At 38.9% G+C, this 230,686-nt stretch carries 224 protein-coding genes, 1 tRNA gene, 1 other RNA gene, 15 pseudogenes and 5 riboswitches (2 of these 246 running past the window's edge); of the genes and pseudogenes, 63 read left to right on the forward strand and 178 right to left on the reverse strand.

Annotated elements, in window-relative coordinates:
• Window positions 1–411 carry the final stretch of an alpha/beta fold hydrolase gene (locus RCG17_RS07760; protein ID WP_308174622.1) on the forward strand. 432 nt of this gene lie to the left of the window's left edge, so the window shows 411 of its 843 coding nt (coding positions 433–843); its start codon lies off the left edge, out of view; it ends in the stop codon at window positions 409–411.
• Between the two features lie 58 nt (window positions 412–469).
• Here RCG17_RS07760 and RCG17_RS07765 read toward each other — a convergent pair whose 3' ends face one another.
• The 6 genes and pseudogenes from RCG17_RS07765 to RCG17_RS07790 form a co-directional block, all read right to left on the reverse strand.
• Entirely contained in the window at window positions 470–1,489 is a 1,020-nt protein-coding gene (locus RCG17_RS07765; RefSeq protein WP_308174623.1) for an ABC transporter substrate-binding protein, read from the reverse strand.
• Window positions 1,490–1,511: 22 nt separating this feature from the next.
• A pseudogene (locus tag RCG17_RS07770) lies at window positions 1,512–2,278 on the reverse strand (ABC transporter permease).
• A complete protein-coding gene (locus RCG17_RS07775; protein WP_308174624.1) occupies window positions 2,268–3,020 on the reverse strand; it encodes an ABC transporter ATP-binding protein in 753 nt (250 codons plus the stop codon). The pseudogene RCG17_RS07770 and the gene RCG17_RS07775 overlap by 11 nt, the downstream one beginning before the upstream one ends.
• Before the next feature lie 7 nt (window positions 3,021–3,027).
• Entirely contained in the window at window positions 3,028–3,699 is a 672-nt protein-coding gene (tenA, locus tag RCG17_RS07780; protein ID WP_308174625.1) for a thiaminase II, read from the reverse strand.
• Window positions 3,696–4,993 (reverse strand): annotated as a pseudogene (locus RCG17_RS07785) (acetylornithine deacetylase). The gene tenA and the pseudogene RCG17_RS07785 overlap by 4 nt, the downstream one beginning before the upstream one ends.
• Window positions 4,994–5,116: 123 nt before the next feature.
• A riboswitch (TPP riboswitch) is annotated at window positions 5,117–5,218 on the reverse strand.
• Window positions 5,219–5,329: 111 nt separating this feature from the next.
• Window positions 5,330–5,878 (reverse strand): shikimate kinase, encoded by a 549-nt coding sequence (locus RCG17_RS07790; protein ID WP_308174626.1) that lies wholly within the window; start codon window positions 5,876–5,878, stop codon window positions 5,330–5,332.
• Window positions 5,879–6,249: 371 nt separating this feature from the next.
• Here RCG17_RS07790 and RCG17_RS07795 point away from each other — a divergent pair, with 371 nt between their 5' ends.
• Both RCG17_RS07795 and RCG17_RS07800 read left to right on the forward strand, forming a co-directional pair.
• A complete protein-coding gene (locus RCG17_RS07795; protein ID WP_374120904.1) occupies window positions 6,250–6,435 on the forward strand; it encodes a DUF3896 family protein in 186 nt (61 codons plus the stop codon).
• A 110-nt stretch (window positions 6,436–6,545) separates the two neighbouring features.
• Window positions 6,546–7,130 (forward strand): RBBP9/YdeN family alpha/beta hydrolase, encoded by a 585-nt coding sequence (locus RCG17_RS07800; RefSeq protein WP_308174627.1) that lies wholly within the window; start codon window positions 6,546–6,548, stop codon window positions 7,128–7,130.
• A 64-nt stretch (window positions 7,131–7,194) separates the two neighbouring features.
• Here the strand turns inward: RCG17_RS07800 and RCG17_RS07805 are convergent, their stop codons facing one another.
• From RCG17_RS07805 to RCG17_RS07815, 3 genes are read right to left on the reverse strand one after another with little or no spacing between them, the layout of a single operon-like run.
• On the reverse strand, window positions 7,195–8,271 hold the full coding sequence (locus tag RCG17_RS07805; protein ID WP_308174628.1) for an ABC transporter substrate-binding protein: 1,077 nt from the start codon (window positions 8,269–8,271) through the stop codon (window positions 7,195–7,197).
• A 24-nt stretch (window positions 8,272–8,295) separates the two neighbouring features.
• Window positions 8,296–9,153: an ABC transporter permease gene (locus RCG17_RS07810; RefSeq protein WP_308174629.1), complete on the reverse strand. Its 858-nt coding sequence runs from the start codon at window positions 9,151–9,153 to the stop codon at window positions 8,296–8,298.
• Window positions 9,125–9,967 (reverse strand): ABC transporter ATP-binding protein, encoded by an 843-nt coding sequence (locus RCG17_RS07815; protein ID WP_308174630.1) that lies wholly within the window; start codon window positions 9,965–9,967, stop codon window positions 9,125–9,127. The genes RCG17_RS07810 and RCG17_RS07815 overlap by 29 nt, the downstream gene beginning before the upstream one ends.
• A 241-nt stretch (window positions 9,968–10,208) precedes the next feature.
• On the opposite strand from RCG17_RS07815, the gene RCG17_RS07820 reads away from it, so the two are divergent.
• From RCG17_RS07820 to RCG17_RS07830, 3 genes are read left to right on the forward strand one after another with little or no spacing between them, the layout of a single operon-like run.
• Complete coding sequence (locus RCG17_RS07820; RefSeq protein ID WP_308174631.1) at window positions 10,209–10,523, forward strand: hypothetical protein; 315 nt, start codon at window positions 10,209–10,211, stop codon at window positions 10,521–10,523.
• Window positions 10,453–11,802, forward strand: a complete 1,350-nt coding sequence (locus RCG17_RS07825) for an ATP-binding protein (RefSeq protein WP_374120948.1) — start codon at window positions 10,453–10,455, stop codon at window positions 11,800–11,802. Before RCG17_RS07820 ends, RCG17_RS07825 begins: the two co-directional genes overlap by 71 nt.
• Before the next feature lies 1 nt (window position 11,803).
• A complete protein-coding gene (locus tag RCG17_RS07830) occupies window positions 11,804–12,490 on the forward strand; it encodes a response regulator (protein WP_308174633.1) in 687 nt (228 codons plus the stop codon).
• 40 nt (window positions 12,491–12,530) lie between these two features.
• On the opposite strand, the gene RCG17_RS07835 is transcribed toward RCG17_RS07830, so the two are convergent.
• The 3 genes from RCG17_RS07835 to RCG17_RS07845 are packed head-to-tail and all read right to left on the reverse strand — an operon-like array spanning window position 12,531 to window position 14,264.
• On the reverse strand, window positions 12,531–13,667 hold the full coding sequence (locus RCG17_RS07835) for a zinc-dependent alcohol dehydrogenase (RefSeq protein ID WP_308174634.1): 1,137 nt from the start codon (window positions 13,665–13,667) through the stop codon (window positions 12,531–12,533).
• Between the two features lie 17 nt (window positions 13,668–13,684).
• A complete protein-coding gene (locus RCG17_RS07840) occupies window positions 13,685–14,044 on the reverse strand; it encodes a spore coat protein (protein WP_308174635.1) in 360 nt (119 codons plus the stop codon).
• Window positions 14,045–14,054: 10 nt separating this feature from the next.
• On the reverse strand, window positions 14,055–14,264 hold the full coding sequence (locus RCG17_RS07845; RefSeq protein ID WP_308174636.1) for a spore coat protein: 210 nt from the start codon (window positions 14,262–14,264) through the stop codon (window positions 14,055–14,057).
• 125 nt (window positions 14,265–14,389) lie between these two features.
• On the opposite strand from RCG17_RS07845, the gene RCG17_RS07850 reads away from it, so the two are divergent.
• The 4 genes from RCG17_RS07850 (at window position 14,390) to RCG17_RS07865 (ending at window position 16,858) form a co-directional block, all read left to right on the forward strand.
• A complete protein-coding gene (locus tag RCG17_RS07850) occupies window positions 14,390–14,593 on the forward strand; it encodes a hypothetical protein (RefSeq protein WP_308174637.1) in 204 nt (67 codons plus the stop codon).
• Complete coding sequence (locus RCG17_RS07855; RefSeq protein WP_308174638.1) at window positions 14,593–14,892, forward strand: spore coat protein; 300 nt, start codon at window positions 14,593–14,595, stop codon at window positions 14,890–14,892. Before RCG17_RS07850 ends, RCG17_RS07855 begins: the two co-directional genes overlap by 1 nt.
• 146 nt (window positions 14,893–15,038) lie before the next feature.
• A riboswitch (glycine riboswitch) is annotated at window positions 15,039–15,116 on the forward strand.
• An 87-nt stretch (window positions 15,117–15,203) separates the two neighbouring features.
• Window positions 15,204–15,479: an ACT domain-containing protein gene (locus tag RCG17_RS07860; RefSeq protein ID WP_308174639.1), complete on the forward strand. Its 276-nt coding sequence runs from the start codon at window positions 15,204–15,206 to the stop codon at window positions 15,477–15,479.
• Between the two features lie 17 nt (window positions 15,480–15,496).
• Window positions 15,497–16,858 (forward strand): PFL family protein, encoded by a 1,362-nt coding sequence (locus tag RCG17_RS07865; protein ID WP_308174640.1) that lies wholly within the window; start codon window positions 15,497–15,499, stop codon window positions 16,856–16,858.
• A 311-nt stretch (window positions 16,859–17,169) separates the two neighbouring features.
• Here RCG17_RS07865 and RCG17_RS07870 read toward each other — a convergent pair whose 3' ends face one another.
• From RCG17_RS07870 to RCG17_RS07955, 18 genes and pseudogenes are all read right to left on the reverse strand, one after another.
• Window positions 17,170–17,610 carry an SRPBCC family protein gene (locus RCG17_RS07870; protein WP_308174641.1) on the reverse strand — a complete coding sequence of 147 codons (441 nt, stop codon included), beginning with the start codon at window positions 17,608–17,610 and terminating at the stop codon, window positions 17,170–17,172.
• A 94-nt stretch (window positions 17,611–17,704) separates the two neighbouring features.
• The gene (locus RCG17_RS07875; RefSeq protein WP_308174642.1) at window positions 17,705–18,877 is read right to left on the reverse strand and encodes an aminotransferase class I/II-fold pyridoxal phosphate-dependent enzyme; all 1,173 of its coding nucleotides are present in this window, start codon (window positions 18,875–18,877) and stop codon (window positions 17,705–17,707) included.
• 134 nt (window positions 18,878–19,011) lie between these two features.
• Window positions 19,012–20,178 carry an aminotransferase gene (locus tag RCG17_RS07880; RefSeq protein ID WP_308174643.1) on the reverse strand — a complete coding sequence of 389 codons (1,167 nt, stop codon included), beginning with the start codon at window positions 20,176–20,178 and terminating at the stop codon, window positions 19,012–19,014.
• Window positions 20,175–20,675, reverse strand: coding sequence for an Lrp/AsnC family transcriptional regulator (locus tag RCG17_RS07885; RefSeq protein ID WP_308174644.1), 501 nt, complete (start codon window positions 20,673–20,675; stop codon window positions 20,175–20,177). The genes RCG17_RS07880 and RCG17_RS07885 overlap by 4 nt, the downstream gene beginning before the upstream one ends.
• Window positions 20,676–20,960: 285 nt before the next feature.
• A complete protein-coding gene (gene fabG, locus RCG17_RS07890) occupies window positions 20,961–21,701 on the reverse strand; it encodes a 3-oxoacyl-ACP reductase FabG (RefSeq protein ID WP_308174645.1) in 741 nt (246 codons plus the stop codon).
• Between the two features lie 153 nt (window positions 21,702–21,854).
• Window positions 21,855–22,034 carry a hypothetical protein gene (locus RCG17_RS07895; protein ID WP_308174646.1) on the reverse strand — a complete coding sequence of 60 codons (180 nt, stop codon included), beginning with the start codon at window positions 22,032–22,034 and terminating at the stop codon, window positions 21,855–21,857.
• Window positions 22,035–22,047: 13 nt separating this feature from the next.
• On the reverse strand, window positions 22,048–23,043 hold the full coding sequence (locus tag RCG17_RS07900) for a branched-chain amino acid ABC transporter permease (RefSeq protein WP_308174647.1): 996 nt from the start codon (window positions 23,041–23,043) through the stop codon (window positions 22,048–22,050).
• 7 nt (window positions 23,044–23,050) lie between these two features.
• Window positions 23,051–23,911 (reverse strand): branched-chain amino acid ABC transporter permease, encoded by an 861-nt coding sequence (locus RCG17_RS07905; RefSeq protein WP_308174648.1) that lies wholly within the window; start codon window positions 23,909–23,911, stop codon window positions 23,051–23,053.
• 15 nt (window positions 23,912–23,926) lie between these two features.
• Window positions 23,927–24,634 (reverse strand): ABC transporter ATP-binding protein, encoded by a 708-nt coding sequence (locus tag RCG17_RS07910; protein WP_308174649.1) that lies wholly within the window; start codon window positions 24,632–24,634, stop codon window positions 23,927–23,929.
• A pseudogene (locus RCG17_RS07915) lies at window positions 24,627–25,384 on the reverse strand (ABC transporter ATP-binding protein). The gene RCG17_RS07910 and the pseudogene RCG17_RS07915 overlap by 8 nt, the downstream one beginning before the upstream one ends.
• A 177-nt stretch (window positions 25,385–25,561) precedes the next feature.
• Entirely contained in the window at window positions 25,562–26,773 is a 1,212-nt protein-coding gene (locus tag RCG17_RS07920) for a substrate-binding domain-containing protein (protein ID WP_308175787.1), read from the reverse strand.
• A 315-nt stretch (window positions 26,774–27,088) separates the two neighbouring features.
• Window positions 27,089–28,297, reverse strand: a complete 1,209-nt coding sequence (locus RCG17_RS07925) for an acyl-CoA dehydrogenase family protein (RefSeq protein WP_308175788.1) — start codon at window positions 28,295–28,297, stop codon at window positions 27,089–27,091.
• 15 nt (window positions 28,298–28,312) lie between these two features.
• The gene (locus RCG17_RS07930) at window positions 28,313–29,500 is read right to left on the reverse strand and encodes a CaiB/BaiF CoA transferase family protein (RefSeq protein WP_308174650.1); all 1,188 of its coding nucleotides are present in this window, start codon (window positions 29,498–29,500) and stop codon (window positions 28,313–28,315) included.
• A gap of 321 nt (window positions 29,501–29,821) precedes the next feature.
• A complete protein-coding gene (locus RCG17_RS07935) occupies window positions 29,822–31,237 on the reverse strand; it encodes an NAD-dependent succinate-semialdehyde dehydrogenase (protein ID WP_308175789.1) in 1,416 nt (471 codons plus the stop codon).
• A gap of 49 nt (window positions 31,238–31,286) precedes the next feature.
• A complete protein-coding gene (gene gabT, locus RCG17_RS07940) occupies window positions 31,287–32,645 on the reverse strand; it encodes a 4-aminobutyrate--2-oxoglutarate transaminase (RefSeq protein WP_308174651.1) in 1,359 nt (452 codons plus the stop codon).
• A 135-nt stretch (window positions 32,646–32,780) separates the two neighbouring features.
• Complete coding sequence (locus RCG17_RS07945) at window positions 32,781–33,071, reverse strand: SAV0927 family protein (protein ID WP_308174652.1); 291 nt, start codon at window positions 33,069–33,071, stop codon at window positions 32,781–32,783.
• Window positions 33,072–33,176: 105 nt separating this feature from the next.
• Window positions 33,177–34,448 (reverse strand): Glu/Leu/Phe/Val family dehydrogenase, encoded by a 1,272-nt coding sequence (locus RCG17_RS07950; RefSeq protein WP_308175790.1) that lies wholly within the window; start codon window positions 34,446–34,448, stop codon window positions 33,177–33,179.
• A 149-nt stretch (window positions 34,449–34,597) separates the two neighbouring features.
• Complete coding sequence (locus RCG17_RS07955) at window positions 34,598–36,004, reverse strand: amino acid permease (protein ID WP_308174653.1); 1,407 nt, start codon at window positions 36,002–36,004, stop codon at window positions 34,598–34,600.
• A gap of 534 nt (window positions 36,005–36,538) precedes the next feature.
• Between RCG17_RS07955 and RCG17_RS07960 the strand changes: the two genes are divergently transcribed.
• A complete protein-coding gene (locus RCG17_RS07960) occupies window positions 36,539–37,927 on the forward strand; it encodes a sigma-54 interaction domain-containing protein (protein WP_308174654.1) in 1,389 nt (462 codons plus the stop codon).
• Between the two features lie 128 nt (window positions 37,928–38,055).
• On the opposite strand, the gene glaH is transcribed toward RCG17_RS07960, so the two are convergent.
• From glaH to RCG17_RS07995, 7 genes are all read right to left on the reverse strand, one after another.
• Window positions 38,056–38,994, reverse strand: a complete 939-nt coding sequence (gene glaH / locus RCG17_RS07965) for a glutarate dioxygenase GlaH (protein WP_308174655.1) — start codon at window positions 38,992–38,994, stop codon at window positions 38,056–38,058.
• 359 nt (window positions 38,995–39,353) lie between these two features.
• Entirely contained in the window at window positions 39,354–39,677 is a 324-nt protein-coding gene (locus RCG17_RS07970) for a DUF3870 domain-containing protein (protein ID WP_308174656.1), read from the reverse strand.
• A 29-nt stretch (window positions 39,678–39,706) separates the two neighbouring features.
• The gene (lhgO, locus tag RCG17_RS07975) at window positions 39,707–40,924 is read right to left on the reverse strand and encodes an L-2-hydroxyglutarate oxidase (RefSeq protein ID WP_308174657.1); all 1,218 of its coding nucleotides are present in this window, start codon (window positions 40,922–40,924) and stop codon (window positions 39,707–39,709) included.
• A gap of 14 nt (window positions 40,925–40,938) precedes the next feature.
• Entirely contained in the window at window positions 40,939–41,610 is a 672-nt protein-coding gene (locus RCG17_RS07980; protein ID WP_308174658.1) for a GntR family transcriptional regulator, read from the reverse strand.
• 142 nt (window positions 41,611–41,752) lie between these two features.
• Window positions 41,753–44,998, reverse strand: coding sequence for a winged helix-turn-helix domain-containing protein (locus tag RCG17_RS07985; protein WP_308174659.1), 3,246 nt, complete (start codon window positions 44,996–44,998; stop codon window positions 41,753–41,755).
• 176 nt (window positions 44,999–45,174) lie between these two features.
• Window positions 45,175–46,089, reverse strand: coding sequence for a homoserine kinase (gene thrB / locus RCG17_RS07990; RefSeq protein ID WP_308174660.1), 915 nt, complete (start codon window positions 46,087–46,089; stop codon window positions 45,175–45,177).
• A gap of 43 nt (window positions 46,090–46,132) precedes the next feature.
• On the reverse strand, window positions 46,133–47,431 hold the full coding sequence (locus tag RCG17_RS07995) for a homoserine dehydrogenase (protein ID WP_308174661.1): 1,299 nt from the start codon (window positions 47,429–47,431) through the stop codon (window positions 46,133–46,135).
• Between the two features lie 492 nt (window positions 47,432–47,923).
• Here RCG17_RS07995 and serA point away from each other — a divergent pair.
• From serA to RCG17_RS08025, 6 genes and pseudogenes are all read left to right on the forward strand, one after another.
• Window positions 47,924–49,536: pseudogene (gene serA, locus RCG17_RS08000) on the forward strand (phosphoglycerate dehydrogenase).
• Window positions 49,537–49,741: 205 nt separating this feature from the next.
• Window positions 49,742–51,337, forward strand: coding sequence for a spore germination protein (locus RCG17_RS08005; protein ID WP_308174662.1), 1,596 nt, complete (start codon window positions 49,742–49,744; stop codon window positions 51,335–51,337).
• A 23-nt stretch (window positions 51,338–51,360) separates the two neighbouring features.
• The gene (locus RCG17_RS08010) at window positions 51,361–52,554 is read left to right on the forward strand and encodes a Ger(x)C family spore germination protein (RefSeq protein ID WP_308174663.1); all 1,194 of its coding nucleotides are present in this window, start codon (window positions 51,361–51,363) and stop codon (window positions 52,552–52,554) included.
• Between the two features lie 5 nt (window positions 52,555–52,559).
• The gene (locus RCG17_RS08015) at window positions 52,560–52,793 is read left to right on the forward strand and encodes a hypothetical protein (RefSeq protein WP_308174664.1); all 234 of its coding nucleotides are present in this window, start codon (window positions 52,560–52,562) and stop codon (window positions 52,791–52,793) included.
• A gap of 14 nt (window positions 52,794–52,807) precedes the next feature.
• Window positions 52,808–53,929, forward strand: a complete 1,122-nt coding sequence (locus RCG17_RS08020) for a GerAB/ArcD/ProY family transporter (protein WP_308174665.1) — start codon at window positions 52,808–52,810, stop codon at window positions 53,927–53,929.
• A 7-nt stretch (window positions 53,930–53,936) separates the two neighbouring features.
• Window positions 53,937–55,070 carry a GerAB/ArcD/ProY family transporter gene (locus RCG17_RS08025; protein ID WP_308174666.1) on the forward strand — a complete coding sequence of 378 codons (1,134 nt, stop codon included), beginning with the start codon at window positions 53,937–53,939 and terminating at the stop codon, window positions 55,068–55,070.
• A gap of 74 nt (window positions 55,071–55,144) precedes the next feature.
• Here the strand turns inward: RCG17_RS08025 and RCG17_RS08030 are convergent, their stop codons facing one another.
• A complete protein-coding gene (locus tag RCG17_RS08030; protein ID WP_308174667.1) occupies window positions 55,145–56,281 on the reverse strand; it encodes an HAD family hydrolase in 1,137 nt (378 codons plus the stop codon).
• A gap of 148 nt (window positions 56,282–56,429) precedes the next feature.
• Window positions 56,430–57,032: a cell wall hydrolase gene (locus RCG17_RS08035; protein WP_308174668.1), complete on the reverse strand. Its 603-nt coding sequence runs from the start codon at window positions 57,030–57,032 to the stop codon at window positions 56,430–56,432.
• 315 nt (window positions 57,033–57,347) lie between these two features.
• Here RCG17_RS08035 and RCG17_RS08040 point away from each other — a divergent pair, with 315 nt between their 5' ends.
• A complete protein-coding gene (locus tag RCG17_RS08040; RefSeq protein ID WP_308174669.1) occupies window positions 57,348–58,379 on the forward strand; it encodes a HoxN/HupN/NixA family nickel/cobalt transporter in 1,032 nt (343 codons plus the stop codon).
• Between the two features lie 43 nt (window positions 58,380–58,422).
• On the opposite strand, the gene RCG17_RS08045 is transcribed toward RCG17_RS08040, so the two are convergent.
• From RCG17_RS08045 to RCG17_RS08065, 5 genes are all read right to left on the reverse strand, one after another.
• Complete coding sequence (locus RCG17_RS08045; protein ID WP_308174670.1) at window positions 58,423–59,049, reverse strand: YcnI family copper-binding membrane protein; 627 nt, start codon at window positions 59,047–59,049, stop codon at window positions 58,423–58,425.
• 25 nt (window positions 59,050–59,074) lie between these two features.
• Entirely contained in the window at window positions 59,075–60,715 is a 1,641-nt protein-coding gene (locus RCG17_RS08050) for a copper resistance CopC/CopD family protein (RefSeq protein ID WP_308174671.1), read from the reverse strand.
• Window positions 60,716–60,943: 228 nt separating this feature from the next.
• Complete coding sequence (locus RCG17_RS08055; RefSeq protein ID WP_308174672.1) at window positions 60,944–61,360, reverse strand: disulfide oxidoreductase; 417 nt, start codon at window positions 61,358–61,360, stop codon at window positions 60,944–60,946.
• Window position 61,361: 1 nt separating this feature from the next.
• Window positions 61,362–62,057 carry a DsbA family protein gene (locus RCG17_RS08060; protein WP_308174673.1) on the reverse strand — a complete coding sequence of 232 codons (696 nt, stop codon included), beginning with the start codon at window positions 62,055–62,057 and terminating at the stop codon, window positions 61,362–61,364.
• A gap of 30 nt (window positions 62,058–62,087) precedes the next feature.
• Window positions 62,088–62,972: a cation diffusion facilitator family transporter gene (locus tag RCG17_RS08065; protein WP_308174674.1), complete on the reverse strand. Its 885-nt coding sequence runs from the start codon at window positions 62,970–62,972 to the stop codon at window positions 62,088–62,090.
• A gap of 308 nt (window positions 62,973–63,280) precedes the next feature.
• Between RCG17_RS08065 and RCG17_RS08070 the strand changes: the two genes are divergently transcribed.
• On the forward strand, window positions 63,281–64,261 hold the full coding sequence (locus tag RCG17_RS08070) for an MBL fold metallo-hydrolase (protein ID WP_308174675.1): 981 nt from the start codon (window positions 63,281–63,283) through the stop codon (window positions 64,259–64,261).
• Between the two features lie 300 nt (window positions 64,262–64,561).
• Here the strand turns inward: RCG17_RS08070 and RCG17_RS08075 are convergent.
• From RCG17_RS08075 to RCG17_RS08145, 15 genes and pseudogenes are all read right to left on the reverse strand, one after another.
• A pseudogene (locus RCG17_RS08075) lies at window positions 64,562–64,693 on the reverse strand (transposase); the annotation flags it as partial.
• 446 nt (window positions 64,694–65,139) lie between these two features.
• Window positions 65,140–66,108, reverse strand: coding sequence for an NAD(P)H-dependent flavin oxidoreductase (locus RCG17_RS08080; RefSeq protein WP_308174676.1), 969 nt, complete (start codon window positions 66,106–66,108; stop codon window positions 65,140–65,142).
• An 89-nt stretch (window positions 66,109–66,197) separates the two neighbouring features.
• A complete protein-coding gene (gene paaX / locus RCG17_RS08085; RefSeq protein ID WP_308174677.1) occupies window positions 66,198–67,079 on the reverse strand; it encodes a phenylacetic acid degradation operon negative regulatory protein PaaX in 882 nt (293 codons plus the stop codon).
• A 79-nt stretch (window positions 67,080–67,158) separates the two neighbouring features.
• On the reverse strand, window positions 67,159–67,935 hold the full coding sequence (locus RCG17_RS08090; protein WP_308174678.1) for an enoyl-CoA hydratase-related protein: 777 nt from the start codon (window positions 67,933–67,935) through the stop codon (window positions 67,159–67,161).
• Window positions 67,936–67,993: 58 nt separating this feature from the next.
• Window positions 67,994–69,198, reverse strand: a pseudogene (locus RCG17_RS08095) (acetyl-CoA C-acyltransferase).
• Window positions 69,195–70,064: a 3-hydroxyacyl-CoA dehydrogenase gene (locus RCG17_RS08100; RefSeq protein ID WP_308174679.1), complete on the reverse strand. Its 870-nt coding sequence runs from the start codon at window positions 70,062–70,064 to the stop codon at window positions 69,195–69,197. The pseudogene RCG17_RS08095 and the gene RCG17_RS08100 overlap by 4 nt, the downstream one beginning before the upstream one ends.
• Window positions 70,065–70,182: 118 nt before the next feature.
• Window positions 70,183–71,694 carry an aldehyde dehydrogenase family protein gene (locus RCG17_RS08105; RefSeq protein ID WP_308174680.1) on the reverse strand — a complete coding sequence of 504 codons (1,512 nt, stop codon included), beginning with the start codon at window positions 71,692–71,694 and terminating at the stop codon, window positions 70,183–70,185.
• A gap of 14 nt (window positions 71,695–71,708) precedes the next feature.
• A complete protein-coding gene (locus RCG17_RS08110) occupies window positions 71,709–72,482 on the reverse strand; it encodes an enoyl-CoA hydratase-related protein (protein ID WP_308174681.1) in 774 nt (257 codons plus the stop codon).
• Between the two features lie 5 nt (window positions 72,483–72,487).
• Window positions 72,488–73,264: an enoyl-CoA hydratase-related protein gene (locus tag RCG17_RS08115; RefSeq protein ID WP_308174682.1), complete on the reverse strand. Its 777-nt coding sequence runs from the start codon at window positions 73,262–73,264 to the stop codon at window positions 72,488–72,490.
• Window positions 73,265–73,567 (reverse strand): EthD family reductase, encoded by a 303-nt coding sequence (locus RCG17_RS08120; protein WP_308174683.1) that lies wholly within the window; start codon window positions 73,565–73,567, stop codon window positions 73,265–73,267. It lies immediately after the preceding gene.
• Between the two features lie 17 nt (window positions 73,568–73,584).
• Window positions 73,585–74,085 (reverse strand): 1,2-phenylacetyl-CoA epoxidase subunit PaaD, encoded by a 501-nt coding sequence (gene paaD, locus RCG17_RS08125; protein ID WP_308174684.1) that lies wholly within the window; start codon window positions 74,083–74,085, stop codon window positions 73,585–73,587.
• A 25-nt stretch (window positions 74,086–74,110) separates the two neighbouring features.
• The gene (paaC, locus tag RCG17_RS08130; protein ID WP_308174685.1) at window positions 74,111–74,959 is read right to left on the reverse strand and encodes a 1,2-phenylacetyl-CoA epoxidase subunit PaaC; all 849 of its coding nucleotides are present in this window, start codon (window positions 74,957–74,959) and stop codon (window positions 74,111–74,113) included.
• Window positions 74,956–75,306: a 1,2-phenylacetyl-CoA epoxidase subunit PaaB gene (gene paaB / locus RCG17_RS08135; protein WP_308174686.1), complete on the reverse strand. Its 351-nt coding sequence runs from the start codon at window positions 75,304–75,306 to the stop codon at window positions 74,956–74,958. Before paaB ends, paaC begins: the two co-directional genes overlap by 4 nt.
• A gap of 16 nt (window positions 75,307–75,322) precedes the next feature.
• Window positions 75,323–76,279, reverse strand: coding sequence for a 1,2-phenylacetyl-CoA epoxidase subunit PaaA (gene paaA / locus RCG17_RS08140; RefSeq protein ID WP_308174687.1), 957 nt, complete (start codon window positions 76,277–76,279; stop codon window positions 75,323–75,325).
• Between the two features lie 212 nt (window positions 76,280–76,491).
• Window positions 76,492–77,820: a phenylacetate--CoA ligase family protein gene (locus RCG17_RS08145; protein WP_308174688.1), complete on the reverse strand. Its 1,329-nt coding sequence runs from the start codon at window positions 77,818–77,820 to the stop codon at window positions 76,492–76,494.
• A 348-nt stretch (window positions 77,821–78,168) separates the two neighbouring features.
• On the opposite strand from RCG17_RS08145, the gene RCG17_RS08150 reads away from it, so the two are divergent.
• Window positions 78,169–78,621 (forward strand): PaaI family thioesterase, encoded by a 453-nt coding sequence (locus RCG17_RS08150; protein WP_308174689.1) that lies wholly within the window; start codon window positions 78,169–78,171, stop codon window positions 78,619–78,621.
• Window positions 78,622–78,697: 76 nt separating this feature from the next.
• Here RCG17_RS08150 and RCG17_RS08155 read toward each other — a convergent pair whose 3' ends face one another.
• Window positions 78,698–80,470 carry an adenine deaminase C-terminal domain-containing protein gene (locus tag RCG17_RS08155; protein ID WP_308174690.1) on the reverse strand — a complete coding sequence of 591 codons (1,773 nt, stop codon included), beginning with the start codon at window positions 80,468–80,470 and terminating at the stop codon, window positions 78,698–78,700.
• A 167-nt stretch (window positions 80,471–80,637) separates the two neighbouring features.
• Here RCG17_RS08155 and RCG17_RS08160 point away from each other — a divergent pair, with 167 nt between their 5' ends.
• Window positions 80,638–81,693, forward strand: coding sequence for a lactonase family protein (locus RCG17_RS08160; RefSeq protein WP_308174691.1), 1,056 nt, complete (start codon window positions 80,638–80,640; stop codon window positions 81,691–81,693).
• A gap of 52 nt (window positions 81,694–81,745) precedes the next feature.
• Here RCG17_RS08160 and RCG17_RS08165 read toward each other — a convergent pair whose 3' ends face one another.
• Together RCG17_RS08165 and RCG17_RS08170 are read right to left on the reverse strand one after the other, a co-directional pair.
• Window positions 81,746–82,729: an aldo/keto reductase gene (locus RCG17_RS08165; RefSeq protein ID WP_308174692.1), complete on the reverse strand. Its 984-nt coding sequence runs from the start codon at window positions 82,727–82,729 to the stop codon at window positions 81,746–81,748.
• A gap of 211 nt (window positions 82,730–82,940) precedes the next feature.
• Window positions 82,941–83,840, reverse strand: coding sequence for a chemotaxis protein (locus RCG17_RS08170; RefSeq protein ID WP_308174693.1), 900 nt, complete (start codon window positions 83,838–83,840; stop codon window positions 82,941–82,943).
• Window positions 83,841–84,051: 211 nt separating this feature from the next.
• Window positions 84,052–84,166: riboswitch (SAM riboswitch) on the forward strand.
• 109 nt (window positions 84,167–84,275) lie between these two features.
• On the opposite strand from RCG17_RS08170, the gene RCG17_RS08175 reads away from it, so the two are divergent.
• The 8 genes and pseudogenes from RCG17_RS08175 to RCG17_RS08210 all read left to right on the forward strand — a co-directional run bounded on the left by RCG17_RS08175 (window position 84,276) and on the right by RCG17_RS08210 (window position 94,904).
• Entirely contained in the window at window positions 84,276–85,388 is a 1,113-nt protein-coding gene (locus tag RCG17_RS08175; RefSeq protein WP_308174694.1) for a methionine biosynthesis PLP-dependent protein, read from the forward strand.
• Window positions 85,388–86,559 (forward strand): annotated as a pseudogene (gene metC, locus RCG17_RS08180) (cystathionine beta-lyase). The gene RCG17_RS08175 and the pseudogene metC overlap by 1 nt, the downstream one beginning before the upstream one ends.
• Before the next feature lie 10 nt (window positions 86,560–86,569).
• Window positions 86,570–88,435 carry a bifunctional homocysteine S-methyltransferase/methylenetetrahydrofolate reductase gene (locus RCG17_RS08185; protein WP_308174695.1) on the forward strand — a complete coding sequence of 622 codons (1,866 nt, stop codon included), beginning with the start codon at window positions 86,570–86,572 and terminating at the stop codon, window positions 88,433–88,435.
• A pseudogene (metH, locus tag RCG17_RS08190) lies at window positions 88,413–91,860 on the forward strand (methionine synthase). Before RCG17_RS08185 ends, metH begins: the two are co-directional and overlap by 23 nt.
• Window positions 91,861–91,983: 123 nt before the next feature.
• The gene (locus RCG17_RS08195) at window positions 91,984–92,400 is read left to right on the forward strand and encodes a MarR family winged helix-turn-helix transcriptional regulator (protein ID WP_308174696.1); all 417 of its coding nucleotides are present in this window, start codon (window positions 91,984–91,986) and stop codon (window positions 92,398–92,400) included.
• Window positions 92,401–92,413: 13 nt separating this feature from the next.
• Entirely contained in the window at window positions 92,414–93,631 is a 1,218-nt protein-coding gene (locus RCG17_RS08200) for an MFS transporter (RefSeq protein ID WP_308174697.1), read from the forward strand.
• Window positions 93,632–93,770: 139 nt separating this feature from the next.
• A complete protein-coding gene (locus RCG17_RS08205) occupies window positions 93,771–94,334 on the forward strand; it encodes an FAD-dependent oxidoreductase (protein ID WP_308174698.1) in 564 nt (187 codons plus the stop codon).
• Between the two features lie 258 nt (window positions 94,335–94,592).
• Window positions 94,593–94,904, forward strand: a complete 312-nt coding sequence (locus RCG17_RS08210) for a hypothetical protein (RefSeq protein ID WP_308174699.1) — start codon at window positions 94,593–94,595, stop codon at window positions 94,902–94,904.
• Between the two features lie 56 nt (window positions 94,905–94,960).
• On the opposite strand, the gene RCG17_RS08215 is transcribed toward RCG17_RS08210, so the two are convergent.
• Window positions 94,961–95,092 carry a DUF4023 domain-containing protein gene (locus RCG17_RS08215; protein WP_308174700.1) on the reverse strand — a complete coding sequence of 44 codons (132 nt, stop codon included), beginning with the start codon at window positions 95,090–95,092 and terminating at the stop codon, window positions 94,961–94,963.
• A gap of 243 nt (window positions 95,093–95,335) precedes the next feature.
• Here RCG17_RS08215 and RCG17_RS08220 point away from each other — a divergent pair, with 243 nt between their 5' ends.
• Entirely contained in the window at window positions 95,336–96,853 is a 1,518-nt protein-coding gene (locus tag RCG17_RS08220; protein WP_308174701.1) for an MDR family MFS transporter, read from the forward strand.
• 88 nt (window positions 96,854–96,941) lie between these two features.
• On the opposite strand, the gene RCG17_RS08225 is transcribed toward RCG17_RS08220, so the two are convergent.
• The 7 genes from RCG17_RS08225 to RCG17_RS08255 all read right to left on the reverse strand — a co-directional run bounded on the left by RCG17_RS08225 (window position 96,942) and on the right by RCG17_RS08255 (window position 101,572).
• On the reverse strand, window positions 96,942–97,340 hold the full coding sequence (locus tag RCG17_RS08225) for a GGDEF domain-containing protein (protein ID WP_308174702.1): 399 nt from the start codon (window positions 97,338–97,340) through the stop codon (window positions 96,942–96,944).
• The gene (locus RCG17_RS08230; RefSeq protein WP_308174703.1) at window positions 97,324–98,133 is read right to left on the reverse strand and encodes a hypothetical protein; all 810 of its coding nucleotides are present in this window, start codon (window positions 98,131–98,133) and stop codon (window positions 97,324–97,326) included. Before RCG17_RS08230 ends, RCG17_RS08225 begins: the two co-directional genes overlap by 17 nt.
• A 218-nt stretch (window positions 98,134–98,351) precedes the next feature.
• The gene (locus RCG17_RS08235) at window positions 98,352–98,753 is read right to left on the reverse strand and encodes a cytosolic protein (RefSeq protein ID WP_308174704.1); all 402 of its coding nucleotides are present in this window, start codon (window positions 98,751–98,753) and stop codon (window positions 98,352–98,354) included.
• 94 nt (window positions 98,754–98,847) lie between these two features.
• Entirely contained in the window at window positions 98,848–99,033 is a 186-nt protein-coding gene (locus RCG17_RS08240; protein ID WP_308174705.1) for a hypothetical protein, read from the reverse strand.
• A gap of 187 nt (window positions 99,034–99,220) precedes the next feature.
• Entirely contained in the window at window positions 99,221–100,159 is a 939-nt protein-coding gene (locus RCG17_RS08245; protein ID WP_308174706.1) for a magnesium transporter CorA family protein, read from the reverse strand.
• 258 nt (window positions 100,160–100,417) lie between these two features.
• Window positions 100,418–101,311: a cation diffusion facilitator family transporter gene (locus RCG17_RS08250; RefSeq protein WP_308174707.1), complete on the reverse strand. Its 894-nt coding sequence runs from the start codon at window positions 101,309–101,311 to the stop codon at window positions 100,418–100,420.
• 117 nt (window positions 101,312–101,428) lie between these two features.
• Window positions 101,429–101,572, reverse strand: a complete 144-nt coding sequence (locus RCG17_RS08255) for a hypothetical protein (protein ID WP_308174708.1) — start codon at window positions 101,570–101,572, stop codon at window positions 101,429–101,431.
• A 103-nt stretch (window positions 101,573–101,675) separates the two neighbouring features.
• Here RCG17_RS08255 and RCG17_RS08260 point away from each other — a divergent pair, with 103 nt between their 5' ends.
• On the forward strand, window positions 101,676–101,849 hold the full coding sequence (locus RCG17_RS08260) for a YozQ family protein (RefSeq protein ID WP_308174709.1): 174 nt from the start codon (window positions 101,676–101,678) through the stop codon (window positions 101,847–101,849).
• Between the two features lie 78 nt (window positions 101,850–101,927).
• On the opposite strand, the gene RCG17_RS08265 is transcribed toward RCG17_RS08260, so the two are convergent.
• Window positions 101,928–102,680 (reverse strand): TraR/DksA C4-type zinc finger protein, encoded by a 753-nt coding sequence (locus RCG17_RS08265; protein WP_308174710.1) that lies wholly within the window; start codon window positions 102,678–102,680, stop codon window positions 101,928–101,930.
• Between the two features lie 411 nt (window positions 102,681–103,091).
• Between RCG17_RS08265 and RCG17_RS08270 the strand changes: the two genes are divergently transcribed.
• Complete coding sequence (locus RCG17_RS08270) at window positions 103,092–103,262, forward strand: hypothetical protein (RefSeq protein ID WP_308174711.1); 171 nt, start codon at window positions 103,092–103,094, stop codon at window positions 103,260–103,262.
• A gap of 23 nt (window positions 103,263–103,285) precedes the next feature.
• Here RCG17_RS08270 and RCG17_RS08275 read toward each other — a convergent pair whose 3' ends face one another.
• The 4 genes from RCG17_RS08275 to RCG17_RS08290 form a co-directional block, all read right to left on the reverse strand.
• Complete coding sequence (locus RCG17_RS08275; protein WP_308174712.1) at window positions 103,286–103,912, reverse strand: LysE family transporter; 627 nt, start codon at window positions 103,910–103,912, stop codon at window positions 103,286–103,288.
• A gap of 118 nt (window positions 103,913–104,030) precedes the next feature.
• Window positions 104,031–105,071, reverse strand: coding sequence for a glycosyltransferase family 2 protein (locus RCG17_RS08280; RefSeq protein WP_308174713.1), 1,041 nt, complete (start codon window positions 105,069–105,071; stop codon window positions 104,031–104,033).
• An 18-nt stretch (window positions 105,072–105,089) separates the two neighbouring features.
• On the reverse strand, window positions 105,090–106,763 hold the full coding sequence (locus tag RCG17_RS08285) for a DUF6044 family protein (RefSeq protein WP_308174714.1): 1,674 nt from the start codon (window positions 106,761–106,763) through the stop codon (window positions 105,090–105,092).
• A gap of 143 nt (window positions 106,764–106,906) precedes the next feature.
• Entirely contained in the window at window positions 106,907–107,056 is a 150-nt protein-coding gene (locus RCG17_RS08290; RefSeq protein WP_308174715.1) for an aspartyl-phosphate phosphatase Spo0E family protein, read from the reverse strand.
• 208 nt (window positions 107,057–107,264) lie between these two features.
• Here RCG17_RS08290 and RCG17_RS08295 point away from each other — a divergent pair, with 208 nt between their 5' ends.
• Window positions 107,265–108,257, forward strand: a complete 993-nt coding sequence (locus tag RCG17_RS08295; RefSeq protein WP_308175791.1) for an ion channel — start codon at window positions 107,265–107,267, stop codon at window positions 108,255–108,257.
• 1 nt (window position 108,258) lies between these two features.
• Here RCG17_RS08295 and RCG17_RS08300 read toward each other — a convergent pair whose 3' ends face one another.
• The 3 genes from RCG17_RS08300 to RCG17_RS08310 form a co-directional block, all read right to left on the reverse strand.
• The gene (locus tag RCG17_RS08300) at window positions 108,259–108,669 is read right to left on the reverse strand and encodes a YugN-like family protein (RefSeq protein ID WP_308174716.1); all 411 of its coding nucleotides are present in this window, start codon (window positions 108,667–108,669) and stop codon (window positions 108,259–108,261) included.
• Between the two features lie 388 nt (window positions 108,670–109,057).
• Window positions 109,058–110,407: a glucose-6-phosphate isomerase gene (locus RCG17_RS08305; RefSeq protein WP_308174717.1), complete on the reverse strand. Its 1,350-nt coding sequence runs from the start codon at window positions 110,405–110,407 to the stop codon at window positions 109,058–109,060.
• Window positions 110,408–110,555: 148 nt separating this feature from the next.
• Entirely contained in the window at window positions 110,556–111,719 is a 1,164-nt protein-coding gene (locus RCG17_RS08310; protein ID WP_308174718.1) for an iron-containing alcohol dehydrogenase, read from the reverse strand.
• A 170-nt stretch (window positions 111,720–111,889) separates the two neighbouring features.
• Here RCG17_RS08310 and RCG17_RS08315 point away from each other — a divergent pair, with 170 nt between their 5' ends.
• Complete coding sequence (locus tag RCG17_RS08315) at window positions 111,890–112,123, forward strand: DUF378 domain-containing protein (RefSeq protein WP_308174719.1); 234 nt, start codon at window positions 111,890–111,892, stop codon at window positions 112,121–112,123.
• A gap of 102 nt (window positions 112,124–112,225) precedes the next feature.
• Here RCG17_RS08315 and yugI read toward each other — a convergent pair whose 3' ends face one another.
• Window positions 112,226–112,627, reverse strand: coding sequence for a S1 domain-containing post-transcriptional regulator GSP13 (yugI, locus tag RCG17_RS08320; RefSeq protein WP_308174720.1), 402 nt, complete (start codon window positions 112,625–112,627; stop codon window positions 112,226–112,228).
• Window positions 112,628–112,847: 220 nt separating this feature from the next.
• Between yugI and RCG17_RS08325 the strand changes: the two genes are divergently transcribed.
• On the forward strand, window positions 112,848–113,051 hold the full coding sequence (locus RCG17_RS08325; RefSeq protein ID WP_308174721.1) for a helix-turn-helix domain-containing protein: 204 nt from the start codon (window positions 112,848–112,850) through the stop codon (window positions 113,049–113,051).
• Between the two features lie 180 nt (window positions 113,052–113,231).
• Here RCG17_RS08325 and gndA read toward each other — a convergent pair whose 3' ends face one another.
• The 6 genes from gndA to RCG17_RS08355 form a co-directional block, all read right to left on the reverse strand.
• Window positions 113,232–114,644 carry an NADP-dependent phosphogluconate dehydrogenase gene (gene gndA, locus RCG17_RS08330; RefSeq protein ID WP_308174722.1) on the reverse strand — a complete coding sequence of 471 codons (1,413 nt, stop codon included), beginning with the start codon at window positions 114,642–114,644 and terminating at the stop codon, window positions 113,232–113,234.
• 158 nt (window positions 114,645–114,802) lie between these two features.
• Window positions 114,803–115,996: an alanyl-tRNA editing protein gene (locus RCG17_RS08335; protein ID WP_308175792.1), complete on the reverse strand. Its 1,194-nt coding sequence runs from the start codon at window positions 115,994–115,996 to the stop codon at window positions 114,803–114,805.
• Window positions 115,997–116,116: 120 nt separating this feature from the next.
• Window positions 116,117–116,530 (reverse strand): hypothetical protein, encoded by a 414-nt coding sequence (locus tag RCG17_RS08340; protein WP_308174723.1) that lies wholly within the window; start codon window positions 116,528–116,530, stop codon window positions 116,117–116,119.
• A gap of 89 nt (window positions 116,531–116,619) precedes the next feature.
• Window positions 116,620–117,171: a superoxide dismutase family protein gene (locus RCG17_RS08345; protein WP_308174724.1), complete on the reverse strand. Its 552-nt coding sequence runs from the start codon at window positions 117,169–117,171 to the stop codon at window positions 116,620–116,622.
• Between the two features lie 81 nt (window positions 117,172–117,252).
• A complete protein-coding gene (locus RCG17_RS08350) occupies window positions 117,253–117,459 on the reverse strand; it encodes a hypothetical protein (protein ID WP_308174725.1) in 207 nt (68 codons plus the stop codon).
• 89 nt (window positions 117,460–117,548) lie between these two features.
• A complete protein-coding gene (locus RCG17_RS08355) occupies window positions 117,549–118,295 on the reverse strand; it encodes a peptidylprolyl isomerase (protein ID WP_308174726.1) in 747 nt (248 codons plus the stop codon).
• A gap of 121 nt (window positions 118,296–118,416) precedes the next feature.
• Here RCG17_RS08355 and RCG17_RS08360 point away from each other — a divergent pair, with 121 nt between their 5' ends.
• The gene (locus RCG17_RS08360) at window positions 118,417–118,797 is read left to right on the forward strand and encodes a kinase-associated lipoprotein KapB (RefSeq protein WP_308175793.1); all 381 of its coding nucleotides are present in this window, start codon (window positions 118,417–118,419) and stop codon (window positions 118,795–118,797) included.
• A gap of 43 nt (window positions 118,798–118,840) precedes the next feature.
• Here RCG17_RS08360 and kapD read toward each other — a convergent pair whose 3' ends face one another.
• Complete coding sequence (kapD, locus tag RCG17_RS08365) at window positions 118,841–119,461, reverse strand: 3'-5' exonuclease KapD (RefSeq protein ID WP_308175794.1); 621 nt, start codon at window positions 119,459–119,461, stop codon at window positions 118,841–118,843.
• Window positions 119,462–119,612: 151 nt separating this feature from the next.
• Window positions 119,613–120,002 (reverse strand): hotdog fold thioesterase, encoded by a 390-nt coding sequence (locus RCG17_RS08370; RefSeq protein WP_308174727.1) that lies wholly within the window; start codon window positions 120,000–120,002, stop codon window positions 119,613–119,615.
• Between the two features lie 107 nt (window positions 120,003–120,109).
• Here RCG17_RS08370 and RCG17_RS08375 point away from each other — a divergent pair, with 107 nt between their 5' ends.
• Window positions 120,110–120,289, forward strand: a complete 180-nt coding sequence (locus tag RCG17_RS08375; RefSeq protein ID WP_308174728.1) for an asparagine synthase — start codon at window positions 120,110–120,112, stop codon at window positions 120,287–120,289.
• A gap of 85 nt (window positions 120,290–120,374) precedes the next feature.
• Here the strand turns inward: RCG17_RS08375 and RCG17_RS08380 are convergent, their stop codons facing one another.
• From RCG17_RS08380 to RCG17_RS08405, 6 genes are all read right to left on the reverse strand, one after another.
• Window positions 120,375–120,635: a hypothetical protein gene (locus RCG17_RS08380; protein ID WP_308174729.1), complete on the reverse strand. Its 261-nt coding sequence runs from the start codon at window positions 120,633–120,635 to the stop codon at window positions 120,375–120,377.
• Window positions 120,636–120,735: 100 nt separating this feature from the next.
• Window positions 120,736–122,244 (reverse strand): leucyl aminopeptidase, encoded by a 1,509-nt coding sequence (locus RCG17_RS08385; protein ID WP_308174730.1) that lies wholly within the window; start codon window positions 122,242–122,244, stop codon window positions 120,736–120,738.
• 33 nt (window positions 122,245–122,277) lie between these two features.
• Window positions 122,278–122,667, reverse strand: a complete 390-nt coding sequence (locus tag RCG17_RS08390; protein ID WP_308174731.1) for a DUF309 domain-containing protein — start codon at window positions 122,665–122,667, stop codon at window positions 122,278–122,280.
• A gap of 96 nt (window positions 122,668–122,763) precedes the next feature.
• The gene (locus RCG17_RS08395; RefSeq protein ID WP_308174732.1) at window positions 122,764–123,453 is read right to left on the reverse strand and encodes a 3D domain-containing protein; all 690 of its coding nucleotides are present in this window, start codon (window positions 123,451–123,453) and stop codon (window positions 122,764–122,766) included.
• Between the two features lie 123 nt (window positions 123,454–123,576).
• Window positions 123,577–123,900: a YuiB family protein gene (locus RCG17_RS08400; RefSeq protein ID WP_308174733.1), complete on the reverse strand. Its 324-nt coding sequence runs from the start codon at window positions 123,898–123,900 to the stop codon at window positions 123,577–123,579.
• A gap of 159 nt (window positions 123,901–124,059) precedes the next feature.
• Complete coding sequence (locus RCG17_RS08405; RefSeq protein WP_308174734.1) at window positions 124,060–125,277, reverse strand: NAD(P)/FAD-dependent oxidoreductase; 1,218 nt, start codon at window positions 125,275–125,277, stop codon at window positions 124,060–124,062.
• A 381-nt stretch (window positions 125,278–125,658) separates the two neighbouring features.
• On the opposite strand from RCG17_RS08405, the gene RCG17_RS08410 reads away from it, so the two are divergent.
• A complete protein-coding gene (locus RCG17_RS08410; RefSeq protein ID WP_308174735.1) occupies window positions 125,659–126,657 on the forward strand; it encodes an NAD(P)/FAD-dependent oxidoreductase in 999 nt (332 codons plus the stop codon).
• 36 nt (window positions 126,658–126,693) lie between these two features.
• Here the strand turns inward: RCG17_RS08410 and RCG17_RS08415 are convergent, their stop codons facing one another.
• Window positions 126,694–127,059: a HesB/IscA family protein gene (locus tag RCG17_RS08415; protein WP_308174736.1), complete on the reverse strand. Its 366-nt coding sequence runs from the start codon at window positions 127,057–127,059 to the stop codon at window positions 126,694–126,696.
• A 159-nt stretch (window positions 127,060–127,218) separates the two neighbouring features.
• Here RCG17_RS08415 and RCG17_RS08420 point away from each other — a divergent pair, with 159 nt between their 5' ends.
• Window positions 127,219–127,899 (forward strand): DUF2225 domain-containing protein, encoded by a 681-nt coding sequence (locus RCG17_RS08420; RefSeq protein WP_308174737.1) that lies wholly within the window; start codon window positions 127,219–127,221, stop codon window positions 127,897–127,899.
• An 80-nt stretch (window positions 127,900–127,979) separates the two neighbouring features.
• Here RCG17_RS08420 and RCG17_RS08425 read toward each other — a convergent pair whose 3' ends face one another.
• Together RCG17_RS08425 and RCG17_RS08430 are read right to left on the reverse strand one after the other, a co-directional pair.
• Window positions 127,980–128,219, reverse strand: coding sequence for a YuzB family protein (locus tag RCG17_RS08425; RefSeq protein ID WP_308174738.1), 240 nt, complete (start codon window positions 128,217–128,219; stop codon window positions 127,980–127,982).
• A 97-nt stretch (window positions 128,220–128,316) separates the two neighbouring features.
• Window positions 128,317–128,640, reverse strand: a complete 324-nt coding sequence (locus RCG17_RS08430; RefSeq protein WP_308174739.1) for a DUF1462 family protein — start codon at window positions 128,638–128,640, stop codon at window positions 128,317–128,319.
• A 171-nt stretch (window positions 128,641–128,811) separates the two neighbouring features.
• Between RCG17_RS08430 and RCG17_RS08435 the strand changes: the two genes are divergently transcribed.
• Complete coding sequence (locus RCG17_RS08435; RefSeq protein ID WP_308175795.1) at window positions 128,812–129,033, forward strand: NifU family protein; 222 nt, start codon at window positions 128,812–128,814, stop codon at window positions 129,031–129,033.
• Between the two features lie 58 nt (window positions 129,034–129,091).
• On the opposite strand, the pseudogene RCG17_RS08440 reads toward RCG17_RS08435, so the two are convergent.
• Window positions 129,092–130,083: pseudogene (locus RCG17_RS08440) on the reverse strand (2-hydroxyacid dehydrogenase).
• Window positions 130,084–130,169: 86 nt separating this feature from the next.
• Window positions 130,170–131,180: a spore coat putative kinase YutH gene (gene yutH / locus RCG17_RS08445; RefSeq protein WP_308174740.1), complete on the reverse strand. Its 1,011-nt coding sequence runs from the start codon at window positions 131,178–131,180 to the stop codon at window positions 130,170–130,172.
• A 188-nt stretch (window positions 131,181–131,368) separates the two neighbouring features.
• Here yutH and RCG17_RS08450 point away from each other — a divergent pair, with 188 nt between their 5' ends.
• On the forward strand, window positions 131,369–131,872 hold the full coding sequence (locus tag RCG17_RS08450) for a phosphatidylglycerophosphatase A family protein (RefSeq protein ID WP_308174741.1): 504 nt from the start codon (window positions 131,369–131,371) through the stop codon (window positions 131,870–131,872).
• Window positions 131,873–131,963: 91 nt separating this feature from the next.
• Here RCG17_RS08450 and RCG17_RS08455 read toward each other — a convergent pair whose 3' ends face one another.
• The 5 genes and pseudogenes from RCG17_RS08455 to RCG17_RS08475 all read right to left on the reverse strand — a co-directional run bounded on the left by RCG17_RS08455 (window position 131,964) and on the right by RCG17_RS08475 (window position 135,777).
• The gene (locus RCG17_RS08455; protein WP_308174742.1) at window positions 131,964–132,629 is read right to left on the reverse strand and encodes a PspA/IM30 family protein; all 666 of its coding nucleotides are present in this window, start codon (window positions 132,627–132,629) and stop codon (window positions 131,964–131,966) included.
• Between the two features lie 21 nt (window positions 132,630–132,650).
• The gene (locus RCG17_RS08460; RefSeq protein ID WP_308174743.1) at window positions 132,651–132,998 is read right to left on the reverse strand and encodes a lmo0954 family membrane protein; all 348 of its coding nucleotides are present in this window, start codon (window positions 132,996–132,998) and stop codon (window positions 132,651–132,653) included.
• A gap of 179 nt (window positions 132,999–133,177) precedes the next feature.
• On the reverse strand, window positions 133,178–133,942 hold the full coding sequence (locus RCG17_RS08465; RefSeq protein WP_308174744.1) for a TIGR01457 family HAD-type hydrolase: 765 nt from the start codon (window positions 133,940–133,942) through the stop codon (window positions 133,178–133,180).
• A 64-nt stretch (window positions 133,943–134,006) separates the two neighbouring features.
• Window positions 134,007–134,444 (reverse strand): DUF86 domain-containing protein, encoded by a 438-nt coding sequence (locus RCG17_RS08470; RefSeq protein WP_308174745.1) that lies wholly within the window; start codon window positions 134,442–134,444, stop codon window positions 134,007–134,009.
• A gap of 23 nt (window positions 134,445–134,467) precedes the next feature.
• Window positions 134,468–135,777 (reverse strand): annotated as a pseudogene (locus tag RCG17_RS08475) (EAL domain-containing protein).
• A 159-nt stretch (window positions 135,778–135,936) separates the two neighbouring features.
• Here RCG17_RS08475 and RCG17_RS08480 point away from each other — a divergent pair.
• Both RCG17_RS08480 and RCG17_RS08485 read left to right on the forward strand, forming a co-directional pair.
• Window positions 135,937–136,203: a DUF3055 domain-containing protein gene (locus RCG17_RS08480; RefSeq protein ID WP_308174746.1), complete on the forward strand. Its 267-nt coding sequence runs from the start codon at window positions 135,937–135,939 to the stop codon at window positions 136,201–136,203.
• 59 nt (window positions 136,204–136,262) lie between these two features.
• Window positions 136,263–136,538, forward strand: coding sequence for a cytosolic protein (locus RCG17_RS08485; protein WP_308174747.1), 276 nt, complete (start codon window positions 136,263–136,265; stop codon window positions 136,536–136,538).
• Window positions 136,539–136,573: 35 nt separating this feature from the next.
• On the opposite strand, the gene RCG17_RS08490 is transcribed toward RCG17_RS08485, so the two are convergent.
• The 6 genes from RCG17_RS08490 to RCG17_RS08515 form a co-directional block, all read right to left on the reverse strand.
• Window positions 136,574–137,014 carry a GlcG/HbpS family heme-binding protein gene (locus tag RCG17_RS08490; protein ID WP_308174748.1) on the reverse strand — a complete coding sequence of 147 codons (441 nt, stop codon included), beginning with the start codon at window positions 137,012–137,014 and terminating at the stop codon, window positions 136,574–136,576.
• A 117-nt stretch (window positions 137,015–137,131) separates the two neighbouring features.
• The gene (locus RCG17_RS08495) at window positions 137,132–137,416 is read right to left on the reverse strand and encodes a 2Fe-2S iron-sulfur cluster-binding protein (protein ID WP_308174749.1); all 285 of its coding nucleotides are present in this window, start codon (window positions 137,414–137,416) and stop codon (window positions 137,132–137,134) included.
• A gap of 51 nt (window positions 137,417–137,467) precedes the next feature.
• Window positions 137,468–138,493 carry an NADH:ubiquinone reductase (Na(+)-transporting) subunit F gene (locus RCG17_RS08500; protein ID WP_308174750.1) on the reverse strand — a complete coding sequence of 342 codons (1,026 nt, stop codon included), beginning with the start codon at window positions 138,491–138,493 and terminating at the stop codon, window positions 137,468–137,470.
• A gap of 84 nt (window positions 138,494–138,577) precedes the next feature.
• Window positions 138,578–138,877 (reverse strand): MmoB/DmpM family protein, encoded by a 300-nt coding sequence (locus RCG17_RS08505; RefSeq protein ID WP_308174751.1) that lies wholly within the window; start codon window positions 138,875–138,877, stop codon window positions 138,578–138,580.
• 54 nt (window positions 138,878–138,931) lie between these two features.
• Complete coding sequence (locus RCG17_RS08510) at window positions 138,932–139,846, reverse strand: catechol 2,3-dioxygenase (RefSeq protein WP_308174752.1); 915 nt, start codon at window positions 139,844–139,846, stop codon at window positions 138,932–138,934.
• A 240-nt stretch (window positions 139,847–140,086) separates the two neighbouring features.
• Window positions 140,087–140,362: a YutD family protein gene (locus RCG17_RS08515; protein ID WP_308174753.1), complete on the reverse strand. Its 276-nt coding sequence runs from the start codon at window positions 140,360–140,362 to the stop codon at window positions 140,087–140,089.
• Window positions 140,363–140,476: 114 nt separating this feature from the next.
• Here RCG17_RS08515 and RCG17_RS08520 point away from each other — a divergent pair, with 114 nt between their 5' ends.
• On the forward strand, window positions 140,477–141,115 hold the full coding sequence (locus RCG17_RS08520; RefSeq protein ID WP_308174754.1) for a YhcN/YlaJ family sporulation lipoprotein: 639 nt from the start codon (window positions 140,477–140,479) through the stop codon (window positions 141,113–141,115).
• 41 nt (window positions 141,116–141,156) lie between these two features.
• Here the strand turns inward: RCG17_RS08520 and lipA are convergent, their stop codons facing one another.
• The gene (gene lipA / locus RCG17_RS08525) at window positions 141,157–142,110 is read right to left on the reverse strand and encodes a lipoyl synthase (protein ID WP_374120905.1); all 954 of its coding nucleotides are present in this window, start codon (window positions 142,108–142,110) and stop codon (window positions 141,157–141,159) included.
• Window positions 142,111–142,276: 166 nt separating this feature from the next.
• On the opposite strand from lipA, the gene RCG17_RS08530 reads away from it, so the two are divergent.
• Window positions 142,277–143,251, forward strand: coding sequence for a M23 family metallopeptidase (locus RCG17_RS08530; protein ID WP_308175796.1), 975 nt, complete (start codon window positions 142,277–142,279; stop codon window positions 143,249–143,251).
• Window positions 143,252–143,272: 21 nt separating this feature from the next.
• On the opposite strand, the gene yunB is transcribed toward RCG17_RS08530, so the two are convergent.
• The 18 genes and pseudogenes from yunB to RCG17_RS08620 form a co-directional block, all read right to left on the reverse strand.
• A complete protein-coding gene (gene yunB / locus RCG17_RS08535; RefSeq protein ID WP_308174756.1) occupies window positions 143,273–144,028 on the reverse strand; it encodes a sporulation protein YunB in 756 nt (251 codons plus the stop codon).
• A 61-nt stretch (window positions 144,029–144,089) separates the two neighbouring features.
• Window positions 144,090–145,184 (reverse strand): HD-GYP domain-containing protein, encoded by a 1,095-nt coding sequence (locus RCG17_RS08540; RefSeq protein WP_308174757.1) that lies wholly within the window; start codon window positions 145,182–145,184, stop codon window positions 144,090–144,092.
• A 303-nt stretch (window positions 145,185–145,487) separates the two neighbouring features.
• On the reverse strand, window positions 145,488–145,790 hold the full coding sequence (locus RCG17_RS08545; RefSeq protein WP_308174758.1) for a YunC family protein: 303 nt from the start codon (window positions 145,788–145,790) through the stop codon (window positions 145,488–145,490).
• Between the two features lie 159 nt (window positions 145,791–145,949).
• Window positions 145,950–147,347: a Fe-S cluster assembly protein SufB gene (sufB, locus tag RCG17_RS08550; RefSeq protein ID WP_308174759.1), complete on the reverse strand. Its 1,398-nt coding sequence runs from the start codon at window positions 147,345–147,347 to the stop codon at window positions 145,950–145,952.
• A gap of 52 nt (window positions 147,348–147,399) precedes the next feature.
• Window positions 147,400–147,831, reverse strand: a complete 432-nt coding sequence (gene sufU, locus RCG17_RS08555) for a Fe-S cluster assembly sulfur transfer protein SufU (RefSeq protein ID WP_308174760.1) — start codon at window positions 147,829–147,831, stop codon at window positions 147,400–147,402.
• Window positions 147,821–149,050: a cysteine desulfurase gene (locus tag RCG17_RS08560; RefSeq protein WP_308174761.1), complete on the reverse strand. Its 1,230-nt coding sequence runs from the start codon at window positions 149,048–149,050 to the stop codon at window positions 147,821–147,823. The genes sufU and RCG17_RS08560 overlap by 11 nt, the downstream gene beginning before the upstream one ends.
• On the reverse strand, window positions 149,050–150,357 hold the full coding sequence (sufD, locus tag RCG17_RS08565; RefSeq protein WP_308174762.1) for a Fe-S cluster assembly protein SufD: 1,308 nt from the start codon (window positions 150,355–150,357) through the stop codon (window positions 149,050–149,052). The genes RCG17_RS08560 and sufD overlap by 1 nt, the downstream gene beginning before the upstream one ends.
• Before the next feature lie 17 nt (window positions 150,358–150,374).
• A complete protein-coding gene (sufC, locus tag RCG17_RS08570) occupies window positions 150,375–151,160 on the reverse strand; it encodes a Fe-S cluster assembly ATPase SufC (RefSeq protein WP_308174763.1) in 786 nt (261 codons plus the stop codon).
• A gap of 380 nt (window positions 151,161–151,540) precedes the next feature.
• Window positions 151,541–151,906 (reverse strand): carboxymuconolactone decarboxylase family protein, encoded by a 366-nt coding sequence (locus RCG17_RS08575; protein WP_308174764.1) that lies wholly within the window; start codon window positions 151,904–151,906, stop codon window positions 151,541–151,543.
• A 115-nt stretch (window positions 151,907–152,021) separates the two neighbouring features.
• On the reverse strand, window positions 152,022–152,930 hold the full coding sequence (locus RCG17_RS08580; RefSeq protein WP_308174765.1) for a MetQ/NlpA family ABC transporter substrate-binding protein: 909 nt from the start codon (window positions 152,928–152,930) through the stop codon (window positions 152,022–152,024).
• 88 nt (window positions 152,931–153,018) lie between these two features.
• Complete coding sequence (locus tag RCG17_RS08585; protein ID WP_308174766.1) at window positions 153,019–153,690, reverse strand: methionine ABC transporter permease; 672 nt, start codon at window positions 153,688–153,690, stop codon at window positions 153,019–153,021.
• Window positions 153,683–154,709, reverse strand: a pseudogene (locus RCG17_RS08590) (methionine ABC transporter ATP-binding protein). Before RCG17_RS08590 ends, RCG17_RS08585 begins: the two are co-directional and overlap by 8 nt.
• Before the next feature lie 134 nt (window positions 154,710–154,843).
• Window positions 154,844–154,948: riboswitch (SAM riboswitch) on the reverse strand.
• Between the two features lie 130 nt (window positions 154,949–155,078).
• Entirely contained in the window at window positions 155,079–156,389 is a 1,311-nt protein-coding gene (locus RCG17_RS08595; protein WP_308175797.1) for an O-acetylhomoserine aminocarboxypropyltransferase/cysteine synthase family protein, read from the reverse strand.
• Between the two features lie 66 nt (window positions 156,390–156,455).
• Window positions 156,456–156,557: riboswitch (SAM riboswitch) on the reverse strand.
• Between the two features lie 80 nt (window positions 156,558–156,637).
• Window positions 156,638–156,991 (reverse strand): hypothetical protein, encoded by a 354-nt coding sequence (locus tag RCG17_RS08600; RefSeq protein ID WP_308174767.1) that lies wholly within the window; start codon window positions 156,989–156,991, stop codon window positions 156,638–156,640.
• A gap of 88 nt (window positions 156,992–157,079) precedes the next feature.
• Window positions 157,080–157,415 carry a thioredoxin family protein gene (locus RCG17_RS08605; protein WP_308174768.1) on the reverse strand — a complete coding sequence of 112 codons (336 nt, stop codon included), beginning with the start codon at window positions 157,413–157,415 and terminating at the stop codon, window positions 157,080–157,082.
• A 5-nt stretch (window positions 157,416–157,420) separates the two neighbouring features.
• Complete coding sequence (locus tag RCG17_RS08610) at window positions 157,421–157,777, reverse strand: toprim domain-containing protein (RefSeq protein ID WP_308174769.1); 357 nt, start codon at window positions 157,775–157,777, stop codon at window positions 157,421–157,423.
• 143 nt (window positions 157,778–157,920) lie between these two features.
• Window positions 157,921–158,160: a YusG family protein gene (locus tag RCG17_RS08615; RefSeq protein ID WP_308174770.1), complete on the reverse strand. Its 240-nt coding sequence runs from the start codon at window positions 158,158–158,160 to the stop codon at window positions 157,921–157,923.
• Between the two features lie 93 nt (window positions 158,161–158,253).
• Complete coding sequence (locus RCG17_RS08620; protein ID WP_308174771.1) at window positions 158,254–158,736, reverse strand: DUF2231 domain-containing protein; 483 nt, start codon at window positions 158,734–158,736, stop codon at window positions 158,254–158,256.
• Window positions 158,737–159,000: 264 nt separating this feature from the next.
• Here RCG17_RS08620 and RCG17_RS08625 point away from each other — a divergent pair, with 264 nt between their 5' ends.
• On the forward strand, window positions 159,001–159,408 hold the full coding sequence (locus RCG17_RS08625; protein ID WP_308174772.1) for a hypothetical protein: 408 nt from the start codon (window positions 159,001–159,003) through the stop codon (window positions 159,406–159,408).
• A gap of 37 nt (window positions 159,409–159,445) precedes the next feature.
• On the opposite strand, the gene gcvH is transcribed toward RCG17_RS08625, so the two are convergent.
• The 5 genes and pseudogenes from gcvH to RCG17_RS08650 all read right to left on the reverse strand — a co-directional run bounded on the left by gcvH (window position 159,446) and on the right by RCG17_RS08650 (window position 166,800).
• Window positions 159,446–159,829: a glycine cleavage system protein GcvH gene (gcvH, locus tag RCG17_RS08630; RefSeq protein WP_308174773.1), complete on the reverse strand. Its 384-nt coding sequence runs from the start codon at window positions 159,827–159,829 to the stop codon at window positions 159,446–159,448.
• Window positions 159,830–159,991: 162 nt separating this feature from the next.
• Window positions 159,992–160,348, reverse strand: a complete 357-nt coding sequence (locus RCG17_RS08635) for an arsenate reductase family protein (RefSeq protein ID WP_308175798.1) — start codon at window positions 160,346–160,348, stop codon at window positions 159,992–159,994.
• 221 nt (window positions 160,349–160,569) lie between these two features.
• Entirely contained in the window at window positions 160,570–162,348 is a 1,779-nt protein-coding gene (locus tag RCG17_RS08640; RefSeq protein ID WP_308174774.1) for an acyl-CoA dehydrogenase FadE, read from the reverse strand.
• 26 nt (window positions 162,349–162,374) lie between these two features.
• The gene (locus tag RCG17_RS08645) at window positions 162,375–163,550 is read right to left on the reverse strand and encodes an acetyl-CoA C-acetyltransferase (RefSeq protein ID WP_308174775.1); all 1,176 of its coding nucleotides are present in this window, start codon (window positions 163,548–163,550) and stop codon (window positions 162,375–162,377) included.
• Window positions 163,551–164,431: 881 nt separating this feature from the next.
• Window positions 164,432–166,800, reverse strand: a pseudogene (locus RCG17_RS08650) (3-hydroxyacyl-CoA dehydrogenase NAD-binding domain-containing protein).
• 178 nt (window positions 166,801–166,978) lie between these two features.
• Here RCG17_RS08650 and RCG17_RS08655 point away from each other — a divergent pair.
• Entirely contained in the window at window positions 166,979–167,113 is a 135-nt protein-coding gene (locus RCG17_RS08655) for a YuzL family protein (RefSeq protein WP_308174776.1), read from the forward strand.
• 170 nt (window positions 167,114–167,283) lie between these two features.
• Here RCG17_RS08655 and RCG17_RS08660 read toward each other — a convergent pair whose 3' ends face one another.
• The 4 genes from RCG17_RS08660 to RCG17_RS08675 form a co-directional block, all read right to left on the reverse strand.
• Window positions 167,284–168,201, reverse strand: coding sequence for a proline dehydrogenase family protein (locus RCG17_RS08660; RefSeq protein WP_308174777.1), 918 nt, complete (start codon window positions 168,199–168,201; stop codon window positions 167,284–167,286).
• Window positions 168,202–168,630: 429 nt separating this feature from the next.
• Complete coding sequence (locus tag RCG17_RS08665; protein ID WP_308174778.1) at window positions 168,631–168,882, reverse strand: DUF2573 family protein; 252 nt, start codon at window positions 168,880–168,882, stop codon at window positions 168,631–168,633.
• A 41-nt stretch (window positions 168,883–168,923) separates the two neighbouring features.
• Window positions 168,924–170,096: a rod shape-determining protein RodA gene (gene rodA, locus RCG17_RS08670; protein ID WP_308174779.1), complete on the reverse strand. Its 1,173-nt coding sequence runs from the start codon at window positions 170,094–170,096 to the stop codon at window positions 168,924–168,926.
• 277 nt (window positions 170,097–170,373) lie between these two features.
• Entirely contained in the window at window positions 170,374–171,162 is a 789-nt protein-coding gene (locus RCG17_RS08675; protein ID WP_308174780.1) for a DUF4931 domain-containing protein, read from the reverse strand.
• Window positions 171,163–171,414: 252 nt separating this feature from the next.
• Here RCG17_RS08675 and RCG17_RS08680 point away from each other — a divergent pair, with 252 nt between their 5' ends.
• Window positions 171,415–172,197 carry an undecaprenyl-diphosphate phosphatase gene (locus RCG17_RS08680; protein ID WP_308174781.1) on the forward strand — a complete coding sequence of 261 codons (783 nt, stop codon included), beginning with the start codon at window positions 171,415–171,417 and terminating at the stop codon, window positions 172,195–172,197.
• A 45-nt stretch (window positions 172,198–172,242) separates the two neighbouring features.
• Here RCG17_RS08680 and RCG17_RS08685 read toward each other — a convergent pair whose 3' ends face one another.
• Window positions 172,243–173,478, reverse strand: a complete 1,236-nt coding sequence (locus RCG17_RS08685) for an MFS transporter (protein ID WP_308174782.1) — start codon at window positions 173,476–173,478, stop codon at window positions 172,243–172,245.
• 204 nt (window positions 173,479–173,682) lie between these two features.
• Between RCG17_RS08685 and RCG17_RS08690 the strand changes: the two genes are divergently transcribed.
• The 5 genes from RCG17_RS08690 to RCG17_RS08710 all read left to right on the forward strand — a co-directional run bounded on the left by RCG17_RS08690 (window position 173,683) and on the right by RCG17_RS08710 (window position 178,158).
• Window positions 173,683–174,561 (forward strand): LysR family transcriptional regulator, encoded by an 879-nt coding sequence (locus RCG17_RS08690; RefSeq protein WP_308174783.1) that lies wholly within the window; start codon window positions 173,683–173,685, stop codon window positions 174,559–174,561.
• A gap of 228 nt (window positions 174,562–174,789) precedes the next feature.
• The gene (locus RCG17_RS08695; protein WP_308174784.1) at window positions 174,790–175,737 is read left to right on the forward strand and encodes a helix-turn-helix transcriptional regulator; all 948 of its coding nucleotides are present in this window, start codon (window positions 174,790–174,792) and stop codon (window positions 175,735–175,737) included.
• The gene (locus tag RCG17_RS08700; RefSeq protein WP_308174785.1) at window positions 175,734–176,600 is read left to right on the forward strand and encodes an ABC transporter substrate-binding protein; all 867 of its coding nucleotides are present in this window, start codon (window positions 175,734–175,736) and stop codon (window positions 176,598–176,600) included. The genes RCG17_RS08695 and RCG17_RS08700 overlap by 4 nt, the downstream gene beginning before the upstream one ends.
• A gap of 104 nt (window positions 176,601–176,704) precedes the next feature.
• Window positions 176,705–177,403: an ABC transporter permease gene (locus RCG17_RS08705; protein ID WP_308174786.1), complete on the forward strand. Its 699-nt coding sequence runs from the start codon at window positions 176,705–176,707 to the stop codon at window positions 177,401–177,403.
• A complete protein-coding gene (locus tag RCG17_RS08710) occupies window positions 177,400–178,158 on the forward strand; it encodes an ABC transporter ATP-binding protein (protein WP_308174787.1) in 759 nt (252 codons plus the stop codon). Before RCG17_RS08705 ends, RCG17_RS08710 begins: the two co-directional genes overlap by 4 nt.
• Window positions 178,159–178,205: 47 nt before the next feature.
• Here RCG17_RS08710 and RCG17_RS08715 read toward each other — a convergent pair whose 3' ends face one another.
• On the reverse strand, window positions 178,206–179,582 hold the full coding sequence (locus RCG17_RS08715) for a HAMP domain-containing sensor histidine kinase (protein WP_308174788.1): 1,377 nt from the start codon (window positions 179,580–179,582) through the stop codon (window positions 178,206–178,208).
• The gene (locus tag RCG17_RS08720; RefSeq protein ID WP_308174789.1) at window positions 179,560–180,273 is read right to left on the reverse strand and encodes a response regulator transcription factor; all 714 of its coding nucleotides are present in this window, start codon (window positions 180,271–180,273) and stop codon (window positions 179,560–179,562) included. Before RCG17_RS08720 ends, RCG17_RS08715 begins: the two co-directional genes overlap by 23 nt.
• 320 nt (window positions 180,274–180,593) lie before the next feature.
• On the opposite strand from RCG17_RS08720, the gene RCG17_RS08725 reads away from it, so the two are divergent.
• Complete coding sequence (locus RCG17_RS08725) at window positions 180,594–181,958, forward strand: sensor histidine kinase (RefSeq protein ID WP_308174790.1); 1,365 nt, start codon at window positions 180,594–180,596, stop codon at window positions 181,956–181,958.
• 78 nt (window positions 181,959–182,036) lie between these two features.
• Here the strand turns inward: RCG17_RS08725 and RCG17_RS08730 are convergent, their stop codons facing one another.
• On the reverse strand, window positions 182,037–183,272 hold the full coding sequence (locus RCG17_RS08730; protein ID WP_308174791.1) for a membrane-associated sensor domain-containing protein: 1,236 nt from the start codon (window positions 183,270–183,272) through the stop codon (window positions 182,037–182,039).
• Window positions 183,273–183,454: 182 nt separating this feature from the next.
• A complete protein-coding gene (nadE, locus tag RCG17_RS08735; RefSeq protein WP_308174792.1) occupies window positions 183,455–184,276 on the reverse strand; it encodes an NAD(+) synthase in 822 nt (273 codons plus the stop codon).
• 175 nt (window positions 184,277–184,451) lie between these two features.
• Here nadE and RCG17_RS28285 point away from each other — a divergent pair, with 175 nt between their 5' ends.
• Together RCG17_RS28285 and RCG17_RS08740 are read left to right on the forward strand one after the other, a co-directional pair.
• Window positions 184,452–184,688: a spore germination protein gene (locus RCG17_RS28285; protein WP_374120907.1), complete on the forward strand. Its 237-nt coding sequence runs from the start codon at window positions 184,452–184,454 to the stop codon at window positions 184,686–184,688.
• A 68-nt stretch (window positions 184,689–184,756) separates the two neighbouring features.
• On the forward strand, window positions 184,757–185,284 hold the full coding sequence (locus RCG17_RS08740; protein ID WP_308174793.1) for an acyl-CoA thioesterase: 528 nt from the start codon (window positions 184,757–184,759) through the stop codon (window positions 185,282–185,284).
• Here the strand turns inward: RCG17_RS08740 and RCG17_RS08745 are convergent.
• From RCG17_RS08745 to yyaC, 5 genes are all read right to left on the reverse strand, one after another.
• Window positions 185,254–186,390, reverse strand: coding sequence for a serine hydrolase domain-containing protein (locus RCG17_RS08745; protein ID WP_308174794.1), 1,137 nt, complete (start codon window positions 186,388–186,390; stop codon window positions 185,254–185,256). The two genes, RCG17_RS08740 and RCG17_RS08745, sit on opposite strands and share 31 nt — an antisense overlap.
• 168 nt (window positions 186,391–186,558) lie before the next feature.
• Window positions 186,559–186,792: a hypothetical protein gene (locus tag RCG17_RS08750; protein ID WP_308174795.1), complete on the reverse strand. Its 234-nt coding sequence runs from the start codon at window positions 186,790–186,792 to the stop codon at window positions 186,559–186,561.
• A gap of 23 nt (window positions 186,793–186,815) precedes the next feature.
• On the reverse strand, window positions 186,816–187,814 hold the full coding sequence (locus tag RCG17_RS08755; protein WP_308174797.1) for an AI-2E family transporter: 999 nt from the start codon (window positions 187,812–187,814) through the stop codon (window positions 186,816–186,818).
• 100 nt (window positions 187,815–187,914) lie between these two features.
• Complete coding sequence (locus tag RCG17_RS08760) at window positions 187,915–189,396, reverse strand: ATP-binding protein (protein WP_308174798.1); 1,482 nt, start codon at window positions 189,394–189,396, stop codon at window positions 187,915–187,917.
• 255 nt (window positions 189,397–189,651) lie between these two features.
• Window positions 189,652–190,158, reverse strand: a complete 507-nt coding sequence (yyaC, locus tag RCG17_RS08765; RefSeq protein ID WP_308174799.1) for a spore protease YyaC — start codon at window positions 190,156–190,158, stop codon at window positions 189,652–189,654.
• A gap of 897 nt (window positions 190,159–191,055) precedes the next feature.
• Between yyaC and RCG17_RS08770 the strand changes: the two genes are divergently transcribed.
• Window positions 191,056–192,588 carry a methyl-accepting chemotaxis protein gene (locus RCG17_RS08770; RefSeq protein WP_308174800.1) on the forward strand — a complete coding sequence of 511 codons (1,533 nt, stop codon included), beginning with the start codon at window positions 191,056–191,058 and terminating at the stop codon, window positions 192,586–192,588.
• Window positions 192,589–192,613: 25 nt separating this feature from the next.
• On the opposite strand, the pseudogene RCG17_RS08780 reads toward RCG17_RS08770, so the two are convergent.
• From RCG17_RS08780 to smpB, 7 genes and pseudogenes are all read right to left on the reverse strand, one after another.
• Window positions 192,614–193,986: pseudogene (locus tag RCG17_RS08780) on the reverse strand (putative bifunctional diguanylate cyclase/phosphodiesterase).
• Between the two features lie 89 nt (window positions 193,987–194,075).
• Window positions 194,076–195,077 (reverse strand): PAS domain-containing protein, encoded by a 1,002-nt coding sequence (locus RCG17_RS08785; protein ID WP_308174802.1) that lies wholly within the window; start codon window positions 195,075–195,077, stop codon window positions 194,076–194,078.
• A 70-nt stretch (window positions 195,078–195,147) separates the two neighbouring features.
• Complete coding sequence (locus RCG17_RS08790; protein WP_308174803.1) at window positions 195,148–195,438, reverse strand: HesB/YadR/YfhF family protein; 291 nt, start codon at window positions 195,436–195,438, stop codon at window positions 195,148–195,150.
• 245 nt (window positions 195,439–195,683) lie between these two features.
• On the reverse strand, window positions 195,684–196,847 hold the full coding sequence (locus RCG17_RS08795; RefSeq protein ID WP_308174804.1) for a sulfite reductase subunit alpha: 1,164 nt from the start codon (window positions 196,845–196,847) through the stop codon (window positions 195,684–195,686).
• 186 nt (window positions 196,848–197,033) lie between these two features.
• Window positions 197,034–198,026, reverse strand: a complete 993-nt coding sequence (locus tag RCG17_RS08800; RefSeq protein ID WP_308174805.1) for a zinc-dependent alcohol dehydrogenase family protein — start codon at window positions 198,024–198,026, stop codon at window positions 197,034–197,036.
• Window positions 198,027–198,416: 390 nt separating this feature from the next.
• Window positions 198,417–198,753, reverse strand: a transfer-messenger RNA (tmRNA) gene (gene ssrA / locus RCG17_RS08805).
• A gap of 164 nt (window positions 198,754–198,917) precedes the next feature.
• Window positions 198,918–199,385, reverse strand: coding sequence for an SsrA-binding protein SmpB (gene smpB, locus RCG17_RS08810; protein ID WP_308174806.1), 468 nt, complete (start codon window positions 199,383–199,385; stop codon window positions 198,918–198,920).
• Window positions 199,386–199,576: 191 nt separating this feature from the next.
• Here smpB and RCG17_RS08815 point away from each other — a divergent pair, with 191 nt between their 5' ends.
• Window positions 199,577–200,200 carry a LysE/ArgO family amino acid transporter gene (locus RCG17_RS08815; protein ID WP_308174807.1) on the forward strand — a complete coding sequence of 208 codons (624 nt, stop codon included), beginning with the start codon at window positions 199,577–199,579 and terminating at the stop codon, window positions 200,198–200,200.
• A gap of 210 nt (window positions 200,201–200,410) precedes the next feature.
• Entirely contained in the window at window positions 200,411–200,923 is a 513-nt protein-coding gene (locus tag RCG17_RS08820; RefSeq protein WP_308174808.1) for a DUF3231 family protein, read from the forward strand.
• A 188-nt stretch (window positions 200,924–201,111) separates the two neighbouring features.
• Here RCG17_RS08820 and rnr read toward each other — a convergent pair whose 3' ends face one another.
• Entirely contained in the window at window positions 201,112–203,454 is a 2,343-nt protein-coding gene (gene rnr / locus RCG17_RS08825) for a ribonuclease R (RefSeq protein ID WP_308174809.1), read from the reverse strand.
• A 12-nt stretch (window positions 203,455–203,466) separates the two neighbouring features.
• Window positions 203,467–204,218: pseudogene (locus tag RCG17_RS08830) on the reverse strand (alpha/beta hydrolase).
• Between the two features lie 132 nt (window positions 204,219–204,350).
• On the opposite strand from RCG17_RS08830, the gene RCG17_RS08835 reads away from it, so the two are divergent.
• Window positions 204,351–205,265: a nuclease-related domain-containing protein gene (locus RCG17_RS08835; protein WP_308174810.1), complete on the forward strand. Its 915-nt coding sequence runs from the start codon at window positions 204,351–204,353 to the stop codon at window positions 205,263–205,265.
• Between the two features lie 302 nt (window positions 205,266–205,567).
• On the opposite strand, the gene secG is transcribed toward RCG17_RS08835, so the two are convergent.
• The 9 genes from secG to rpoN form a co-directional block, all read right to left on the reverse strand.
• Window positions 205,568–205,801, reverse strand: coding sequence for a preprotein translocase subunit SecG (gene secG, locus RCG17_RS08840; RefSeq protein ID WP_308174811.1), 234 nt, complete (start codon window positions 205,799–205,801; stop codon window positions 205,568–205,570).
• A 139-nt stretch (window positions 205,802–205,940) separates the two neighbouring features.
• Window positions 205,941–207,239: a phosphopyruvate hydratase gene (gene eno, locus RCG17_RS08845; RefSeq protein ID WP_308174812.1), complete on the reverse strand. Its 1,299-nt coding sequence runs from the start codon at window positions 207,237–207,239 to the stop codon at window positions 205,941–205,943.
• A 27-nt stretch (window positions 207,240–207,266) separates the two neighbouring features.
• Window positions 207,267–208,799 (reverse strand): 2,3-bisphosphoglycerate-independent phosphoglycerate mutase, encoded by a 1,533-nt coding sequence (gene gpmI, locus RCG17_RS08850; RefSeq protein ID WP_308174813.1) that lies wholly within the window; start codon window positions 208,797–208,799, stop codon window positions 207,267–207,269.
• Window positions 208,792–209,553: a triose-phosphate isomerase gene (gene tpiA / locus RCG17_RS08855; protein ID WP_308174814.1), complete on the reverse strand. Its 762-nt coding sequence runs from the start codon at window positions 209,551–209,553 to the stop codon at window positions 208,792–208,794. The genes gpmI and tpiA overlap by 8 nt, the downstream gene beginning before the upstream one ends.
• Before the next feature lie 75 nt (window positions 209,554–209,628).
• Window positions 209,629–210,813 carry a phosphoglycerate kinase gene (gene pgk, locus RCG17_RS08860; RefSeq protein WP_308174815.1) on the reverse strand — a complete coding sequence of 395 codons (1,185 nt, stop codon included), beginning with the start codon at window positions 210,811–210,813 and terminating at the stop codon, window positions 209,629–209,631.
• Between the two features lie 152 nt (window positions 210,814–210,965).
• Window positions 210,966–211,973: a type I glyceraldehyde-3-phosphate dehydrogenase gene (gap, locus tag RCG17_RS08865; RefSeq protein ID WP_308174816.1), complete on the reverse strand. Its 1,008-nt coding sequence runs from the start codon at window positions 211,971–211,973 to the stop codon at window positions 210,966–210,968.
• 53 nt (window positions 211,974–212,026) lie between these two features.
• A complete protein-coding gene (locus tag RCG17_RS08870; protein ID WP_308174817.1) occupies window positions 212,027–213,049 on the reverse strand; it encodes a sugar-binding transcriptional regulator in 1,023 nt (340 codons plus the stop codon).
• Window positions 213,050–213,182: 133 nt separating this feature from the next.
• A complete protein-coding gene (locus RCG17_RS08875; RefSeq protein ID WP_308174818.1) occupies window positions 213,183–213,431 on the reverse strand; it encodes a glutaredoxin family protein in 249 nt (82 codons plus the stop codon).
• 21 nt (window positions 213,432–213,452) lie between these two features.
• On the reverse strand, window positions 213,453–214,757 hold the full coding sequence (gene rpoN / locus RCG17_RS08880) for an RNA polymerase factor sigma-54 (RefSeq protein ID WP_308174819.1): 1,305 nt from the start codon (window positions 214,755–214,757) through the stop codon (window positions 213,453–213,455).
• Window positions 214,758–215,121: 364 nt separating this feature from the next.
• Here rpoN and RCG17_RS08885 point away from each other — a divergent pair, with 364 nt between their 5' ends.
• A complete protein-coding gene (locus RCG17_RS08885; RefSeq protein WP_308174820.1) occupies window positions 215,122–216,531 on the forward strand; it encodes an LCP family glycopolymer transferase in 1,410 nt (469 codons plus the stop codon).
• A 154-nt stretch (window positions 216,532–216,685) separates the two neighbouring features.
• Entirely contained in the window at window positions 216,686–217,831 is a 1,146-nt protein-coding gene (locus RCG17_RS08890; protein WP_308174821.1) for an N-acetylmuramoyl-L-alanine amidase family protein, read from the forward strand.
• 114 nt (window positions 217,832–217,945) lie between these two features.
• On the opposite strand, the gene RCG17_RS08895 is transcribed toward RCG17_RS08890, so the two are convergent.
• The 3 genes from RCG17_RS08895 to RCG17_RS08905 all read right to left on the reverse strand — a co-directional run bounded on the left by RCG17_RS08895 (window position 217,946) and on the right by RCG17_RS08905 (window position 221,171).
• Window positions 217,946–219,358, reverse strand: a complete 1,413-nt coding sequence (locus RCG17_RS08895) for a glycoside hydrolase family 18 protein (protein WP_308174822.1) — start codon at window positions 219,356–219,358, stop codon at window positions 217,946–217,948.
• 106 nt (window positions 219,359–219,464) lie between these two features.
• A complete protein-coding gene (locus tag RCG17_RS08900) occupies window positions 219,465–220,817 on the reverse strand; it encodes a DNA cytosine methyltransferase (RefSeq protein ID WP_308174823.1) in 1,353 nt (450 codons plus the stop codon).
• Window positions 220,818–221,099: 282 nt separating this feature from the next.
• Window positions 221,100–221,171, reverse strand: a tRNA-Arg gene (locus tag RCG17_RS08905).
• Window positions 221,172–221,391: 220 nt separating this feature from the next.
• Here RCG17_RS08905 and clpP point away from each other — a divergent pair.
• A complete protein-coding gene (gene clpP / locus RCG17_RS08910; protein WP_308174824.1) occupies window positions 221,392–221,991 on the forward strand; it encodes an ATP-dependent Clp endopeptidase proteolytic subunit ClpP in 600 nt (199 codons plus the stop codon).
• 111 nt (window positions 221,992–222,102) lie between these two features.
• Here clpP and RCG17_RS08915 read toward each other — a convergent pair whose 3' ends face one another.
• From RCG17_RS08915 to hisA, 10 genes and pseudogenes are all read right to left on the reverse strand, one after another.
• A complete protein-coding gene (locus RCG17_RS08915) occupies window positions 222,103–222,360 on the reverse strand; it encodes an HPr family phosphocarrier protein (protein ID WP_308174825.1) in 258 nt (85 codons plus the stop codon).
• 27 nt (window positions 222,361–222,387) lie between these two features.
• Window positions 222,388–223,338, reverse strand: a complete 951-nt coding sequence (gene whiA, locus RCG17_RS08920) for a DNA-binding protein WhiA (RefSeq protein ID WP_308174826.1) — start codon at window positions 223,336–223,338, stop codon at window positions 222,388–222,390.
• A gap of 52 nt (window positions 223,339–223,390) precedes the next feature.
• Window positions 223,391–224,374: a gluconeogenesis factor YvcK family protein gene (locus tag RCG17_RS08925; RefSeq protein ID WP_308174827.1), complete on the reverse strand. Its 984-nt coding sequence runs from the start codon at window positions 224,372–224,374 to the stop codon at window positions 223,391–223,393.
• Window positions 224,371–225,264: an RNase adapter RapZ gene (gene rapZ / locus RCG17_RS08930; RefSeq protein WP_308174828.1), complete on the reverse strand. Its 894-nt coding sequence runs from the start codon at window positions 225,262–225,264 to the stop codon at window positions 224,371–224,373. Before rapZ ends, RCG17_RS08925 begins: the two co-directional genes overlap by 4 nt.
• A gap of 21 nt (window positions 225,265–225,285) precedes the next feature.
• The gene (locus RCG17_RS08935) at window positions 225,286–225,744 is read right to left on the reverse strand and encodes an NUDIX hydrolase (protein WP_308175800.1); all 459 of its coding nucleotides are present in this window, start codon (window positions 225,742–225,744) and stop codon (window positions 225,286–225,288) included.
• Between the two features lie 335 nt (window positions 225,745–226,079).
• The gene (gene trxB, locus RCG17_RS08940) at window positions 226,080–227,069 is read right to left on the reverse strand and encodes a thioredoxin-disulfide reductase (protein WP_308175801.1); all 990 of its coding nucleotides are present in this window, start codon (window positions 227,067–227,069) and stop codon (window positions 226,080–226,082) included.
• A 72-nt stretch (window positions 227,070–227,141) separates the two neighbouring features.
• Window positions 227,142–228,626 (reverse strand): tetratricopeptide repeat protein, encoded by a 1,485-nt coding sequence (locus tag RCG17_RS08945; RefSeq protein ID WP_308174829.1) that lies wholly within the window; start codon window positions 228,624–228,626, stop codon window positions 227,142–227,144.
• A 198-nt stretch (window positions 228,627–228,824) separates the two neighbouring features.
• Window positions 228,825–229,443: pseudogene (gene hisIE / locus RCG17_RS08950) on the reverse strand (bifunctional phosphoribosyl-AMP cyclohydrolase/phosphoribosyl-ATP diphosphatase HisIE).
• A complete protein-coding gene (hisF, locus tag RCG17_RS08955; protein ID WP_308174830.1) occupies window positions 229,440–230,198 on the reverse strand; it encodes an imidazole glycerol phosphate synthase subunit HisF in 759 nt (252 codons plus the stop codon). Before hisF ends, hisIE begins: the two are co-directional and overlap by 4 nt.
• A 2-nt stretch (window positions 230,199–230,200) precedes the next feature.
• Window positions 230,201–230,686, reverse strand: the 3' portion of a protein-coding gene (gene hisA / locus RCG17_RS08960; protein ID WP_308174831.1) for a 1-(5-phosphoribosyl)-5-[(5-phosphoribosylamino)methylideneamino]imidazole-4-carboxamide isomerase. The gene runs 234 nt beyond the window's last position; only the last 486 of its 720 coding nucleotides appear in the window; the start codon falls outside the window, past its right edge; the stop codon is at window positions 230,201–230,203.

Raw genomic sequence — 230,686 nt, forward strand, 5'->3', positions numbered from 1 at the left:
TTTTTTTATTTATTTGTTAAATATTGGTTAGCACGGACAGGTGTGAAAAAGAACCTCGAGATTACCCTTCATAATCATGATTTAATCAATGATGAAATGATAAACGGTTATGAAGAACCATTTTTAAAAAATGACATTTTTGCCGCCCTTTGCAGAATGATCCGTCATCGTGAAGGTGATCTTCCTGCCGAATCCCTAAATGGCATTCAAACGCCATGTCTTCTGATATGGGGAGAGCAAGACAAAGCTGTTCCACTTCATATTGGAGAACGGCTGAATAATGACCTTGTAAATTCTCAATTAGTCATCTTAACTGAAACAGGCCATGCAATCCCGGATGAGCGACCTCGGGAACTTTATCAACATATCAAGAATTTTTTAACAGGTGGTATGGCTTTAGAAAACTTGTAATACACGCAAAAAGACAGCCCTCCAACAGTTTACTGTTCCGTGGAAGGCTGTCCTTTTTTTATTTCAAATTTTCAAAAGCATCTGCAGCTTTTACATTTGTTTTAATGACTTTACTATCAAATAACCATTTTGAAATGTTTTGCCATGTTGTTGGATCCTGATAACCGAATGGTTTATCCTTTGCATCCATCATTGGAAGCAGGATTTGTAAACTTTTTGTTTCTACTTGTTTATCTAATGGAGATGATTTGTCTTCATGCTTAAGCAAAATATCCAAGCCTTCTTCTGGATGGGTTTGAACATATTGCTGTCCTTTGGAAGCCGCAGTCATAAACTTTTTAAATACATCTGGATTTTGTTTTAATGCTTTCTCGCCTGCTACCGCTACTAGCTCATAATAATCAGGAACACCATATTTTTCCGGACTGAACGCCGTCATTGGGTGGCCCTCTTTATCAAGTAATAATTCTTCATGGTTTAGGTATCCGCCGATTAGTCCATCGGTTTTCTTCGTAGCCATCGCAGGAATTAGGTCCCAGCCTACGTCTACCATTTTTACTTTTGAGGGATCCCCGCCATCAGTCTTCACCATTGTTTGAACAATCGCCTCATCCAAAGGAACGGATGGATAGCCAACGGTTTTTCCAGATGCTAAATCCTTCGGTGATTTTAATGGACCATCCTGAGACACCATTAAGACATTTAAAGGGTGACGAACAATAGCTGCAAATGACTTTACAGGAATATTTTCATCACGGGCAATCACAATTTCCGGCTCATAACTAAGAGCAATATCAATTTTATTTGCTGCCACTAGCTTTAATGGATCATTTGTATCCGCCGGCATTTCAATATTTACATCCAAACCTTGCTCTTTAAAATAGCCTTTTTCTTGGGCAACATATAAGAAGGAATGGACAGCATTTGGATACCAATCCAACATTAATGTTACCTTTTGCAACCCTTTATTTTTCCCATCATTTTTATTTGTCGCAGTTTGGTTGCTTTGGTTACCATTGCTGCAAGCACTTAATAACACTAACAATAACCCTATCATAAGAATAAATGTCTTTTTCATTAAAAATACTTCCTTTCAGACTTTATCTAACCCTATTTTTTAATAATTGCTTCTCTAATAAACTAATCAATAAAAATAAAACGATTCCCATTAAAGACAAGAGGAATACAGCTGCAAATACGGCATCAGCCTGCAAATTACCTGACATTCTCCTGCTAAAAAAGCCAAGTCCCTCACTTGCACCAAGCCATTCGCCAACAGTGGCACCCACAACACAATAAACAACGGACATTTTCAATCCTGATAAAAAAATCGGCAAGGCCAGCGGTACTTGAATTTTCTTAAATAACTCCCAGCGGTTTGCCCCCATGGTCAAGAGCAGTTCGCGGTATTCATCCCCCCTGACTTCAGTCCATCATATGTACTTACAACTATTGGAAAGAATGCCGTTAAAATTGTAACAGCAATTTTGCTCCAAATTGAATAGCCAAACCACATAATAAAGATGGGCGATATTGCGATTAGTGGTATCGTTTGTGAAATGACCAAAAATGGATAAAGTATTTTTTCAAGCGGGCGGGAGAAATGCATTCCAACACCAAGGATCACTCCGCCGATAACAGAAAGAGCAAATCCAACTATTACCTCCTCAAGGGTAATTGGCAGGTGGACACCAAACAAAAGCTGACTATTATTTAATAATGATTCCCAGATGGCCGATGGAGATGGCAAAATAAATGAGGGAATCCACCCTTCACGAACTACCCATTCCCAAATACTTAACAGGAGGACAACAACCAAAATAAACAAGCCATAATCTTCAGTCCATTTTTTCCAGTTAGTTTTCATAACGGATCAGCCTTTCCAGTTCTTTTCTCATCTCAATAAATTCTGATTGGTAGATGAGTTCTGGTTTTCTTGGCCGTGGTAAGTTTACTTTTACTTCTTGAACCTTTTGGCCGCTTACACCTGGCAGCAGATAAATTCTGTCACTTAACAAAATGGCTTCCTCTAAATCATGGGTAATGAATAAAACCGTCTTTTGCAGCTCTCCCCATAAACCCAATAACCAGCTGTGCATATTTCTTTTTGTCAACGCATCAAGAGCACCGAAGGGCTCATCTAAAAGTAAGAGATACTTGCCAGTCATGATTGTGCGTAAAAATGCAACCCTCTGCTTCATTCCACCTGAAAGTTCATGTGGAAATGCTTTTTCAAAACCAGCTAAACCAAACCGGGATAACCATTCTGTAACTTCTGCCATCTTTGCTGATTTATTTTCCTTAGCAAGCTCGAGTGGGAGTAGGACATTATCGGTCACTGTTCTCCATGGCAAGAGCAAATCTTTTTGCGGCATATAGCCCACTTTCCCCAGTCGATTAGGGGCAAGGTTCCCTCCAATCCTTATTTCCCCTTGATCTGGTTCAAGTAATCCGGTTATGAGCCTAAACAGTGTGCTTTTTCCAGAACCGCTTGCACCTATAAGAGAAACAAACTCTCCCTTTTGTACTTGTAACGATAAATGTTCAAAAATAGGATTGCTGCCTTCCGCAACGGAAAAACGATACGATAGGTCTTTTACGGATAACATTGCTTGCTCAGACAGGCCAATCGCCCCCCTGAAAAACCATATCCCAAAACATATATTCATATCGGGATGTTGTAAGGAAGTGCTCTTCTATCATGTCCAACTCACGCTTAGGCTTGCCTTCGACAAGTTGATTCAACTTGTCAATTAACCAAGTAGCCAACTCTCCAAACTCATTTGAGGAATACATTTTAACCCATTCACCATATAATGGATGCTCTATCGATCCAGGGTAATTTTCTGCTACCATTTTTCCAATTTCCCAGTAACTCCACATACATGGCAGCAAAGTAGAAATGAGCTCTTCTAATGAACCATTTTGGGCGACATTTAACATATATCGGGTATAAGCCAGATTGATTGGCGTTGGTCTTGTTTCTTCAAGCTGCTGATTGGTAATCCCAAATCTTTTAGCATATTGGCGATGTAAATCCATTTCTCCATGTAATGTTTCATCAAGAAGCTTAGCAAAGTAACCCATTGTTTCAATATCCCTTGCCTTTACCGAGCCAAAAGCAAATAGCTTTGCAAAATCAATTAGAAATACATAATCCTGCTTCATATAGCGGATAAATGCTTCAGGAGGTAACTCACCTGTGCCTAATCCAACGACAAAAGGATGCTGGTGGGTTTTCTCCCAAATCCCACTCACCTTCTCAAAAAGTATTTCCGAGAATTTCATCCTTCCTCCCCCTTCCTGGTATTACACCACTGGGCAATAAAGAGGGCCATCACTTTTGTGAAGTCCAACAATTGTTGTATTTCAACCTTTTCATTTACGGCATGGGCATCTTCTAATTTTCCTGGTCCAAAAATGACGGTTGGTATATCGGCACGTCCCAGCCAGCCTGCGTCCGTTACAGTTGATGACATTCCGATATTAGGTTTTTCAGCTAATGTGTTTTCAAAGGTTTTGGCCAGAAAGCTTGTACCAGGATGATTCGGATCAATCTCTAAAGAAGGAAAAATTTCACCGCGGTCCTCAATCATTGACTTTCCCCCCCAAACAAATTCGGCGGGTTTTCACGCAGCCAAGGATCAGCACTGGCGACTGCCTGGATATGTGCTTCGATTTCTTTCGTAACCTCTTCGTAGTCTTCGTTCGGATAAAAATGAACAGTAACCCACAATGCACAGCGATCAGCGATAAAAGCAGCATGTCTGCCTCCCTCAATTACGGCAGGATTGATCGTGTTTACCCCTGGTGCAAATCCTTCATAGCTTTTCGTCACAGCCCAATGCCGTTCGAGCTCCTGAAGACCGGCGATAACCTTCATCATTTTTTCAATCGCACTAGCTCCCTTAACACCGCCACCAGCGTGAATCATTTTGGAACGTATCCCATCGTGAAAGGTTTCCTTGCTTTGAATAATAATCCAGCCGGTTATTACACCGCCTTGACCTTGAATATGTAAATTACTTGTATCGACAACAACAGCATAATCTGCAGTGTAGCCTTTTTCCGTGCAATCCAATGTCCCAGCCTCACCAACTTCTTCGCCGATCACCGACTGAAATTGCAGGTCCCCATTTAATTCAATTCCAAGTTCTTTTAGAATTTTGATTGCTATTAATGATGCCGCAATCCCACCTTTCATGTCGGCAACACCACGCCCATACACATTTGCGTCTTTGATCCATGTCTTAAATGGAGAGGAACCCCATTCTTTATCATCCCCAACTTCTGCCACATCAACATGTCCATTTACAATTAGACTGTTGTAAAGTTCTGAAGATTTTCCAGGTAATATGCCAACAACATTTGAATCACCAGGGTAAACCTCCCACATATCCGTGTTAAAGCCAAGTTGGGTTAAATAGCTGCTAATATAATCCTGAACATGATTGGTATTACGTGCAGGGGGACTAACCGTTGGAAATGCGACAAGATCTGCTAATAATTCTAACAGTTCATTTTTCCTCACTTCCACTTCATGCGAGATTTCTTTGATTAAGTCATCAGATGCTGGTAACATTTGCTCACCCCTAAAGAAGTTATGATTTTTCAATTAGGATACTCTAAAAACGAAAAAACCCGCTTCATTTCCGAAAAAATGAGCGGGTTAAAAGTAATGTTATATAAACATTTAAAAGACAAAAATATTATTTTTTCATCTTCCCTCCGCTGGCACCATCCAGATCAGGTTCAAAGGGTTTAGAACAAAGTTCCATCTCAGCCTATGGCTCCCCTAGTGAAAAGAGTATTCAATTCAATTACCTTCTAAAGTTTAGCATATCTAGTAAATATGTAAAGCAATATATTTTATCGGAAAAATTTCATATTAACCCTATTCACAGTCTAACCAGCATTCCTAATCATATAGTTCCCATGCTAGTTTTAAGGAATCGACAATATAGTCAGCAATTTCTTCAATGTCATGGTTATCCGTAAGGACTTTAGAATGATGTGTTTCATATATCCCTTGTCTGCTTTTAAAAAGTTCCTCAATCTCTTCGAGCGTTTTCCCTTGGAGTACTGGACGGCTATCAATAATTAAGCTAATCCGATCCTTCCATGAATCCCAGGATAGGTCTAAGAAAAACACAATACAAGAATTTAAGCATTCTTTTTTAATTTCTTCCTGTAAAAATGCTCCGCCGCCAACGGAAACAACGTGAAGCCGCTGCTTGGCAAACTTAATCGTCAGGTCCTTTTCCTTTTCTCTAAAGGTTTTTTCACCATATTCCTTAAAAACCTGTGGTATTGGCATATTAAACTCTTTTTCAAGTTCAACATCGATATCAATAAAGTCACGATATAATTTTTTTGCTACACTCCTGCCAATTGTTGTTTTTCCTACGCCCATGAACCCAATAAAAACAATACTTCTCTCCTTTAAAGGAAGTTCACCATTTCGCAACGTTATTCCCCCTCGACAAAAACAAACTAACGAAATTCATTTTCATCATATATGGTCGATTTTTGTCATGATAAGATAATCTAAATGTATCATACCATATGTATGAATCGTTATTAACAAATACAGTAAAAACACTTTTTGTAAAAAATAATATTTTCCATAAACACCTTATTCAACTTTTAAAATTTTGTAACTAAGCTTTCACATTTCTGCAACAGGTTACACATTCATCTAGCAAATTATTGAGTAAAATATAGATATAGAGAGAAAACGTTTTCTCGCTCCATCTGTTACAGGAATCTTTAACAAGATTTAGTTCATAGGAAAATCGTGCATGCTTCTAAATCTACAGCGAAAGGAATGTTATCATTATGATGAAATATTTAGAGGTAAAAGAAAAGTTAGAGGCTTCCAAGCTTGAATTATTAAAAAAATTAAAGACTCCAAACCTTACAAAAGAAGAATATGAAACCATTAAAAAGTCGATTGATAATTACGATTATATTATTGAATTAACAGATATGAATCATTTTGAACGAGGAGCAATTGTTCATTAAAAAGAGCGAATCCGCTCTTTTTTTTATTGTTATTTTTCTTTAAAGAAGGTATAATTCATTCAAATACCCATTTAACTTATCGGAATTGTTATATTTAAGAGGAGGCCCTTATGACTGAATATAGTTTCGTTATTATTCACGGACTTGGCGGAAGCGGATTGGACCATTGGCAAACTTGGTTAGCAAATACCTTAAAACAACGGAATTTTAATGTTTTTTATCCTACCTTTTCAAAATTTAATCGTCCTAATTTGGATATTTGGCTTAAAGAATTAAAATCCACTTTAGAATCAGTTCCAAAGCACCACAAATTAATCATCGTTACACATAGTCTTGGCGGGTTACTTTGGCAGCATTATGCTGCTTCGGTAGATAACAGAATAGCTGATCAGGTTATCCTTGTAGCCCCACCTTCTCCTTCAGTCGTCATACCTGCTGCAAAGTCGTTTTTTCCTGTTCCATTAAGTGGCACAAACCTCAGAAGGGTTTCTGAAAAAACATTATTTATTAACTCCACCAACGATCCATATTGCAGCATTGAAGATGCCATCCAATATGTAAGACTTGGTTTGCCGGTCATTTCACTTCCAAATATGGGGCATATCAATGTAGAATCCGGACACGGCAGCTGGCCATGGATATTGGATTTATGTGAAAGGTTTGTTAATGACTCCAAGTCCGTATGTTCACTTTAAAGAAAATCCCTCATAAAAAAACCTTCCATTAAATAGGTAAATTAGATGGAAGGTTTTTAGCTTTTTAGTTTGCTTTATTCACGAATTCATTTGTATATGTTTTCTTTACATCTATATTTTTAACACCCGGTTTGAAAGAAGCAAGGATTTTTTGAACGTTTTCAGGAACACCTGTAGGCATTTTACCATCAGTAGTGAACATTGGCAGTTGTCCTTTTAATGCTTGGATGTATAAGTCTTTATCTCCTGCATAATAGTCAGTTGGCATTTTAGCAGCAATTTCTTCAGGGGTATGCGTGCTCATCCATTTCAATGTTTTAACATATGCATTAACAAGCTTCTGAACCGCATCCTTGTGTGAATTTACATAAGAAGATTGCATATAAAGGCTTGTAGAGGCATAACCTCCGCCTAACGCTTTATTCGATGCATCTTTATGGTTCATATCAACCAATGGAAAGGCTAAATTCTTATTTTCTAACATCGTTGCCGTAGGTTCACTCGTAACGGCCGCATCAATTTTGTCATTTTGCATGGCAGCAATTAACGTGGCACCTGCACCAACAGGAAGTGGTGTATAATCACTTTCTTTACCTCCGCCTTTCACCACGTTGTACGTTGCTAACATGTTCGTCGAAGAACCAAGACCCGTTACCCCGATTTTCAATCCTTTTAAGTCAGAAACGGATTTTACTTTATCCTTCAATTTATTGGATACGAGTAAAGTTTCTCCTGGTACATCCGCCATGGTAATTACGGCTTCAACACTTTTCCCTTTTGATGCAAGGTCAAGGGTATGGTCATAGAATCCGCCGGCACCATCAACCTGACCCGCTAAAAGAGCCACCTCTGCATCTTGTCCAGCACTTTCTTCTATAAGACTGACGTTTACCCCTGCTTCTTTGTAATAACCAAGCTCTTGCGCCAGCATGAATGGCATATAAATAATTTTTTCTAACCCGCCAACCATGATATTCACCCTTGGCGCACTTGATGATTGATTTGAGCTTGTCTTTGCCGTTGACGACTTAGAATTAGTAGATGAAGAACTAGTTGCCGATGAGCAACCTGCAAGAAGCATCGTAGAAACAACAACACCTGACACACCAGCGGATATTTTTTTCATCGTACTTTTTTTCATGTAATCTCCCCCTAATTTTTAAAATTATTTTCGAACGTAACGCCAAGCGATAAAACGTTTTTCAAGCTTTGAAACGCCCCAGTCAGCAATTAGTGCTGTAACGGATAGGATTAACATTCCTGCAAATACCCCTGTTGTATCAAATGCTCCTTGTGATTGAGCAATTAAATACCCTAATCCTTGTGTTGCACCTACAAACTCTCCAACAACCGCCCCGATTAAAGCAAAGCCAAAACTTGAATGAAGGCTGGAGAGGATCCATGTGAGTGCAGATGGGATGATTACATGCCGAGCCAGCTGGCCCTTGCTTGCTCCGAGCAGGAGAGCATTATTGACTAAATTTCTATCAACTTCCCGAACACCCTGAAACGCATTGAAAAATACGATAAAGAAAGTTAAAACAAGACCAGAAGCAACTTTTGACGGCATTCCCAATCCAAACCATAGAATGAAAATAGGAACTAATACAACACGTGGAATGGCGTTGATCATTTTAATATACGGTCCTAATACCACGGATAGCAATTCATTGACACCCAGTGCATATCCAAAGATAATTCCAAAAATCCCACCAAGGATAAAGGAGAGCACCGTTTCTTCGAAGGTCACCCAAAATTGAAGCCATAGAGGACCCGCTGTTGTTCCGTCTACAGCCCATGTCCAAATATGTTTCACGATATCTTTAGGACTAGAGAAAAAAAACGGATCAATGATTTTTTGACTTGATAAATATTGCCATGAGCCCATCAAAACGACAAATACTAACAATTGCAGACTCAAATTTCGAGCTCGAAGTCTAAATGCAGCTTTCTTTAACTCAGCCTTTCGTGAAACCACTTCTACACTAACAGGATTAGCTAGTGAGTTTGCTTGAGTTTTCATAGCTGATCATCACCTCGTCCTTCAGATCTTCCCAAATTTGTTGATGAATTCTCATAAAAGCAGGATCAAAGCTTATTTCTGCTACATTACGTGGTCTTGGCAAGTCAATTTTGTAATCACCTTTGATGGTTGCCGCCGGCCCTGCTGTAAGAACGATTACCCGATCACTAAGTGCAATCGCTTCTTCTAAATCATGGGTGATAAAAAAGACAGACGCAGAAGTCTCTTCCCAGATTCTTAATAATTCATCCTCCATTAAATGTCTTGTGTGCACATCGAGCGCTGAAAAAGACTCATCCATAAGAAGAATTTCCGGCTGAACGATTAGGCATTGGGCCAATGCTACCCGTTTTCTCATACCACCCGAAAGCTGGGAAGGATAAAATCCCTCAAACCCTTTAAGACCAACTCGGGTAATCCATTTTCTCGCTTCATTATAGGCCTCTGACTTACTTACTCCTCGTAACCTCAAGCCAAGAGAAACATTATCGATAACCGTTTTCCATGGAAAAGCATTTTCAGTTTGAAAAACACATGCTGCTCGTTGGTTTGTCCCATCTAACTTTTGCCCAGAAATATAAACCTCACCCTCCGAAGGCGGCTCAAAACCAGCAATCAAACTAAGTGTTGTTGATTTCCCGCAGCCTGTCGGTCCAACAATCGATACAAATTCCCCCTTTGGAATGTTCAAATTAATATCCCTTAAAACGGTATGGACCTCGCCTGAAGGCTTGATAAATTCCTTCGTTACTCCTTTTAGTTCGATCATGTTTGGTGCCGTTTGTGTTACAGCTTCGTATACCCTCTTCTCCATATCACTCACCATCCTCCCCCATCCCTTTAAATGATAGCGTTTACATTTTTGATTATAGAATTAACAGAATATTAAATAAATATTTCTGCAATATGTTTGATAAAAGCAATAAACACAATTAAAACGATAAACACAACGGGAAAAATCACCTATTTTTGTAGACTCATCAGCAATTTATATTTTAAAATAAACATGTTCAGTATTTTCTGAAAAAAACAAAAGGAAAAGAATGTGATTAGACATGAAACATAAAAAAAACCAAGTAAAACTGCGCACTAAAATTAATCTTCTAATCTTACTCAATCTCCTTTTTGTCCTTTTACTTTTCATTGTTTCTCTTTCCTTCATCATGGTGCATCGCGAATATGATGAAACAGGCCAAACTGCTTTAGCAGTTGCAAAAACAGTAGCAGAATTGCCCGGAAATTGTTCAGGCCTTCCAAAAACAAGATCCTTCTTTACAAATTCAACCTATTGCAGAAGATATTCGAAAAAAAGTGGGAGCCCAGTTCATTGTCATTTCCAATACGAATTTAATTCGTTACAGCCATCCTGACCCTAAAATGATAGGAAAACATATGGTGGGCAATGATGATAAACTTGTTTTACACGGGCAAGGGAGCATTACCCAAGCTACCGGGACTCTAGGCCTTTCCATTCGTGGAAAATACCCGATCTATAATTTACAGCACCAGCAAATTGGTGTCGTATCTGTTGGTTTTCTACTTCAGGATATTTGGAAAAAGATAACTTCCTTAATTCTCGAAATAATCGGCATTGGGATTATAGCCCTAATCGTCGGGCTAATTGGTGCTTTTATTCTCTCCGGTCATATTAAAAAACAAATTTTTAATTTAGAGCCATATGAAATCGCCTTCCTAACAAAACAGCAGGCGGCCATTCTTGAATCGATTCGGGAAGGAATAGTAGCCATTGATACAGATGGAAATATTACAACATTAAACCAAGAAGCAAAAAATATGTTGGATTACGGATCAGACGGTTTAAATGGGACAGCCATTACATCAATATTGCCGAACTCACGACTTACCGAAGTTATAAATGATGGTATTCCGCATTATGATCAACAAATGATCGTAGGTAATAATTTGGTTGTCGTAAATAGGGTACCTGTAAAACTCAACGGCGAGGTGATTGGGGCAGTAGGCAGTTTCCGAGATAAGCTTCATCTGGACCATTTAGAAAATCGGCTTGCTGATATCGGGAATTATGTTGATACATTACGCAGCCAACGCCATGAATTCATGAATAAGCTTCACCTTATTTCCGGTTTAATCCAAATGCAAGAATATGAACTTGTAAAAGAGCTGATTGATAAAGTGCATACTGAACAACAAAATGTTCTTAACTTCTTTTTAGCTCATATTCGTGATCCAGCTATTGTCGGTGTCCTTATGGGGAAAATGCACCGAGCAAAAGAGCTTGGTATCCATCTAGCTGTTTCAGAAAACTCTGATGTAAAAGAGCGTTGCCCGCACAGAGAGATCATTCTTACGATTCTAGGAAATGCCATTGAAAATGCAATGGAGGCCATACAAGCCTTTGATTCGAAAAAAGAAGCATCTAAAATCAATGTTTATATGAAGGAGGAAATCGATCATCTATACGTGGAGATAAGTGATAATGGCCCTGGTATTGATCCTAAGCTTGGGAATAAAATTTTTGAAGATGGTGGAACAACCAAAGGAGAAAATAGAGGGTTAGGGTTGGCATTACTAACCCGCTTAGTAGCAAGGCAAAATGGCAGTATTAAGATGATTTCTTCCTTAGAAGGGGCAACATTACAAGTAAGTTTACCAAAAATGGAGGTTTAGGATGGATAATCGTTCATTGCGTGTGCTGGTCGTAGATGATGATTTTATGATTGCAAAACTGCACGGGAAATTTATTGATTCTCAAATAGGATATAAATTGGTCGGCACAGCCCATAGCTACGAAGAGGCATTATCATGTATGGACAAACATGAGCCTGATCTTTTGCTTTTAGATATTTATCTTCCCGATCGGTCCGGGTTAGAATTGCTACATACAATCCGCTTACAAAATAGACGTTGTGATGTGCTGTTAATTACAGCGGCAAAAGAACTTGAAACAGTCGAGATGGGCTTCCGTTTTGGTGTCATTGATTATCTTATTAAGCCTTTTAATTTTTCTCAATTGCAAGCTGCACTGATAAAATATTCAAAATTTAAATCCCGACTTTCTGCTTATTCTGAAGTAGACCAAGGGACCTTAGATGATTTAAAAAAGCTGCGGATTTCAGAATCATCCCTGCCAATCAACCCAAAAGGGATTGATATACGTACGTTAGAAAAAATCAAAATTTGTATCCTTGATTCGGCAAATCCATTAAGTGCGGATCAAATTGCCAAATTAGCAGGAGTAAGCCTTTCAACAACACGAACTTATCTTACCCACTTAGTAGACGAACAAATATTAATAGAAGAACAAAAATACGGAACAGTTGGACGCCCGCTCCGTTTATACCGGATTGCTAATTGAGAAGCGAAAACCTGGCTCCTCTTTGGAACCAGGTTTATTTTTAGGGTTTCAATACAACTTTAATACAATCTTCCATTTTTGTATCAAATACTTCATATCCATGCTTTGCCTGGTCAAGCGGCAGGACATGAGTGATGATATCACTTGGATCCACTTTTCCCTCGGCAAACAGATTATAAAGAAACGGCATGTATGGGATCACTGGTGCTTGTCCCATTTTCAGGTCAATATTTCGTTGAAATAAATCCCCAAGCGGGAAAGCATTATACCGACCGCCATATACACCTGTTACTTGGATGGTTCCACCTTTTCGAACAGCTTGACTTGCAATGACGAGAGCACTCATCGTTCCGCCATGAAGCTTTAAACCTGTTGCCAAAAATTCCAGCGGGGTCATTTTCCCGTCCATTCCCACAGCATCAATCACGACGTCTGCTCCGCCCTGAGTAATCTCCCGCAAATATTCACCTGTGTTATCATGCTGTTCAAAATTGACGGTCTCTACTTTATTGGTTTTCTTTGCATGCTCCAAACGATAGTCAATATAATCCACTGCAATAACCCGTTTAGCCCCTTTATACCAGGAAAATTTTTGAGCAAGCAATCCAACTGGTCCGCAGCCTAAAACGACAACGGTATCGCCATCCTTCACCCCTGCATGATCGACACTCCAATAGGCCGTACCTGCGGCATCTGCCAATAAAACTAACTTTTCATCTTCAACTTCACAATTCTCAGGAATTTTGAATGGAGTAAAGTCGCCAAATGGGACACGCATATATTCAGCTTGCCCGCCGGCGTAGCCGCCTGTTGTTTCCGTATACCCAAAAAAGCCGCCCATTTCACCATGAGGATTCGAATTATCACATTGGCTTGTCAGATCGTGTGTACAATACCAGCAGTGGCCGCAGCTAACATTAAAAGGAATAATGACCCTGTCACCTTTTTTTAGTTTGGTCACTTCTGGGCCAACTTCTTCCACAACCCCCATTGGCTCATGACCGATCACGTAGTCCGTTGGGGTGTTTGGAATCATAGCGTGGATTAAATGCAAATCAGAACCACAAATAGCCGAGGTAGTAATTTTTACAATAATATCATCTGCGTTTTTGATTGAGGGGTCTTTTACTTCTTTCACTTCGACATTTTTAATTCCTTGGTATGTAACTGCCTTCATTCTGAACAACCTCCCTCCTATTTATTAGGTGTCGCAAACATTCCTCTTCGGTCCGTATCATTCGGATAGATATTTAATAAGGCAATTTGAACAGCCGTCTCAGCTGCTTTTATATCAATTGGAAATTGTTCGTTCACATCGTATGGATGAAGCCAGCCTTTTTTCATCATCAATTCCGATAATTCACTATGCAGATCAATAGCTGCTTCCAATTGTCTGCGTAATGCCATCCTTAACTCCGGGTTAGCAGTTTCGGTAATAGCAAAACCATAATTTCGGATCCCGCTCTTCACCATCAATAAAAAATCCATGGCAAAAGCTGAATCAGCTAAGTCTGGCATCCCTTCAGCATTTCTTGGGTCTAAATAGTCTTCCATTTCCTCACCTCTACTGGATTTCAGGTATTTGTTTATAAAATCCCAACAGTTCATTTACATCTTTAATGGACTGCTGAACATCTTTTTCCATCAATGCCTTCAAATCATTATCAAAACATAGGCCTTGCATTAATTTTGAGCGTAATAAACATACTGTCTTAAAATTAAGAATTTCATGGGTTTCCATAGTTTCATGCAATGCTAAAGATTCAAGTTCCATAAAATCACCTCTGATTTATATTCCCCGTTTGTTAAATACTTTTATGCAAATGTTCAGTTTGAATAAGAATGGCACTTCTTAGAAATCATAAAAAACAAATCTTTATCATGCAGGGAGTGGAAAAATTGACTAAATACCTGGCACTTCATGAAACACTGGATCTACATGAACTTTTAACATTTAAAAATCTTTGTTTAACCAAGGCAACAACCATGAGTGCTCTCGCCCAGGATGAGGAATTAAAAAATCTGCTTGCCAATGATGCCGCATCCGGAACAAGACATATAGAACAACTGCAAATCTTTCTAACAAATCGGAGGGAACATTGATGAATCAATTTATTCAAAATATGGTGGGAATGGGAGGAATAACAGATCAAATTATTGCAACAGATTTGTTAATTTCGGCAAAGGCTGGTGTTCATAACTATGCAGTAGCCATCACGGAGGCTGCGACCCCAGAACTAAGGGCAACTTTAAAGGAACAATTATTTGCTGCTATTGATACACATGAAGCTGTCAGTAATTATATGGTGGCTAAAGGATTCTACCATCCTCATAATTTAGGTGAACAGTTGAATGTTGATTTAACTGCCACTGACACGGCTTTAAATCTTGCTGAAAAGTAAAACACATGAAATTCTATTTTGGTCGTCAATCAAGGTAATTGACGGCCATTTCCAGTGACAATTATTATTGACATGAATGGAATGTATTGTTAAGATTTTTTCATTGAATATAGCAAGCAATGAAAGTTATGGGTAAAACTATAACTGGAGCAGCTTCTGGAGAGACCGATTTTTTGCGGCGCCGAAGGATTCACAATCTCAGGCAAAAGGACAGAAGAAGATTTTGTGCAATCCTGCACACTCTTCTATACCTTTACCCAAGATTGGTCATGATCCAATCTTTTTTTATTTCTCAAAATGAGGTGGAAAATATGGAAAGAAGAAGAGCAGTAGTTAGTGTTATTGGAAAGGACCAAGTCGGCATTATTTCAAGAGTTACCACCATACTAGCTAATAATAATATGAACATTCTTGACATTAGTCAAACCATTTTACAAGACTTTTTTACCATGATGATGCTGATTGATGTCTCAACAGTTGAAAATTTAAACAAGCTTCGGGAAGAACTAGATATAGCCGCCGAAGATATGGGCTTAAAAATCAATATTCAACTAGAAGAAATCTTTCAGGCCATGCACCGAATTTAATTGAGGGAGAGATACATATGCCAATTGCAATGGATGAGATACTCCAAACCATACGAATGGTGCAAATGGAGAACTTAGATATCCGCACTGTTACGATGGGAATCAGTCTCCGCGACTGTGCAGATTCGAATTTCGAAAAAATGAAAGAAAACGTTTATTCAAAAATCACAAAGTATGCCAAAAATTTAAAAACGGTAGCCGAAGAAACGGCACAGGAATATGGGGTCCCGATTATCAACAAACGGATTTCCATCACCCCGATCGCAGAAATTCTCGGGAATGCAACTGTAGAGCAAACTATTGAGCTTGCGAAAACCCTTGATAAAGCTGCTAAAAAACTTGGTGTTGATTTTATCGGAGGCTTTTCTGCACTTATTCATAAAGGTTTATCAAAAGGCGATGAAACCCTCCTGCAGGCCCTTCCAGCAGCACTAAGTGTGACGGAGCGGGTTTGTTCATCGATTTCAGTGGGAACAACAAAGACTGGAATTAACATGGATGCCGTGCGTAAATTGGGCTTTCTCATCAAAGATGCCGCTGAATTAACAAGAGATCAAAATGGAATCGCCTGTGCAAAACTGGTTGTATTCTGTAATCCAGTTGAAGACAATCCTTTTATGGCAGGGGCCTTTCATGGGGCAGGTGAAGGCGAAGTCGTCTTGAATGTTGGCGTAAGCGGACCGGGTGTAGTATTAAATGCCTTAAAGCGCCATCCAAATGTGGACCTTGGTCAGGTAGCGGATATTATCAAAAAGACCGCTTTCAAAATTACTCGTGCTGGTGAACTGATTGGCCGCGTTGTCGCTGAGCGGCTTGGCATTCCATTTGGAATTATGGACCTTTCACTCGCACCCACAAATGCGGTAAATGATAGCGTTGCCGATATCCTTGAGGAAATTGGACTTGAGCGCGTCGGAACGCACGGAACCATAGCGGCACTTGCCCTAATGAATGATGCGGTGAAAAAAGGCGGTGCGATGGCTAGCTCTTATGTTGGGGGCTTAAGCGGTGCGTTTATTCCGGTTAGTGAAGATAACGGTATGATCCGCGGTGTTGTCGACGGTGCACTTAGCTTGTCCAAGCTCGAAGCGATGACATGTGTATGTTCCGTTGGCCTTGATATGATTGCTTTAACAGGTGACGTTTCACCTGCCACCCTTTCTGCGATTATTGCAGATGAAGCAGCTATCGGAATGATTAATAAAAAAACAACCGCCGTACGGGTTATCCCTATCCCAGGTAAAAAAGAAGGCGAAATGGTCGAGTTTGGAGGACTTCTTGGCAGAGCACCAGTAATGGGCGTAAATCCATACAGTTCCGAAAAAATGATTAATCGCGCTGGAAGAATCCCAGCACCATTGCAGGCTTTGATTAATTAATAAAGACAAAGAGAAACCTCTGATGGACTGATATCAGGGGTTTCTCTTACTTTAAGTAAGATCAGGTAATCAGGTAACCTTGTCTTTTTTGTTACCTTCAATCCCAGTTTGGACCACTCATGGTCACGAGATTCCCTTTTTCGTTACCTTCAATCCCAGTTCGGACCATTCATGGTCACGAAATTCCCTTTTTCGTTACCTTCAATCCCAGTTCGGACAGCTCATGGCCACGAGATTCCCGTTTTCGTTACCTTCAATCCCAGTTCGGACAGCTCATGGTAACAAGATCCTCATTCTCGTTCGCTGTGGTTCTATTTGAATTTATCAGCAATAGCCGCCGTAATCTCCTGTGCTGTTTTTGGGATCGACGTTTTTAAGACTTTGTTCACGACCTTTCCCATTGCTCCTTGAGCGTTAATCTCCAGATACCCTATTACTTTTGTTTGGTCTTTTCCAAGCGCTTCGGCCTGAAAATACCCATTGCCTAAGAACTTCTCATTCAATCCCTTTAAATCAAATGTTACCTTAGTAGGCGGAATCCACTCTCTTATCGTTACCATTAAACTGATTTTCTTTTTTAGAATTCCAATGTCTTGATAAAACTCCCAAGTCGATAGACGCTCATTAAATTTTTTATGTGTTATATAACCTGGGATAAGCGGGGCCCAGTTATCCATATCTTTCACAAAGCTCCACACTTTTTCAATTGGCAGGTTAATGATTTCTTCGTGTATTCCACTTGGCATTTCCATTTCCCTCTTTCCCCATTATAAAAGACCTCCCAATGAAGAAGGTCTTCCTTACTTGTTATATGATTGAAAAAGGTTGTCTTAGAAGAAAAACAAACTATTTTGTTTGATAAAGGAATTGCTGAATCCGCTTTGCTGCCTCTGAAAGCCGCTCAGCAGGCTGAACCAAGGCGATTCTTACATAACCTTCACCCTTTTGACCGAATGCATCCCCAGGAACTACGGCAACACCAGCTTGCTCTATTAATTCAAATGTAAATTCCCGCGACTTCCATCCAGATGGTATTTTAGCCCAAACAAACATGGTTGCCGGTGACTTAGCCACCTTCCAGCCGCTCTGTTCCAGACCGCCTAATAAAGCATCACGACGGCGCTCATACTCATTTACCTGATCCTGAAGGGCTGAGTAATCAGACAAAAGTGCTGCTTCTCCAGCTTTTTGAATCGGATAGAAAATTCCATAATCAACAAGACCTTTTAAGGAATTTAAAATCGTTAGTGCTGTCGGATTTCCCACTGCGTAACCAATCCTGCACCCCGCCATATTAAATGTTTTGGAAAGTGAATTAAATTCGATGCCAACCTCTTTTGCACCCGAAATGGACATAAAGCTGATCTGCGGATTTCCATCAAAAATTAATTCGGAATAAGCAAAATCATGGATAACTAAGATATTATGTTCCTTGGCAAATTGGACAACTTTTTCAAAGAAACTTTTATCTGCCAGAGCGGTTACTGGATTCCCTGGGTAACTGATAATCATCATTTTGGTTTTTTTCAAGATTTCTAAGGGAATTTCGTCCAATTGCGGCAAGAATTGATTTTCTTCCAATAATGGCATGGGGTAAATGATTCCCCCCGCTAACACAACATTATCCTGATAGATTGGATAACCAGGATCAGGGACAAGTACATAATCACCAGGATTGATAAAAGCTGTAGCCAAATGGGCCAGTCCATCTTGTGAACCCATTAGTTGAAGTACTTCCGAAGCCACGTCAAGTTCAACTGAATAGCGGTTTTTATAAAAAGAACAAACAGCACGATTAAAATCAGGTATACCCGTTAATGTATATCCGTACTTTGTCGGGTCTGCAGCGTATTTTACCAAGGTACTAACCGCAGAAGAAGATGGCGGAAGGTCGGGACTTCCGACACTTAAATCAATAACATCTATGCCTCTTTTAATCGCTTCATGCTTCCTGTTTGCAACTTCTGTAAAAATACTTTCTGTCATCGATTGAAGTTTTTTTGATGCAACAATATTCACAAGATTCCCCTCCAATAATTCTATTTTAATCATACCGTTTTTAACTAAATAAAGATATATTAAAATAGAAAATTCGGACTTTTGACTTTATAAAAAAAGGCCGATTATTTTTAAATCGGCCTCACATTTATTTACTATTGATATTTCTTCACAAACCGCTCCATCCTCGTGATTGCTTCTTTAAGCTGATCCATTGAGGAGGCGTATGAGCAGCGGATATGTCCTTCTCCACTCTCTCCAAAAACATCACCAGGTACTACGGCAACTTTTTCTTCTAGAAGAAGTTTTTCAGCAAAATCCTGCGATGTTAGGCCAGTGCTCTTAATTGAAGGAAACGCATAGAAAGCACCACCAGGATTATGGCAAGACAAGCCAATTTCATTAAAGGAATTGACAATAAAATTTCTTCTGCTGCGATAGCTTTGTCTCATTTCTTCGACTTCCGGCATGCCATTCTTTAACGCTTCAATGCCGGCATGCTGAGACATCGTTGAAGCGCACATCATCCCATATTGATGGATTTTATAGATGGCCTCAGAAATTTCCTTAGGAGCACAAACGAAACCTAAGCGCCATCCTGTCATGGCAAAAGCTTTCGAAAATCCATTGATAAGGATAGTTCGTTCGATTAGCCCTTCGATCGCTGCAAACGAAGTAAATTCCTCATCGTAAGAAAGCTCCGCATAAATTTCATCGGCAATCACAAGCAAATCATGCTTTTTAACGATATCAGCGATTTTCTCAAGATCCGCTTTTCCGAGCTGTGTTCCTGTTGGATTGTTTGGAGAACAAATAAGCAACGCCTTTGTTTTTGGTGTGATTGCCGCCTCCAACTGTTCAGGCTTCAATTTAAAATCATTTTCCGCAAGTGCTTGAACGGTAACAGGATTTCCTCCTGCCATCGTTACTAATGGCGCATATGCAACAAAGCATGGCTCAACGACAATTACCTCTTCGCCAGGGTTTAAGATCGCTCTTAATGCAAGGTCTAACGCCTGACTGGCGCCAACCGTTACGATAATTTGATTCGCAGGATCATATGCTACGTTAAAGCGCTTATCCATGTAACGGGAGATTTCCTTTCTTAATTCAATCATGCCCGCATTTGCTGTGTATGTTGTATAGCCTTCTTCCAATGAATGGATGGCAGCTTCCCTAATTGTCCATGAAGTGACAAAGTCCGGCTCACCTACACCAAGGGAAATAACTCCCTCCATGTTGGCAGCCAGATCAAAAAAGCGCCGAATTCCAGAAGGCTTTAGTTCCTGAACCTTGTTTGATACAAAAGAAGTTTTAATCATGGTGATACCACTATCCTCTTATCTTGATCTGTATCTTCAAAGATCGTGCCATCATGCTTATATTTTTTCAAGATGAAATGTGTTGCTGTTGATACAACTGAATCTAGCGCAGAAAGCCTTTCGTAGACGAATTTAGCAATTTCATTCATCGAGCCTGCTTCTACATATACGGCTAAATCATAAGCTCCAGACATTAAGTACACAGATTCCACTTCTTTAAAGCGATAAATCCTTTTCGCTACTTCTTCAAAGCCTACATCTCTTTTTGGGGTAACCTTTACTTCAATCATCGCTGTTACCCCTGTATGTTCATCTACTTTCGCCCAGTTAATGATCGTTGAATAGCGGACAATTACTCGCATATCTTCTAATTTTTTTAGGGTAATGCCAATCTCCTCTTCGGATAAACTTGTCATTTTTGCTAGGTCTTGTAGTTCAGTTCGGCTGTTTTTTTCAATAATGCTCAGCACTTCTAATTCCTTTTCATTTAAGTGCATTGGAATAAATCCTCCTTGTGCCAATAAAAAAGTTAATGTGAATCTGGCAGAATGTCCAAAATTTGTTCTTGAATCGTATTATACATATCCCGAAACAAGATTGACAATATAAAGACCTTCCCCTTTTTCCAAATAAACATATATCATTATATCAAATATGGACTTAAACTGTTATAATTTATTTTTAATTTTTTGAATAAATGAATCAATCTGTTCTGTAACAGATTGAAAAAACCCTAGATAAAAAATAAAGCGGCCTTAAAATCGGCCGCTTTTCGTATTATTCTACATCATAATCCCGCCATCAACATGGAGCACCGTTCCGTTCACGTAATTTGATTCCTCAGAGGCTAAGAATAAATAGGCATTCGCAATGTCCTCTGGTTTCCCAAGTCTTCCGAGCGGGATCGTTTTCCTTATCCCATCCAGGATATTCTCCGGAACCTTCTCCACCATTGCTGTTTCAATAAATCCAGGTGCGACAGCATTGACATTGATTCCTTTTCTTCCAAGTTCCTTAGCCCATGTTTTTGTCATACCCACAACCGCCGCTTTTGCAGCAGCATAATTGGTTTGACCGACATTCCCATAAACACCTGATACAGAAGAAGTACTAATAATTCTTCCCCAGCCCTTTTCAAGCATATATGGCAGAGCGGCTTGTGTACAATGGAAAACGCCTGTAAGGTTTACGTCCAATACTCTTTGAAAGTCTTCAACTGATAGCTTCTTCAACATGGCATCCCTGGTAATCCCAGCGTTATTCACAAGAATATCGACACCACCATAGATCTTGGCAACATCTTCAACCAATTTGTCAACGCTTGCACGATCTGCTACATTAACTTGAAAAAAAGTGACTTCATACCCTTCATCCCGTAGCTCATTCGCCCGGTGCCTTCCCTGTTCCACATTAAAATCTGTAAGGGCTACCTTAGCCCCTTCCCTTGCAAAAGTACGTGCTGCCGCTAGACCTAAACCATTTGCTGCCCCCGTAATAATCGCCACTTTATCTTTTAATCTCAATTTCTCCACCTCTTCAGATAAAAATTCCGACATAGCGGTTAATAAGTAGTTTAAACTGGTGTGATCTTAAGGTCGTATCAGCTATCGTTTCTTTTAAGATTGTACTCTGTGTTCTTCGTGATTATGACTTGTTTTGCCATAAAATGGATAAGTTCACGAGTTTTCAGCTTTAACCTTCATATAGGCCATTGCTGCTTCAATTGACTCAAATAATTGCTCCTGATCCTTCTGGACGTGAGTTACTTTTATTCGCCATTGTTTCTTCTCTTTTTCACACTGATCCCCCGCAAGTTGAAACCGAACTACGAAGGAGGCGATCTGTTTTGATTCCACTCAAGAATTCCTCCTATCCCTCCAGGTTTTCCTTTTTCTTGAGGACTTTTTGCTTCTTCCGTTTCCATTTAACCGTTTTGAGTGTACCGACAATTCCCTTTGGGAAAAAGATGACGGTCAAAATATAGACAATTCCAAAGAAGATTATCCAGCGTTCAAATATCCAATATTGCTTGGCTAATTCTGATAACCAATTATGAGCAAATTCAATTAATCCGGAGCCAATGATCGCTCCAACCAGTGTACCTACTCCCCCAATAATGGTCATTAATAAAGCATCTAAGGTGATGTCCATCGAAAAAACACTTGTATTGACAAATCTTAATGAAATCGCATAAAGAATTCCGGCAAAGCCCGCAAGAATTCCTGCTGCAATACTTGCAGCAACCTTATAGTGAAGTACCTGGTATCCCAATGACTCTACACGTTGTTCATTTTCCCTGATGGCTTGAAGAACTTTTCCAAGCGGAGAATTGGTAAATAGTTTTAAAAAGATAAACACTGCCACCATCACAATAAGACAAAGAAGATAATAATTGGTGCGGTCAATAAATTGTTCTGGAATCATGAAAGTAAATCCATCATTACCAAATGTTAATGACCGCCATTTTTCAGCAGCAACCGCCATTAACCCCGCTAAAGACAAAGTCAGCATGGCATAAAAATGACTTTTTAAACGGAGCGTAAGCAAGCCGACGATAAAACTGACAATGCTTGTCAGCACAATGGTTGCCAGCACTGCAAAAGCAAATGATAACAAAGTTGGCTCCATTCTTTTCATAAAAATCCCTATTGAATAGGCGCCGATTCCAAAAAACATCGCATGCCCAAATGAGACGATTCCGGTAAATCCCAATAAAAGATCGTAGCTCATGGCAAAAATGGAGAAGATAAAGATTTGTGTCAACAAAATAAATAGGTTTCTAGATTCATAAACGAATGGCAGCAGAAACAGAAAAACAGCAATGATGATGTAAATGGCTTTTGCTCGATGCTTTATGATCCCCATGACGTTCTCACCCCTTCACCCCAAATAATCCCTGCGGCCTTACAATCAGAACAATTGCCATTAAGAGCATGTTTACGGCAAGCGATAAATCCGGAAGGTAATAGGCCATAAACGAACTGGACAAGCCTACGAGGATGGCTGCCAAAACAGAACCAGTGAAGTTCCCCATCCCGCCAATCACCACAACAATAAAAGCGAGGATAGCAAAATCCATTCCCATACCCGCATGGATCACTCCGGAGTAGGGACCAAAGAGGACACCGCCAAGTGCCGCCATTCCCGACCCGACCATAAACACATACATAAATACCTTTTTAATATTGATTCCGAGAGCTTGGACCATATCCTTATTCATAACCCCCGCTCTAACAACTAAGCCAATTTTCGTACGTTTAAGAGAATATTGAACAAGTCCAAAGACGATCAATCCCACGAAAATAATAAAAGCCCGATACTTGATAATGATGACGCCGCCCAATTCCCAACTCCCTTTTAAGTAATCAGGAGGGGCTGCCGTGATTTGGTTTGGTCCCCAAACAACTTTAAGCAGTTCTGATAAAATAAGCATAAAGCCCAGTGTAATTAAGATTTGTTGGACGTGATTGCCATAAACAGGCTTGATAATCCATTTTTCGGTTAAAATCCCGACTAAAAAACCAACGATTATCGCTCCTAAAATACCAATTAAGAAACTGCCAGTCTTCGAAAAAATCCAGATGCCGCTATAAGCTCCCCAGGCAAAAAGTCCGCCATGAGCAAAATTAAGAACGTCCATCAAACCAAAAATAAGCGTTAACCCAGCTGCTAATAAGAAAATCAACATTCCTGTCGCTAAACCATTGATAGTTAAGTTCATAAAGAGGTCCAACCGTTTTCCTCCTTTCTAGGCAATTCCGAGATATTTCCGTTTCATCTCGTCATCCTCTTTTAATTCCTTCATTCTGCCCTGCATAACCGTCCGTCCATCATCAACAATATAAAAACAATCCCCGATTGTACTTGCCATCATAAAATTTTGTTCCACTAATACAACTGTCGTTTTCTCTTTTATTTGCATGATCGATTCCATTACTTTTTCAACAACAATGGGTGCTAAGCCCTTACTGGGTTCATCAATTAATAACAGTTCATTATCATTCACATAGGCCCTTGCGATGGCAAGCATTTGCTTTTGACCTCCGCTTAAGTAGCCTCCTTGCTTGTTCCAAAATTTCTTTAAGTCAGGAAAAAGATTTAAAATCCAGTTCATTCGGCTCATGGTTGCTTCATCTTCTTTTTGGATGGCTACCTTCATATTTTCTTCAACCGTAAGTCCAGCAAATATCCCTTGATCCTCAGGAACATAGCCGATTCCTTTTTGGGCGACCTTAAAGGTTTGCAGGTGCTGGATAATCTCTTCTTTATAGAGAATGGTCCCTTTTGCCGACGGCGTCAGTCCCATAATCGTTTTTAATGTCGTCGTTTTCCCGGCTCCATTTCTTCCGAGCAAAACCGTCACTTCCCCTTTTTTAACCTTCAAGCTGACACCTTGTAAAATATGATATTGTCCAATATAGGTTTCTATCTCTTGAAGTTCCAGCAAGCTACTCATTGTACAGACCTCCCAAATAGGCAGACTGAACAGTTTCATTTTTCATAATTTCCCCGGAGTCCCGTCAGCAAGTAACTTTCCATTAAAAAGAACCATAATCGAATCAGACAAATCCAGGATCATATCCATTTTGTGTTCGATTAAAATAATTGTCCGATTCCCCTGCTCTTTTATTTTGCGGATTACCTCTAAAATGGCGGGAACTTCTTCTAATGACATGCCTGCAGTAGGCTCGTCTAGCAGCAAGACTTCTGTTTCCAGGGCTAAAAGCATTGCCATTTCCAGCTTTCTTTTTTCGCCATGTGCAAGACTCCTGGCAGTAAAGTCCTTTTTATCCTCTAACAACACCAGTCTTAGCCATTCAATCGCTTTTTCCCCAAACCGTGGATAACGTTTATATGGAATTAGCATTTGATAGCGGATTCCGGCTTGTGATTGAACAGCTAAACGGACATTCTCCAGTACCGTTAAATTAGGGAAAACGTTTGTAATTTGAAACGAACGGCCAATTCCGGCTCTTGTTCTTTTTGTTGCCGAAAATTTCGTGATATCTTTTCCCCGTAAATAAATTTTTCCTCTTGATGGTGTTAATTGGCCGCTTAGTAAATTAAAAAAAGTGGTCTTACCGGCGCCATTTGGTCCAATAATCGATTTAAAATGTCTTTCAGGAACAGAAAAATGAACCGAATCTACGGCAGTATGGCCGCCAAAGTTAATCGTTAAATCATTTGTTTCTATGAGGGCTGTCAAACATTGGTCACCGCCTTGGTTTTGAGAGATAAGGAAGAGGGTGACCTTTAGAAGTCGACCCCTCTTTTTTTGATTTCGCCAAAATGAATATTAATTTCGCCAAACTAGAAATTATTTCGCCAGAACTGACGTTAATTTCGCCGATCTGGACATTTATTTCGCTAAACCACTTTTTACCTACTTTTTATTGCGAATCGGCGGTGCTGTTTCTTCTGGAGTTAATACCCTTTCAAGGACTGGAACTGGATAAGAGACCCCCGCCTTATTCTCCAATTTAATCGCATACAAGGATTGCAGTGCCTGATGATCTTCCTTGCGGTAGGTCATTTTACCTTTTGGTGTATCAAAGCTCATACCTTCCATCGTTTTGATCAACTTATCAGCATTTGTATCACCATTTGTTTTCTTAAGCGCTTCCACAATCGAGATCGCAGCACTCATGCCGCCAGGTGTAAATAGATCTGGAACATCGCCATTAAATCTCTTCTTGTGTTCACTAACGAGCCAGTCATTGATTTTATTTTTTGGAAGATCGTAATAATAAACAGTAAAGCCTTCCATTCCCACAAGCGGCGCCATTGTTGACAACGCAGCAATATCTGGTGCACCAGTTGAGATTTTAATTCCTTTTTCTTGAACCTTCATGTCAGCAATTTGCTTCCATGGTGTGTTTGCCCCTGCCCAAGTAACAAATAAGTAGTCTGGCTTGGCATCGATGATTTTTTGAATATTAGAAGTGAAGTCAGTTGCAGTAGGCGGCGCATATTCTTCCGCTACAATCTTTGCACCAAGCTTTTGGGCAGCTTCTTTGAAGGCTGCTACTCCATCACGGCCAAAGGAGTAATCTGGTGCAAGGGTTGCAATCTTAACTCCCTTTTTAGCAATCGCTGCTGCTCCGGCAACTGCGTCCTGTGAAGAATTGCGTGCCGAGTGGAAAATATATTTATTAAAGTCAGCACCAGTGATACTGTCTGCTGCAGCTGGCTCAACTACCATTATCTTTTTATATTCCTGGGCAAGAGGCATTACTGCCAATGTATCAGCTGAACTGGACGAACCCACAAGGAAATCAACCTTATCCTCCTCCAACAGCTTTGTTGCTTTTTGAACGGCTACATCTGGTTTTGTTTCTGTATCCTCAACAATAAATTGAATTTTTCTGCCATCAACATTCATGGTGTTATTAGTGGCATAATCAAGTCCAAGTTCAAAGCCGCGTAAAGTTTGTTTACCATAGGTTTCTAGTGCACCCGTCTTTGAAGCCAGCACCCCTATTTTGATCGGCTGGTTGTTTTCTGTATTTTTACTTCCCCCAGCATTCTGATTTGATGTTGTTTTGTTCGTTCCGCAGGCACTAGCTAAAACGATTGTCAAAATAAGCAAAAACATTAAAGCTGCTTTTCGTGAAAGAACCTTCACTCTTTTTCCCCCTTAAAATGTTTGTAATAAAAACTGGCAAAGCTTTAACTGTATCTTAAGAGGGGCAAGTTACAAATAAGTTACAAAATTGTAACGCTGTAATGGATTAAAATAAAAAATGAGCCACTTAATTTCCAATTCTATTAACCTCTCAAATGATAGGAAGCGACTAAACTTACTTCATTTGAGAGGGCGAACAGGATAATCGAAATGGCTCAATTTCATGATATAAAATTTTTAAAAGAGGTTAAAGGTTTATCGCATAAGAGGCGAGACCCTGAATATTTACTTAGTGACAGAAGCTGGTTCAAACGGCCATGCAGGCAACTGCTTACGAAGTGGCTTGTCTTCCCTATATCCCAAAGCATACTCTCCCTGCATAATTGTATGAATTTCTCTGGTACCTTCGTAGATAACCGGAGCTTTTGAATTCCTTAAATAGCGCTCAACAGGATATTCATCGGAGTAGCCGTATGCACCGTGGATTTGAACCGCATCATTTGCAGCTTCAAAGGCAGCATTGCATGAAATCCACTTTGCAAGAGATGTTTCTTTTGTATTTCGTTTACCCTGATTCTTTAACCATCCTGCTTTAAAAACGAGCAATCTGGAAATCTCAAGGTTTGCACTCATTTTCGCAATCATTTGCTGCACAAGCTGATGCTTTCCGATTTCGTTTCCAAATGTTTTTCTTTCATGGCAATACTTAAGACTGGCTTCAAGACTGGCTTCGAGCAATCCAACTGCCCCTGCTGCTACAGTAAATCTGCCATTATCTAGCGCAGTCATGGCAATCTTGAAACCTTCCCCTTCTTCACCCAATCTATTTTCAACAGGAACTTTTACATCGGTGAAAAATAGTTCCCCTGTATTTCCAGCACGAATACCTAATTTCCCCTTTATCGCTTTTGAATCAAATCCTTCAAAACTGCGTTCAACAATAAATGCTGTAATCCCTTTATGCCCCAAATCGTGATCTGTTTTGGCAAAAACCAAGAAATAATCTGCAACATCACAAAGGGAAATCCATGTTTTAGAGCCATTTAGAATATAATATTCTCCATTAAGCACAGCAGTTGTTTTCATTGCAGCAACGTCTGATCCTGCATTTGGCTCCGTCAATCCGAACGCACCAATTTTAGTACCTTGTGCCTGCGGAACTAAATACTTTTGCTTTTGTTCCTCGGTTCCCCACTGCAATAAAGTCATGCAGTTTAACCCGGTGTGGACAGAAACAGCTGTCCGATAGGCGGTATCTCCACGCTCTAATTCCTCACATACAATCGCCAGTGTATTATAATCCATGCCGACGCCGCCATACTCTTCAGGTATGCAGACACCCATTAATTGCAAATCCGCTAATTTTTTTAAGATTGCTGGTTCAAAATGTCCTTTACGATCCCATTCTTGAATATTTGGAATGATTTCTTTATCTACAAATTTCCTGATCATTTTCTTTACACTTTGCTGTTCTTCCGTTAACTCAAAATTCATCATCATAATTTCCTCCTAAATAATTTTATTTTGTTTAAAATTCTTTATTTCTTCAGCGTTATATCCTAAACATTCCATCAAATACTCTGTGTGTTCACCGTGTAATGGAGGGTGATGTCTCATGGTTACTGGTGTTTTCGATAATTTTAATGGTGAACCTGTTAATTGGAGATCATCAATGATTGGATGGTCGATCTTCACTACCATTTCTCTCTCCCTTATCTGCGGGTCTTCAAACATTTCTGCAACAGTGTTTATCGGCCCATTAGGAATCCCTGCAGCATCCAGACGTTCCTTCCACTCTATTTTAGTCCTTTTCATTAAGTGTTCTTCACAAATGGCAATCAGTTTGTCTCGATTTTTTATGCGGTTTTCATTTCGAACAAATTCTTCCATCTCTGCTAATTCCGGTCTGCCCAAAACAGCTGCAAATCTTTTAAACTGCTCATCATTTCCTACAGCAATGACCAAATCCCCGTCTTCAGCTTTAAACACCTGATAAGGAGAAATATTTGGATGCTGATTGCCCATTCGCTTAGGAATAATGCCGCTGCAAAGGTAATTAGAGGCTACATTAATTAATGAAGAAACCTGACAATCCATCAAGGAAATATCAATTTCCTGCCCTTCTCCGGTTTTGTTTCGATGTTGTAAGGCTGATAGAATCCCAATGCATGTGTATAACCCTGTAAGAACATCTGCAATGGCCACCCCAACTTTTACCGGCTCCCCATCCGCTTCACCAGTAATGCTCATTAACCCGCTCATTGCTTGGATAATATAATCATAGCCGGATAAATCTTTATATGGGCCTGTTTTTCCAAAACCCGTTATTTGAGCCATAATTAGCCCGGGATTGATTTGTTTTAACTGTTCGTAACCATGCCCCATCTTTTCAAGCGTTCCAGTTTTAAAGTTTTGGACAACAACATCGGCAGAGCCCACTAATTTATGCAATATTTCTTGTCCTTTTTCAGACTTTAAATTAAGGGTTATACTTTTTTTATTTCGATTTGCACATAGATAATAGGCGCTCTCCCCGCTAAGGAATGGCGGTCCCCATTCCCTTGTCTCATCTCCTTTTTCAACATGTTCAATTTTGATAACTTCAGCACCAAGATCCCCAAGGATCATTGTGCAAAAAGGACCAGCTAATACTCGAGATAAATCAATGATTGTAATGTTTTCTAATGCCATTGCCATCCTTTTATCACCCCTTTTTAAAGGCATTTTTATAACCAGTCCCTTTTAAAACAGTTAACCTCTCCTTTTGGTAAATAGTTTTTTTACATCAAAAAGAGTCAGTAAAACAAACAACGTTTTTCAACATTGAAAGTTTCACTGACTCTTATTCATGGCTCGTCTTTTGGTTCATAAAAGATCAAGTGAATAAAGCCAATTAGATATTTCTTTCTTCATAAATAAGTAAGATCGTCCATGCAGCACGGCAAGAGCTGTCATCGATCTTTATATGATCATCATATAATATAATTCAGAATATTTCAACTATTTTATTTTGATATTTTAAAAAGCAATTGATACATATTTCACTTCAAGATATTCATCAATTCCGTAATGACCGCCTTCTCTCCCAAGGCCGCTTTCCTTAAATCCGCCAAATGGTGCTTGGGCAACGGTAGGAAGTGCATCATTAAGCCCTACTATTCCATATTCAAGTTTTTCGCTGATTCGAATAGCCCTGCTTAGGCTTTCAGTAAAGACGTAGGCAGCTAATCCATACGGTGTATTATTCGCACGATCAAGAACTTCTTCTTCTGTCTTAAACGTTGCAACTGGTGCGAGTGGCCCAAACGTTTCCTCCTTCATACAAAGCATTTCATCAGTAGCATTTGCTATAATCGTTGGTTCAAAATAGTAACCGTCGGCAATATTTGGTCTGTTACCCCCTTGAAGGATTTTTCCACCCTTGAGGATCGCATCATCAATTTGCTCTCTTACCTTATCAATGGCATTTAAGTCAATCATTGGCCCTACGTCTATTCCTTGATCCAATCCATTTCCAACCGTTAACTTTTTGACAGCCTGGCTGAATTTTTCATTAAATTCCTCCTCAATAGACTCGTGAACATAGATACGATTCGTACAAATGCATGTTTGGCCGGCATTCCTAAACTTTGAGCCAATAACATCTGCAACTGCCTTATCTATATTAGCATCATCCATAACAATAAACGGAGCGTGACCGCCTAATTCTAGTGAAATCTTCTTTACGGTGTCTGCAGCCCCCTTCATTAGCATCTTACCGACCTCAGTTGACCCAGTAAAGGTAAGTTTACGAACACGTTCATCTTGCAGCCATGCATCACCAATCGCTCTGGAATCTCCTGTTACTACATTTAACACGCCTTTTGGGATCCCTGCTTCATGGGCTAGCTCAACAAGCTTTATGGCAGTTAAAGGAGTTTGCGTTGCCGGTTTAATAACAGCAGTGCAGCCAGCGGCAAGTGCTGGAGCTACCTTCCGAGTAATCATTGAGGCAGGAAAATTCCATGGTGTAATCGCTGCAACTACACCTACCGGTTGTTTTTGAATAAGAATTCGTTTATTTGGATGGGAGGAAGGAATGGTTTCACCATAAATCCGTTTTCCTTCTTCCGCATACCAGGAAATATAGCTGTTCGCATTGTCTATTTCACCTATTGCTTCTTTCAATGGCTTTCCTTGTTCTAAGGTCATAATCCTTGCGATTTCTTCCTTATTTTGCTCAACTAATTGGAACCATTTCATTAATAACTGACCACGTTCCCCGGCAGTTTTATTAGACCAATCCTTAAAAGCGGTATAAGCCGCATCTGCTGCTTTTTTTGCTTCTGCTTTTCCCCCCTTGGGAACAACCGCTATTACCTGATCTGTTGCAGGGTTTATTACTTCAATTAATTCATTATTTTCACTTTCGACACTTTCACCGTTAATCAACATTAAATGTGTGCTCATTTTCTCTTCCCCATTCTATAAAAAATTTGTGCATTTATACATGAGTGATATTATTTAACGCAACTTCTGCAGCTTCAATTGAATTTTCCAGAATGTTCAGACCCTCTTCCAATTGCTCATCCGTAATAACCAGCGGCATAAGAAGTCGAATGACATTGCTGTAAATACCAGCACTAAAGATTAATAAACCTCTTTTATTTGCTTCTTTAATGATTTGATTTGTCAATTCTTTTGCCGGTTCTTTCGTTTCTTGGTCCTTTACAATTTCAATCGCGCACATTGCTCCAAGCCCTCTAATATCTCCTATGCATTTGAATTTGTCGTAAAACTTTTGGAATCGCTCCATGACCTTCTTTCCAATTTCTTCTCCACGCTGATTCAGCCCTTCTTCTTCAATAATCTCCAAAACAGCAAGGGCTGCTTTACAACCCAATGGGCTTCCGCTGTAGGTTCCGCCAAGTTCCCCAGGATCTGCAGCATCCATGATTTCTTTGCGTCCAATTACCGCACTAATTGGCACTCCCGCTCCCATTGATTTTGAAACTGTAATAATATCTGGAACAACCTCGAAATGCTCAATCGCAAAGTAACGGCAGGTGCGGGCAAACCCAGTTTGGATTTCATCAGCGATAAATAGAATTCCATGTTCTTTACAAAATTTTGAGACTTCTTGTACAAAGCGTTTTCCAGGAACAATAAATCCTCCTTCGCCTTGAACAGGTTCCATCACAACTGCAGCGATCGTTTCCGGAGCAACATCCGTTACAAAGAGGTTTTTAAATTCGGTAATTACGTAATCTTCATACTGTTCTTCTGTTAATCCATTAGGGCGTCTGTACACATATGGATACGGTGCTCTGTACACTTCAGGGGCAAACGGACCGAATTCAAATTTATATGGCTTCACTTTGCTTGTCATGGTCATTGTCATTAATGTCCTGCCATGATAACCTCTGGAAAAGGAAATAATACCTTGTCTTTTGGTATACTTACGCGCAATTTTCACAGCATTTTCTACTGCTTCTGCACCGCTGTTTTGCATTAGCACTTTCTTCTCGTGATTTCCTGGAGCCAGACTGGCCAGCTTTTCTGCAAGCTCAATATAGGATTCAAACATCATGACATTAAAGCCAGTATGGATAAACTTGTCAACCTGTTCATGCAATGCCTGGGTAACTTTCGGATGGCAGTGCCCAACGTTCAGTACTCCGATTGCTCCGACAAAATCGATAAATGTATTGCCATCGACATCTTGAATAAGTGCCCCATTGGCTGATTCAGCAAAAGCCGGAACACCATAGCTTACTCCTTTTGGTACTATATTTTCACGTCTCTCTACTAAACTTTTTGATTTTTCTCCAGGTAAATTCGTTTGGATTTTTGCATAACCCATTTATGATCTTCCTCTCGTATTGGTTTGTCTTCCCTTTTTATAAATGAAATTTCTATGCCATGGTAAAAAGGGGGGATTGGGATTTCTGAAGTCCTGCGTCTTCCTCCCTTTTTACTGACTTTTAAAGACAACTTATTAAAACTGTTCCGCTAATTGAACTTTGTCCAAAACCATATAAAGGAAGTTACTAAATTCATTTATGTCTTCCCTCTTAATATCCAATTTTCCTGACCAATAATGCTCATCGGGAATATCATTATGACTTAGCAATACCATTCGTCCATTTTGGATTGAAACAACCATTACCTTTCCAAAAAGCATTTCCGAATGGATGATAACAATATCGTATCTATGCCCCTCAGAAACCATGCAGTAATATCGGACCAATTGGTTTTCTGCTTCCTCCAGTAAATGATTTAATACCATGCTTCCTCATCTCCCTGTATTCAAAATTGAAAAACTCCTAACAGTGATTTCAGAACCATGCAGGTTTAAAAGACAAAGATTCACTGTGGATTTTTTTCAGTTATTTTAGTTCTTAATCCAACCCCTATAATTTGAAGCTTCAACCAGCCTTCGAATTCCTTCCATGTAAGCTGCTACTTTCATATCAACGCCATAAGTTTTTGAAGTTTGGAGGATTGTAGAAAAACTTGTTGTCATTTTCTCTTTTAATCTTTCATCTACCAGTTCTTCTGTCCAATAGTAACCTTGATTGTTTTGACACCATTCAAAATATGAAACAATAACTCCCCCTGAATTGGCCAATATGTCAGGAACGACCATGATATCTCTTTCTTTCAGGAGTTTGGCAGCATCCCTTGTTGTCGGTCCATTAGCGGCTTCTACCACAATTTTGCACTTAAGCCGATCGGCGTTTCGAGTTGTAATCTGACCGCCAATGGCAGCAGGAACAAGCACATCACATTCTTTTTCAATTAATTCCTGATTGGATATGGAGCTGTCGAATAAATTCGATACAACTCCAAACGAATCCCGACGATCCAGAAGGTAAGGAATGTCCAAACCATTCTCATCATAAATTCCACCCAGAACATCAGAAATTCCAACAACCTTAGCTCCAATGTCATATAAATACTTTGCTAAGTAACTTCCTACATTTCCAAACCCTTGAATGATTACTCTCATATCCTTGATTGGAATATCTTTTAATTCGCTTATTAGCTGAAGCGTGTAGAACACCCCTTTTGAAGTAGCTGTTTCACGCCCATATGACCCGCCCAGCGTCAGCGGTTTTCCTGTAATGAAGTTTGGCGAATCAAATTCTCGGATATGATCATACTCATCAAGCATCCAAGCCATTATTTGTGAGTTAGTATAAACATCTGGTGCCGGAATATCTTTTGTTGGTCCGACAATTTGACTTATTGCCCTAACGTATCCTCTACTTAGCAGTTCTAATTCTCTTAAACTCATTTTACGTGGGTCGCAAACAATTCCTCCTTTTGCACCACCATAAGGAAGGCTGTTTATGCCACATTTTAAGCTCATCCAGCCTGATAATGCCTTTACTTCATCAGGTGTGACATCCGGATGGAACCGGATACCTCCCTTCGTTGGACCAGTCGCATCATTGTGCTGAGCTCGATATCCGGTGAAGATTTCCGTTTTTCCATTATCCATCAGCACCGGGATTTTCACCGTTAAAAACCGAATTGGCTCTTTTAACAGTTCATACGCTTCAACAGAATAGTTTAGAATATCCATTGCTTCTTTTAATACAGATTGAAATTCAATTAATGGATTTTCAGAAAAAGAAGATACTAAAGTCTTTTTCTTCATCTGAATTGTTCGGTCAGCCACACTAACACCTCGTCTATTTTTTCATTAAAAAACTAATTGGATACAAGTCTATCAACCATTAAAAACAATGATAAAAAGCCAGAAAATCCTTTACCTTGAGGAATACTCACAAGACAAATTGTTACTTATTATTCAGGATTAATTTCCGTTAGTTTTACCTCTGCAAGATTCACAGATACTCTTTCTTTTCTACGATAGAACACAAAATATGCGCCGATTATCGCAGCTGTCAGGATCGAAGTCATATAGAATTGTGACTGCATGTCACTTATAAATGCCTGAGCAGCATAGATTATCGTAACTGCGAGGATCGTTGCATAAGTTAAGTAAGGAAATAACCACATTTTCACCTTCAAAGTCCCCAGATTTTCCTTTTCCGTCTTTCTTCGTAGTTTTATATGGGAGATCGCAATAAAGACATACATAATAATCGTAACCCCCCCTGAACTATTTGCTAAAAATAAAAACAATGTATTAGGGGATATAAATTTAAATAACGTGAACACATAAGTGAAAATTACACCTGCTACTAAAGCCCAAACAGGTATCCCTCTTTTCGTAACTTTCGACAGGATCTTTGGAGCATCTCCTTTAGTGGCAAGAGAGTACAGCATACGAGAGCTTGTATATAGCCCGAAATTCAATACAGAAAGCAAAGAGATAAAGATGATGATATTCATAACTTGACCCGCTGCCGGAAGACCCGCCAAATCAAATACACTAGCAAAAGGAGTTTCAAGTAATTTTTTTGCTCCCTGTGGAATAACCATTACTAACACAGTTACAGATCCAACAAAGAAAAGCATAAGCCGCCAAACTACTGAGTTTATCGCTCTAATGATATTTTTTCCAGGATCAGTAGATTCACCAGCAGCAATGGCTGCTACTTCACTCCCTGACAGTGAAAATGTAATAAAGATTACCCCAAGTAATACTGGGGTAAATCCATGCGGAAAGAAGTTAGCGCCTGCCATTAGCTCAGACAAACCTTGTGCTTTAACCCCAGGAACGATCCCCATCATAATCGCTGCACCTAAGCCAAGGAAAATAATGATAGCTGCTACTTTAATAAATGCTAACCAGTATTCAAATTCTCCATATGCTTTAACTGAGAAACTATTGGTAAATGTCATAATAATAGGGAATACTACACTGCCCACCCATACAGGTATAGAAGGTACCCAGTTATGGAGCATCTGTCCTAATAAGGTTGTTTCAAAGGTAATGATAATTACCCAATTGAACCAATATAGCCAACCAATCGTAAATCCTGCCCATGGGCCGATTGCTTGATGTGCATAGGTTGAAAAAGAGCCACTATCGGGATTTACGGCAGCCATTTCTCCCAACATCCGCATAATTAACACAATCAATAATCCCGCAATAATATAAGAGATCAATGCACCTGGTCCTGATGAAACAATCATTGATCCGCTACCCACAAATAGACCGGCCCCGATCACACCTCCAATTGAAATCATTGTTACATGCCTTGTCTGAAGACTATGTTTCAGCTCACTATTTTGATACCCCATTTTACATCTCCTTTGAAAGTTCGAATTTTATACTAGATTGCACTCTTTTATAAAACCTCGTATTCTTCATTAACTGTTGCATTAACTGCCTTTCACCATGATGTAAAGGATTCGTTTCAAACAAATTGCAAGCTATGTTTTTGGTATTTTATACCGAATATTATAAATTTTCAGTCTTTTATCGACACACTTTTACACAAATAGACAGCCGGAATATAAATTCACATCATTTCCATCACCTCATTTTTTCCTTAAACACGGTTTAAACAACAGACGCTTCTATTTACTTTTCGAAAGTGCTTTCAAATCACCAGAAAGAACTTTCTAATAATAATACATGCAAGAACTATGCCAAATATCAATGTTGGTGATTTCTATGTATTTTGAGCCTTATCTATTAAATAAACGATTCATTTTTAAATCAAAAGTAAATATTTTTGATTTATTTATTGATTATTAATACAATTCTGAATTATATTATAATTATAGCAAACAAAATGTATTTTGTAAAAATATGTTATTAAGGAGAAATCAATGCCTATCGAACATGCTATTTTAGAGAAAATTATCGAAACTTCCAATAACAATATTACCATCACCGACGGAAAGGGGATTATTCTATATACCAATATCAATCACTGGACTGTTTATGAAGAAGAACCCAAGCCATTTATAGGAAAGTCCATCTATGAACTTCAGGAACAAGGAATTCTTTCCCCATCCATTTCTGCCATCGTACTTAGGGAAAAAAAACCTACACAAATTATGCAAAATACGAAGACAGGAAAAATAATCATGTCAACCGCCTATCCTATTTTCGATGATCAAGGAGAAATTACCCGAGTCATCAGTTATGCCATCGATCAGACAGAAATTAAAATCCTTCAAGAGCAATATGAACAATTAGAGGGAAAATTGAAAGGTTACCAAACAGAGGTGGAGGATCTAAGAGAAAAAGAAGGGGCACTCTATCGAAGTAAGGAAATGCAACAAATCGCCAAAACGATACAACGGGTGGCCAACACAGATGCCACTGTATTGATGCTGGGAGAGTCAGGTGTCGGAAAAAGTATGTTTGCAAGAAAGCTTCATGCTCAAAGCCACCGCCATAAAGAACCGTTTATTGAAGTAAATTGCAGCACAATTCCTTCAAGTTTATTTGAATCAGAAATGTTCGGTTATGAATCAGGATCCTTTACAGGGGCACAAAAGAAAGGGAAACAGGGATTAATCGAACAAGCACATAATGGAACGTTGTTTTTGGATGAAATTGGAGAACTACCTTTATCCATGCAGGCAAAATTATTAAAGGTATTACAAGAAAAAAGGTTTATGAGAATCGGTGGAAATAAAGAGCAGCATGCTGATTTTAGGCTGGTGACTGCAACTAATAAAGACTTGGAGGGAATGGTTCAAAAAGGTGAATTTCGTTTGGACCTATATTACAGATTAAATGTAATTCCACTATATATTCCCCCTTTACGAGTTCGTAAGGAAGATATTTCATTTTTGATCAATCATTTTATTGATTTAATTAATAAGAAATATAAAACTACAAAAAAATTACACCCTTCAACATATGAAATACTGCTGGTATATAAATGGCCTGGTAATGTCCGTGAGTTAGAGAATTTAGTCGAAAGGCTCATTTTAACCACTGAAGATCCCATTATCCAGCCAAATTCCCTGCCTTCATACATTATCGGCCAGGCAACAACCAACAAAGAGGATATTTCCCTGATTGAACAATTTTTTATCGAAGAAGACCAAAATCTTAAAACCATAATGGAACGCGTGGAAAAATGGATGATTTTAAAAGCCTATGAAAAATGTAAATCCACCTATGAAATGGCAAAACATCTTGGTATCAGTCAGCCTTCTGTCATTCGTAAACTAAAAAAATATAAAGAAACCGTCAATTGATGAGTCATTCGGGTGAAAAGATGGATGAAAAAGAGAGGGTCTGCCCCTTTTTACCCAATATACAGCAAAAGACTTTTTGCAATATATTAAGTAAAAAAGCGATGGGCAGACCCAAAAATGTATTAATTTTACTGCACAAATCGTCCGCGTTGACGCAGCAATTCACGGTTTAAGTTAGGATCCTTTTCAAACGCAGCACGACCGTGCACCCAGAAAATATTATTAATGACAACAAGATCCCCGACAGGAAGCTTTAATTCGATTACACTTTTATCATTTTCCAAAGAATTAGACAGGGAGTGTAAATACTTTGCCTCGTTAATTGTTTCTGGATATACGAACTGATCGATGAAACAAATACCTGGCTTGTTATTATAATTAAAGAAAGTCACCCGTTCAATCTCTTGGCTTACTTGTTTACTGTTTGGGGCCTTATAGGTGAATTTATGACTTGCTAATGGATGACTTGTATAAACATCAAGTTCTTTCCAATCATCAAGGTGCAACAGTCTAGATTCGCCGCCACAAGCATTTTGTTCTACCATTTTCATCATTAACAGCCAATCGGTTGGCTCATCTACAAACGTGCCATCCGTATGGAATGTAAACAAACGGTAAGCCTGGCGTAAATAGGAATCGCTGTTGTCGGTATCTTTTACACTGAATCGTGCGTAGTATTTTCCGGTCATTGCATCAAAATTTGGTGTACCAATCAAATGTGAAATTGCTGTGGAAAAAATGACAAATTCATCAGTATTCTCAGTAACTCCCTGCAAGCCTAATGTAAAACCTCCTGAATCTCGATCATGAATAATGCTCCTGAGCAGTTCCCCAAACTCTTCTCCTACTTGATCCAGTAAATATGAGGCTACTAAATGGCGTGCATACGGAGTGTATTCTAAATGTTGAACAGAACAACTCTCCTTCTTCACTGTGGCAAGAAAGTTGGCAATACTTTGTTCGGATAATTCGATGTGGTACAAGCGGTTTGTTTGCGGATGCACCTTTACTTCATAGTTTTCTTTTACCATTTCAAACTTTGCGTTCGTTTTTTCCATCATTCTCATGTTTCTTCCTCCCGTTTTAAATAAAATAGATAATATTTTTAACAGGAAATATAAAAAGCCAGTTGTAAAAGAATCCCTAACAAATTAGGAACTTTCTTTACACAACTGGCTTTTATTCACTTCACCGCTCTACGGAAGTAGAGTCACAGTGAATATACAGTCTTCTGTTATTTATTTTCCCATTTTCCAATATTTACAACTGTTCACGTTTTTGAAAAGGCAATTTTCTAAAGGTAACATGTTATAAATAATAATATAAACAGTGTAACAAGTTTGTTTTGTGTTGTCAAATTGTTTTAAATTTTACAAATATTTTCTTTAAAAATTAACCTCTATCAATTGCCTATCAAACAATTTCTCTACTTTTCCAATCTGATTTGCTGATAATGGAGTTCGAGATCTTTTAGTGCGGCTATAAGCGCATTGGCACCCTTGCCGCGATAATACGTTTGGATGGCTGCAATTGCTTCATCTGCACCATCTTTTAAGCAGAAACCCTTTAGTAGATTTCCTATGAATTGCCGTCCATGTTCAGTAGCTAAGGTACAGGAGGCATCAAGGATCACCCCATATTTTTTATCAACTTCCACTGTGAGCGTTAATGTTTCAAATACATTCTTTGCTGCCATTCCTTGAGGTAAACGGGCGTGTCCGGCAATAAAAAGAGTTTTGCCATTGATCATATGAATCTACCTCTTTCATTAAAAGTAATTTAAACAATTTGTGCCTTTTCTATCAATCTTGTTTGTGCAGGAATACGTCTTACTATTTCTTTACCAATTTCAATAGAAGCAGTTGCAGCAGGCGATGGCGCATTACACACATGTATGGAGCGTTTCCCCATTACAATATGGAAATCGTCTACCATATTCCCATCATATTTCAATGCCTGGGCACGAACACCAGCAGGTGCAGGGATCAGATCATCTTCGCAAATTTCCGGAATTAATTCCTGGAGACTTTTCGTAAACGCACTTTTGCTAAAGGAGCGGACATATTCCTCCATTCCCTCTCTCATAAATTTTCCTGCAAGTTTCCAAAAACCTCCATAGCTTAAAACTTCGGCGAGATCTTTTGCATTAAAATCTGTTTTTTTGTATCCTTCTCGCTTAAAGCTTAATACTGCGTTTGGACCGGCATCCACCTCACCACTGATCATCCGGGTAAAGTGAACTCCCAAGAAAGGAAATTTAGGATTTGGTACCGGGTAGATAAGGTTCCTTACCAAATACCGTTTTTCCGGTTTTAACTTGTAATATTCTCCACGAAACGGAACAATCTTCATATCAGTTTTGTACCCGGCCGCAGCTGCCACTCGGTCACTATGTAATCCCGCACAGTTAATGACCATGTTTGCTTTTATTGTACCACGTGAGGTTTCAATAGTAACCTGATCTTGCTCCTCTTGTATCTTTTCTGCTTTTGTATTCAACAGAATTTCGCCGCCATGTAATCTAATAATATCAGCAAACTTTTCACTAACCTGGCGATAATTTACAATGCCTGCCATCGGGACACGTATTGCACCAAGGCCGTTGACATGCGGCTCAATTTCCGCTAAATGGTCTGGATCTATTCGAGATATATTTAGACCATTTTCCAATCCTCGATTAAATAAATGATCAAGCAACGGAATTTCTTCCTGCTTCGTTGCAACAATTACTTTTCCGCAAATATCATGTTCAATCCCATGCAACTGGCAGAATTCTCTCATCGATTGGCTGCCTTGTTTAGCAAAGCGTGCTTTAAAACTGCCAGGTTTATAATAAATTCCGGAATGAATAACTCCGCTATTATGACCTGTTTGGTGATTAGCAACAGCAGACTCCTTTTCTAAAACTATTACTTTTGCGTTTGGAAAACGCTGATATATTGCCATTCCTGTTGATAGACCTACAATTCCTCCCCCAATGATAGCAAAATCAAACATTTACTATTCCTCCTTTATTCTCCCACATCTTTGATTTTGATTTCTTCCATATACTGAATCAGGTTATTCTTAGTACGCAAAATATGGTATTCCACTGCAGCCCGTAATTCAGCGGGATCTCCCCTTAATGCCGCTTCATATATCATCCTGTGCTCCCGCTGTGTTTCCGGGTAATAATTAACGAGCAGATTCGGTGCAATGGGTGAAATACCGAGCGTTTCCACTATTTTTTCCACCCTCGTCCATGGACAGCCTACCCTCAATGTTTCATGAAAAGCGGAATTAAGCTGGATGTATTGGTCATTTGTTGCATCGGTTATTTTCATCCCTTCCATTCTATCGAGAATATCCTTTAGTTGTTTTTTATCCTTTTCTGTTAAAAAGGGAAGAGATTTTTCAACAGCCAACCCCTCTAATAAAGCACGAGTATGGTAGATTTCTTCTATATTATCCTTGGTAATTGGGGTAACAATTGCACCTTTATGAGGTACCAGCTCAACTAAGCCTTCCATCTGAAGCTGTGTTAAGGCCTCTCGTATCGGCATACGACTCACTTTCAGTCTATCCGCCCATTCTTCTTGGATAAGACGATCCCCTTTTTTCAATTTCCCGCTCATAATGGCTTTTCTTAGATTTTTGGTTACATAACTTACTACTGTTGACTTATCCTCGCTAATATTGCTCATCTGTTATCCACCCTTTTTAATATTGGATACAATTTAAATAAATTATATAAGAATATTTCGAATTTTTCAATAGATATTGTAAAATTGTATCCAATTTAATTAAAAAAATAATCCGCTTTACAAATAAACAGCCCCATTCGATTTAGGGCTGCTCAACTTGGTCCATATATTCTGCTTCATCCATGATCATTTTGTACATATGCCTGGTAGGGTCAAGAGGAGGCACACCGAGCTCCTCCTCCAACACTTGGATACATTTTTTATACCATTTTATAGCGTATGGCCGATTATTCTTTCGATAGTAGCAATACATTAACAATCGATACGCTTCCTCCCATGTCCGGTTGCGCTCGATTATATTTTCACACCAATATATCGCTTGCTCATAATCCTCATTCCGAACACTTAATTGAGCCAGCTTTTCTGCTCCCCGTAAAAAATAAACCAGCATACTCTCACGCTTGCTAATACACCAATCGTCATAGCGTCTCTCCGGTAAATATTCCCCGTGATAGAGAGCGAGACCTTTTTCCAAGAATTCGCTGGCAGTTTCCTGCTTCGGCTCATTGAGACCAGTTTGAATGTACTCTTGAAAATGTAGAGTATCCAATTCGATCACAGCAAGAGGATTTAGTCCATAGAACATCCCCTCACGAATCACAAAGAAAGGTGCGGCCCTCGCTTTTCTCATCGGTTCCAAAACGTGCTGCAGAGCATTTAAGGCAACCTTAAAGTCGCGGTCAGCACTTTGCCGCTCTTGCTCTGGCCATAGTATTTGCGTGATTTCATCTTTAGGAATAAACGTTTTCTTCGTAATCAATAATTGAAATAATTCCTTTGCTTTTTCCCTTTGCCACGCTTTTTCACCAACTTCCTTTTCTCCCAGCCAAATTTTGAATTCACCTAAAGTTTGTACCCTAATTGAATAACCAGGGTGGGTATCGAAGGTAGTGATTCCCATATTGAATAGAATCTTCGTCGCATAGTTTTTTTGAATATCCGCCTTTGTACACTCAATCAATAACGGCACAAAAACTTGAAGGTCCCTTGGTCCAAACAATGATCGTTTCGTGAAGAAAAATTCATACTCATCGACCTGTACTAATTTTAAAAAGGAACTCGCTGCATCAAGAAACAATTCTGGTTCTTTTTCCAAATAATATAGATAGGCAAGCCAAAATTTACATAGCATTTGACCGTAGCGATCTTCACAATGCGCAAACAATGACTCTGTTTTTTCTAAAAGGGCTAATGCTTTAGCAAATTGGTCATGATAGATCGATGTAATGCCCATTGAAAGGGTAATCAGCCCAGATAGCCAGAGGTCACAAACCTTTTCGGTCTCCTGCAATGCTTTATTTCCTGCTTCCATCGATCGTTCATAATCACCTCTTATTCCATACAGAATTGAAAGACCCATCAACGGTTCTGCTTTTCCCCTGTTAATATTCAATTGTTCCATAATTTCCAATGCGGTTTCATAACATTTTTTCGCTAAATCCAGCTCATATTGGTTTAAAAGTTGTACAGAATGCCCCATTCGGATCCAACCGCAGGCCTCTACCATCGGAGCCTTTAAACGAATCCCCTGCTGAATCCCTGCCTGTGCCAGCACTTTGGCATTTTCTCCTTCACCTGAAAATGCTTCAATTAAAGATAATAATAGATTTGTCTCTCGGTGGGATTGGGGTAATGATGCTAGATTGCAAGCCCCCAATTCCCTTTTTTTATCTAACAGGATTTTCTTTGCCTCCGCAAACCTTCCTGTTCGTAAATATAATCTTGCCTCTAAATTCCCATCCACACTGTGATAATTTAAAAGTTTGGCTTTTTGCAGCCACTTTTCTGCTTTTGCTGATTTCCCCAAGTTTAATAGATTCTCGGCTAATAGCTGATATAATCTTCCCATTTCTTCCTCAGAGCTTTCCAATCCCTTTTCCCTGTAGGTGATCGCTTCATACAATAGTCTTTCCGCCTGATAAGGTTGGATGGTGTCCAAAAAGATCTTCGCTTTTCCTTCAAGCGCTTTACTCATCCCCATATAAGATTGTCTACTTTTAGCGCCCATAAATGCTTTTTGATAGTACTCCTCAGCCACTTGATAATTGGAACGATAACGGTAAACTTCCGCCATTAAATACAATAGATGATCATCTTTTTCCATTTCCACTAAAGGAATAAACTTTAAATACTCAAAAATGCTTTCCAACTTTCCGCTTTCGATCAATCGGTTCCCATTATTGATGAGAATAGTACCAACCCTTCTAAACTTTCTGATTTTTTTATAATGATATAGCGCTGCCTCCCACATTCCTTTTTTTTCAAACATTTGTGCGCATTTTTCATGAAGGTCAATAAACTGGGCTGGATGGTTATTCTGGAATTGACTTTCCAAAAAATCTTTAAATAAGGCATGGTATCGATATTGCTGGGTTCCAACCTTTTGGAGAAAAAGGTTTCGCTCCTTAAGCTGTTCCAGCATACTGGCAAAACCATTCATTCCGATGACGCTGCTGCACACTTCTTCATCAATTTCTTCAAAAATGGAGGTTTGCTCTAAAAATTGTTGGATCTTAGGAGGTTGGTTTAAAAATACTTCCATGACTAAGTACTGGAATAGATCTTGGAGTGAATGGGAGGAGTATTCTGGAAGACTTTCCATATCATTTGGAATTTGTTGTGCGATCATACATAGAGCAATGACCCACCCTTCGGTCATTTGATAAATCATTTGTAATTGAGCAGGATTGACCGTTACCCCAAACAGATCGGACAAGAGTAAGTCCATTTCCTCGAGCGTTAAGACGAGATCTTCTCGGACGATTTCTAGTAACTGCCCGCAGACCTTCATTTTCGAAAGAACCTTCCAATTTGGCCTGCTTCTGCTTGAGATCACTAGATGTAAATTTGAAGGTATATGATCAATGAGTTTCTCCATCCAACTATTAACCGTGTAGGAATGTTCTATTTGGTGAAAGTCATCCACAATTAAGATAATTGGAGTCTGAACGGCTAAAAGCTCATTTATAAATAGGGAGCACAGCAGGTTGATTTCCTCATCACGAATATACTTGTCCATTGTCTCGATATAGGTTAAAAGCTCATTTCCAAAATGAGGGACCATTTTTTGAATCGCTTGAATTAAATAGCCTAAAAAAGGCAGAATGTCATCATCCATGCTGGAGACAGAATACCAGCATCCCGCTATTTTTTCATCCCTCATAAATAATGCCAGAGCGGTACTTTTTCCATATCCCGCCCCAGAATGAACAATGGTCAATGGGTATTCAGGTATTTTCCTTAACTTTTTCGTCAACATTAAGCGCCTAATATACTCGTCTTTGACAACCGGAATTTGCAGCTTTGACTGGATAATCGGCAGCATCATGGAAAATTCCTCTCCTAATTATTCCTAATTTTTTGATTATTTTACCATATGTTGGGTTAAAAAGTAATCTTATTAATATTGTTATGATGTTTTCTTGAAAATAAATACAGAATCTATTATTTATTTAATAGGTTCTAGGGCAAAAAAAGATACTCCGCTAAGAGTATCCTTTTCATCTATAGAACCTTTTCCATTTTACAAACACGGCTGCCGCTATTTTCGATGTTCAAGACTTTGGCTGCCATTTGTTTAAATTCTTTTTGTAATTCTGCTGCTAAAGCTGTTCCTGACCCTTTTTCTACAAAGCATAAAACAGTTGGACCTGCACCACTAAGGGCAACACCAAAGGCACCATGTTCTTGCGCCGCATCCTCAATTTCTTGATAAAAAGGAATTAACGACCTGCGGTATGGCTGGTGGAATAGATCCAGCTTCATCATTTTTCCCGCAAGAGCCCAATTCTCATTAAGAAGTGCAGCAATTAACAAGTTGCTGGTGGCCGAAGCTTGTACTGCTTCTTTATAGTTAAAGCTACTTGGCAAGACCTCACGGGAAACCTTTGTTAACAATGTCTCCTCAGGAATCATGGCCACCATTTCAAAGGAAAGGTCTGAAAATGGGATGAGATCCACTTCATTATTCTGATAACAGCCAACCACAAGACCGCCATAAAGGGAAGCCCCTACATTATCAGGATGTCCTTCCATTTCAGTTGAAATTTCCAGCTTTTCCTCTCGGGATAATCCAAGTTCCCCTGCTAAATCCGCTAATTCAATTTCGGCAATGATGGCTGCAGCACTCGAGCCAAGCCCTCTTGCCAAAGGTATTTCACTCGTCATCAACACCTTGCAAGCCGGTAATGTTTTCTGATATTTTTCTGCTGTCTTGATCGCGACTTGGCAAATAAAATGTCGCTCGTCTGTTGGAAATTGGTTTAATTCCTCATCTGCAGAGCGGATTTCCCACCTATCGTTCAACTCTACTTCCAAGGTTAAGAACAGATCGACTGCAATTCCAACTGAGTCAAACCCTGGTCCAAGGTTGGCGCTGCTGGCAGGTACTTTAATTAAAAATCGTTCATTCGGAGTCATGGTCTGACACTCCCTTTATTAAATCTGCAACTGCTCAAGCATCTCATAGTTTTATTCCCCGCTCAACCCGATAAGAACTTTTGATTTGCTTGACAGCACTCATATCTTTTAATTCCTGCAAAATCTTTTCGTAATTTGTATAGGAAGAATGATGAGTCACTAAAACAATTTCAGCTACTTCATTTTTCTTAACCGGAAGCTGCAAGATTTTTTCAAAGCTTACCCCATATTTAGCAAAAACGGTTGTAATATCTGCAAATACCCCTACTTCGTCTTGAACATGAAGGCGGATAAAGTATTTAGCGTATTTTTCCGAATCGTCCTTTAATTGCCTTGGATATTGCGGTGTTACGGCACTGCGGCCATTTACTCCCAAACGCAGATTTTTCATTACGGCAACAAGGTCGGAAACAATAGATGTTGCTGTTGGAAGACTGCCGGCTCCTGGACCGTAAAACATCGTTTCCCCCACTGCTTCTCCATATACATATATTGCGTTATACTCATTTTGAACGGATGCCAACGGATGGTCATCTGCTAAAAAGGTTGGCTGAACACTTACTTCTACTTTTTCCCCTTCACGGTGAGCATATCCGATTAGTTTCATCGTATAACCTAACTGCTTTCCATAGCGAATATCCTCTTCGGTAACCTGTGAAATCCCCTTGACACGAACATCAGCTAAATCAATGTGCATCGAAAAACCTAAAGTAGCCAGAATGGTCATTTTCCGTGCAGCATCCAATCCTTCCACATCAGAAGTAGGATCGACTTCCGCAAATCCTAATTCTTGTGCTTCCCTTAGGACCTCTTCATAGGCACGGCCTTCTTTGCTCATCTTCGTTAAGATATAATTTGTTGTTCCATTCACAATCCCCATCATTTTCGTAACCCTGTCAGAAGCCAGGCCATCGACGAGACTTCTAAGGATTGGAATTCCGCCGGCAACACTTGCTTCATAGAAAAGATCACAGCCATTTTCCGAAGCAACCCTTAAAAGCTCCGAGCCATGTAATGCCATTAAATCCTTATTGGCTGTTACAACATGCTTCCCGCTCATTAATGCTCTTAGTAAATAATCTTTTGTAATCCCTGTTCCACCCATCACTTCAATGACAACATCGATCTCTGGGTTATCCAATATATCCTCAGCAACAGTAGTCAATTTACTTGTATCCAAATCAATGCCTCTTGATTTATTCAAGTTTTTAACAAGAATTTTTTTTATCACAACAGGACATCCCACCTGATGCATTAATTTATCTTGATGGTCGTTAATAATTTTCACAACCCCTGTGCCTACAGTGCCTAATCCAAGTAATCCAATAGATATAGCCTTCACAAAATCTCCTCCAAACTTTGTCTATCCCGAGCGAACAATTGTGTATATATAGTAGACATTATATGACTCTCTTCCTTTTTTTTCAATAGGTAATTTCATTAAAAGAGTCTATATTATATTGAAATAAAAAAATTTTCCTATGTTACCTACTTTTTGATCGTTTAATATTCCCTGAATCTATTTACAATACTTATTTATCGGTTGTAGATTATTTTTCAAAATATCAAATTTATTATAATAAATTTAGAAAAATTCCACAAATTAAAAAAGATACCCGTCAAGGTCTGAATGGCTTTATACTATATTTGTAGTTTTAAAATGTTCGACAGCAAAGATGCCTAACACACAGATAGTTCCAAGTCCCGCCTTAACAAGGTACTTTATCTGTTAAGAGGGGCGTTTTTTTTAAAATCTTGTATGGGTTTGGGGATTCGATAATAGAATTTACATGTATATAAAAATGGGGAAAGATTAGGGGAGGAAAGTTTCTGCATGTATAAAGTATTAGTAACAGACGGAATCAGTGATTCTGGCTTAAAAAGTCTTTATAATCATCCAAATTTTGTTGTTGAACGTCAGCCAACATTACCGATTGAAAAACTGGCAAAGATTATCGGTGAGTATGATGCCCTCATTGTCCGCAGTCAAACAAAGGTGACTAGCGAGCTTCTGGAAAATGCGGATCGACTTCATGTTATTGCCAGGGCTGGAGTTGGTGTTGATAATATTGACGTGAATGCTGCAACCAAAAAAGGAATTATCGTGATTAACGCGCGGGGGCCAATACGATTGCCGCCACCGAGCACACATTGGCCATGATGCTTGCCCTTGCTCGAAAAATCCCACAGGCATACAAAGTGACGGTTGGCGGGGTATGGGACCGTAACTCCTTTAAGGGCGTTGAATTGTACAAAAAGAACCTTGGTATTATCGGAATGGGGAAAATCGGAACAGAAGTGGCGAAACGGGCGAAAAGCTTCGGAATGAATATTTTAGGATATGACCCCTATCTTTCTTCAGAACGAGCCAAAAAATTGGGGATCACCAAAGCAAACTTAGATACGATTGCACGTGAGTCTGATTTTATAACGATTCATACACCATTAACTAATGAAACAAGAAATTTAATAAATGAGGATTATTTGAAAAAAACAAAAAAAGGTGTACGCTTCGTTAACTGTGCTCGCGGCGGAATTATTGATGAGAAAGCATTGGTCAAAGCCATCGAGTCCGGCGATGTAGCTGGTGCAGCACTTGATGTTTTCTCAAAGGAACCTGTGGCAGACCCGGAAATACTTGAAAATCCAAATATTATCGTGACACCGCACCTTGGGGCTTCAACCGTGGAAGCCCAGGAAAAAGTGGCACAAGAAGTAAGTGCTGAAATCATCGATATTTTTGAAACACAATCAGTCACAAATGCTGTCAATATGCCGCAAATGTCCGGTGAGACGCAGCAAAAAATGAAACCATATCTACTGCTTGGTGAACAGATTGGGCACCTCGTCGTTCCTTTATTGAAGAAAGCACCGAAGAAAATTGAAATCAATTATTTCGGTGAACTGATTGAGGAAGATACCGATTTATTAACCCGAACGATGGTGAAAGGAGTCTTATCCCACCATTTAAGTGACTCTGTCAATCTTATTAATGCGTTTCATCTTTTGAAAGAGCAAGGGGTATCCTACAATGTCCAAAAGAATGCCTCAAACATTGGGTTTGCCAATTATATGGAATTAACGGTTGCTAATGGAGATGGTACCGCAAGCATTGGCGCCACAGTCCTAAATGGCTATGGAGCAAGAATCGTCAAAATTAATAACTATCGGATCGATGTAAGACCTGAAAAATTCATGTTGTATATTAGGCATCAAGATATTCCAGGGATGATTGGCAAAGTGGGGTCCTTGCTAGGAGATTATCAAATTAACATTGGTACGATGCAAGTAGGAAGAACCATTGTTGGCGGTGAAGCATTGATGGTGTTAACCCTTGATAAAACGTTAGATGCCGAAGTTATTAATGCACTATCGAAGATCAAGGGGCTAGAGGAAGCTCAAATTCTCGAACTAGAAAATGCTGATTCAGAATTTCCAAATAAATAAGTTGTAGAAAATTCCTTGGTCCAAATACCATTCAGGCAAAAAACCTTCCAATCCAATTTGGAAGGTTTTTTGCCTTTCTTATTTGAATTACTTTTGAAATGTGTCATAAAATTTGCAGTTATGGAAGATATTAAAAATTAGGAGGTTTATCCACCTTTTATGTAATAATATTCCACCACCCATTTTCGAGAGGAAATCCAGAAATATGAATTTGTTTCGCACCTCTAAAAAGAGCATGAGAGAAAAGATAAAAAAAAGTTTCGAAAAAGAAGAACCTTCATCTCCTGAATTCATTACAGGTATATTTTCTCAGGACCTGCAAAGGATTAACCAGACATTTGAAAAGAGCTCAGACGTTGTCGTTAGGACTTTTACGATCGGCCTTGATGCATCTATTCATGCTGCAATCATTTACACAGACGGTTTGGCTGATTCAACGGTCATCCAAAACTTTATTCTTGAATCTCTTATGATAGATATCAATCAAAAAGGCTCCGAAACGGTGTATCATCCTCGGAATAAAATCATTCAACGGGTAAAAGATAGTATTTTGACCGTTGGGAAAATTACTGATATTAAAGATTTTGAAACATTATTCACTGATGTTTTATCTGGAAATACTGTCATTTTAATAGAAGGATTTTGCGAAGCGATTTCGGCTTCAACAGCCGGCTGGGAAGATCGGGGAGTCTCAGAGCCTACTTCACAGACAGTTGTCCGAGGACCTCGTGAAGGCTTTTCGGAAAATCTCCGTACAAATACTGCTTTAGTACGAAGAAAAATTAAAGACTCAAATCTTTATTGCGAACAAAAACAGATAGGCAAAGTAACAAAAACAAGTATTGCCATTATGTATATAAATGGAATTGTGAATGACAAGGTAGTTAAAGAGGTACATCATCGTTTAGACAAAATTGATATTGGCGGGGTCTTGGAAAGTGGATATATTGAGGAATTGATACAGGATGATACCTTTACTCCTTTTCCAACCATATTTAACTCTGAACGTCCTGATGTTGTTGCAGCTTGTCTTCTTGAAGGCAGGGTCGCTATTCTTGTGGACGGAACACCCTTTGTTCTAGTTGTTCCCTCATTATTTATCCAAAACTTTCAGGTTCCTGAAGATTATTATCAGCGTGCCGATATTTCGAGCCTTTTGAGATTATTGCGAGTGATTTGTTTTTTAATCGCTTTGCTAGGGCCGTCTTTTTATATCGCTGTGACTACCTACCATCAGGAGATGCTGCCAACACCGCTCCTCATAAGCTTAGCTGCACAGCGTGAAGGAGTTCCATTTCCAGCATTTGTCGAAGCAGTTATAATGGAGGTTGCTTTTGAAATCCTCCGTGAAGCAGGAATACGCATGCCAAGGGCTGTTGGTCAAGCCGTTTCCATTGTTGGAGCATTAGTTCTCGGCCAAGCAGCCGTTGAAGCTGGGATTGTCTCGGCCTCCATGGTCATTGTTGTCTCACTGACCGCAATTGCTAATTTTGTTTTTCCAGCCTATAATATGGCCATTTCAATAAGAATGCTCCGTTTTGGAATGATGTTGCTATCTGCTTCGTTTGGACTTTATGGAATTACCGTAGGAATTTTGGCTCTTTTATTGCATTTAAACTCTTTACGCTCATTTGGCATTCCCTACATGGCTCCAATAAGTCCTCTAATACCAGATGACCTAAAAGATACAGTAATCCGTTTTCCACAATGGGCCTTATTTAGTCGTCCACGATTAATTAGCCAAAAAAATATAAAGCGTGAAGCACCCCCAGCTGCTTCTAGACCAGAACCCGGAAAGTAGTCTAATTGAAAAGGTGAAATAGGATGAAAACCTTACCTTTAGTCCTAATAACTCTTATTCTCATCCCAATTCTTACTGGATGTTGGAACAGAAGAGAACTGAATGAACTTGCCTTAGTTGTAGCCATGTCAATAGATAAATCCGGAAATCAATATTCAATCTCTACACAAGTGGTTGACCCGGGCGAAGTTTCCGTTAGCGCGAGAGGCGGCGGCAGAGCACCCGTAACAACTTATGATGAAAAGGGAAAGCATCTTTTTGAAGCTGTCCGCAGGATGACAACCGTTTCGCCAAGAAAACTTTATTGGTCACATCTGCAAATGCTTGTCATTAGTGAGGAAGTAGCCAAAGATGGTCTAAATAACATATTGGACTTTTTTACAAGAGACAACGAGTTTCGCAAGGATTTTTACATCGTAGTCTCTAAAAACATCCAAGCCAAAGAAATTCTTAGAAATTTGACATCTATTGAAAAAATACCCGCCCATAAAATGCGCTCCTCCCTCGAGACATCTGAGAGAGCATGGGCACCAACAGTTGCCATCCAATTGGATGAACTTATTGCAGCTTTAACAAGCGATGGGATTAACCCTGTTCTTACAGGGATAACCATTCATGGCAATGGTCCAAAAGGAGAGTCCGTCGAAAATGTCCAGAGAATTCAACCATTTGCCCGTCTTAAATATAAAAACATTGCGGTATTTAAGAAAGATAATTTAATTGGCTGGTTAAATGAAAATGAGAGTAAAGGTTACAACTATATCATGAATAATGTCCGCAGCACCGTTGGTCATATACCTTGTGAAAAAAAGGGAGAATTGGTCGTAGAAATTATTCGTTCCAAAACAAAGATTAAAGGTAAGGTTGTAAATGGAAAGCCCAAAATAGATATTTCTCTTTCATCAGAAGCAAATATTGGCGAGGTTTCTTGTCACGTTGATTTGACAAAGCCGGATGCCATCACCCAATTGGAAAAAAACACTGATAAAGTGAATGTTGATACTGTCAAAAACTCTATTAACAAAGCAAAAGAACTGGGTGTCGACGTATTTGGATTTGGTGAAGTAATCCATCGTGCAGATCCTAAAGCATGGAAAAGCCTAAAAAACAATTGGGACAAAGAATTTGTTAAAGTCCCTGTTACCATACACTCAGAATTTAAAATCAGACGAACAGGTGCAGTAAATCAATCATTTTTACAACAGGAAAAGGAGTAAACGATTTGTTATCCTCTCTTGCCATTATTTCTATTGCTGTATTAATAACTCTTTATGAATTGCCCAAAATGATAAAGAAAAAATTAAAAAAAGAAAGTGTCACTTTTTGTATTCTCCTAGCAATCGGAACTTGTTTTCCTGTTCTTATGTCGTTTGGAGTCCAGATACCGAATCCGCTTAATTGGATTATTCTTTTTATTAAACCTCTAACCAATATGTTTGGTGAACTTTTAAAATAAGTGGAGGTAACAAAATGTTAGAAAAAGGCAAAATATCTCATACGCAGTTATTTATTTTAGTCATGACGTTTGAAATTGGAACCTCCCTCTTATTGGCTCCCTTTTTAATGGTAGCAGTAGCTAAGCAAGATGCTTGGATCAGTATGCTAATTGGACTCTCCAGTGGTTTACTCTTGGTATTTTTCTATGCAACACTAGTAAAACGTTATTCACAATTAACATTAGTTGAAATGAGTGAACAGGTTCTCGGAAAATGGGCAGGCAAAGGTGTGTCATTACTGTTTTTTTTCTATTTTTTAGTTCTAACTGCTGGGTTGCTGCGTATCATCGGGGACTTCATTACTACACATATTATGCCAGAAACACCAATTACCGCGATTGAAATTACATTTATGTTAATTGTTGTATACGGAACCCGCCTTGGGCTTGAAGTATTTTCCCGAACTTCTGAAGTTGTTCTTCCGTGGATTATGATGTTTTTTTTCCTATTAGTTTTCATGCTACTCCCTGAAATCCATCTTAAAAATTTATTTCCGCTAGTAGAAGACGGAATAAAGCCGGTTATTAAAGCAGCTTTTTTATCACTTGGAGTTCCTTTTGCAGATATCATTGTATTCTTAATGATTACACCAGCTGTATCTCCATCCAGGAAATTAGGTAAAGTATTATTTTTCAGTACTTTAACAGGAGGTATGATCATTTTTGTTATTGTCCTAATGGCGATTCTCGTGCTTGGCCCTAATCAAACCACACAATTAAACTACCCGATTTACGTATTAGCGCAAAGAGTCAATATCGGCAATTTCATTCAAAGAATTGAAGTTCTAGCTGGTGGGATGGTATTTATAGCCATATTCATCAAAACAACCATATCTTTTTATTCATTGTCCTTAAGCTTTGCCCAGATCTTCAATTTAAAGGAATATAAAATGCTGTCATTTCCGTTTGGAATGATTGTGATCTTTTTTGCGAACATCATGTCACCAAATATTATCTTTTTCCAAACTTTTCTTTTCAAGTCATGGACACCTATTGTGTTGCTTTTTGGAATACTATTTCCACTTCTATTACTAGGAATTGATACAATCAAAATTGGGTTTAACAAGCGAAGAAATAATATATTGGGAAGCAGGTAACGTTTACATGGAGACAGCCAAGATTAGCCCTTTTCAATTATTTTGTCTTATGTTTTTGTTTGAACTTGGAAGCTCGATTGTTGTTGGAGTGGGATTGCAAGCGAAACAAGATGCCTGGCTAGCAATCTTGTTGGGAATGGTGAGCAGTCTGCCTTTATATTTGATTTATAGTTTTCTGTTTTATCAATATCCTGGTCACTCTCTGACTGGTTATATAAAACAAATTGTCGGGAATTATATTGGCGTTCCTTTATTACTTATTTATATCGGTTATTTCTTGTATATTGCCGCAAGGGTATTGCGTGATTTTGGAGCCCTCTTGATAACTACCACTTTATCGGAGACCCCTTTAATCGTCATAAATGGGTTAATGATCTTATTAATTACCTATGGAATTTATTTAGGTATCGAAGTAATTGGGAGAACGGCCGAAGCCATATTTTTTATTATGATTTTTTTAGGTTTTCTGGGTTTTTTGTCGACAGTTTCATCTGGAATTATCAAGTCGGAAAACTTGACTCCCTTTTTGGATAATGGATGGAATCTAATTATTACTACTGTTTACACACAGACCTATACTTTTCCCTTCGGCGAAATGATTGCCTTTACGATGATTCTCCCCCTATTAAATACGCCTAAATTAGGAAAAAGCATTGGGCTTTATGCGATACTGGCAAGCGGATTCATCTTAAGCCTAACGATTGCACTTGAAGTTTCGGTCATTGGTACAAATGGTGCGACTGTTTCTCAATTTCCATTACTTCAAACCATAGGAAAGGTAAATATCGCAAATTTCATTCAGAGGTTGGATATTATTGTTGTCGGGACTTTAATCTTGGGGGTTTTTGTAAAAATTACCGTCTTTTTTTACGCAGGATATTTAGGTATTCAGGATTTAATTCATCTTAAAAAGAAAAGACATCATAATTATTGCCTCCTGCTTTTTTGCAGTTTGATCCTGATCGCATCTATAAGAATGTCGAGTAACTTTACAGAACATATTGAGGTAGGCTTAAAGTGGGTTCCGATCTATCTTCACTGGCCATTGCAAACTGGAATCCCTCTCATATTATTCCTTATTACACTTCTTAAAAAGGTATTCAGTAAAAATAAAACGGGGGCTACCCACATGCACTCTTAGCACAATGTTGAACCATAATTAGTTAAGGAAAGACCAAATCCATAAGATTTGGTCCACTAGTTAGAATGAGAAGATTATATCCTCTCAATTAAATCCTTTACATCTAATACATGTTCAAGGATATATTCAGCATCGTGTTCCTCAAAGTCGCTTCTTGCCTCTTGACCTGATAAACCGGTTAAAACAGCAGCAAAGTGGCAGCCCATTTCTTTAGCGGCCAATAAGTCTGCTAATGAATCACCGACAATTAAAACATCATTTCCATTTTCAATCGGTAATTTTTCATTTATACATACTAGCGCAGAATGTTCTTTGCCCCTTAATGCCCTGACATAGGTAAACGGATTTGGTTTGGAGAGAGAAACTCCCTTTGGAACTTCCAACTCTGCACTCGCAACTTCATCTGCCGTGATGATATGATTATCCTGGAAATATTTTAACCAATCTAGATGCTTAAATGGCTGGATCGTTTCAAGCGCTGGGCGGCCTGTTCCAATCCCAATGAAAATCCCTTTGTCGATCAAATATTGAAAAAGCTTGCTCATTTCCTGTGCCGGACCTGTCGTTGTTTCATTGGCTAAAAATCCTTTTTTTCCAAGCTGAACGGAAGGTTTTCCTGTTGATGCCATAATATGTTCGTCCCCTACATACCATTCCTGTGAAGCATGTTCACAAACAGACCATAGCGCACCTTTACCTGAAAAAATCGTTGTTTCTACCCCTAACTTTTCAAAAGCAAGAATATTAAGATAATCCATTAAACCCTGCTTTGTTTCCGATGACTTCTCAAAATCCTCATTGAATTTACCAAAATCAAACGCTACTTTATATTGGGATAGCACGGGTGCTATTTCCAATATAATGTCTCGATCAATCTCCTTACTTAACCAGCGCTTAATTTTTTCGGATTCCCTTTCTTTGATTTGTGACAAAAGATGCAGCAACTGGTAACTGAATGTCAAGTAAATCATATCCCAATTGGCATTAAGACCACGTGACTTTTGCAGCTCTAAAACAGTATCTTTTTTAAATACGGTCTCTCGTATAGCTGCTATTTCTGCTTCCGTGTAATCAGTTTTAAATTTTGCCGGCATAAGTCCTAAGTAATTTTCGCTAATCAGCATTTCCCAAACCGTAAGTGCTGACGCATCGAAGTAATGCTCCTCACTAAGAAGAACCCCATCCACATCAAATAAAATCGTCTTTATCATCGTTTTCCTCATTTCTTCAATTGCTTTCACACTTATTCACTATAGAAAATCTGTATATATATTCATAACTATAAATGAAATTATAATAGATGAGAAGTAAAAAAGCATAGCAAAAGAGCCAGTTCATTTTTGAACCAGCTCAGTTTCATTATTTAGCAAATACGTGATGTCCAATTTGTACAGTCACTTGACGTGAAGCAACATAAGAACTTGTTGATGTTTTAGGGTTGTAGAAAAATAACGATCCATTTCCTCTTCCGCTATAAGCGATCGCTTCATTTACAGCCTTTTTAGATGCATAATCGGCAGGCTGATTGATTTGACCATTTTCTACAGGTGTAAAGGCATAATGACCATTGGCAATTTGATAAATAACACTGCGAATCGAGTTAGGAAAATCCGGGCTTTTTACTCGATTTAGAATGACTGTTGCTACTGCCACTTTACCTGCATATGGTTCTCCGACAGCTTCAGCATGTACAAGACGTGCCATTAGTTCCTTATCTGCTGCTGAGATTGTACCATATGGCAATACGATATTTTCACCTGCATATAGTTTTTCATTATGATTGGCAGCCATTAAGCTATTTAACGGAACACCAAACTCTTTTGCTATTTTCCAGTAAGTTTCGCCAGCATGTACTTTATGAATCGTACCTGTTGTAGCTGCTTCTGATTTCGAATTTAAGGTAAATGCCGACATTGATAAGATCAATCCAGCAGCAATTACTAGTTTTTTAAATTTCTTCATGTGTTACCTCCTAGTAGTTGTGTTGTTGTCTCTACTACAAGGCTATCAGCTGTAACATAAGGTTTCATTCACCAAAAAATGGAAAACGAGAAAAGAGAGGCTTTCTATATTGCTATCAAGCTATCAATTTCTAAAAAGGAAATTTGATCCAAGTAAAGGAATTCTCCTAAAAACTAGAGGTTATTCCAAGGTATTACTGTTTTTTTACACCATATTTCTAGAACATTACGTGGCATTTTTCTATTTATATTGATTAGAGTACGGAACAAACATTATCATAAAAATAAAGTTAGTCTTTAGTCGGGGGATGATGGCTTGCAGAAATTCAGAAGAGTATTAAAGAAAAGCTGGGTTCTCTATAGTTTAAGCGTACTTACTTTACATATAGTCGGACTTTCCTGCTTGCTTAATGGCGCAAGACAACATCCTTTATTAATTGGAATGGCTTTTCTTTCTTATACCTTTGGTTTGAGACATGCATTTGATGCAGATCATATTGCGGCCATTGATAATACGGTTCGAAAATTAATTCAACAAAAGAAAAATCCTATCGGGGTAGGCTTCTTCTTCTCATTGGGACATTCTAGTGTTGTATTTTTAATGGCCACTTTATTAACGATTTCAGTCCAATGGGCCCAAAGAGAGCTCCAGCATTGGCAAGAACTTGGCAGTATCATTGGAACAATGGTATCAGGATCTTTTTTATTATTTATTGGTGCCCTAAATGCATTCATCCTAGCTGATTTGCAAAAAGTTTTTTTTAAAATGCGCAAAGGAAGATATAACGAAAAAGAAGTGGAGGATCTCTTATTAAATCGAGGTTTCTTAGTTCGTTTTGCCGGCCCGCTTTTTAGATTGATCAATAAAAGCTGGCATGCCTATCCGTTGGGCTTTCTTTTTGGCTTAGGATTTGATACAGCAAGTGAAATTGCCTTATTGGCCATTTCCGCAGGTGCGGCAAAAGAAGCATTGCCTATCTCCGGAATATTATCACTTCCCATTCTATTTGCAGCGGGTATGAGTTTAATGGATACAGCTGATGGGATCTTTATGACAAACGCCTATCAATGGGCTTTTTCCACGCCACTGCGTAAGGTTTATTATAATTTGACCGTTACAACGTTATCCGTAACCGCTGCCCTCCTGATTGGGATTATTGAGTTAGCACAGGTCTTTTCAGAAAAATTACGGCTCACGAGCGGCGTCTGGGGATGGATTCAAAGTCTAAATATTAGTTCAATAGGCTATCTACTAGTGATTCTGTTTATCTTTTCCTGGGGAATTTCCTTTATCATCTGGAAGGTATTTAAAATTGAAGAAAAATGGAGCCCTCCAGTGAAGATGTAGTAAAAGGGACATAGCTGTTTGCTATGTCCCTTTTTAATCTGATTTATCTTTTACGAAAAGCAAGACCTATCGCTACTAACGATAATAAAACCGCAACAATTGATAAGATAAAAGGAACCGAATTGTTGGTGGTTGTTGCCGCTGCTTTCGTTTCCTTTGGCTGCTTTATTGTCATGCCTGGCATTTGTCCGCTTGATTCTTTCAAAATATCCGTAATCGAATGTGGTGATTTTGAACCTTCATCACCTGTCCACTCAACAATACTTCCATCCTTATAGTATTGGTATACATCCCATGCCACTTGACTTGCTTGATCAGGATTTTTTGCTGCAAAGATAAATTGCTGAAATTGCTCAGGTAAAATCCCTTCACCGGTTGTTTCAAAGGAAATACTTGTTACTTCCCCCTTTGCGTTCTTCTGAGTTGTAAAATTCCAACCTGGTACAGGTTGATATGAATCGAATTCAACACCTTTGGGCATTTTTAGGGTAATTTTTGTTGTCGGAATATCTTTTTCACTTGGAACCTTCATTGTATAGGTTTCCTCTTCACCTGTTGGTGATGTTTTTGGAGTAACTTCTACATGTGCACTGGCAATGCTGCTGAAAAGACTGAGAATCAAGATTGTTGCTAATGAAATTTTGGAGAGGTTTTTCGCTATTTTCTTCATTGTAAAGCCCCTTTGTCTATTATTTTTACTGACTACCCACTAAAACAGAAAAATCGGCATCTAAATCCTCTAATGATTTGGTCAGTACGTGGACATGCACATTCCAACGCCCAGCCATATTGAAATACATTCCTTGTGCTTGATATCGGCCAGTTTCCTTTTTTTGAGCATTTATTGTATTATCACCCATTGCCATTTCTTTTGAAGTAAACGTTAGGCTCACTTGTTCTATCTTCGTAATCGGTTTACCTCTCTGGTCTTTTATGACAACATTGAATGTATTTTGTCCGCTTATATTTGGGCCAATTTTTAATGAAATAGTGTTTTTGGACAAAGCTTTCGTTTCATTAAATGGACCAGGTGCTGACATCGCTGTAGGCAAATTGGTTAAAATAACTGCCATCACCAGGACAGCAAGTCCCGTTATGGCTTCACCCCATAAAGTAAAGCGCCATCCATTAGGTTTAAGTTTCCTTGCCTTCATCGAATTCACGAATGCAAATAAAAGCATGATGAAAAATAGAACTATTTTTCCTAACAAAACCTTTCCATAATTCGTATGGAAGATTGAACTTATGGTAGGAATATAAAGAAAACTGCTATATACACCACTAGCCGCTAATATGAAAACCAAAAATACTCCCCATGGAAAAAATAAGTGGACGATGCCCCTAAAGAATATTCTCCCTTCTTCCTTTTTCCTTAAAGGAAGGAAAGTGAGCATGGCAATAAGACTTCCAATCCAAATAGAAGCACTTACCAAATGAAGGCTGTCCATTGTAATGGTAAGAATCTTGTTTTCAGCTGATGATGCATGACTTGTCATAGCCTTTAAGACGATTACAGTGATCCCAATAATGAAGGCAATCCATAAAGAACCGTTATTTTTTTTAGCGAACATACGAAACGAGAAAATACCCAAAAGAAGAGTCAAAATAAATTGATATAACCATACTTGGCCAAATGTAGAGTTCGAAATCATTTCTTTTAAGATGGATAGGTCCCATACATCTAACCAGCTGCGATTTGTCTGAACTACGGCTTCTAATGGTAAACTAATGAAAATGCTTAAAAATAACAAAACATAGGCAACGTTAAAGACCCATCGATATTGCTTCTCCATCGATGCACTTTGTAAGCTCCCTTTTGGCAGGATGCAAAGATAAAAAAAGAGCATCCCGATATAAATGGCTCCGCTAATATATTGGACCCAACGAATGATAATGAGATCCAGATGTGGAACATAGCCCAAAGTTTTTCCTTTAAGAAGAGAAATTTGACTACCGGCTTTACCAATTTGGAACGGAATAACACCATCAACGGGGTGTCCATCAGCAGAAACAATCTTCCACTTTATGGTATAAATACCGACTGGAAGATTGGGCTTTACATTTGTCTTCAAAATTTTAGGATTATTACTTTCAATATGTTCATTGCCTTGGTCAACACGTTTCCCGTTCTGGTCAATGACTTGCATAAAATGAAAGGATGGCTGGATTTCTTCACTAAACTCAATACTTACATTCTGTGGAGGCTGGTGGAGATTCTGGTTGTCCACAGGGAAAGATTTTATAATATAAGCATGAGCGGAAGAAAGAGTCGGGAAGGAAAAGAAAATAATTGAAATTGTTATGATATAGATGAAAATTCTCTTATTAAATATCATCTGTCACCCTTCTCTTTATGGCAGTTACACCCTTGGCTAAAGACCTAAAATACCTAGGAATATTTTTCTATTAATTTTTATCATATAAGAAATAATTTTTATAAACAACATATTTTTGTTACAAATGTTTTATTTCTTGTTTGCTTTTAACATCGCTTCGCAATTATGTTTTTACAACAATTTTCTTGTTAAAAAACACCCAAATAATATAGCAAAAAACACCATCCACTAATTGGAATGGTGCTTTTCACTCCTTACAAGGATTGCAAGTGAGATAGTTATGATTGTAAATGCTGTAAATGCCATCATTGGAATAGTAATGAATCCAAGCAAATTCAGGTAATCCTTCGAACAGGGCACCCCAGTTTTACACATTTCAAACTGTTGAAGATATGGGACCTTTTGCAATAGAATGTGATACCCTGAAATCATCATCCCGATAATCGATAGCGGGAGCGTATAACGATAGATGTCTTTGTCATTTCGATAAAAAGCAATCCCCAAAATAATGGCAAGTGGGTACATAAAAATCCTCTGATACCAGCAAAGTGTACAAGGAATAAAATGAAGGACCTCACTTAAATATAAACTGCCCAATGTAGCAATGACGGCCGCAAGCCAAGAAAGTAATAAAGATTTATTCATCCTATTTCTCCTTTGCCGCCTGATCAACCATCTTCTTTAGGTCATCAAAGGTTGTTCCATCAAACAATTTACCATTAACAAAAATCGTAGGCGTACCAGTTACATTGAGCTTTTCAACTAGACTCATATCCTTCTGCCAGGCCGCATCCGATTTTTTGGCATCGAAATATTGCACAACCTTATTTACATCTTCATCACTGGCAACCTCTTTTAGAGTGTCAGTGAGAAATTTTTCATCATATACATCCATTTTTTCATATTTGCTGTCTTCAGGTTGTTTTTGATATAGAGAATCGTGGAATTTCCAAAATGTTTGATTCCCAAGAACCGCATAGACCGCTTCAGCAAACTTTGCAGAACGTGTTGAATCTGTATAAATGAAGGAATCATTCATAAAATACAATTTCGCTTCTCCTGTATCAACGAGCTCTTGTTTAATGATTGGAATAACCTTTGCATTAAAATTTTTGCAGTTTGGACATTTGTAATCTCCAAACTCGATAATGGAAACAGGTGCCGTACTTTTACCAATGTAAGGCTGTTTCGTGTAATCAATTTTTTCCTTCTGAGTTGTCGTGTTTTGGCTTTTATGCGGGGCTAGAAAGATAAAGCCAATAATAAAAACAGCAACTAAACCGACGATCCAAAATACGAATTTTGCGGAAGAATTTTTAGAACCTTTTTTTGAATTAGCCATATACTCGAACACCTCAAAATAGTTCAATGATTAATAATACGGATTTAAATGAATAAGTACTTCTTCAATATTAGTATACTTTTTCATGAGTGTAAATTTTATTTGCTTGGCTAGGTCGTGCCCTTCTTCAATTGTTTTGTCATGATCGACTGATATTCTCACATCAACCATTATGTAGTGTCCATGTTCCCTAGCCCTCACGCGGTCAATCCTCTTTACATCATTGAACTGAGAGATGATTTGATTCAGGTCTGCAAGAACATCCCCCTTTATATTCCGTTCAAGCAGAATGTTAAAGGAATCCACTAAGATCTCAATGGCAATTTTTAAAATTAACAAGGCAACAATCATACTGGCAATTTTATCGCTATAAAGAAGCCAGCCTATATGAATAGTTACCCCAATATGGACTAAAACAACCCCAATCGCTGCCGTAAATGATGCAGCAATATCTGCCTTATGATCTAGAGCAATAGCTTCAATGGCTTTACTCTTAAATTGTTTTGCTTTTTGTACTGAGTAATGATAAAGGTATTGCTTGATACCAAAGGATAAAACGGCCACATAAAGTGTCAGAATACTAGGGATCTGGAAGGGTTCAATAAGTCCGATTAAGCCCTGGTATCCTAAATAAAAGGATACAAGGATTAATAATATGCCAACGATGCTCGATGACATTACCTCAGCCTTCCCATGGCCATACGGATGGTCTTCATCTGCTGGTTTATTGGATATTTTAATAATAAATAAGGCAATAATCGAGGTTAGTACATCTGTCCCCGAATGGATTCCATCTGCAAAGACAGCATTACTGTTACCTAACCAACCAATTAAAATTTTACCGATTGCCAATATGGCATTACTCCAGGCACTAATTAATAACACCTTTTTTGATATTGATTCCCGCATCTCCATGTCAACTCACCCCAAAAAACTTCAAACGAAAAACGGTTACCTTTCAACTATACTTAAAAATCTTAACAAATAAAAGTTGGGTGGGTCTAGAGCAAAAGATTTTCCCCTATAAAGGATTCTAGTTAATTTGAAAAATTTTTATATTAGACCAAAAAAGTTGGTTGAAGTAAAAAGGCTCATATAATTTCTGCAACAGTATGCAAACTGTTTGCTCTAAAGATGGTGTATTGGTATAATATAATTTATTCTGAATTTTTATAATTTTTAATTTAATGGATTTAAAATTTTTTTGAAAGTTACAATGTGAGGTGCCTTTGTTGATTGAAGTTGATAAGAAGTGCTGTGAGGTTTTTCCGATTATCGTGCCTGACAGTTTATTAAAAACGGTAAATTTCTTTTTATTTAAACGGGAGAATTCCCTCTCTCTCATAGATGCTGGTTGGAATAACGAAGACTGCTGGAAAGCTTTAAATCTTGCCTTAAGGAATAATGGTTTTTCCTTAACGGATTTAACGGAAATTATTTTGACCCATCACCATATTGACCATATTGGACTGGTGAACCGAATCGTTTCGCAGCATCCGATCCCTGTCTACACGAGTCCCCTTTCGATTCCCCGCTTAAAAAGGGATAAAGACTTTCTTGAAATGAGGATAGAGTTTTATCAAAAGCTTTATCAAGAAATGGGCTGTGGGGAAACCGCCAAAGAAAGGATTGCCTATTTAAAAAAAGCTGCTTTTGATAATAAAGGTAATACTCTTCAAGCTGATATTAGGAGCATTACCTCTAAATCCTTATTTAATCTGGATATTGTAGAGATTGCTGGGCACGCTCCCGATCAACTTGCCTTTTGGAATCAAAGGGAAAGCTGGTTATTTGCAGGTGACCTGTTACTTGAACATATCTCTAGTAACGCTCTAGTTGAACCTGACGAATTCGGAAAGAGGCTGCCTACCTTGTCACAACACATAAAATCTTTGCAGAAATGCATGGAGCTAGATGTAAGTTTGGTATATCCAGGTCACGGAAACCTGATTAAAAATCCAAATGATTTAATTAAGAAAAGATTAGAGCGTACAGAAGCAAAATGCCAGCGGTTAATCAAGCTGATCAAGTCGGGGATTACAACAGCCAGTGACATCGCCGTCACATGGTACAAAAATATTTATTATGAGCAATTTGGCCTGGTTATGTCGGAAATTATCGGTCATCTCGATTACTTGGAAATGCAAGGGAAAATAGAAAAACAACTTATCAATGGAGTTTGGCAATTTAAAGTTGTATCTTAATAGAAAAAAGTGGATCAATTTAGATCCACTCAGATTGTCGAGAAAGGGGTATTTTCTCGGCATTTTTTTATTTTACCAGAATTTAAATACTAAATTTTTTTGATGGTTCCTGCATATGGGCCTGTTGATTTCCGCTACGGGCACTCGCTTTCCGCGGGGAGGTCCTGGAGCCTCCTCGGCGCTTGCGCCTGTGGGGTCTCCAGTGACCTCTGATCCCGCAGGAGTCGAGTGCCCTCCGCTCCAATCAACAGCGAGGCAAAATAACCAAACAATTGTATTCCAACACACTTTTTTATTTAATTTTGCTAAGTGTGTTGCAATCTTTTTTATGTTTTGGCAGGCTGCAGTAAGAAGAGCCTGTTCACTTGCATTTTTCAATCCCCGTAACCGACAGTAGCGAAGCCCGTGCAGCTCTTTTGAGTCTGCGATGTTTCACCTGATGTCTTCCTCTCAAAATTTATCAATCTTACGAAGAAGATGATCATCAGGTACCAATTCATCAATAGATACAAATTCATATTCATTTTGGCTATAATCTTTTGACTTAAACATTGGTTTCACCACTTTTTTGATTTATTAGTTGAGCTGAAGGACTCTATTAAAACACTCGTTGATTGGCGCGGAAGGCACGAAGACTCCTGCAGGAGTACGGGGCTGGGGAGACCCCACAGGCGCTTTTCGCGCTGAGGAGGCTCCCCTGGCACGCCTGCGGAAAGCGAAGTGCCTGGAGCGCCAATCAACAGACCTGTTTAACAACCTATACGCAATACTATTATTCTATATTAACGCGGTATATCAATAAAGTTATAAAAAAAAATATGAAAGGCCGCCGAGTTTTGTCGACAGCCTGAGTGGATCAATTATGATCCACTTTTTTGTTATTTGTATGATAATTGTGATTGTAGCACGTTTAAACGCTCTTCCATGACTGAACGTGCTTCTTCCATCATCCCGTCGAGTAATTCCTTTACAGATGGGATATCTTCGATAAGCCCCGCAATTTGGCCGCTGTTCATAAAGCCATTTTCCTGATTGCCTTCAATTGCACCCTTAATATGATAGGTCTCTGATGTCATTTCACTGTAGTTCTCAAAAGATAGGCCATGCAGTTCCTTTTGGATGATATCCGCTGCATAAGGAGATTTTAATACTCTTCGTACGAGACCATGTGACCGTCCTAAAATGACTGTTTCATTATCTTCAGCTTTGACCAATCTTTGTTTGTAATTGGCGTGGAACGGTGCTTCCTTTGTTGCAATAAAACGGGTCCCCAGCTGTACCCCTGCTGCCCCCAGCATCAAAGCAGCCGCCAAACCTCTTCCGTCAGCAATTCCTCCTGCAGCGAGTACTGGAATCGATACATGCTTACTAATTTGCGGAATAAGAGTAAATGTCGTTAATTCTAAACTAGAATTGATTCCTGCTGCCTCAAAACCTTCAGCAGCCAATAGATCTGCACCGGCTGCTTCTGCTTTTTTGGCATGTTTTACTGAGGCCACAATTGCCAACACCTTGATATGATTAGCATGAAATTGAGGAATGTATGGAGCAGGATTACCTGCAGATAAAGATACAACTGGTACCTTGTGTTCTATGACAAGGTCAACTAATTCTTTTGTATAAGGAGTTACCGTAATCGGAATGTTAACTGCAAAAGGTTTCCTAGTTTTTACCTTGGTTTCAAGGATGATTTTTTCCACTTCAGCGGGCTTCATCGTTCCGGCACCAATGGTTCCTAGTCCGCCTGCCTCAGAAACGGCTGCGGTTAGCTTTGCATTGCTTATATTCCCCATTCCTCCTTGTATAATCGGATATTTAATGGAAAGGAGTTTACAAATATTGTTCATTTCATTCACCTCTTTTAATAATTATATTATTCTGATATTTCACTTAAAAAAACAGCCAACGCCCTCAGATTCGACGAAAGCTGCTTTGATTATTGGGTAATATATGGATGCTGTTTGGCATCATACGACTCGTCTTTTTTCCATAAATCATTATTCTCTTTAAAAATACTTTCAAAGAAACGGCTTGCTGGCTCCGCAAGGATTTGATAATACTGATTAAATAAAGTAGCAGCAATCGTGCCATTCCACTTTGCTGGTAAAAGCTCTTTTGGAAGACCGGGATTAATAAATAAGAATTTCCGATATTCATGCACAAGCTTTGTCCGCTCCACAAAGCATTCTGCGTCGGACATTTCACCTTGATTAATGATGCTTTGATGGGCAATGTATTGTTTGCTGTACATTTCAATAAATTCTTCATACCTTTCGACAACTTGATCTAAATGCCAGCTTTTTTCAACAAGTGCATGATGGTCTTTCGGGCCAATGTAATCTGATACAAAAAAATCGACATAATCACGGATATCATATTTTTCAATCAGGAGTTTTACCTCTTTTTCCAAATTATTGGGGGATATCCAGCAGCCATTAGAAAAACTGCCAAAACCGCTCCACAATAATTCTTGGCGGAGATCATCGCGAATCTGTCGTTTTTCTTCTGGAATGGTATACATCAATATCCGCCATTTCCCATCCCATTCATTTGGCTTAAGTTTGAAGATCCGATTAGCCGCTTCTTCAATTCGGTTTATACCCTGGTCTGTAAGAAAATAATAGCTTTTATTTCCTTGCTTTTCCGATTGAATCCAGCCTTGCTTGAGCATACGTGAGACTGCCACCCTGACTGCTTGCTCATTATGGCCAAACTCTTTTAATAAACGGATCAGACTGCCAATCCAAATTTTATTTCCATAGTGATGTATATGATCACCGTAAATTGTAAAAATCATCGAACGTGTATTTTCCCCCATCAATCCACCACCTGTATAACAATATTTAAACGTTGTTTATTATTACTATTATTAACTATTTCATTTCCAAAGTCCAAAACTATTTGCCTAAAAAATTAGGTTTTCTTCGTTCACTAAATGCCTGTAAAGCTTCGATTCTATCCTCGGTAGGAATGGTAATCTCATAGGCTTTTGCTTCTATTTCGAGCCCTGTTTGCAAATCAGTATTGATTCCTCTCGTGATTGCGTATTTTGCTTGTTTAATGGCAATCGGGCCATTTTTCATCATTTCAGCCGCAAATTGTTGGCAGGCAGCTATTAACTCGCCACTCGGAACCACCTTAAGGACAATCCCTAAATCAAGTGCTTCCTCTGCTGCTATCTTTTTAGCCGTAAAAATCAACTCTTTTGCTTTTGTTTCACCAATTAATCTCGGCAGTCTTTGTGTTCCGCCTGCTCCAGGAATGATTGCCCAGCTTGTTTCTGTTAATCCCATTGTGACTCCTTGGGCAGCAATCGCAAAATCACAAGATAGTAGCCACTCAAAGCCGCCGCCAAGCGCATAGCCATTTACGGCAGCAATTGTAGGCTGTGGAAGCATTGCAATACTATTAAAGACATCACGAATCGCTTTTACATTCCTTCTTACTTCTGTTACTGATAATGTTTTTCTTTCCTTTAAGTCGGCACCGGCACTAAACGCCTTCTCACCTGCACCTGTAAAAATCACGACATGCACATCCTGGTTATAGGATATAGTATTCACGATTTCTTGCAGCTCAGATAAGGTTTCATAATTAAAACAGTTTAATTTTTCAGGACGATTCACGGTTACATACCCAATATGATTTTCGACGTTAAAGATTACGTTTGACATATATATATCACCTTCCATTTTGAAAGAATAGCCCTTATATAGAATAAGGGCTTACAAGTTAATCCTCAATATTTTCAATGATGGCGGCAATCCCTTGACCGACACCTATACACATTGTTGCAAGACCATATTGTACATTTCTTTTTTCATTTCATGGACAAGCGTTGTTAAAATCCTTGCTCCGCTAGCACCCAGTGGGTGTCCGAATGCGATCGCTCCACCATTTACGTTAACCTTTTCCGAGTCAAGCTTTAATTGGCGCATACATTCTATGGACTGAGAAGCAAAGGCTTCGTTCAGTTCTACGAGTCCAAGATCTTCAACTGTTAAATTTGCTCTTTTTAATGCTTTTTGGCTTGCATAGATTGGACCAAGCCCCATGACTGTCGGTTCCAACCCGGCAACGGCTCCAACAACATATTTAGCTAATGGCTTTAACCCTAGTTCCTTTGCTTTTTGGGAACTCATTAATAGAACGGCAGAGGCTCCATCATTTACACCTGATGCATTTCCGGCAGTAACGGTACCGCCTGCAAAAATTGGTCTTAATTTTGCCAATGTTTCTAATGTTGTTTCCGGACGTGGATGCTCATCCTGGTTAACAACAATTTCATTTCCTTTACGATCTTTATAGATAACGGGCACAATTTCATTGGCAAAACGTTCATTTTCGATTGCCTTTTTTGCTTTTTGCTGACTTTGGAGCGCAAATTGATCTTGTTCTTCACGAGAAACCGAACAACGCTGCGCAACATTTTCAGCTGTTTTCGGCATTGTTTCAGCGCCGTACATTTCTTCTAGTACTTTGTTCGTAAAGCGCCAGCCAATGGTTGTATCCTGAAGTTCCATTGATCCTCTTGGAAAATCAGTTTCCGGCTTGGCCATAACAAATGGAGCTCTAGTCATGCTCTCTGTTCCGCCTGCGATATAAATATCCCCTTCGCCAACCGCAATCGATCTTGCAGCCATAATTATCGCATCAAGACCTGACCCGCATAGACGGTTAATCGTTGTGCCGCCGACAGTGATTGGCAGTCCGGCAAGAAGACCAGACATTCTGGCCACGTTTCGATTGTCTTCACCAGCCTGGTTTGCGTTACCAAAGATAACATCTTCAATTTGATCAGGCGGCAGCTTTGGGTTCCTTTCTATTAGTGCTTTAATAACGACCGCACCGAGGTCATCCGGACGAACACTTTTTAACGCACCTTTATACCTTCCAATCGGTGTTCTGACGGCATCTACGATTACTACTTCATTCATTTTTTCACCAACTCTTCTTTCTTTGTATAGTCATAAACACCTTTACCTGTTTTACGTCCTAATCTTCCTGCAGCAACGTACTTTTCAAGCAATGGAGCTGGGCGGTATTTTTCACCTAATTTTTCATGTAAATATCTTGTATTATTTAAACGGGCATCCAAGCCGACAAGGTCTGCAAGCTCAAGCGGCCCCATTGGATAATTTAAGCCTAGTTTGATTGCTTTATCGATTTCCTCTGGTGTTCCAAGTCCTTCTTGGAGCATGTAAAAAGCTTCATTTCCAACCAAAACGCTAATTCTGCTGGTTACAAATCCAGGGAACTCATTGATCACCACAGTTTCTTTGCCCATTTGCTCCGCTGCTTTTCTAACCGCAGCAGCTGTTTCATCGCTTGTTTCAAGTCCACGCACAATTTCAACCAGCGGCATTTTATGTACCGGATTAAAGAAGTGCATCGCAATTGTTTTTTCAGGACGCTTTCCATAGGAAGCAATTTCTGTCGGACTCATCGTGGATGTGTTTGTTGCAAATAGGCAGTCTGCAGGGGCAAACTCTTCAATTGTTTCAAATACTTGTTTCTTAATTTCAGCCTTTTCAGGAACGGCTTCGATAATTAGGTCTGCGGTAGAAGCAGCCTGAGGTAGATTACTTGAATAGTTTAGATTTGCTTTAGCCTGTTGTTCTTGCTGGACGGTGATTTTTCCCCGTTCAAGTCCTTTTGTAAAAATAGCATTTAATTCTGCTTCAGCACTTTTTAGTGCGGTTTCATTTACATCAACCAATGTAACGGAAAATCCGCCAAATGCCCCTACATAGGCAATCCCGCGTCCCATTACACCGGAACCAACTACAACGATATTTTTCATTTACGATCTCTCCTTTAAAAAGTAGGCTGTGTTAAATTTGGCTGTTGATTTCCCTTAACACAGCCAAAAGTAAAAAGAGTACGAATGAGATTTGATTCTCATTCGTACAAGTCGATGATTAAAGCCCCATCGGGTTTAATGGACGGCTGCCGTAGTAGGAAACAATACTTTTTGTTTCTGTATATAAATCTAGTGTTTCAATACATAATTCACGGCCAAAACCTGACTGTTTATAACCACCAAATGGTGTTCCAGGCATAGCAGAGAATGGACAGTTTACCATCACAATTCCTGCTTGAATTTCATTGGCTACACGAGTGGCACGCGCACCGTCTTTTGTCCAGATCGCTGAACCAAGACCAAACTCTGTATCATTTGCCAGTTTAATCGCTTCTTTTTCATCTTTAAATTTCATTACAACCACAACTGGACCAAAAATTTCTTCTTGTACTACTTTCATTTCATGGTTAACGTTTGCAATGACAGTTGGCTCGTACCAGTAACCGCCTTCAAAGCCTTTAACCGCTGCCGGCTTTCCGCCTGCTAAAATCTCAGCTCCATCAGCAATTGCTGATTTCACATAGCCATCAATCACATCTACTTGGCCTTGGTCGATAATTGCGCCAACATGTGTACCTTTATCAAATGGATTACCAAGGACTAGCTTCTTCGTTTTTTCAACAAATTTTTGGATGAACTCATCATAAATATCTTCATGAACATATAAGCGAGAACGTGCTTCACAAGATTGACCAGAGTTGTAGAAAATGCCATAAAGGGAACCATCAACAGAAGCATCAAGATCGGCATCTTCAAATACAAGGTTTGGTGACTTGCCGCCAAGCTCAAGCGTAACACGCTTCAATGTTTCAGATGCTTTGCCCATGATATCTTTTCCGATTGGCGTAGAACCTGTGAAAGCTACTTTATTTACTTTAGGATGTTGAACAAGATAGTCGCCTACTTCGGCGCCAGATCCTGGAACAATGTTTACTACACCAGCTGGAACCCCAGCTTCTAAACAAATTTCGCCAAGAATAATAGCTGTAAGCGGAGTAAGGCTTGCCGGTTTCACTATTACAGAACAGCCAACGGCAATAGCCGGAGCAATCTTCCAGGCTGCCATCATAATTGGATAGTTCCAAGGAATGATTTGAGCACAAACGCCCACTGGTTCCTTTTCTGTGTAGTTGTGGAACTGGCCTGGCATGTTGTTCACTGTACCGCGGTGTCCAACAATGGCACCTGCATAAAATTCAAAGTCCTCAATTGCTTGGGAAACTTGTCCTTTAGCCGTATCCAAAGATTTACCTGTATCTAAAATTTCCAACTCAACTAGTTCCTTAAAGCGGGAACGCATGATGGAAGCAATATTATTCAATACTTGGGAACGGCGGTTAATTGGGTATTTACGCCATTTACCATGATCAAATGCCTCACGGGCAGCCAAAACGGCTCTTTCGGCATCTTCTTTTGTCGCTTTCGCTACTTCTGCTACTAATTCGCCAGTGGCAGGATTATATGTTTTAATGGTTGCACCATTTGAGCTCTCTACTTTTTCACCATTGATGATTAAATGATAATAATCTCTTTTAAGGCTTGTTGATTCTACGATTTGTTGTGTTGACATCTTTTTTCCTCCTATTATTTTCCGATATATATTGGTTTCCTTTTTTCTATAAATGCCTGGACACCTTCTCTGGCATCCTTTGTTAAACCAGCAATTCGCTGGCCCTGTGCTTCTTGCTCTAAGTAATCTGACAGAGATAATTCTCCGGCAGCACGAATGGTGCGCTTTATTAACCCAATTGCTTTTGTCGGCATGAGGGCAATCCGTTCGGCAAATTGCTTCACTTCTGCTTCAAAGTTGTCAGCTGAAAAAACCCTTGTAGCTAATCCAAGCGAAAGTGCTTGGTCAGCTGGTATTTTTTCACCTAATATAGAAATTTCTAATGCTTTTGCTTCCCCTACTAATCTAGTAAGATAATAACTATTTCCTGAATCAGGAATTAAACCTATATTAATAAAAGCATTTAAAAAGCTAGCACGGTCTGCCAAGAGGCGGAAATCACAAGCGAGTGCGAGACTGAAACCAGCCCCTGCTGCGATTCCATTTACAGCAGCAATAATTGGTTTTTCACAAAGATGCATTTGCCTAATCATTGGAGCATAATTGTCTCGTATGACTTGTCCATGATCCATGTTTTCATCCACTTCGGATAGGTCCTGTCCGGAGCAAAAACCGCGGCCGGCACCGGTAATTACGATGCAGCGGACCTCCTCTTTAGAAGATGCAGCTTTTAGTGCTTGAATAATTTCTCTATTCATTTGTGCCACGAAGGCATTCAAAGTATTAGGGCGATTTAACGTGATCAAAGCCACGCCGTTTTCGGTTGAATATTGAATTGTTTCGTACATACCTTTTATCTCCCTTTAAATTTCGGCTTCCGTTTTTCGATAAATGCGTTCATTCCTTCTTTTTGATCCTCGGAACTAAACAACAAATAGAAATTTTTTCGTTCGAATTGCATTCCTTCATATAATGAGTAATCTACTGCTTTATTAACTGAATCTTTTATTAATCGAATCGAAAGTGGTGCCTGCTGAGTAATTATTCTTGCTGTTTTCAATGTTTCTTCCATTAATAGCTCCGGCATGACCACTCTGTTTATGAGTCCATGCTGGAGTGCATCGGCGGTTGTAATTCTGCCGCCGGTCCATAGCCATTCAAGGGCTTTTGTTCTGCCAACAATTTTTGTTAAACGCTGAGTACCGCCAGCTCCTGGCATGACACCCAGGTTTACCTCCGGAAACGAAAATTCCGTACCTTCCGCAGCAATTAGCAAATCACAGCATAAGGCTAGTTCAAAACCGCCGCCGAAAACAAAACCTTTAACAGCCCCAATTAGCGGTTTTTTGATAAGGGCTAATTGATCCCAATCAGCGAATTGATTCAAAAGTTCTAATCGAATAGAGTTGTCTTCAGCCATTTCATCAATGTCTGCACCAGCAGAGAATGCTCGGCCTTTACCTGTTATGACAATAGCAAGTACTTCTACGTTTTGATCGAAGTCTTGGGCTGCATGAAGAATTTCTCTAACCATTTTTCGATTTAGTGCATTATATTGGGATGGTCTGTTTAATTCAATCAGACCAATCCCGTTTTGATTTGAAGCTTCAATATATTCATACGTTTTCATTTAATCATCTTCTCCGATGACCAAGGTGACTAATTTCCCGGCAAATTTCATTAAGTCTTTCCCGGAAGCTTTTCCTTCTTCGGAACGTAGTCCATTTTGCAAATCCTCATAACTGTCATAACGCATTTCACACATTAAATAATATGGAGGTTCTCCACCCATTGGTGAACCAGTGAATTTTGTTACTTTCATCTCACGCAACCCTGGGATTTTCTCGGTAATCGGCACATGAACATTGTAATAATGCTCATCAAATGCTGTTTTATCTTCAGGTTGTTTATATAGAGCTACTAATTTTGCCATGTTCAAAACTCCTTTATCTACATTAATGTTGAAATTGGTTTCATTGCTTCAAATGGATTTTTACAAGTTTTGCAGTATAGGATACTTCTGCAGGCAGTAGGTCCAAAAATGTTTTCCAGCGTTACATAGGTTGAGCTGCAATATGGGCAATCAACATGCCAGGAGCCGTCACTTTCCAGAAAACGGGGCGGAGGGGCAATACCAAATGCCCGTAATCCCTCTCTGCCTTCTTCTGAGACACGATCTGATGTCCATGGAGGCGTGTAGATAAATTCAACATTTACCTTTTCTACTCCATCGATTGTCAGCACTGCTTTTTCAATATTGTTTTTTATAATGTTAAGTGCCGGACATCCAATAAAAGTTGGTAATATTTTGATATCAACAACTGCATCTTGTGAAGTGACTTTCTCTACCATACCGAGGTCAATAATACTCACTGTATCGATTTCTGGATCTTTCACATTTTTCAAAATGTCCAATACTTGGGTTTCCAACGATTTTACAGTTGTATTCATATTCATACCTCTTTTCCTTCTGGCTTTACCATGCAACTGCTGTATCTAAGCGAAGTACTTCAGATAAGATATCGATCGCAGTTTGCAAATCTTCTGTATGTTCACCATTACGGCCATTTAATGGCTGTGAGCTTGGAACTTCAGGTGCGGCCAATTGAAGGGATTGGAATACCGATTCTAATTGTTCCTTCCAACGGCCGATAAGAACGCTTTCACTTTCAATCAAGCCTAGCTCTGTTATTTTGTCAGCTTCTTTACCTAGTGAAAAAACATCAGCAAAGTCATTTGTAACTTTTTCAATAGCTGCTTGCATTCTTTGTTTGGCTTCATCCGTAGAGTTTAATAGCTGAACAAACCATGTTTTCCAGTGTAATAAATGATAGTATAGTTCGGTGTTCACTTTGACTACCGCTTCTGCTAATGGCTGATAGGAACTATTTTTTAAAGAATCGATCTTTACTTTCTTTGCTGATGTATAGAAGTAGTTACGAACTACTGTGAAGGCCCAGTCATAATGTGGAACTTCCATATGAGTACCATCGTTATTTTGTTTCACTACATCCATGTAGTAGCCTTCCCCATTTGGTCTCTCAACTAAAATACTATTCTTTCTTTCTACTGCTGGACGTAAATGAGCTAAATGGTCGGCATTTCCTAATCCAAGTTTTTCTAAAAGCTGATAATACATGGTTGCATGCCCCATGCTATCCTGTGTGATGGAAGAATACGCGATATCTTCTTCAATATGTGGTGCAAGTCCTAACCATTCAGATCCCCTGTATGAGAAAAGAAAGTCATCGTCTGCTAATTGAAATAATAGATTGATTGCTGCTTCTTTAAATTCCTTCGTTAATGCGATGTTTGTTTCACTCATTTCTTAACGCCTCCCGCCCATGATAGGATTTCTTTTTCGTCAAACATGATTTGCTCATAATGACGCCATTTTTTCTTAAGGTAACCATATCCTTTAGTCGTGCGGTAATCCTTATTATCTAACCGTTTCAAAATGGCTTTTTCTTCTGTACTTAATCCTCTAATATGTTCACGATTTACAATCCATATATCTGCAACTGGTTCACGGCGCATAAAGTTCTCTTGTGCCATGATCAGTGCCATGTCAGCATTCGGCGCTAACAAACTAAATTGATGTTGGAATGGTGAGCTTGGTGTACGTCTGCTGAATACTTCAAATTCCTGATAAAAAGTTTTCTCTTGACTCATTTTTCTTCCCCCTTCATTAACCCTTGACTGCGCTTAATGCATTGCGCACCCATGCATTATAGTCGTACGATGTTTTCCGTAAATTCAATCTTGCTTGAGAACGAGGTCCTTGGTTCTTCATAATCAGTTTCAATTTACTCCAATCAGGTTCCTGATAAACCCAAAGCTGCTGCTCCTCGTCAAAATGAAGGGTTGGGTCAGGAATTGTTAAGCCTAGGGAAAGTATGCGTGGAATATATTTTGTGAGGTAGGCTTGTCTAAGTTCTTCATTTGAACTGGAACGAATTTTATATTTGATGGTTACATCTTGTTTACTTGTACCAGTGGTAGAGCTCTTGGCAGGGCCAAAGAATGTAAGAAGTGATTCCCACCATCTGTTTAATGCATCCTGAACCATTGCTTTTTGTTCTGCTGTACCTTCAGCAAGCGCCATGATGATCGCTTCACCATGTTGAGCATGGAAAACTTCTTCTGCACAAATTCTTTGTAATGCTCGGCTGTATGGACCATATGAAGCGCTTAGCATATTTGTTTGGGTAATGATGGCTGCTCCATCAACGAGCCAGCCAATAATTCCTGCATCTGCCCATGATCTTGTTTCCATATGGAATACATTATGAAACTTTAAATCTCCATTAAATAAATCAATCATTAGGTCGCCGCGATTTTTTCCATATGGTTTCAATAAATCTTCTGCAACCCTTAGAAGTAATTGTCCATGGCCCATTTCATCCTGTACTTTAGCCATAATGCCTAATTTACGATAAAGGGATGGAGCTTTAGGAACCCATTCTTTTTCTGGCAGTGCACCCATGATCTCACTGATTCCATGCATGGAAATTAATTTGATAAGGGTCAAGCGATATTCTTCCGGCATCCAGTCATCGGGTTCAATTTTATCTCCCGCTTCAATCTTTGCAATAAATTCTTCTAAATGTTGTTGCTCGGTTAACTCTCTTTCAAGAATGCTCATTAATTTACCACCTCTCCAATTTATATAACGTGTTTATAACGTTATTATATTTTATTGTTATATTTAATGCAACAATTTTCTGTAAATTTTTAATTTTAAAATTTCATCTTATGTAATACACTACGCTCACCTAACTTTAAATATACATTAGGCAAGCGTAGTAACAGCATTTAATAACCATTATCTGTTATAAAGGTGATTTTACGTTATACTTAAACAGTAGCTGCTTCGTTCTTCCTTTTATCTACGATCCGAATCGCTTTTCCTTCGGAACGTGGCAAACTCTTTGGTTTATTAAAGATAACATCCATCGTTACTAAGCAAGCTGATTTCATTTGGTGCTGGATATTTCTCTTTAGCTTTGCAACCTTTTCGTGTTTTAAGTCCTCACCAATTTCTTGATATAAGCTATTTTCAACTTCAACGTGTAATTCAACACTGTCAAGACTTCCATGCTTAACCAAATGAATTTGATAATTAGGAATAAGTCCTTCAATTTGCAATAGTACACGTTCAATTTCAGAAGGGAACACATTTACACCGCGGACAATAATCATATCGTCTGTTCGGCCAAGTAATCGGGACATGCGTGTCGTTGTTCTGCCGCAAGTACATTTATCTTTTGTAATCGAAGCAATATCTCCTGTACGATAGCGAATGACTGGAAACGCTTCCTTTGTTAAGCTTGTGAAAACAAGCTCACCAACTTGTCCATCTTCAACAGGTTCTAATGTTTTCGGATCAAGAACTTCCACAAAGAAATGATCGTCTGCGATGTGCAGACCATCTTGTGCTTCGTGACATTCAATCGCAACCCCTGGTCCCATTACTTCACTTAAGCCGTAAATATCGACCGCTTTAATATTAAGCTTCTTCTCAAGTGTTGCCCTCATTTCTTCTGACCATGGTTCTGCACCAAAAATTCCGTATTCAACGCTTGTTTCTCTCGGGTCCAATCCGAGTTCTTCCATTTTCTCAACGATATTTAGAATATAAGAAGGCGTTCCGCAAATTCCTCTTGGTTTAAAGTCTTCAATTACTGTTATTTGTCTCTCAGTATTACCACCTGAGATTGGCACACATGCAGCACCAAGTTCTTCAGCACCATGGTGGAGACCTAATCCACCAGTAAATAATCCATAACCATACGCATTATGAAAAACATCAGACTTCCTACCACCCGCTGTTACAATTGCCCTTGCAACAATTGATGCCCAATTTTTTAAATCATTTTTGGTATAACCAACAACAGTAGGTTTACCGCTGGTTCCAGATGAACCGTGAATTCGATTGACTTCCTCCAAAGGCACAGCAAATAAACCATATGGATATTGATCCCGTAAATCTTTCTTCTTTGTAAAAGGAAGCTTTGTAATATCCTCTAACGACTTAATATCCTCTGGTGTAATGCCTAGTTCATCAAACTTATCCTTATAAAATGGGACATTTTCATACACTCGTTTAACAGTCTGTTGCAGGCGATTTAATTGCAGCGCTTCCATTTCACTTCGACTTGCAGTTTCAATTTCCGGATTGTACATCAATAAGATCCTCCTCAATAATTTTTAATCTCTTACATAACACCTGTTTTGCATAACGTTTATATCACGACTTATTCATTGCTGTAATATGAATTAGAATAATATCATATTTGCACTGTGTCAATAGTTTTGTCAGAAAATTTTAACAATAACATGATTATATTAGCTGAAAACACTGCTAATTTCAACGATAAACAATTCTAAATAAAATAAATTTTCTAAATTTTTATTTACACCAATTTCAAGATGTGATAATTTTTTAATCATGAAATATATCAAAAAAATTATTCAGCGTTTTTCTAACGTACTATAAAAAATATTGATGATAATCAAATTTAGGAGGATCTTATGTCAGTAAAGGTAAGTGACCAAACTACACATGAAATGTATTATGATAAAATTTTTCAAACGATGGAAAATGAACCCTATGCCCGTATGCTGGGGATCAAATTAATCGAACTTGGTCCTGGGAGTGCCATTGCAGAAATGGTTCCAAATGAAAATATGGTTAACGCCCATGGAACTGTTCATGGAGGAATTATTTTTTCATTAGCTGACTATGTTTTTGCTGCTGCCAGCAACTCTTACGGCAGAACTGCAGTTGGTGTCAATAATAATGTAAATTTTATGTCGGCCGGAAAAGTTGGTCAAACCCTGACAGCAACGGCTAAAGAAATAAAGAAGACCAATCGCCTCGCATGGTTTAGCATCCACGTATATAGCTCTGAGGAATTAATCGCAACAATGGAAGCAATGGTGTATCGTATGAATCAGCATTTTGTGGGATCAGAGGAAAGTTAAGAAAAGGATTGGAGAACACAGCCCACATGTTTTAAAGACAAGTGGGCCGTTTTTGGAAAATTGTTTTTAAAAAGCACTATTTTACAGAGTTTAGGGTTAGCGATTCATTTCGATACAGAATTTCATTCTGCTTTACATCATATAAACCCTTGGGAACTAAGCGAAGCCCTGGCAGAAAGTCGCAGGTTAAGAACAATAATGTATATAGAATATCATGGAATGGAAAACCTCGCTCTTGTACGATAGACAACAACTGATCATAATACATCACTGCTGTTGAAAACGAAGGGTCTGTTGTCATCATACCAGCTAACTGTAAAGGAATTTCGAGGATAATTTCGCTGCCATCTACGATGACAATCCCTCCGCCTAAGTCATGAACCCTCGCTGCCGCTTTGGCCATTGCTTCAGGATTTTTACCAATAACAAGTAATTCAGATGTTGTGTTGTATGTAGAAGCCATTCCATCAAGATTAACCGCAAATCGCTCTAAGATCCCTCTTGTTATCCATTTACCATTTCGGTCAAACAACGCTGCTTGCAAAAGACCGTTATCTCCGCTAAGATCTGCGTAACCATTGACTGAAGTTAAAAATATATCTTTCCTCTCTGTAATGACATTGCTTTTAAAATAAATAGCAGGAACATTTCCACCCTGATGAGGATAGCGATATAAATCTGCATTTTCCAAAACGGATTTGGAAAACCCAAAGGGTTCACGGTTAACATATTGATTCCAATCAATTTCAGGCATATTAATCGTTAATTTTCCATCTTCTGCTATTATTTCTCCATTGGCAATCACCATCTCCGGCCGAAAAGAAACAAGGTCAGGCAGCAAAAGAATATCTGCCTTTCTGCCCGGAGCAAGACCGCCAATATAATCATCCTGCTTTAAGTAGGTAGCTGCATTAATCGTTACCATCTGGATGGCATTCATCACGGGTACTCCAAGCTCAACTGCTTGTCTAACCAAGCCATCAACAAAACCTTCTTTTTCGATAAAAGCTGGATTAGGACCATCCGTTGTCATAATGATTCTGCTAGTGCTTACATTACCTTCCGTGATTAATGGAATAAGCTCCTGCAAATCTGGTCTTAGTGAGCTATTGCGAAGGGTTGTCCACATTCCTAATCTTAGCCGGTCAAAAGCTTCTTTAAGAGTAATCGCTTCATGGCAGGCACTGACGCCCGAGGCAACAACAGCATTTAACTTATCATAGGAACAGCCGGCTGTATGACCATCTACAACCTTACCCAATTTCTTGATATAATCGATTATTTCAAGTAAATATGGGTCCCCATTGTATAATAATGGCCAACGAGTTATTTCCGCTGAGCCTAAAACAGCATCAAGAGCAAGCAGTTCCTTTACCTCGTTGTCATTAAATAATTCATTTTCCCCCTGATACTCTGCTTGAGAAACTAGGCGGGCCAGCCAAAAAAAGTTGCCTGGCAACTGTTCTAAGTCCTTAACCAGCCTTTTAAAGCCGTTTGCTCCCATATGAAGATGAAAAAATAAATTATCATTCACTGTTGTAGTAGTACCAAGGGGTAATATCTTGGAGGTCATACTTACAGGATTGTAGACAATCCAGGGATGTGAATGGGCTTCAATAAACCCGGGGGATAGATACTTTCCTGTTGCATCAATGACGGTTGTATGTTCACCAATCGCTCGGTCACTCCCACCCACATAGGCAATACAGTCTTTATAGACCGCAACATTCTGCTTTAAAAATTCTCCGGAATAAACATTTATTACGGTACCATTCTTTATAAATAAATCTGCAGGCCGATTTCCTTTGGCAACTTCGATTAGGTCGCTTCTTTTTGCTTTCAATTTCAATCCAATTCCTCCCATCATTAATTCTATTACAAGCTTATATGGGTTTTCTTTTACGAGTCAATTAATTTTTTGAATATTTCGCATTATAACTTACTACCGAATTAATAGTAAAAAAACTAAATTATGATAAACTAAACTGAACAAATTTTTCCCAAGGAGCATAGATCATGACAACAAATACTAGATTCATCGGGTTTGTGGGAACATACACTAAAGGGGAAAGTAAAGGAATTTACGCTTTTACATTAGACACACAAGAAAAGCAAATAACCTCGATTAGGTCAGCAGCAGAATTAGACAATCCTACATATCTTAATATCAGCAATGATAGCCGTTTCCTTTTTTCAGTTGTAAAGGAAGGAGCTTCAGGTGGTATTGCAACATTTGCTGTTAATAGCCAGACAGGGGAACTTACACCGCTCAACACACAATTATTAGAGGGTTCCTCTCCTTGCCATGTAAGTGTGGACAATCAAACAAAGATTGCTTTTAGTGCCAATTACCATAAAGGGGAAGTGGTATCCTATCTTGTAAACAACGGAACATTGACTAAACCCATATCTATTATTAAGCATGAAGGTTCAGGACCTGATCCCCGACAAGAAAAAGCACATACCCATTTTGCCGAATTGACACCGGACGAAAAGTATCTTGCGGTTTGCGAATTAGGATCAGACCTGCTTATTACCTATCAAGTAGATGAAAGTGGAAAATTGAAAGAAGTAACATGTTTAACAGTAAAGCCTGGTAGTGGTCCAAGACATCTTACCTTCCATCCAAACGAGCGATTCGCCTATATTATGACCGAGTTTAGTTCCGAGGTTATTGCTTTGAGGTATCATGCAGAAAGTGGCAGTTTTGAGGAAATCCAAACCATTTCAACAATACCTGAGAATTTTAAAGAAAATAATCAAGGCAGTGCGATTCATATTTCTTCTGACGGCCGTTTTGTTTATGCAGCCAACCGAGGTCATAATAGTATTGCAATATTTGGGGTTGATAATGATACTGGAAAGCTGGAATTAATCGAGCGTGTTTCAACAGAAGGAGATTGGCCGAGGGATTTCAGTTTAGATCCAAGCGAAAAATTCCTGGTAGCTTCTAATCAAAACTCCAGTAATCTTGTGTTATATTCACGAAATACCGAAACAGGAAAACTTACCCTCCTGCAGTCTGATGTAAAAGTTCCAGACCCTGTTTGTGTTAAATTCCTGCAAGTATAAAAGGGGACGTGCACTTTAACTGCACGCCCCTTTTTTGTTTGAAACCCTTTTATTAATAAGCTCCACGAATATTAGCATGAACTTCGTTTACATAAAATTCTTGAAGTCTTGTTAACTCTTCAGCGATAAATCCAGGTACATCTAGGGCACCGAGATTATCCTCTACTTGTTTTACATTTTTAAATCCTGGAATCACACATGAAATGGCTTCATGCTCAAGAATCCATTTTAAGGCCGCTCGCGTCATGCTTTCTCTGCCATCCGCAATCCAGCTTAATTTCCCACTCAACTCGACCCCTTTAGCAAACTCTAGACCGGCAAACGTTTCACCAACATTAAACTCCTGACCATCTCGATTAAAATTTCGGTGGTCACTTTTTTCAAACTTTGTGTCTGAAGTAAACTTACCTGTTAACAAGCCGCTCGCCAAAGGCACACGCGCTAAGATCCCAACTCCTTTTTCTTTTGCAACAGGAAATAGTTCTTTTATCGGTTTTTGGCGGAAAATATTAAAAATAACTTGAAGCGCTCTTACATTTGGATTTTGCATCGCAATTAATCCTTCTTCAACTGTTTCAACACTTACACCGTAGTAGCGGATCTTCCCTTCCTGTTGAAGCTTATCCAGTACCTCAAAGACGCTGCCATCCTTAATAATTTCAAGGGGAGGACAGTGAATTTGATAAAGATCGATTCTTTCCCTTTCCAGTCTCTTTAAGCTGTTTTCACAAAAAGCTCTTACCGTTTTTTCAGAATAGGTCTCTGGATCAAAAATATCAGCGGCACGACAGAATTTTGTTGCAATATGGATTTGATCTTCTTTTCCTTTTGTCACTTTTGCTAACAGCTGCTCGCTGTGACCATCACCATACACATCTGCGGTATCAAAAAAATTCACGCCAGCCTCCATTGCTCGTTCCAATGCACGCAGTGATTCCTTATCATCAGTTTTTCCCCAGCTGCCGCCAATCCCCCACGTGCCAAAACTAACTTCACTAATCTTTAAATCGGTGTTTCCAAGATTGCGATAATTCATTCCAAAGATCCTCCTCTAGACACGGTTAATTGATCATTCGTTGCCTTTGTTGTTTGTAAAAACCTGCTGTAACATAGCCGATTTTCCATTAAAATCATTATAAAATGGGGAAGAAACTAAGTAAACATACACCTTTCACTTAAAAACGGGATATTTTATTCGACAAAGCCCAATCCGCATTGAAGGGATTGGGCTTGTATTGATAATAAAATCACAAAAACTTATCAATCATAGTAATTAATTCACCAATTTCCGGCTTGCTGACTTGGGCATCTGCACCTACTGTTTCGCCCTTATGGCGGAGGTCGTCTGTAATCAGTGATGAAAAAATAATGACTGGTAGCTGTGAGAGAACAGGATGCTGTTTGATTTGTTTGGTTAAATGCAGCCCGTCCATTACCGGCATTTCAATATCTGTAATAACAAGATGTACAACCTCACTAATGACTTTGTTTTCACTGACCGCATGCTGTAAGTAATCCAAAGCATCCTTGCCGTTTTCAAAGAAATCAATGAACTGAAAGTCGGCTTCCATTAATGTATCGGATAACAGTTTCCGTAACATAGCTGAATCCTCAGCAACAACAATCCGATATTTTGAGCGGTCTTTTCTTTGCACATGTTTTAAGCGATCATTGTTAATTCCTGTTGCTGGATTGATATCTACTAAAATCTTTTCAAAATCTAGAAGGAGTGTCATCCCCTCCTGTTTCCGGACTACACCGATGATTTGATTCTCAGTGTTTTGATATAAATTTGTCGGCTTCTCGATTTGCTCCCAAGAAATACGATTAATTTTATCAACACCATGGACATGAAAAACGACCTTTTGTTTATTAAATTCAGTAACAATGAATTTATCCTGTGAAGGTTGATTGGAATCGGGAAACCCTAACACTTTTGCCATATTAATGACAGGAAGGATTTCACCCCTGATCTCCATAATCCCTTCGATATTTGGATGGGTATGTGGAATAAATACAACCAGCACTGGATTGATAATTTCCCTTACTTTAATTACATTGATTCCAAATCTGTTATTAGCAACATTAAATTCAACAATTTCAAGCTCATTTGTACCGCTTTCAAGCAAAACCCCTTTTTCGGCCATCGTGGCGACCCCCTGCACTTTTTAATAAACAAAAAAGTTTAATATTTGTATCCATCAATCTTTATTTCGGTTATTTTTCTATCTTTTTTAATATTCAATGCAAATTCCTTAAATTTCAAGAAAACCCACTTAAATGATTGGATTAATATTCGAAAAATATTTGACATAATTATATCATTGTAGTAATTTTAAAGAAAAGTTAAATAATACTTTCTTATCAAGAGAGGTTGAGGGAACGGCCCGATGACACCTCAGCAACCTTCAATGGATTTTTCATTGAAAAGGTGCTAATTCCTGCAAGTTTTTTAAAACTTGGGAGATAAGAAGAATGACTATGTGATCGATGCAAACAAAAGTCTTCTTCTTAGCGGGAAGACTTTTTTTAATACCATAATACTGTATAACGTTACTACACCACATTAAGGAGATGTCATCATGGTTAAAATTGACACAAAATTGGCTCAAATCGGAAATCGAAGTGAAACAGCAACAGGAACTGTAAATCCACCTGTTTATTTTTCAACTGCCTATCGTCATGCTGGAATTGGCCAATCAACCGGCTTTGATTATGTTCGTACTGGAAATCCCACTCGTCAAATCCTAGAACAGGCTATCGCAGATTTAGAGGGCGGCGATCGAGGATTTGCCTGCAGCTCAGGAATGGCTGCTATTTTTACCGTTCTTTCATTATTCCAATCTGGCGATGAATTAATCGTATGTGAAGATCTATACGGCGGTACATACCGATTATTAGAACAAGGCTACAAGAAATGGGGATTAAACGCCAAGTATGTAAATACATGTAATGTGGAAGAAATCGAAAAACACATTACTCAAAACACCAAGGCTATCTTTCTTGAAACACCAACTAACCCGTTAATGCAGGAAACAGATATTGCTGCAGTTTCTGAAATCGCAAAAAAACATAACATTCTCTTGATCGTAGATAACACGTTCTACACTCCTCTCTTACAGCAGCCGATTCAAGAAGGAGCAGATATTGTGATCCATAGTGCAACAAAATACCTTGGAGGCCATAATGATGTTCTTGCAGGACTGATCGTTGCAAAAGGAAAAGAACTATGTGATGCCTTGTTCCTTTACCATAATGGCGCCGGCGGGGTTCTTAGTCCATTTGACTCATGGCTCGTCATACGCGGAATGAAGACATTATCGCTAAGAATGCAACAACATGAAAGAAATGCGAAAGTAATCGTCGAGTATCTATCCAAACATGAAGATGTAACAGATGTTCTTTACCCTGGGAGAGGCGGGATGATTTCATTCCGTGTCAAAGACGAAACATGGATTAATCCATTTTTACAAGGGCTGTCACTTATCTCTTTTGCTGAAAGCCTTGGCGGTGTTGAGAGCTTAATTACTTATCCAGCTACACAAACACATGCCGATATTCCCGAGGAAATCAGAACTGCTGCTGGTGTAGATAATCGATTGTTACGTTTTTCAGTCGGTATCGAAGATGCAGAAGACCTAATTGCTGATCTGGAGAAAGCTTTTATCAATATTAAAGAAAGGGTGAATGCGTAATGAGTCACGAAGAATATAGTTTTGAAACGAAATTACTGCACAATCGTCATAAATTTGATAAAGCTACTGGAGCAGTAAGTGTACCTATTCAACATGCATCAACTTTTCACCAATCTGATATCGATCAGTTTGGGAAATTTGATTACAGCCGCAGTTTAAATCCAACAAGGGAAGCCCTTGAAGAAATCATTGCCGAACTAGAAGGAGGCACAAGAGGTTTTGCCTTTGCATCAGGAATGGCTGCCATTTCAACAGCATTTCTGCTGCTTTCAGCTGGAGAACATGTGGTAATTACTGAAGATGTTTATGGCGGAACATTCCGCCTGGTTACCCAAGTGCTTACCCGCCTTGGGATTGAACATACTTTTGTCGATATGACTAATTTGGATGAAGTAAAAGCAGCAATCAAACCAAATACAAAACTATTTTATGTAGAAACACCGTCCAACCCAACTCTAAAGGTTACGGATATCAAAGCAATTAGTGAAATTGCAAAAGAAGTGGGGGCACTTACTTTTGTTGATAATACATTTTTAACTCCAGCACTGCAAAGACCTCTAGAATTGGGGGCTGACATTGTCCTTCACAGTGCGACTAAATTTTTGGCAGGACACAGTGATGTTCTAGCAGGGCTTGCAGTTGTAAAAGATGAAGAATTAGCAAAACGGCTTTACTTCCTACAAAATTCCTTTGGCGCCGTTTTAGGTGTTCAAGACGCTTGGCTCGTTATGAGAGGAATTAAAACGCTGAATGTGCGCTTGGAAAAATCACAAAGTTCAGCTCTCAAAATTGCCGAATTTTTAAATTCACACCCATTGGTCAATAACGTCTATTATCCGGCCTAAAAAGCCACCCGCAGTATCAAATTCAAAAGGAGCAGGCTGATGGCGCAGGTGCTGTCCTTTCTTTTGAATTAAAAGATGAGGAAACTCTTCGTTTATTTGTGTCACAAGTAAAAATCCCTGTTTTTGCGGTTAGTCTGGGGGCAGTGGAATCAATTTTATCCTATCCAAAGACGATGTCACATGCTGCAATGCCACAGGAAGAAAGAGAACAACGCGGCATCACAAACAGCCTGTTAAGACTGTCCGTTGGATTAGAAAATCCTGATGATCTTATTAAGGATTTTTCCGAGGCGCTTAAGTTTGTAGAGTCTAAACAATTAGTTTAGGAGAATGAAGATGAACTTTTTACAAAGGTTAGAAAAGCAAATTTTAATCGGCGATGGAGCCATGGGCACCCTTCTCTATTCCTTCGGCAAGGATAGCTGTTTTGAGGAACTGAATATATCACATCCTGAGCAAATTCAAAGTATTCACAAAGCCTACATTGATGCAGGAGCAGATGTGATCCAGACAAACACCTATGCAGCAAACTATCTGAAGCTTCAAAGATATGGATTAGAAGATTCAGTGAAAGAGATTAATAGTGCGGCTGTAAAAAATGCGAAATTAGCTGCTGGAAACAAGGCATTTGTACTTGGAACGATAGGCGGCAATAGAGGAATTAAACCAAATTCTGTCCCAATTGAAGAAATCAAACGCAGTTTCCGCGAACAATTGTATTGCTTGCTTTTAGAAAAAGTCGATGGAATTTTGCTAGAAACCTATTATGACCTAGGCGAACTCGAAACCGTCTTGACAATTGCCCGAAAGGAAACAAAACTGCCAATTGTAGCACAAATATCCCTTTCGGAAATTGGTATCTTACAAGACCAAACACCAATCAATGAGGCCTTGAGGCGCCTTGAGGGAATTGGAGCGGATGTTGTCGGCTTAAACTGCCGGCTTGGTCCGCACCATATGTTAAAGAGTCTTGAACAGGTAGAATTGCCAAAACATGCCTTTCTTTCGGCTTTTCCAAATGCCAGTCTCCCTGCTTATACAGATGGTAAATTCCATTATGAGGGTGACGCTGAATACTTTCGAAAAGCAGCGCAGGAATTCCGCGACCAAGGTGTTCGTTTATTAGGCGGCTGCTGCGGAACAACGCCAGAGCATATTAAAGCATTTGCATCGGAGCTAAAAAATGCAGTTCCGATCACGGAAAAGATTGTAAAAATAGCTCCAGAGAAAATTGTAGTTGAAGTTTCAACAGTAAAAAGAGAATTTCCTCGTCTGGAGGAAGAAGTCATGCAAGGGCCATCTGTGATTGTTGAATTAGATCCGCCGCGCAAACTGGATACAGCCAAATTTTTTGAGGGAGCAAAAGCGCTCAAGGAAGCAGGGATTGACGCCATCACACTTGCAGATAATTCACTTGCTTCCGTCAGAATTTCCAATGAATCACTTGGTTATCTTGTTAAATCAAAATTTGGGATGAGGCCATTAATTCATATTGCCTGTCGGGACCGCAATATCATTGGCTTACAATCTCATTTAATGGGGCTTCATACATTGGGACTGCATGATGTTCTTGCCATCACTGGTGACCCAGCTCGGGTTGGGGATTTTCCTGGTGCTTCATCGGTTTACGATGTCTCTTCATTTGAATTGATTCAAATGATCAAGCAGTTAAATGAAGGTTTATCATTTTCAGGAAAAGACCTTGGTCAAAAAACTGACTTTAGTATCGCTGCGGCATTTAATCCCAATGTTCGTACACTTGATAAAGCCGTCAAACGGTTAGAAAAGAAAATCGAATATGGTGCTGATTATTTCATTACCCAGCCGGTCTTTTCAGAAGAAAAATTAATTGAAGTTTCTGAACATACAAAAGGGCTGAAAGCACCTATTTATATTGGTTTGATGCCATTACTAAGCCATAAAAATGCCGAGTTCCTTCATAATGAAGTACCTGGTATCAAAATTTCTGAGACAATTCGCGAGCGAATGACTAGATTTAAAGAAGATCCAATCAAAGCAGGCCGAGAAGGAATCGAGATTACTAAATCGTTAATTGATACTGCCCTTGATCTGTTTAATGGTATTTATTTAATCACACCATTTTTACGTTATGAGTTAACGGCTGAGTTAGCCAAATATACGCGTGAGCGTGCAATTAAATTAGGGAGGATTAACGACCATGCCGAAAGTACCTTTAAGTGAACAGTTAAAAAAACGCATCCTGGTAATGGACGGTGCTATGGGTACCATGCTGCAACAAGCCAACCTTACTGCCAGTGACTTTGGCGGCGAACAATATGAAGGCTGTAATGAAAACCTTAATTTAACCGCTCCTTCTGTGATTGCAACCATTCATCAACAATACTTGCAAGCTGGTGCCGATATCATCGAAACAAATACATTTGGCGGTACAAATATTGTTCTTGATGAATATGGACTAGGGGTTAAAGCTTATGAGATTAATAAGGTCGGTGCTCAAATTGCCGTACAGGTAGCGCAATACCTATCAACTGATGAGTGGCCGCGTTATGTTGCAGGCTCAATGGGACCAACCACAAAAACATTGAGTGTCACAGGCGGAGTAAGTTTTGATCTGCTGGCTGCAGCCTATGAAGAGCAAGCCATTGGTTTAATCGATGGCGGTGTCGACCTCTTGTTACTTGAAACAAGTCAGGATATGTTGAATGTTAAGGCTGGGTTTGTAGGAATTCAAAAAGCCTTTGAAAAAACTGGCAAAACCTTGCCATTAATGATATCGGGTACGATTGAACCAATGGGAACGACTCTTGCAGGTCAATCAATCGAAAGTTTTTATATTTCTGTTGAGCATATGCATCCAATTGCTGTTGGCTTAAACTGCGCAACAGGTCCGGAATTTATGCAAGACCATATCCGCTCACTTTCAGGTATGGCCTCCACCTCCGTGATCTGTTACCCAAATGCCGGTCTTCCTGATGAAGAAGGACATTACCACGAAACACCTGATAGTCTTGCGAAAAAGCTTGCCGATTTTGCTGAGCATGGCTGGCTAAACATTGTTGGCGGATGCTGCGGCACAACCCGGAACATATTAGGGCTCTTTCTCAAGCTGTGAAAACCTTCCAGCCCCGGGAAGCAAAGACAAGCACTGTTCATATGGTTTCCGGGATTGAACCATTTATCTATGACGACCCGACATTACGGCCGATCATGGTTGGCGAGCGTACTAACGTGATTGGATCACGAAAATTTAAGAGATTAATAACCGAAGGGAAATTTGAGGAAGCATCGGAAGTTGCCAGAGCCCAAGTGAAAGGCGGCGCCCATGTTATCGACATCTGCTTAGCTGACCCGGATCGTGAAGAACTTGTTGATATGGAAAATTTCATTAAAGAAGTAGTTAAAAAAGTCAAGGTTCCTTTGGTTATTGACTCAACGGATGAGAAAGTGATTGAAGCTGCCCTGAAATACTCACAAGGGAAAGGGATTATTAATTCCATTAATCTTGAGGATGGCGAGGATCGTTTCAAGGCAATTGTACCGCTGATTCATCGCTACGGTGCCGCGGTTGTTGTCGGGACGATTGATGAAATAGGAATGGGTGTTACCGCTGAGCGGAAATTAGAAATCGCCAAACGTTCTTGTGAGTTGCTCGTTCATCAATATGGCCTCACCTCACAGGATCTTATCTTTGATCCATTGGTATTCCCGGTAGGTACTGGGGATGAGCAGTATATTGGCTCTGCTAAGGCAACTGTCGATGGCATCCGACTGATTAAAGAGGCCTTGCCTGAAGTGCAGACCATCCTTGGCATCAGTAATGTTTCATTTGGCCTGCCGCCAGTTGGCCGCGAAATTTTAAATTCTGTCTTTTTATACCATTGCACCCTGGCAGGACTTGATTACGCAATCGTTAACACGGAAAAGCTGGAACGCTTTGCTTCCATTTCAAAAGAAGAAGTCGCTTTAGCAGAGGACCTCTTGTTTAATACAACAGACGAAACATTAGCAACCTTTACCGAGTTTTACCGCGGGAAAAAGAAAGAAGCTAAAACTACGACTCTTGATATGAGCTTAGAAGAAAGACTTGCCTACTATGTTGTCGAAGGAACAAAAGAAGGTTTACTTCCAGATCTTGAAGTAGCACTTGGCATTTTCCCAGCACCATTGGATATCATTAATGGTCCATTGATGAACGGCATGAAAGAAGTCGGACGTCTTTTTAATGACAACCAGCTAATTGTTGCCGAAGTGCTGCAAAGTGCTGAAGTCATGAAGGCAGCAGTATCCTTTTTAGAGCCTTATATGGAAAAGGGAGATGTGTCAGCCTCTAAGGGGAAGGTTATTTTAGCAACGGTTAAAGGCGATGTCCATGATATCGGTAAAAACCTTGTGGATATTATTCTTAGCAATAACGGTTATAATGTCGTCGATCTCGGAATTAAAGTAGCACCAAATGACCTGATTCAAGCCATTCGCAAGGAAAAACCAGATATGATCGGCCTTTCAGGCTTATTGGTTAAATCCGCCCAGCAAATGGTGCTGACAGCTCAAGATATGAAAGCAGCTGGAATTTCATTGCCAATCCTTGTTGGCGGTGCTGCCCTTTCTCGGAAGTTTACGGAAACAAGGATTTCTAAGGAATACGATGGTCTCGTTCTTTACGCCAAAGATGCGATGAACGGGTTATCACTTGCAAATAATGTTCAATCGCCGGAGGAATATCAACAGCTCGTTGAGGAGAAGCAGGAGAAACTCGCTTCCTTAGAGTCTGCTGGGGATCGCGTAAACCATTCTTCGGTTACCACAGTGGTTAAACCAAAGATAACAGTTTCGACAGAGGTTCCAGTATTCGTTCCAAAGGATACAAAACGTCACGTTCTTAAAACATATTCTCTCTCCCATATTGAGCCATATATTAACATGCAAATGCTAATTGGACATCATCTGGGTGTTAAAGGAAAGATTTCTAAGTTACTTGCGGAAAAAGATGAAAAAGCAGTAAAAGTTAAAGAAATGGTAGATGAGCTTCTCCTGGAAGCAAGCCAAAACAATTGGATTACACCAAATGCCGTATATCAATTTTTCCGGCTCAATCAGAAGGTAATAAAATTTACATTTTTGATCCAGAGCAACAAGACAAAGTCATTGAAACATTTGATTTCCCACGCCAGGAATCAGAACCATATTTATGTTTAGCTGACTTTATTAAATCAGTCGGAAGCGGTGTGAAGGACTATGTTTGCTTCTTTGCGGTTACTGCGGGCAGAGGCATTCGTGAAAAGGCCGATCAGTTCAAGCATGAAGGCCGTTTCCTTGAAAGTCATGCTCTCCAAGCATTGGCACTTGAGTCAGCGGAAGGTTTTGCTGAATTAATTCACAGACAAATCCGCGATCGCTGGGGTTTCCCTGACCCGCTAGATTTTTCGATGCAGGATCGGTTTGCGTGTCATTATCAAGGACAGCGATTTTCATATGGATATCCTGCCTGCCCGGAAATTGAGGACCAAAAGAAATTGTTCGGATTAATTCAACCGGAGGATATTGGCATTCAATTAACGGATGGATTTATGATGGAACCAGAAGCCTCTGTTACAGCGATGGTCTTTGCCCATCCAGAAGCGCGCTATTTTAATGTTTTGAGATAATGAATTGTTAGGAGCCCGCTTGGAATTTAAATCCAAGTGGGCTTTTTAATTCATTGACAAATTTGTGACAATTCTATATAGTTACCTAGGTAACTAATTACATTTATAGAGAGGATCCCCTCCATGGAAAAACATGAATTATTCCATACCCTTCACCAACTTTCCCGCCAGCTTATGAACAAACTAAATGAAGAATTAAAAAAGTACGGTTTGTACCATGCACAATGGTCCGTTATTTATACCTTGAAAACCCAAGGTTCCTTAACACAAAAACAGCTTTGTGCATATTTATCTGTTGAAGCACCGCCACTTACAAGAACGATACAAAGACTAGTGAAACAAGACTATGTAAAACAAATTCAAGGAAAAGACCGACGTGAAAAACACATTGTCTTAACCGAAAAAGCTCTTACAGAATATCCAGCATGGGAAAAAGCAGTCCTGGATGTGAATCAAACTTTACTAGAGCCACTGCCAAATTCATCCCAACAAGAACTGTATAAACTTTTACATACATGGATAAAACAACTGCCTCAATGAAAGGAGTCCAACTATGAACAAACCAAAACTTTGGACAAAAGATTTTATTAGTGTTTCCTTAAGCAATTTTTTTCTTTTTAGTACCTTTTATTTCTTGCTCGTTACCTTACCCGTATTTTCAATCGATCATTTTCATACCAGCTCATCGGAAGCAGGTTTAATGACAACTGTATTTCTAGTCTCAGCAATTATTTCCCGTCCATTTGCAGGTCAATGGATTGAACATTCTGGTTTCAGAAATGTACTTATAGCAGCCATGCTTATATCTCTTTTATCATCCCTGCTTTATTTTTTCCCAAAAACCATTACTACTTTTTTAATTTTACGTTTTATACATGGGATTGGCTTTGGAATGGCTACAACTGCCGCCGGAGCAATCGTGGCCACCATCATCCCAGCATCACGGCGCGGAGAAGGAATGGGTTATTTTATTATGTCTACCAACTTAGCGATGGTTTTGGGCCCATTCATTGGCCTGACAGCCATTCAACAATGGGGAGCGAACACCCTGTTTATTATTAGTATCGTTGCAGCTGCTGGTGCTTTTGTTACTGGAATGATTGTCAAAGTTCCTAAAACTGTACAAAGACAAGCACAGAAAGCACAAAGCTTTTCCTTTAAAAATCTATTTGAGGCTTCTGCTGTACCGATTTCAATCGTTGGTGCTTTTTTTGCGATAATTTATTCATCCCTGCTTTCCTTCGTTTCTGTATATGCAAGCGAAATTCATTTAGGCAGTGTATCAAGTCTATTTTTTGTCGTCTATGCCATTATCCTTCTGGCTGCACGCCCTTTTACGGGAAGAGGGTTTGATCTATTTGGAGCAAACAAAATTGTGTTCCCTTCCATTGTTTTTTATGCCATTGGCATTCTTTTGTTAAGCCAAGCACATGGTGCAGGTAGCTTTTTAACATCGGCAGGATTAATTGGATTAGGCTGGGGATCCATCTTTCCGATTTTGCAAACGATAGCGATTCAGGATGCGCAGCCGCATCGGAAAGGTGTTGCTACCGCTACATTTCTTTCCATTTATGATACAGGAATGGGCCTTGGCTCCTTAATCGTAGGAATAATCGCTGCACACACTGGTTTCCGTTCGTTGTATTTGATCGGTTCCATTTATGTAGTGTTGGGGATCGTTCTCTATTACGCTCTATATGCTCGTCACCGGGTTTCCCCAAAAAAGCAGAGCACCAATCAGCAAACAAGTCTGGACAAAGTAGCACATTGAATTTTTTCTATAGATGCAGACATACTAAAAATGCCAGTAAAATTTTCCAATAGTTCAAGTTGGATTATTTTACATGCTAATATTAATTAAGTTATAATTCTTATATAAAAATAATTATAAATATAGGAGGAATTCAAAGATGTTTGATATTGTTGTAATTGGTGCTGGACCTGCTGGCGGAAGCGCAGCTGTATTTGCTGCTAAATCTGGTAAAAAAACATTAGTAATCGATAATGATAAGAGTGTAACAAAGCGTGCCTGGATGGAAAATCATTATGGTGTACTCGAAATTTCCGGACCAGACTTGATTGAAACAGGAAAAAAACAAGCCGCTAAATTTGGCGCAGAGTTTGTTACAGCAACTGTAACAAACCTTAGCAAAACAGATGCTGGTGTAAAAGTTGTAACCGATCAAGGTGAATATGAAGCAAAACATGTAATTCTTGCTACTGGCTTTGCTGTTGACCTTGCTGAGGCAGCAGGATTAAACACGAAACCAGGAACAGAGCCACGCGTGAAAACAATCATTGATGTTGATGCAAATGGTAAAACAAATATAGATGGAATTTGGGCTGCTGGTACTGTTGCAGGTGTAAGTGTACATACCATCGTAACAGCTGGCGACGGCGCAAAAGTTGCCATCAATGTAATTAGTGAACTTAATGGTGAGCGCTATGTTGACCATGACGTTTTAAAAGCTTAATAAATATACAAAAAGAAGTCGTTAGCTTTTTACCAACTAACGACTTCTTTTTGTATTTAAGAAAAAAACGATTAAAATCATTAATTAACAGTCTTTATGCCAAAAGTCATTTTTCATGCCTGTTTGGATAACAAATTGTTAAAATTCCACCTGTTTTTATGCACTTTATTGGCGGTTTCCCTTGATGAAATAGATTTTTCGCTTTTTGATTTTACATCAAAAAATAAGTACGATAAAAGAAAAAGGGGGATGCAGGCAATGAAAAAAGTAGTAAACCGAGAATGGTTCAGCACACGGGATAAAATAGGCGGAACATTAAAAACAGAATTGTGCAGCCATGATGATCATACATACACCGCAATCTCATTTTATTGGCAAGATGAAGCTGGAGACTGCTACGGTGTGGCAACTGGAACAGACCCTCAAAATATTGTGAAAAAATCTCGCAAGAAATTAAGAAAAGAATGGAAAGAAGAGCTGCAGTATAGAACAGAAAACCCTGCACCTGCCTGGTACGGTAAACTGATAATGGCAAATGGTGATATTAGCTACCATAAAGCAAAGGTTTGAATCCAATTAAAAAGGAGCGCACAAATAAAAAATGCGCTCCTTTTTTTATTTTCTGACTATTCCCCTTGATGGTGCGATTTATTTGGCAGTCTGCCGCCAGGATTTCCATCCCCCTGCCTTTTTCTATTTTTTTCATCCTTCTTTTGTTTTTCATGTAGCTTTTGGACAAATTCATGTGTGTTCTCCATATTGACCCCTCCAAAGAAATAGTAACAATCATTTTGTTACTATCTCCAATTCTGGCTGAGAACATGTACTGAGCTTATTCGATCTCAGTTTGGTAGGTTCCCTCATTTCCTGTTCATCGATTTGAATCGTCCGATTGATGAATTCAATAATGAGTGACAGTTCTTCCGCTTTATAATAGAATTAATTTTAGCTTGATTAAGGAGATCATTACAAAGTAAGAAAAAGATGCAAAGGAGCCTGATATGATAAAAAAAGATAGTAATTTAAAGCTAGTAGTAGCGGGTTTATTATTGGGCATTTTAATGTCAGCAATGGATAACACAATTGTGGCTACAGCAATGGGAACAATCGTCTCCGACCTTGGCGGTTTTGACAAATTCATTTGGGTCACATCTGCATATATGGTTGCGGTAATGGCTGGTATGCCGATCTTTGGGAAACTTTCCGATATGTATGGTCGTAAGCAATTTTTCATCTTTGGTTTAGTTGTCTTTTTGGTTGGATCTGCCTTATGCGGGATTGCCCAAAGTATTGTTCAATTAAGTATCTATCGTGCGATTCAGGGAATAGGAGGCGGTGCTCTGATGCCGATCGCCTTCACCATTGTTTTTGATATTTTCCCTCCAGAAAATCGCGGGAAAATGACTGGCTTACTTGGAGCCGTTTTTGGCGCCTCCAGCGTATTGGGACCTTTACTGGGTGCGTATATTACCGATTATATCAGCTGGCATTGGGTATTTTATGTGAATGTACCGATTGGAATCTTCTCACTCTTCCTGATTGGACGCTTTTATAAAGAATCCCTCCAGCATTCTAAGCAAAAGATTGACTGGATTGGAGCCATTACACTTGTTATCTCCGTCGTCAGCCTTATGTTTGCACTTGAACTTGGCGGCAAAGAATATGATTGGAACTCGATACAAATTATTAGCCTATTTGCCGGCTTTTTCATCTTTTTTGTTACCTTTTTCATTGCCGAATTAAAAGCAAAAGAACCAATTTTACCATTATGGCTCTTTAAAAAGCGATTATTCGCCACTTCTCAGTTTCTTGCATTTTTGTATGGTGCAACCTTCATTATTCTGACTGTCTTTATTCCGATTTTTGTACAAGCTGTATATGGCGGGACCGCTAAAAATGCTGGATTAATCTTAACACCGATGATGTTAGGGTCTGTTGCAGGTAGTTCGGTTGGCGGAATCTTCCTGACAAAAACATCATTTCGGAATCTAATGTTTATTTCAATTGTTTCCTATATTATTGGGATGGTTTGCTTAGGAACAATGACACCTGATACAGCACGTTACTTATTAACGATTTACATGATTCTGGTGGGATTCGGTGTTGGTTTTTCATTTTCATTGCTACCAACAGCGTCCATCCACAATCTCGAACCGCAGTTTCGCGGGTCAGCAAACTCAACCAATGCCTTCTTGCGTTCATTTGGTATGACTATAGGGGTAACGATTTTTGGAACAATCCAAAACAATTTGTTTACTGATAAGTTAAAAGATGCTTTTAAAGGAATGCAAGGTGGCGGTGGCACCTCCATGTTTAAAATGAATGACCCGAGGCAAATTTTTGAAGCGAGTGAGCGCTCCAAAATTCCAAGCTTCATTTTAAATAAAATTGTCCAGGCAATGTCCGACTCCATTACTCACACCTTTATATTAACCTTAATTCCAATTGCGATTGCGGCCATTACGATCTTCTTTATGGGAAAAGCAAAAGTAGAGGGAGTAAAAAAAGCGGCAAGCTAAAAGTTAAACCAGCTTGGTGAACCAAGCTGGTTTTTTATACGAATAATATGCGGTTTTTTCAAGTTAATGCTAATTGCAGGAAGTTCCCTTATTTGATTAATATTTTTCCATTGCTCTTACTATTTTTGACCATACTTTTTTCAAACTTATTCATATACATTAACTTATCTGCCTTTCGAACGATATTAATGATACTTTCTTGCTCAGATAGATAAGCTTGTCCAAAACTAACTGAAACGTCAAGTCCCTGCTGTTTCCAAAGCTTATTTTGTAACAAAAGCATTTTACTTACTTCGCTGTAAACATCGGCATACTCCTCAAGAGGTGCAGGGACAACTACAATGAATTCATCGCCGCCATAACGAAAGATCCTAAATTTCCTCGTCATGACAGTTTTGACATGGGTAACAAATTCCTTAAGAATCCCATCCCCAAATTCATGGCCGAATGTGTCATTCATCATTTTGAAGTTATCCAAATCCATCATAAAGATAATTCCTGATCAGACCGGTATCATTTTTATCCAATTGATTTTGATACGCTTCCCATGCCATTCTGTTTTCAGCACCTGTAAGCACATCTATATACACTTTTTCTTCAATGTCTTTTAGTTTTTTGAAATAGGTAAAAGCTTGATAGATTGATATAAGTAATAAAATGACGAGCAGTATACCAGGAACACTGTATACCCTAAAAATCAGAAACATTAAAATACCTAAAATATAAGCACAGAAATATCCCCAATTAAGGTCCTTCTTAATCAGAGCGATTTGTTTCAAAAAACTTCTTTGCTTGCGTTGTGACACAATGAAAGCTGCTACAAGGCGGTTGAAGCAAAAATGGACAAATAGGCAAACAGTAATGGCAAAGTAGGTAATAAGGTTAACAGAATACTCTACGTTTAATACTTCACGGGCAAATCCTGCAGCAAAGATTCCTATTGCCAAATGGCCAATTGTAAGGAAAAAGCGTTTAAAAAACCCTTTGCCTTTCCAAGCCACAAATATTGTTCCAGGTATAGCAACAAGAATAACAAGTTTATAATCGAAATATAAGAGAGAGAATAGGATAAAGGCCATTCCTGGACGCCAGTTAGCCCCACTTGGAAGGGTTACGGAAAATGGAGAAAAAAACAAATAAAACAGGGACAGAGCAATAAGATTAAAGATAAGCTTTTCATCATCGATCATAAATATCTCTCTTAAGCCAACACCAATTGAAAAGAGGCCCATTAAGCGAATAAATATAAATGAAAACTGTCCTTTTATTCTTTTCTCCATTATAATTAGCCCCTTAATTTTGTAAATCCCCTATTATTATGGGTATATATTCCTATTATACAGAAATTTTTTCCACTTCACCTGAAAACTTTTTACAAAAAATAGTATATTATTTACTTGAAGGAATTCTGCCTTTTTATTTTCCTCAAAAATATGTGCATAAAAAAAGAAGATGCCTTAAAACAAGGCTACTTCCTTGTTCAGACATCCTCCAATAATTATAACTTGATACCATTTCCTGCTTCAACAATGTGAAAAAGGAGATGGGCAAGATGGTGAATTGGCCCGTATTCCTCTTCTTCTTCCTCATTATCTGTTTCTTCATCATATCCCATGTCATTTAAATAAAGCGCAGTAAATTCATAGAAATCCTCTAAGCGGAAGGCATAACATCCGGTTGGTTCTTCATTGTCTTCTTCATATTGCAGAACAAGATAAGAAATGACACCATCAACATCAGCAGCATCAAAAAATACAAACAGACCAACATTGGTATCCAATTCAAATAGGTGCCTTGTTCCACCCTCTGTTGCTTTTTCAAAATCTTCATGGTTTAACTTTTGAACTTGCATGGAATCGACATTATCTTCCTGATGGAAACTAACTACAAATGATTGCATTTTCATTCCTCCTTAAAACCGTACTTTCTAAACACATATTTATAGGATACCCTATTGTTCAGTTTTTTTTCACGTTTTTCAAACTTTCTTATTTTCAATTGTGTTCGTCTTCTTTATCCTTCGGATCATTTTGATAATGTTCATTTAAGAAAGGATTTTCCGTCGTAGCAAAATTGACAGAGAGTAAGCTCATTTCTGGCTCCATCCCATAAAGTCCTTTATATAATTGGTCTGTCGTCTCACCGCTTTGAAACATCGGTCCTTTTTCTTCTCTCGTCATATTCATTACCCCTTTCGAAAAAAATCTTTTCTCTAGCTTTTGTGGAATTTTATTTTTTATTCTGATTCTGTCCATTTGCCAATGGATTCTACAGATACCTATGATAAAAAGTAAAGCCCGACCTCTTATCAAGATTTAACACAGGAATGTGAAATCTTGATAAGAGGACAGGCTTGTTTTGGAAGCTTCAAAAGTATTTCTTTTTCCAAAAGATAAAGGCAGTTAACGTAGTTAAAAATCCGGATATGACTAATGGTGCTATATATGAATGGTGGGCGTGCTGAAATGGGATATCGACGTTCATCCCATAGAAGCTTGCCACCATCGTCGGAAACGATAAGATAATCGTAATCGATGTTAAAAACTTCATCACAATGTTTAAGTTGTTCGAAATAATTGAGGCAAAAGCGTTCATCATCCCGCTTAAAATTGAACGGTAGGTTTCTGCCATTTCAATTGCCTGAGTTTTTTCAATAATAACGTCTTCTAATAAGTCCTTGTCCTCATCGTACATTTTCAAATAATTAAAGCGAAGGATTTTATCCAAAACCACTTTATTTGATTTTAGCGAGGTCGTAAAATAAACCAAACTTTTTTCTAAAGCTAAAAATGCGTATAATTCCTTATTTTTTAATGACTGATGAACTTCTCGTTCAATTTCATTTGTTTTCTTATTAATTTGTTTGAGATAACGTAAATAATAGGAAGAAATGACAAACAAAATTTGCAGGGCAAATCTTGTCTTTTTAAAAGTAAAAAATTCTTTGACTCGGTTTTTTCTAAAGTCCTCCATAATGGGCGAGTCTTTTAACGAAACAGTTATTAAGCAATCATCTGTCAGTACAATACCAATCGGGATGGTTTCGTAAATGGGAAAACCGGAATCATCATACGTAATATATGGATAGTCGACGATAATATATACTTGACCGTCTTCTCTTTCAATCCTTGGACGCTCTTCATCGTCCAAAGCATCTTTGATTAAGTCAACCGATATGTCTGCATCCTGCGCAACACGATTAATTTCTGCTTCTGTTGGGGCATACATATTTACCCAGCAGCCTTTCGAAATCACATCGACAGATTCTAACGCCTTCCCCTCATTGCTTTTATAAATCTCCAACATGCGTAAAACCTCCTCACTGTCTTACCGAGGAAGTCAGCTTACCTTATTCAGAGCTGATATTCTTGTAGAATCCAATTCATTCAATTGAAGGAAATTGACTTCCCCTCCCCTATTCGGGTCTGGGTCTATGGGAAAACTCAACAATATCAACTCCTCTCTCTTAAAAAAACGTTTATTCTCTGTAATAATACAAATACATACTTCTTTATCATAAACCCAAATACAAGAAAGCACAAACCCGTTTTTGAAGAAACTTGGCTATTCTTTTGGATAATAAGGGTTTATGTGTATTAACACTTCTTTTATATTATCGTATTTGCTCATTAATGTTTCCTTTACTTTTTTGGAGAGGTCATGCCCCTGCTTAATCGTCATACTATGGTCAATGGCAATCCGCAAATCAACTAATACATAATGACCGTGTTCTCTTGCTCTAAGGCGATCGATTCGCTTTACTTCTGGAAACGTAAGGATAACAGAAACATATTCCTGTAATGTTTCTGGATTGATACTCCGCTCCAATAAAATATTAAACGCTTCTGTCAGCATTGTTTTAGAAATTCTAAAAATGAGGTAGGCCACAAAAATACTGGCTACTTTATCTCCATAAAGTAAAAACCTCAGGTCAAATCTTTCCCCAATAATTGAAATTAAAACCCCTATGGAAGCGGCAATGGATGCAACAATATCTGCTTTATGATCAATTGCAATGGCTTCAATGGCTTTGCTATTGTTTTGTTTAGCCACCTTAAGGGATGTTCGATATAAAAAAACCTTTGTAATAAAGGAAAAAAAAGCAACCCACATGGCTAAAAAGCTTGGTGGCTCGATCCTTTGGAAGAAACCACTAACCCCTTCGTACACGACATAAAGCGCAACCATAAATAGGATGATACCGATGATACCAGATACGATTACCTCTGCTTTACCATGTCCATATGGATGTTCTTTATCTGCTGGCTTATTAGAAATTTGAATAACCAGCAAAACGATGACAGAGGCAAAAACATCCGCCGCAGAGTGAATACCATCAGCAAAAACGGCATCACTATTTCCAATTAATCCGATAATGATTTTTCCTAGAGTCAATACAATATTACATATCAAACTAATCCATGCTATTTTATTAGCAATAGCTTCCCTCTGTTCCATTCTTTTAACCACCTCAGGCACTTTTCTTTAACCATCCCAAAACAAGTATAGGTGGCTTTATAGTTATCATGGGCTGCTTACTCTGCCTATTTTGAAAATGCTCATTCCTATTTTAACTTAAGTTTCTCCATTTTTCCCGTTTTTTTCACTACTTACCATTTCCTGTTCCTCTTCAACTGTAATTCTTGTAATTTGATCTTGAAGCAAATGAAAAGCATCATTTAATTCCTCTCTTGAGGGAAATTCCCTATTTTTATTCATGTTTTAGCCTCCTAGAAAATTTATCGCATAATGAAAGGAGTAATCCTTTCTTAATTGGTAAAAATACGTTTGTAAAAAATCTTTAAGAAAGGAGTGTTTATGAATGGACCAAAAAGTACCAAAAGACAGCCAGAAAGTGGCGGGAAGAGTTTATGATCCAAGTGATTATCAAAAAACAGATCAATTATCATCAGGCCTTGCTGAAACACATGAACAATTTAGTGATTCCTACATGGAAGGCGAGATTGGTGCTAAAATCGACAATAAAAACGGATGAATTTCTGATTTACTAAACAAAAGAAGAAATAAACAGCCATAGAAAACAGCTCTCTATTTTGAGAACTGTTTTCTTTTTTTAATCATGATCAACGTATGGGTCGTGCTCATATGCAGGCAAATCACCAAAGGTCGTCATAATTCCCTCTTCATCTAGAGCAGCTTCATATTGTTCGTGCTGCTGATTAGGGTAGACCGTTACATTTTTTCCATACATATCATTACCCACAAAGTTCTCAAAGTCCTCTACATAGCCAACATTTTCATCAGATTCAATATAGATATCCTGGTAATCATCCTGGGAAAAAGCTAAATCGGACGGAGTTTCTGATGTTCCCCACTGGGCTACGGTTTGCCAGGAATCTTCTGCGTCGAAGGCGACAGTTTCATGCTGCCTGTCCATATCAAACTTGCCCCATGGCGGCATCAATACGCCTTCTTCTAACGGACGTGTATGGTCAGTAATTTGATCGGGACTATGCTCTTTACAATAAATCGTATTTGGCAGTGCCTCTAACCTTTCAATAGGAATTTCTTTTCCGCAAACCTGACATTTTCCGTACGTTCCATTTTCCATTGTCTCTAAGGCTTGGCTGATATTTCCGAGTTCAAGTTTGTAATGTTCTTCAAGAGCTATATCCTTTTCTCGCTCATATAAATCTGTTCCTTCATCTGCAGGATGATTATCGTAACTGGATAACTCCCCCATTGATTCATGGTAATGACCGCGGTTCAATCCAAAGTTGTCATTTTGTTTAAGATGCTCTTCTAAATCCTCTTTATCCTTAAGCAACTGCAAGCGGAGCTCAGCAAGTTTCTGTGTCGACAGCATCCGTCATTACTCCCTTCAAAAAACTTCACAAGTTGATTTATATATGATGAACTTTGTTTGGTATTACATCTTGTACCTTTATATTTTCAAGTTATTAACGAATGATTATGTAACAAATCAACAATTCCAACAAAATCCTAATTAGAACATTAACCTGAAGGTATAAGTCTTTCTTTAGAGAGTAACTTAAAAACGTCAACATATTTTAAGTGGCTGTGTTAATGATAATCGATGATTTTTTAACCTGTTGATTGGAACGGAAGGCACTTGACTCCTGCGGGAGTACGGGGCTGGGGAGACCCCACAGGCGCTAAAGCGCCGAGGAGGCTCCCCGGCACGCCCGCGGAAAGCAGTGCCTGGAGTGGAAATCAACAGTCAATTTTACACAGCCTAAGAAAAAAGAGGGATCTTATGGTAAATGAAGACTTCGAAAAGTTTAATAAAGTACAGCAGCAGCATCAAGGAGAATATCTTGGTACTGACAGAAAACAACCGCCTGGGCTAAACGACCAAGAGTATAATAATCAAGAAATTACAGACAAAGCCATCGGTGCAACAGGAAGAGAATCAGAGCTAAAATAAAGCTGGCTACTTTGCCAGCTTTCTCATCCAAATAAGGCGTTAAATGCTTGAACTCCAAAATAAATCCCAAATCCAATCAAAGAAAACCCTGAAAGAAAAGAAATAAACACGAGCAAACTTGGGGTTAGATATTTTTTAAAGCTGCTTGAGATTCCTGCCATTGTGAAATCCCAAAGCAATAAACCAATAAAAATGGCACTACTGTAAAGAATAAGCTGGCTGCTTTCATAGGAAGCCGCTGCCTTAGCTAAAATGGATCCATAAATCCCCAGCCAAAAAAGAATGGTTAATGGGTTGGAGATTGACATAAAAAATCCCGATAATAATGATTTGATTAACGGTTCTTTATTCCTGTTCTTTTCTAATTTAACTTTTCCTGCATTAATCATACTTTCGACACCTGTATAAAACAGAACGAAACTGCCAAACGTCCATAGAAATGTTTTCATAAACGGAGTACCAAGAAACTGATGAACACCTATGTAAACAGCTAACATATAAATGGCATCAGCAAGTACAGCCCCAACGCCGACAAACCATGCATGCATGAATCCATTTCGAATCCCTCGGTCAATTTGGGCTGCATTGATTGGCCCTATCGGGGCCGCTAATGACAGTCCCAGCAAAATATAGCTTAAAAATACGTTCATCCGATAACCCCCCCCCCGCGATAAAAAGCCTGTCTACCAATTTTTATTCATCGATGGAAGGTTGTACCACTAAAAAATATAAAAGATGCCTCCAAAAAAATGAAAGCACAACAAAAACTTATTTTCTTTCTGAGGCATCCTTTAGCTGATTAAACAGAAATAATTCTTCCTCAAGTTTAGCCTTTTTCTTTAAATGACCAGGCATTGCCAGACTAAATGTATCAATATCGATTGAATATTTAGGACGATGTTTTGATTCTTTATAAATTTTCCCAACATATTCTCCAATTAATCCAATTGCAATTAGCTGCAGCCCCCCGATTAACCAAATGGAGGTGATCAAGGATGTCCAGCCTGTCTGGGTTTCCCCGAAAAACTTCAGTGTTAAAAAATATCCACCAAACATAAGACTTACAAAAAATGAAACAAGGCCGATCAAAAGGACAGCTCTGATCGGAGTTACCGAAAAAGAAGTAATCCCATCAAATGCAAATGCCAGCATTTTTTTTAACGGATACTTTGTTTGACCCGCCTTTCTGATTTTACGATCGTAGAAGACCTTTGTTGATTGAAAACCAATCAATGGAACAATGCCTCTTAAAAATAAATTTGCTTCCCTATAACGTTCTAATTCAGAAATAGCCCTCCTGCTCATAAGTCTGAAGTCAGCATGATTATAAACAAGATCCACACCCATTTTACTCATCAGCTTATAAAATCCTTGAGCCGTAAACCGTTTAAAAAAAGTATCCGTTTCACGGCACTTACGCACTCCATACACAATCTCATTACCCTCGGTAAACTTTTGAATAAACTCACGAATCACCTGAATATCATCCTGCAAATCTGCATCAATCGAAATCACACAATCCGAATAATCCTTCGCTGTGAATACCCCCGCCAATAATGCATTCTGATGTCCAACATTACGTGAAAGCTTTAAACCGTGAACATGCTCTTTTCTTAGTCCTTCTTTGTAGATGATTTGCCATGTTTCATCTTTACTGCCATCATCGACAAAAAGAAGCCGGCTGCGGTTAGAAACCAGCCTTTCATTTACTAAATCAATCAGTAAATTGTTTAATTCAAAAATCGTCTCTGGTAAAACTTCTTCCTCGTTATAACAAGGAACAACAATCGTTAGAATCGGTTCAATCATGTGCAATACCTCCAGAAGTTACATGACTTCATATAAATAAATTTTCCAGGCTGAATGTTTATTGACAAAAATTTTATCCAGCTTAAGATGATTTTCGGATGCATTATCAATCCGCAACGCTGAAAAAAAGTACCTTCCGCCCATTTTCTTAAATTCATTGGTATTGAGTTGAAGGTTTCGAAGATGCCTCTTGGAATCTTTTTTAATCATATAATGTTTCCCTAATTGGCTTGTAAAAATATAACAGCGTCCACCCCAGAGATCATAATATTTTCGAATGATTGGATTCACTGCTAATTCATTCGCTATAATTCTTCTGAATTTATGTTTATAGCTTAATGGATAAAAGTTATTGTAAGTATCCAGCGTATAAAAACCATTAAATTGAGAAATCGCTGGATGGATACCAATACTTGCAACACGGTAATCCTTCTGTGGCAAAGCAATGTAATTCTTAATATCTTTGAATAAGTCTTCTGCATAAAACTCTTTCACAGTTGGCTTTTGATGATAAATGAATTCATCATTATACAAAAAAAGAAAGGCAATCTGTAAAATGACCATTGTTTGTGCCGTCTTTCTCCAGTTTCTTCCCAATGTAGAAAGGATTTTTAAAGCAAGAGCAAAATCCGCATAAAGGACAAACGGACTCAAAAAATGGTAACGAGCAAAATTAAACGTATTTAAAAAGTGAAAATGCTTTACAATTGGAGCCCATCCCTTATAAAACCAAAAACCATACCAAACGGACAGTAAAAAATTGAGAACAAATAACAAGACAAATACTCTTTCCTGCTTCCAAAACCTTTTTTCCCACACATAATACATAGCAAAAAAGGTAATTGGCAAAACAATCAGGGTATGCAATGTCATGTCATGGGTATGTCCTATAAAATAGTTTTTAAAGGTTAAGTGGACAACTTTCCAAAAAGGCAATTGGGCATACGAAAATTCATCCCTGCTGTTGGGCTCCCCTTTATACAGAAAAGAAAAGACAAGCCGATACTCAACAAGCATGTAAATCGAAGACATATAAATAATCGCTGCAAAAAAGCGTAAGTTCCAGCCTTTCCCCCTAAAAACATCACTAAGCCAGAATAAGCTGATTACACTTAAAAAAAAGAAAAAGCCCAATACGAAGCTTGAATAGAACGGCAACAATGTCAGTGTTATTAGGCTTTTTCCAATTTCTTCTCCTTTGCGGATATTTAAAAACGCCCATAATGCTAAAGGCATCCCCAGTGTACTCAGCATTCCTGACGGCCAAAAAGGCGTTAGCGAAAATGCAAGTGCTGCACCCGTTTGAAAAAAACGCCACTTATGATCTGTCAGCAAATGTTTTTTTAATAACAAATACATTCCAAAAAAGGCTGCAACTCTGGTCACTGCTTGACTAATCCCATAAGCAATCATGGTTGGAAAAAAGACATACAACCAGACAATTCCACTATACTCTGTTCCTAAGGCATTTCTTGGCAGTCCATTAATGATTTGCGGAATGATCCCTTGTAAGGGACCTAACATCTGACCGCTTCTTGCTAATACTTTGTACCATGCAAGATTTGAATCTAAGTTATCATGAACACGGATATGTGCGTTTTCTTGCAGGATAAACAATGGTGCCAGGTAAAAGGAAAGAATTAACAAGGAAAGGACCAGCCATTTCCGCTCCTTTAGAAAATCAATAAACAAAGCTGTACACCTCAAAAAAGCAGTAATTTATTTATAAGGTTTACAGAATGCTTGAAAATTATTCTTATTATTTGTCGAATTTTCACATAATAAAAAACACCTTCCTATTATTTCGGAAGGTGTTTGTCTAGAGTTAAATAGAGTTACTGGCTAACTTTCGTACTATAAGCATTTAAAAGGAGATCAAGCTTTTGGCTGCATTGAACGACTGTCGGGTTAGAATATCCATACTGGTGTGCCAATACAATCATTTTCTTCCTTGTTTCTTCGATATTCTTTAAGAGTTCCTTCATAGCCCATCCTCTTTTCAAAATGTCTTATATAGGTCGTTACTCCTAGATTACCTTTTTTTGTCGGATTAGACAAGTAGCATTTGTGTAAAAATTCATAACATTTCGCGAACAAATCAATTAATCATTTCTAAAATGAATTACCTGTCTTTTTGATTATGATGTTTGTTTTTTTCGTTAATAATGAATGAAAGAATGACGTTTGATTGGGGTGCTTTTTTTGCAAAATCGGCTCTATATTACATTTTTACGGCTTCCTCTTTTGATAAGAGTTTTATTTATTGCTCTCTTTGTGTTTCTTAGCTTTGGTATCATCATCCATTTACTAGAGCCCCATACTTTCCCTACCATATTTGATGGAATATGGTGGGCCATTATTACAGCTTCTACAGTAGGTTATGGAGATTATGTTCCTCAGACCTTTTTAGGCAGGATTGCCGCTGTAACGCTTATTTTAGCTGGGGCAGGTTTTGTTTCTACCTATTTTATTACACTTGCCAGTGCTGCTGTTACAAGACAGGATCGGTTCACAGAGGGGAAAATTGCTTTTAGAGGAATGGAGCATATCGTTATTATAGGCTGGAATGAAAGGTCACGGGAACTCATAGACAGATTAACAGCCCTCACTCCCACACCCAATATCATCTTAATAGATGAAACACTAAAAACCAATCCTGTCGATTCTAAATATGTTCATTTTATTCAAGGAAAATCTCACATGGATGAAACGATTTTAAAAAGTAATATCGCTGAAGCCGAAACGGTCCTTATAACAGCAGACCGTGGAAACAACGAACATCAAGCAGATATGCACAGCATTTTAACATTGCTTACAATAAAAGGGCTGTGTCCAAACGTAAAATGTATTATTGAAATTTTGACATCGGAACAAGTCACAAATGCTATGCGGGCTGGGGCTGATGAGGTAATCCAATCCAATAAGCTGACAAGTATTTTTATGGAAAATAGCTTATATTCTTCCCATGATGGGTTGTTATCAGACATAGTATATCAATTAAAGGAAAATCGACTTGAGATACTCTCAGATGATATTTTTTCAGGAAAAAGCTATGCCGAAGTCCATGCACTTCTCTATCAGCAGAAATATCAATTAATAGGCATAAAAAGAGAGGAAGAAACAATATTAAATCCTTCCCCCGCTTTCCTAATTAACAACCAAGATCAACTATTGGTCATTAAATGACTTAATCTGATAACAAGATTGATTCCAGCTCGGCTACAAGGCGTTTGCCATTATCAATATATTTGTTGGGAAAATCAGCATCCTTATCCACTGGTTCAGAAAATTGATTAATGGCTGCAGCGAAATTGCCAGAATTCGCATGATCATCCAGTTCACCTTGGAAATTGTGAGCCAGCAAAAATGGTCTCCCTAAGCTTACAGTGCAATTTCGGCTATCCAATTGCCCATCAATTGGGGAAAAAGGAAGGCGAAGGAATTGATAACCCTCTTCATCTTCACCAATTTTATAGTCAAAAACACCATGATCGTAATCCCAGCCGCCGCCAATTGAATAGCCAATTGGCTTTAACTTTTGCTCTAGCTTATACAAATCAAATTGTCTGCCTTCCAATTTGGACGGTATTTCAATCATTGCAAAATCCCCCTTTTTCAATAGTTTACCCATGGGAAGGGAATTACATGAGATTTTAGATATACACAGTTTCTAGCAACTTATTCACATACTTCTGAATCTTTCCACAAATTAATAAGGTTATTAACAGAATTCACAGGGTTATTCACAATTTTCAAACAAGTATTCACAATTTGGTCCTTTTCGTGCACATATAGAAAATAATTATCCACAATTCACTTATCCTAGCCATTCATTCCTTTTTTCCTTGTTTTTTGCGAGAAGTGGAATGATTGGCTCTTATTTATTCCACTTCTCCCTACTTTTCGCTTAGAAGTGGAATGTTTAGCTATTTATTCGCTTAAACATGCATAAAAAAGAAGTGCTGCGAACAGCACTTCATCTCACCTTATTTCAGCCGTTTTTCTAATTCAGCTTTTTTCTCCTCATAGCCAGGCTTTCCTAACAAGGCAAACATGTTAACCTTGTAGGCTTCAACGCCAGGCTGGTCAAATGGATTAACCCCCAGAAGATAGCCGCTCATGGCGCATGCTTTTTCAAAGAAATAAACGAGATAGCCAAAGGTATAGGCGTCAAGAGACGGAATCGTAACGATTAAGTTTGGAACGCCGCCATCTGTATGCGCAAGCATTGTTCCTTCAAATGCTTTATTATTTACAAAATCAATTGTTTGACCTGCAAGATAATTTAAACCATCCAGATCATTTTCTTCTTTTTCAATTTTCAACTCATGACGAGGCTGATCTACCTTAATAATTGTCTCAAATAAATCACGTCGTCCTTCTTGAACATATTGGCCCAGTGAATGAAGGTCAGTTGAAAAATTAGCTGATGAAGGATAGATTCCTTTTTGATCTTTTCCTTCACTTTCACCAAACAACTGCTTCCACCACTCTGAAAAATATTGGAGACCTGGCTCATAATTTATCAGCATCTCGATCGTTTTGCCTTTATTATAAAGAGCATTCCGAACTGCTGCATATTGGTAGGCTGGGTTTTCCACTAATTCAGAACCGCTGAAATCTTCACGTGCTGCTGCAGCACCACTCATCATTTTTTCAATATCTGCACCGCTGGCAGCGATCGGCAGTAAACCAACTGCGGTTAGCACAGAGTAACGGCCGCCGATATCATCCGGAATGACGAAAGACTCGTAGCCTTCTTCATTTGCTAAGGTTTTTAATGCCCCGCGGGCTTTGTCAGTTGTCGCATAGATTCGTTGCCGCGCTTTTTCTACTCCGTATTTTTCCTGAAGAAGCTTGCGGAAAATACGGAAGGCAATCGCTGGTTCCGTTGTTGTTCCAGATTTAGAGATGACGTTGATAGAAAAATCTTTGCCATCCAATAGGTCGATAACATCCTTCATATAGCTGGAACTGATGTTATTTCCACAGAAAATGATTTGCGGCGTTTTCCGTTTATCTTTTGAAAGAGCATTATAAAAGCTATGATTTAGCATTTCAACGGCTGCACGCGCTCCCAAGTAGGAACCGCCAATCCCAATAACAAGTAAAACTTCTGAATCTGATTTAATTTTTTCTGCTGCTTTTTGAATTCGGGCAAACTCTTCCTTGTCATAATCAACAGGAAGGTCAATCCATCCTAAAAAGTCACTGCCCGCACCTGTTTTCTCATGTAAAGAATGATGAGCAACTTTAACCAAGTCACTTAGATATGTAAGTTCATGCTCACTAAAGAAAGTTAGTGCTTTTGAGTAATCAAAACGAATGTGTGTCATGAAGTTCCTCCTTTTTATGTTTCATTATCACTTTAACCAAAGCTTTACAGATTTTCAAGAATGCTCTCTTGTATGATACCCCTTACAAAAAAAAATTTTCCAAAACAAGAAAAAAATCGGACACTTGCTGCCCGATCCTATCTTTTTTCTAAAGAGAAGCCCTGTAGATGGCGATGCAATCTTCTTTGTTTAGTTTGGCAAAACCGCCGAATTCTCCATTCACCATTGCTTTATCTGCCATTACTTCTACTTGGCTGTCATCGATGTCGTAATCAGCCAAACGGGAAGGTGCACCAATACTACTCCAAAATTCCCGCAGTTTTTCAATTCCTTCAAGGCCTGCCTCTTCAGCACTCTTTCCTTCAGGATTCACACCAAATACTCTTACAGCAAGCTGTTTAAAGCGTTCAGGTTTCACTTTTAAGTTATGCTTCATCCAGTTAGGGAAAAGAATAGCTAGGCCGCCGCCATGCGGGATATCATAGACCGCTGAAACAGCATGCTCAAGATTATGGGTTGCCCAATCACCCTGGAAGCCCATTGAAATCATGCCATTTAAGGCCATTGTTCCATTGTAGAGAATTGTTGCCCGTAAGTCATAATTTTCAAGATCGTTAATAAGCTGTGGTGCTGTTTCAATAACAGTACGAAGCAGTCCCTCGAGCATCCGATCTTGTAATAAGGTGTTTTCCTGAAGGTGGAAATAATGTTCCAACGTATGGACCATCATGTCAACCATACCGTAAACAGTTTGATTTTTTGGTACAGTATATGTATTTTCAGGGTCTAAAATCGAGAACTTCGGATATGTAACGGGACTCCCCCAGCCATATTTCTCATTTGTTTCCCAATTCGTGATTACTGAACCAGAGTTCATTTCTGAACCTGTTGCCGCAAGTGTGAGGACAACACCAAATGGAAGTGCTTCTGTTGCAACATCCTTCTTAGTTACCAAATCCCATGCATCACCATTATATTTTGCACCTGCTGCGATCAGTTTTGTACAGTCAATGACACTACCGCCGCCGACAGCAAGGATAAATTGAATACCTTGTTCACGGCAAATTTCAATCCCTTTTTTGGCGGTGGTTAACCTAGGATTAGGCTCTACGCCAGAAAGCTCAGAAACTTGTACACCTATTTCGTTTAAAGTACTCATTACATTGTCGTATAAACCGCTTCGTTTAATGCTTCCGCCGCCATAAACGAGGAGCACTTTATTTCCATATAAAGGAACCTCTGTCTTCAATTGTTCCAGCTGGCCTTTTCCAAAAATTAATTTTGTTGGGTTATAAAAAGTAAAATTCTGCATCAATAATCCTTCCTTTCATTTCATATTATTATTGATTTTGCATTTATTTGCAAAGATGGCAGCTTATCTTTTCCTATTTCAAAAAAATAAAACAAATTACTTTCCATTTTGTATATTTTCTGCAAAACAGCTTCATTCTATTATTGAATATTTGAATAAGGAGGCACTTTATGAGCACAATTCAGCGTATTGCATTAGTACTAACTATTATCGGAGCAATTAACTGGGGGCTTATTGGTTTTTTCCAATTTGATCTTGTAGCGAGTATCTTTGGAGGTCAAAATGCAGCAATCTCCAGAATTATTTATGGATTAGTAGGGATTGCTGGTCTTATTAATCTTGGTCTTTTGTTTAAGCCTAATGAACAAATGGAACGAGAACCAGAAGCAAATCCTGCAAGATAAACGATCTAAAGCGGTGCAGCTGATACAGTTGCAACGCTTTTCATTTTTTAAATATAATAAAAAAAGCCTAGCCTTTTGTTAAGGCTAGACCCATTGTGTTGTTTACTTTTTAATTAAATCTTCTTTTTGTGATTGGTCAATCCACTCTTGAAGTTTTTCTTTTAAAGTATTAAATCCTTGCTGTTCCTCTTCTTCAGGCAAAATGGTTGCCGCTTGGCGTTTACGTGCCTTCTTTGGTTTAACCGTTGATTGAACAGGTGCTTCTTCCGTCGCCCGAATCGATAAACCAATTTTCCCTGCTCCTTCATCAATCGATAAAACTTTAACTTTTACTTCATCTCCAACTTTTAAATGCTCGTTAATATCCTTGACATAACCATGAGTAATTTCAGAAATATGAACAAGGCCTTGTGTTTTTTCGTCAAGTGCAACGAATGCACCGTATGGCTGAATTCCCGTTACCTTACCTTGTAAAATACTTCCAACTTCGATTTTTTCTGACATGTAAACACTCCTATATCTAACTAAATTTTATTCATTTTATATATGCAATAAGAAATTATATCACATCAAAAGGAATTTATCAAAAATCGATAGTGAAAATAGAATTAAATTTCATTTAAAATATTACACAATTAACAAAATGTTTTAAATAATTAATAAAAAAATAGGCAAATCAATGTTAAAATGAAAGGAGGTAAATATCTAAAGAGAGGTGTATTTTATGAGTTCACTTGGTGAAAATATTAAAACGATTCGAGAAAGAAGAAATATGTCCCAGGAAGAACTAGCCCAAAAGTTGAGAATTGGAGCTAAAAAGATTGATGATTATGAATCTGGAAGACAAGTTCCAAGTAATGAAACACTCTTAAAAATTTCAACAGTTTTAGATATTCCTACATCACAGTTAACCTCTGTTCCTTCTTGAGTCTAACTGAAAAAATTTTTTTCTTTGGTATAAAAAAAGGGGGAACTGTCAAACCTTTGAGTATAAGGCTTTCTAGTATTCCCCCTTTTTGAAGCGGACAACATTGGTTGCCCGCTTTTTTTGTGCATATCCATAAAAAAACAGGCGAGCCTGAAATAGCGCCTGTTTTTTACGTATCACTTAAAGATTTAGCCAATCTGTATGGAATGTACCTTCACGGTCATTTCTTTGATAAGTATGTGCACCAAAATAGTCTCTCTGTGCTTGCAGTAAATTTGCTGGAAGGACCGCAGACCGATAGCTGTCATAATAGGCAATGGCACTTGCTAATCCCGGAACAGGGACGCCTGCTTTAATTGCTAGTGTCACTACTTCCCGAGCCGCTTCCTGATAATTTTCAACGATCGAATGGAAATACTCATCCAATAATAAATTATCTAAGTTTGGATTACGATCATACGCATCCTTGATATTTTGTAAGAACTGAGCCCGAATGATACAGCCGCCACGGAAAATCATGGAGATTTCGCCCGGTTTTAAATTCCAATTGTATTCTTCTGAGGCAACTTTCAACTGGGAAAAGCCTTGGGCATAAGACACAATTTTACTTAAATACAAAGACTTACGAATAAGTTCTATGAAATCTTTTTTATTTCCGGAAAACTCTTGTTTAGCTGGACCTTGAAGGATATTACTAGCCCTCACACGTTCCTCTTTCATGGCAGAAATGAAACGGGCAAAAACAGACTCAGTAATAATAGAAAGCGGAATGCCAAGATCGAGTGCACTTTGACTAGTCCACTTTCCTGTTCCTTTTTGACCAGCTGTGTCTAGGATAACATCAACTAATGGCTTTCCTGTTTCTGGATCTTTTTTTGTAAAAATATCTGCGGTTATTTCAATAAGATAGCTGTCAAGTTCACCTTTGTTCCATTCCGCAAAAGTTTCATGAAGTTCATCCGTTGATAACCCAAGAAGTTGTTTCATTAAATGATATGTCTCGCAAATTAATTGCATATCGGAATACTCAATTCCATTATGAACCATTTTTACATAATGTCCCGCACCATTAGGTCCGATATATGTACAACATGGATCTCCGTTAACCTTCGCTGAAATAGCCGTTAACATTGGTCCAACAGCATCGTAAGCTTCTTTTTGACCGCTTGGCATTATGGCAGGTCCTTTTAGGGCACCTTCCTCACCGCCTGATACTCCTGCGCCAATAAAGAGAAAACCTTTTTCCTCTAGCTCTTTATTTCTACGGATAGTATCCTGATAGAAGCTATTTCCGCCATCAATAAGGATGTCCCCTTTATCGAGGTATGGAAGGAGTGATTCAATTGCTTTGTCGGTAATTGCCCCGGCATTCACCATCAATAGAATTTTACGAGGGCTTTCTAACGATTGAATAAATTCTTCAATATTCGCTGTTCCAAAAAGCTTTTTCCCTGGATTGTGGTCAATTACTTCCTTTACCTTTTCAGCAGAAAGGTCGTACATTGAAACAGAGAACCCTTTACTTTCAAAATTTAAAGCAAGGCTTCTTCCCATTACACCAACGCCAACTACACCAATATTTTGTTTTCCCAAACTAAAACGTCCCTTCAAAGATGATAAAATTTTTGGTCATTATCATTATAGTTCGCAGTTTTTCTTTAAACAAACCTCAAGCTTCCATAGAAGAAAAGTTTTTTCCAAGAATATTATTTTCACTGCCTATTGTCTTTATCCATTAACGATTGCTTCTTTTATTTTACCAATAAAGTCTCTAATAATTTCTCTCCTGTCATGAGGGCTTCTCCGCCTCCCTGGGCAAAAGTTTCATTTCCTCCTCCTCTTCCATTGATCAGCTTCAAAGCATCAGCGATCAGAAGTTTCATATTTTGACTGGCATCTTGCCCTCTAGCACCTACAACTTGCAACTTGCCCTCATTTTCAGAAACAAATAGTACATTAGCGAGTTGCTCTTTTGAGATGATTAGTCGGGCAAGTTTTTGCAGTTCTTGAATCGTTCTGCCCTTAAAAACACTACTGATAAGTTTCTCCTCATTTAGAGAACTGCTGTCATCCAATAATTCATCGGCTTCATAAGAGAGAAGTTTTCCCCTTGCATCTTCAAGCAATTTTTCCAAATCCTTTTGGGTTTGCAGCATTCTTAAAACAGCAGTTTCCATATCTTTTTCTTGTGAGCTTAACAGCTTTGTTAACTCCAAGAGCACTTTTTGTTTTTGTTGGAATTGGGTTAGAACCCGTTCCCCGCAAACAAATTGCACACGCACTTTCTTCTTTTGCTTTTCCCAATCTAAAATTTTCACGGCACGAACCTGGCCTGTGGTACTTGGATGTGTTCCTCCGCACCCGTTATAATCAAAATCTGGAATAATAACTAGACGAATATCTTCTTTTACCTTTGTCTCTTTACGAAGAGGATACTGCGATAATTCGGCTTCATCCACCCATTTTGCCTCAATTACTTTATTTTCGAGAATAATCTGATTGGCAAGCTTTTCTGCCAGGACTGCTTCCTCATCTAAAAGGTCCTCAGTATCAAGGTCGATTGTTAATACTTCATTTCCAAGGTGAAACCCTACTGTTCTGTATTGAAATAATTGATCAAACGCTGCTGATAATATATGCTGACCGGCATGCTGCTGCATATGGTCAAAACGTCTTTGCCAATCGATTCTGCCTATTACTTCTTTTTCTGGCACGTCGATAGGATGCTCAAGAAAGTGACGAATCTCTCCATCTATCTCCTCAACATTAAAAACCTTTCCGCCATCTATCGTACCCACATCGTGCGGCTGGCCGCCTCCAGTTGGATAGAAGGCAGTTTGACTCAATACTATGTAAATGCGTCCCTCAGTGTCCTTTTCCTCCTTCACAACCTTTGCTGAAAACTCTTGGGTATATGCATCCTGGTAAAATAGTTTAGTTTCCATCATGTGGCTCTCTCCCTTTAATCAGTCGTCTTCTTCCAATTTAGTATATATTCCCAAAAAAACAAAGCTACCCATCATGAAGGATAGGTAGTGATAAAGGGATTATTACTATTTTTTTATTTATTTAGAGCGTTTTCCGAAAGTCTGCATGCCTGTTTGTGGAAATCCACCTGTTTGTGGGAAGCCGCCTGTTTGTGGAAATCCACCTGTTTGTGGATAGCCGCCTGTTTGTGGAAATCCACCTGTTTGTGGATAGCCGCCCATTTGCTGTTGGCCCATTTGTGGATAGCCCATATGCGGGTACCCTCCATGATGAGGATGTGGATGGTGATGGTGGTGGTGAGGATAACCTCCCATTGTATGTGGATATCCTGTGTATCCACCCATCATGCCTGGATAGCCTGTATGAGACATTCCTGGCATCATGCCTGGGTAACCGCCTGCCATTTGCGGATAACCCATTTGTTGTTGACCCATTTGTGGATAGCCTGTTCCTGGAAAACCACCAGGAAATTGTCTAGTTTCTTTTCCCAATCTAATCTCTCCCCTATATCAATGTACAAGATAGTGTATGTCCATAGGTGCAAAGAGGACTAGACTTAAACCTAAGTAACGTAAATTTTTTACTTCTTTTCGTCCTGAGATTTTTTTTGACCTGCCTGTTTATTGTTACTAATTTCACCACAGGCAATTCTTTTTCCTGAATCGCCCGAAGGCTGTGTCATCCCGTCATCCTTTTTTTCGTCGATCACAATCGATGTTCCCTCTTTTGTAAACAAGGACTTTTTTCCACTTTTTAGCGTTACATTTGGTGCCATCAGATCAGCACTAACACTTCCATCATCCTCAACAATTAAGTTTGGAAGGTCCCCGGCATCTGCACCTTTAGGGTGTAAAAGTCCATGATCCTTCTGTTCTGGATTAAAGTGATTCCCCGCCGATTGGAATTCAGGTGCCTCACATTTTCCTTTTTCATGGATATGTATAGCATGAACACCGGGATTCAGGCCTTTTAGTTTCACTTGAACTTTCACACCACTTGATTGTTCAGCTAAATTTATTTTTCCTAAAGAATCACCTACCGCATTAAACATCTCAACATCGACCTTCGTCGGGTTCTGTTGTGCACATCCAGCCAGTAACAGGAAAGGGATGATTACCCATTTTCTCTTCATACGATGTAACCCTCCAAAAAGAGCAATTTGCGATTAGTATGACCGAATAAGGTATTTATATGCGAAAAAAAAGGAACAGCGTTAACTGTCCCAAAATTGTCGTTCAGATTCGAGTTTTTCTTCAAGTTCTTTTGCCTTTTTTGCTTCACGCTTGGAATAAGAGATGATAAGCCTCATGGTGATCACAGCAGCGATCATAAAAATAACTAAACTTATGACCGCAGGGATATATTCTCTTTTATCCTCAGGAAAGTATAAAAACAAGGATAGCACGTACCATTGACTCATTTAGCTCATCCTCTCGTAAAAGGAGTCTCATGGAGATAATTATATCAACAGCCTGACTAGGTTCCAAGTTTTTAACCTTCGACTAGTGTTTATTGGAGAACATTTATTTTTTGAATAATCACATCTTCTTTCGGTTTGTCCTGTGGATCTACTGGAGTTGCCGCAATTTTATCGACTACATCCATTCCTTCCACCACTTGCCCAAATACAGTATGGCGGTGATCCAACCACGGGGTGCCGCCCTCTTTTTTGTACTCATTGATAATTTCGTCTGGATAGCCTGCTTTTTTCATTTGATCAATCATGGAAGGATCTACTTTCGTTTTTTGGACAATAAAAAATTGACTTCCATTCGTGTTTGCACCAGCATTAGCCATTGATAGTGCTCCACGGATATTAAACAGATGGTCGGAGAATTCATCTTCAAATGGATGGCCGTAAATACTCTCGCCGCCGGTACCATTTCCTTTTGGGTCTCCGCCTTGAATCATAAAGTCCTTGATTACCCGATGAAAGATAAGTCCATTATAATAGCCTTCCTGGCTGTGCTTTATAAAGTTTTCGACTGCTTTGGGGGCATCTTTAGGAAAAAGCTTAATTTTGATGGTCCCCATAGAAGTTTGCATTTCAACCAATTTTTCATCAGCAGAGACTTCTGTTGTTAATTGTGGAAAAGAGTTGGTCACTGTATTTTTCCCTTCTTTCTTTGACACTGTTGTTGAATTCGTTTTTGAATCATCTTTTTTCGTTTCTTGCTTCTGATTACTTGTCCCACATGCACCAAGAAGAAGCATGACTACGACTATAGACATAAGTATCTTCAACTTTTTTGACAATTATCATCCCTCCGGCATTTTTCGTTTAAATAGCTAAAAACATTTTATCATTTTGATTTTTAAATATCATCCTTCATAATAGAGAAGATAAGGTTTTGGTTTTTTATGAGGAGGTTTTATGATGCCCGAATTTCAAATCGGTGATAAAGTAACAGCTATTTATAAAACAGGAAAATATATTGGAGAAATAACCGAGGAACGCACGCAGCATTATTTAGTAAGAGTTTTAGCAGTGCTTACCCACCCAATGCAAGGCGACCTGCACCATCCGAAGAATGCCAGTGTAGATATTTTTCATGAGCGTCGTGCTCTTGCTAATAGGGAACAAACAAACGTCCCCAAACAAATGGTCAAACATTTTCATGATGAAATTCCTAATTATCAGGAATCTTTAAAGGCAGCAGTGGACAAAATGAAAAAAGAATGTACTGAAGCCAATTCAGCCTGGGGAGAAAAAAGCCTAGAAATCATAGAAGGATTGGAAAAGAGTTATTTTAAGTAAGAAGCAAAATAAAAGACCAAATCGTTTAGTGGATTTGGTCCTTTTATACAAATTCATTTAATAGCTTTGAAAAATCAACACGATCGCCAATTGTTGTTGGTTTTGGCTTTTCTAAATATTCTTTATCTTTCTCAACCAATCTGAAGATATTATAGGTGGTTAATGCATCATCAAGGGCCCGATGGTGCCTTCCCGTTCCTTCTTTTCCATACTCCTGGACAGCCTTCCATAAACCAGTTTGATTTTGATCACCAAAGAATCGTTTATATTCCATCGATAGATCAACTTCAACAGCTTTAAACGGAAAAGAAGTGTTTGCATGCTGGCAATTTTGTCTTAATACTTTCATATCCATATTGCCCCATGTCACAATGACATTATCATAATTCATATTATAATCTGCCATTTTCTTTACAAGTTCCAAAAAAGGAATCCCTTTATCAACCTGCTCCTGTGAAATATGTAAAAATGATTTGCAGCGTTCTGAGAGTATTGGGAACTTAATTGGGGTCACAAACGATGAAAACTGGTCTACAATCTTATCATTTATTACTGAAACAATACCTACCTCGATGATTTCTGGGAAAAAGTTTTTTACTCGAACATGTTTTTCAGGCATGGTAAACTCAAAATCTATAAATAAATGCTGACGGCGTTCTTTCATCATTTCACCACCTTTTAACATTTCACATGATTATAAATTGGTACTTTTATCACCTTTAGATATTAATCATTATATCATGAAACCCCATAAAATTTTTAATTTTTATACAAAATATAAAAGGGATGGAACCAATTTCCATCCCTCTAAAAAGTTAATCTTTATTGATGTTCAAAACAGCAATTGTGCATCTCGAAACACTTATTAATCGATCTTGTTCATCTGTAATTTTTATGTCCCAAACCATGGTTGTTTTTCCCCGATGCAGGACTGTTCCAGTAGCGGTCACATAGCCGTCTTTTTTCGAACGTATATGATTAGCGTTAATTTCCAGTCCTACAACTCCCTGGGTACTTTTATCGACGAGTTCATAGGCACCAACACTTGCGACTGTTTCTGCCAGAGCAACAGACGCCCCGCCGTGTAACAATCCAAATGGCTGATGTGTTCTTCCGTCAACAGGCATTGTTGCAATGACCTTTCCTTTTTCCAAAAGTTTGATTTCAATGCCTAACGTATCCAGTAACGTTTTTTTATTCTCCATTTAAATACCTCCATATGTAAAAAATAACACCTGTAATCACTTGGTTTTTCGAGATACTATTTAATGTCCCTAATAAAGGGCAACTCATAAAAATGAGGTGGACAGCCATGGAAGTAAGAGAAGGCTTAATCCCAACGATTCTTGGAACGGCAGTAACCGCGGCAGGTATCGCTATGAAACAAAACCGCAGCATAGATAAAATGTATTCGAATACCATCTTTGGATTTGGCCTCGCACATATTGTGTTAGGGGCAATCGACTTAATCGAGCATCGAAATGAGTTCTAGAGTATACACTTTTCCATTTTAACCTATTTTTGCTAAAAAACAGAAAGAAACAGCTTCAAGAAATTGAGGCTGTTTCTTCGTTTTTTTAATAAAAACCCATACCTGGATATCCGCCAAAACCCATACCTGGATATCCCATTGGACCAAACCCAGGATAACCAAAACCTGGATATCCCATTGGACCAAACCCAGGATAACCAAAACCAGGGTATCCCCATGGGCGACTAACTAAAGCTCCGCCAAGTAATCCCCCTAAAAACCCTAATCCGCCTACCGCTAGTGGCAGACCGAAACCAAAAAATCTTTGATCGTGTATAGGGGGCACGTTTCTATAATATGGATACATTCGAGCTTTTCCTCCTTTTCATCTGCACTTGCCTACATTATTTCATATGCGGCGGCAGCTGCTTTTGAGTGGGCTCTACTTATTAAGGGGAAAATGAATTCTATTTTTCAATGGGCTCAAACTGTTCCACAAATAGTGCAAGTGTACGTGTCATGACACCCGTGGCACCTGCAGGGCCGAGGTCATAATCCTTAGCTGATGTTGCAGTACCAGCAATATCAAGGTGAACCCATGGCGTATTTTCTGCAAACTCACCAATAAATGCCCCAGCGACAATCGCATGACCTTCACGTCCTGGTGAATTATTCAAGTCAGCTATTTTGCTGCTGCGGACTCTTTCTTTATCCCGTTCAAATAGCGGCAGCTGCCATATTGGTTCAGAAGCCTCCATGGAAGCTTCCAGAACCTGTTCATACAGACGTTCATTATTGGTCATTGCACCGGTTGTATATAATCCAAGTGCTGTAATAACCCCACCTGTTAATGTTGCCACATCAACAAGATACTCCGCACCATGGTGCTTGGCATAGGTAACAGCATCTGCTAAAACAAGCCGGCCCTCTGCATCCGTGTTTAATACCTCAATGGTTTTACCACTCATCGAAGTGATCACATCATCCGGTTTAAATGCTGAACCGCTAATCATATTGTCCGTTGAAGGGATCACAGCCACGACATTTTGCTCTGGCTTCAATTCTCCAATGATTTGCATCGCCCCGAGAACTGCCGCAGCTCCGCCCATGTCTGTCTTCATTCCAACGATCCCTGTTTTTGTCTTTATGGAATAACCCCCGGTATCAAACGTAATTCCTTTCCCCACAAGGCCAATGACATCATTCCATTGTTCTTTTCCTTGATATTTTAGAACAATCATTTTCGGCGGTTCGGATGAACCCTGGTTGACGGCAAGGAACGCTCCCATGCCTAGCTTTTGAATTTCTTCTTTTTCCAAAATCTCGGCCTCAAATCCATATTGTGCAGCTATGCTGCTTGCATAGTTAGCAATATCAGTCGCTGTTAAGAGATTCCCCGGAATATTGACAAGCGTGCGCGCTGAATTTACTCCATTTCCAAATGCCTGACCAACCTCGAGTGCTGCCAGGATTTCTTCTTTATCAGTTGAATCAGTGTAAATGGTAAAGCTGTTTACCGTTTTTTCAGGTTCGTTTGATTTCTGTTTATATCCTTCAAATTGATATGTTGCCAGCGTGAATGCTTCGCTTAATGCATGGGCTGCATCCAAGCTATCGATTTTTTCAGAAAGGAAAGAGCCTAACAGAATCGCTGCCTCTTCGATTTTGGCCGCTTTCATTTGCTTAAACAATTTACCAAAAGCATCTCTTAACTTTTCAAATGTCAAATCTTTTTCTTTTCCCAGGCCGACAAAATAAATACGCTTCGCACCTATTTTGCCAAGGGTATGTAGCTTGTTAATATTTTTGAATTTAGCGGACAAATCCCCACTTTTGACAAGCTCAGTTAATTGTCCGGAAAATGATTCATCCAGCTGGGCGAGATCTCCGCCAAACTTCTCAGGCTTATCAAATAAACCGATAATGATGCTTTCGTGTTGCTTGGATAGTTGGAAATGATTTTCGATTTTAAACACAATAAGACCTCCGTTTTATTTTTTCTTTTTCTATTATAAATCTTCATCCTCTTCGATAAAGAGATATAGCCTTGGCAGTATGGGCAGCTTATCAATTTCCTCATAAGGGATTGAATCAATATCGTCTGGAAATAACGATAATGCCTCCTCGATAAAAGGATACACCTTTTCTAAATCAAGACCCCAATGCTTTGGCCGATAGGATTGCAAATATCTGTGAGCCGTCATCATCATGGAACGAGCTCCTTTTACATTTCCATAACTATAATGGTAGATCGCCACACTCATTTGCAGCAAACCCTTAATAAAAAGATTTTCTTTGTCGGTCATCCATACCTCTTCGAGTAAATCATGACACGTATAGTAATCTTCATCGTTGAAGGCCACAAAAAACTCATAATATTCGAGCGGATAATCTTCCACAAAAATTGCCCCCCTGCTAAATCATATGGTGCCATTTTTTATTTTAAAATTAAATTCCCTTATACACAAAAAAACAGGCTTATTTGTCGCCTGTTTTTATCTTTGTTCTGATTTGATATATTGCTGACGAAACACCTGCATCGATTTATCCTCATTTAATGCAGTTAATTCTTGTTCTGTCAGCTTTCCACTGCCTTTATGGACAATGTATACCTCCAACTGCTTTTTTCCCCAAGAATGATATACTTCATTTACTGTTTCATAATATAGGTCAAGCTCATTCCCTTTTATGGCTCCACCTTTATCTGCCACGACTCCGTATCCATAGCCAGGGATAAACAGAATGGTTCCTATTGGAAAAATACTTAAATCAGCAGCAATAGTTGAAAATAAATCACGCTTTACCTTTACCCCGGAATAAGTGATTCCGTAACTGGGACTATCTTTGCTTTTACCTGTTGATTCATACCCAGCTGTATAACCTGTTGCAATAACCGTTTGTTTAGGATATTTGGACCAATCAATCGAATTTTCTAATGGAACTGTCTCCGCTGAAGCTTTGGAAGATAGGAATGTTTCCATCCAAGCACCCGTGTGATGGGTAAACTCCACAAGGTTCATTTTTACTTTTTCTTCAAGTATGTGTGCTTCTTTTAATTTTAAACTAACAAATGCTAACAGCGTGTTAGATTTCACTCCAGATATTGATTGATATGTCATTAAAAGCGCGGTCAGAAAAAGAAACGTCATGGCTAAACGCCTAAAAAAATCAGCTAATTGATTCATTCAATTTTTCACCCTCCAGAAATAGTAGTTTCCCGGATGGAGGGAAATATACAAAAATGAAGGTAAATTAAAAAGAAAATCCATTACTATTTTGTAATGGATGAGTTAATACTCCTGATTTAATTAAAACATGGCGTAGCCATTTTTTCGTAACAGCTTGATGGTAATCCCAGCAGCAATTGCTCCTGCTAAGCCGCTTAGAAGGATAATAATATCTGCAGATCCTAATGATGCAAATCGGTGTCCAAGTTGGGTAAAGGCATAGCGGCTGTTGGTAAAATACTCAATAAACCGAACTTTATCTACAATGAGAATAGCAATAATAGGGTAAATAATAGCCATTATCCACGACATTCTTAATAACATATTAAGGAGAAAGCCGATCCCAAAAAATAACACAAAAAATAATAAAACGGATATAATTAACACCACAATGCTCATCTGCATGGTAATATCCTCCTCTCACACTTTCATTAAGTGTAACTGAATGTCCAAAATCCCGTCAATTAAATCATTCATTATAGGGGTATTTACCTCCTATATTCCTGGTAAGTAATTAGAAAAGAGGCAGATGTCTCTGCCCCTTCAGTCCGTTTTATTGTGTGATTAAAATACTTTAAACTTTCCTTTTTTCAACATTAGTGATGCCCCGCCAATCATAAACAACGAGCGGTTGTCGACGACTTTTTTCATCAATGATGCTTTACCGCCTCTTAATTTTTTACCATAAACAACCCCAATTGCATCGTCTTCACCGAGTGAACATACTGTACCTTTAATGTTCGGCTTAAATACTTCAAGGTCCGTTTTACCTTTAATAAGTGCGGCAAGATTACGTGCACAGCATTGACCTTGTTGCATGGCAATTTGAGCTGTCGGAGGATACGGGCGATTAATTTCTTCATTAATAAATAATGAAGAATCACCGATGATAAAAATATTGTCCTGGCCAGGTACCCTTAAATCAGTTTGTACCTTAACCCTTCCTCTCATAGCTTCAAAACCGGATTTTTCAATAATTGAATTTCCTCGGATTCCAGCAGCCCAAACAACGGTTGCTGCTTTAATTTCAATTGGCTCCTCGTCTTTTTTTCCTGCAATGATTCCAACAGAAGTACATTCTTTTATGGCCGTACCAATTAAAAATTCAACACCTTTTCTTTCCAATTGGGACACAGCATATTGAACAAGATCTTCATCAAAACCTGGAAGAATAGTTGGTGCTGCTTCTACACAAGTAATTTTCACTTTATTAAAATCTACGTCATATTCATGACAAAGCTCTGGGATTCGATTTGTTAACTCACCAAGAAATTCAATTCCAGTAAATCCTGCTCCGCCAACAACAATTGATAATCTTTCTTCTTTCTTTTCTTCTTCCATGTTGTAAGTGGCAAATTGGTATTCAAGATGTTCCCTTAATTGACGTGAAGAGTTAACATTTACAATACCAAAAGCGTACTCTTTTAATCCTTTGATTCCGAACGTTTCAGGCTCTCCGCCCAATGCAACAACTAGATAATCGTAGTCAACTTCCCCATTCTCCAAGATTACTTTCTTTTCCTCTTTTTTAATTTCTACGGCTGTGTCTTGGATAAATTCGACTTTATTACGATCAATCACATCACGAATTTCATAACGAACACGATCATGGTGTAATGTACCGGCAGATGCTTCATGCAACCATGTGGTTTCATAATGATAATCATTTTTATTAACCAAAACAATTTCTACATCATTAACACCAACTAATTTCTGCATGGTTACGGCTGTCATCAAACCACCATAACCTGCACCTAATATAACTACCTTTGGCTTTCTCAAAGTGATCACTTCCACCTTTTATATTTTTTATATCGCTTCTTCTTATCTTCCACATCTTTCATACATATTATTTTGGAGATTAGAAAAAGTTTGTGATGTTTTTCACGATGATGGACAAAAAAATGTACCATTTACGTCACAAAATAGTAACAATATATTTACTTACCATCTTATTATTTTTTTTTTCTTTTTCAAGCAAATAATATTCAAATTTATTATGAAAAATTTTAAAAAAATCGACACCTTTTTCAAAAAAATTTTTATAAAATAAAGTTTTTGTTCAATAGTCAGAATATATACATAATATTATGTGGAAATAAATAAATATGTGATATGACAAACAATGGAATTTGTTCATTACTATGTGTGGGGTGATTAGCAATGGAAGAGGATCAAAAACTTTATGATATAACGATTATCGGTGGAGGTCCTGTAGGCTTGTTCACAGCATTTTACGGAGGGATGAGACAAGCATCTGTAAAGGTGATCGAAAGCCTTCCCCAGCTAGGAGGTCAGCTAACAGCGCTTTATCCTGAAAAAAATATATATGATGTTGCCGGTTTCCCAAAAATTCGTGCACAAGAATTAGTTCATAATTTAAAGGAGCAAATGTCCAAGTTTGAACCAACCATAGTACTGGAACAATCTGTGGCTAATGTTGAAAAACAGCCGAATGGAAATTTTAAAATAACAACCAACAAGGAAGTGCATTATTCTAAAGCGGTTATTATCACTGCTGGAAACGGGGCATTCCAGCCCCGCCGTCTGGAATTAGAGGGCATTGAAAAATTTGAACGCCGAAATTTACATTATTTCATTGATGATTTAAATAAATTCGCTGGTAAAAAAGTGGTTGTATTTGGTGGAGGCGATTCGGCTGTTGACTGGGCCTTGATGCTGGAGCCAATTGCTAAGCAAGTAACGATTGTTCACCGCAGAGATAAATTCCGTGCACATGAGCATAGTGTAGAAAATTTAACAAATTCCAGGGTTGATATTAAGATACCATATGTCCCTGCATCATTTACAAGCGATGAAAATGGGATCAAGCAGGTTGTGATCAATGAAGTCAAAAGTGAAAATAAAGTAACAATTGATGTTGATGATGTAATCGTAAACTATGGCTTCGTCTCCTCCCTTGGACCAATTAAGGACTGGGGACTTATCATTGATCGAAATGCGATTGTTGTCAATTCAAGGATGGAAACAAATCAGCCAGGTATCTATGCTGCTGGAGATATTTGCACCTATGATGGAAAAATGAAATTGATTGCCTCCGGTTTCGGTGAAGCTCCAACCGCCATTAACAATGCTAAATCCTATATTGACCCTAAAGCAAAGACCCAGTCTATCCATAGTTCATCGTTGTTTAATGACTAATCAGTAAAGGCGTCCACGGTTGAGGACGCCTTTCATTTAACATTCTTCTGGGGCACCTGCATTTGCAGCTGTTCGGAAGGAAGATCCACAGCCGCAGGAAGCAATCGCATTCGGATTTTCAATCGTAAAGCCGCCGCCCATCATGGATTGTTTATAATCAATTTTCGTTCCTTTCAGTACAGGGGCACTTTCTTTATCCACTAAAATATTGATTCCAAATTGTTCAAATTGGGAATCCCCATCTTTTACTTCATGGTCAAATCCTACTCCGTAAGATAACCCGCTGCATCCGCCTCCTTGAACGGCAATGCGCAAGTATGCTCCTTCTTCTTCATTATGTTTCATCATTTCTTTTATTTGAAGAGCCGCAGCTTCTGTTAGAACAATAACATCATTACTCATTTTTTACCCTCCTTTTTATTTCCACTGTGTAAATATCGTTTTTCTTTCAGTATATACACTTCAGACCATGTACTCAACAAATTAACTTCCAATTTGATAACCACTAAAGGAAAACTTCGTTATAATATATATAACAATAATAGTAAGGGGAGAGATGCGATGTCCCCCATTGAGCCCATATTCGATAAAAAATACGAATGTTTATTTTGTAAAAAACCTTTTATTAGCAAAAAGGTTCGCAGCCGCTTTATAAAAGTTTCCCATTTTGACAGTGATTTTTTTCCTATTTATCAATCGGAGGATGCAAATCCTCTACACTATCATATTATGGTGTGTCCATCTTGCGGTTTCTCATTCTCAGAAGATTTTTCAAAAGCTTTTCCTCCGGGGGCAAAAGAAACTATAACACATGAGGTGTGCAGCCGTTGGGTTCCACATAACTTCAGTGGAAAACGGAGCATTCACCAAGCTATTCAAACCTATAAACTTGCCATTCTTTGTGGATCTTTAAAAAAAGAAAAACATATTACTATGGCAGGAATATATATGCGGGTAGGATGGCTTTACCGGTTACTCGAGAATCAGGAACAAGAACAACGTTTTTTGAAACTTGCCCTAAAAGAATATGAGGATTCCTTGTATTATGGTGACTATACTAGAACTCAAGTCACCGAAATTAGACTCCTATATTTAATTGGAGAGGTTTCACGAAGATTAAACGATCGCCAAAAGGCTGTTCAATATTTTTCACAGGTAATTGAAAAACAAAGACAATCCGTCGAACCGAACATTATTGAAATGGCCCGAGAACGCTGGCGTGAAATAAGAGATAATAGCTAAAAAGGAACAGGCGGGCCTGTTCCTTTTTATGCCGAGCCCAAGCTTCCTTCTTCACAAAAAAAGGACTTGAACTTTGTATATTAAAACATTGGATTTTCATCTAAAAATTGATAAATATTTTCAACCAGCTCATCTGGGGTTTGTCCCCTTACAACTTCTCCATTCACCAGCGCGAAAAGACCTGCTGCGCATTTTCCGCAGTGACTAAGGCATCCATACTCAATGACGTCTAAGTTAGGGTCCCTCTCTAAAATTGCACGGGCTTTTTGAGAGCCGCTAGCCAGATTGCTGATACAAAACTCAATAATTGGCTTAAACATATATTTCACCTCTACTAACTCATCATCGTACTCTTAATGTCCAGCTTCGTCAACAATTTATGATTGAAAAAAATAAGCATTCCAGAGACTGGAATACTTATTTTGCTTGATATCCGTATTTTTCGAGCTCTGAAAAAATCATTTTTAATCGTGGATTTCCTTCTCCAACTATTACTCCGTTTATCACAACAACAGGATAGAACATATCCTCTTCAATGACCTTTTTAGCGAACTTTTGTTTTGTAGGATCACTTGGTGGATTGAAAATATCTACATAAGAAATTTGAAAGGGCTGTTCTGGAAACTTTCTAATGATAGCCGCTTCAAGCCATTCACAGGTTTCCTTTGATGATGGTAAATTTACACAACTAGCACAAATCTGTTCAGCACCATAAACAATAATTTCAGCATAATTTTCCATGATAAACCTATTCCCCATTTTTTCCTTTTATTTTATACTATATCTAAGTTGTTAACCAACCATTATTTTGCAAATAATTCTCAATTAGACATTCCACAGGATGGATTTTTACTAACAATGACATTATAATAGGGATTAGGAAAGGAGTCGATTTGTTTGGCAGAGCTAGAAATGAAAGAACAAGTTCAGGAAGTATTAGATAAATTACGTCCATTTCTTCTTCGGGACGGTGGGGATTGCGAATTGGTTGACGTAGAAGACGGTATTGTAAAACTACGTTTGCTAGGTGCTTGTGGAAGCTGCCCAAGCTCAACTATTACTTTAAAAGCTGGTATTGAACGCGCACTTTTAGAAGAAGTTCCAGGTGTGCTTGAAGTAGAACAAGTTTTTTAAAAGCGATTGCCATTTGGCAACCGCTTTTTCATTGTCCAGCATCATCACCAACAGGACTTTATTTTACCAATTGAATTGGTTTCCAGTCTTTATTCACAAGTGTAGTTGGATTCTCTCCATTTATAACTGCTTTAATATTATCAATACATAATTTCATCATGGTGACTCGTGTTTCCACACTTGAGCTCCCAATGTGTGGTAGCGCTACTACGTTTGGAAGAGCTAATAACGGATGCTCTGCACCTATTGGCTCCTTGACAAAAACGTCTAATCCGGCTCCAGCGATATCCTTTTCCACAAGGGCATCATACAGGGCTTGTTCATCGATAACAGGACCTCTTCCTACGTTAATAAAGATCGCGTTCTTTTCATTTTTTTAAATGTATCCCGCATAAACATATTTCTTGTTTCATTTGTAAGTGGAGTTAAACTGACAATGAAATCAGATTTCTCAACTAATTCATCAAATGAACAGTAAACCGCTCCTAATAATTTTTCTGCTTCAGGTTTTCTGGTCCGATTATGATAAAGAATTTCCATATCAAAGCCTGTTGCCCGTTTCGCAACCGTTTCGCCAATTTTCCCCATACCGACGATTCCAATTGTCTTATGGTGGATATCATGACCAGCAAGCAATAATGGGCTCCAGCTTTTCCATTCATTTTTCTTAACTAATTCTGCTGCTTCAACCAATCTACGGGCAGTCGCCATTAATAATCCAAATGCTAAGTCCGCAGTTGTATCGGTTAAAACATCTGGAGTATTACAGACAGCAATCCCGTTTTTGGTAGCCGTTTCTAGATCGATATTATCGAAGCCAACAGCCAGATTGGCTACAACTTTTAATTGGCTGCCAGCAGTTAAAACAGCGGCATCAATTTTGTCAGATAGCATGGTTAATAAAGCATCTGCCGTTTTCGCTTCTTCAAGTAACCTCTCTCTTGGAACAGGTACATCTTCAGAATCCCACATTTTAACTTGATATTGACTTTTAATGGATTCTATAGCTTCATCAGGAAGCTTTCGAGTAATAAAAATAGTTGGTTTCATGCTTTTTCCCTTCTTCATGTGGATTGGATAATTATGCCTTTCATTGATATTTTAGCATAATATTATCCAGGTTTCTGTGAACATTATTAATGTAACCATTCTGGTTTTATAAGATCTACTCTTTTAATCGGCGCCCCTGCCAATTCATAAAAAACGCTTAAAAACCGTTCATATTCCATAGATTGCCTTAGAATTTTTGATAACTGCTCCTCAAGATCCTTTTTTTGTTGTTCAGAGCGGGTGATATAGTAATTTTCAACGCATTCAAAATAATGAAGCGGAAACAATATTCTTGAATAAAGTAACTTCCAGGAAAAAACAGAAAGCGGGGCAACACTTAAATATTCTTGAAAAAAGTTTTTAACATCAAGCTGATAGGTTTGATTGTTACGGAAATAACGTTCCCTTGTCCATTCAGCTATATCCCGACTGCGATGGTCAAAGACCCAATCAAACGGATTTTTTAGTAAAAAATCAGCTCCCCAGGACATGGATGAAAATCGCTCATGACAAACAGTTCCATTATCGATCTCTGTCGGTTCATCATCAATTTCGGTATCCACTAAATATTGAATCGCATTTTCTGTCAAGCCCATATAATAAGGGAAAGAATCAATAAACTGCCTTTCAAAATCATCCTCAGGTGTTTGAAATAACAGGCCGTTCCAAACCTTTTCCATTTGTTCCAAACGTTTCTCCCAAAGCTGTTTCCATTGGCCGATTCGACTTAATTGTTTAATTTGAAATGGAACCATTCTTCCTCGCTCATGAAACTTTGCCAGTTTTCTGCCTGACTTTTGCCTTAGCGGCTGCCGATTATTTGCCTGCTCAACAGCCATTACACAATACTGATTGTTTTCCCATTCTGTTATTAGCTTTCCCTCCTTTGAGGGAAGAAAAACAGGGACATTTCGGTCACCATAATTTCTCATATGATTGGCAATTGATTCTAATTCATTGAGTTCATCCTCATTTCGATTTCCAGGTTGGGGGAATAAGTATACCCAGCCATTCCCTCTTAAGGCCTCATACGAATTGACTTTTAACCGTTCCTCTACTTTTACCCCATATTGATTTTCAAGCAACTTTTCAAGCATGTTTCCACCTCTATTCTTGTACCTTCTTATGTCATGTATATGTTTTCAAGAAAAAAACTTGTTAGCTCACTTTTTAAATGCTGAAAAAAATGGGGAAAGTAATCCTGTTCCTTATTTTAAAAAAGCGCATATTTTATGGGAAAGATATATAATATTAGTAAAATTTACAGATTGGGTGATATGAATAAATGGCAGACGAAAAAAAAATAGGAGTAACAGAAGAAGCTGCCCGCAGATGGTTAAAGGAGCGAGGTGTCACAATTCAAGATATCGCTGATTTAGTTTTTTACCTTCAGGAAAAGTATCACGAAAACTTAAAAATGGAAGATTGTATCGCCAATGTAGAACGGGTTCTATCCAAGCGGGAGGTTCAAAACGCAATTATAACAGGCATTCAGCTTGATATTCTTGCTGAGAAAAAAATGCTTGAGGAGCCACTTCAAAATATTATTGAAACAGATGAAAGCCTCTATGGGGTTGACGAAATTTTAGCCCTATCGATCGTCAATGTTTATGGTTCCATTGGTTTTACAAACTATGGCTATATTGATAAACAAAAGCCAGGCATCCTGCAGCATTTAAACGATAAATCCACCGGAGAATGTCATACATTTTTAGACGATATTGTTGGGGCAATTGCTGCTGCTGCTTCAAGCAGACTGGCCCACCGTGCTGCACGAGAAGGCCTTTAATTTCCCTATTCCTTTCTGCAATAAAACCATTTCAAGTTCACTCTAAATATGCGAACCGCCCATATTCAATCATATGGGCGGTTTCTTTTACTTAGTCTTGTTTATCTTTGGATAAGGTTAGTTTGTTTTCTTGTTCCGCCATTTCTTTTTCCAATCTGCTAATCCGTTCATCGATGGTATTGCGGTAATAGGAGTTATTGATATTCTGCTCAAGACCGTCCAAGTAGGTTTCAATTTCCTTAAACTTAGAATAAGATCGATGATCAACTGAATTCGCATCTAAAAGCTTGTTCATCCGTAAGTTTGCACGGGTTACATTTTCTCGACCCATTAACTCCATTCGGCGGATATGCATATCTTTAAGCTTTTGCTGCATTTCATGATATTTTCTATTTAATAGATCCACCTGTTCATTTATCTGTTCCAGCGAGGAACGAAGGCGCTCTGCCCGCTCTGAATATTGCTGGTGTTCTGCTAAAGTAAATTGATAAAGTTCAGTTTCTCCAGCCTTTAAAGCGATATCTGCTTGGTACTTTCTTTTTTCGGCTAAATCTGCTGCCTCATTATACTCTTTTGTGAATGCTTCTTTTAATTGAACTTGCCGTTCGACAAGTTTACCAACCTTTTCTGTTTCCTGCTCAGACTGACGAAGGTATTGATTTAGTAAAGAAATTGGATTTTTTTGTTCCTGCTGTGCCATTGCCTCATTCAAATCAGCAACCACTATATCTTTTATTCTGGCTAATAAGTTTGTCATCCTCATTTTCTCTCCTTTTAATTAGCATTTTTTTAATTCATCCCATTGTTTTTCAAAGTTAACAAATGGGTCATTTCCTTCTTTATCGAAAGTCTTTTTGTTTTTATTCCATTCTTTATAGACTAGAAAGAGAACGTATGCTGCTCCCACACCGATTAGTGCAGGGATATGATGAATGGTGGAAGAAAGAACCATTAAACCAATTATGATTAACGCAATCTTCCAACCTGTTGACTCTGTATTTAAAAACTTTTTAAAGATGAAGTAGAGAATCGCAAGGCTTACGACTAACCCCACCATTGGACCAATAGAATGCAATAAGATGATGGCCGCCATGCCCCCGATTAAAAACAAACCAAACTTTTTCATGACCTTTTCCTCCTAAAATTTGTTTTCCTTATCTTGATTTCATCTTACCTCTATTCTTCTTTTTTCATAATTGCGCTAGAGCTTGATTTTCCCATCAGACTTAAGGCGTATAGGAAGTAGGACTGGTAGAGCCATAAAAAAAAGATAGTCAGTTCAAGTAGAACTAACTATCCTATGCATTATATCTCCCATTCATCTAATGATTCGATGGAATAGGTTGGTTTGCGGTCATAGCCAGAGAGCATATCCCTTGTCGTTACACCAGTGTGTACTAAAACGGTATCCATTCCAGCATTCATTCCTGCCATGATGTCTGTATCATAATTATCTCCGACCATTAATGTTTCGTTTTTATTTGTTCCGAGGACCTTCAACGCCTGCTCCACGATGATACTTTCAGGCTTACCAATAAAAATAGGCTTTGTTTTTGTTGACACGGTTATGACTGCGGTAATGGAGCCATTTCCAGGCATAAAGCCACGCTCTGTTGGCAAGGCCACATCTGCATTCGTTGACAAAAACACCGCACCGTTCCGAACTGCAAGACAAGCTACTGCCAGCTTTTCGTATGTAAGTTCCCGATTAATACCGATAACCACATAATCAGCATGTTCCCCGGCAAATTGGAACCCTTTCTCCTCTAATGCCGTTCGAATTCCTTCTTCTCCAATTAAATAAATCGAGGCAGCTTTTGTTCGATCATATATGTAATTGGCTGTCGCCTGGCTTGTGGTAAAGACAAGATCCTCTTCTGCTGGTATATCAAAGCTGCGTAATTTTTCAGCAACCTGTGCCGGTGTTCTCGATGAATTGTTTGTCACAAATAAATAAGGGATATTTTTTTGACGCAGACGTTTTACAAAGTCACTTGCTGCTTCAATTCTTTCTGTCCCTTTATACATCGTACCATCTAAATCAATCAAGTATCCTTTATATTCCCTCATCCTATCACTCCTCGAGTATATTATGACCGAAATTGAGAAAGACTGCACATGTGCAGTCTCACCATTATTTTCTAAAAGCAGATACTGGACCTAATTCATTTTCAAGATATACTCTGACATTATTTGCAAAAACAGTGAAACTTTCAATGTTTGCTGCAAACTCCGTTTGTAATTCAGTATGATTGATTTTTGTATACATTTGAACAAGCATTTTTCGATAAGAAATTAGTTTTTTCAAGCTGTTGCCTGTTTCCGCTGAAACGACCTTTTCATCCATTAAGATTTCGATTATATCTTCATAGCTCCCTGGGTCACGCATAATAAAACCGTCAATCATTGAGTTCCCAATATCAAGAACTGCTTCAAGCATCATTTGGAAAATCCGCTCCAATGCAGCTTTTTGAATCGGTGTAGACCACTCTGTTTGTTTTGAAAAAAGGTCAACTAGTTTTTCCAAGTATAGTAATATTTCTTCAATTTTTTCTCGATCCACAAAGTACATATTTTCACTTCTTTCAATATTTTTTAAGATGGCACACTGTTAACCAACACGGATGGCCGAGCATAAAAGTAGCCTTGAGCCAGATGCACCTTGTTTCTGGTGATAACAGATGCTTCTTCTTTCCGCTCAATTCCTTCAGCAACAACTTGGGAGCCTGCCTCTTTTGCTACTAAAAGAAGGCCTTTTAACATTGATTCCTTAACAGAATTTTTATCAATATCTTCGATAACAGAGCGATCAATTTTTATTATATCAGGTAATATCTCATTTATGGTATTTAAGTTTGCATAACCGGCCCAGCGTCGTCTATAGCTATGCGGAAGCCCATTAATCTTAATATTTTTAGATTATATTGTAAATTTGGTAATCCTTCAATGGAGTCCTGTTCGGTAATTTCAATGAATATTTGTTTAGGTGACAACAGATGGTACATTTTCAGTAAAAGTTTTAGATCCCCAATAAATCTTATATTTCCGAGAGTTATCGGTGTGCAATTTACAAATATATCCTGTTTACAACGAGTTTCAATCATCTGTTGAAATGTTTTTTCCAATACGACCATTTCCAAGTCGTAAAGAGTACCTGTTTGCTTAGCAACCGAAAAAAGCGGAAGCGGATTTTCTAAAACAGTTCCTTTTGGTCCACGTGAGAGCATTTCCCAAGCACGAATTTGATTTGATTCCACATCAAAGATGGGCTGTGCTAAAAGCTTGATATTTTTTTGATGAACGATTTTCTTCATTGTATACTTCATCTCATTGAATTTTGCTTCAACCCTTTTCTCAGCCATATCCTCTGCTTGCCCGCAGGCCCTTGAAACAGCTTCTTCAACAGTATGATGCACCTTTTCAACAAACATATATCCATTCTTAAACTGAGGTAAAACGGTTGCAAATTTCATTTTCAAATCTCGTTCCACAGTGGTTGAAACATTATTCATGACCCGCTCGATATCTGATATACAATGATGGTTATTTTCATATTTAAGAAATAGGGCAATCCCATTTTCCTTGGATTGATTTAAGCAAACTAAATTCTCTTCTAAGACCTCTTGCCCAATCGCGATCATAAAGGATTTCTTTATTAAATCCAAGTATTTTGGATAGTGGACTGGTCCTATCTGTTCTGTAATTTCTCCGATATTTTTTAAATAAAAAACAATAACCACCACATCATTTCCATCAAGAAAGGCAGCTTTCACTCCTCCGAGAACTGGATTACGCAAATTAAATTGTGGAGGATAATAACGTAAAGAAGAAAGTGGCAGAAAAATCTTTCCCCATTGGAGCGCTTTTTTCACCTTTCCTATGTACCGCTGAACCATTATTTTCATCCCTCTCGGAGGTCAACACAAAATATACTTGTATTGTATCATAAACAACACTTTACAGATTTTTCGTTTTTATGAATGATTCTTAATTCTCCCATTCCAGTTCTTATTTTGATAATATAAAGGGTGTTAATTATAAATTGCGAATAAAGGGGTAAAAATATGTCTGAGCGTTTTTTTCTATATAATGATACAGAAGAAACAAAAACAAGATTTGTGAGCTTTCTTGGTGAACATCAGCGTTACGATTTAGCCATTACAAGAACAGACAGACACTATGGGAAATATCTTGTTTTAAATATGCTAGGAAATCGTTTTGCGATCATTGGCCCAGATGATTTGGAAGAAGAAGGTTATTTGGAGTATGCCTTTGGGTTAGACGAAGCGGATGCAGAAGAGCTGCGTTCTTTTCTGCTTGAAATCATCTAAAAAAACCTCATGTTTTTTCGTTCTTTAGTTATACTAATGCATTAAAGGAGTGAAAAAACATGGATAAAGACTCAAAACAATATTTTGATTTTACAAATGTTGAAAAACAAAAGGGTTACCTCACTGCAGAAGAATTTCCAGAAGGCCCATTTGGGTCACCGTTTAGAAAAGAAGAATCTGTTCGAAATAAAAGCACCCCTTGGGAAGAGGGACAGCGTTATTATAGTGCTTTTAACTATGAAGATAAGTCATTCCATCAGGACATTCCTAGGCAGATGCCAGGTGCGCATATACCGCATGATGATCCGGATCGAGAGGAACAAGGCCCATACTAAAAAGGGAATGTCTCCAGTAGAGACATTCCCGCAAATTAAGCTTCCACATTTAAAAATTGGTTTAATACTTCCACTGCGGCTGCAGCAATCATACCGTCCTGTTCTGCGGACCCGCCGGAAACCCCAACTCCGCCTGCTAATTGTTCGTTAATATAGAGTGGAATTCCGCCTTCAAAGACCGTTAGGCGATCGGTATGTACAATTCCATGTAGGAGGGCTGGTTCTTTTTCAATCAATGGATACCATTTTGACGTAGGAATCCCAAAAGCGGCTGCTGTGTATGCTTTATTTTGGGAAATTCCTGAGCTTAATAATGGAGCACCATCCATCCGAACAAATCCCTTGAGATTGGCCCCTTCATCCACTACCGTTACATTTACTGCGACACCTAACTGCTCAGCTTTAGTACAAGCAGCATCCAACATCTTCATCACAATCTCTCTTGTGATTGAAGGTTTTTCATAAAATACTTTCATTCTTCTCAACTCCCTTAATCAATCTATCTCCAATTCTCCTAATACAATAAGAGACTGAAGTGCAATATAAATTTTTCGCCTTATATATGGAGTTTTATCGCATAAGGAATGAGTTGTTTAAGATGGTTGAATTCGAACCTCCAGGTTACTTTTTGGGTATGTTTTGCAAGCAAGAGCGTAATTTAATTCTCTTTCTGCATCAGGCAGAACAGCCTTCGAGCTTTTGCCGATTTCGTATTCGCCTGTTTCCACCTTAATCTTGCATAGTCCACATCCGCCACCCTTACAAGCATATTGTATAACAATTCCTTGACTTCGTGCAGCATCTAGTACAGATTGTTTATCCTTACATGAAAATTCGGGTTGGTTTGTTGGATCGTCTTTTACCCTTACTTTAAACATATGCATATTCCTCCAAAAATTCTTATTTTCCAATCTGGGTGGTTTTAATGATTAAAATTCATCAAAGGAAATATTGTTACCTTTGATGCCGCCTTTGTAGAGGACATCACAGGTTGTTTCAATCATAATTGGCGGACCACATAGATAGGCATCCATGTTTTTCATATTCTCTAAGTTTCGGCCAATTATATCTGCAATGAAGCCCACTTCACCATTCCATTCATCTGGGTTATCCTGATCAGACAAGGCGGGAACGAAATGGAAATTAGGATGCTGTTTCGCTAACTCTTCCCATTCCTCGGTTAGATACAAATCGTTTTTCGTTCTGGCTCCGTAAAAAAACCATGCTTTATGTTCGAAAGGCTCGGAGAACAATTGTTCAAGTAATGATTTTATTGGTGCCATTCCTGATCCACCAGCAACAAATAGTAGATCTTTTTCTCGGTCACGCAATTGCATTTTTCCATATGGACCTGACCCAGTTACAATATCTCCAACATGAAGATCGCACATATAATTGGAGCCTTTTCCGTCCTTAACTCTCTTTACATGGAATTCAACGATATTTCCTTCTTTATACTTGTTTGCCATGGAATAGGCACGTGTCTCATCTAGGCCAGGAATATCAATCTCAAAGAACTGGCCTGATGCATATTCAATATGCAGTGGGTCAGTTAGTCTCAGTTTGATCATATGAATGTCGTGTGTACCCTGTTTGTTTTCAACTACTTCTGCTTCAAAATCATGAACTGGGAAAAATGCAGTATTCGATTCTTCCATTTCGACTTCAATAACAAGGTCACTTTCAACCAAGGTGCTGCACATTAAAACAAATCCCTCTTCACGTTCGAAGCCCATTAAGGAGTATTCAGATACCCGATCCATAATTTCATAGTCACCATCAAGCACCTGACACTTACAAGCTGAACAACTACCATGACGGCATCCATATGCCACCTGGATTCCGTTTCGAATCGCTGCATCCAGTAATGTTTGTCCTTCTTTTACAATCATTGTTCTTCCGCTCGGCTCTAATGTTACTTCATAGGTTTCTATTGCCATTTTAGACTTTCCCATTTTTTAAACCCCTTTCTAAATAGAAGAACTAGTAGAGCGTAAAATGAATTTACGCCCTACAATCGATTATTTAATTAAGCCGATTTAGTCTTCTCCACTTTCCCATTCAATGATTAATTGCTCTTCATCCCAGTCCGCTATAAAACCAAAATAGGAAGACATGAATATGTGTACTTGGTCCATATCAAAATCCTGTCCGAGATGCTCTTCAACCGTTTCTCGTTTTAACACCAATTTGCCGGGAGATTTTACTTTTTTAAATACGGAGAAATCTTCGACAACAACTCCCTCATTATCTTCCTCAATTGCCGAAATGATGGCTCTCACAACATCTCCGCCGCTCGTATCTAAATCCATTCCTACATATGCTTCTTTTACACTCATCTTGATCCTCCCTTTCCCCTGTTAAACTTTTTGCTGCGTTAAGATTTTTGTGAATTAGGTTAATGCCTTACCAAATGATTCAATTAACTCTCTTCTATGATAGAAAATACCTTGTCCAATTTTATCTTCCGTCCAGGTAATGGTTGGCATATCATGATAAGCAATATATCCACCTGCAAAAGCTTCATTACGGTTCCCTGATGGGTCAAAGAAATAAATTGTTTCGCCTCTTGTGATACCATGGCGAGTTGGTGTTACTTCGATTTGAACTTCATTTCTTGATAAAATATCAGCTGCTTTTAAGACGTCATACCAGTTATGAACCGAAAATCCAACATGGTGAAGCTTTGCATCCGGTCCTTTAATAAACGCAACATCGTGGGCTTTTCCATTTCTTGCATGCAGGAAGCTTCCAATCATTACTTCTCCGTCTACGGTCATGATTTTTTCACTTTGATGCATATCCAAAACTTCAGTAAAAAAGCGGGTTACACCTTCAACATCATCACCTGATAACAGCATATGATCCATGCGGTGGGGAGCAATTCCCCGTAAACCTTCCGGCCATGGATGAGGGTTTAATGACCCTGTTCGTGTTCCAACTTGCTGAATATCTTTATATAATTCCATTTGGTGGCCTGTCGGCAGTTCAAAACGTATTGCTTCTCCTTCTGCTAGTCTTGTTCCTTTAGAGACCCGTTTTAAAGTCAGCCCAAACTGTTCGATTTTCTTTTCGTAGTTCGCTAAATCTTCGTCCGTTTCAACTTTAAAAGCCAAATGATCAAGTCCTGCCGAATCAGATTCTTGTAAAATTACGCTGTGATGGTCAAACTCATCCCAAGCTTTTAAATAGACTCTTCCTTCGCTCTCTCCCACAACGTCAAGCCCAATCACATTTGTGTAATAATCCACTGATTCTTTAAGATCCAAGACCTTGACTTCTGCTCTCGCAATACGAATAATCGACATTTACTAGCACCCCATTTGTAATTTTGTAAGCATGTTTTTATTTTAGAATTTTCTGAATTAATAGTAAACAAACATTTCTGTTAGTAATTTTTAATTTTTCCATACGTTTCATACTAAAATGTTCTAAATTTACCAAAAAAAAAGCCGATGAAATCATCGACTTTTTTTTGGTAACTCCAGATTATAGGTATAAAAATGTGTAAAAAAAGGCCAGAAGGATGAATTAATCTGGCCATTCCGTTACTTTTTAACTTTTTTTAAGACAAAATAAGCACAGCCAAAGTTACAATATTCATACAAGTATTCACTCAACGTACTGATTTTTGTATCAAATGACGCTTTTTGATTTTGATCATCAAAAAAGCCTTTTAAGCGAAGCTGTCCGTATCCCCAATCGCCTACAATGTAGTCGTATCTTGATAAGATATCACTATATCTTGCTAAGAACGCTTCTTCGTTATATCCATCTTTTACTTCCCCAACAATTTCATAGCTAATGTTATTGACAGTAACCATACATATCACCTCATTTTTCCAGCAAATGATATTACCATTATAACCGATTCACCATCAATTACTAAGAAAAAAAAACCTTACATTGGCTATTCTAATGTTTAAGGAGGTGTTGTTGTGAAAAGATTGGTCTGTATTACGGGGCTATGTCTTACAGCAGCATTAGCAGGTTGTGCAGCTGCTGATACCCGTGGTGTATATGAGAAAAGCGGTAATACATTAAATGTAAATAATCATCGGACAGAGCTTTATAATGAAAGCAGCAAAAACGGAATTCGAAATGTCAGCACCGATTATGGATATGTACGTCATCAGAAAAGCCCAATTTTAAACGATAACAACAACCATTATGCTGCCTTAAACCGAGAGCAGGTAGCTAATATCATTAGCCGTTACAGTACCAATATTCCAAATGTAAATGATGTTGCCACACTGGTCACGGATCAGGAGGTATTAATCGCTTATCACACTGACTCCAAGGACAGAAATTTAACAGCTGACCAGGTTAAAAAAACAGCAATGTCTGTTGTACCACGCTTTTATCATGTTTATGTAACAGATAATCGCAGCTTAATGAGAGATGTGGAAAATCTCTCACACCTGGATTCAACAAGTAAAAACGCACGCAACTCTGTCACACAGTTAATTACACAAATGAAAAAATCACCACAAGGTTCACCAATGAACACGAATGAAAATGCAAATGGTGAAACACCGGATGATCAAATAACACGGTTAAATTTAAATAAAAAGTAAAGATAAAAAGCAGAAAAGTAATCACTTTTCTGCTTTTTATCTTATGCTTCCTTTGCGCTTTCACTCAGAAGTTTTTTATGGTTTGCAGCAGCATTTACCTGTTCATCTGCATGGTAAGAAGAACGAACAAGCGGCCCTGCTTCACAGTGACTAAAACCTTTGGACAAAGCTATTTCTTTAAGCTCTTGGAATTCTTCAGGACTGTAGTATTTTTCTACCTTCAAGTGTTTTTTTGTTGGCTGCAAATATTGACCGATTGTCATAATATCAACCTGATTTGCCCTTAGATCATTCATAACTTCAAGGATTTCTTCCTTCGTTTCACCAAGTCCAATCATTAAACTGGATTTTGTCGGGATATTTGGGTTCATTTCTTTGGCTCGACGTAAAAACTCAAGGGAACGATCATAACGTGCCCGTGCTCTTACAGTTGGTGTCAGACGACGTGTTGTTTCAATATTATGATTTAATATATCTGGTTTGGCTTCCATTAAAATTCGAAGGTTCTCTTCCACTCCACCCATATCAGATGGAAGAACCTCAATTGAGGTAAATGGATTTTTACGACGTATGGCTCGAATCGTTTCAGCAAAAACAGCTGCACCGCCATCCTTCAAATCATCCCGTGAAACTGCCGTTACAACGACATGCTTTAAGTTCATTAGCTGAACTGAATCAGCAACTTTTTCTGGTTCTTTCCAATCAAGCTCTGTTGGTAAGCCAGTTTTGACTGCACAAAAACGACAGGCCCGCGTACAAACATCACCAAGAATCATAAAAGTAGCGGTTCTTCTTTCACCCCAACATTCGTGGATATTAGGACATCTGGCTTCCTCACAAACCGTGTGAAGGCCTTTTTCCCGCATCATTTTCTTTAGACCTGTATAGTGCTCGTTTGTGTTTAACTTTATTTTTAACCATTCTGGTTTTCTTAAATGTTCTTCTTTTTTGCTCATCTTTCCACCCCGTGTATGATCATGAACGTAATTCGACAATAGTTGATTATGCTTCTCATTGTCACTTTATCATAATGAAAAAGGAACGACAAGCTGAAAAGCTCACATTACCATTAATTGACCATAATGTTTTGGGCTAGAAGTCATAAACTACTTTTGTAAATTATTTTTGAAAGGGTGGATTCCCGTGCGGGCATTTTGGATAATGAGCACATGCCTTCTTCTTTTTTTTACAACAATTGATGCTCATGCCGAGGAAACTGATGTGTTTCAGAAAAGAATGGAACTATACAAAAAGGTTGAAACAGTTACCCAAATTCCTTGGTATTATTTAGCTGCTATTGATCAATACGAAAGAAGCATTCGAGAAGTCCGCAGGGATCTGCCAAAGGCTAATGGGACGATTGCCATTTATTTGCGGCCACAGGAATGGGCAGGCCTGACAAATCCGAATCCTTCTGATAAAAATCCAACCTCCATTCAATTTTTTAATGGATTGGGTGCCGACGGCAATGGCGACGGAAAGGCAAGTTTAAAAAATGACGAAGATGTCATATTTGCATTTGCCAACTACCTACTTTCATACGGTGTTGACCCTGATAATTTAAAAATTGGGTTATGGAATTATTATCACCGTGATAAGACTGTTGGGATCATTGTCGGGAAAGCTAAAATATATCAGCATTTTGGCAGGATTGACTTGGATGGGCATGCATTTCCATTACCTATCCGTTCCAATCACAGTTATCGATCTACTTGGGGAGATGCCAGGGGATGGGGTGGCCGAAGAATACATGAAGGAACCGATATATTTGCCGATTATGGAGTTCCTGTGAGGGCCACTAATTATGGAATTGTTGAAATGAAGGGCTGGAATCGGTTCGGGGGCTGGAGAATCGGTATTCGTGACATTAATAATACTTACCATTATTTTGCCCACTTAAGTGGTTTTGCGAAGGATGTTAGAGTGGGACAGGTTGTGGAGCCTGGACAAATTATTGGTGGTGTTGGCAGTTCAGGCTATGGTCCCCCAGGAACATCGGGTAAGTTTCCTCCGCACTTGCATTATGGGATGTATAAGGATACTGGGCTAACAGAATGGTCGTTTGACCCTTATGGTCACTTAGCCGCATGGGAAAGACAAGAAAGAATAGAATTGAGAAAAGCAAGAGGAAGATAGGGCTGCAAAAATAAAGCAGCCCTAATTTTTTTTATCAGGCAGTTGGATGGCTGGTGCTGAACTTCCACCGCCATTGTAGTATGTCGGAACATCCCCCTGAATGAGCGTTCCGCCAACAGGAATGGTTTGTGTAAGCTTTGTTACTTTTGTTGCAAAAGGAAGAATAATTTGAACGGAGACAGTCACTTGAACTGAAACATCAATCCAAGTATTATTGATTCCCAACGGTTTAAAGTTTGTTTTTACATCTGGACGAACATCACCGATTGCGAAAAAACGAACAGGAATATCGGGCCCCATGTTACCGAATAAAGCACTTTTGGTTACTTGCCCTATCGGGATATACCATTGAATTCCATTCGCATTTTTTGAGGGATTCGTTTCTATTTTTACATCAGTCAATTGCTCAAGTGATGATAAATCTCCGTTTTCTGCTGTTTTTAAATTATGTTGGATCTCCGTTGTGGTTTCAGCTAATAGGCGATTAATGACATCTGGCTTTAATTTAGCGATTGGGGGTTTTCCATTTGAACTTGCAACAATTTGAATGGCATCCACCCCACTTGTATCCACTTTCTTGATCGCTTTACTTATTACAAGTGCTGCAATTTTACGGGTTTGAGATTCAGCATACATCATGAGTGTCGGTTCAATTCTCTTATTTATGATCCATAACCCTGCGGCAGTTGAAAATAGAAAAAAGACTAGTGAGAGCAACAGAACATAACGTATTGGCAAAGGGCCCTTACGCATTAACCTTGTGCGGAATTTTGCCAAAAAAAATCACCCCTTACAAGCTATATGTATGCAGGTAAGGAGGAAACTAGCGCAAATAGGATTAACTTTTTTTAAAGGTTGTATCACAGGCTGTAATCATGACGTCCAACAATGTCTTTAGGTCAATTTCATACGGGTCAACTTCGATTCCATTTTCCTCAAGGACCCGAACAACGGGACGGTCACTCAACCCAATATTCTGCTTGCAGACAACCCCTTTTCTTCCATCATTTAATACTACCGTTATCCCGATAGGATAGACAGCAACAGCTTGACGAAACACTTCAATTGTTTTTTGATCATAGAGTGTTCCGGAACCCGAATATAAGATTTCCAGCCCTTCATGCGGCAGCATCGCCTGACGATAGATTCGATTGGATGTAACGGCATCAAATACATCAGCCACGGCAATTATTTTTCCAAATGGATGGATTTCATTGGCTTTTATCCCGCGCGGATAGCCTGAGCCATTTAGTCTTTCATGATGTTGATAAGCACAATGGGCAGCAATCAAGGTAACAGATGGAATATTTCTTAATAGCTCAAATCCTTCTACAGTATGCTTTTTTACTTGAAAGAATTCTTCGTCTGTTAACCTTTCAGGCTTCATGAGAATTTCCTCAGGAATTTTTACTTTCCCCACATCATGTAAAATGGCTCCAAGTCCAAGCGTTTCAAGCTCATAGTCCCGAAGATTCAGCTTCATCCCAATTGCGAGGGAATACATCGTGACATTTAAAGAATGGGTAAATATATAATGATCATATGTATATACATCCGATAAAAGGGCCAAGAGGTCTTGGCTATCCTTTATTTCTGCTTGAATCTCCCGAATTATTTTTATAAGACTTTTTGCTGCTTTTTCGAGCACTAACACATTGGAAAACTGGCGATTAGATTCAAATTCATCGAAGTGTTTCTGAATTGATGTGATTGCTTTTCTTCGTAACTTCATTGAAATTGGATAGTGTAACTTCAGATCCTCTGTTTTGTTGTCTTGAATGTAAATATAATGAATGTTCATCCCGATTAATCGCTGTAAAAGGCGGGTATCAAGCTGAACGCCTTCGTTAAGAAGAATTTGTCCTTTATTATTATAAATCGCTTTCCCAAGATAGGTGCTGCTTAATGACAATGATGTTTCCACAAGTCTCATACTAAATCCCTGCCCCTAATAATAACCAAAAAATAAGACATATCTCCTATATACTACCTTTACATCAATCCGCTTCCATCCTACATAAGTCCCTATTTTTCTAAAGTTTTTATGATATTTTGGCGTTTTTTTGGAGGAACTTAGCAGAGGCAACGAATACCTATCTTGTTACCAGGCGGTCCGTTTTTCTTTGCTGATGGTAGCAAGACTTCATTTATCAAAATCGTTCTTAATACATGTTCACTGGCACGATAAAGTCTTCTATGAAGGAATAAATAAAAAGCCTGCATAGATACCAGGCTTCTAAATCATTTTTAATAATGCTTCTTTTCCGATCATACCTTTGTGGATCCCTAATGCCTCAGCCTCATGGGTGACTGATTCGAGCGGAGCATCAAGTAGCTGCTGGATTGTTTTCACTCCAACCGCTCTTCCTGCAATTATTTTACGATCCTTTAATCTATCGTTTAACAACCCAACATCTAGCGCCCCGCACATAATATACCCCTTATCATTGGATACAGTTAGAAGCGTTGTTTTAGGTAACAAAACCGTTACTGCCAAAAAGGTATGACCCTCCAAATCAATTGGTGACACGTCAATCAATTTAGTTTCCTCTCCTTTCCCTTTCAATTTATGAAAAGAGAAAAAAAGAGTTCCCCTGTTTTGGAGCCTAATATCACCTAAAAACGAAATAAAAGGTTTGGTACAGCCTTCCATCAAAAAGAAAACCGCTCCCTATGTTGGAAGCGGATCTTTTCATTATTAACCAATAGAGCCTTCCATCTCAAATTTGATGAGACGATTCATTTCAACGGCATATTCCATTGGAAGTTCTTTTGTAAATGGCTCAATAAAGCCCATAACGATCATTTCGGTTGCTTCTTGTTCTGAAATACCGCGGCTCATTAAATAGAAGAGCTGCTCTTCCGAAACCTTAGAAACCTTTGCTTCGTGCTCAAGCGAGATATTATCGTTTAAAACCTCATTGTATGGAATTGTATCTGATGTAGATTTATTATCCATAATGAGTGTATCACATTCAATATTGGCACGGGCTCCATCTGCTTTACGTCCAAAATGAACAAGACCGCGATAGTTGGTTTTACCACCATGCTTTGAAATCGACTTAGAAACAATGGTTGAAGATGTATTTGGAGCCAAATGGATCATTTTGGATCCTGTATCTTGGACTTGCCCCTTACCGGCAATCGCAATTGACAATGTCAAACCGCGTGCACCTTCTCCTTTTAGGATAACAGCAGGGTATTTCATCGTCAGCTTGGAACCAATATTTCCGTCGATCCATTCCATTGTTGCATTTTCTTCACAAACCGCACGTTTCGTAACAAGGTTATACACGTTATTTGCCCAGTTTTGAATCGTAGAATAACGGCAGTAAGCACCTTTTTTAATGATGATTTCAACAACAGCACTGTGTAGAGAGTTTGTTGTATAAACTGGAGCTGTACAGCCTTCAACATAATGAACGCTTGCACCTTCATCAACAATGATTAATGTACGCTCAAACTGACCCATATTTTCAGAGTTAATTCGGAAATACGCTTGTAATGGTGTATCTACCTTTATACCTGGTGGAACATAGATGAATGAACCGCCGGACCAAACTGCAGAGTTTAGCGCTGCGAATTTATTATCTGTTGGCGGAATGACTTTTGCCCAGTGCTCGCGGAAAATATCTTCATTTTCTCTTAAAGCAGAATCAGTATCCTTAAAGACGATTCCTAGTTCTTCAAGGTCTGCTTTCATATTGTGATAAACAACTTCTGACTCATATTGCGCAGAAACCCCAGCAAGGTATTTTTGCTCTGCTTCTGGAATTCCTAATTTATCAAATGTCGCTTTAATTTCTTCAGGCACTTCGCTCCATGACTTTTCCGATTTCTCTGATGGTTTTACATAATAAGTAATCTCATCAAAGTTTAACGAATTCAAATCTCCGCCCCATTGTGGCATTGGTTTACTATAAAAGAGCTCTAATGATTTTAAGCGAAAGTCAAGCATCCATTGGGGCTCATTTTTCATTTTTGAGATTTCCTCAACGATTTCACGTGTCAAACCACGTTTTGATCGGAAAATGGAAACGTCTTTATCGGCAAAACCATATTTATAATCACCGATCTCAGGCATTTTTTTTGCCATTGTCGTGTTCCTCCATTCGTAGATGATTACGGGTATTGACACCCTTCGTCATTTATTCTTGTTTTAAACCTTTTTCCATTGCCTTCCAAGCAAGAGTTGCACACTTAATTCGAGCTGGAAACTTGGCAACACCCTGCAATGCTTCAATATCCCCAAGGTCAAGATCTTCATCGTATTCTTTGCCTTGCATCATATTAGAAAAAATTTCTGCTAATTTTAAGGCATCCTCAATTTTTTTCCCTTTGATTGCCTGTGTCATCATGGAGGCAGAAGACATCGAAATCGAACAGCCTTCCCCTTCGTACTTAACATCCGTTACGATCCCATCGTCAACCTTCATCGTTAATTGTATTCTGTCTCCACATGTTGGGTTATTCATATTGATTGTCAGGTTTCCTTCTTCAAGAACCCCACGGTTACGAGGTTTTTTGTAATGGTCCATAATAACCCGACGGTAAAGCATATCTAAATTATTAGAAGACATCGCTAAAATACTCCTTCGTTTTGACAAGCCCGCTTACAAGCTTATCAATATCCTCTTCCGTGTTATATAAATAATAACTTGCCCTTGCTGTAGCAGTCGCTTTAAGCCACCTCATTAATGGTTGTGCACAATGGTGTCCTGCACGGACGGCAATTCCTTCGGCATCAAGGACAGTTGCCACATCATGGGGGTGAACATCCTCAATATTAAAGGTAACTAATCCTGAGCGTTTGGCCGGATCCATTGGTCCATAGATGGAAATCCCTTCAATGGTTGACAGTTTTTCTAGCGCATACTGTGAGAGCTTAAGCTCATGCTCAGCAATATTATCTAGTCCAACTTCATTTAAAAAGTCAATCGCAGCACCTAATCCAATTGCCCCTGCAATCGTTGGTGTTCCGCCTTCAAATTTCCAAGGAAGCTCTTTCCATGTTGAGTCATATAATTCAACAAAGTCGATCATTTCGCCGCCAAATTCAACAGGCTCCATGTTCTCAAGTAAATGCTTCTTACCATATAGTATGCCGATTCCTGTTGGCCCGCACATTTTATGTCCGGAAAATCCAAGAAAATCAACGTCCAAATCTTGGACATCAATTTTCAAATGAGGTGCACCTTGTGCTTCGTCAACAACCATTACAGCCCCATTCTCATGGGCAATCTTTGCTATTTCTTTGATTGGATTGATTGTGCCCAAGACGTTAGAAACATGGGTTACCGAAACAATTTTAGTATTGGCTGTAATCGTTGCCTGAACAGCATCAAGTGACAATGTACCATCTTCTTGAAGTGGAAAGTATTTTAAAGTCGCACCTGTTTTCTTCGCAACCTGCTGCCATGGAATAATATTACTATGATGTTCCATAACAGTTATCACTATTTCATCGCCCTCTTTAAGGTTGGCCATCGCATAGCTTGATGCCACCCAATTCAGCGAAGTTGTCGTTCCCCTGGTAAAAATAACTTCCTGTGTTGATTTAGCATTGATAAATTTACGAACCTTTTCCCTAGCACCTTCATAGGCATCTGTTGCTCTAGTACCAAGCGTATGGACGCCACGGTGTACATTGGAGTTAATTTCTTTATAATATTTTTCAAGCGTTTCAATCACACTGATTGGCTTTTGGGAAGTAGCAGAGCTATCAAGATACACAAGCGGATGACCATTCACTTCCTGGTCTAAAATGGGAAACTGGCTGCGAATAGCTTTGATATCCATTAGCGAACTTTCCTTTCAATAACTTCGGTTAATTGTTTTTTTACAGGTTCGATTGGCAGCTGATTCACAACTGGAGCAAGGAAACCATGAATAATTAATCGTTCAGCTTCATGTTTATTAATACCGCGACTCATTAAATAGTAAAGCTGCACTGGGTCAACACGCCCTACAGAAGCAGCATGGCCGGCCATTACATCGTCCTCATCAATCAAGAGCATAGGGTTTGCATCACCGCGTGCTTTGTCACTAAGGATAAGCACACGGGATTCTTGCTCAGCGTTCGATTTGGAGGCGCCATGTTCAATTTTTCCAATTCCATTAAAAATTGCGGTTGCACTATCCTTCATGACACCATGCTGTAAAATAAAGCCTTCTGTGCGCTTACCATGATGAATAACCCGAGTTGTGAAGTTCTGTGTCTGCTCACCACGTCCGACAACCACTGATTTCGTATCCCCAAAGGATCCATCACCAACAAGGTTTGTTGTATTTTCTGAGATTGTGTTTCCGTTGTTCATTAATCCAAGTGCCCATTCAATTCGGGCATCTCTTGCTGCTGTGCCGCGGCGATTCACATAAGTTGTAATTCCCTTAGCTAACGTATCAACAGCACCATATTGTACTCTTGCGTTTTGCCCTGCAAATACTTCGGTAATGATATTCACAACACTATTTGATTCAACTGTAGAAATATAGCTTTCAACATAGGTGACAGAACTATTATCTTCAGCCACAACAATAACATGATTAAAGAGAGCAGCTTTTTCATCGTCAAGAACATAAACCGCTTGAATTGGTTCGCTGATTTCTACATTTTTCGGAACATACAGGAATGCGCCGCCATTTATGAGGGCTGCATGGATGGCTGCTAAACGATGTTCATCCATTTTTACGCCTTGAGTCATCAAATACTTTTGAACAAGGTCGCCATGTTCACGTACAGCTGTAAAAATATCAGTAAAGACAACACCTTTATTTTTTAATTCATCTGTTAATGATAAAATCGAGGGCGTCTGGTTTCGTTGAATATATAAATTCTTACTTGTTGCTTCCAGATCGATAAGTGCTTTTACATCCGCTGGTAATTCAGAAAGGGATGCATAGGCTTCACTTTTTACGGTATGCTGTGTAAATTCAGTGAAATTCCACTTATCAATTTTTGTTTTGTCTGGTCTTGGCATTGGCAATGAGTCAGCAGCGTTAACCGCTTTTTGGCGAAACTCTAATAGCCAAGCAGGTTCTCCCTTTTCCTTCGAAAAGGAGTTAACAAAATCTATGTCAAATGGTAGTTTCGTTTCGATTGTCATCTTGATCCTCCTAACGCTTACGCTTCTTGCCCAACTGTTTCATCTTCGATTCCAAGTTCTTTCTTGATCCAGTCATATCCTTCTGCTTCTAAGCGTTGTGCAAGCTCTGGACCGCCATTTTTCACAACACGGCCTTGCATCATTACATGCACAAAGTCAGGAGTAATGTAGTTTAAAAGTCGTTGATAGTGTGTAATCATGATGCAGCCAAAATCTTCGCTGCGCATTTCATTAATTCCTTTTGAAACGACTTTCAACGCATCAATATCTAATCCAGAGTCAATTTCATCAAGAATCGCAATTTTTGGCTGAACCATCATTAATTGAAGAATTTCATTCCGCTTTTTCTCACCACCTGAGAATCCCTCATTTAAATAACGCTGTGCCATATCTAGGTCCATTTCAAGAAATTCCATTTTCTTATCCATTTCACGGATAAATTTCATTAATGAAATTTCATTTCCTTCACCACGTCGGCTGTTGATTGCTGAACGTAAAAAGTCAGCATTTGTTACACCATTAATTTCACTTGGATATTGCATTGCAAGAAATAGTCCAGCGCGGGCACGTTCATCTACAGCCATTTCAAGGACATTTTTTCCATCAAGTTCAATACTTCCTTTTGTTACTTCATACTTTGGGTGGCCCATAATAGCAGATGATAAGGTTGATTTACCTGTACCATTTGGTCCCATGATTGCGTGAATTTCTCCGCCTTTTATCTCAAGGTTTACACCTTTTAAAATTTCTTTGCCATCAATTGAAACATGTAAGTCTTTAATCGTCAAAGTTGACCCAGCCATATATATACCTCCACAAAATGTAAAAAGTTAATTGTAATAACAATAAAAAAGGGATACCCCTATATTCCATTCTCAATCTATTCTCATTACAATCTTATACCAAAAGAAATGTGTTAGCAACCTTTAAATAGGAATAATTCTCAGTAATAATAGAGTTTATTTTTTTCAGTAAGACTGTAGAGAATGATAATCAATTAACAGAATATTCTGACGCAAAGTAATCGTTTTAATAGGAGTGAAACACACCCCAAAAAACAAGAATACGATAAAATGATACCGCTATAATTTTAATTTGCCAAGGTATTTCCATTATCTACTTTTCCCTGAAATAACGTTACAATGTATATGTAAAAAGGTAAAAGCCAATGGCTTTTACCTTTTTAATGCAATTGATTTAGCTCTTGAATACAATCTTGAACGAGTGTGACCGCTTGACTCATAGCAGCCCCGCCGCCAAAAGCAGCAGTAACTCCTACCGCTTCTAAGATTTCTTGTTCATTTGCACCTTCATCGAGACAGCCTTTGACATGATAAATGATACAATACTCATCCTGCGAATAAAGGCTGATCCCTAGAGCAATTAGCTGCTTGTCTTTTTTTGAAAGAGCCCCTGCCTTAAAGCACTCTTCAGTAAAAGCGTTGTAATATTGAGCGATTCCCGGCATTTTTTGCGTAAACACGCCCAAACCCGCCTTATATTCATGAAGTGCCTCTTCTGTTGAGTTCCGTGGTTGTAAGTGTTCCATTGTTTCCACTCCATTTCAGTAAAGTCCTCTATAGTATGAAGAAATGTTGATGGAAGTATGTAAGGCGAAGTAAGTTTAAGAGTCGGCGATCATGGTAGTCGAATGATGCCTGAACTCATGAATTGTACATGAGAAACGGCACCATAGAATACAAAAACAGGCTTGCGCCTGTTTTTGTAATATTATTTAGAAGCGGTAAAACGGCCCCTTTGTATTCCTTAGTGATCCAGTCTTGGATTTGTTTGGATTGAAGAACTTGTACAAGTGTTTTAATCTCTGGTTTGTTTTCATCACCTTGACGAACAGTTATAACATTTACATAAGGTGATTTTGCATCAGCTGGTTCATGGGCAATGGCATCTTTCATTGGATCTAAACCATTATCAATTGCATAGTTTGAGTTAATAAGAACAGCGTCACCTTCACCATTTTTAAAGATTTTTGGTAATAAAGCGGCTTCGTAATTAGCATCAAATTGTAAATGCTTCGGATTATCAATAATATCTTTTATATCATATTGTTGAGGATCGATTCCTGGTTTTAATTTAATCAAGCCTAACTTCTCAAGCATTAGCAGAAGACGTGGATGATCTGAAACAGAGTTACTCATGATCATATGTGCTCCATCAGGAAGATCTTTCAGGCTCTTATATTTTTTAGAATAAACACCAATCGGTTCAATATGAACTCCGCCCGCGTTAGCAAATTTATATCCATTTTCCTTCATTTGCTGATTCAAATAAGGAATTGTTTGGAAGTAGTTTGCATCCAATTGCTTTGAAGCAAGCGCTTTGTTTGGCAAAATATAATCTTGGAATGTAACGATTTTCAAATTAATACCTTTTTGTTTTAAAATTGACTGTGCCTGCTTTAAAATCTCAGCATGTGGAACGTTAGAAGCCCCAACAGTTAATGTTACTTCTTTTTTACTTCCTTGCGATTTATCTGTTGATGATGATGAGCCGCATGCAGCTAATACTAGTGCAAGTGATAAAGCTAAAACTAAACCTAACCATCTTTTCATGACTATTTGTCCCCTTTTCTTTTTTTGTCCAGCGCAAGCAGCCCAGCGACTAGTGGACTTCGCTAAACGGGCGCTTCCGCTTTACTTTTTATCTTTTATCTATTTTAGAAGTGATGAAATCACCAATAAACTGAACAATAAAAACAATTATTAAAATAATAACAGTTGCGACGAGTGTAACGTCGTTTTGATTTCGCTGAAAACCTTCGAGATAGGCAAGGTTTCCAAGACCGCCTGCACCAATTACACCAGCCATTGCTGTGTAGCCAATAAGGGCAATCGCTGTAACAGTAATTCCTGAAACAAGGGCAGGCATCGATTCCGGAAGCAATACCTTCCAAATAATCGTAGCCGTTGTCGCTCCCATTGATTTAGCAGCTTCAATAACCCCTTTATCAATTTCCCTTAATCCAATCTCAACCATTCTTGCATAAAATGGAGCTGCTCCGATAATTAAGGACGGTAATGCTGCCTGTTCTCCAATCATCGTTCCAAATAACAATGTGGAGAATGGAATTAATAATACGATTAAGATAATAAACGGAATGGATCGAAAAATATTTACTACTCCACCAATAACTGTGTTGATCGGCTTATTTTCCCACATATTTCCTGGTGAAGTAAGAAACAACAATAATCCCAGTAAAATTCCTAATATAAAAGTGGCAAGAACAGAAATACCTGTCATATATAAAGTTTGAACAGTAGCATCCCACATGGCCTGCCAATCAATATCTTTGAAGTATTGATGACTATTCATTTGTAATAACCTCCACTCCAACATGCTGAGAACGAATAAAATCTACGGCTTTGTCCACCTTTTCCTCGTCCCCATCAAGATGAATGAACAGTGTTCCATATGAACCATTTTGTGTTTGAGAAATTTTTCCCTGCAGGATATTTACCGTTACATCATGGTGACGAATAAGTTCGGTGATGACTGGCTGCTCGGCTGATTCACCAATGAAGGTTAGCTGAACAATTTTCCCGAAAGGATAGCGCTCAAGTAAATGACCGATTGTTTCCTTCGTATCATCAGGTTCTGTCACTTGCTGCACAAATCGTTTTGTAATAGGCTTCTTCGGATTTTTAAAGACATCTAAAACCGGTCCGAAGCTCGACTATTTGACCGTTTTCCATAACCGCAACTCGGTGGCAGATTTTTCGGATTACATGCATTTCATGCGTGATCAACACAATGGTTAAACCTAATCGTTTATTGATGTCTACTAATAACTCTAAGATGGAATCCGTTGTTTGCGGGTCCAAAGCGGATGTAGCTTCGTCGCAAAGTAATACCTTTGGATTGTTGGCAAGTGCTCTGGCAATCCCAACTCTTTGCTTCTGACCGCCGCTCAACTGGGATGGATAGGCATTTTCCCGCCCCTCAAGGCCGACAAGCTTGACCAATTCATTTACCTTTTTTGTTCTTTCGGGTCCTTTAACTCCTGCAATCTCCAATGGAAAAGCGATATTTTCGCTAACCGTTCTCGACCAAAGTAAGTTAAAGTGTTGAAATATCATGCTGATTTCCTGACGTGCTTTTCGAAGCTCACTTCCTTTTATCTTCGAAACAATCTTGCCAGCAACTGTAACCGTTCCTTGTGTAGGAAGCTCTAGTCCATTTAACATTCGAATTAAGGTACTTTTTCCTGCACCACTATAGCCAATAACTCCAAAAATTTCTCCTTCACTTATTTCTAGGTTAACATCATCAACTGCTTTTAATGGACCTTGTTTAGAAGGAAAGATCTTCTGGACATTTTTAATTGAAATCATTTAATCACCCGCTTTTCATCCCGATTGCGTTTATATATTTATAGGATTTGGAAGTATATTAAAAACATACTTTTGGTAGAAAAGAAAAAGCCTTTCTGCACAATGGCAGAAAGGCATGACTAAACCAAACCTCTCTCCCATCTTCCAAAGCAAGCGCTTTGTGTGAATTGGCACCATGTCAATAAATTGACGGTTGCCGGGCTTCATCGGGCACATCCCTCCACCTCTCTTGATAGGCATATCAAGTAAATCCTATATTAATTTAAATTTTCTAAAATCGGTAAATTTGAATTACAAGTGCAATCGTATCATGGAAAAAAAAAGGTGTCAATGCTATTTTAGGAAAATTTTAATGGTAAAATTTACGCTCTAGCATCCGCAAGAATTTAAACCTGTAGCCGCTTCAATCGCTGCTTCAAGTTCATCGATAATGTCATCAACGTTTTCAATACCAATTGACAAACGTATTAAATCCTCAGATACACCAGATGCCTTTAAGCCTTCCTCATCTAATTGCTGATGAGTCGTACTGGCTGGATGGATAATTAAACTTTTTGAATCACCAACATTGGCAACATGTGCCCATAATTTAATGGAATCAATCAACTTGGCACCAGCTTCTCTGCCGCCCTTAATTCCAAAAATAATGATCGATCCTGCGCCTTTAGGCAGATATTTCTGTGCTAATTCAAAGTCAGGATGTGATTCATGGCCAGGATAGGTAACCCATTCCACTGCTGGATGCTGCTCTAAAAATCCAACTACTTTTTCAGCATTAGCGACATGTTCTTTCATTCTAACATGAAGAGTTTCAAGACCTAAAGTAAATTGGAATGCACTTTGCGGGCTTAGTGCAGGCCCAAGGTCGCGCAACAATTGAACACGAGCTTTAATAATAAACGCAGCAGCACCGATATCTCTGGCATAAACAATATCATGATAACTTGCATCAGGCTCTGTAAATCCAGGGAACTTAGGAGAATTCCAATCAAAGTTTCCTCCGTCTACAATGACTCCGCCCATTGTCGTCCCATTCCCCAAGAGCCACTTTGTGGCAGAATGAATCACAATATCTGCACCAAATTCAATTGGACGGCACAAATATGGAGTGGCAAATGTATTGTCAATAATTAATGGAACTCCTGCTTCGTGAGCGATATTAGCCACTTTTTCAATATCCAATACGTTCAGTGCGGGATTCCCAAGCGTTTCGGCATATACTGCTTTTGTTTTATCTGTGATTGCCTCACGGAAGTTTTCAGGATCAACCGGGTCAACAAATTTCACATTGATTCCGTATTTAGGGAAAGTCACAGCAAATAAATTATAGGTTCCGCCATAAAGGGTTGATGCTGCGACAATTTCATCACCTGCTTGAGCAACGTTTAAAATGGTCAGCATAATGGCCGACATACCGCTTGCGGTTGCTAAAGCACCAATACCGCCTTCAAGCAGTGCGACACGATCCTCAAATACAGTTACCGTCGGATTATGAATCCGAGTATATATGTATCCTGGTTCCTTTAATCCAAACAAGTTAGCAGCATGTTCTGTATTTTTAAATTGATAGGCATTGTTTTGATAAATTGGAACAGCACGGGCACCTGTAAGTGGATCAGCCTGCAGACCTCCGTGAACACTTAATGTTTCAAAACGGTATTTCTTTTGATCTTCTCCCATTACACTCCACTCCTTTATCATGACAATCAAAAATAAAACCCCCTTTTCTAAGAAGAGGGGGTTCTCTTCTTATCTTTCAGAACATCATGTTCTGCTGGAATTAGCACCGTGCAGTTCACCGGTTGCTGGGCTTCACGGGGCCAGTCCCTCCACCACTCTTGATAAGAAAATTTATTGAATTGTCATAATTGATTAAATTATTATTTAAAAGAATTTTATCCCATTAATCATATCGAGTCAATAAGATTTTAGCTAATTTTCGCCATTTTTTTCTCTGTTTTTCCGAGGTAAAAAAAAGATTCCAGTAATAAGATCGTTCGGAATGGTGCAGAACATTGCAAGTCTCCATTCATTAAAAGAGTTCGAAACTTTTCTCTTCCTGAAATTAAGGCTTTTACGCTCTCCTTTTCCCCATGAATTCTAAATTTAATGGAGGGGCTGCAAGGTTCATCCGAGATGCATACCTCACCTTTTTTTAAAAATAGAGAGATTATTTCATCATTCACCACAAATTCAATGGCGAACACTGTGTCTTCAATTAAGGTCAGGACATGCTTTCGTTCATTTATTGATTGGATGAAAGCTTGAACCGTATCGATCATTTTCACCACTCCGGTTTATATGGCTTTTACCCATATATTCCGTAAACGGTTTTCAAATTCCTTTTAAAAACGTTCGACAATTCCTTTGTTAGTTGTTTGAAAAAATGTCGATGTCCGATTCTAATTGATTTATTTTTTCAAGCAAAAAAGGAACAGAGTGAAAGGCATAAATTCTGTCTGCTACACGGCCATTTTTTAGAAGAACCAAGCATGGTACACTTTCTATTGCCATCTTTATTGCAATGTCTGGATAGAAATTCAGATTGATCTTCCCGATCTCTACTTGTATCATTTCTGCTACAACCTGAAGCATTTTAGATGCAAGCTGACATGTACCACATAAGGGAGTATAAAAATAAACGATACCTGTCGATTGCTTTGTGAATTCAGTTTCGAGGTCTTCCTTTTTCCATTCCTTTATCATTGTTTTCAGCTCATCTCTAAATACTCTTTATGGACATCAATATTTGCACTCAAGAGAACAGTAGCCAAATGTCTTTTTGGAGCGGTTGCTACTTCTCGGTACATTTTATCGATATATAGATGCTCCGCTTCAGGTAATTCTCTTTTAAAATGCTTACGAAGCTTTTCCCCAGCCTCATCGGCATCAGCAAGAATATAAACCTGTCTATTTTCAAGCATCTCAACCAACTCATCGAGCTTAGCCAAGCTGATTGTACCATTCGTGCAAATAATTTCGATTGGTTCCTTTATTATTGTTTCAACTTTTTTCTTATCAGACCTACCCTCGACAATAATGACCTTGTCTGTCAATACATCGTTCATGCAAAATCACCTATTTAATTATGAAGTTGATGGAGCTAAATTATTATATTCCTGTTTTGACAATAACGTGTCCAATTCTTTTAACATTACTATAACATCATTAGGTGATTGCCTCAATTTTCAGAATTCAATTAAATATGATCTTAACACCAACCGCCATCATCACAGTCAGTATACTTAGGGTCCGCCTTTTTCGGTACAGAGACATTTTGATAAATCTTCTGTTGATCGACTTCAAAATGATGATCCAGCTGGTAGTTAATTTCGTTTGAAAGCTGTATTTTTCCAATCGGTGAGTCTTCTAAATACAATTGAATTTCCCCGTTTTTTAATTTTCCAACTACGCGATCGGTCACATCGATTTTCTTTTGTGATAAGGTCATACATCTCAGCCTTTCTTTGGTGATTTTTTGCATAGTTTGTCCAAAAGAAAAGAAAGAAAACGTCTTGGTTAAATCCAAGACGTTTTCTTTAAATTAATCATTACCATTAAGTTTCCCCGCTTTTGGAGGATTTACATATTTACCATTCATTTTTACGCCAACGCCCTGGTCGTAGACCATTTTCCCGCCGAAATACCCAACAGAAAGGACACTTACTGTGCATAGTAATGAAAGAATACAATACACTGCCAATGAGAATTTGAGGAACTCTTTCTTTTTGTACATAAAGAAAAGTCTTACTGCTACCACGATAAACGCAAGGATCGTGGTCAAATCGGCTAATTGTTCATGGTAATGGAATACATTGGTATTGCCCCTGGCATCTCCCTCAGGGCCTGTCCCAACCGCAATCCACGCACTCAAAAAAGCGAGCACCCAAAGCCAAAAACCTTGCTTTGGCGATACCTTTCTTTTCGTAATCATTAACAAAAAGTCATAGATGGTTGCAATAATGATGATAGCAATTGGAAAATGAACCATAATCGGATGGATATGTGAGAATACTTCTTGAAACATAAATGACACTCCTTTTAAACAGCATGTACCACTAACATTATCATTGTATTTTTAAAAAATTCTTAAACATTAAGCAACAAAAATAATTTTAGCTGGTTTTTCTGAAATATCCCTGAAGTTTTCTCTTGTCTCGTTCGTCCATAATTGAATTTTTATGCATGAGAAAGCTGTAACAAACATAATCTCATTTGGAATTGATTTTTTTCATTTTGGAAAACCTTGAACCATCAGCTTAGAATCTATTCGCAAAAAGGGTGAAGGCGTTTGAACAATAGAGAGTTTAATAAATGGACGGATAGAAAATCTTGGTTGGTGGATCTTCCTCCAAATGTTTTAGCCAAACCTTCTGATCCTAACACTTTCACAAATTTTACTTTTTTCACAGGAAGTTTCACCAAGTTTCGGAATAAACATGACATAGTCGATATAAAGGCAGCGATCATTCTAAGAAAGTTGGTTAATGACGCTTATAAATTTGACGAAAACGATGTATTAGAGTGGTATAGAAACACGGTTTTTAACAATTTTGTTCTTGAATCTGCACATAGTACACATGGAATAAATGTTAATGCGAATTGTTTGGATGTAAATATTAATTTGTACAAATTTAAAGATAGCAATCAATTCAAAGCATTTTTAGATTCGACGATCATTTTTGTCAATGCCCTATAAAAAAGAACAGCATGGCAGCTGTTCTTTCTTAGGTGAGTTAATCTTCTTTAATCATTTCTTCATACTGTTCTGGTGTTAACAGTTTATCTACTTCACTTAGATCTGTAGGCTCAATCACAATCATCCAGGCCTTTTCGTATGGAGACTCATTTACAAATTCAGGGCTATCATTTAAATCTTCATTTACTTCGATAATCTTCCCGCTAACAGGAGCATAAAGTTCTGAAACAGTTTTAACAGATTCAACACTGCCAAACGGTGCATCAGCTGTTACTTCTGTGCCAACTTCAGGAAGCTCAACAAAAACGATATCCCCTAGTTCTGACTGAGCAAATTCAGTAATCCCAACTCTTACTTTCTCACCTTCTACTTTTACCCACTCATGCTCTTCGGAATACCGTAAATCTTTTGGTGTACTCATTCAAAATCCCTCCGTTAGTAAAATATTTATTTCGCACTGTATGTATCCTAACCTGCAACAGCAATGATGATACAACCAGTGCATCCGATAAGATCCACTCTTCTAGCAGGATACTCCCTGAAGCAAGAGCTTCACATTATCAATCATTTTAAGATAGCTGCATTACAGCCATGTTTTTTCGAAGCTCTCTTCATTAAACCCGACTGTTACCTTTTCACCATCAGTCAAAATCGGTCTTTTGATTAGCATGCCATCACTTGCCAGTAAATCAAGAAGTTCTTGTTCCGAACTTGTTTTTACTTTATCCTTTAAGCCCAATTCGCGATATTTTTGACCGCTGGTATTAAAGAACTTGTTTATAGGAAGTCCGCTTTTTTGGTAGAAATCTTCAAGCTCCACACGAGTTGGCGGATGTTCAACAATATGTATTTCTTGATAGGAAAGCTGATGGTCATCCAGCCATTTTTTTGCTTTTCGGCAGGTACCGCATTTGGGATACCAGTAAAAAGTTAACCCCATCCTTTTCACCACTTTCATTTCCAATTACAAGAGCTCCATTGAAATAGTATCATAATAAAAAATAATTTCCTAACATCATGAAAATTAAACGTTAATGCACATATGAAAAAACTTTCGACTTTTTTAGAGTGAATTCCTTCTTTATTGAGGAAAAAATTTAAAAAGAAAGTCTATGTCATTGAACCAGCGATGTAGCCAATTCAATGACATAGACCACGTTTTTAAACCATAAACCGCTCAGCTGCAATGAGTTGATCAGCTGCTTCTCTCTTTTTGGCAATAACATTGGTTGGCGTATGGCGGGTAAATTTACGAAGTGCCGAGATTAACATTCTTAACGTATCACCTTGTTCAGTCGCTACTAACGTTTCCTTGGCATGCTGCTCAATTTCATTGAATGCTTCCTGACAGAAAATCTGCGTATACAGGAGCTTCTGCTTACTTTTTTCCAATCCAGCCTTTTCAATTGCCTTTTCCGTTCGTAGAACAACAGATTCCATTGCATAGGCGTTAGAAACAATGTCAGCGATATTGGCTAATATTTCCTGTTCTTGTTCGAGAGCTTTGCCGTATTTTTGAACAGCGAGCCCTAATGCCAACAAACCAATTTTCTTTGCATTCCTGACAAGATAGGTTTCTTGTGCTAAAGCTTCATCACTCGGTTCCTCAGGGATGAGCATCATCAGTTCTTCCTGCAGGCTTTGAGCTTTTTGCAATAATGGCAGCTGCCCCTTTAGAGCTTTTCGGATATAGGTGCCTGGCACGAGAAGACGGTTAATTTCATTGGTTCCTTCAAAAATTCGATTGATCCGCGAATCGCGATACGCTCTTTCAATCTCGTATTCATTCATATAGCCATACCCGCCATGAATTTGTACTCCTTCATCGACTACATAATCGAGCGTCTCGGAAGCAAAAAATTTATTCAATGAACATTCAATCGCATATTCGGAAATCGCATCTGCAATCTCCTTTATGCTGGCGTTTTCGGAAAGCAAGCTCATCCTGTCTTCGAATAATCCAACTGTACGATAAACAGAGCTTTCTGTTGCGTATAGTTTGGAGGCCATCGTTGCGAATTTTTCCTTCGTTAAATTAAATTGGGAGATCGGTGTATTAAATTGCTGGCGTCCGTTTGCATATTTGATCGTGATACCAAGCGCATGCTTTGCCGCCCCAACTGCCCCAACTCCCAGCTTATAACGGCCGATATTTAAAATGTTAAAGGCAATGACATGACCCCTTCCAGGTTCACCAAGGAGATTTTCAACAGGAACAGGTACATCTTCAAGAATCAAGGTTCTAGTCGATGACCCCTTAAGCCCCATTTTCTTTTCTTCTCCCCCTGTTGAAACACCTTTGAAGTCCCGTTCCACAATAAAGGCTGAAAAATGTTGACCATCAATTTTCGCGTAAACGGTAAAAACATCTGCAAATCCAGAGTTGGTAATCCACTGTTTTTCTCCATTTAAAAGATAATGTGTACCGTCCGCATTTAGCTTTGCGGTTGTTCTTGCTCCAAGCGCATCCGAGCCTGATCCTGGTTCAGTCAAGGCATATGCAGCAATTTTTTCACCGCTGGCAAGCTCCGGCAAATACTTTTGCTTTTGCTGTTCGTTGCCAAATAGGATGATTGGCAATGAGCCAATTCCCACATGTGCCCCGTGTGTGATTGAAAAGCCTCCAGCCCGAGCCATTTTTTCAGTAATTAAGCTTGAGCTGATTTTATCCAACCCTAATCCGCCATACTCCTCTGGGACATCGGCACATAATAAACCAAGTTCCCCAGCTTGTTTTAATAGTTTTACTGAACGATCAAATTCATGATTTTCGATATATTCAACTTGAGGCATGACCTCTTTTTCGATAAAATCCTCGGTCACCTTCGCAATCATTTTTTGCTCATCAGTATAATCTTCAGGGGTAAACACTCGCTGAAAGGAAATATCCTCAATCAAAAAGCTGCCGCCTTTTATGACTTTATCTGTTTGCTTTGACATTATTTTTCCTCCTCATCAAGGGAAATCTACAACAATTCAAAGACGCCGGCAGCACCCATCCCGCCGCCAATACACATCGTCACCACTCCAAATTGCTCATTGCGGCGTTTCATTTCATGGAGAAGCGTTAAGCTCAACTTTGTACCCGTACAGCCAAGTGGATGCCCCAGGGCAATCGCCCCACCATTGACATTTACTTTTTCTTCATCAAGCCCTAATTCACGAATGACCTGGATGGCCTGCGAAGCAAAAGCTTCATTCAGTTCAAATAGGCCAATATCGGAAATTTCCAGTCCAGCCAGCTTCAAGGCTTTGGGTATCGCTACAACCGGACCGACTCCCATAATTTCCGGTGGAACTCCTCCAACTGCAAACGACCTGAATTTTGCCATTGGCTTAAGCCCGAGTGATTCGGCTTTTTCACGGTCCATGACCATCACAGCCGCTGCGCCATCACTTGTTTGTGAAGCATTACCTGCTGTTACACTGCCTGTTATGGAAAAGGCCGGGCGAAGTTTTGCGAGTGTCTGCAAATTCGTATCAGGCCGAACCCCTTCGTCTTGGGAAAATTGAATGGTTTTTTCGACTAATTTATTGTCATTACCGACTGAACGAATGGTTACATCAACGGGTACAATTTCATCAACAAATTTGCCTTCCCGAATGGCTTTAGCAGCCTTTTGATGACTCGAGACAGCAAACGCATCCTGGTCTTCCCGTGATATACCATACTTTTTAGCCACTTGTTCGGCTGTATGCCCCATACTCATATAATATTGCGGCGCAGTTTCCGCTAATTTCACGTTTGGACGAATCACATGGCCCATCATTGGCACAAGACTCATCGATTCAGCCCCGCCCGCTATGGCAGTATCAATTTGTCCGATGATAATTCCCTGTGCAGCATAGGCGATTGATTGAAGACCTGAAGAACAGTAACGATTGATGGTGATTGCTGGAACTGTATGCGGCAGACCGGCTAAAGCACCAATGGTTCGGGCCATGTTCATTCCCTGTTCGGCCTCAGGCATAGCACAGCCAATAATTAAATCATCTAGAATCCCCTCATAATTTCCTGCCCGTTTCAAGGTTTCTTTCACAACGAGTGCCCCTAAATCATCAGGTCGAACGCTAGCAAGTGTTCCTTTTTTTGCTTTCCCCACAGGGGTTCTTGCACCCGCAACAATGACCGCTTCTCTCATCTCGTTCCCTCTCTTTCTCTATCAATCTTAATTTATCCGTAAATTTCACTTGTTTATCCGAACTTTTCCTCGATATATCCGAACTTTTCGGTTGTATTTCCGAACTCCCTGATTTATCCGTAAACTTTACCTTTTATCCGAACATTTCTCGATATATCCGAACTTTTCGGTAGTATTTCCGAACTCTTTGATTTATCCGTAAACTTTACCTTTTATCCGAACATTTCTCGATATATCCGAACTTTTCGGTAGTATTTCCGAACTCCCTGATTTATCCGTAAACTTCATCTTTTTATCCGAACTTTTCCTCGATTTATCTGAACTTTTCGGTAGTATTTCCGCACTCTTTGATTTATCCGTAAACTTTTCCTTTTTATCCGAACTTTTCCTCGATATATCCGAACTTTTCGGTAGTATTTCCGAACTCCCTGATTTATCCGTAAACTTTACCTTTTATCCGAACATTTCTCGATATATCCGAACTTTTTGGTAGTATTTCCGAACTCCCTGATTTATCCGTAAACTTCATCTTTTTATCCGAACTTTTCCTCGATTTATCTGAACTTTTCGGTAGTATTTCCAACTCTTTGATTTATCCGTAACTTTTCCTTTTTATCCGAACTTTTCCTCGATATATCCGAACTTTTCGGTAGTATTTCCGAACTCCCTGATTTATCCGTAAACTTTACCTTTTATCCGAACTTTTCCTCGATATATCCGAACTTTTCGGTAGTATTTCCGAACTCCCTGATTTATCCGTAAACTTTACCTTTTTATCCGAACATTTCACCCTTTTTTCAGTACACTTTTATCCTTTTTCCGCACTCCCTGTTATATCCGTAAACTTCACAAGTTTATCCGAAAAAACCCTACCTTTTTAGTTAATTTCTAAGTGGTTTCCCCTTCAAAAGCATATGCTGCATCCGCTGCTGTGTCTTCAGTTCACCTACTAAACTTAAAAATGCCTCTCTTTCCAAATCGAGCAAATACTGTTCGTCAACTTCTGTTCCATATGGAACATTCCCGCCTGCAAGTACGAATGCCAGTTTTTTTGCAATCTTAAAATCGTAATCAGAAATATATCCAGACAAGAACATGGCTTGTGCCCCTAGCATCAATGTTGCATAACCTGTATCCCCGACCACTGGAACTTTTTTACGTGTCCTAGGTTTATAGCCTTTTTCATATAAAGTAAGAACCGCTTGCTTCGCGTCATATAGTAAGTGGTCACCATTTACACTGATTCCATCCGCTAATCCAAGGAAGTTATTTTCACGGGCTTCCTCAGCAGAGGTAGATACCTTTGCTAAGGCAATCGTTTCAAATACCTTATTGACAACCTTTTGCAGATCAACTTCCACACCGTTTGGAATTCTTTCTAAATGTTTTATATAAAGCTCCTTGTTTCCGCCGCCGCCTGGAATGACGCCAACACCGGTTTCTACCAGTCCCATATACGATTCCGATGCTGCTTGAATATAAGAAGCAGGCAGGCAAACCTCAGCACCACCACCTAAAGTCATCGCAAACGGCGCTGCCACCACCGGCTTTGAACTGTATTTAATTTTCATCATGGCCTGCTGAAAATGACGAACAACCAATTCAAGCTCAAAGATATTATCATCCTGTGCTTCCATTAAAATCATTCCGAGATTGGCACCAACGCAGAAGTTTTTTCCCTGGTTGCCAATCACAAGCCCTTTGTAGTTTTTTTCTACTTCATCAACTGCAAAATTAATCATTTGAATAATATCTAAACCTATGGCATTATTCGGCGAGTGGAATTCCAGAAGGGCTACCCCATCCCCGACGTCGATAAGGCTTGCGCCACTGTTCTTTTTAATAACTCCCTTTTGACTTTTCATTTGTTGAAGATCGATACATTTTGGATTCGTTTCAACAGGTTTGTATTCTCCATTTTGGTAAAAATAAAGATTGCCTTGGTCTTCCTTATAAAATGAAGTAAACCCTTTTTCAAGCATTTCCGATATCCAACCCGAATTTCCTCCCCAAGTTCCTTCATTCGCCAATAGGACTTTTCCAGGCCAATGGCATCCCATGTTTCAAATGGGCCCAACTCCCAGCCAAACCCCCATTTCATTGCACGATCAATGGCAACCAAATCATCTGCAATTGTTCCTAATAGTGCAGCCGAATAACGAAGTACTGGGCTGAAAATATTCCATAGCAGGTTACTGGCGCGATCCTCGGCATAGATGAGCGCTTTCAATTTATTGGAAAGTCCTTTAACCTGCTCTGCCTGTGTTTTTAGCTTCTTTCGCGGCCCATATTCTAATGTATGTGGATCAAGTTCAAGAATTTCTTTTCCTTTTTTCAAAAAGAAACCTTGCCCTGTCTTACTTCCCAACCAGTCCTTTTCAAGCATTTTTTCCATAAATTCCGGTACTTGAAATACTTCTTTTTCCTTTCCCTCAACCTGCTGATAGACATTTCGGGCGACATGGATAAACGTATCAAGTCCAACCACATCGAGGGTTCGAAACGTAGCACTTTTTGGACGGCCAATAAGCGGGCCAGTAACGGAATCCACCTCACCAACGCTGAATCCTCCGTCAAGCATTTCCCTTAAAGTCACCAGCAAGCCATACGTCCCAATCCGATTGGCAATAAAGTTAGGCGTATCTTTAGCAACAACCACACCTTTTCCGAGAACATCCTCGCCAAACTTCTTCACGAAGGACAGTACTTCTGATGATGTGTATGGTGTAGGAATGATCTCCAACAATTTAAGGTATCGAGGCGGATTGAAAAAATGGGTCCCCAGAAAATGCTTTTGAAAATCCTTCGATCTGCCTTCCACCATCGCTTCTACTGAAATACCCGATGTATTTGAACTGATAATACTTCCAGGCTTTCGGTATTGATCTACCTTTTCAAAAACTTGCCTTTTTACTTCCAACCTTTCAACAACTACTTCAATGACCCAATCAACTTCGTTTAATCTAGTGAGATCGTCTTCTAAATTTCCTGCTTCAATAAGGCTAAGATTGCTTTTGACTGTTAATGGAGCAGGTTTCTGTTTCTCCAAACTTTTTAATGCTCGTGTGCTGATACGATTGCGCACTCTCTTGTCAGAAAGGGTTAATCCCAGTGCTTTTTCTTCATCTGTTAATTCCTTAGGAACGATATCGAGTAACAATGTTGGAATTCCTATATTAGCTAAATGAGCAGCAATTCCCGAGCCCATTACTCCAGATCCCAAAACAGCAGCTTTCCGAATCGATTGGATCAAATCGTCTCCTCCTCCATTTTTTGAATGAATACTCATTCATTTTCTAGTTACTATAAATATAGAATATTTTAAATATTTACGCAATTAAAACATAACAATGGAGAATAAGTTTTCCTTCACTGTTATATCATATGAATCACTTTCAATGGGTATTCTATTTTTTGAGGTGATAAACATGGCGAGAGTGAAAAAGGACCCCTCCACAGCAGGTGTGAGTGCTGCAAGTGTAAAAGGTAACGCCGGCCCAAATGTTGAAGGCGACGGCGGAGGTAAAAGAAACAGCCAAAATAATCAATATAAAAGAAAATAAAGAAAACTCGCCGATTGGCTAGCCCCTAAGGGCGAAGACAGAGGCGTAGTTGCACTTGCCAGGCTCGTGTCCTGTGGCACAAGCCTGACTAGGACATCCTGTCCGTCGTGCGACATAGGAAATTAGCTAAAAAAATGACCCTCCTACACAATGAGGGGTTCATTACAACTCTATTTTTTGAAAATCCCTTTTAAAACAAAAGCCACGTTTGCAGGACGCTCGGCAAGCCGGCGCATAAAATATCCGTACCAATCTGTGCCAAACGGAACGTAGACCCTCATTTTATATCCTTCTTTCACCAATTCAAGCTGCCGCTCGGGACGAATCCCATAAAGCATTTGAAATTCAAACTGGCCACTTGGAATTTGGTGAATCTTCACAAGCTCTTTGGTATACTCTATAATCCTTTCATCGTGTGTGGCAATCGAAGTAAAATTCCCGTTTAATAAATGTTTTTCGATAATCTTCTTAAAATTTTCATCCACGTCCCTTTTTTCAGGAAAAGCAACCTCAACGGATTCCTTATAGGCACCCTTTACGAGACGCAAACAGGCTGTATATTCATTTAAATCCTCGATATCACTCATCGTACGAAATAAATAAGCCTGTAACACCGTACCAATATGGTCATATTCCAATCTTAGGATTTTAAAGATATCCAGTGTTTTTTGGCAGCGTGTGTAATCTTCCATATCAATAGTAATAAAAACATTATTCTCTTTTGCTGCATCAAGAATCCTGCGCATATTTTTCATAACAAGTTCTTCAGATATATCAAGCCCTAATGCAGTTAATTTAACCGAAACCTGTGAAGACAATTTTAACGAACCAATTCGTTTAATCACATCAATTGTCAGCTCAGTTGTTTGAAAAGCCTCTTCCCTGCTATCAACGAACTCACCTAAATAATCGAGGGTGACGTCCAAACCCTTTTGATTAAGCTCTTTAATGACCTTTACTACTTGATCCGTTGTCTCGCCAGCAACAAATCGTGTCGCTCCAAAACGTAATCCAAATTTCTTTGCGAGCTTTATCAGCATTTTATTTGTAGACAAAAAAAGGAAAAGGTTTTTTATCGTCTGATCCATTTTGCTTCCCCCTTTTGTAAACGGTATCAATATTAAGATATGCTTTTTTTGCTACACTCCATGTTTCATAAATAAAAATTTTAGAATTATTTTATCACTAATATTGTTTTTTGAATATAATCTAAAATTCACAATCTAATGAAATAAGAAAAGCGGAAGCGCCCGTTTAGCGACGTATGGACTGGAGCACACCGAGTGAGATAAGGTGAAACTTCAATCAGCGAATGCTTTTCTCGCTGATTGTTAGTTGAACCAATCGGGTTTTTACGGGCAGTTGAGAATCTACTGCCCGTTAATACTTGATAAAGGAAACACGAAGAGCGGAAGCGATTCGATGTTGACTTATCGTAGGGAGGTGGGTGAAGTACACTAGTCGCTGGGCGCTGGAGCTAGACATTATAAAAAAAGCGGCACTCACTGGTCCGCTTTTTACTTTAACTTTGATTTTCGATGCTGTTCATTCAATACTTTAACTTCATTCATAATCTCAATGATTCTGTTCTTCGCTTCAGGATACATGCCGTTCCAATGCTTGGCAAGTGCCGGCATTGTTTTAGCAATATGGCTATAGAGAGCATAGAACCTTACCTTTTCTTTTACAGCATCATCACTAGTCCCAACAAGAAGCTCACTATATTTTTCTAATAACGCATCAAATTGCTGCAAAAACTCTTTTTCCATCTTAAACACCTTCCTTAAAAAAGCGAGGGAGTCCCTCGCCTTTATGCATCAGTGGAGAACATGTACTTTTTGTAATGATAGCGAATCGAAAAAACCAACCCAAGTCCCAGCATATTTCCCATCAACGAGCTCCCGCCATAACTAATAAATGGCAGCGGAATACCGGTAATTGGCAGAAGTCCAATTGTCATGCCGATATTTTGGAAAACGTGGAAGGTAATCATGCTAATAACACCTACGCAAAGATAGGTATAAAAGTTGTTTTTCGTTTCCATTCCAACTTTTGTAATATGGTATATAAGCAAGAAAAAAATACTAATTAAAACACTTGCGCCGACAAACCCAAATTCTTCGCCAACGACACTAAAGATAAAATCAGTTTGGCTTTCAGGCATATAAATATCCCGATTCCCATATCCCTTTCCGGACGTTTCCCCTGAACCAATCGACATTAGTGACTGTGTTAGCTGGTAACCTTCTGAACTCTGATAATTGTAAGGATCGAGCCATGAATAAATCCGGCCAAACTGATACTGTTTTACACCTAAATATTTTTCTAAAATATCCGGCTGTACCAATACAAAATAAAAAATGATCCCAATCAAAAAAGCACCGCCTGCAAATATTGGCAGGAGTATTTTCCAAGAAACACCGGAAATAAAGGTCATGCCCAGCATTATCGCAAGAAATACTAGTGATGTCCCAAGGTCAGGCTGCAACATAATCAAGCCGATCGGTATTATCGTGGTGATGCCCATCTTAATTAACAGCCAAAAGTCAGATTGTATCGTTTTGACAGGATTTTTCAAATGATGGTCTTCTATTACTTTAGCCAAAGCCAGAATAAGAAAAATTTTAACAAATTCGGATGGCTGCAAGGAACCCAATGCTGGTACCTTAAACCAACTTTTTGCACCATTAATATGTGGTGCAATACTTTCTGGTGCCACTCTTACCAAGATTAGTAAAATTAAACCAAATCCGTAGGCATACCAAGTAAGTTTTTTTAATTGATCTGAATCCAATGTGATCACACTGGCAATAATCCCCACACCAACCGCATACCAAAGAATCTGTTTAACTAGGAAATTCTCCTTGTATTGGCCGGTTGTCTGAGCGCTATATATTGCCAAGCAACTAATGATAAACAAGAGTAATAAGGTAAATACTAGATTATAATCCAGCTTTGTAGAATTATTTTTATCTGAAGTCATGCCATTGATTCTCCTTTAAATTAGAACCTGGAAAAGGAACCCGTACATTTCTTCATTATATTTTTTATGAGCACAAATCACAACTTTTATCTTCGAATGGATTTATTTACTCGATTATCCTAAAATCCCCTCAGCTCTTTTATTAAATTTGCCTATTGATTTCCACTCCAGGCACTTGCTTTCCGCGGGCGTGCCGTGGAGCCTCCTCGGCGCTTTAGCGCCTGTGGGGTCTCCACTGCCCCGTACTCCCGCAGGAGTCAAGTGCCTTCCGTTCCAATCAACAATATCCTTTAACAGAGCCTTTATCAAAATAAATCTGGTTTACTTGATTTGCCATCCATTCGAGGTTATTCGGCACCTGTGGAAGACCATAGCCAATATAAATGGGGGTCGTAACAAAGCGCGGTACAACCTTCGCATAGATATTTTCATTTAAATGATAGAAAAAGATATTATAGCTTGTTGATTTAAATGGAAAATGATGAAGAATGTAATGAGCTGCCGTTTGGATATACTCCCCAAATTCTTTTGTGTAGCCCGCTTCCTCTTTCATTTGGACATTGAACTCATAAAAACCAATTCGCGGTAAGGTCGATAAACTAAAACGGACCCCATTCTCTTCCCTGATCACAATCCCCTTAAAAGCCTCTTCCTCCAGATTGTCTCGGTAATCAAGGTCATGCAATCCAATGATTTGCATATGTGGATGAGCTATCGTTCCCCCTGAAAAAGGTCCATAATTTTTGAAAAAGATGACCGATTCATAAAGACCGCTATTTTCCATCTCTTCCCAATACTTTAAACCAAATTTAAGTAATTTATGTAAATGTTCCTTTGGATAGGTAGACAATTCAGCCTGACAGTCATCGGTCTCAATGAGAACAGTTTGATAGGCATTCTCAAGGACAGGATATTTATTTTTCAAAAATATGATCGGGCCTTCAACTGCGAGAATATCTGTCAGTTGATCTCTGGCACAAAAGGGGCATGGCGTCTCTTTGTTGCGGATACTTTCTGGTTTTTGAACACCTATTGATGTATTGAAATACAAGTGTTGATTTCTCAAATCTCTTCCCCTCTTCCTTTGTATTACTCCTATTTTATGGCAGATTCTCTTTCTTTTACACTAATTTGATTCGGAATTAAATTTTTTAACAAGAAATAGAATGCCTATGAAGACAAGCCAATATATTGTTAATAGCATTCATTATGAAAGGGCTGTGTTAATGAGTCTGTTGATTTGCGCTCCAGGCACCCCAATCAACGGCTAAAAAAGCAAATATTTCCTTTAACTCAGCCAAAAAGGAAGAGGGTTGGCATGCTTACAAAGTTGGAAGCTTTTATTTTAGGGATGATTCAAGGGTTAACGGAGTTTTTGCCAATTAGCAGCACGGGCCACCTTTATTTAGGCAGAAACCTGTTTGGCTTGCAGGAAGCTGGTCTAATGCTTGATACAATGCTTCATCTTGGCACATTAATGGCTGTATTTGTTTTTTATAAGGAAGAATTATTAAACATTATTAAAAATCCCTTCAGTAAACTAACGTATTTATTGATTGTCGGAACGATTCCTGCTGTCGTCATTGGGCTTCTTTTTAAAGACTTTTTCGATGAAATTTCTAAAACAGGTGTCACGATTGGCTGGGAATTTCTAATTACCGGATTTTTTCTTTGGTTTGCGGATTCCATTAAGAACGGCTATAAAAAGATGGATCAAATAAGTTATAAAGACGCGTTTATTATCGGTACTTTTCAAGCGGCTGCCATCTTCCCCGCTGTATCACGCTCGGGTTTAACGATTGTTGCCGCCCTATGGAGAAAGTTGGACAGGGAAACGGCCGCCTATTTTTCCTTTTTATTATCGACACCGGCCATTGCTGGGGCAGTTGTCCTTCAATCAGCTGACCTTTTCAGCGGCCAAGGAGAGGAAATTACTTTGTCGGCTTTACTAGTTGGAGTCGTTTCCTCGGCTCTCTTCGGCTATGTGGCCGTCCGCTGGATGGTAAACTATTTAAAAAAACATTCCTTAAAACCCTTTGCTGTATATGTTTGGATACTCGGTTTCATCGTGCTGTTTATCCAGTTTACTGGAAAATTATAAAAACGAAAATCCCTGCTTCATCATTAGACAGCAGGGATTTTTTCATTAAATATGTCTTTTTCTAAACGTTACGGAATATTTTTTGTCTTTTACTGTTGTTTGCTTTGTAATGAAATACAAACAAACGGATAGGACAAGCGAGAGTGCCAAGAAGCTGATAATCATACTAATGACACCGCCCCAGCCAAAATTCGTCCAAAACACACCCCCTGCTGTTCCTCCAATACTTGACCCAACGTAGTAGAAAAACAGATAAAGAGACGAGGCTTGGGCTTTATCATGCGTTACACGGCGTCCCACCCAGCTGCTGGCAATCGAATGGCCTCCAAAAAAGCCAAATGTAAAAATAGCAATTCCGACTATTTTAACCAGCAAGAAAGTATTTAAAGTGATCACTGCACCGATAAACATAATGAAAATCGCAATTAAAAGCATTGTCCGACGGCCATATTTATCAGCTAAACTACCAAACCAAGTAGAACTGAATGTCCCGACAAGGTAAATAACAAAGATCCAGCCCACTAATGTCTGGCTAAGAGAATAGGGCGGTGCGGTCAACTGGAAGCCGATGTAATTGTATAGAGTAACAAAACTGCCCATTAGTAAAAAGCCTATACCATATAGGCAAAGCAACCCTGGATCTTTCAGGTGGCTGATCATCGATTTCATCAGCTTCCCTAATTCCAGTTTGCGCGGCTGGAAGTTTTGAGAAGTCGGAAGAGTAAACCAAAAGATTAAGCTTGCGATCACACTCAGTCCGCCAATACTGGCGATCGCAATACGCCAATTGAAGTAATCGGTAACCATCCCAACAATAACCCGACCGCCTAAACCGCCAAACGTATTTCCGCTAATATACAACCCCATCGCAACTCCAAGGCTTGCCGGGTCAATCTCTTCACCAAGATAGGCCATAGCAATAGCTGGCAATCCAGCAAAAACGACCCCTTGGAGAACCCTCGCCACTAATAAGAAATGAAAATCTGGCATAAATGCTGTTACCATCGCCAAAATGGAAACGGCTGCCATTGAAAAAGCCATAACCGATTTACGTCCCCAAGATTCTGATAAGGATCCCACCAGCAACATACTGATCGCCAAAGTGACCGTCGTTAATGATAACGCCAGACTGGATGTGGCAGGAGAAATATGGAATTCTCTTGAAAACTCTGGTAGCAGTGGTTGTACGCAATAAAGATTAGCAAACGTACTAAAACCAGCTGCTACTAAAGCAATATTGGTTTTGTGAAAGGCAGATGTGCCTTTTTTTATATAACTCACGATCTAATCACTCCGATGATGGATTTAATACAGTGAGACAAGACCGCTTGCAATTAAGCAGCACGGTCCTGAATTTCTCCAGTATATTTTCAAAAACTTTCTTTATGGTTTATGATAAATCCAGACAAACAAATGTGTCCAATTTATAATTATCATCATTTTCATGCATGGGGGTTATGAATAACATTTAGGGGGTTTTAGCATTTGGAGTGGCAGCAGTTAGAATATTTCCAAACCGTTGCTCGTGTACAGCATATGACACAGGCAGCAGAAATCCTATCGATCTCTCAGCCAGCCTTAAGCCGCTCGATCGCAAAACTGGAGAATGAATTAGGGGTTCCGCTATTTGAACGTCAAGGACGTTCCATTATTTTAAATCACTATGGACAGCTCTTTTTAATACGGGTTAATCGAATCTTAAAGGAATTCCAAGAGGGAAAACAGGAGCTTAAAGCTTTGCTTGACCCTGGATATGGTGTGGTTTCGCTTGGATTTCTTCACACGCTTGGTCCGGAAACAATTCCGAATCTAATTGGAACTTTTCGGTCTACCTATCCAAAGGTGACCTTTCAGCTCAATCAAAATAATTCTTCCTCACTTATTAAACAGATGGAACTCGGAGAATTTGACCTTTGTTTGATTACACCGCCTGACACAAAGTTACAGATTCAATGGATAAAACTTTGGAGCGAGGAGCTTTTTGTAATCGCCCCTGTTGGTCACCCGTTAGAAAATCGTGAAAGCATCGTCTTAGATGAAATTGCCGATGAGCCGTTTATTTCTGTAAAAAAAAGAAATGCCCTACGGCAGATTACTGATCAACTATTTCAAGAAGCAGAGATCAACCCTCAAATTGTTTTTGAAGGGGAAGAACTTCATACGATAGCAGGCCTTGTAGCTTCAGGCTTTGGTATTTCACTTATCCCCGATATCAAGGATTTGGATCCATGTAAAATAGCGAAGATTCCTGTCCGCTGGCCAAAATGTGAACGTTCTATTGGGATTGCATGGGTAGAGGGAAGATACCTGTCACCTTCAGTAAAACAGTTTAAAGAATTTGTGATTAACTATTTTAAAGAGTAAAAAAATGCGGCTCTAGTATGAGCCGCATTTTAATTTGCAATACAGTAGTACTATTTGCACATTGTTTCTCAAATGTTAAAGTCTTGAACAATATGTGAAACATTTGTAACAGCTTACATATTTGCCAGGAATGCTCTTTACAGACTTTATCTTTCGTGACAAAATTAAACAAAACATTACAAAACCCAACAAAACTAAATATGAATTTATCAAAAAGGAGGTTCTCTTTTGGGAACAAAGACCTATACCCCTGATGAAGTCGCCCAAATATTCCAAATCTCCAAACATACTGTTTATGAACTGATTAAACGAGGGGAGCTCCAAGCATTTAGGGTTGGCAATAAGATGAGATTTGAAGAAGAAGAGCTTGAAAGGTTCAAAGAAAGTACAAAAGCGCCAGCAAAAAAAGCTATGACAGAGGAACCGGCCGCACCTGTACTTTCTTTTTCTCCAATTCGGCTCGCAGGAAGCCATGACTTTCTGGTGGAGCATTTAGTCAAGAAGGCATCTGCAGCCCTAAATCTTCAGATTCAGCCAACCTTTATCGGCAGTCTTGAAGGTTTAATGATGCTGTACCGTGGACAATCCGATATAGCAGCGATACATATGCTCGACCCTGAATCAAAGGAATATAATTTGCCTTTCATTAATCGATTATTTATCTATGAAACCATATCTGTTTTGCGTTTCGCATCAAGAGAACAAGGCTTTATTGTGGCCAAAGGAAATCCAAAGAAAATTCGTGATTTTCATGATTTAGCAAAAAAAGATATTCGCTTCGTGAATCGGCAAAAAGGGTCAGGGACCCGATTTTTATTAGATTCAAAATTATCCGAGTTTAGTATTGAGCCAAAGAATATCAATGGCTATGACAAGGAAGAATGGAACCATCTGGCGACAGCATCTTATATTAGTAGAGGTATGGCCGATGTAACTTTTGGGATCAAGTCGGCGGCAAGCCACTTAGGACTTGATTTTATTCCGATTGCATGTGAACATTTTGATCTCGTTTTTCGATTTTCAAATGAAAACAAAGAAGATTTAAACAGGATCATCCATTACTTGCAATCAGCCGCTTTCAAAAACAGTTTATCTGATTTAGACGGCTATGACATTCGGGATTTAGGCCTTGCCATATATCCAACAACAAACAGTAAAACGGGGGAGACTAAATGAAAAAGAATCGCTTTTTAGCAGGCTTGTTTATCTTAATGCTCATTATCTTATCTGCCTGCGGCCAAACAAACCAGAATTCTGCTGCAAAAGAGAAAAAAGCGGCAGCACCAAAAGCTAAACCTACATCCATGATCCTTGCTACAACAACAAGCACACAGGACAGCGGTTTACTTGATGTGATTATCCCAATGTTTGAAAAGCAAAATAATGTTAAAGTAAAAGTTATCGCTGTTGGAACAGGCCAGGCACTGGCAATGGGCCAAAAAGGTGAAGCAGATGCCCTTTTAGTGCACGCTCCAGCTGCTGAAAAAGCTGTAGTAGATGCTGGCGATGGCATCAATTATAAACGTGTTATGTATAATGACTTTATTCTTGTTGGGCCAACTAGCAATCCAGCAAATATCAGTGGATCTGACATTAAGGCTGCATTCAAAACGTTATACAATACAAAAACTACTTTTATTTCCCGAGGAGACCAATCTGGTACAAATACAAAAGAACTTGGCATTTGGACCGCCCTTAATATTAAACCAGCCGGTGACAATTACGTATCAACAGGTCAAGGAATGGGTCAAACCTTGCTAATTGCTTCTCAGAAAAATGGCTATACGTTAACAGACCGTGCAACATGGCTTGCTCAAAAGAAAAACCTACCAAACCTTAAAGTCGTCGTTGAAGGCGGACAAGATTTAATGAACATTTACCATGTAATGGAAGTTAATCCTGCTAAGCACCAGGGAGTGAACAGCAAGGATGCTAAGAAGTTTGTAGATTTCATGGTAAGTGATAAGACAATCAAAGTCATCTCTAACTTTGGTAAGAAAGAATATGGCCAGCCATTGTTCTTCAAATACACTGAATAGACTTTTCAGAACTGATCAATAAGATAATATTTTAGTAGAATGGCTCCTTCATTATTGCTGGAGCCATTCTTTATAGTTTTAGCCTAGGAAAGCCTGGTGACAATATGGAGTTAATGATTGAAGGATTTAAAAAAGCAATCGCAATGATTGAATCAGGTGATCCTGAAATTTTTGCGATTACATTCTTGACCTTACGAGTTTCTTTTACATCTATGCTCGTAAGCGCGATTATTGGTTTACCAGTTGGAATGCTTTTAGGACTATCAAGATTCAAAGGAAGAAAGCTCTTGTTAGTTTTTATTAATATTGGAATGGGGTTGCCGCCAGTAGTGGCAGGTCTCTGGATCACCATGCTTTTATGGCGCTCTGGACCACTTGGGCAATTTTCATTACTATATACGCCTACAGCGATTGTCATGGCCCAGGTTTTAGTGTCACTCCCGATTGTAACGGGTTTAACTTGCTCTGCATTCCAACAGATTAGCGGAAAAATGCTCATGCAAATAAGGGCTCTGGGTGCAACGAAGTGGCAGACTGTTTTTCTTTTATTAAAAGAAACAAGAATTGCGATTATGGCTGCAATTATGGCTGCTTTTGGGCGTGTGATTGCCGAGGTTGGAGCAGCGATGATGGTTGGTGGAAATATTCAAGGTGACACGAGGATTTTAACAACCTCCATCGTCATGGAAGTATCAAAAGGAAATTTTGATGTTGCGCTTGCCCTATCCTTTATTATCATGGCAGTTGCCTTATTAATTACAGCTACCCTTACCTTTTTACAGCAAAGGAAGCGACTGACATGAACTCACTTCTTACGCTTGAAGAGATTAAATACCAAATTGGAAACAAGCTGGTTTTATCAATCCCACACTTTTCAATTGAATCTGGAGAGTTTTTAGGAATTATGGGCCCGAATGGTGCAGGGAAAAGTACATTGCTAAAAATCAGCTCATTGCTTGAAAAACAAAGTCAAGGAAAAATCATTTATAAAGGGGAAACGATCCCTGCTGGGAAAGCACCGCTAGAATTACGGCGTAAATTCTCGATTGCCTTGCAGCAATCCTTGCTGCTCGATACCACCGTCTATCAAAACATTGCGATTGGTTTAAAGCTCCGCAATGTCCCCAAAAGGTTTATTAAAGAAAAAGTAAACAGTTGGATGGAGCAATTTCAAATCAGTCATCTTGCGAAAAAAAATGCCCACCATTTATCCGGCGGAGAAGCCCAAAGGGTAAACTTGGCGCGGGCAATGATTATTGAGCCGGAAATTCTGTTTTTGGATGAGCCATTTTCTGCTTTAGATTTTCCAACTAAAGTTAAGTTAATGGAAGACTTTAAAAAGATTATTGGCAGAACAGGGACTACTGCTGTTTTTGTGAGTCATGACTTGATGGAGGTTAACTTTTTAACAAAACGGTTGGCCATTATAGTTGGCGGGGAATTAAAACAGGCTGGACCTACCCAAGAGGTGCTGGAGCATCCTAACGCTGAAACAGCGTCGTTTCTTAATGAATGGAAGAAATTTTATCCACTAAGCAGCGCTGGGAATTTGGCATAGTCTGTAGAAAAAGCGCCCGTCTCAAGGGCGCTTTTCCTACAAATCTATTAAACTTCCTCTTTCGGAAACCAAAGAATCATGCTGGTTCCTTTGTTTAGCTTGCTTTTCACCTTGATGACCCCATTATGAGCATCCATGAGGGCTTTTACGATCGAAAGACCGATGCCGACACCGCCTGTTTTGCGGTCACGCGACTTGTCACCGCGGTAAAAACGCTCGAAAATATGGGGGATATCGTCTTCACTGATTCCGGGGCCTTCGTCTTCAATCATGAATCCCACATAATCGTCTTCCTCCGATAAAACCGATAAAGTCACGCTTTTTCCTTCTGGGGTGTACTTCAATGCATTGTTGAGCACGTTCGTTAAAACTTGCACCAGACGGTCCTTATCCGCTTTAAACCATTCTTCTTGCAGCGGTTCCCTTAATATTAATTCAACCCCCTTTTGCTTGCATAAAGGCTGAAACATTTCCCAGAGAGCGATTAACACTCCACCAGCTTCTAAATTTACTTTTTCAAGCTTCATTTGTGGATTTTCAGCCGCTAACAATTTCTCCATTTCATTCACGAAACGAACCAGTCGCATCAGCTCTTCATGACATTGTGTAAGCCGTTGTGGTGTCGGTTCCCATATGCCGTCCTGGAAAGCCTCAATTTGACTCCGTAATGTGGCGAGCGGTGTCCGTAGCTCATGGGCTAAGTCCCCCGTGAATTGCTTCCTCAGCATTTCTTCTTTTGCCAAGGATTCAGCCAGTTTATTAAAAGAAATGGCAAGTTCTTTTACTTCTGATGGCAAACCCGTTAATGGTATACGGATATCAAGGTTATGCTGCCTTAATTCTTTAGTCGCAAACGAGAGCTTTTTCAGCCCAGATGTTAACTTTTTTGAAAAAATCATACTGAAAACAATCGCCAGCACAATGGTTAAACAAACAGACGCATAAATATATAATTGAATCGTTTGTAAAAACGTATATTGATCGGCAATCAGCCCTTCAGGATAGATGGCGATTAACTTTCCAATAACCTTGTTATTCACCGTAAGCGCATATGGCTTCGTTTGCCATTCTTCCCCATTCGTAACAGGCTCCGTTAGCCCAAGGCTGTTCATCATCCCCCTGATTCGCGATGAATCCATTTGCAGATGCTCCATCTGGTCAAAAACCTGAAAATAAAGCTGGTCCGTCATAGCAAACTCATGGATATATTCATTCACCTGAGTGCTTGAAAAATTGCCATTTTGCTTATATTCTTTTTCAATTTCTCCAATAACCCGATCAATCTTCTTCTCGCGATTATGATCCAAATAGCTCCTGAAGCTTGATTCAAAGCCATACTGGATAAAAACACTTAATGCTAAAATACCAATGAGCGAGACGATTAAAAAGTAAAACAGGATTCTAGACCGGAGTGTTTGCAGCATTCAAGACCCCTCCAAATTTATACCCCATCCCAAAAACGGTCACGATAAAGGCAGGCTGTCTTGGGTCTTGTTCGATTTTCTTACGAAGGTTTTTAATATGTGTATCAACACTTCGTTCATAACCTTCATAATACATGCCTTCATCCTGAATCTTTTCAAGTAAATCCAGGCGGCTGTATACCCTCCCAGGATTCATCGCCAGATTGGTTAACAGCTTGTACTCAATCGGAGTTAAATTAACAAACTGTCCATATGCGGTTACTTCTTTTTTATCTAAATCAATCATTAATTGTTTATCATTAAATTCAAGGCGTTCTACTTTTTCAGTTTTCTTCACCCTCCGAAGGATTGCTTGCACACGGACAACCACTTCGCGCGGACTAAATGGCTTCGTGACATAATCATCGGCCCCCATCACAATCCCATTAATTCGATCGTCTTCAGAGGATTTAGCTGTCAGCATTAGGATGGGAAGGTCTGAATCCTTCCTGACTAAGCGGCATACCTCTTCCCCTGATATATCAGGCAGCATTAAGTCAAGAATCATTAAATCAGGGCTTACTGATTTTACTTTTTTCAACGCATCAATGCCATTATCGGCGGTATGAATTTCATATCCTTCCCTTATAAGGTAGGCCTCCAGGACTTCTGCTATCCGTTTTTCGTCATCTACGATTAAAATTTTCTGCATTCGGACCACTCCTCACCTTTCCACTATACCACGCTAGTATCTATCTGTTTTTGTCTTCACAAATTCCCCACAAGTTCTTCATAACATCTTCAATCTTTTTCAGTAAGATAATCATGTAGAACAAGAGGAGATAAACAAAATTTTATCTACTCATTCACTTTTGTAATATAAGGTTTGATCATCTTGCTCAACCCTTTAATTAACCTCCATAATAATATATTTTCCGAGTGCCATAAATGATTGGCACTCATTTTTTTTGGAAAAATAATAGGATTACCCTTATTTATATAGTATTCTAATGGCAAAAGGGGGACGAGTCTGTGATAAAGCACATTTCTATTAAAATTGGTCTGCTATTTTTTGTAGCAGTACTTCTACTTGAAACGATCTCCATGTATTTTTTGCACAATAACATTATTCATTCCCGAGTACATGATGAGCTTTCAGCATTGCAAACACGCGGAAACAATCATCGTGAAATACTGGAGGCCTCCTTTTACGATGAAACGATGAAGCATATTGCCTTAATGGAATCGCGGACAGATACCCAGGTCATTTTGACAAATGCCAAGGAAAAGATCATTATGTCTTCTAATGAAGTGAAGGCGGAAATGAGGAAAATCATTTCTTCTACCCCAAGAAAAGTCGCTTACACCGGCTTAATTTTAGAAGATGATTGGCAGCACGAAAGCTATATCGCATCTGTCAGCCCCATTATGGTAAATGGAAAAATAAATGGTTATGTCTATATGTTTCAATCTACTCAAAAAATAAAGGACTTAATTTCCGGGATGAATCATCACTTTATCTTGGCCGGCATGCTTTCCCTTGTTTTTATGGTATTTATTATTATTATTCTAACTAGACTTGTAACTCATCCCGTAATCGAAATTAGTAAAGCAACAAAACGGATCAGTAAAGGGGACTTTACCGTTTCATTGCCGAGATTACCAAAGGATGAAATTGGCGAGCTAGGTGAATCAATTCAAATTTTAGCCAGAGACTTAGAAATTTTAAAAAATGATCGCAATGAATTTCTTGCAAGTATTTCCCATGAACTTCGAACACCGCTTACTTATTTAAAAGGCTATTCGGAAATAGCCCGAAGACCGGAAACGAAGCTCGAGGATCGTGATCATTATTTAGAAATTATTAATGAGGAAGCTGTCAAACTATCAAATCTCGTGATTGAATTATTTACCCTTGCGAAGATGGATGAAAATAATTTTTCCATTGAAAAGGAAGAGGTTTATCTCTTGCCATATTTGAAAGAAATAACAGAAAAAGTGTTACCTGCCCTTAAAGAAAGCAATATGAATATCCAGATAAACTGTCCTTCAAACCTCTGCCTAAATATTGACCCGGTTCGGTTTGAGCAGGTGATCTTAAATCTGATCGATAATGCGCGTAAATATTCTGAACCCAATACGTCGATTTTGATTGATGCAAATGAGGCAAATGGCAGGACACTCATTAAAATAAAGGATCAAGGAAAAGGGATTCCTGAAAAAGATTTGCCGAGGATCTTTGAACGTTTTTATCGTGTTGATAAATCACGGTCACGTGCACTTGGAGGTTCGGGTCTTGGCCTCTCGATTGTAAAACAGCTGGTAGAAGCACATGGCGGGACTATATCGGTTTCCAGCAAGCCTAATGCAGGAACTACCTTTGAAATAGTCATCTAAAGAAAACTCGCCGATTGGCGAGCCCCAAAGGGCGAAGACAGTGGTCTAGTTGCACTTTCTTATTAGCTAAAAAACCTATCATATTTTTGATAGGTTTTTTGCTTGTTCATAATGGAACTGTGAAAACTTGTCAGGCCTAATACTTTCACTTTGCCTCGTCTTATGGATAGCTTCTTTTTGCTGCCCTGCCTGAAGTTCCACAACTGTGCCGACAACAGAACGGACTCCTTCAGACGATGGGTAGCGCTTAAGGGAAACAAGCAACGTTTTTTCTTTGTAGTTGATGGTGAAGAGTTTTTTGTCTTTTGTGGTTCCGCTGGATAAACAATATTCCTCCGTCAAATGCCCTAAGATTTTAAAAATCCCAGCTTGTGGGACTTTCGAAAGCATTTCCTTTGAAAATACGCCAAGACGTCCTAATAGTTCACCATCACAGAATGTACAAATGCATACATTTCTCCTAATCTCCAATTTGAAAATAAACCCCGGAAGATCAGAAAGTATGCTGGATAATTGATCAATTTCAGAAGTCGGTTCAGTAAAGTAAAAACTTCGGAGGATAAAATAATAGCCAATTGCTTTAAAGAGATGTCCTGTAAAATTGTCGAAATCATAGACACTTTGGTAGGTGGTAAAAATCAGTTCTGACAAGAGTAAAAATACAAAAGCGATGGTAATGGTCAGTTTGTTGCCGTCCTTTTCCAAATAATACTGTGCGAGCATAATAATGATTGATAGAAATAGAATAAAGCAAACACCGTACTCAATCACATTTTTCAAGAATGTAGTTCCTTTTCCTTCAATAACAAGCAGGGGAAGGCTATGTTCAAAGTGAAAGACGATAAAAACCACTAAAGAAGTAAAAATAGCAACGAGCACTAGCAGCAAGCTGCGATAATCTCTTTTTAGCTTCCGATTAGGGAAAACGATAAGAGTCAGCATTAAAAGGGACTCTAACCCTCGGGAGATCACCCAAAACCATGTTGCTTTGGCAACAGAGCTATCCGTTATAAAGTGCGGCATTCCTTTGAATGTTATCGTATGCATCAAATCAATTGTCCCTATTTGAAAAAAAATAAAGGAAAGATAGAGCATTTTTCCTGACCTAGTCATCCCAAAACTTTTTAGTCCATATAAAAAGATGGCTGCCGAGACGGCAATACTAAAAAACTCTAAAATTGTATGGATTCCCAAAAAATCAGCAGGGTTATAGAACTCGGTTAGTTGAGGCTGAAAAATGTGAAGAGCCATTAACAAAAAGATCGCTGATACTGTTAATAATAAAAATTTCCCCTCAGATAATGAGGACTTCATACCTACCCCTCCTTCTTTCATCCCTTTTTTCCAATTATAGCTAAAAATGTTATAGTGTTTATCTAAATATTGTGAATACTTTTTAACAAAATGCTGTGTTAAATTTGGCTGTTAATTTCCGCTCCGGGCACTTGCTTTAATAAAAAAAACGAGGAGTTTTCCCCCTCGTTTTTGCAGATTATTCACTTCCACCAGTTGTCAAACATGGTCGCTGGCATATGTCGTTTATGCTCGGTTATAAGATAGCGCTGCTCAATTTTGGCTGCAGCTTCGGCTGAAACCGTTTTTCCTTCGAGATAGTCATCAAGAACATCATAGGTAATCCCAAGTTCTGTTTCGTCTGCCTGGCCAGGCTTTTGATCTAGCAAGTCAGCAGTTGGAACCTTTAAATAAAGCCGCTCATCGGCCCCAAGCTCTTTAAGCAAGCTCTTTCCTTGACGTTTTGTTAAGCCGGACAATGGCAAAATATCTGCTCCGCCATCCCCATATTTCGTATAAAAGCCTGTTACCGCTTCGGCAGCATGATCGGTTCCAACGACAAGGAGGCCTTCCATTCCACCGATGGCATATTGCGCAATCATCCTCATTCTCGCCTTCACATTTCCTTTGTGGTAATCTCTCAAGGGTGATCCTTGGCTAATACGATTGTACTCTGTTTGTACAGCATCTACCGGGTCCTTGATGTTATATATATATTCCCGATCTGCTTTAATAAACGCTAACGATCTTTGCGCATCTTCTTCATCTTGCTGGACACCATAAGGAAGCCTGACAGCAATAAATAACGCATCACGGCCTTCAGCACGCAGCTCTTCTACCGCGATCTGTGTAAGCCGCCCTGCAAGTGTTGAATCTTGTCCACCGCTAATTCCCAATACAAAACCTTTTGCATTTGTTTTTACTAGATAATTTTTTAAAAAATCGATTCGTTTACGAATTTCATCTTTCGGGTTAATCTCAGGGTTAATATGTAAGTCTTCCATAATCTTTTTTTGCAGACTCATTTTTGCAAACCTCCCGTTATTTCCTTCACAATATGTAATTTACCACAAACACCGCTCATATGCTTAATTCTACCGCTATTCTACTCGATTTTAACCAACTTTATTCAGCAGGTTAGGTAAATGGCTATACTCAATTAAAAATACTTCAATAGAATATACGAAGGAAGGTGTTCTTATGGAATATTCCATTAATATTGGGAGGTTTGTCGTCAATTCGCTCTCTAATAATGCTAACATTAACTTTCAATCCACATACCAAAACAGTCATACCGCCAATTCTTCCTTCATAGGCGGGTGTTTTAACTATGGCGATCATTCCTCATTAGCTTGCGTACAGTCCAATCAATGTAAAGGCAATTGTTTACCTGATGATCCCGAAACTAATGAAGGTAACTCCGAAAAATCGGTTTAACTTTCCAACTTTAAGCTCAAAATAGGAAAAATATTGCCGTTTTTTATCAACTTAGCTATTCTTTTATTATGGAGGGATTTCAATTGGAAGCAAAAACATGCAAAGAATCAAGGGTTGTTAGGACGAGCAGAATTTTTCCTAATGATCTTAATAACCATAAAACGATGTTTGGTGGGAAGTTAATGAGCGATGTCGACATCATTGCCTCGATTTCCGCACAAAGACATTCAAGGGCAGAAGTAGTAACGGCCTCAACCGATTCCGTTGATTTTCTACATCCAATCACACAAAAAGATTCAATCTGCATGGAATCGTATGTGACTTGGACGGGAAGCTCTTCAATGGAGATCTTCGTCAAAATTATTGCCGAAAATTTAAGAACTGCTGAACGGAAGATTGCCGCCACTGCTTTTTTAACCTTCGTGGCCTTAGATGATGATGGCAAGCCAGTACGAGTGCCAGCAATCATTCCGGAAACAGACGAAGAAAAGAAACTGCATGAAACGGGCAAAGAAAGAGCGGAATATCGGAAAATCCATCGAAGAAACAGTAAAGAACTAGCTAGTCATCTTACAACAACCAGACCATGGGAATAAGCATTGCCAATCCCCACTTTATGAAAGCGGGGATTTGGTGTATCCTCATCTAAAATATTAAACAAATCTTTACTCACCTGGTGAATATCTACGGTTTTATCACGGACATTCAAAAGGATTACCATCGATGTATTGTCTTTATAATAAACATGAAGTGATTCCCAGCCCCCAATAACCCCTCGGCTGTGTATGGCATAGCCAAAATTGTATAAACCCAAACCATAATTTGATGCTGAACCAGGTGTCAAAATGTCATTGAGGCTTTTTTTTGATACCAGCTTACCGCTCATCAAGCTCCGATCATACATACAAAGATCATAAGCAGTTGAGTAAATATCAGCATAACCAAATAAGACTGGATTTTTGATCTTTTTAATTATTAATTTCTGGTCCTTATTTCGAAGATATCCGACCGATGTTGATGGACCTGTGTGCTTTTTAGAAATAAACCCTGAATCTTTCATTCCTGCTTTTGCAAAAATATTCTTTTGAATATATTGATGCAATGGTATACCTGCCACTTTTTCTACAATATAGCCTAAGATGACATAGTTTTCATCCTTATAATTCCACTCTGTCCCCGCTGGAAATTTGACAGGCCGATTTTCAATTCCTTGGATTAATGATTTAAGTGTTTTATCCTTTGATCGCGCAATGGGAGATTGAATACCTGATGTATGGTTCAATAAATGAATTAATTTGATTCGCTTTCCATTTGGAAAGTTCGGTAAATATTTAGCAACAGGATCTTGAATATTTAGCATTCCTTTGTCCTGGAGCTGCAAAATGCACGTTGCAACAATTGACTTCGTGATCGAGCCAATCGGATGTGTTGTCGTATTTTGATTAAGAGTTTTTGTTTTGAAATTGCTGTAACCAACTCCTGAATTAAAAAGCGCTTTCCCATCCTTCACGATTGCAACATTTCCATTGAGCTGCTTGTCCAGCAAATAATTTGTAATTTTATCTTGAACAGTTATCGGTACAGTTGTCTGTTCAACAGATGCAACCTGCTTCGATTTTGGATTGACCGGGTGTTGACAACCAGCCAGAATGATGAAAAAAAAGGAGAGTAACAGATAGCCAATACTACGTTTGTATAACATCTACGCTTCACCCTACTATGTTCTTAAGAAGAATAAGAATTAATGATACATTAGCCTCCATCATACCATCAACCATTCCACTTTCTCGATTATTTTATGTAAAAAATATTCTTCCAAAAGTAGTAAATTTTATACAAAAGAAAGACAGCCAAATCGGCTGCCTTTCTTTTATGCATTTTGCAGGATAAGAGACAAACGGTTATTTCTTTCCTTTTTTTCTTCATCCGAGGCCAGGTCATATTTCTTTAATAGATGGAATACTTCGTTCAATAATTCCTGTGAATGTTCCTTTTGAAAAAATAAAGTAAACTTTTCCTTCAAATCCAGCGGTAAAAATTCAGCCTGTGACTCAAATTTATTTTTTACATCCTCATGTGAATGATTTAGTTTGCATTCGCTCATGACGTATCCTCCAGGTTTAAATTTTATTTCCTATGATCTGTTACTTCTAATACATCTAATAGAAAGACGACAATCGGTATACCTACAATTAAGCCCCAAACCCCGAAAAAATGTTCCGAAAAAATCAAGATAATAAATGTATAAAAAACAGGAAGATTTGTTTTCGATGACATTAAATTTGGATTTAAGATATAAGCCTCAATGGCATGAATAATTAAAATAGCAATCCCGATATAAAGAACCTTTATAAAACCGCCAATACTGTAAGCAATGATGGTTAAGGGGATTAAGGATAAAATGACACCTGCCACAGGAATTAGACCCAAGAGGAAGATCATAATCGATAACCCACCCAACTGTGGGAAGCCTAAGATCCACAGTGAAATCGTTGTCAAGGTAGTGTTGACAATCGCGATGATCAACTGTGCCTCAATGACCTTACCAAATGTTCCTGCGAACTTTCCAGCAAAAAATTCAATTTCATTATAAATCGGTGCAACCTTACTTGTTTTAAACTTTTTCGTAAACTTGATTAAGTGTGGCTTCTCTAATAAACAAAATAAGCTGAGTAAAATGGCAAGGAATAATTGCAGGCCGACACGGCTAATATCGGTAAAGTATCGAATGATATAAGTAAAGCCTTGCTCAAAGTAGTTTTGAACTTGGATTTTGGCAATACGATTAAAGATATAAGTTAAAAAGATATTTTCGTGTTTAGCCGTGTAAAAGGCTGAAAGCTGCTTAATTAATTCTTTAATCTCTCTAATTACCATTGGCAAATAATTAACAATCGCCCAGGATAATAACCCGACAATCACGGCATATAAAATGACGACGAGCAACTTACGATTAATGGGAAACCATCTTGAAACAAATTTCACCAATTGATCCATCAGAAATGTAAAGATGAACGTCAACAAAACCAGGTTAAGCATATCTCTCAAGAGATATAAAACAAAAATCATGCCTGCAAAAATAACAATTCGTCTAAAACCACTGCTTTGCCATATATTATTTATCATTTGTTTTTAACCAACCTCATTATTTTTCAATTAGTTTCCATTATAACCAAAAAGGACAAAGAACCACTCTGTTCGAAGGTTCCTCACCTTATACATTTGTCTATATGTTCTCAGAGCTAATGGGGAAATGAATGATAAAAGATGTCCCTTTCCCCTGTTCACTTTGGCATTCAATGGTTCCTGTGTGATTCTTAATAATCCGATACGATACAAGCAAACCTAAACCATTTCCTTTTTCTTTTGTAGTGTAAAAGGGCTCGCCAATTTTATCAAGAACTTCTTTTGGAATGCCGCAGCCATTATCGGAGACAGATACAATGGTTTCGCTGCCTGATTGTCTGCATTTAATCGAAATCTCACCGTTCGGCCCGCGATTTAGTGCATCCATGGCATTCTTAATCAAATTAATAAACACTTGTTTTAATTGATACTTTTCGCCAAAAATAGGCACGAATGGCGATTCATAATATTTTGTTATTTTTACTCCTTGTCTAAAAGCCTCCGGCTCCATTAAAAACACAACTTCATCTAATAACTGAACAATATTTAGACGGACAAAATTATGTACTTGCGGCTTTGCCAAAATCATCAGTTCACCGGCAATATGATTTAAACTTTCAAGCTCTCCATCAATGACATCTAAAAATTCGTCTTTGACCGCTTCTTTATTTTCACGCATCAATTGGATAAAGCCTCGAATTGCCGTCAAGGGATTACGAAGTTCATGCCCAATTCCTGCCGCTAACTCGCCAATTAAAGCAAGCTTTTCGGTTTTCATCATAGATTCTTCCGCTTTTTTTCGTTCAAGTATGTCAACCGCATAAACGAGTAATGAAGTAGTTTGTCCATTTTCAATCAGCGGACTGACAATCGTCAACCAGAAAATTTCATGCTCGTTCGTTGGATCAAAAAAGTCAAATATCTCTTTTTCCTGTGAATCCCAGGAAAGCTGAAAATGGCGGTTGATCATGTCAGCGGTTTCCTTTGGAAAAAGGTCCTGTGGCCGTTTTCCAACTAATTCATCAGGTGTATATCCCAACTGACCTATTAATTGTCCATCACATAAAGTATATATAAATTCTCCATTTACTTTATCGAGTCTTAAAATAAGTGCCTGCTGTTGCTGGATAATTGTTTTTAATTCACTTTTTGCCTCAAGAAGGGCTTTTTCGTACCTTCTTCGTTCAGTTATTTCCCTGGAAACTCCCAGTATATATCGGCAATCTTGACGATCTTCTTCTAAAAAAATAGGAGTGATGGTTGTTTCAAAGGTTTTTTCTTCGTTATTTAATATCATAATCTCTTCATATGTCATTGATTGTTTTTTCGAAATAGCCCGCTGGTAATTCTCAATAACGGAAATAGTTTCCTGGGGGCTAAAAATTTCTTCAATCCGTTTACTTTTTAGATCTCTTAAGTGTAAACCCGTTGCTTTAAGATAGGCGGGATTTACTTCGAGACATCGAAATTGATTATTCTCTTCCACATCTATTAAAAAAACCATATCCTCTAAATAATTAAATATGGTAACTAAATGGTCTACATTAAAGGAATTACTCATGTTTTGGAGTGAATAATTCACAATATCCACATCTCCTTAATTCATTCACATAACATATCTACCATCATTATACTTTAAAACAATAGGTACGCTAAATTTTTTAATAAAGAAAATATAGCGTACCTATATACAGCCTTGATATAATCGTTTTTAAAAACTTCCACTTTTATTCATAATTTGTTCATAACTATTATGTATGATAATCCTAGGTTGCAAGCCTATTAACTTGACCCCCATAAGTAAATTTTTGCCGGCCATCCTTATGGTCGGTATTTTTTATTCTTTTATTTCTTCTGAGAAAAATTCATGAATATCCGCAACGATCACTTTCGCCATGTCCAGCACAAAGGATAGATGGATCACTTGATCATGAAAAAAGTCAAACGGGCTTTGCGAACTAACAATTCCCGCAATTGAGTAATCCCCGATCTTCATTAATTTTTTTCCGAGTCCCTTGCCTGGATGAACAGGGCCCTTCCTTACCTCGAAACCTCCAACGGAGCTCTTTGCTCCGATACAAGCGTCAATCGCTATCACTGTTTTATCTCCGATTAAGGCTAATTCTGTTTTTAATCTATCCCTCAAATTCAACCCATGTAACGGGTATTTTAATGTTCCAATCACGGTAAAGCCAAGATCCTCCAGCTCACTTCCGACAATCGGACCAAGGCTGTCCCCTATCGAAAGATCAGATCCAATGCAAACAAAGACAACATGATCCCTTTTTAGACCTGCAGGTAAAACTTGATATAGATCTAATTTATTTCCCTGTCTAGTAATCATAAAATGATTGTCGCCCCTTGCCTGTTATACTTCTATAGTAACAGAACTTTTAAAAAATTGAGTGATATTTAACAGATTTCAATTCATTTTTATCCTTTTCCGACAGAAGACTCCATCTGATTTGTGTTACGGGCGCAAGCCCAACAATTCAGGTGGAGATGAATGTCGGTTGGCGGTAGCCAAAACGTATGTTTGTATGGCATTATATTCCTATAAGTTAAAATCTTCAACGCACAAAAGATACTATACGTAAGGCTGTTGCTTCGCGCATAGCTTAGTGGGTGCGTCAACCATCCATGCGTACTCGACTTATCGGGGCTTGTAGCACACGCCAGAGCAATCTGAGTGGTGGCTTCTTCCACAAGGAAGAACTGCTCTTTTTCGAAAGGGTGGTGCAAGTGGGAAAACGATCGTTCGTCGCCAGTACCGACCAAAAACAGTGTTTGGGGAGTGCTGAACAGCGCTTGCCATTCAGAGCGTCACTCGTCTTAATGTTAGACGAAAAGACCTGAGTGGAGAACCCAAGCCCCCACTGAAATGGGAGCCGTAAGGATCTCCGTGGGGGTTGGTTGACTTGAATCTACTCATATGTATTCTTGATATAAAAATAATCAAAAAGGAAACTGTAATTAGGAGAAACTTAATGGTTTATTCATAATTTATTCATACCTAACCATTAAAATAAAAAGTAGTTAAGCTGCAAGCCTAACTACAACTAACCCCCTTTTATAATAGACCCTTTTTGGACCAGCCTCTTGGCTGGTCTTTTTTTGTATTCTAGGTAAAATCACTCACGAATTAGTAATAATTCACTATAAAAGATGGTTACCTAAAAATCAAAAAATATATCGCTAAAATAACTGAAAAGTCTAAAATATAACTATAGGGGGGAAATTTATGAAATCAGCAAAAAAAAATATTATCATGCTTTATTTAACAGATGGGACATTATTACTATCTTTCCTGTTTCATTTTTTACATAGGCAGCTTGGTATCTTTCATTCGATGGCAGGAATGGGTGACCTGTCCTCTGGAATGGTTATTTTGCAAAACATATTTTTAGTAATCCCCATTCTGCTCTTTATTCCTGCATGGCTCTTACATAATAAAGATGAACAAGAATCACTTTTTCAATTATTCATAATGCTTACTTTAACTTTCAGCAGTATTTCCATCATTGCCGGCGGCGGCGGATTAGTCGAATTGCATTTTTCCATCTTTATGGTTATCGCATTGATTGCTTATTTTAATGATATAAAACTTATTTTAATCAGTACGGCTATTTTTGCCTTACAGCATTTTATTGGGTATTTCATGTTTTCACCCTTGCTTTGCGGGTCAATGGTATACCCCTTCAGCCTACTGCTTATTCACGCAATATTTTTAATCCTGACAAGCGGCTCCACCATCATGTTAATCATCGCCAAACAAAAGTCCGACCAGGAACATCAAATGCAAGAAGATCATCATAAAGCCGCATTAAAAGAAATTATTCAGCATCTTAATGATAGCACCAAGAACATGGCACAGTTTGTAAGCCAATTATCGCAAGGCTCAGAGGATTCCACAAAGGCCAGCTACGAAATAGCGCATTCCATTCAGACAATTTCTGAAGGAGCCGATAGCCAAATTAATCAATTAGAAAATGGAGTCGAAAATATCCGCTCAATGGCTCAGGAAATAGAATCTATTCACAGCAACGCATCGGAGGTTTATAAGAACGCTCAGAATGCTTTTGATCAAGCCATAAAAGGGCAGGATAAGGTGAAACAAATGGCGGTACAAATGAATATTATCTTAAATACAATCAATGAAGTAAATGAACTTGTCATTGGATTAGAACAAAACTCCAGTCAAATTGGGGAATTTATTGAAACCATTTCGGCGATCGCTGATCAAACCAATCTTTTAGCATTAAATGCATCGATCGAGGCAGCAAGGGCTGGGGATAACGGCAAAGGATTTGCTGTGGTCGCAGAGGAAGTGCGAAAGCTCGCAAAAGAATCAGATGACTCTGCCAAAGAAATCCATAATGATGTTAAAACGATTCAGGAACATATCAAGAGTGTCACCAACAAAATGAATGATGGATTACTGGAAATCAATAAAGGATTAACTCAAGTCGATGAAACCAAAAGATTATTGGATTCGATTTCACAAACATCTGAGATGGTGGATCAACAAATAAATGATATCACTTCCGCTTCTAATCTATTATTAAAAAATGCAACGGAAACAAATGAATCCATGGTTTCTGTGTCCGAAATTACAACATCTTCTTTCCTCAACATCGAGAGTATTTCAGCCGCTGCCCAAGAACAATCTGCTTCCGTCAGTACATTAGATTCGATTATTCAATCATTAAATAATATGACAACAGAACTGAGCGGCCTAGTGGATAAAGTAGATCAATCATTAATAAATAATTGATAATGGCAAAAAAAGAAAGAAGCCGTTACAATTTGTAAAGGCTTCTTTCTTCTAAAAATTGTTCAAAATGAGCAGCCGACATCGGTTTGGCAAAGTAAAATCCTTGAATTTCATCACAATTTTTTGCTGTTAACATTTGCAGCTGTTCTTCATCCTCGACCCCTTCAGCAACGACCCTAAAATGAAAGGAATTAGCCAAGGAAATAATCGAATCAATAATCGCTGCATCCTGGCTGTTTTCGGTGATTCCATTTATAAACGCACGATCAATTTCAGATAATCAATCGGCAGAGATTTTATATAACTTAACGAAGAATAGCCTGTTCCAAAATCATCTAACGAAATAGTGATCCCCAGTTTTTTTAACTCATCTAATTTTGAAATGGCATCATCCATATTATTAAGCGCAATTCCTTCAGTAATTTCAAGATTTAAAAATTCAGGAGCCAGCCCGCTCTCTTGCATCGTTTGTTCAATCATAACAACAAAGTCATCCTGCAGAAACTGCCTGCTCGATATGTTCACACAGACATGAAGTGAGTCATATCCCATCTTTTCCCACTCCATATTTTGTTTACACGCTCTCTCAAGTACCCATTTTCCTAACGGTACGATCATGCCTGTTTCCTCTGAAATGGGGATAAACTCTGTTGGTGAAACAGTTCCAACATCTAGATCATTCCACCGTGCTAAGGCCTCCATACCAGTGATCTTCTTCGTCCTTAAATCAAGTTTAGGCTGATAATAGATTTCAAGTGTTTCTTGTTCAAGAGCCTTTCTCAGTTTTTGTTCAAGCTCCATTTTTCGATTGGCTGTTTGAAAAAACTCAGCAGCATAAAAACGATATTGGTTTCTGCCACATTCTTTCGCAAAATGCAGGGCTGCACTTGCTTTTCTCAGCTCACCATCCAACGTTTCATTCTTATCAGCAATGGAGATTCCAATACTTGCAGCAATTCTAATTTCCTGTTCATCAAAATGAAAGGGTTTGGCAAAGGCATCTAAAAGCCTTTCAGCTAGCAGCCTCGCCTGTTTTTGATTGGTATTTGCCATATAAATAATGAAATCATCTCCGCCGGCCCGAACGACATCTCCAGATGATTGTATGGTTAGAACCAATCTTTGTGAAACATACATAAGCAATCGATCACCAATTCGGTGTCCAAAGGAATCATTGATAAATTTAAAACGATCCAAATTAAAATACATAATACAAACAGGTGCCCCATTGTATGTTGAGTCGATGTACTCTTTTGAAAGATAATGGTTTAGATAGTTCATATTTGGCAAACCAGTAAGACCATCGTGAAACGCCAAATGTTCTAACTTCGCTTTTGCCAGCTTTTTATCCGTAACATTTAAAGCCAGCCCAGCGATTGCTGAAGAGCCGTTGATCATAGTATTCGCAGCCTGTAATTCAAGATATTTGATAGATCCATCATGGGTAAGGATTTGAATTTCATCAATAAAAAAGAGCCTTTTTCCTTCTAATAGATGTTAAAATTGATTCGTAAACGTTCACGATCTGCTTCTACTACAAAATTTAAAAAATTCGATCCTCTGAGTAATTCTTTTTTGGAGACACCCATAAAATCAGCCAACCATTGGTTTACAAAAACAGGGGTACTATTATGAAGCAAATAAACACCGGCAAATACATTTTCAATTAATGTTCTATACCTTTCCTGCGATTCTTTAAGATTTAACGCCAATTGCTTTTGCTTTGTAATATCAGTAATCGTACCATCATATCTTTCCGCTTCTCCATTTTCATTAAATACCGGCAGTGCTCGGTCCCTGACCCAGCGAATATCTCCATCAGGACGTAAAATGCGGTATGTAAAATCATACTCTTCATTAGCTTTAATTTTTTTCTCTATTTCACCAATTATATATTTGTCGTTCAGGTAAACAGCCTTTTCCCAAAACTGGGCATCTTTAGATGTTTCGTCACTTTGTTTTCCATATATTTTTTCAATCCCTTTTGAAATAAGCATTTTCCCCTTAAAATCGTCAGACCAAATCGCCAGATCTAAATGATTGAAGATGCTTTCAAGAAGGGTTTTTGCTTCTTTTAATTCATTTTGTTTGTCATTGTTTCCTTTAACAAGTATTCCAACTGTAATCGAAATCAAAATATTTAACATGATAAGCTCTAAAAATGTAATCAATTCTGAGTTCGTTATGCCATCCTTCTCCCAAGTCTCCATTACATAAAATAAAATCGATTCGACAGCAGTGTTAATGAAACCATAGTTCCTACCCTTTTTAAAAACAAAAATAATCGTTGGAATTAAATAAAAAAACCAGATAACATTATGGAACTGCTTATCAGAGATATCATCTACATCTAATGCTGGAACAACAATCAGAATAGCAACAGATAAAATCCATGTTTTTACTTCAATTCCCAAAAATGATTTTGATAAAAAATGAAACAAAGTTACTACTCGCTTTGTCGTCTCTTTTGTAGGATTATACTTAATCATAACATAGTTTTTCTAGCAATTTTTTGACGAAAAAGGAATAGAGAGTGTCCCCTCTATTCCTTTTTTCTTATCATTTTATGTAGTTAAATTCTATTTCATCGATTTTTTCATTATACTCAACATGCAAATCATGGCTATCAAAAAACCATAAATCCGTTTCCTCTACAAAAAAAACAATCCCGTCCAGTTCAGTTTGAACAGCGATATCGATGGGATCATCTATTGAAAATCCAAGTGCATAGCCTGGTTGGACCGAACTATTCCCATAAATTTTAGCAAAGAAACGAAGATGGTCTCCTTTTTTAACCTCTAATTCATCTTTAAACCATTTTAACGCTTGCTGACTAATTTCTATCTTCATGCATGATCCACCTTTTCTGTCATAAATGCTAGGGATAGTATCTCCCCAAAAAGATTCCGCAACTCTTATAATAATAAAGAAAACTCGCCGATTGGCAAGCTTTAGGGCGTAGACAGAGGCGTAGTTGCACTTATGCGACATAAGAAAGTATAAATTTCGGAAAAATTTATACTTTCTTATTAGCCAAAAAAGAGAAATAAACCCCTAGTATGAGGATTATTTCTCTTTCTTTTTAAAAATATTGTTTAATAAACGTCACGCTGGTAACGTCCTTGTTTTTGCAGGTCATTTAGATAGGCTTCGGCATCTTCTTGGCTCAATCCGCCTTCTTGTGCAATCGCACTTATAAGCGCATTGTGGACGTCTTTCGCCATGTTTTGCTTATCTCCACAGATGAAGAAATAAGCTCCTTTTTCTAGCCATGCAAACAATTCTTTGCTGTGTTCAAGAATTTTATGCTGAACATAAACTTTTTTCTCTGTATCACGAGACCATGCGGTACTAAGTTTTGTAAGAACGCCATCTTTTTGATGTTGTTCAAATTCGTCATGATATAAGAAATCGCATGCTTCATGCTGGTCGCCAAAGAATAACCATGTTTGGCCTGTTGCTTTTGTTACGGCACGTTCCTCGATAAAAGCACGGAATGGCGCAATACCAGTACCAGGACCAACCATAATGATATCAGTCTCTAGAGATTCTGGCAGATGAAAATGTTTATTTGGTTGAACAAATACTGGAAGGGTATCACCTTCATGTACACGTTCAGCGCATAAAACGGAACATACCCCTTTACGTTCGCGTCCATGAGCTGTGTATCTTACTGCACCGATCGTAAGATGTACTTGTCCAGGATGTGCTGTGAAGCTGCTTGCAATTGAATAAAGGCGCGGTGTCATTTTTCTTAGAAGTGACACAACCTCTTGGGCAGTAGCCTTCCATGGACCGAAGTCACGTAGCATATCAAGCAAATCACGCCCAGAGGTATATTCTTTCAATTGGTCAGCATTTTCAGCTAATATAAGCTTTTTTAAATCTTCATTGTCTGTCAGTTCTGCTGCCTGCTGCAGAATCTTCTTCGACAATAACGTAATTTCAAAGTAAGATGTTAGCGCTTCCTTTAATGGAAGTGTATCACCTTGCTTATTAATGGTAACAGTAACTTCTGGATCCCATTTCATTTCTTCCAAAAGGGCAGCAACAAGTTCTGGATCATTGGAAGGCACAACACCAAGGGCATCTCCTGGGTTATAGGATAGGCCTGATCCTTCTAATGAGAACTCGATATGCCTCGTTTCTTTGATTGAGCCAGCACCATTTAAATTAATATTTTTAAGAATCCTTGCAGGAAATGGATTCGTTCTTGAATATGGGCTTGGCACCTTTTTGTCTTCAACAGTAACTGCCATATTATTCACCTCACAAATGTTGTCCTAAAGCTAGGATAACACAGGTTGACAAAATCAGATATATTTTTTTCATCCACAATTTGAAATTAAAGGTATAACAGTCTTATTGTACTAACTGGATTTCTCATTTCTTCAAATACGCTGTTAAACTTCTTTATAATAAAGTACCCTTAAAGAAGAAATAACTCAATAGCTTGTTAAAAACACTTTTCCTTTGGCTATTTTAGAAGATTCAACTACATCAATAGCCTCTTTTACGTTTGATAAGTCGTATTGAGAATCTTCCATCATCAAACTCAATTTTTTATCATTTATCAGCCTTATCACATGATTAAAAGTTCCTAGCCATTTCTCTGTCGGCACATTTTTATTCCAATTGCGTAAATGAAACAAATTAGCCTTCACTTTTGCTTTATTTACAATATCGGCCCAGTTTACTTGTGCACCTGATAAAAGACCAATCGTTAAAAAGTTCCCATTGGGGTGAACACAAAAAGCCAAGTCGGTTCCAAATGAACCTCCAACGGAATCAATAGCAGCATCCGCACCCTTTCCATTTGTTAATTCCATAATCGTCTCGTGGAGTGGAATTTTAGAAGTATCTATCACATAAGAGGCACCGAGATGAAGTAACTCTTCTGTATAATTATTATTTCTCGTCACGGCAATCAATCGAAAACCTAAAATCTTCGATAATTGAGCAAAAATATGTCCTATAGCAGACCCACACGCATTAACCAATAAAACATCATTCGGTCTTAATTTTAATACTTCAGTACAAACCACCCATGCTGTTATTGGATTTATATACATCTGTGCAGCAGTAAAATCATCAATAGTATCTGGTATGCAAACTGCATATTCAACTGATGTTTTAACGAACTCTTGCCACGTCCCTTCACCACGTAAAGGTAATACACGTTTACCAATAAGATTTTTAGAAACTAAAGGACCTACTTCTTCTACAATACCTACTCCTTCATAACCTGGAATATTAGGTAAAGAAATTCGGTGAGCATAGGATCCTCTAATCGGTATTAAGTCCGAGGGATTTATTGGGCGAGCTAGCATACGTACAAGAACTTCATTCTCTTTTGGTGGTTCAATGGCTTTATATTCAATTTTTAGCACATCTTTAGGACTGCCGAATTCGTAAAATCTAATACATTTTGCATCCAAGAGTATTGGTCTCCTTATTCATAGCTTTTGATGATTATTTTTTCAAAATATAAAAAAGACCAGCATCTTCTGCTGGTCTTGAATCCACCTATGTATTGGTGGAGACGGTGGGACGTGCTCTTCCATGCTTTCGTCATGGCACTGACTATATCTTGAACCTGATCATTCCTCAGGTCCCCCGGCGTATTATGCGAAACATATATTTACCTGGTTCCCAGGCAAGTTTTCGCATCCTAGTACTACCAATGTTCATGGCAGCCTATAAGTCGATACACGGCTGTTGGATTACTCCACATACCGCTCGGCATTGCCTTACCGCAATTAGCGGGTTAGGTTTCACCGATAAAGCCGGATTTTCACTTATGTGTTACCACATAAGGCGACTAATGAAAATCGAACCCACGTCCAAAGATATCGGCACTTAAGCTTCTACGAGTGTAGTCGACATATTGGCGCTTCGCTGATCCTTATGCCTATCGACAGGCGTCGGGTCAGCTAGCCTGGTTGTTCTCTTCCTTCATCCTCAGGCGGTGGAATCCGGCGTAGCCCACTAAGAGTGAGTCCCTTACCCTACCACATGGGCGATGGAGGGAGGAACCGCTAAAGCGCTATTAAGCTGCTAAAGCGAAAGAGTTTTGTGTTTTGCCAGTTATTGGCTTTGACGTTTTAACGAGGCCGATCCCCTCGACTCGCAACCTAAGCTCGAACTACCCCTGTCGAATCCGTAGCGTCCCCATATAAAATGGTCAACTGCTTAATTAGGCAAGTTTGACGTTAGGATACTCAAGAAGGCTTGAGCTTTAAGTTATCGCCGCAATTCCTTGCGACATAAGTTATTATAACATACTGGCAGTAGATTTCAATTGTAAGCTTTTGTAAATTAATTGGAAACTATATCTTCTGACGATCACGAAAAGCCCGCTCAATTTCACGATTTGCTTCTTTTTTCTTCAAGGTTTCTCGCTTATCGTAATTCTTTTTACCTTTTGCCAGGCCAAGCAGTACTTTTGCAAAGCCATTTTTCAAATACACCTTTAACGGCACAAGCGCCATGCCAGCTTCTTTTGCTTCACCGTACAGTTTAGCAATTTCCTTGTTATGAAGCAAAAGTTTACGAGGTCTTAGCGGATCATGATTATAGCGGTTTCCCTGTTCATATGGGCTAACATGCATACTATACAACCACGCTTCCCCATTTTGAATTCTGGCATACGAATCCTTCAAGTTACATTTGCCAGCACGAATGGACTTAATCTCTGTACCCTGCAGGACAATCCCGGCTTCGTATGTCTCCTCGATAAAATAATCGTGGTAAGCCTTTTTGTTCTGTGATACAACCTTGCCTTCACCCTTTGGCATACAATCACCTCTTTACTATCATTCCATTTTATCAGACTTTGACCAAAACGGAAAGAGAGCCCTTTTCTCATAGAGAGTGACACTGACTTACTTGGTTGGCTTGAATTCCATCCAATCGATTGGAGACAAAAATTAAATTTCTATATAAAATAAGAAACGTTGATTCACAGACAAGAAAGGGCGAACTTAGGATGTTAGAACCATTTTTCCATGGATTTATTCTTGCACTAGGGCTGATTCTTCCTCTTGGTGTCCAAAATGTTTTTGTTTTTAATCAAGGGGTACTACAGCCGCGTTTTGTTCATGCATTACCAGTCATCATAACAGCTTCTATATGTGATACCCTCTTAATCCTAGTATCTGTTTTGGGTGTTTCATTTGTTATTTTAGGTTCATTTTGGATAAAAATAATTTTAATTGGGGCAGGGTGTATTTTTTTAATCTATATGGGATGGACCACATGGAATAGTAAACCAAGTAATGAAAGTGAAAGAGAAGTAAGTGCGAATAAATTCTCTTTAAAAAAACAAGTATGGTTTGCAGCATCCGTTTCCTTACTGAACCCGCATGCCATCATGGATACTGTAGGTGTAATTGGAACAAGTTCATTAAGATACCAAGGGGAAGATAAAGTAATCTTTGCTTTTGCTTCTATTTTGGTTTCATGGATTTGGTTTTTTGGGCTTTCACTGATTGGTCGAATAAGTGGAAAGCTTGATGAATCCGGTAACTTTATGTTGATATTAAATAAAATATCAGCTCTAGTTATGTGGGGAGCAGCAGTCTACCTTTTGTTTACTTTATTTAGTAAATAGGACAAGTTAATTGGGAATTAGTGATCGAGGGCGTTTCTACAATAAGTGAAGACGTATTTTTCTTATTGATGTCTTATTCAAAAACTTTAATAAAAATAACAAAGTTAAATTATCTATATTCTTTTCTAGTGTAGGAAAAGCTATTACAGTGCTTAAAGAGAGGTGGCACTTACTATGAGCAGATTTTCATATTCACTAAGGAGGATAACGATGGGAATTTTATCTGGAAATCCAAAAGAAGAGCCTTTACACTACGGGGAAGTCTTTGATATTTGGGCTTCACAACTAGTCGGAAATGGTCTGATTGCAGGTTATCAAACGATGTTGAACCACGCAGGTGATGAAGATTTAAAGAAGTTATTAGTAGAAGCAATTGAAATTTGCCAGCAAGAAAAAAAACATGGTGAAGAGCTATTAAAAGAAAACGGTATCGGCTTACCACCTGCTTCTCCCGAGCCTCCGGTCGCATGTTTGGAGGATATTCCAGTAGGTGCAAGAATTCCAGATCCAGCAATTGCAGCTACACTTTCTGCTGATATTGCTGCTGGATTAGTAGCTTGCAGCCAAGTAATCGGAAAATCCATCAGGGAAGATGTTGCTATGATGTATGGTCAATTTCATATCCAAAAGGCAGCCCTTGGAGCAAAAGTGCTTCGTTTAAATAAAGAAAAAGGATGGCTCATCCCTCCACCACTGCATCTAAATAAACATGGTGATTGTTAATTTTTTTTGACACGGTTATTTCTAGCCGTGTTTTTTATTATGCCTACCCAGGAGTTTATTCGAAAAAAGCAATCGAAAATGGATAAAAAAATGGCTCAGTATTGTGAACTGAGCCATTTGCAAATCGGTTACATTTTCGATTGTATTTTCGGTTTTGCGACGGGAAACTGAACTCTCTTTTTCAAGTATTAACGGCGTTTCTTTTTCCGCTTCGTACTTTTTGAGATTGGTTCATTTTCATAATGCTTACGTTTCTTTTTCGCCTTACCTGCTTTGTCTACAGCATTCCCACGTTGATTCTTATCTTCTGCTTTTCCACGCCGTGGCTTTTTCTCATTGCTGCCTGTCTTAAACACCTTCGGAGCCACAGTCCGATCTCTAAGCGGTGTTCCTTTCATGCCAACGATTTCAAAATCAATTGATCTTTCATCTTTATTGACCTTAACGACCCGAACTGTTATTTCATCGCCAATGCGGAAAACATTCCCTGTCCGCTCACCAATCATTGCATAATGGCGTTCATCATAGCGGTAGTAGTCATCCGTCATATAGCTGACATGAACAAGACCCTCAATTGTATTTGGCAGTTCAACAAACATCCCGAAATTGGTCACCGAGCTGATAATACCATCATACTCTTCACCAATTTTATCCTCCATATACTCGGTTTTCTTCAATTCATCTGTTTCCCGTTCAGCCTCAACTGCTCGACGCTCCATCCTCGATGTATGGTCAGCAATTTCAGGCAGGCGGGCATTCCATTTTTCCCGTGTTGTTTCATCCAGCTTACCTTCGATTAAATAAGTTCGAATTAAGCGATGTACAATCGTATCCGGATAACGACGGATTGGCGATGTAAAATGGGTATAGAACTCCGTTGATAATCCAAAATGGCCAAGACATTCAGGATAATACTTGGCTTGCTGCATTGAACGCAACATGACAGTTGAAATAACCATTTCCTCTGGCTTCCCTTGAACCTCTTCAATGATTTCCTGCAATGCTCTTGGATGCACCTCATTGGCCGTCCCTTTGACAATATAGCCAAAGTTGGTGATAAACTCGAAAAATCTTCTTAGCTTATCTTCCTTTGGATCTTCATGGATACGATAGATAAACGGAACTTCCATCCAGTGGAAATGCTCAGCAACCGTTTCATTGGCAGCCAGCATAAATTCCTCAATCAAACGCTCAGCAACTGAACGTTCCCTTAGGACCACATCTGTCGGTTTCCCGTCTTCATCGACAAGAACTTTGGATTCTTTAAAATCAAAATCAATGGCCCCGCGATTCATCCGTTTATTTCGTAAAGTTGTGGCAAGCTCTTCCATTAGCTCAAACATTGGCACAAGCGACCCATAACGATTGCGTGTCTCTTCATCCTTATCAACGAGAATGCGGTTTACATCAAAATAAGTCATCCGCTCCGTTGTTTTAATAACACTTTGAAAAATTTCATGGTCAACAACGGTGCCATCGGAGCTAATTTCCATATTACAGGACAATGTTAATCGGTCGACTTTCGGATTTAATGAACAAATTCCATTGGACAAGCGGTGCGGGATCATTGGAATTACCCGATCGACCAAATAGACACTTGTTCCTCTTTCTTCTGCCTCCGTGTCAATTGCCGTTCCTTCTTTTACATAATAGCTGACATCTGCAATATGTACGCCTAATTTATAGTTCCCGTTCTCAAGCCTTGTGACCGTTACGGCATCGTCAAGGTCCTTTGCATCGGCGCCGTCAATTGTCACGATCACTTCATTACGAAGGTCACGGCGGTTAGCCAATTCACTTTCCTCAATCGTATCAGGTGTTTCTTCAGCCTGCTTTAATACTTCCTGCGGGAATTCAAGCGGTAGCCCGTGCTTATGGATCACAGAAAGGATGTCCACTCCTGGGTCATTTTTATGACCGAGAATCTCAACAATTTCCCCTTCCGCACTTTTTCTTCCTTCAGGATACGTTGTCAGGTTCACAACAACCTTATGCCCTTCAACCGCACCTTTTGATGTTGCTTTTGGGATAAAAATATCACTCGCAAATTTTTTATCATCTGGGATTACAAAGCCAAAATGCTTGCTTTCCACATACGTACCAACGATTTGCTGGGTTCCTCTTTCAAGAATCCGAATGACACTGCCTTCACGGCGCTGCCCAGTAGCATTTCCTGACACACGGACCATAACCGTATCCCCATGCATTGCGTTATTCGTTTCTGTCGGCGGAATAAAAATATCATCCATCCCAGGCTCATCGGGTGCCACAAAAGCAAATCCTTTTGAATGCCCAATCAGCCTGCCGCGAACTAGGTTCATTTTTTCAGGAAGGCCGTAGCGGTTACTCCTTGTGCGGACAACTAGTCCTTTTTCTTCCATATGAACGAGTGCTTTCACAAATTCCTTGAAATCCGTCGAGTCTTCAATCCCGAAGGCTTGTTCAAGCTCTTGAACAGTTAACGGTTTATAGACCTCGTCTTTCATGTAATGCAAAAGCTTGTCGATATGCTTTTGAATAGAATCTTCCAAATAAATTCCTCCTTATAAGTCATCATTCCAATCTAATTTTTCTAAAAAGTTATAAACATCCTCATGTAGCTGGTTGCGTTCTTTATCAAGTGTAATAACATGCCCTGACTGTTCATACCATTTTATTTCTTTAAAATCGGATTCTACTCTATTGTATATGATATTGGCACTGTCAGTGTTGATCATTTTGTCATGTCTTGCTTGAAGAACGAAAGTTGGTGCGTAGATGAGATCCACATGTTCACGAACATCTGCAATTAACTCTTGCAGAGCTTTTAGTGTTTGCATGGGTGTTTTTTCAAAGTTTCTCATTTCTTCTTCAATTTGCTCTGGCGATTTTCCTTCATGATTTTTATATTCTTTTGCATATTCAAGAATTCCTTGATACATGGTTTCTTCACTTTTTATATACATAGGTGCACACATTGGAATAATTCCTTTTATAGGAACAGTGTAACCCAATTTTAAAGAAAATACCCCGCCAAGCGAAAGACCGGCCACAGCAATTTCGTTATGTCCCATATTTTTTAGGTGTTCGTATCCATTTATTACATCCTGCCACCAATCTTCAGGTCCGGTATGGACGAGTTCCTCCTGGAGGAACGGCGTGGCCTTTGTAGTGAGGTGCATGGCAGGTATAGCCTTTTTTTTCGAGGAAGCGGCCTAGCATGCGGACATCGGCTGATGTTCCAGTAAATCCATGCAAGAGGAGCACTGCTCTTTTCGGCTTTAAAGGTAAATGGTTTTGTAATCTTGACTTTCATTGTAATCCCCTTTTCTATTCCACTCCTTATAGTTTTAGCAAAGCAATGAATAAGATGCCAGAAAAAAGACTTATTTACTTCTTGTATGGGGTCGAAATGTTTTTTAAAATGAAGGTAAAATGGAGGTGAATTATGATTGTTGTGAAATCACGTTGTGAATCAGAAGAATTATTGGTATTTGGAAGTTTACATTTGCGAATGGGCTTATGTTCTAGTGATACCCACTATTATTCAAATTTGGAAAAAGGTTATCAGGGCGAGCTGGCGTTTGATCGAATGGCGGAAGCACATCTTTCCGATGATTGGCTGGCTATCAATGATTTGCTGCTTGAACATCATAACCGAATTTTTCAAATAGATTCTGTTTTGGTAAGGAATGGTCGGATGTTTTTAAATGATGTGAAAAATTTTGATGGTGACTACATGATGAAAGATGGTTTTTGGTATACTGCTTCCGGGAGTGAAATTGACGATCCATTGGAGCAATTGGAACGATGTGAGTCTCGTTTGCGCCGACTGTGCCGTGATCTTGGCTTTTCTTTCCCCATTGAATCCCGCCTTGTGTTTGTGAACCCCGAGTTTTATCTCTTTCAAGCTCCTCTAAATTTACCGATTATCTATCCTGCTCACCTCAATCGCTACATGAATCAATTAAAAATGAAATCAGGCAAATTAACTGAACGCGATATGAAACTTGCGCAAAAGCTGGCTTCCCTCCATAAAAAGAAATCGCCAATTACAAGGGTTCCTCCATATACGTATGAACAATTGAAAAAAGGGCTTGCTTGTGCCTGCGGGTGTGGGTTTATGAAGGTGCACAACAGAGAGATATTAGTCTGTTCGGTTTGCAACCGACTGGAACCTGTGGAATTGGCTGTTTTGCGGAATGTTGAGGAATTAAAGAGGCTGTTTCCTGATCTAAAAATAACTACATTTGTTGTGCATGATTGGTGTAAGATTATAAATTCGAAAAAGATTTGGAGGATACTTAGAAACAACTTTGAACTAAATAGGAACGGAAGGTCTTCATACTATGATCAGAAATAAACATTTATGCTAATTGGAAGTTATATTCATTCCACTTCCCCTGAATTTCCTTGAAAAGTGGAATGATTGGCTTTTATTCATTCCACTTTTCCTTAGATTCATTGGAAAGTGGAATGATTAGCTTTTCTTTCCACTTCTCCTTAGATTTCCTTGAGAAGTGGAATGATTAGCTCCTATTCATTCCACTTCTCCTTAAATTTCTTTGAAAAGTGGAATGAATCGACCTTTTTTCACTGAATTCATATTTCGTGTTTAAAAAACAAAAAACCCAGCAATCCCGCCAGGTTTATGATCTCGGTATATTATATTTTGAAATAACTAACCCCAACTGCGAGCAAGAAGAAGAGTACCGATAACACAACAGTTATGCGGTGTAGGATCAAATCGATACCGCGTGCTTTCTGTTTTCCAAACAATTGCTCTGCACCACCAGAGATGGCACCAGATAAGCCTGCGCTTTTTCCAGATTGTAATAAAACAATAATGATAAGTGCGACACTAACGATTACTAATAATGTAACAAATAATGCATGCATGTAAGACACCTCCTGTTAGACGTACATTTCACAGTATTTTAAATTTACCACATTCGGTACCGTTTAACAATAGTACAACTTGTGTCAGGATTCCTAAAAAAAGATGCACCAGCGTCCAGGTGCACCTTCTTTTGAAAAATTACTTGCGTAGGTTATAGAAAGATTTGATTCCGTTGAATTGAGCGACTTCACCAAGATTGTCTTCGATGCGAAGCAATTGGTTGTACTTCGCAATACGGTCTGTACGGGAAGCAGAACCTGTTTTGATTTGGCCGGCATTTGTTGCAACAGCGATATCAGCGATTGTGCTGTCTTCTGTTTCACCAGAACGGTGAGAAACTACAGCTGTGTAACCAGCGCGCTTAGCCATTTCGATTGCATCAAATGTTTCAGTCAAGGTACCGATTTGGTTTACTTTGATCAGGATGGAGTTCGCAATACCTTTTTCGATACCTTCAGCTAATTTCTTCGTATTGGTTACAAATAAGTCGTCACCAACTAATTGAACTCGTTTGCCAAGACGATCTGTTAAAAGCTTGTGGCCTTCCCAGTCGTTTTCGTCTAAACCGTCTTCGATTGAAATGATTGGGTATTTATCGCAAAGCTCTTCGTACCAATCAACCATTTCAGCAGAAGTTTTTACAACGCCTTCGCCTGATAGATGGTATTTGCCATCTTCTTTGTTGTAGAACTCAGATGATGCTGCATCCATGGCAATTTTAACTTCTTCGCCTGGTTTGTAGCCAGCTTTTTCAATCGCTTCAATGATTGTTGTAATGGCTTCTTCATTTGACTTAAGGTTTGGAGCAAAACCGCCTTCATCACCAACAGCAGTGTTGTAGCCTTTACCTTTAAGAACTGATTTTAGGTTATGGAAAATTTCTGCGCCCATACGTAATGCTTCTCTGAAGTTAGGAGCACCAACTGGCATAATCATGAATTCTTGAATGTCTACGTTGTTATCGGCATGCTCACCGCCATTAATGATGTTCATCATTGGCACTGGAAGCTGCTTAGCGTTGAATCCGCCAAGGTATTGATATAAAGGAACATCTAAATAGTCAGCAGCTGCGCGGGCAACAGCCATGGAAACACCAAGGATGGCGTTAGCTCCTAATTTTCCTTTATTTTCTGTTCCATCAAGCTCGATTAAGCGCTGGTCCACGCCAACTTGGTCAAGAACACTGAACTCTTCGCCAACGATGACTGGAGCAATAATGCTGTTTACATTATCGACAGCTTTTAAAACACCTTTGCCAAGGTAGCGCTCTTTATCGCCATCACGAAGTTCAACTGCTTCGTATTCACCTGTAGAAGCACCACTTGGTACTAAAGCGCGTCCGAATGCGCCAGATTCAGTATAAACTTCAACCTCAACAGTTGGATTACCGCGGGAATCTAATACTTCACGTGCATATACATCAACAATAAATGGCATTTTTTTCTCTCCTTCATGGATACAAGATTATTTTATAATCGTTTTTCCTGTCATTTCTTTAGGTTGTTCAAGTCCTAAAAGCTGTAGCAAGGTTGGGGCTAAATCAGCAAGGACTCCGCCATCACGCAATTCCACTCCATGTTTTGTTAAAATAACTGGAACTGGATTAGTTGTATGGGCTGTCATTGGGTTGCCTTCAATGGTAATTACTTCATCAGCATTACCATGGTCAGCCGTAATGATCGCAACGCCGTCTTTTTCAAGGATTGCGTCAATAACTTTTCCTAAGCATTCATCAACAGTCTCAATCGCTTTGATGGTTGGTTCAAGCATTCCTGAATGTCCAACCATATCAGGATTGGCAAAGTTTAAAATGATAGCATCGAATTTATCGTCATGGATTTCTTTCAGCAACGCATCTGTAACTTCATATGCACTCATTTCCGGTTGAAGGTCATAGGTTGCGACCTTTGGTGAGTTGATCAATATCCGCTCTTCCCCAGGGAACTTTTCTTCACGTCCCCCATTAAAAAAGAATGTTACATGTGGATATTTTTCCGTTTCAGCAATTCGAAGCTGTTTTAAACCATTTTGCGATAAAATTTCACCAAATGTATTATCCAAATTTGTTGGTTTAAACGCAACATATCCTTGAACTGTCTCACTGAAATGAGTTAAGCAAACAAAATGGAGATCTTTCGGATGCTTCGGTCCGCGATCAAACGAGCGGAAGTCTTCATTCGTAAACGTATTCGAAATTTGAATCGCTCTGTCTGGACGGAAATTATAGAATATAACAGCGTCATTATCTTGGATCGTTGCAACAGGCTGTCCATCTTCTTTTGTCACCACAGACGGAAGAACGAATTCGTCGAAAATTCCATGCTCATAAGAGTCTTTCACAACATCAATTGGATTGCTGTAGGAAGGACCTTCGCCGTACACCATGGCACGATAAGATTTTTCAACGCGCTCCCAGCGTTTGTCGCGGTCCATTGAATAATAGCGGCCGGAAATAGTCGCAAATTCTCCAACGCCGTACTCCTTCATTTTCTCCAGTGTTTCCTGAATATATGTTTCTGCTGTTTTTGGACCGACGTCACGACCGTCAAGGAAAGCATGAACATATACCTTTTTCAGGTCATGATCTTTCGCAAGTCTAAGAAGCGCAAACATATGATCAATATGGCTGTGAACACCGCCGTCAGATAAAAGGCCAAAAAGATGCAAAGCTGTATCATGTTTTTTCACATGGTCAACTGCCCCAAGGAAGGTTTCATTTTTGGCAAATTCTCCTTCACGAATAGCAATACTTACACGTGTTAAATTTTGATAGACAACCCTACCAGCACCAATATTGGTATGACCTACTTCCGAGTTACCCATTTGTCCGTCTGGAAGACCCACTGCTTCGCCGCTGGCAAACATGTGCGCATGCGGGAACTCTTTCCATAATCGATCAAAATTTGGTTTTTTCGACTGTGCAACAGCGTTTCCTTTAACTTCACTTCTGCACCCAAAACCATCAAGGATGATTAAGGCTACGGGTGATTTACTCATAACTTCCTGCCTCCACTAATTCTAAAAATGATTGTGCTTCAAGGCTAGCGCCGCCAACAAGAGCACCATCAATGTCTGGCTGGGCCATATACTCTTTAATATTCCCTGGTTTTACACTTCCGCCATACTGAATTCTAAGGGCTTCAGCTGTATCCTGTGAAAATTGTTCAGCCACTACCTTGCGAATTAGAGCACAAACCTCATTTGCATCTTGTGATGTTGAGGATTTTCCTGTACCAATGGCCCAAATAGGTTCATAAGCAATAACGGTTTGTTTTACTTGTTCTCTAGAAAGACCCGCTAAAGCCTTTTTCACTTGGTCGCCAACTAATTGCATGGTTTCGCCATTTTCGCGTTGCTCCAATGTTTCACCCACACAAACGATTGGCAAAAGGTTGTATTTAAATGCTGCCAATGTTTTTTTGTTTACTGTTTCGTCTGTCTCATTAAACATCTCGCGACGTTCTGAGTGTCCGATGATCACGTATTTAACGCCTAAATCTTCAAGTGCTTTTGGGCTAGTTTCGCCTGTAAAAGCACCTTGTTCTTCAAAATGCATGGTTTGTGCGCCAATGGCTACTTCAGTGCCTTTTGTTGCTTCAACAAGGCTGTTCAAAAATAAAGCTGGTGCACAAATAACTGATTCTACTTTATCGCTAGAAGGAACACTGTTTTTTACTTCTTCTGCAAAGCTTGTTGCTTCGGAAAGTGTTTTATGCATTTTCCAGTTTCCTGCAATAATTGGTTTTCTCATGTTGCCCCGTCCTCTCATAAGTGTTGTGCAATATTATTTAATGCCCGACTTGGTTCATCGGTCGCTTCTTCTTTTTTACTTGTCGTTTAAAGCGACAACACCTGGAAGTTCTTTTCCTTCCATAAACTCAAGTGATGCACCGCCGCCTGTTGAAATATGACTCATTTTATCGGCAAGATTGAATTTTTCAACTGCTGCTGCAGAATCACCGCCGCCAATTACAGAATATGTACCTTCTGAGTCAGCAAGTGCTTGTGCAACTGCTTTTGTTCCACCGGCAAATTTATCAATTTCAAAAACGCCCATTGGTCCATTCCAGATGACCAATTTTGATTTTTGAATCACTTCACGGTAGATCTCTTGTGTTTTTGGTCCGATATCAAGTGCTTCCCAATCAGCAGGAATTTCTTCAATTGGAACGATTTTTGAATTTGCATCTGCTGAAAAGTCATCTGCAACTACTGCATCAACCGGCATGTAGAAATTTACGCCTTTTTCTTTTGCTTTTGCCATAAAGGTTTTGGCTAAATCAATTTTATCTTCTTCGAGAAGTGATTTACCAATTTCATGACCTTGTGCCTTAACAAATGTGTAGGCCAAACCGCCGCCGATAATCAAATTATCAACTTTTTCTAAAAGATTATCAATGACACCGATTTTGTCTTTTACTTTAGCGCCGCCAATAATGGCAGTGAAAGGACGCTCTGGATTGGAAAGTGCTTTTCCTAGCACTTCAAGCTCTTTTTCCATTAAAAAGCCTGATACTGCCGGAATATGATGGGCAATTCCCTCAGTGGATGCATGTGCACGGTGTGCCGCACCAAAAGCATCGTTAACATATACATCTGCAAGCTCTGCAAATTGCTTCGCAAGTTCTGGATCGTTCTTTTCCTCACCTGGATAAAAGCGAACATTTTCGAGAAGAAGAACATCTCCATCGTTCATGTCAGCAATCAAGGCTTTGACAGAATCTCCGTATGCTTCGTCTGCTTTTTTTACATCTTTACCGAGCAACTCTGAAAGTCGAATTGCTACTGGTGTTAAACGCATCTCTTCGACAACTTTCCCTTTAGGTCGACCAAGATGGCTAGCTAAAATGACTTTGGCTCCTTGCTCGATCAAATATTGGATCGTTGGAAGCGCAGCACGAATTCGTGTATCATCAGTGATTTTTCCATCCTGCATTGGAACGTTAAAATCTACCCGACAAAAAATGCGTTTTCCTTTCACATCTACATCTTTTAATGTCTTTTTATTCATGCGCTTATAACCCTCCTGATTGTAAGTAGAAAAGGCACAGAAAAAGGAGCGGGGAATCCTCCCCGCTCCCCTTTGAAAAGCATTTAAAATAACCCTAGTCCATTATAGACGTTTCTCGACAAAAATTCCATAAACGTCCACTTTTGGTAAGATTAAAATCCTTTTTTAGCGATAAAGTCAACAAGGTCAACTACACGGTTAGAGTAACCAACTTCGTTATCGTACCAAGAAAGTACTTTTACCATGTTTCCTTCAAGAACCATTGTTGATAATCCATCAACAGTTGAAGAAACAGTTGCGCCGTTATAATCTTTAGATACTAATGGAAGATCTGTGTAAGCCAAAATTCCTTTTAATTCGCCTTCAGCAGCAGCTTTTAATTCTGCGTTTACTTCTTCTGCAGTTACGTCTTTTTCAAGCTCTGCTACTAAGTCAACTACAGAAACGTTTGAAGTTGGTACACGCATAGCCATACCATTTAGTTTCCCTTTTAGTTCAGGAAGTACAAGTGCAACAGCTTTTGCAGCACCAGTAGTAGTTGGAATCATGTTTTCTGCAGCTGCACGAGCACGGCGATAGTCTTTATGTGGTAAATCTAAGATTTGTTGGTCGTTTGTATATGAGTGAACAGTTGTCATCATACCACGCTTGATACCGAATTTTTCGTTTAATACTTTTGCAAATGGAGCAAGGCAGTTTGTAGTACAAGAAGCGTTAGAGATAACATGATGGCTAGCTGCATCATATTTATCTTGGTTAACACCCATAACGATTGTGATATCTTCGTTAGAAGCTGGAGCAGAAATGATAACTTTTTTAGCGCCTGCTTCAAGGTGTTTTGCAGCGTCATCGCGTTTTGTGAAACGGCCTGTTGATTCAACAACAACTTCTACACCAAGTTCTCCCCAGCCAAGTTGTGCAGGATCGCGTTCAGCAAGAACTTTTACTTTTTGACCGCCAACTACAAGGTATTGTCCATCAACCGTAACGTCCTCTGCAAGAGTACCGTGAACGGTGTCATATTTTAAAAGATGTGCAAGCATATTTGCATCTGTTAAGTCATTAATTGCTACGATTTCAACATTCGAGTTATTTAGAGCTGCACGGAACACATTACGTCCGATACGTCCAAAACCATTAATACCAACTTTTACTGTCATTTTATAGTTCCTCCTTTGTTTACGAAAAAAGAAATATTTTATATAAAAAGGATTTAACCTTTTAATAACTTTTTTGCTGCGCCTTCATCTGTAATGAGAATGGTGGATGAAGGGGCTTGTTTCATATAGGCTCTTATGGCCCTTGCTTTACTTGCCCCGCCTGCAACAGCGATAATGTGGGGAATTTTTTCAAGGTCCTTTAATTGCAAGCCGATAATCAATGACTTGTGAATCACTTCACCGGCCTCATTGAAGTAATAGCCAAATGCTTCGCCAGTTGCATTACCGTCCTTTAGCTTTTGGATAAGCTCAGGACTTGTATTTCTGTGTTCTGCCATTGTAATGGCATCACCAATTCCATGTATGACCATATTGGAAGATTGGATTAAAGCTAAAATCTCATGAATACTTGGTTCTTTGATCAACGATTCATAAATCTTCTCGCTGACTTGGTCTGGAACATAAAATACTCGATGCTTAGAACGGGTGTTTTGTGCCATGTTTGCGCATATGACATTCGCTTGATTCCGAACATCTTCACCAATACCGCCTCGTGCTGGTACAAACAAGAGCTCTTTTTCACCTAAGTCAGGAGTAAGTTGTTCAGCAACAGCAGCCATCGTTGAACCGCCAGTGACAGCGATAATATTTTCCCCGTCAAGTAGTCTTTTCATGCAGGAGGCACAAGCTTTACCAAGGTCAATTTTAGCCATTGGTGTTTCATCACTATCCCCTGGCACAATCATCACCCTTCGAATGCCAAGGCGATGCTTTAACTCCAGCTCAATTTCATCGATGCCTCTTAGTTCTCGCATTACACCTTCAAGGTCTTCAAGTAGATTTTTTCCTTCAAGGGTTAAACTCATTCCAATACTATTTGCCTTCACCAAGTTTTGATCTTTTAAAAAATCAACTTCACTGCGAAGGATTCTTTCAGTATACCCAAGATTGGCTGCAAGACTCCTCCTGCCGACAGGCTGCATAAAACCTATATATCGGAGAATGGTGTACCTTTTTTGCATGACTTGAAGAAGGTCAGGTAATAATGTTCTTTGAATATCAATGAACGATCGCACAGATAGCAGCTCCTTTACTCTGTTATAGTTGGTCGACATAAGTCCCGTGTAGACTTATTATGTCCCACTATAACTAAAAAAAATCACTCCTGCTACAAAATCTATTTTAACAGGAGTAAAAATCGATTTCAACTTAAAAGTATTCTTGAAAGCGATTACGAACAAAAATTTTATTAATTTGGCCAAATCCTGCCTCTTTTCCATTAATTAAAAGTACAGGAATCATTAATCCGTACTTTTCCGTTAATTCATCACTTTGATCAATATCAAATTCTTCTATCGTAAATGAATATTCGTCTTTTAGTTCCATAATTGCTTCTTTTGCTTGTTCACAAAGGTGACATTGCTGTCGAGTATACAAAGTGAGGGCGAGTTGAGACATGCTCTGGTCTCCTTTCAGGTTCTAATACCTTTTTCTTTTCGATGATGAAGGGATTCCTAATTGGTCCCGATATTTGGCAACCGTCCTCCTCGAAACGACAATTCCTTCTTTTGTTTTTAACATTTCAACAATTTCCTGATCTGAATATGGACGCAGCTTGTTTTCTTTTTCAATTAAATTTGAGATAACATTTTTCACCTGCGAAGAGGATGTACTCTCATCATAAACCGTTTGAATGGTACTTGAAAAAAAGGTTTTGAGCGGAATCGTTCCAAAAGGTGTTTGCACAAACTTTTCCCGTACAGCCCGGCTGATTGTTGATTCATGGACATCCAGTTCCAATGCAAGTTCCTTCATTGTCATTGGATTTAAATATTGAGAACCCTTTAGAAAAAATTCCACCTGCTTTTCCGCGATTTTCGTAATGACCTTCGCTAAGGTTTCCTTTCGTTGTTCGATGCTTTTCATGATCCACTGGAAATCCTGTAGCTTTTCTTGGAGGAACTTTCCGACATGGTGATCTCCACTCGTTGAAAATTGCTTATAGTATGGTTCATTGAAGTTAATTTTAGGAGTGGATGCCTCCCATAACCGAACAGAAATGCCACCGCTTGTTACTTCGATTATGGCATCAGGCACAATATAGTGAGTATGATCTGTTGAAAATTCCGCACAAGGCTTAGGATTTAATTGTTGGACACGGTCAAATATATCTTGAATTTCTTTTATTGATACTTGCAACTCTTTTGCAAGCATCCTCCATTTTTTTTCTGCAAAAAGGAGAAAATGATCCTTTATTATTTTTTGAGCAAGTTCATCATCTGGAAATTCCCATTCCAATTGCAGCAGTAAGCATTCCTGAAGGTTCCTTGCTCCAACCCCTACCGGCTCAAGGCCTTGAATAATCGTTAGACATTCATCCACTAAGTCCTTAGATATATTTCTTTTTTGGGCAATCTCTTCAGTATCCCCTCTGAAGTAACCGCTTTCATCCAAATATTTTAAGAGATCTTTAATGGTCGATAATTGAAATTTGGAGTATTTTTTAAAATTAAGCTGTGACAAGAGCTGATCTTCAAGTGAGAAGGATTGATCGGCAATCTGTTCAATCCAATCGTTCTTCTTTTCAGCTTTGCCTTTATTCTTGTTATTCTTACGGCTTGATACATCTCCTATTGTAATGAAGGGATTTTCGAGCGCTTTGTTCTCCAAAAATTCAGTTAATTCCTGTGTCGAGTATTGCAGCAAAGCAATTGCCTGCGATAATTCCTGAGTCATTGTCAGCTTTAAGGTCTGTTGCTGCCATAATCCTGCCTTTAAATTCATATCCAATCCCCCTTACATATATTTTACAATATTCGCTAAGAAAAAATAAGATGGGTATAAGCAGTATTTTTTAGAATCACGCTTGTTTTAATGGAAATAGATGACCATTTTTTCAAAAATATGATATATTTTTGAAGGATCATATATTTAGAGATTTTTTAGAAATAAAACAGATTTAGTCTTAAGGTGAAAATTAGATTACAAATCGACAATTCGCATTGATAAAATGTCAATAAATGTTGTATATTGCAATTAACAGTTTTCCTTCAATACGCTTTTAAAACACATGAATTCCAATTGTTAAAATCAGCGTTTAACTTATAAAATTTTGTTCCTCATGACAAGATTAAGAAAGGATGTAACAATGCAGGTTTCCAGATTAAATAAAAAAAATAAGACAAAGAAGAAAAAATTAAAAAAATGGATACGTATTGTAATCCCTACCCTCACCGTTTTATTGATTGGCGCAGGTGCTTATGCCTATAGTGTCTATCACGATGTCACTTCTGCTGTAAGTAAAATGAATGTACCACTTGCAACGAAGAAGCATCCCAAAATTAATTTTAACAATGGAGATCCCATTTCCATCCTAATGGTTGGTGTCGACGAACGTAAGGGCGACTCTGGCCGGACTGATTCGATGATCGTTATTACGGTAAACCCTAAAACAAAAACTACTAAACTATTAAGTATCCCACGTGACACACGGACAAAATTAATTAATAAAAGTAATCCAAGCAAGGACCGTTTTGATAAAATCAATGCTGCCTATGCTTATGGAGGACTTGAAGAAAGCATCGATACAGTTGAGAATTTCATAAATGTTCCAATTGATTATTATATAAAAGTAAATATGCAAGGCTTTCAGGATATCGTAGATGCTGTTGGCGGAATTGACGTTGATAATAAGTATGCCTTTGAACTTGATGGGGTTACACTTCAAACTGGTCCGCAGCATTTAGATGGAATTCAAGCGCTGGAGTATGCCCGTATGAGGCACCAAGATCCAAAAGGTGATTTTGGACGTCAGGAAAGACAAAAAGAAGTCATTTCAAAAATTGTTCATAAAGGAAAATCTTTTTCAGTCGTAACAAAATATAATTCGATTCTAAAAGCCTTAGAAAATAATATCCAAACTAATTTAACATTAGATGATATCATTGGCATTCAGTCTTCCTATAAAGCAGCAGCAAAAAATATGGAGTCACTTCAAGTTGCAGGTACCGGTGCAACAATTGATAAAATTTGGTACTATCAGGTGGATGACCAAGAAAGACAAAGTTTATCCGATCAAATGAGGCAATCATTAGGTTTGCAAACAGAACCTGTAGCGAAGATTATTGATACAAAAGCAACTACCCAAAGCAGTTTAGCAAGTAATTCAAGCAATACCAGCACTGCAACGAAATCAACTACACAGCAAAAAACAAGCACGACAACCAGTACTAGTAAAAATACAAGTACAACAACAAGCACACAGCATTATACAAATACAGGCACAACAACCACTAGCAATTCAAGTACAAAAAGTCCTGCTACTACAACAACAGAACCAACCGCCCCGACCAATTCTGGTACTTCTGGCGGAAATAGCGGGACCTCTGGAACTACAACAGGCACTGCCAGCGGAACTGGAAGCACTGGCGGAAATAGCGGAACTGGCACTACAAGTGGGACTGGGACAAGCGGAAGCGAGAGTTCGACAGGCACAGGCAGCACAAGCGAAGGCACCGGTACTACTGGAAACACCGGAAGCACGACAACCAACCCATAATCATAATAAAAAAGATGTCCGAAGTCTTTCATTGGGACATCTTTTTTATTACGTAAATTTAAAATTTATTTTATTTTCTAAAAATTTGCTATATTTTTTTTACAAACTGCCCATACTTGTACTAGTTTCAACTAAAAAGGTGGGAGTTTCTAAAATGACAAAAATAAAGAATCTAAATCTAATAAAAGGACTAGCCATCCTAAGTGTGATCGTTTTTATGTTTCTAGTTTTTCAAAAAATGCTGCCTGCATATGCAAATATGTCTGCTTCCCAGGTCACCGTCATTGCATCTGAGCTTAATGTTCGGGAAAATGCAGATAGTTCTAGTAAGATTATCAGCCTTGTTCATCGAGGAGAAACGTTTGAAGTTATTCAAACAAAGAATAGCTGGGATCAGATCAAACTGCCAAACAACCAAACGGGCTGGGTCCACAATGCCTATGTTTCTTCAAACAATAATATAGAAGCAACCGTAAAAGCGCCTGTACTAAACGTACGAGAACAGCCAAGTTTGACTAGTCCAATTGTAACTACATTGAAAATGGGAGCCAATATAACCGTCTCAGAGGAACAAGCTGGATGGGCAAAAATTGTGTCTAGTTCCGGTGCTCATGGGTGGGTGTCCACATATTATATTAGCAAAAACACACAACAATCAGTTTCTGCACCCACTAATCAAGCTACAGAGAAAAATAAATCACCCGAAGAAACAAGACCATCAGTTAATTCTGGTGGACAAGCAAAAAAAACTTCAGTCCAAGCTCTAAAAGGAAAAACGATTGTGCTTGACCCTGGCCATGGAGGGGTTGATATTGGAACAACAAGCATTATCGGAACACATGAAAAAGATTTAACCTTAGCAACAGCCCAGGCGGTTGAACAAAAGCTAATAAATGCAGGAGTCAATGTGATCATGACGCGAGAAAATGATACGTTTATTTCATTAAAACAACGTTCAGATCTCTCAAACCAAATGCATGCAGATGCTTTTATCAGTTTTCATTATAATTGGTCAAATGACCCAGCAGTAAGTGGCTTGACTGATTTTTACTATAATAAATCGAAGGATAGTTCATTAGCTGCAGCGGTTTTAAATGAGGTTGTGAATACAACAGGATTAAAGAACATTGGCACAAAATTTGATGACCTATATGTTTTACGCAACAATTCACAACCGAGTGTGCTGATTGAACTTGGCTTCCTGTCTAATAAAGAGGATGATTCGGCCGCAGAAAATGCTGCTTACAATGATAAGGTGGCTCAAGGGGTTTACTTGGGGTTGTTGGATTATTTTTCATAAAAAATTCCTGTGTTTGTTTAGAGACAAACACAGGAATTGATGTACGCCCTTCCCAGAACTCGAATTTCAAGAGCCTTATTCTCTTCCACTTAGCGAGTCATTCAAAGATTTATCTTAAAGCAATTTTCGAATTGTAAAGTTGTCATTTAACAATAGCCAATTTTGTGGATAGGGATAACCTAATGTCCAATAACTAATACCGCGAAGTCCATAATCTTTCGCTGTATCAAATTTCGCCTGGGCACTGCGTGCGTCTTCAAACCAAACCTCATGAGTGACTGCTTGACTGTCTGTATATCGAAAATGAGGGGATTGTGCAACCTGGTCATATTGGATGGTCGCTCCATATTGGACGGCTCGATGAATAGCTTCTTGCTGACTAAAGGTTTCAGCTTGTTGGCCTTGAATATGCGGTAATTTCCAGTCACGTGCGTATATTTGAAATCCCATAAAGATTTTATTTCTCGGAATTACAGTAACCGCATAATCTAACACTCTCCGTATTTGATCAAGTGGGGAAATAGCTTGAGGCGGCCCAAATCGGTACCCCCATTCGTATGTCATTAAAACAACAAAATCAACAATTTTACCATGTGCCGGATAATCATGTGCCTCATATAGCAGTCCCTTTTGATCCGCACTAACCTTTGGTGCCAAGGCAGTTGACACAAAATATCCTGCAGGATGTAATGTATCTACCGCACGTTGTAAAAATTGATTATATAATTCCCGGTCTTGGGGATACACATTTTCAAAATCAATATTTAATCCATAAAACCCTTTTTGTTTCATTGTGTTTAACACATTAGATAACAACGTGGTCTGAATTTCTGTGCTTGAAAGAATAGTATGGGCCAGCTTGGAGCCTGGGTCTTGATAAGTAAAATTGGTGATACATAGCATTGGGGCAATTCTGTCGACTTTTGCTGTCTGGATAAAAGCTGCATCATCGATAGGGCTTAAACTTCCATCTGCATGCATTGAATAAGCAAATAAAGCTCCATAGGTGAGATACGCTCCAACTTCGTGGAATAAGTTTGCGGCTGTAGTACCGGTCCTGTCAGAATAGGCATTCACATCAATGGTTGGTTTATAAGGAGGAATTTGGAGCATAGTACCGGGATAGATCATACCAATGTTTTGAATGTTGTTTATTTGGACAATAGCTTGTACTGACGTACCATATTGCTGTGCAATATGCCATAAGGTTTCCCCTGGAAGAACGGCATGCCGTATGGGGGGTATCACTATAGTCATACCTGGATAAATTTTTGTTGGATCACTAATTCGGTTTGCCTGAAGGATGCTCTGGACATTCGTTCTATACCTATTTGCAATCATCGAAATTGTTTCCCCAGGTTTCACGATAGCTGTTTGATTAGGGGTTGGAATGACAAGAGCTAAGCCTGGAATCAATCTATTTGGATTTTCCAACTGATTTGCAGTTACAATCTGATTGATCGTGACATTATACTTTTGTGAAACCGCCCATAACGAATCCCCTGGCTGAACTACATGAATTTGCATTTATGTCCCCCTTCCATTTAATTTCTCTGTAATAATTGTATTCTTTAGATATTAAAAAAATAACTAGTCATGGTTCTTTACTACAGTTGTGTTCTCGTTTAGACTATTATATTCCTGCCTTTTCTTTTTCAAAATAAAGCGGCCAATTATCTTCTAATCGTTTGGCAATATGATACCCTAGCAATGGCGGTACAGCATTACCAATTATTTTATAAGCACTTGATGCTGATAAGCCTTTTTCATTCTTATTTCCTCTCCAAACAAACTCATAATCATCTGGAAATGTTTGTATTCTTGCACATTCTCGTACGGTTAACCGTCTTTCTTTTAACCCTTGTGAAAGTTCTTCTGAATATCGTCCACCATTTTCAAGTGATAATCTTCTGAACTCGATATTTCCATGATGTTCAGAACGAATAGTTGGAGCGATGCCGTCCAAATTAACTTCAATCTGCCCTTGGCAGTGTGCTCCCATAAATTTAGCTTTTGAATAGCTTTTTTGTGCTAAATCCTCACTTTCTTCTGGTTCTGGTAAACCTATTAGTGCTTTTTTAACAGAAACAAATGGAAGTTTGTTATGATCATCTATATTTTGAATTAAACCTGGTAGAAAATGTGTTTTCTTAGGATAAGGATCATATACATCAGAGATATTTTCCTTCGAAAGCTCAACTAATGCTTTATCATTTAAAGCGTCTTTCTTAAAACCGTAGAATATAACTCTCTCTCTAGATTGTGGAACTCCGTACTCAGCAGAATGAAGTACCTTTGCAGGGATTACGATATAACCATTTTCTCCGATATTCCTAAAGTCATTTTCAATGATTTCTTTAACGTCACCTAAATTAACTAATCCTTTGACATTTTCAGCAATGAATACTTTTGGCTTTGTAAGGGAGATAACTTCTCTCATCCACATATAAAGTTGCCCACGACTTTCAACACTCGGCTCGTCAATTTCAGACAACACCCCATTATGAGATTTATTTGAGTTGAAACCTTGTCTTTTTCCAGCAATAGAAAAGTCTTGGCAAGGGAAACCTCCTGTTACGATGTCAATATTATCTGGGAATTGATTAATTCCGTCATTGTTATATTCTTTCACTATATCGACGATACTTCTCAACTGATAAATATCCGTTGAAATATTTTTTTTCTTAAAAAAAGTGGTCCAAGCTAATTGGGCATAATCTTTTATATCATTTGCAAAAACAGTTTTAAAGTGAGTTTCCTTTAAAATGGACCAGTTTTTATCTATTTTTTTAATTACCCAATGTGGGTTTATTTTAAAATTTAGGGCATCCGAAAGAACTTTAAAACCACCTTCAAATCCCAAATCCAATCCGCCACATCCAGAGAATAACGATATTACATTTTTATTTTTATGTGTAGCAATTGGGTCTATTAATCTCTTTTGTTCAGTGTCTTGTATTAAATCCACTGTTACATTTAACTTCATTCTCATTACCCCACAATTCACTCTTATATTATAAAGGTTTTCTAGCATTTTTTCTTTTGATTTTTATTCCATTTTCCCATCGGCCAATTTAATACAGCACTTCAATGTAAAATCACGAAATGAGCACTTTTACACATGTCGTACTTTTTCTTCTTGTCGTGGTCAATTTCCTCCCCTATGCGTGGTATTAGAAATTAAAAAACACCTAAACAATTGAAACAAAAAAAGTTCCTATGCTTGTACAAAACTCATACAAACATAGGAACTCATTGAATTTTATTACGCCCTCGGAGGGAATCGAACCCCCATCTCAAGAACCGGAATCTTACGTGTTATCCGTTGCACCACGAGGGCAAGCTTATTGCGACTTTTATATTATATGATAGGTTACTCATCTTTGCAAGTGTATTTTATGTTTAAAAATATGATGGATGGTTATCATGATGGATGGACTACTGTGATGTGAAGATTGTCGAACGATTCAAAAACGATTCGTTTGACCTTTATTGACCATCAGTGTATGATAACAATACAAACGATTTTTATAATCCTACATATTAAAGGAGGAAGAACTATGAATTTGATCCCTACAGTTATTGAACAAACGAATCGGGGAGAAAGAGCATATGATATTTATTCCCGCCTATTAAAAGACCGAATTATTATGCTTGGAAGCGCAATCGATGATAATGTTGCCAACTCTATTGTTGCCCAATTATTATTCCTTGAAGCAGAAAATCCAGAAAAAGACATATCCATTTACATTAACTCTCCTGGCGGTAGTATTACAGCTGGAATGGCCATTTACGATACAATGCAATTCATTAAACCGGATGTCCAAACTATTTGTATTGGTATGGCTGCATCTATGGGTGCCTTCTTGCTTACTGCAGGTGCAAAAGGCAAACGCTATGCATTACCAAATGCTGAAGTCATGATCCACCAGCCACTTGGCGGTGCACAAGGTCAGGCAACCGAAATTGAAATTGCTGCTAAACGGATCCTCTTCCTCCGCGAAAAGTTGAATGGCATTTTAGCAGAACGCTCTGGCCAGCCACTTGAAGTGATCTCTAGAGATACAGACCGCGACAACTTCATGACTGCTGAAAGAGCAAAAGAATACGGTCTAATCGACCATATCATTACTAGAAATCCTTTAATCGAAAAAAAATAAATGATCCTATACCCCTAGATGAGATATTCCTCTGGGGGTTTTCAATTTTTAGGTAGTTTTTCGAAAGAAGATAATAAAAAGGGTTTGACCCTTTTCGTCAAACCCTTTTTATTATTGATCTTTTTGAATAAAATCAGAAAGCGCTGCAATTGCGGATTGTTCATCATCGCCATCGGCAATAATATTGATTTCAGTTCCTGTGCTTACTGCTAAACTCATTAGACCCATGATACTCTTGGCGTTTACTTTTTTTCCATCCTTTTCGAGAAAAATATCAGATGAAAATCTGTTTGCTTCCTGAACGAACAGTGCGGCAGGACGAGCCTGAAGCCCTGTTTTCAATTTCACTTCTACTAGTTTTACTTGCATCACACATGCCTCCTCAAACTCTCTTATCTATTTTTTCGGAGCCGATTCACCGGCTCGCAGTTTTTCAGCAATCTCATCAATTTTTCGTAAACGGTGATTGATCCCCGACTTACTAATCACACCGCCTGAAACCATTTCGCCTAATTCTTTTAAGGTCACATCTTGATAGGTAACTCTTAATTCGGCGATTTCCCTCAATTTTTCGGGCAGGATATGGAGACCCACCACTTGCTCAATAAAGCGAATATTTTCTACTTGTCGTAAAGATGCCCCAATAGTTTTATTTAAATTGGCTGTTTCACAATTGACAAGTCGATTTACGGAATTGCGCATATCGCGGACGATACGAACATCCTCAAAGCGGAGCAAGGCATTGTGAGCACCAATGATATTTAAAAACTCGGTAATTTTCTCGGCTTCTTTTAAATAAGTAATATAGCCTTTTTTTCGCTCAAGGGTTTTACTATTTAATCCAAACAAATTCATTAATTCACACAAAGAATCATTATGATCTTTATAAAGAGAGGCAATTTCTAAATGGTAAGAAGAGGTTTCAGGATTATTGACCGATCCCCCCGCCAAAAATGCCCCTCTTAAATAGGAACGCTTACAGCACTTCTTTTTAATTAATTCGCTGGAAATATCATGGGTAAAGGTAAAGCCTTCTCCCAGAATTTTCAAATCTTCAAGGATTCCCTTGGCCTGTTCACTTAAACGGACAATATAGACATTATTTTTTTTCAAGCGCATTTTCTTCCTGACCAGCAGTTCAACTTGCACCTGGTAATTCTTTTTGATTAATGTATAGATCCTTCTGGCAATGGCTGCATTTTCAGTTTGAATATCTACTACCAGTTTGCGGTTGGAGAAGGATAAGGACCCGTTCATTCGAATCAGGGCAGAAAGCTCGGCTTTGCTGCAGCAAGACTTTACTTCTAGATTGGTTAATTCTTTTTTTGTTTCCGAAGCGAAAGACATTCCTTCACCACCTATCTGCCACAACCCAAATAAAAATTTCGCACGGCTATTATTACGATTTATACCTTCGTTTGGTTTCAATTATAAGCAAATTATATAAAATTTCCGCTACTTTTTTAGGGTCGTGTCTTAAGGCCCCATTTGCAAGTTCAGCAATATCTGCTACTACTACCTCCAATCCCAGCTCATCAAGGACTGGAAGGTCATAATAAACGGGATATGCTAATTCACGATTGTATCGAAGTTGAATATCCTTTGGAACTTCTTCATTATTAATCAAAATTGTATCTATAAACCCAAAGCCTAAGTGATCATACAAGGCTTTTACATGATCGCTTGCGGTAAAACCATATGTTTCTCCTGCCTGGGTCATCAGATTGCAAATGTACACCTTTTTTGCTTCAGAACGTCGAACTTCCTGACCGAGAATGGGTACCAAGAGGTTGGGGAGAATACTTGTATATAAACTTCCAGGTCCTAGAATAATCATGTCCGCATTTCTAATTGCTTGAATTGTTTCCGGCAGCGGACGGATATCCTTCGGTGTCAAAAAAACTTTATTGATTTTTTTACCAGAATACGGAATCTTTGATTCACCGGAAATAATCGTTCCATCCTCTAATTCCGCATTCAAAACAACACTGACATTGGCAGCGGGAAGAACTTTTCCATGTACATTTAAAACCTTGCTCATCTCTTGAATGGCATGGACAAAATCACCTGTAATCGAAGTCATGGCAGCCAAGATCAAATTCCCCAGCGAATGTCCGGATAATTCATTTGAAGTTTTGAAGCGGTGCTGAAACATCTCTTCAATGAGCGGTTCTACATCGGATAAAGCAGCTAAAACATTTCTAATATCACCTGGCGGCGGTATATGCAGGTCATGCCGCAATCTCCCTGAGCTACCCCCATCATCCGCAACTGTAACAATTGCGGTAATATCAACAGGGTACTGCTTTAAGCCCCTTAAGAGAACAGGTAACCCGGTTCCACCGCCAATGATGACGATTCTAGGCTGTCCGTGTTGTTTCATTTAGTTTTATCCTTTCTCCTCTCAATGTCACGATGTGAAATATTCGTCTTATAATCTTTTTCAAAAAAGTGACCAATATATTCAGCTAATGCGACCGAACGGTGCTGCCCGCCTGTACATCCAATTGCTACAACCAGCTGCGCTTTTCCTTCCCGCATGTAATGCGGTAGCATAAAGGCCAACAATTCTGTTACTTTTTCTAAAAACTTCTGCGTTTCACTCCATTTTAATACATAGCTGTAAACCTCATCATCAAGCCCCGTTTTTGGTCTCATATGCTCAATATAGTGGGGATTTGGCAGGAAACGCACGTCAAAAACCAGGTCAGCATCAATCGGAATTCCATGCTTAAATCCAAACGACATGACATTGACAGTAAAAATCGCCTTATTATTTTTGTTAAATTCATTAAGAATTTTTTCCCGAAGATCCTTTGGTTTCATCTGGGATGTATTATAAATAATTTGAGCTCTTCCTTTTAACTCTTCAAGGATTTCGCGTTCTGACTGAATTCCTTCAAGTGGCAGACCTTGTGGGGCAAGCGGATGTGAGCGCCTTGTCTCTTTGTACCGTCTGACGAGGGTTGAATCATCAGCATCAAGGAAGAGGATCTGCGGCGTAACCCAAGAGGTTTCAGCTAAGTCATCTAGAGCTCTGAAAAGATCGTCAAAAAATTCCCTGCCTCTCAGGTCCATAACCAATGCTACTTTATTCATCTTATTCCCAGACTCCTTCATAAGTTCTAGGAATTTTGGCAGGAGCGTAGGAGGAAGGTTATCGACACAAAAGAAACCTAGATCTTCAAAGCTTTGGATGGCAACTGTTTTTCCTGCCCCAGACATCCCCGTAATTATGACCATTTGGGTATCGTTCGTCGCCCCGGTACTCATTGCAATTCCTCCTCTACTGGTTTAACTTGGATCAAGCCTATAGCCAATTAATGTAAAATCTTTTGTATAGGTAAATGTTCCGTATATAATCCCATTTCCGTGGACCATATAATCAAGAATATGATGGTCTCCTTCAGCCATTGGCAGTTCTTTTATCTTTTCAATCGGCTGCCACTCTAGCTTTCCTTCAACACTTTGTTCATAGTTGACTCCATCTGAATCCGTTGCAATAAAGGTGAACATCATCCATTCATTGATGACTTGTTCGTCTTCTTTCATAATAAAAGTAAAAATTCCCTTTAATTGTGGATTTTTCAGATAGATGCCTGTTTCTTCCCGAAATTCACGGACACATGAATCTCTGACCGATTCACCTGGTTCCATCTTGCCACCCGGAGCAACCCACCATCCCCGTCTTGGCTTTTGGAGCAACAAAACTTGATCATCCCTTTTCAATACACAATTGGTGACTCTCTGCATCATCTTCACCTCAATCGTAAAAACACTGTATTGAATAGCAAGAAGCAGCTTTTTCACGCTTCCCACTAAAAACTTTTTGAGATAGCATTATTGATTCTATTCATTATACTATTTTTCATATTCGGTCACAATGAATCCAAAGTTGATATTGTGTAAATTATCCGAAAAGCGTAAGAGGACACTTGAAAAGCGAAGAAAAACTTTTTCCAAAAAAAAGAGCACAGGCAGTTATACCTATGCTTGAAAGGATTATATTAAAGGGGGTCAATTACTCCCTTAATCATACCCTTCCATTATTTCACTACTGTTACAGTAGAATTAAAATCAGATAAAAATTATTGCTTTAATTTTAATTCTTCTTTAATTTCCTCAACAAAATGCTGGGCTGCTTGGGCAGCAATACTGCCGTCACCTGTTGCCGTTACAATTTGACGAAGTGTCTTTTCACGGATATCTCCAGCAGCAAAAATTCCTGGTACCTTGGTTTCCATTTGCTCATTTGTTTCAATATAGCCATTTTCGTTGGTAATACCCAAGTTCTCGAATGGCTTTGACAATGGCAGCATCCCTACATAAATGAATACACCATCTGCTTTAAATTCTGATTCTGAACCATCTTGAGTTGAAACAAGTGTCAGACCGCCAACTTTACCATCTGCTGCGTGAATTTCTTTCACCGTATGATTCCAAATAAAATCAACTTTGTCATTCGCAAACGCTCGATCTTGAAGAATCTTTTGGGCACGAAGCTGACTGCGGCGATGGATAATGGTCACTTTGGAAGCAAATCTGGTTAAATAAACGCCCTCTTCAACAGCGGAATCTCCGCCGCCAACGACAACAAGTTCTTTTCCTTTAAAAAACGCCCCATCACAGACTGCACAGTAGGAAACACCACGGCCTCCTAGTTCTTTTTCGCCTGTCACACCAAGTTTTTTGTATTCTGCCCCTGCTGCAATAATAACCGAGTAAGCTTTATATTGCTTAGAACCTGCTACAACTGTTTTCGTTTCACCGTTATCAATAATTTCCTTAATATCACCATAAGCATATTCAGCACCAAATTTTTTGGCATGTTCAAACATTTTAGTCGATAAATCTGGACCTAGAATGCTCTCATATCCAGGATAATTCTCAACTTCCTCTGTGTTAGCCATTTGACCGCCAGGTATTCCGCGTTCAATCATTAATGTCGACAAATTTGCTCTTGAGGTATAGACAGCTGCTGTCATTCCTGCAGGTCCGGCACCAGCAATAATAACATCATAGATTTTTTCCTCTGACATGTTGTTCACTCCTCTACTGAAAAAAGCTTTCTTTTCAATATTATTCCCTGATAATCATATCCTATAAAACAACACAATCTTCGTCCACCCTTTTGCTCAGGGCCTGATATCTTACTCGATATATTCGTTCACCATTTTTACATATTTGCCAACTGTGGCTGAAGAGAGTCCATAACGATCTGCAACTTCTTGCTGAGAAACTTTTTCACTGCGAAGTTTATTCCAAACATAATCTGTTGCAGCAGCCCAGGCTTTTTGATTTTTCAAGGTAACTTTTTGTTCTGCCAATTCGTTAAAAATGGAGAACCACAACAAGTATAATCCAGCTTCAACCTGACCAATCGGCTTATAATGCCGATATAAATGGTTGGCAATCTCATGGGCATCAGCAGCGGAAGAGTGGTCTCCATGATTTAAGTAGGAGAGGTAATGCTTCTCAGGTACTGTGAGATGATCCGTTTTAACAGATGCTAACAACGAGCCTTTTTTAGGTGAAAGGGAAATAAGAAAAAGGGCAAATAATCGTTCCTCCAGATGTTCACTTTCTAGTTTTAGAATGGCTGAACTTGAACGTTTTTCGAAAGCTTGGCTTGATCCCTTTTCATCATTCCAAGGTTCAAAGCCTTCTTTTTCGGGATTTAATTCTAATACTTTTTTCCAAATATTCCGAGCAAAGTTTTCATGGTCTGTATAATATGCTGCATAGGAGAGCCAATAATAAAATGGCGCATCTCCATCAAATCCATGTTTATAAAGCTTTTTCAGCCAGCCGTATGCGAATACATATTCACCGACCAATGCAAACGTAGCACCAAGCTTAAACTGCTGCTCTGACAAGAGTGGCTGAATTTTTTGCAGTCCTTCTAATAAGCTCTTTACTTTTTCTGTCTCACGCTGGTAATGCGCAAACACAAGCTGATTGCATAGCGCATGAAGATTACCAGGATTGCGCTCTAATACATCCTTTAAGATATCCTCAGCCTTTTCAACTTCACCCAAATAGAAATGAGCAAGGGCGAGATTATTATAAGCAGACCAATATTCAGGATACTCTTTGATGACATAGTGAAGAAGCTCAATCGCTTTTTCGAAATAGCCCGATTCCAAAAGCTCACGGGCCTGCTCCTGCTTCATGATTAGATCGTCTTGTTCATATAGCTCTTCCTCTAGTTCATCTGACTCCATCGAGAGGAGCTCAAGCAAATCCTCGGTATCCTCTGAAAAATCGCCATCAGGGTCGAGTTCCATATAAAGATTCGCATGTTGATAGGCATCCTTAAAAAATCCAAGGTGGGCATAGTTATTTGCAAGTAAATAATGACATTCCGTCATTTCCTCATCCAATTCCTCGAGGATAATATGCAACAGCCTGTTCGATTCTTCATACTCACCAAGCTCAGTTAAAATAATCGCTAATTGGCAAGCAATCATCGGTTCGCCAGGCTCAAGCTGAAATGCCCTCTCCAAGTATTTCCTGGATTTTGTATAATTACGGCGATGATAAGCCTTTAAGCCCTCTTTAAAATAATATTCACCTGTAGGTAGAAAGGAAAGAATTTTTCCCTTTTGAATTGTTGCTTTCGCATTTTTACTCATAATTCCTCCATCTTTCCATTAAACATAACTACAGTAGTATATCATATGTCCTTGCTGTGGGAGAAGGGATTGAAAAGAAAGTAAAGGTACAAAATTGTGAATAGTCACACATTTTTTACAATTGCAGAAAAAATGGGGAATAATCCATGAAATTAGGCGATAAAAAACTGGCTTTTGTTCAGCCAGTTTTTAAAAATTCTATTTTTCTCTTTCTTGATGTCTTTCTTCAAGGGTTTTTAATACTTCTGTGAACGGCAGCTCCTGCTCCACTAACAAGACCATTAAGTGGTATAGCAAATCGGATGCTTCCCATTTTAGTTCTTCGTGGCTGCGATTTTTAGCGGCGATAATGACTTCTGCTGACTCTTCGCCGACCTTTTTCAAAATTTTATCCACGCCTTTTTCAAACAAATACGTTGTATAGGCACCTTCCGGACGTTCTTTTTCCCGACTAATGATTACTTGTTCCAATTTTCTGAGGATTTCATATTCTTCCATTTTTGATTACTCCTTCCGAAAAACAACTGATTGCACCCGTATGACATGCCGGACCGTTTGGGTGAACAAGCACAACAATCGCATCGCAGTCGCAGTCTAGCTTCATTTCAACCACCTTCTGCGTATTGCCGCTTGTTGCCCCTTTATGCCATAACTCCTGACGAGATCGGCTCCAAAACCATGTTTCCTTTGTTTCCAACGTTTTGGCGAGCGACTCCTCGTTCATATAAGCAAGCGTCAGTACTTCTTTCGTTTCAGCGTCCTGAACGATTGCGGGTACAAGTCCCTTCTCATCAAATTTTACTCCTAGTGCCTTCATCTTACAACAACTCCCTTTTCCTTCAGGTAGCTTTTGACTTCATGCACCGAGGTTTCCTTATAGTGAAAAATCGAAGCCGCCAAGGCAGCATCTGCTTTTCCTTTTTCAAAAGCATCGACAAAATGATCGGCATTCCCGGCACCGCCAGAAGCAATCACTGGAATCGTAACAGCCTCGCTAACCGCACGTGTTAGCTCGAGATCAAAACCATTTTTCTCACCATCACTGTCCATGCTTGTCAAGAGGATCTCCCCTGCGCCAAGTCCAGCTGCTTCCTGTGCCCATTCCACTACCTTTCGCTCAGTAGGTGTTCGTCCTCCATGTGTAAACACACGCCATGTTCCCCATTCTTCATCATACTTAGCGTCAATGGCAACGACAATGCACTGTGAACCAAAAAAGCGTGCACCTTCTTCAATCAGGGCAGGATTCTGGACTGCAGCTGTGTTCAGGGAAACTTTATCTGCTCCTGCACGGAGAATTCGTTTCATATCCTCAAGGGCATTAATTCCGCCGCCGACTGTAAATGGAATCGCTAATTGAGACGCAACCGCCTTGACCACTTCGACCATTGTTTTCCGCCCTTCGTGGGAAGCAGAAATATCTAAGAAAACAAGTTCGTCCGCACCTTCTTCATCATAAAACTTGGCAAGTTCAACCAGATCGCCGGCATCACGGAGCTGAACAAATTGAATCCCTTTGACAACTCGTCCTTCTTTCACATCAAGGCAAGGAATAATCCGTTTTGTCAGCATAATCATTTCACCTCTTTTAAGGCTTCATCAAGCGTAAAGCGATTTTCATAGAGTGCTTTGCCGACAATCGCACCGCTGATGCCTTTGGCAGCAATCACTTTTAAGTCTGCGAGACTGCTGACCCCGCCCGAAGCAATGACGGTTTTTCCAGTAGCTTCTTGCATTTCAAGGACAGCTTGGATATTCGGACCGGCAAGCGTCCCATCGGTAGCAATGTCTGTAAAAATAAAGGTCTCTGCACCAGCATCTGCAAACCGTTTGCCAAGCTCAACAGCACGAACTTTAGAAGTATCGAGCCAGCCATGTGTTGCGACAAATCCGTCTTTGGCATCGATGCCAACAGCAATTTTAGCTCCATATTTGCGGATCATCTCGGTAGCAAATTCCGGGTTTGAAACGGCAATACTGCCGATGATGACCCGGTCAACGCCATTTTCCAAATAATGAAGAATGTCCGCTTCAGTACGGACTCCGCCGCCAATTTGCAC

It is taken from the genome of Neobacillus sp. PS3-12, from assembly GCF_030915385.1.
In the GTDB taxonomy this organism is placed as follows: domain Bacteria; phylum Bacillota; class Bacilli; order Bacillales; family Cytobacillaceae; genus JAEVLT01.

What these genes read in the sequence shown, in the direction of transcription:
- RCG17_RS08655 (WP_308174776.1), top strand. Translation starts at nt 166,979, where the DNA reads ATGGCGAGAGTGAAAAAGGACCCCTCCACAGCAGGTGTGAGTGCTGCA.
- clpP (WP_308174824.1), top strand. Translation starts at nt 221,392, where the DNA reads ATGAATTTGATCCCTACAGTTATTGAACAAACGAATCGGGGAGAAAGA.
- RCG17_RS08605 (WP_308174768.1), bottom strand. Translation starts at nt 157,415, where the DNA reads ATGATAAAGGAATGGAAAAAGGAAGACCTCGAAACTGAATTCACAAAG.
- RCG17_RS08560 (WP_308174761.1), bottom strand. Translation starts at nt 149,050, where the DNA reads ATGGATATCAAAGCTATTCGCAGCCAGTTTCCCATTTTAGACCAGGAA.
- RCG17_RS08005 (WP_308174662.1), top strand. Translation starts at nt 49,742, where the DNA reads ATGAATTTGTTTCGCACCTCTAAAAAGAGCATGAGAGAAAAGATAAAA.
- RCG17_RS08450 (WP_308174741.1), top strand. Translation starts at nt 131,369, where the DNA reads ATGGCAGACGAAAAAAAAATAGGAGTAACAGAAGAAGCTGCCCGCAGA.
- RCG17_RS08215 (WP_308174700.1), bottom strand. Translation starts at nt 95,092, where the DNA reads ATGGAGAACACACATGAATTTGTCCAAAAGCTACATGAAAAACAAAAG.
- RCG17_RS08935 (WP_308175800.1), bottom strand. Translation starts at nt 225,744, where the DNA reads ATGCAGAGAGTCACCAATTGTGTATTGAAAAGGGATGATCAAGTTTTG.
- RCG17_RS07860 (WP_308174639.1), top strand. Translation starts at nt 15,204, where the DNA reads ATGGAAAGAAGAAGAGCAGTAGTTAGTGTTATTGGAAAGGACCAAGTC.
- RCG17_RS08750 (WP_308174795.1), bottom strand. Translation starts at nt 186,792, where the DNA reads ATGAGCGAATGCAAACTAAATCATTCACATGAGGATGTAAAAAATAAA.
- RCG17_RS08210 (WP_308174699.1), top strand. Translation starts at nt 94,593, where the DNA reads ATGAAAAAAGTAGTAAACCGAGAATGGTTCAGCACACGGGATAAAATA.
- RCG17_RS07835 (WP_308174634.1), bottom strand. Translation starts at nt 13,667, where the DNA reads ATGAAGGCAGTTACATACCAAGGAATTAAAAATGTCGAAGTGAAAGAA.
- paaX (WP_308174677.1), bottom strand. Translation starts at nt 67,079, where the DNA reads ATGGGGGAAAATACACGTTCGATGATTTTTACAATTTACGGTGATCAT.
- RCG17_RS07805 (WP_308174628.1), bottom strand. Translation starts at nt 8,271, where the DNA reads ATGAAAAAAAGTACGATGAAAAAAATATCCGCTGGTGTGTCAGGTGTT.
- RCG17_RS07925 (WP_308175788.1), bottom strand. Translation starts at nt 28,297, where the DNA reads ATGAATTTTGAGTTAACGGAAGAACAGCAAAGTGTAAAGAAAATGATC.
- tenA (WP_308174625.1), bottom strand. Translation starts at nt 3,699, where the DNA reads ATGAAATTCTCGGAAATACTTTTTGAGAAGGTGAGTGGGATTTGGGAG.
- RCG17_RS08060 (WP_308174673.1), bottom strand. Translation starts at nt 62,057, where the DNA reads ATGGCTAATTCAAAAAAAGGTTCTAAAAATTCTTCCGCAAAATTCGTA.
- RCG17_RS08035 (WP_308174668.1), bottom strand. Translation starts at nt 57,032, where the DNA reads ATGAAGAAATTTAAAAAACTAGTAATTGCTGCTGGATTGATCTTATCA.
- RCG17_RS08300 (WP_308174716.1), bottom strand. Translation starts at nt 108,669, where the DNA reads ATGATTGAAATACCGTCCAAATTGGAAGGCAGACAATTTGATTTGTAT.
- RCG17_RS08400 (WP_308174733.1), bottom strand. Translation starts at nt 123,900, where the DNA reads ATGCAGATGAGCATTGTGGTGTTAATTATATCCGTTTTATTATTTTTT.
- RCG17_RS08110 (WP_308174681.1), bottom strand. Translation starts at nt 72,482, where the DNA reads ATGTACGAAACAATTCAATATTCAACCGAAAACGGCGTGGCTTTGATC.
- RCG17_RS08115 (WP_308174682.1), bottom strand. Translation starts at nt 73,264, where the DNA reads ATGAAAACGTATGAATATATTGAAGCTTCAAATCAAAACGGGATTGGT.
- RCG17_RS08100 (WP_308174679.1), bottom strand. Translation starts at nt 70,064, where the DNA reads ATGAAAAATATCGTTGTAGTTGGTTCCGGTGTAATGGGACGCGGGATT.
- RCG17_RS08945 (WP_308174829.1), bottom strand. Translation starts at nt 228,626, where the DNA reads ATGAGTAAAAATGCGAAAGCAACAATTCAAAAGGGAAAAATTCTTTCC.
- RCG17_RS08270 (WP_308174711.1), top strand. Translation starts at nt 103,092, where the DNA reads ATGGTAAATGAAGACTTCGAAAAGTTTAATAAAGTACAGCAGCAGCAT.
- RCG17_RS08640 (WP_308174774.1), bottom strand. Translation starts at nt 162,348, where the DNA reads ATGTCAAAGCAAACAGATAAAGTCATAAAAGGCGGCAGCTTTTTGATT.
- RCG17_RS08900 (WP_308174823.1), bottom strand. Translation starts at nt 220,817, where the DNA reads ATGAAGTTAAATGTAACAGTGGATTTAATACAAGACACTGAACAAAAG.
- pgk (WP_308174815.1), bottom strand. Translation starts at nt 210,813, where the DNA reads ATGAATAAAAAGACATTAAAAGATGTAGATGTGAAAGGAAAACGCATT.
- RCG17_RS08080 (WP_308174676.1), bottom strand. Translation starts at nt 66,108, where the DNA reads ATGAACAATATTTGTAAACTCCTTTCCATTAAATATCCGATTATACAA.
- RCG17_RS08480 (WP_308174746.1), top strand. Translation starts at nt 135,937, where the DNA reads ATGTCTGAGCGTTTTTTTCTATATAATGATACAGAAGAAACAAAAACA.
- glaH (WP_308174655.1), bottom strand. Translation starts at nt 38,994, where the DNA reads ATGAGAATGATGGAAAAAACGAACGCAAAGTTTGAAATGGTAAAAGAA.
- RCG17_RS08580 (WP_308174765.1), bottom strand. Translation starts at nt 152,930, where the DNA reads ATGAAAAGATGGTTAGGTTTAGTTTTAGCTTTATCACTTGCACTAGTA.
- RCG17_RS08175 (WP_308174694.1), top strand. Translation starts at nt 84,276, where the DNA reads ATGGTTAAAATTGACACAAAATTGGCTCAAATCGGAAATCGAAGTGAA.
- sufD (WP_308174762.1), bottom strand. Translation starts at nt 150,357, where the DNA reads ATGACAATCGAAACGAAACTACCATTTGACATAGATTTTGTTAACTCC.
- RCG17_RS08370 (WP_308174727.1), bottom strand. Translation starts at nt 120,002, where the DNA reads ATGGAGAATAAAAAAACGTTACTGGATACGTTAGGCATTGAAATCAAA.
- RCG17_RS08375 (WP_308174728.1), top strand. Translation starts at nt 120,110, where the DNA reads ATGGAAGTAAGAGAAGGCTTAATCCCAACGATTCTTGGAACGGCAGTA.
- RCG17_RS08055 (WP_308174672.1), bottom strand. Translation starts at nt 61,360, where the DNA reads ATGAATAAATCTTTATTACTTTCTTGGCTTGCGGCCGTCATTGCTACA.
- RCG17_RS08925 (WP_308174827.1), bottom strand. Translation starts at nt 224,374, where the DNA reads ATGAAACAACACGGACAGCCTAGAATCGTCATCATTGGCGGTGGAACC.
- RCG17_RS08120 (WP_308174683.1), bottom strand. Translation starts at nt 73,567, where the DNA reads ATGGCAAAATTAGTAGCTCTATATAAACAACCTGAAGATAAAACAGCA.
- paaC (WP_308174685.1), bottom strand. Translation starts at nt 74,959, where the DNA reads ATGAGTGAAACAAACATCGCATTAACGAAGGAATTTAAAGAAGCAGCA.
- paaA (WP_308174687.1), bottom strand. Translation starts at nt 76,279, where the DNA reads ATGAGCATTCTTGAAAGAGAGTTAACCGAGCAACAACATTTAGAAGAA.
- RCG17_RS08415 (WP_308174736.1), bottom strand. Translation starts at nt 127,059, where the DNA reads ATGAGTAATGATGTTATTGTTCTAACAGAAGCTGCGGCTCTTCAAATA.
- RCG17_RS08030 (WP_308174667.1), bottom strand. Translation starts at nt 56,281, where the DNA reads ATGATAAAGACGATTTTATTTGATGTGGATGGGGTTCTTCTTAGTGAG.
- RCG17_RS07910 (WP_308174649.1), bottom strand. Translation starts at nt 24,634, where the DNA reads ATGAGTAGCTTGCTGGAACTTCAAGAGATAGAAACCTATATTGGACAA.
- RCG17_RS07815 (WP_308174630.1), bottom strand. Translation starts at nt 9,967, where the DNA reads ATGGAGAAGAGGGTATACGAAGCTGTAACACAAACGGCACCAAACATG.
- RCG17_RS08160 (WP_308174691.1), top strand. Translation starts at nt 80,638, where the DNA reads ATGACAACAAATACTAGATTCATCGGGTTTGTGGGAACATACACTAAA.
- RCG17_RS07945 (WP_308174652.1), bottom strand. Translation starts at nt 33,071, where the DNA reads ATGGTATTAAATCATTTACTGGAGGAAGCAGAAAACCAATTGGTCCGA.
- RCG17_RS08710 (WP_308174787.1), top strand. Translation starts at nt 177,400, where the DNA reads ATGAACTCACTTCTTACGCTTGAAGAGATTAAATACCAAATTGGAAAC.
- RCG17_RS07865 (WP_308174640.1), top strand. Translation starts at nt 15,497, where the DNA reads ATGCCAATTGCAATGGATGAGATACTCCAAACCATACGAATGGTGCAA.
- RCG17_RS08510 (WP_308174752.1), bottom strand. Translation starts at nt 139,846, where the DNA reads ATGTCGATTATTCGTATTGCGAGAGCAGAAGTCAAGGTCTTGGATCTT.
- RCG17_RS08460 (WP_308174743.1), bottom strand. Translation starts at nt 132,998, where the DNA reads ATGAAAAAGTTTGGTTTGTTTTTAATCGGGGGCATGGCGGCCATCATC.
- nadE (WP_308174792.1), bottom strand. Translation starts at nt 184,276, where the DNA reads ATGAGTCTGCAAAAAAAGATTATGGAAGACTTACATATTAACCCTGAG.
- RCG17_RS08315 (WP_308174719.1), top strand. Translation starts at nt 111,890, where the DNA reads ATGAGCACAATTCAGCGTATTGCATTAGTACTAACTATTATCGGAGCA.
- RCG17_RS08275 (WP_308174712.1), bottom strand. Translation starts at nt 103,912, where the DNA reads ATGAACGTATTTTTAAGCTATATTTTGCTGGGACTGTCATTAGCGGCC.
- RCG17_RS08635 (WP_308175798.1), bottom strand. Translation starts at nt 160,348, where the DNA reads ATGGGGTTAACTTTTTACTGGTATCCCAAATGCGGTACCTGCCGAAAA.
- RCG17_RS08350 (WP_308174725.1), bottom strand. Translation starts at nt 117,459, where the DNA reads ATGAGTCAATGGTACGTGCTATCCTTGTTTTTATACTTTCCTGAGGAT.
- RCG17_RS08820 (WP_308174808.1), top strand. Translation starts at nt 200,411, where the DNA reads ATGGGAATTTTATCTGGAAATCCAAAAGAAGAGCCTTTACACTACGGG.
- RCG17_RS07800 (WP_308174627.1), top strand. Translation starts at nt 6,546, where the DNA reads ATGACTGAATATAGTTTCGTTATTATTCACGGACTTGGCGGAAGCGGA.
- yutH (WP_308174740.1), bottom strand. Translation starts at nt 131,180, where the DNA reads ATGCTTGAAAAGTTGCTTGAAAATCAATATGGGGTAAAAGTAGAGGAA.
- RCG17_RS08790 (WP_308174803.1), bottom strand. Translation starts at nt 195,438, where the DNA reads ATGAAGATAGAAATTAGTCAGCAAGCGTTAAAATGGTTTAAAGATGAA.
- RCG17_RS08665 (WP_308174778.1), bottom strand. Translation starts at nt 168,882, where the DNA reads ATGGAAAAAGAGTTTTTGCAGCAATTTGATGCGTTATTAGAAAAATAT.
- RCG17_RS08795 (WP_308174804.1), bottom strand. Translation starts at nt 196,847, where the DNA reads ATGGCAGTTACTGTTGAAGACAAAAAGGTGCCAAGCCCATATTCAAGA.
- RCG17_RS08495 (WP_308174749.1), bottom strand. Translation starts at nt 137,416, where the DNA reads ATGTTTAAAGTAAGGGTAAAAGACGATCCAACAAACCAACCCGAATTT.
- RCG17_RS07795 (WP_374120904.1), top strand. Translation starts at nt 6,250, where the DNA reads ATGATGAAATATTTAGAGGTAAAAGAAAAGTTAGAGGCTTCCAAGCTT.
- RCG17_RS07980 (WP_308174658.1), bottom strand. Translation starts at nt 41,610, where the DNA reads ATGAGCAATATTAGCGAGGATAAGTCAACAGTAGTAAGTTATGTAACC.
- eno (WP_308174812.1), bottom strand. Translation starts at nt 207,239, where the DNA reads ATGCCATTTATTGTTGATGTATATGCACGTGAAGTATTAGATTCCCGC.
- RCG17_RS07775 (WP_308174624.1), bottom strand. Translation starts at nt 3,020, where the DNA reads ATGTTATCCGTAAAAGACCTATCGTATCGTTTTTCCGTTGCGGAAGGC.
- RCG17_RS08680 (WP_308174781.1), top strand. Translation starts at nt 171,415, where the DNA reads ATGCTTACAAAGTTGGAAGCTTTTATTTTAGGGATGATTCAAGGGTTA.
- RCG17_RS08730 (WP_308174791.1), bottom strand. Translation starts at nt 183,272, where the DNA reads ATGAAGTCCTCATTATCTGAGGGGAAATTTTTATTATTAACAGTATCA.
- thrB (WP_308174660.1), bottom strand. Translation starts at nt 46,089, where the DNA reads ATGACTCCGAATGAACGATTTTTAATTAAAGTACCTGCCAGCAGCGCC.
- RCG17_RS08455 (WP_308174742.1), bottom strand. Translation starts at nt 132,629, where the DNA reads ATGACAAACTTATTAGCCAGAATAAAAGATATAGTGGTTGCTGATTTG.
- RCG17_RS08170 (WP_308174693.1), bottom strand. Translation starts at nt 83,840, where the DNA reads ATGGCCGAAAAAGGGGTTTTGCTTGAAAGCGGTACAAATGAGCTTGAA.
- RCG17_RS07955 (WP_308174653.1), bottom strand. Translation starts at nt 36,004, where the DNA reads ATGGGGTATCAAAATAGTGAGCTGAAACATAGTCTTCAGACAAGGCAT.
- RCG17_RS08395 (WP_308174732.1), bottom strand. Translation starts at nt 123,453, where the DNA reads ATGAATCAATTAGCTGATTTTTTTAGGCGTTTAGCCATGACGTTTCTT.
- RCG17_RS07920 (WP_308175787.1), bottom strand. Translation starts at nt 26,773, where the DNA reads ATGTTTTTGCTTATTTTGACAATCGTTTTAGCTAGTGCCTGCGGAACG.
- RCG17_RS08150 (WP_308174689.1), top strand. Translation starts at nt 78,169, where the DNA reads ATGTCAGTAAAGGTAAGTGACCAAACTACACATGAAATGTATTATGAT.
- hisF (WP_308174830.1), bottom strand. Translation starts at nt 230,198, where the DNA reads ATGCTGACAAAACGGATTATTCCTTGCCTTGATGTGAAAGAAGGACGA.
- RCG17_RS08530 (WP_308175796.1), top strand. Translation starts at nt 142,277, where the DNA reads ATGAGCACATGCCTTCTTCTTTTTTTTACAACAATTGATGCTCATGCC.
- RCG17_RS08105 (WP_308174680.1), bottom strand. Translation starts at nt 71,694, where the DNA reads ATGTCAACACAACAAATCGTAGAATCAACAAGCCTTAAAAGAGATTAT.
- RCG17_RS08435 (WP_308175795.1), top strand. Translation starts at nt 128,812, where the DNA reads ATGAAAGAACAAGTTCAGGAAGTATTAGATAAATTACGTCCATTTCTT.
- RCG17_RS07830 (WP_308174633.1), top strand. Translation starts at nt 11,804, where the DNA reads ATGGATAATCGTTCATTGCGTGTGCTGGTCGTAGATGATGATTTTATG.
- RCG17_RS08025 (WP_308174666.1), top strand. Translation starts at nt 53,937, where the DNA reads ATGGAGACAGCCAAGATTAGCCCTTTTCAATTATTTTGTCTTATGTTT.
- RCG17_RS08260 (WP_308174709.1), top strand. Translation starts at nt 101,676, where the DNA reads ATGGACCAAAAAGTACCAAAAGACAGCCAGAAAGTGGCGGGAAGAGTT.
- RCG17_RS08815 (WP_308174807.1), top strand. Translation starts at nt 199,577, where the DNA reads ATGTTAGAACCATTTTTCCATGGATTTATTCTTGCACTAGGGCTGATT.
- gcvH (WP_308174773.1), bottom strand. Translation starts at nt 159,829, where the DNA reads ATGAGTACACCAAAAGATTTACGGTATTCCGAAGAGCATGAGTGGGTA.
- RCG17_RS08225 (WP_308174702.1), bottom strand. Translation starts at nt 97,340, where the DNA reads ATGATGGATTTGGATAACTTCAAAATGATGAATGACACATTCGGCCAT.
- RCG17_RS07970 (WP_308174656.1), bottom strand. Translation starts at nt 39,677, where the DNA reads ATGATCAATGGCAAAACTCTTTTTATTGCCGGACACGCCCGTTTACCT.
- RCG17_RS08430 (WP_308174739.1), bottom strand. Translation starts at nt 128,640, where the DNA reads ATGGAAAATTATGCTGAAATTATTGTTTATGGTGCTGAACAGATTTGT.
- yyaC (WP_308174799.1), bottom strand. Translation starts at nt 190,158, where the DNA reads ATGATTACTAGACAGGGAAATAAATTAGATCTATATCAAGTTTTACCT.
- tpiA (WP_308174814.1), bottom strand. Translation starts at nt 209,553, where the DNA reads ATGAGAAAACCAATTATTGCAGGAAACTGGAAAATGCATAAAACACTT.
- RCG17_RS08705 (WP_308174786.1), top strand. Translation starts at nt 176,705, where the DNA reads ATGGAGTTAATGATTGAAGGATTTAAAAAAGCAATCGCAATGATTGAA.
- RCG17_RS08265 (WP_308174710.1), bottom strand. Translation starts at nt 102,680, where the DNA reads ATGCTGTCGACACAGAAACTTGCTGAGCTCCGCTTGCAGTTGCTTAAG.
- RCG17_RS08240 (WP_308174705.1), bottom strand. Translation starts at nt 99,033, where the DNA reads ATGACGAGAGAAGAAAAAGGACCGATGTTTCAAAGCGGTGAGACGACA.
- RCG17_RS08755 (WP_308174797.1), bottom strand. Translation starts at nt 187,814, where the DNA reads ATGATAAATAATATATGGCAAAGCAGTGGTTTTAGACGAATTGTTATT.
- RCG17_RS08895 (WP_308174822.1), bottom strand. Translation starts at nt 219,358, where the DNA reads ATGCAAATTCATGTAGTTCAGCCAGGGGATTCGTTATGGGCGGTTTCA.
- RCG17_RS07810 (WP_308174629.1), bottom strand. Translation starts at nt 9,153, where the DNA reads ATGAAAACTCAAGCAAACTCACTAGCTAATCCTGTTAGTGTAGAAGTG.
- RCG17_RS08310 (WP_308174718.1), bottom strand. Translation starts at nt 111,719, where the DNA reads ATGCAGAATTTTACTTTTTATAACCCAACAAAATTAATTTTTGGAAAA.
- RCG17_RS08165 (WP_308174692.1), bottom strand. Translation starts at nt 82,729, where the DNA reads ATGAATTATCGCAATCTTGGAAACACCGATTTAAAGATTAGTGAAGTT.
- RCG17_RS08600 (WP_308174767.1), bottom strand. Translation starts at nt 156,991, where the DNA reads ATGATCGATACGGTTCAAGCTTTCATCCAATCAATAAATGAACGAAAG.
- RCG17_RS07930 (WP_308174650.1), bottom strand. Translation starts at nt 29,500, where the DNA reads ATGGCAATGGCATTAGAAAACATTACAATCATTGATTTATCTCGAGTA.
- RCG17_RS08575 (WP_308174764.1), bottom strand. Translation starts at nt 151,906, where the DNA reads ATGGAACACTTACAACCACGGAACTCAACAGAAGAGGCACTTCATGAA.
- RCG17_RS08045 (WP_308174670.1), bottom strand. Translation starts at nt 59,049, where the DNA reads ATGAAGAAAATAGCGAAAAACCTCTCCAAAATTTCATTAGCAACAATC.
- RCG17_RS08195 (WP_308174696.1), top strand. Translation starts at nt 91,984, where the DNA reads ATGGAAAAACATGAATTATTCCATACCCTTCACCAACTTTCCCGCCAG.
- RCG17_RS08010 (WP_308174663.1), top strand. Translation starts at nt 51,361, where the DNA reads ATGAAAACCTTACCTTTAGTCCTAATAACTCTTATTCTCATCCCAATT.
- RCG17_RS08335 (WP_308175792.1), bottom strand. Translation starts at nt 115,996, where the DNA reads ATGGAAACTAAACTATTTTACCAGGATGCATATACCCAAGAGTTTTCA.
- RCG17_RS07900 (WP_308174647.1), bottom strand. Translation starts at nt 23,043, where the DNA reads ATGGGGATCATAAAGCATCGAGCAAAAGCCATTTACATCATCATTGCT.
- paaB (WP_308174686.1), bottom strand. Translation starts at nt 75,306, where the DNA reads ATGAGTCAAGAGAAAACTTTTTATCAGGAATTTGAAGTATTCAGCAGA.
- RCG17_RS08470 (WP_308174745.1), bottom strand. Translation starts at nt 134,444, where the DNA reads ATGTACTTTGTGGATCGAGAAAAAATTGAAGAAATATTACTATACTTG.
- RCG17_RS08490 (WP_308174748.1), bottom strand. Translation starts at nt 137,014, where the DNA reads ATGAAAGTATTTTATGAAAAACCTTCAATCACAAGAGAGATTGTGATG.
- RCG17_RS08245 (WP_308174706.1), bottom strand. Translation starts at nt 100,159, where the DNA reads ATGTTGGAGATTTATAAAAGCAATGAGGGGAAGGCGTTAGAATCTGTC.
- RCG17_RS08540 (WP_308174757.1), bottom strand. Translation starts at nt 145,184, where the DNA reads ATGAGACTTGTGGAAACATCATTGTCATTAAGCAGCACCTATCTTGGG.
- RCG17_RS08585 (WP_308174766.1), bottom strand. Translation starts at nt 153,690, where the DNA reads ATGAATAGTCATCAATACTTCAAAGATATTGATTGGCAGGCCATGTGG.
- rpoN (WP_308174819.1), bottom strand. Translation starts at nt 214,757, where the DNA reads ATGAATTTAAAGGCAGGATTATGGCAGCAACAGACCTTAAAGCTGACA.
- RCG17_RS07855 (WP_308174638.1), top strand. Translation starts at nt 14,593, where the DNA reads ATGAATCAATTTATTCAAAATATGGTGGGAATGGGAGGAATAACAGAT.
- RCG17_RS08305 (WP_308174717.1), bottom strand. Translation starts at nt 110,407, where the DNA reads ATGACACACATTCGTTTTGATTACTCAAAAGCACTAACTTTCTTTAGT.
- RCG17_RS08740 (WP_308174793.1), top strand. Translation starts at nt 184,757, where the DNA reads ATGGAGGGATTTCAATTGGAAGCAAAAACATGCAAAGAATCAAGGGTT.
- RCG17_RS07845 (WP_308174636.1), bottom strand. Translation starts at nt 14,264, where the DNA reads ATGGAACTTGAATCTTTAGCATTGCATGAAACTATGGAAACCCATGAA.
- RCG17_RS08360 (WP_308175793.1), top strand. Translation starts at nt 118,417, where the DNA reads ATGCCCGAATTTCAAATCGGTGATAAAGTAACAGCTATTTATAAAACA.
- RCG17_RS08505 (WP_308174751.1), bottom strand. Translation starts at nt 138,877, where the DNA reads ATGAGTGTAAAAGAAGCATATGTAGGAATGGATTTAGATACGAGCGGC.
- RCG17_RS08185 (WP_308174695.1), top strand. Translation starts at nt 86,570, where the DNA reads ATGAACTTTTTACAAAGGTTAGAAAAGCAAATTTTAATCGGCGATGGA.
- RCG17_RS08500 (WP_308174750.1), bottom strand. Translation starts at nt 138,493, where the DNA reads ATGGGAAAGTCTAAAATGGCAATAGAAACCTATGAAGTAACATTAGAG.
- RCG17_RS08700 (WP_308174785.1), top strand. Translation starts at nt 175,734, where the DNA reads ATGAAAAAGAATCGCTTTTTAGCAGGCTTGTTTATCTTAATGCTCATT.
- RCG17_RS08090 (WP_308174678.1), bottom strand. Translation starts at nt 67,935, where the DNA reads ATGTCAAACGTAATCTTTAACGTCGAAAATCATATTGGGTATGTAACC.
- gap (WP_308174816.1), bottom strand. Translation starts at nt 211,973, where the DNA reads ATGACAGTAAAAGTTGGTATTAATGGTTTTGGACGTATCGGACGTAAT.
- RCG17_RS08595 (WP_308175797.1), bottom strand. Translation starts at nt 156,389, where the DNA reads ATGGGAGAAGATCAAAAGAAATACCGTTTTGAAACATTAAGTGTTCAC.
- RCG17_RS07880 (WP_308174643.1), bottom strand. Translation starts at nt 20,178, where the DNA reads ATGATTAAAACTTCTTTTGTATCAAACAAGGTTCAGGAACTAAAGCCT.
- secG (WP_308174811.1), bottom strand. Translation starts at nt 205,801, where the DNA reads ATGCATGCATTATTTGTTACATTATTAGTAATCGTTAGTGTCGCACTT.
- RCG17_RS08645 (WP_308174775.1), bottom strand. Translation starts at nt 163,550, where the DNA reads ATGAGAGAAGCGGTCATTGTTGCGGGTGCAAGAACCCCTGTGGGGAAA.
- RCG17_RS08465 (WP_308174744.1), bottom strand. Translation starts at nt 133,942, where the DNA reads ATGAGGGAATATAAAGGATACTTGATTGATTTAGATGGTACGATGTAT.
- RCG17_RS07820 (WP_308174631.1), top strand. Translation starts at nt 10,209, where the DNA reads ATGAAACATAAAAAAAACCAAGTAAAACTGCGCACTAAAATTAATCTT.
- RCG17_RS08250 (WP_308174707.1), bottom strand. Translation starts at nt 101,311, where the DNA reads ATGGAACAGAGGGAAGCTATTGCTAATAAAATAGCATGGATTAGTTTG.
- RCG17_RS08420 (WP_308174737.1), top strand. Translation starts at nt 127,219, where the DNA reads ATGTCCCCCATTGAGCCCATATTCGATAAAAAATACGAATGTTTATTT.
- RCG17_RS08885 (WP_308174820.1), top strand. Translation starts at nt 215,122, where the DNA reads ATGCAGGTTTCCAGATTAAATAAAAAAAATAAGACAAAGAAGAAAAAA.
- sufU (WP_308174760.1), bottom strand. Translation starts at nt 147,831, where the DNA reads ATGTCTTCTAATAATTTAGATATGCTTTACCGTCGGGTTATTATGGAC.
- RCG17_RS08915 (WP_308174825.1), bottom strand. Translation starts at nt 222,360, where the DNA reads ATGCAAGTAAAACTAGTAGAAGTGAAATTGAAAACAGGGCTTCAGGCT.
- RCG17_RS08235 (WP_308174704.1), bottom strand. Translation starts at nt 98,753, where the DNA reads ATGCAATCATTTGTAGTTAGTTTCCATCAGGAAGATAATGTCGATTCC.
- RCG17_RS08380 (WP_308174729.1), bottom strand. Translation starts at nt 120,635, where the DNA reads ATGTATCCATATTATAGAAACGTGCCCCCTATACACGATCAAAGATTT.
- RCG17_RS07960 (WP_308174654.1), top strand. Translation starts at nt 36,539, where the DNA reads ATGCCTATCGAACATGCTATTTTAGAGAAAATTATCGAAACTTCCAAT.
- rapZ (WP_308174828.1), bottom strand. Translation starts at nt 225,264, where the DNA reads ATGAGTACCGGGGCGACGAACGATACCCAAATGGTCATAATTACGGGG.
- whiA (WP_308174826.1), bottom strand. Translation starts at nt 223,338, where the DNA reads ATGTCTTTCGCTTCGGAAACAAAAAAAGAATTAACCAATCTAGAAGTA.
- RCG17_RS08200 (WP_308174697.1), top strand. Translation starts at nt 92,414, where the DNA reads ATGAACAAACCAAAACTTTGGACAAAAGATTTTATTAGTGTTTCCTTA.
- RCG17_RS07840 (WP_308174635.1), bottom strand. Translation starts at nt 14,044, where the DNA reads ATGGAAGACTATTTAGACCCAAGAAATGCTGAAGGGATGCCAGACTTA.
- gabT (WP_308174651.1), bottom strand. Translation starts at nt 32,645, where the DNA reads ATGGGTTATGCAAAAATCCAAACGAATTTACCTGGAGAAAAATCAAAA.
- RCG17_RS08050 (WP_308174671.1), bottom strand. Translation starts at nt 60,715, where the DNA reads ATGATATTTAATAAGAGAATTTTCATCTATATCATAACAATTTCAATT.
- RCG17_RS08255 (WP_308174708.1), bottom strand. Translation starts at nt 101,572, where the DNA reads ATGAATAAAAATAGGGAATTTCCCTCAAGAGAGGAATTAAATGATGCT.
- RCG17_RS08770 (WP_308174800.1), top strand. Translation starts at nt 191,056, where the DNA reads ATGAAATCAGCAAAAAAAAATATTATCATGCTTTATTTAACAGATGGG.
- gpmI (WP_308174813.1), bottom strand. Translation starts at nt 208,799, where the DNA reads ATGAGTAAATCACCCGTAGCCTTAATCATCCTTGATGGTTTTGGGTGC.
- RCG17_RS07935 (WP_308175789.1), bottom strand. Translation starts at nt 31,237, where the DNA reads ATGTTGATTAACGGTGAAAGTGTCGAAAGTGAAAATAATGAATTAATT.
- RCG17_RS08745 (WP_308174794.1), bottom strand. Translation starts at nt 186,390, where the DNA reads ATGTTATACAAACGTAGTATTGGCTATCTGTTACTCTCCTTTTTTTTC.
- paaD (WP_308174684.1), bottom strand. Translation starts at nt 74,085, where the DNA reads ATGAATACAACTGTAAAATCGTTGGAAACCCAAGTATTGGACATTTTG.
- RCG17_RS07950 (WP_308175790.1), bottom strand. Translation starts at nt 34,448, where the DNA reads ATGAAGAAAAAGACTTTAGTATCTTCTTTTTCTGAAAATCCATTAATT.
- RCG17_RS08835 (WP_308174810.1), top strand. Translation starts at nt 204,351, where the DNA reads ATGATTGTTGTGAAATCACGTTGTGAATCAGAAGAATTATTGGTATTT.
- RCG17_RS08325 (WP_308174721.1), top strand. Translation starts at nt 112,848, where the DNA reads ATGAGTTCACTTGGTGAAAATATTAAAACGATTCGAGAAAGAAGAAAT.
- RCG17_RS08715 (WP_308174788.1), bottom strand. Translation starts at nt 179,582, where the DNA reads ATGCTGCAAACACTCCGGTCTAGAATCCTGTTTTACTTTTTAATCGTC.
- RCG17_RS08290 (WP_308174715.1), bottom strand. Translation starts at nt 107,056, where the DNA reads ATGAAGGAACTCTTAAAGAATATCGAAGAAACAAGGAAGAAAATGATT.
- rodA (WP_308174779.1), bottom strand. Translation starts at nt 170,096, where the DNA reads ATGACTTCAGATAAAAATAATTCTACAAAGCTGGATTATAATCTAGTA.
- RCG17_RS07765 (WP_308174623.1), bottom strand. Translation starts at nt 1,489, where the DNA reads ATGAAAAAGACATTTATTCTTATGATAGGGTTATTGTTAGTGTTATTA.
- RCG17_RS08485 (WP_308174747.1), top strand. Translation starts at nt 136,263, where the DNA reads ATGGATAAAGACTCAAAACAATATTTTGATTTTACAAATGTTGAAAAA.
- lhgO (WP_308174657.1), bottom strand. Translation starts at nt 40,924, where the DNA reads ATGTTTGATTTTGCTATCATTGGGGGAGGAATTGTAGGTCTATCAACA.
- sufB (WP_308174759.1), bottom strand. Translation starts at nt 147,347, where the DNA reads ATGGCAAAAAAAATGCCTGAGATCGGTGATTATAAATATGGTTTTGCC.
- RCG17_RS07985 (WP_308174659.1), bottom strand. Translation starts at nt 44,998, where the DNA reads ATGATGCTGCCGATTATCCAGTCAAAGCTGCAAATTCCGGTTGTCAAA.
- yugI (WP_308174720.1), bottom strand. Translation starts at nt 112,627, where the DNA reads ATGTCAGAAAAAATCGAAGTTGGAAGTATTTTACAAGGTAAGGTAACG.
- RCG17_RS08660 (WP_308174777.1), bottom strand. Translation starts at nt 168,201, where the DNA reads ATGGATCAGACGATAAAAAACCTTTTCCTTTTTTTGTCTACAAATAAA.
- RCG17_RS08515 (WP_308174753.1), bottom strand. Translation starts at nt 140,362, where the DNA reads ATGGTTACTGTCAATAACATTAGCTATGAAATTGTTGGGGAAGTAAAA.
- RCG17_RS08720 (WP_308174789.1), bottom strand. Translation starts at nt 180,273, where the DNA reads ATGCAGAAAATTTTAATCGTAGATGACGAAAAACGGATAGCAGAAGTC.
- kapD (WP_308175794.1), bottom strand. Translation starts at nt 119,461, where the DNA reads ATGAAAGAACGCCGTCAGCATTTATTTATAGATTTTGAGTTTACCATG.
- RCG17_RS08620 (WP_308174771.1), bottom strand. Translation starts at nt 158,736, where the DNA reads ATGTTTCAAGAAGTATTCTCACATATCCATCCGATTATGGTTCATTTT.
- sufC (WP_308174763.1), bottom strand. Translation starts at nt 151,160, where the DNA reads ATGGCTGGGTCAACTTTGACGATTAAAGACTTACATGTTTCAATTGAT.
- RCG17_RS08890 (WP_308174821.1), top strand. Translation starts at nt 216,686, where the DNA reads ATGACAAAAATAAAGAATCTAAATCTAATAAAAGGACTAGCCATCCTA.
- RCG17_RS07885 (WP_308174644.1), bottom strand. Translation starts at nt 20,675, where the DNA reads ATGCACTTAAATGAAAAGGAATTAGAAGTGCTGAGCATTATTGAAAAA.
- RCG17_RS08145 (WP_308174688.1), bottom strand. Translation starts at nt 77,820, where the DNA reads ATGTACAATCCGGAAATTGAAACTGCAAGTCGAAGTGAAATGGAAGCG.
- RCG17_RS08610 (WP_308174769.1), bottom strand. Translation starts at nt 157,777, where the DNA reads ATGAACGATGTATTGACAGACAAGGTCATTATTGTCGAGGGTAGGTCT.
- RCG17_RS08205 (WP_308174698.1), top strand. Translation starts at nt 93,771, where the DNA reads ATGTTTGATATTGTTGTAATTGGTGCTGGACCTGCTGGCGGAAGCGCA.
- smpB (WP_308174806.1), bottom strand. Translation starts at nt 199,385, where the DNA reads ATGCCAAAGGGTGAAGGCAAGGTTGTATCACAGAACAAAAAGGCTTAC.
- RCG17_RS08425 (WP_308174738.1), bottom strand. Translation starts at nt 128,219, where the DNA reads ATGTTTAAGCCAATTATTGAGTTTTGTATCAGCAATCTGGCTAGCGGC.
- RCG17_RS28285 (WP_374120907.1), top strand. Translation starts at nt 184,452, where the DNA reads ATGGAATATTCCATTAATATTGGGAGGTTTGTCGTCAATTCGCTCTCT.
- RCG17_RS08410 (WP_308174735.1), top strand. Translation starts at nt 125,659, where the DNA reads ATGGAAGAGGATCAAAAACTTTATGATATAACGATTATCGGTGGAGGT.
- RCG17_RS08020 (WP_308174665.1), top strand. Translation starts at nt 52,808, where the DNA reads ATGTTAGAAAAAGGCAAAATATCTCATACGCAGTTATTTATTTTAGTC.
- RCG17_RS08280 (WP_308174713.1), bottom strand. Translation starts at nt 105,071, where the DNA reads ATGATTGAACCGATTCTAACGATTGTTGTTCCTTGTTATAACGAGGAA.
- RCG17_RS08230 (WP_308174703.1), bottom strand. Translation starts at nt 98,133, where the DNA reads ATGGAGAAAAGAATAAAAGGACAGTTTTCATTTATATTTATTCGCTTA.
- RCG17_RS07870 (WP_308174641.1), bottom strand. Translation starts at nt 17,610, where the DNA reads ATGGAAATGCCAAGTGGAATACACGAAGAAATCATTAACCTGCCAATT.
- RCG17_RS08220 (WP_308174701.1), top strand. Translation starts at nt 95,336, where the DNA reads ATGATAAAAAAAGATAGTAATTTAAAGCTAGTAGTAGCGGGTTTATTA.
- RCG17_RS08615 (WP_308174770.1), bottom strand. Translation starts at nt 158,160, where the DNA reads ATGACCTTATCACAAAAGAAAATCGATGTGACCGATCGCGTAGTTGGA.
- RCG17_RS08345 (WP_308174724.1), bottom strand. Translation starts at nt 117,171, where the DNA reads ATGAAGAGAAAATGGGTAATCATCCCTTTCCTGTTACTGGCTGGATGT.
- RCG17_RS08065 (WP_308174674.1), bottom strand. Translation starts at nt 62,972, where the DNA reads ATGGAGATGCGGGAATCAATATCAAAAAAGGTGTTATTAATTAGTGCC.
- RCG17_RS08785 (WP_308174802.1), bottom strand. Translation starts at nt 195,077, where the DNA reads ATGATTAAGTATAATCCTACAAAAGAGACGACAAAGCGAGTAGTAACT.
- RCG17_RS08875 (WP_308174818.1), bottom strand. Translation starts at nt 213,431, where the DNA reads ATGTCTCAACTCGCCCTCACTTTGTATACTCGACAGCAATGTCACCTT.